This window comes from Roseibium sp. MMSF_3412, from assembly GCF_030733265.1.
In the GTDB taxonomy this organism is placed as follows: Bacteria; Pseudomonadota; Alphaproteobacteria; order Rhizobiales; family Stappiaceae; genus Roseibium.
The window spans coordinates 171,468-398,236 of record NZ_JASHJI010000003.1 but is presented as its reverse complement, the minus strand read 5'-3'; the positions used below and the strand labels follow the sequence as shown (position 1 = coordinate 398,236).

The window sequence follows — 226,769 nt, the reverse complement described above, 5'->3', positions numbered from 1 at the left end:
GGCGAGATGCTGTTTGATCTGTTCACGCGCACCCGGGGCATCCGCCGGTCAATCATCGAGGCGGGTCAGGAAACCGACGCGCCGGATTTCGGCAGGCATGTGGCCGGCACTCCCGTCAGTTCGAACGATTGACGATAAAGTCCGCCAGTGCCGACAACGTCTCAGCGTTTTCTCCGTAGGGCGCAAGCAGCTTTGCGGCTTCCGCGAGCAGTGTCTTCAATTCGGCATGGGTCTTTTCCGAGCCCCACAGGCCGACGAGCGTGGCCTTGCCGGCTTCAGCGTCCTTGCCGGTCGCCTTGCCCATGATTTCCGGGCTCGCTTCGACATCAAGAAGATCGTCGGCGAGCTGAAAGGCGAGACCGATCACTTCACCGAAACGGGTCAGTCTGTCGATATCTTCACCCGATGCATCGGCGACGATAGCGCCCGAGCGGCAGGCGTAGCGCAACAGCGCGCCGGTCTTCATGGACTGCAGCAGACGGATTTCCGTTTCCGAACGGGCCCGGTGTTCCGATTCAAGATCGAGCATCTGGCCACCGGCCATGCCGCCGACGCCAGCCGCGCGCGAGAGTTCTTGCGACAGCCGAAGCCGGATGGCGGCATCGTCATGAACCGCGGCGCTGCCGATCACGTCAAATGCGAGCGTCAGCAAGGCATCGCCCGCAAGGATCGCCGTTGCCTCGTCAAAGGCCTTGTGCACGGTTGGCTGTCCCCGGCGCAGGTCGTCATCGTCCATGGCGGGCAGATCGTCATGTATGAGCGAGTAGCAATGAATGAGTTCCAGCGCACAGGCCGCCTCAAGGACGCCATCATCATCGCGGCCGAACAGTTTTGCGGTCTCCACGACGAGGATGGGTCTGAGGCGTTTGCCGCCGTTGAGTGCGCCGTGGCGCATCGCGTCGACCAGCCGGGACGGCCGTGCTATCTCACCGGAAAGCGCGGCAGGGTCCAGAACGCGTTTCAGAACGGTTTCAATCCGGGCGCCCTGTTCCGTCAGGTGCTGCGTCAGCTCAATCGTCACGAATTACTCCAGACCGTATTTCCGGTAAATGCAAAGTTCGGCTTTCCCTGAGACCAATTCTTTGTATCGTCAAGACCGGAATTTCAAAAAATAGATCAAACGGCTAGTTTGACCAGCCACATACCGCGCCCGGATCGGGCCATCACCTGGAGACCCGCTTATGAAACTTCTGTCGAACCTGTTGCGTTCCTTCATCAAACGGGGCCGCATGCGCGTCATCGACGTGGCGGGGAAGGTTCACGAGTTCGGCTCCGGCGAGGACGGTCCGACGGTGACCATCCGCCTGCATGACAAGAAGCTCTACACATCGCTGTTCCTGAACCCGGAACTGGCCGCGGGCGAAGCCTACATGGACGGGACGCTGACGATGGAAGAAGGCTCGACATGTTATGACTTCATGTTCCTCTTCTCGATCAACAGGGCGCCGCTCGGTGCGCATCCGGTCCAGGGTCTCTTGCGCAAGGGTTGGAAGGCGTTCCGGCGGAACCAGCAGAAAAACAGCGTCGAGCGGGCAAAGAAGCAGGCGCGGCATCACTATGATCTGTCCACCGAGCTTTACCGGCTGTTTCTGGATGACGGTCTCAACTACAGCTGCGCCTATTACACCGATCCGGATCAGAGCCTCGAGGCGGCGCAGGACGCAAAGCTCACCCATCTGGTTGCCAAGCTCGACCTTCAAGACGGCATGGAGGTTCTGGAAATCGGCGGCGGATGGGGCTCGCTGGCGATCCGCATGGCGGAGGCCGGGGCGCGGGTGACGTCGCTGAACGTGTCGCCGGAACAGGTGAAGATCGCGGAAGAGCGGGTCAAGGCGGCCGGTGTGGAGGATCGGGTCACGTTCGTGCTCAAGGACTATCGCGAGTTCGAAGGACAGTTCGACAGGATCATCTCGGTCGGCATGATGGAGCATGTCGGCATCGGCCATCTGGATGAATATTTCGGCAAGATCCGGGATTGCCTTACGGATCGCGGTTACGCAGTGGTCCATTCCATCGGACGCATGACGCCCCCGGGCACGACGGGACCGTTCATCAGGAAATACATTTTCCCCGGCGGATATGTCCCGGCCCTGTCCGAAGTCTTTGCATCGACCGAGCGCCTCGGGCTATGGGTCTGCGACAATGAAATCCTCAGGTTGCACTACTACTACACGATCCGGGACTGGCGCATCCGCTTCGAGGAAAGGCGTGGCGCGGCCGCCGAGCTCTACGATGACGCCTTCTGCAGGATGTGGGAGTTTTATCTCAGCGCGGTCGAACTCGGGTTCCTGCACGGCTCGAACATGGTGTTCCAGCTGCTGCTGTCGAAGGAACGCGATGCCGCGCCGATCATTCGCGATTTCATTCAGGACAATGAACGGAAGTTGAATGGGGCGACGTAAGGCGGCAGCCGGGAGCAGCAAGGGCTCTTCCCGGGACACCCGCAAAAAGCGTTCTTTCTGGCAAAGGGTCCGCCGGCGGCTGTTGCAGCTTCTGCTGGTGCTGATCCTGTTGCCGCCCGTTCTCACGGTTGTCTATTCCGTCGTGCCGCCGATCAGCACCCTGATGCTTGCCCGGTATGTCCAGTTCCTCTGGGTCGACCGGCAGTGGGTTCCGATCGAGGAAATCTCTCCCAACCTGATCCGGTCCGTGGTCACCTCCGAAGACAGCGGTTTCTGCACCAATGATGGCGTCGAATGGGAAGCGCTTCAGGATCAGGTCGAGGCGCTGAGCGAGGGTGAGCGCCCCCGGGGTGCCAGCACGATCACCATGCAGACAGCCAAGAACCTGTTTCTGTGGGGCGAGCGCTCCTATGTCAGAAAGGCCCTGGAATTGCCGCTTGCCCTGATGCTGGATGCAATCCTGACCAAGAAACGGGTGCTGGAAATCTATCTCAACATCGCGGAGTGGGGCGAAGGCATCTTCGGGGCGGAAGCCGCGGCGCAGGCCTGGTTCGGCAAGCCGGCAAAGGACCTGACGCGGACAGAGGCCGCGCGCCTGGCGACGGCACTGCCCAATCCGATTGGCCGCAACCCGGCGAATCCCTCCGCCGGGCACCGCCGCCTTGCAGCGACCAATCTTGCCCGCGTCCGGTCTTCGGGCCCGATTTTCGGCTGTGTTCTGGCCAAATAACCGTGATAGAAGGCAGGTCAAACGGTTACGCCCCGGATTGAGCGAGAAATTTTCGCGTTTGGGGTGGCAAAACGCTGGCGTTGGCTGTATAACGCCGCGCATTCCAACACGCTGCGTGACGCCACGCCCCGGGCTGACCCGGTCCGGGCCGCGCGGTTATGGACCACGGAGAAAAACAAAATGGCAGTTCCAAAGAGAAAAACCTCGCGTATGAAGCGCGGTTTTCGCCGTTCTACGGACGCCCTTAAGCAGCCGACTTACGTCGAGGACAAGGATTCAGGCGAACTGCGTCGCCCGCATCACGTCGACCTGAAGACCGGCATGTACCGGGGCCGTCAGATCCTTTCCCCGAAGGAAGACGCATAAGCGCTTCCCCAGGGTGGATCGCCGCATGGCAAACCAGGATTGAGGCTGGCCTTGTTTCGACAGGCCGGCCTTTTTCTTTTGCCCGAAAATGAGACCCGGAAGTCATGCCCTGAAATCGCGCCCTGTAATCGTGCCTTGAAATCGCACCACTGATCGTGTCAGGTCGCCGCACTCGCCTCACCTGCGTCCGCATTCTCCGGGAGCCGCGTCATGCGCCTTTTTTCCGCAATCCCCTTCACGCTCTTTTCCCTGCTGATCTACAACGCGCTCGCCTTCACGGCCGGTGCCGACAATCCGCTGTTCTGGTCGGAGCCGATGGTCTCGATCGCGATGGTCTCGGGTGCAACATTCGAACTTCTGGCGAGCGACCTCCTGATCACGCTCGGCCTTTTCTTTCTTTTTATCGAAATCCTGAAGGCAACGCGGATCGGGACGACGGCGCTGCTCGACCACATGTTCTCGGTGCTGGTCTTCGTTGTTTACCTGGTCGAGTTTCTGGTGTTGCCCCAGGCGGCCACGTCGCTGTTCTTCATTCTGATGGCAATATCGCTGATCGACGTGATCGCAGGCTTTTCGATCTCGATCACCGGCGCGCGCCGCGACGTGTCCTTCGGACACGGTGACGGTCACCTGTAAACTGCCGGCCTGACCCCTCAGGCGTCCCTGGCCTCATCGGTGATGGCGTATTTCTGGATCAGGGGAAGCTGGGTCAGGGTGAACACCAGCGTGATCGGCATGATGCCGAATACCTTGAAGCTGACCCAGAAATCCGTCGAGAAACTGCGCCAGACGATCTCGTTGATGGCGGCCAGCACGAAGAAGAAGATGCCCCATCGAAAGGTAAGCTTGCGCCAGCCTTCATCCGTCAGCTTGAAGGCACTGTCGAAGACGTAGCCGAGCAGCGCCTTGCCGAAGAAGAGACCTCCGAGCAGGACGGAGCCGAACAGGCAGTTCACGATCGTCGGCTTCAGCTTGATGAAGAGTTCATCGTGCAGCCAGAGTGTCAGGGCGCCGAAGACCAGGACGACAACACCGGAAACCAGGGGCATGATCGGCAGGCGGCGTGTCAGCCAGAGCGAGACGGTGAGCGAAATCGTGATGGCAACCATGAAGGCCGCCGTTGCCAGGAAAATCGGCTCGCCGATGACCTGGAGCACCGGGAACGCTCCGGCGATCTGCTCGCCGCGCGAGTTGAACAGGAAAAACACGCCAAGCGGACCCAGTTCAAGCGCCAGCTTCAGGAGCGGCGACAGCTCCTTTCGGGTCGGGTCGTTCGGGTCGTGTTCCAATTCCATAGTGCCGATGCTCCTGATCAGGTCTTTCGGGCAAATAGGGGCAAGGGGGTGCCGAGGTCAAGGCTCAGCGGATTGAAGGCGTTAAAATCTGCCAGCCGATCGCTTGCGTCCGGCAACCACGTGAATGCTCAACAGCGCGAAAAAGCGATGGCTCCTGTCGCGTTCTTCAAGGTCCGCGTAAAAGGCCGCCGCTTCGGCAGCGGGGATTTTCTTTTCCGACACGCAGCGCTGAAGGGTCACGGTCAGGTCGAAGATGATCTCGGCGTCCGCGAGCCTTTTCAGCAGAATCGGGTGTACACTGTGGTGGGTTATGGTGAGGTGTGCGCCGAAGAGGTCGATCAGCTCCCGGCCGATCATTGGATTGAGAAATCCATTTCTGAAGGCGTCCTCGGCATGGCGCGAAATTTCGGCGAGATCCGACCCGATGACGAAACTGCTCCAGTCGGGTTCCGCCGCACAGACAATGCCACCGGGCCGCACGATCCGCGCCATTTCGCCAATTGCCGTTCCGGGATTCGGAATGTGCTGCAGCGATCGATCGATCCTTGCGGCATCAAAAAGATCAGCCTCGCAGCCAAGTGCATGGATATCGCCTTGCCTGACAGTGATGGATGGGTCCTCGGCGCCGCACACGTCGACGACGTGGTTTTGCGCGGCCCTGACGAAACTTTCGCTCAGATCGAAGCCAGTCACGCTGCCGCCTGGTACCAACTGCTTCAACCGGGGCAGGTCGAACCCGAGCCCGCAGGCGAGATCCGCGACTTTGCCGTCCGGTCCAAGGACCAGTGCCTCATAGGACGTTTTCTTGTAGGTCTGGAAGTCCGGCAATCGCTCCATCAATGACAGGCAGGTCTCCAGTTTTGCAAGGTTGGCGGCATTGTCCACTTGTCTGAAACTGTCGGCGAGAAAGGTCATGGCACTGTTCCTGCGCTAATGTCATATGCCTTGCTGGTGTGAATCTGCTATCTATCAGGCAATCGAGTTGAAAAGTACACACGGGTCCTCAACATGCGAGCAGTCCTTTGCCTGATCATGCTGATTGGCCTCATGCAACCGGCATGGGCTGTGAAACAGGTGAACTGGCAGGACCTTATCGACCCTGTCGCAGCCGATTTCGACGATCCGTTTGCCGCGCTCGGTCTCGCTGAACTCAGATCGCTCGGCACCGTGCTCAGGTTGCGCAAGATGCTCGCCGATCCCGGACTTTCGAGTGATGCAAGGCCGGAAATCGCGGCTCGGCTCGATCGCGAAGAAGCGAAACTGGCTGTGTCGGGAGTGGATACGGACGGTCTTTTGTCGCGCCGGCAGGAAATTGGCCGTAAGCGGGCGGAAGCGGTGATGTCGGGAAATCCGGACCTTGACGGCAGGAGCATCTCGATCCCCGGATACGTTATCCCCGTTCCCGATACGCAGACCACGACCTCCAACGGCGGATATCTTGTGCCGGAGCGGGGCATGTGTTCTCACATGCCCGCGCCCGACCCGAACCAGATGATCCGGTATACGCTCGAAACGGACTGGACGGCCGATTCCCTTTACGAACCTGTGGAGTTGGTCGGCACGCTCAGCATCAGGCCCTCCCGGCAGGAGATCACCCTGATCGACGGGCAGGTGGAGATGATCGCCGTCTTCGACATGCAGGTCACCGCCGTTGTCCCGCGTGCTGAGACCGAACCCGACACGAAGCAAAGGTCGTTTCTGCACTTCCTGCGTCCCAAGGCGCGTTAGGCGCGTTCGTGCACACGAGGCTACTCGGTGTGCTGATGCCACATGTCCGTAACCACTTTCCAGCCGCCTCCGGACGGTTTGAGAACGTAGAGATAGGTGCCGGTTGCGTCCATGCCGACACTTTCCACCCTGGCGTTGACCGATCCGATCATGACGGCCAGCGTACCGTCATCGGAGACAAGGAGCGTGTCGACGGAATGGGTGACCTCACCCTTGTTGGACGTGACGAATTCGAACAATTTCCTGGGTTCTTCAAGTCCTTTGATCGCGGGTTTGCCCTGTTCGATCCAGATCGTGTCTTCGGCATAAAGCGACAGGATCGCGTCCGCATCGCGGTTTGCCACGGCTTCATTGAAGCGATCGTTCAGGTTTTCGAGTTCGGCGACAGGATCGGCACGGATGTCTCCTGCTGCAAGAAGGGGGCCGGCAACCGCCGTCACGACGGCAAGCGACATGAGAGATTTTCCGAGTTTCATCAGATGGTCTTTCGGTTGGTTCGGATGTTGAAACGAAGAGCCTTGCGGTGGCCGCGAAGAAAAGGGCTCAGGCTGCACGGGACCTTGGCCGTGAAACGATCACCTCGCGGGTGATCCGCCATCGGTTCTGTTCACGGACGAGATCGATCCCCAGCGTGATTTGCATGTCGGGTCCGGTCAGCTCATTCTGCCGCGAGATCAGAACGTGGGCCGTATCGCCGTCGACCGATACATGATGGAACCTGGCCCAGGTCCCGATGGTTCCGCCGTTGGCGTCCAGAGCCGACCGGATCATCTCCTGGAATTCCGTCTTTCCGGACACGCTGACCTCATCTCCCGGGGAGAGCATGATGACCTTCATGTCATCATGGTAGATTTCATCCAGGATGGCAGTGTTGTTGCCGGCGACATTTTCGATCAGGCGTTCGATGACAGCTTTGACTTCGCGCCCCGTTTCCTCAGACGTTGTCATGATGCATCCCCCTGACCGGGTAGTTGTTTGCCGGGTTCTTGATGAAATTCAGTCCCATGAGCATCGACGAAAGGGCCGGCCGGGCAAAGGGAGCGTTTGAAACATCGACCACCTGGAGCTTGCCCTCGCCATTGACGACATAAAGCCCTGGCTCGGCGAAAGGTCGATCGGTTTCTTCCGGAGAACGTGGATCGGAGACGTAGAGGCCGAGCTTCCGCATCTCGTCGACGCTCAAATCGATGCCGACCGGAAAGCTGACACCCGCTTCGCCTGTCTGTGCACTGGCCCGGTCTTCCGGGTCGGCCGATGCGGCAACGATGTCCACACCGATCTTGCTCAGCTCCGATGTGATTTCTTCAAGCTCTTTCAGATATCTGGTGCAGATGGGGCAGTGCCGACCGCGGTAGATCACGATCATCTGCCAGTCATGCCCGTTTGCCGGCGTGCCGAGCTCCACTGTTCCGCCGCCCAGCCGGGACAGAGTGATTTTGGGGAAGGCCTGACCTGCAAGAGGTTTTGAGTTTGTCATCAAGGGCTCCGTGATATATATAATGATCGATACATAAATATCGGAACACGACAGAGTCAAGAGATATATATTGACCGATACAAAAAAAATGGGCCGCCCACGAACTTTTGATAGCCGTCAGGCGCTGACGGCTGCCATGAACGTGTTCTGGGCGAAGGGGTATGATGGTGCCTCGTTGAAGGATCTGACGGGAGCGATGGGCATCAGCGGACCGAGCATGTATGCCGCTTTCGGTGACAAGCGGGAGCTTTTCCTCAAGACCATCGACCTCTACGGCGACGTTGACGGCTGCGCGCCTGTTGTCATCTTCGAGAGCGAACCGGACATCCGGCTCGCGGTGCGCGGGTTCCTTGAAGAGGTGATCAAATACGCGACGGCCCATGAAAGCGGGGCGAAGGGATGTTTCCTCGCCTCCAGCGTGTCGGCGAGCATCGGCGAGGTCGAAGGTGTAAAGGAACGGGTCGAAAAGGCGATTGAGGACACGGACAGGCGCCTGGCCTCCCGGTTCGACCGGGAAAAGGAAAACGGGGTTCTCCCGGAAGACTTTCCTTCACTGGAGCGCGCACGGCTGCTTTACGATGTCAGGCAGGGTTACATGTTCCGAGGCCGCGCCGGATGGACGGCTGAGGCCATGCGTCAGGATCTCGACCACCGGGTCAGCATGATCCTTGCCTGAGTGTCCGCATGTCTGCCGGATGCCGCTGACAGCACCCGCCTGCCAGGTGGCGTCTCTCCTCCGAGATCCATACCAAGATTGCCAAACAGGGCCGGGACCCGCATTGTGTGCAGGTACCTGTCGTAAGGTAAGCTTTAGCGTCTGCTTTGGAGGAGACCGGCAATGATACTGTTGAAAATCGGCTCGCAAGGGGAAGCCGTGGAACAGGTACAGGGCGGCCTCAACCACGCCGGTGCCTCGATTTACCCCGCGTTGGAAACCGACGGGGTCTTCGGCGGCAAGACCCACGCGAGGGTGGTCGAATTCCAGGGAAAGAACGGACTTGCGAAAGACGGTATCGTCGGCCAGCAGACGAAAGGCGCGCTTGAGAAGTTCGTTGAGGCTTTTCTTGCCCATATCAAGACGCTGACACCGCCGGCCGATGAGCAGGCCGCGCGCGACCGTATCCTTGATATCGCGCGCCAGATGTATGAACGGCACGGCTGGCGGATGTCCGACCAACTGGGGGAGGACCGCCAGCGGATCGCCATGAACTACCAGGCCGACAGCAAGACCAAGGAACGCCAGGGAGGTGCCATCCTTGCCCAGATTGCCATGCTCACCGGCAATCCCGGTATCCAGGCGCAGAACTGCTTCCATATTTCAGACGCGCATGTCCAGCGCTATGCCGCAGCGTTGCCTCCGACCGATATCGGCAAGTGGTGCGGAGCGTTTGTCTTTGCCGTCTACAAGCTTGCCGGGCTCAAGATCGGTTTCTGGCCGATGGTCAGCACAGCTGCCCCGAAATTTGGAAAGGCAACGCTGTTCACGACCGTGACGAAGGCGTCGGATGTGAAGGCCGGCGATTATGGCATCGCGAATTGGGGCAAGGACCCGGTCACGAAAAAGCCGGGCGAAAACCACCACTTCCTCGTGGTCAAGGTGAACGGTGACCAGCTGACGACGATCGAGGGCAACGTCAACTTCCGCGTCAATGACAATTTCGCGCCGCTCACCATCGTGAAACGCGACAAGTACTCGATCCACGGCATCATGAAGGACCCGCAAGGAGACAGCGGTTTCGGCCGGCCGATCTGGTCGAAGGTGCTGTGAACGGGCGCTACTGAAGAGCGCAAAAAAAAAGAGCGCCACGAGGGCGCTCTTTCTGCCTGACAGGTTTTCGGCGTGCAATCAGCCGTTGGCGATGTACTGACCGCCATTGATGGTCATGACCGCGCCGGTCATGAAGGCGGCGGCGTCAGAGGCCAGGTAGACGACGGTCTGCGCGATTTCTTCCGGGTGGCCCAGGCGGCCGACCGGGATGTTGGAGACAATCGATTCCAGGACCTTTTCCGGCATGGCGGCGACCATGTCGGTGTTGATGTAGCCCGGGCAGACGCAGTTGACGGTGATGCCCTTGAAGGCGTTTTCCTGAGCCAGCGCCTTGGTGAAGCCGATCACGCCCGCCTTCGCAGCCGAGTAGTTTGTCTGACCCATCTGGCCTTTCTGGCCGTTGATCGACGAGATGTTGATGATGCGGCCCGAGCCGCGACCGCGCATGCCGTTGATGACGGGATGGGTCATCGTGAACATGGAATCCAGGTTGGTGGACAGAACCGCGCGCCACTGATCGAAGTCCATCTTGTGGAACATGCCGTCGCGCGTGATGCCGGCATTGTTGACCAGGACCTCGACCGGGCCGAGTTCGCTCTCAACCTGGGCAATCCCGGCGGCGCAGGCTTCGGGGTCGGAGACATCCCACTTAAAGACGTGGATGCCGGTTTCCGCCTTGAAGGCTTCCGCCTTTTCCGTGTTGCCCGCGTAGGTGGCTGCCACAGTGTAGCCGGCGTCCTTCAGACCGCGCGAGATTGCCTCGCCGATGCCGCGTGTTCCGCCTGTGACCAGTGCGACCTTGCTCATTCCCCTTCCTCCTGACTTCCAGTTGGCCTCTTGGAGCTATGGCTCCCGGCTCTTCAACAGAGTGTTTTGTCTAAAACTTCGGTGCTTGGACCACGGCCGGGCGGTGCCGGCCATGATCCTTGTCAATCCCGCGCGATCAGCGCTCCAGGCACATGGCAACGCCCATGCCGCCACCGATGCACAGTGTCGCAAGACCCTTCTTGGCGTCGCGGCGGTTCATTTCGTGCAGCAGGGTCGTCAGAATGCGCGCGCCCGATGCACCGATCGGGTGGCCGATGGCAATCGCGCCGCCATTCACGTTGACGATGTCCGGGTTCCAGCCCATGTCCTTGTTCACGGCGCAGGCCTGCGCTGCAAAGGCTTCGTTGGCTTCGACCAGGTCCAGGTCGGCCGCCGCCCAGCCGGCCTTTTCAAGCGCCTTGCGGGACGCGGGGATCGGACCCGATCCCATGATGGCCGGATCGACGCCGGCTGTCGCCCAGGACGCGATCCGGGCCAGCGGCGTCAGACCGCGCTTTTCTGCCTCTGCCGCGCTCATGACAAGAATGGCGGCTGCGCCGTCGTTGATGCCGGACGCGTTCGCAGCCGTGACAGAGCCTTCCTTGGTGAAGGCCGGGCGCAGCTTGGCAACGCTTTCAAGGGTCGCGCCGTGGCGGATGTATTCGTCGTCCTCGACCACCTTCTCGGCCCGGCGCTCCTTGACCGTCACGGGCGTGATCTCGTCCTTGAACTTGCCGGCCTTCTGGGCGGCTTCGGCCTTGTTCTGCGAAGCAACGGCGAATTCGTCCTGCTGATCGCGGTTGATCTGCCATTTCTCGGCAACGTTCTCCGCCGTCTGGCCCATGTGGTAGCCGTTGAAAGCGTCCCACAGACCGTCCTTGATCATGGTGTCGATCATCTTGTAGTCGCCCATCTTGTAGCCGTTGCGCATGTGCGCAGCGTGGGGCGACAGCGACATGTTTTCCTGTCCGCCGGCCATCATGATCGTGGCATCGCCGGTCTGGATCTGCTGCGCTGCAATAGCGACGGTGCGCAAACCGGAGCCGCAAACCTGGTTCAGTGTCCAGGCGCTCGAGCTGTCGGCGATGCCGGCGTTGATCGCGGCCTGGCGTGCCGGGTTCTGTCCCTGCGCGGCCGTCAGGACCTGACCGAACACGACTTCGTCGATGTCTCCGCCTTCAACGCCTGCCTGTTCCATGGCGGCCTTCATGACGATTGTGCCCAGATCATGCGCCGGAACATTGGCGAATGAACCGTTGAAAGATCCGACAGGCGTGCGGGTTGCGCTGACAATAACGATATCTGTGGAAGCGCTCATACTACTCTCCAGGACTGATGGCCGAATGGCCGTAGACGGACGGTGCCTCAGCGGCACTTTTCGATCCTCAATTATCGGAGGACTAGAAACTGCCCGCGATAGCGTGTCAACCGTAACAGCCCTTATCCGGGGGGTCTTTTCGCATTTGCGGCATAATCCTTTCGTCAGCGCACATAAAAAGAGTGGCACGATCCGATACGATTGGCTTAGTCTCTTAGTCGGAGGAGGCGGCACGTCGGCGAAAGCACTGTCGTCACATGGAAAACTAGCCGTAAGGCTGACAGGCGGAAATGACGAATGGCTAAGACAAACGAGCCTACAATCATCAAGAAATACGCCAACCGGCGGCTCTACAACACGGGCACCAGCACCTATGTCACGCTCGAGGATCTCGCGGTGATGGTGAAGGGCGAAGAGGATTTCGTGGTCTACGACGCCAAATCGGGGGAGGACATTACCCGGTCGGTGCTCACGCAGATCATTTTCGAACAGGAGGGCAAGGGTCAGAACCTTCTGCCCGTTACCTTTCTGCGGCAGCTGATCCGTTTTTACGGTGACAGCATGCAGGGCCTGGTCCCGAGCTTTCTGGAATATTCGATGACGTCGCTTACCAAGGAGCAGGAAAAGCTGCGCTCGCAAATGAGCGAAGCGTTCGGGGCGACTGCCTTCGATGCGATCGAGGACCAGGTGAAGCGGAACACCGAGATGTTCGAGCGGGCCATGAAAATGTTCATGCCGTTCCCGACCGGCGAAGCGGGAAGTTCCCAGAATGCCGGAGCCGCACCTGCCGATGCCAAGAAACCTGCGTCAGGCCCTGGCGAGCTTGACGACATGAAGCGCCAGCTGGAAGAGATGCAAAAGAAGATCAACCAGCTTTCGGACAAATCCTGACGCGTCCTGGCGCCGGGCAGAGGTCGCCGATCAGAATGAATGTCGGCAGGGAACCGGAAACGGATCCCTGCCGTTTCCTTTCCGGGCGCTGTTTTCGCCTTTGAGCGTCAGCCGCAATCCGCGACCAGACCGGCCGTCTCAATGCCGGCCACGGCACAGGCTTCGTCGTTCTCGGAGGTGTCGCCGGTGATGCCGACGGCGCCGAGTGTTTCCCCCGCATCGTTCCGGACCAGGACACCTCCCGGCACGGGAATGATGTTGCCGCCGGCAACACCGTTGAGCGCGTTCACGAAATGAGGGCGGGTTTCCGCGTTGGCGTTCAGCCACCTGGTGCCGGTGCCGACCGCAAGTGCACCGTTCGCCTTGCCCGTTGCGATCTGGGGACGCAGGTTGGACGAGCCGTCCTGCCGCTTCAGGGTCACGGTATGACCGCCTGCATCCAGCACGACGACAGTGAGCGGCTTCAGGCCGAGTTCGGCCGCTTTTGCAAATGCGGCGGAAGTGATGGTCTCTGCCGTTGAAAGTGAAATGCCATTTGCCATTGAATGTCGTCCTTTTGAAGGTTCATAACGGGTCGGGGCAAACACACCTCTCAAGAAGCTCTATTTGCGGCATATGCCGAAGACGGCTGTGTGCGGCGAACTTGTGTGTTTGCGCATTTGCCAGTCACTCCTTAAGGTGCTGCCCTCAATCAGGGCTTGCTAGCAGACCACGGCGCAGGCGAATAGGTGGCTTCGCCGAGAAACTTCTGCGGCGAAACGGAACAAATGATTTGAAATTCGGGTTGGAGGAATTCAGTGAAGCGTGATTTTCAGGCCCCGGGCCGCTCGCCGGTCTTTGCGCGCAACGCGGCGGCTGCAACCTCCCACCCGCTGGCGACAAGTGCCGTTCTGGAAGTTCTTCAAAACGGCGGCAATGCCGTCGATGCGGCAATCGCCGGCGTCGCGGTGCAATGTGTCGTTGAAACGCACATGACCGGTATCGGCGGCGACTGTTTTGCGATCGTTACCGAACCCGATGGCCGCCTGACCGGTTTCAATGGTTCGGGAGCAGCGCCCAAGGCCGCCTCGCCCGAGCGGCTCGCGGAGCTGGGTGTCGACGAGATAACAGACACGTCCGCCCATGCCGTCACGGTGCCCGGGGCGGTCAGGGCCTGGGAGACGTTGTTGTCGGCACATGGCACGCTCTCCTTCAAGGAGCTGTTCAAGCGGGCCATTGAATACGCCCGCGAGGGCTTCCCCGTTGCGCCGAGAGTTGCGCACGACTGGGCGCAGAATGTCTCAAAGCTTGCGGGTGACGAAATCTCGGCGGCACGCTACCTGATCAACGGTGCCGCGCCCCAAACCGGGACAATTTTGAAATATCCGCATCTTGCCGATACGCTGGAACAGATCGCGGAAGGCGGGGCGGACGCGTTCTACAGCGGCGACATTGCCCGGGACATCGTGTCTGCGATCCAGGCCAAGGGCGGGCTGATGACCGAGGACGATCTTGCGGCGTGTCACACAACCGCCGTTGCCCCGGTGATGCGCGACTACAAGGGTTTCTCCGTCGCCGAACTTCCACCGAACGGACAGGGCGTCATTGCGCTGGTGATCCTCGGCATTCTTGAAAAGTTCGATCTGGAAAATCTGGATCCGATGGGGCCGGAACGGTTTCATCTGGAGATGGAAGCCTCGCGCATTGCCTATGCCGTCCGGGACAAGTTCGTCACTGATCCCAACTACATGGATGTGTGCCACACACGGCTGATCGGGTCGGACTATATCGACCAGCTTGCGAGCCTGGTTTCGCCCGATTCGCGGGTTTCCACGCTTCCCGAAGCATCGCTTTCGCCGCAGACCGACACGGTCTATCTGAGCGTTGTCGACAAGGACGGACTTTCGGTTTCCTTCATCAATTCCCTGTTCAGCGATTTCGGCTCGGGGATCGTCGCCCCGGCGAGCGGTGTGCTGCTGCACAGCCGCGGCAGGTCGTTCAAGGCTGCGCCGGGCCACGCCAATTCGATCGATGGCGGCAAGCGGCCGTTGCACACGATCATTCCTGCCATGGTGCTCAAGGACGGCGCGCCCTTCCTTTCTTTCGGCGTGATGGGCGGACAATACCAGGCCTGCGGTCACGCGCATCTTCTGACCAACATCATCGACTACGGCATGGATGTGCAGGCCGCGATCGACTTTCCGCGCATGTTCTTCGACCTGGACAGCCACGAACTCCAGGCAGAAAGGCTGATCCCGCCCTCAACCATCGACGGCCTGAAAGCACGTGGCCACGCCGTCGCACCGGCAGCGGGGCCCATCGGTGGCAGCCAGGCGATCATGATCGACAAGGCACGTCATCTCCTGACTGCCGGGTCCGATCCGCGCAAGGATGGTCACGCCGCAGGTTACTGACGCGAAAACGCCCTTCGATCGTAGGTGAACCGCAAGACTGGTGAGGGCTGCGTCAACAGGCGCGTTGTCACCTGGCCACGCCAGGTGTTTACTGCAGCCGGACGCGCCCGATCATCGTGAGGTTTTCATGTCTCATATCACCAGACGCGAGCTGCTGCTCGGCAGCTCGGCGACGGTGCTGGCTGCCTCTGCCGGAGGGTTCACCGCCGACAGGGCTCTTGCTAGCGCACATTCCCTGACCCTGTCGCCTCTCGACCACAGCATTCTCCCGGACACCGTCACAAGGGGCATGATGAGCTTCGCAGCGGACGGACCTCCTCCGGTGTTGCGGTTCAAACAGGGCGAGGCGGTTGCGATAGACGTCGCGAACAAACTTGATGAGGCGTCCGTCGTTCACTGGCACGGCCTGCGCATTCCCAACGGCATGGATGGCGTTCCCTATCTCACCCAGTATCCGATCGAGGCGGGCGAGCGGTTCCGTTACGAATTCACACCGCCGGATGCGGGAACCTTCTGGTATCATCCGCATTGCAACACGCTGGAGCAGATGGCGCGCGGTCTGACAGGCGTGCTGATTGTCGAGGAGTCGGACGACCCTGGGTTTGACAGCGATCTGCCGCTCAATATCCGCGATTTCAGGCTCGGGGGCGACGGCCAGTTCATCTCCCTCTTCAAGGCCCGCAGCGCGGCACGCGGCGGAACGCTGGGCACCGTATCGACGGTCAACTGGAAGGTTGCACCGGATTTCGATCTTCAGGCGGGGAGCCTTGTGCGGCTACGCCTCGCCGTAACCGATGTCACGCGGGTCGGCAGATACGAGATTGAAGGCGCTGACGCGATGGTGATTGCCGTCGATTCCAATCCCCTCCCGGTTCCCTTGCCGGCGCGCGATATCGAGCTCTCCCCCGGTCAAAGAGCTGACGTCGCGCTCAGGGTTCCGGACAACGAGGAAGACGCCGTTCGCCTCGTCCTCAAGCGCAAGTTCGACGAGAAGGTGATCGCGTATTTCCGGCCGATTGGCGGCAGCGTCAATCGGGACTTGCGCGAACTACAGCCGCTGCGCGCCAATCCGGTTCCTGTGCCTGATCTCAACAACGCGGAAGTAATGGAATTCGTCTTCGGCTGGTCGCCGGAGGGCGATGCGCCGCAGGCCAGCATTTGCGGGACGCTTGGCTACACGTTCTGGTCGATCAACCGCAAGGCCTGGCAAGGCGACGTGCCGGGTCCGCTCGAGCCGCTGGCGACCTTGAGGCTCGGAAAGACCTATGTGCTGAGACTGCGCAACGAGACCCCCAACGATCACCCGATACATCTCCACGGCGTTTCGTTTCAGCTGCTGCGTTCAAACAAACGCAAACTGGCGCCGCTCGTGACCGATACGGCGCTGCTGCAATCGCAGGAGACGATGGACGTGGCGCTTGTCGCCGACAATCCGGGGGACTGGGCGTTCCACTGCCACGTGATCGAACACCAGAAAACCGGTCTTGCCGGTTTCCTGCGGATCGAGGGCTGACGCGGGACCTTAAGTGGAAAGCGAGACGGTGTGGCTGCGCTCGTCGTCTTCGTAGGCGGACACGGCGGCATATTGCCGGACATGGTCCTGGCGTTCAAGCAGGGTTTCATGGTGTGTGCCGCTCCCTGCCAGCAACTGCGTGGCATATTCGGCATCCGCGCCATGATAGCTGCTGCGCAGCGCGGCGGAGGCGACATGGACCGGAACCATCGGCAGGTCGGAAAACCGGCGTGAGGCCGCCTGAACTTCTTCCATCTGTCCTGCCGGCGTTTCAAGCGACTTTTGCCGGGAGCGCATCGCGTCAACGGCGGGTACTGGTGTGACAATCATAATCCAAACTCCGTGGTGGGCCAGTCCGTGGCCATCGTGTCGGAGGTCCGGTTTGTCCGGATCTGATCTTAACATAGGTATGGAGCCGGTCGGCAACTGTGCCGGATATCACATATGTGCCGAGATGACGCAGTTGTGCGCGCCATGTGAAAAAAAGACCCGGAGCAAAATGCTCCGGGCCAGGAACTCCAGTGGTACTTCTGGAAATCGGAATTGCGTCAGCGGTCGGTCCTGATCAGGTGTCCGGCGGCGCGCTGTCTGGGTAAAGCGGCCGTGGTGCGGTAGGCGTCGGAGCAAAGCTCGGGAACCGTTCTTTGGCGCGGGCGCTCCTGAAGCTCGATCTCACCTGACGCGAGCAGATGGGCAAGGAAGACGGAATTGGGGTGATAATCCCGGAAGAAGGTCTCCGGCTCGCTGCGGTGTTCCGGCTCCGGCGGCGGCGGCAAGTGGCCGGCAAAGTCGGCCTGAGACCCGGACTGCGACTCTCCCGAAGAGGGACGCTGGCGCCTCACTATGGAACGGCCTGTTGCACTTACCGGGTTCACTCGCACTAAAAAACGCCTCGTTGTTTCAAAATGGCACGTTCGGTGCCCTCCTGGCTGAAACGTCGCAATCCTCATGCCAATATAGGAAGCCGTTAACCTTTTGCCCGCGGAATCCGGCCAAAACGAGGTCACAAAAGTTAACGGATTGGTGCGTTGGGAGACAGGTCGCGTGATCGTTGCAGCGTGTCGCGACACGGTTCAACGTGGGTGGCCGTGTGTTTTGAGGCGCAGCCGACCCTTCAACCGATTTATTGAGTTCAGCGAGAACAGCCGTAGCCGGCGACCCGAAAGCCGCCGGTTGCCGTTCAGATGATCCGGCCGACGGTCAGGCGGCGTCCGGATCCTTGCCTGTCCAGGCGGTCCGGTCGATATCCAGGTCGGCGAACTTGTCCGGATTGAGAACCGGCCGGTCGACGCCTGCGTTGACCTGCTCCTTGAAGTCATCAAGGATCCGCTTGGCCGTCGGGAACAGCATCATCAGTGCCAGCAGGTTGACCACGGCCAATACGCCCATCAGCGGATCGGAGAAGAAAAAGACCGCTGTCGCGCCGGGTGCCGTTGCGCCCAGGAAGACGACCCCCATGACCAGAACCCGCAGAACCTGGATGGCGGCCGTGTTGCCGGTCATGGAGGTGAGCGCGTTCTCGCCGAGATAGTAGTTGTAGATGATCGAGCTGAAGGCGAACAGCAGGATGGCCAACGTCAGGAAGTAGCTTGTCCAGCCGCCGAGATGCGAGGCCAGGGACTGCTGCGTCAGCACGATACCGTCGACCGCCTCGTCGCCGGGCACGTAGACATCGCCGAGCAGAATGATGAGCGCGGTGCAGGTGCAGATGATGATCGTGTCGATGAACACCGAAAACGACTGGGTGATCCCCTGGCTGATCGGGTGGCGGACGTCTGCCGTTGCCGCAACGTTGGGAGCCGATCCGAGGCCCGCTTCGTTGGAGAACAGACCCCGGCGCAGGCCTTGCGCAAGCGCGGCGCCCATGCCGCCGCCGACGGCTTCTTCCCAGCCGAATGCGTTGGCGACGATCATGTAGAGCGCGGCGGGAATTTCGGTGACGTTGAGGACGATGACGAGCAGCGCCATGGCAATGTAGCCGACCGCCATGATCGGTACGACGACGTCGGCGACTTTCGCAATCCGGTGAATGCCGCCGAACACGATCAGGCCCGTGATGACGGTCAGGCCGAGCCCGGTCCAGATGCGGCCGATGCCGAGGCTTTCCTCCGCAGCGCCTGCGACGGTGTTTCCCTGAAACGCGTTGAAGCCGAATGCAAAGGATGCAATCAGGCAGACCGCATAGAGAACGGCGAGCCAGCGATAGTCTTCGCCGAGACCGTGAATGATCGAGCGGGCCGGTCCGCCGCGATAGGTTCCGTCTCCCTCAGAACGCTTGTAGAGCTGTGCCAGCGAACACTCGATCAGGCTGGTGGCCATGCCGACAAGGGCAACCGCCCACATCCAGAAAACCGCGCCGGGGCCGCCCAGGGTTATGGCAACGGCGACGCCCGCGATGTTGCCTCCGCCGACGCGTCCGCCCACCGACAGCAGCAGGGCTTCGCGCGCGGAAATGGCGTTGGGGTCACCGGTCTGGTTCTTTGAGGAAAGCACGCGGAACATGCGTTTGAAGAACCGGATCTGAACAAATCCGGTCACTGTGGTGAAGAAAACCCCGATGATAATGAGGAAGGGTATGAGCGCCCATCCCCAGGTCAGGTCGCCGATCAGGCCGAAAAACGCTTCAAACAACTGCATTGAACCCGCTCCCCATTGCTATGTATCCCCGGCGAGTGCCCGCTTGCCGGATCTATCAGCGTAGGCGCGTCGGGAAGCTTTTTGCAATAAAAAAGGGAAATGTTTTCAAAAATGCAGCTTATGAGTGTTCTTGACAGGGTTCGAGGCGCGTATTTCCCGACCGCCCGCTGGACCAATTCTGCCGGAACGCAACAAAAAAGCGCGGCCGATGAAGCCGCGCTTTTCAAGAATTCTCTGGTCTGATGCCTTAAGCGGTCAGAGCGCCCTGCGCCTTGTCGACCAGCACCTTGAACGCGTCGGGCTGGTTGATGGCGAGATCGGACAGAACCTTGCGGTCGACTTCGACGCCGGCCTTGTTCAGACCGTCAATGAAGCGGCCATAGGTCATGCCGTGCTGGCGGGTTGCCGCGTTGATGCGCTGGATCCAGAGCGAACGGAACGTGCGCTTCTTGGCCTTGCGGTCGCGGTAGGCGTATTGTCCGGCCTTCTCGACGGCCTGCTTGGCAACGCGGATGGTGCTCTTGCGGCGGCCATAGTAACCCTTGGCGGCCTTCAGAACTTTCTTGTGGCGAGCGTGGGCGGTAACGCCCCTTTTGACGCGTGACATTTAGATGATCTCCTTGGGGGCTGGCTTTAAGCGTAGGGCAGGAACTGCTTCACGATGCGTGCATCCTGATCGCTGAGCGTGGTCGTTCCACGTGCGTTGCGGATGAACTTGTTCGTGCGCTTGATCATGCCGTGGCGCTTGCCGGCCTGCGCGGATTTCACCTTGCCGGTCGCGGTCACCTTGAAGCGCTTCTTGGCGCCGGATTTCGTCTTCAGCTTGGGCATTTTGCATCCTTTCCTTGGCGCATCCGCGTGAAGCGGGTGCTTTTTTGTTGGAGCATTCAGAGCCGACACGGCATGCCCTTTTCTGCCGGGAGGACCTGCATTTGCATGCAGAAATCCAGTCCACGACGAGCCGGACGACTCTGGACCGGGCGCTTATATGGGAGGTTTCGGCGGATTGCAACCGGATTCGGGGTGGAACGCGCCGAAAGTCGCCGGGCGGATTTCCCGCCCGGCGACAGATTCGTTGAAACCTCGCACGTCACGGCAAAGTCATGCCGCAATTCTGCACTCATCCCTGGCTGCATCGAGACGTGCCGTGACGGTCTCCGCGTCCCCGGTGGTTCCCTGGACCGAGATAAAGCGGATATCCCGGATTCCAAGAAAGGAAAGAAGGAAACGCAGGTAGGGTTCGACAAAATTGGCGGCAGAGAAAGGCTGGCCTTCGAGATAGCCTTCCGCGCCATAAGCGCAGATGACCACGGCGCGGCGGGTTCTGGCGAGACCGGCAAAGGCCCCGTCCTGATAGGAAAATGTGTGGCCCATCCGGACGATCTGGTCGATCCAGGCCTTGAGAGCGGCCGGAACACTGAAATTGTAGATAGGAGCGGTGATCAGAAGCGTATCGGCTTCCTGCAGCTCATTGATCAGCGTGTCGGACAGTTCGGTCGCGGCCTTCAGGTCGTCCGTCATGCTTTCCGCTGGCGTATAAAAACCTTCGATCGTCTTCTGGCTGATGATCGGGATCGAGCCATCGGCCACCTGCCGCGAAATGACCCGGCACCCGGGATGCTTTTCCCGGAAACAGGTTTCAAAGTGATCGGCCACGGCGGTGGAGTGCGAGCCGGTCTGGCGGGAACTGGAATTGATGCGCAAGAGCAGTGTCATTGGGGATCTCCTTTGTGGGAGGCCCAAAGCTATTTCTGCGCTGGTGTAAGAAAAACACGATGCCATGCAGCAGAATCGTGCGTAAAATGCACGAATGGACATGCAATCTCTCAAGACACTGCTCCTTGTGCGCGATATCGGCAGCATTGCCGGGGCGGCCCGCGCCCTGGATGTCGATGCCTCCAGCGTGTCGCGGATCGTTGCCAATGCGGAAAAGGAACTCGGCGTCCGGATCTTCCAGCGCAGCACACGGAAACTGGCGCTGACGGAAGAAGGCGGGCGCTACCTTCAGAGGATCGCGCCGCTGCTGGAAGAACTGGAAACGGCGGCGGAAGAAGCGGCGTCGCAGGGCGCATTGCCAAAAGGCACATTGAAGATGACGGCATCCGTCGCCTTTGCGCAGGAGGGCATCATGCCGGTGCTGCCGCTGTTCCAGGAGCGTTATCCGGACCTGTCGGTGGAGCTGTACCCGTCCGACTACAACATGGATCTGCTCGCGGACGGGCTTGATCTGGCGGTCCGGCTGGCAGCAGCTCCGAAGGGAGACCTGATTTCCACCCGGCTGTTCTCGTCGCGCTATCGCGTGGTGGCGTCGCCGTCTTACCTGGAACGCCATGGACCGGTGCATTCACCGCAAGACCTCACAAAGCACAACTGCCTGTGCTTTGCTCTGCCGGGATTCCGGAACAGCTGGAAGTTCCGGAGTGGGGACGGCACACCCTTCGAGGTCGATGTTGCGGGCAAGACGGTGATCGCGAGCGCTCTCTCCCTGCGCGAGGCCGCGCGTCTCGGCATGGGTGTCGCACTCCTGGCCAACTGGCTCATCCGGGGCGACTTGAAGGACGGGCGGCTTGTGGATCTGTTTCCCGAGCATGATTGTGCGGCAACCGATTTCGACACGGCCGCCTGGATCCTCTACCCGAGCAAGGCGTTCCTGCCTCGAAAGGTCCGGGTCATGGTCGATTTCCTGAAAGCGGAAATGCGGTGAGCTCAACTCGCGCCTTCGGCATGTGTTCCCGCGCAGTCTAGTCCCACATTCCACTTTCTTTCTTCAGTCGCTTGAGCCTTGCTGTAAAGCCCGGCTCAATTTCATCAGCGCGTTGCAAGAAAACTTCCTCCGAAACCATGTTTGAAACAAACTCGGAAAATGAACATGCCAAAGGAATGATTGCTCCGCCGGGACCTTCAATGGGTGTGTGCTCGACGTGATCATGGAGATAAATCAGAACGTCGCCCCTTCCCAGTCCTAAAAGAAAGAGATCGCCTGTTCCGGTCACTCCAAACACCAAATACTCTTTCGTCAGATGACTGAGTTCCTGGAGATCGTAGTATTCGGACAGGCTCCAATGCGTTTCAAGTCTGGCGTTTTCCGGCCCGCGAAAGAGTGAAAACAATTGGGAAACGGAGTGGGTTATCTCCGCGTTGTTCTTCGAGACAAAGCATCGTTTCTCAAAGTCCCCGCCATTGTTCTGAAGAAGGTAGTCCCGATAGTCTTGCGGAAGCCGATGCGGGAGGCGTGCCTCAAATTGCTCGATCTCTTGTGTCCCGATCGATCCGTGAGGATTTGGATTGAGGACGCGGTTATCGGTGTCCATGCCAAGATTTTCCAGCGAAAGTTGCAGCCGAAACCATACAATAGCCGGTGTCAGCGGCTTCTCAAGAAGCTTGTTGTGAAACAAACTGTTATGCCGCGCGCAGCGAGAATCTGCGAGGTCGATGTTGCGGGCAAGACGGTGATCGTGAGCGATCTCTCCCTGCGCGATGCCACGCGCCTCGGCATGGGTGTCGCACTCCTGGCCAACTGGCTGATCCGGGGCGACTTGAAGGACGGGCGGCTTGTGGATCTCTTTCCCGGCTACGATTGTGCGGCAACCGATTTCGACACGGCCGCCTGGATCCTCTACCCGAGCAAGGCGTTCCTGCCCCGAAAGGTCCGCGTTATGGTCGATTTCCTGAAAGCGGAACTGCGGTAACGTTCAGTTGCCGCATTCCGGGGCAGGGAGCTAACGCGAATGGTTGCTTCGACAAGCCGCCCGAGGCCAATCCTTCGAGACAACGCGCTGCGCTTCCTTTGGATGAGGCTGGTGGACCTGGTGACGCACAGACCTGTCTTTGGTGTGTCCTGTGGAGGACCTGAAGGTCCGTCGACAGACCACACGAAGGCGCCTGCAGTCATCGTCATCCCGTACAAGCATCGCGTGCGCCGGGATCGGGGAGGCAATGACCTGGCGGTTTGAATTGTGTTCCGTCCGGTACGTCGGGGCTCCCCGGCCCCGGGTCTCACGCTGTTCGCCCGGGGTGACGATGGAAGGGTTTTTTTGCTCCGCCTCACCTTCGTCATTCCGGCCAAGTGCGGCAAAGCCGAACGCCGATCCGGAAACCAGATATCGGCGTGAGCGGAGCGAACCCGGATCGATTCTTTAGTGAGTGCGGCCGCGCTTCCAGCGGGCATTATGTCTGGATTCCGGATCAGCGTGCAGCGGATGCTGCACTTGTCCGGAAAGACGTGTGTCCCTGTCTCTTCCTCGTCCTGAGGAAGCGCGTCAGTGCTGTCTCGAAGGACAGGCCACACGAAGGCGCCCGCAGTCGTCGTCATCCCGGACAAGCGTCGCGCGCGCCGGGATCGGGGAGGCAATGACCTGGCGGTTTGAGTGATGTCCCTTCCGGTGCGCCGGGGCTCCCCGCCCCCGGGTCTCACGTTGTTCGCCCGGGGAGACGATGGAAGGGTTTTGCTCCGTCTCTCGCTTTGTCATTGCGGCCAGGCGCGCAGCGGACGCTGCACTTGTCCGCAATGACGGGCCTTCCGGCTTTTCCCAAGGCAAAGGTGACAACCGGAAGCCCCCCGGTTCAGCCTCAGGCGTTGACGTCGACGACGACGCGGCCCTTGACCTGGCCTTTCAGGATGTCCGCGCCGAGCTGGGGCAGATCCCCAAGTGTGGCCGGCTGGATCATTGCTTCGAGCTTGTCCATCGGCAGGTCCTTTGCCAGACGTTCCCAGGCCTTGAGGCGCGCATCGTAAGGCTTCATGACGCTGTCGATACCGAGCAGATTGACGCCGCGAAGAAGGAACGGGATGACGGTTGCCGGAAGCGCTGCACCACCCGCCAGGCCGACAGCTGCAACAGACGCGCCGTATTTCATCTGGCCGAGAACGCGGGCCAGCATGGCACCGCCAACCGCGTCAACACACCCGGCCCAAGTTTCGGCTTCCAGCGGCCGTTTGACGGTTTCATTGACATCGTCGCGGGGAACGATGGTGCTAGCGCCCAGGGACTTCAGATAGTCCCAGGTGCTTTCGCGGCCTGTCACGGCGGCGACTTCATAACCGAGATTGGCGAGAATGGCCGTGGCGACCGAACCGACGCCGCCGGCTGCGCCCGTGACCAGAACGGGGCCGTCTCCCGGCTTCAGGCCGTGATCTTCCAGCGCCATTACGGCGAGCATGGCCGTGAAACCGGCGGTGCCGACGGCCATGGCATTGCGGGTGGAGATGCCTTCGGGCAGCGGTACCAGCCATTCGCCCTTCACGCAGGCTTTCTGGGCATAGCCGCCCCACCAGACCTCTCCGACGCGCCAGCCGGTCAGGACCACCTTGTCGCCGGGCTTGTACCAGTCGTCGGCGGACTCAAGGACGGTACCGGCAAAGTCGATGCCGGGCACGTGCGGGTAATTGCGCACGAGACCGCCGCCGGGACCGACGCACAGGCCGTCCTTGTAGTTCAGCGTTGAGTATTCGACGGCGACGGTGACATCGCCTTCCGGCAAGCGGCTGTCGTCGAGCTCCTGAACCGATGCGGAGGTTTTGCCTTCGTCGTTCTTTTCAACGAGGAGTGCTTTGAAAGTCATGGTCAAACTGCCCTGTTAGCTGGTGTTTTCCGTCATCGTCCTGGCGTCCTCGCGCAGAACAAATTTCTGTATCTTTCCGGTCGCCGTTTTCGGCAGCTCGGTGAAGACGATCTTTTTCGGTCTTTTGAATCCGGCCATGTGCTCCCGGCAGAAGTCGATCAGCGCGTCTTCCGTGAGGATGCTGCCCTCCTTCAGTTCGACAAAGGCGCACGGCACTTCGCCCCATTTTTCGTCCGGCAGGGCGACAACAGCCGCCAGCACCACATCGGGATGCCGGTGGAGCACGCCTTCGACCTCCACAGAGGAAATGTTTTCGCCGCCGGAGATGATCACATCCTTCAGCCGGTCGCGGATCTGAACATAGCCGTTCGGATGACGCACGGCCGCATCGCCCGACTTGAACCGTCCGCCGGAAAAGGCGTCCCCGGTCGCCGCACCGTTCTTGTAGTATCCCTTCATGACGGTGTTGCCGCGAATGACGATCTCACCCTGTGTCTCGCCGTCCATCGGGACGGGCTCGCCGGTGTCCCTGTCGATGACATCCACCGTTTCCGTCATCGGGAAGCCGACCCCCTGCCAGGATTGCAGCTCCGCCTGTTCCTCGGCGGACAGGTCTTCCCATTCCTCGCGCCACAGGCACTGGACGACATGGCCATAGGTTTCCGTCAGTCCGTAGACCTGCATGACTTCGAAACCGAGCGCCTTGGTCGCTGCCAGGACGGCTGCGGGAGGTGGTGCCCCCGCCGTCATGATTTTGACGGGGCCCGCGAGGGGCCGCCTGTCTTCCTCAGGCGTGTTCACCAGCATCGAGAGAACGATCGGCGCGCCGCCGAGATGCGTGATCCTGTGGCGGTCAATCAGGTCGAATACCGCCTTGCCGCTGACCTGGCGGATGCAGACGATGGTGCCGGCCATCAGTGTCATGGCCCAGGCGTGGCACCAGCCATTGCAGTGAAACATCGGCACGGTATAGAGATAGACCGGGTGCCGCGGCAGCTCCCAGGCGATCGGCGTTCCCATCGCCATGAGATAAGCGCCGCGATGGTGATAGACGACGCCCTTGGGCCGGCCGGAAGTGCCGGAGGTGTAGTTGAGCGCCAGTGCCTGCCATTCGTCTTCCGGTCCGGTCCATGCGAAAGCGGGATCGCCCCTTTCGATCAGGTCGGCATAGGTCGATGTCCCAAGCCTGTCGCCGCCCGGACCGTCCGGGTCGACGATATCCACGACGGGCAGGCTCTTGCCGTTCAGCCCGAAAGCCGCCTTGACGACGCCGGAAAAGGCCGTGTCGGCGATCACCAGCCGGGCGTCGCTGTGATCGAAGATGTAGGCGACAGTTTCGGGTTCCAGGCGGATATTGATCGTATTGAGCACGGCGCCCGTCAGCGGCACGGCGTAGTGAAGTTCGAAGAGTTCCGGCGTGTTGGCGGCCAGAACCGACACCGTGTCGCCCTCGCCGATGCCCATGTCTTTCAGGCTCGCGGCCAGGCGCCTTACCCGCTCATGAACGTCGCTCCAGGTGAAGCGCAGATCGTTGTAAACAAGCGCCGTCCGGTCCGGGAAAATGGCCGCGGTGCGTTCCAGGAACGACAGCGGCGACAAGGGCACGTGGTTGGCCGTCTGTTTCGGGAGCGCCTCGTAATGCTCTTTCATCGCTAGCCTCCCTGATTGGTGAACGCCGTTTCCCAGACCGTTGCCGTGCGCATGCCGTGGGGCGTGTCCACCTGGACCTTGGTTCCGTCGTCCCAGTGGGTCATTCGAACCATGCCGATGGCGACATTGGTGCGATAGTCGGGGGAATAGGCGGCGGAGCTGACAGTGCCGACCTGTTTGCCGCCGGCAATGACCGGCCAGAGGTCGTCGCAGGACGGGACCGGGTCGCCGTCGATGGCAATACTGCGGATCTGCCGGACCGGACCTTCCACGGCAACGCGCAGCAAGGCATCGCGGCCGATGCAGCCGATGGCCTGCTGTGTCTGGCAGAACCTGCCGAGCCCGCACTCATGCGGCGTGTTGTTGCGGGTCATGTCATTGCCATAGGACAACAGCTGGCCTTCGATGCGTTCGATCAGGTTGGGGCAGCCGGCACGGACATCAAGGTCCTCTCCCGCCGTCATCAGGGTGTCCCAGATGGGTTCGCCAAGATGCGATCCGTCGACATAGAGTTCAAATCCATCCTGTTTCGAATAGCCGGACCGGGCGAGCACCAGCTTGTGCCCCTGAAATTCGACATAGTCGTAGCGGAAAAAGCGGATCGAGCGGATCTTTTCGCCGAAGACCCTGGCGACCAATTCTTCCGCCTTGGGGCCCTGGATCGCCAGCGGCGAGACATCCGGCTCGTCGACATCGACTTCCAGCCTCAGCGCGTGCGCCAGACCCTTGATCCAGAAAAGCAGGTCGCTGTCGGCAACCGAGACCCAGAACTTGTCTTCCGCAAGTTTCGTTGTAACCGGATCGTTGAGCATGCCGCCGGTCTCGTCGACCATGGGTGTGTAGTAGCACTGTCCTTCGACCATGTTGGACAGGTCGCGCGGGGTCAGCATCTGTGCCAGCCGGGCGGCATCCGGTCCCCAGAGTTCGACCTGCCGTTCGCATGATACGTCCCAGACCTGAACCTTGGATTTCAGGTGATGGTAATCCTCTTCGACGGAATTGAAGACCGTCGGAAGCAGCATGTGATTGTAGACCGTATAGGCCTTCACGCCTGCTGCCTGAACCCGGCGCGAAAACGGCGTGTTGCGCGTGCGGCGGGAAATTGAAAGAGCCGGGACCTGCATGCCGGAACCTCCCTATGCAGCCTGCTCGGCGGCAGGACCCGACCAGTCGATCTGACAGATCTCGGCACTGCGGCCGTCGAAATCCCAGACCCGGCCATAGGCACGAACGCGGCCCTGGGTGGCCGTTGCGACGGTGATGTCGGGGCCCATCCAGTACTCGGTGTTCGTTACGACGATGTCCTCGTCCGGATTGCCGCCCGGGACCGGTTCGATCTCGCCCTTGATCGCCTTGCCGACAATCAGACGGCGCTTCTTGCCTTCATTGGTGTAGGACACCGGCGCACGTTCCGCGCCGAGGAACTCACTGACCAGAACCCGGAACAGTCCGGTCGTGCCTTTCGCCTGCCCGGAAAAGATCTTCAGGAGACCGTCATACGCCGCTTCGCTGGCGCGCTCGTCGATATAGGCGGCCGCCTTCCAGTTGCCACGTGCCATGAGGCCCGGGATCTCCAGGACGAGACCGACATTCAGTCCCGACAGGTCTTCCCCCTCATAATGACCCTCGTCGATGCGCACGCCCGCCCAGGCCTGGCAGTAGCCTTCCGTCGGCGCGTGTTTCCCGAGCGAAACGACACATGGGCAAAAGACCGTGCAATTGCAGTTCAAAATCAGTTCGCCGCGTATGGCCCATCCGGACATCAGATTCCTCCGTTCGATAGTTCTATGAGTGACAGGACGCCGACCACCGTCCCGGAAATGATCAGAAAGACACCGAGCGGCGCACTGATGCGGTCGCCGATCTGCGGCAGCTTTTCCAGTGTCATCAGCAGCATGGCGAGTGCCATGAATGCCAGGTTCATGGTCCCGGCGACAAAGGCGAGCAGCATGAGCGCCCAGCAGCAGCCAAGGCAGACGGCGCCGAGCCGCAGCCCGAGCCGCAATGCGCCAAGATTGCCGGGTTGCCAATGACTGAAAAAGAAAGTCATCGGGTTCTGGCAGGCCGACAGGCAGGCATTTTTAAGGCGGCTGAACTGGTAGGCGCCTGCAAGAAGCAGCAGCAACGCACTGAAGGTGCCGGATGTCGAGCGGCCAACCGCGTCCAGAAGATGAAGCTCCGCGAGCTGGACCTGCACAAAGGCCGCCGGAACGGCAAATCCGATCCAGACCAGCAGGTAGCCAGCAACCAGAACCGCAAGCGAGGTGCCGCTGGCGGCCTCCGTGCAGGTCATGTCGGAATAGGTCTTGAATGCGGGAAACGCCGTTGGCGCCATCATGGCAAGGGACATGAGGGACCACATGGCCACCGCGGACCCAAACCCGGCATCCGCAACGCTCTGGGTGCAGAGCGAAATCAGGTATGCGAGCCCGAAATCGCCAGCCGGGTGAGGCGCGGCAACAGGCATGTGCGTGGCCAGCAGCAAAGCCCATGCCGCAAGCACGCTGCCGAAAAACATCAGCCACAGTGTTCCGTGGCCGGGCAGAAGACGTGTCAGTGCCTTCACCCGCTCCTCCCATTTTTTTTGGTTGCGGTACGCTGCGCTTCCGGCATTTAAAAGTCAAACATTTAATTGTCTGACATTTGTTTTTTTGCAATTGACCGGCCAGAGACAGCCATTTAGGTTGTCTGCGATCAAACCGAGGGCATGCGAGGGCGTTTTGGCGATTGAATTCGATACAATTCAGAAAGAGGGACTTTCGGTCCAGATCGCCAATGCCATTCGTGACGCCATTCTGGAGGGGCGGCTTGCAGGCGAAGAGCGCTTGCCGAGCGAGGCCGACCTGGCTGACAGGTTCGGCGTGTCCCGCTCGACTGTCCGCGAAGCACTTAAGCGCCTTGCAGCTCAGAACCTGATCCGGAGCGAGCGCGGTTCGTCCGGCGGCGCGTTTGTCAATCGCATGACCTGGTCCGAAGCACAGGACAATCTCGTCACGACGACACGTCTTCTGATCGGCATGAACGATATTCCGCTTGAGGATGCGATCGAGGCCAGGTTTTCGCTGGAAGCAGCGGCCCTGCCGCTTGCCGCGGACAAATGCGAGGACGCTGATCTGGCGGCGATGCGCGTGGAGACTGACCGGCAGCGGGATCCATTGACGAGCGACGAGGAATTCTGCGCGTCGGATGTCACGTTTCATTCCACGATCGCTCAATCGACCGGCAATCCGTTGCTGGCCTTCCAGTTGTCGGCGGCTTTCGAGGCGATGCAGCCGCTGATGAACATGCTTGTCTATCGTCTGCGCGACCGTGAGCGGATCGCCGACTATCACGATGCGCTTCTGAATGCCCTGAAGGCGCGGGACAGCGGTGCGGCCGCGAACAGCCTTGAACAGCTGTGCGCCTACACCAAAGAGCTTGCCGCGCAACGCCGCAAGCCCAAGGCAGGCTGACCTTTTCCGGCGAATGCCGCGCGCGCAACGACCTGGTCTGTTGCCGGAATTTTGCGCGCAAGAGTTGCTTACCGGAAGCTTATCGGTAAAGAGCGATTTTTTACGAAATGTAATTCGATGCTCTTAACCAATAATTTTCACAATTCCCCTAGTTTCAATGCAGACCGACAGAGTTGCGGCGGGGGATATTGTGAATACTGCGTAGTAACACTGCTGCAGTGAATTGATCCCGCCAGAGTATAAGCGGCGTGGTAAGAGACAATGTGGTTGCGTAAACAGTCTTCTGCTTTTGCGGTATCGGTGTTTTTGCTGGCTGGCTGCCAGTCCGGGGATCTGGCGAACCTGTCGACATTCGGCGACAGCGCCGTGTCGAATGACGATCTCTCGAAGGTTGCCTATTATCCGGATGACGAACTCCTGCAGCTTGCCAAGGTGCAGTTCAAGGAGAGGAACTACGGTCAGGCCTATGCCATCTACAAGCGGGCAGTCGAGGTCTATCCGAAAGATCCCGTTGCATGGATCGGTTATTCCGCCTCCGCCGACATGATCGGACGGTTCGACAATGCCGATATCGGCTACAAACGCCTTGCGCGCATGATACCGAACCGGCCCGAATACCTGAACAATGTCGGTTATTCCTACATGCTGCGCGGCAATCTGGTGTCGGCACGGCGGTATTTTCTGAAGGCCTACGATATCGACCCGAACAACCAGACAACCGCAAACAATCTTGAATTGCTGCGCAACAGCACCTCTTTCGCCAATCGCGGCTAGGCAGGGACACCAGTGACGTGAACGGCCCGAAGATCACAGGCGAACCCGGAAAAAACTCCCTTGAGACGGGCAAGGCAGTCGCCCCCGGCAGGGACCCGTCGCCCGTGGCTGCCTTCCTGCAACGAAACATCCGGATCCTGGTTGCCCTGAATGCCGTTTCCGTCGCCGTGACGATCCTGTTGTTCGTCGGCCTGTTCTTTTCCTGGTCCGCAACCGCGGAACTCAATCAGATCCGCCGCCAGCTTGACGGACTTCAGGAGTTCGAAAAGCGCATATCCGGAAATGTCGCGCTGATGAATTCGGGCGTTCAAAACCGCTTGTCGAAGATGGATCAGCGGCTCAGCCAGATCCAGTCAGGTGTCAGGCTGATGCGGATCGAGCGCGGCGATTCCGATATTCCCGTCGACAATCTGAAAACAAAGGTCGACGAGGATATCGACTTCTTTCACTCGTCGACGGCAACCGCCATGTTTTCACCGGCTCTTTCGGCACAAAGCGTCAACCGTTTCGAAACTGCGCGCGGAACACCGCGTGTCACGTTCGCGCGCCCGCCGGCTCCAACCCAGGGACCGGCCCAGGGCTCGGCATTGTTCCGGCGGGTTGTCACCGCCGATGGCAAGGTCCGATACGAAAAGCGGTAAGGCCGTCCGGCTGTTTCGTTGTTGTGCTGACGACGTGCCAAAGTCCCGTTGCGTGCCAAGAATCCGACATTTCATCGCGTCGCCACCTTTTGCCATTGCGGTCGTATCACGCCCTTTCAGGCCCTAATTGTCGCCGGATACAATTTGCACTTCAATTTTTAGGTGTATTACGGTTGAATTCATCAGTTCAAATACTCGATCTGTAAGTTAAAGCCAGCGCCGAAACCTGCGTTAACAAAGTTTCGTTTCGAACATTTTCAGTTTTAAGTTTTTTTTCACGAGCCGTTAATCGTCAGCGACTTAGTATTGATTGTCACGCGGCGGGGATTCTTTCAATATCTTAGGTACTTTTGCTAGGATGCGAGAACAAAATTCACGCCGGCCGTTTTTAAAACTGCGAATTCTGAAGTCGAGACCTGACGTGAAGATATCGTCCCTTTTGACAATAATGATCACCATGATCGGCGTGAGTCTTGCCGCTCCCGGTGCGGCCGTTGCGCAAGTCGACGAGATGACGCTGGTGGTCAACGGCGGCAGCGTCTCCAGGGTCACGATGCAGCCCGGAACAACGCGAACCGTCAGGACCAATCGCAAGTTTTCCGATCTCGTCGTCGGAAACCCCGAGACAGCCGATATCGTCCCGCTTTCTGAACAGGTTCTTTATATTCAGGGAAAAGCGCCCGGACTGACCAACATTTCGATCTATGACGCATCGAAAACGCTGCTCGGCGTCATCGAGGTGAGGGTTCAGCTGAATTTCGACGATGTTGTCCGCGCAATCCGGGCCGTTGCGCCAACGTCTCTTGTTTCGGTCTCCAACGTGGGCAACAAGATCCGGCTGAGCGGTTCGGTGAACAACGCCGTGGAGCTGACAAAGGTGCTCGAGGTTGCCCAGCAGTTCTCGGAAGCTCCCGTCATCAATGCGCTCAGTGTCCGCAGTCCGCAGCAGGTCGCGCTGGAAGTTCGGGTGCTCGAGGCGAGCCGCTCGATCGGACGGGACCTGGGTGTGAACTGGGTTGGCCGTTCGGACAACGGTAATGTGAGCACGAGCGGATCGCGCGTTCAGGTCGGAACCAACGAAGATGGCGGTCTGGTCGCGCTTCTGGGAACAGGTGCAAGTGTCGCGCAGCAGGGCGCCCTTCCTTTCGGCACGCTGATCGGCAAGGTCCTGGAAACGGCGGGAATCCGGATCGACACCATTATCGATGCGCTGGAAGGCAAGGGTCTCGTGCGCCGGCTGGCGCAGCCCAATCTCACCACGATCAGCGGGGAAACCGCGCGCTTTCATGTCGGTGGGGAGGTGCCGATCCAGACAGCGGTCTCGAATGCGGGCGGTGTTGCCTCCTCGACCGATTACCGGCCGTTCGGGGTCCGTCTTGAATTTGTGCCGACGGTTCTCGACGCAAGCCGGATCAACCTGCGCGTCATGACCGAGGTCAGCGACATCGACAATTCGATCAACGTGAACGGCAATCCCGGTTTTACCTCGCGGCGCGCCGAAGCCGTGATCGAACTGAAGGACGGGCAAAGCTTTTCCATCGCGGGTCTTCTTGAAAATGTCGACACGCGGGACATCAGCCAGTTGCCATGGCTGGGTCAGGTGCCTGTTCTTGGCGTGCTCTTCCGGTCCACCAGCTTCCAGAAGCGCGAGACCGATCTCGTCATCGTCGTCACGCCCCGGCTGGTCCGGCCCGCGCGCCCGAATGAACCTCTGGCATCCCCGCTCGACAACACGAGACCCACGAATGACGTGGAGATGTTCGCGCTCGGACTTCTGGAAGTGAACAAGGACATGCTGCGCAAATACAAGGAAGGCGACGGTCTCATCGGGCCATATGGTCATATCGTCGATCTGGAACTCGAGGATGGCTATGTTTATTCCAAGAACTGACCGAATTGCGGTTCTCGCGGGACTTCTATTCCTCGGCGGATGTGCAGATTACATGAGCCACAGGGACACCGTTACGGTCGGTGCGGGCAGCGCCATGCAAGCCAATATCGGCATTCACACCGTGCAGCCTTTTCCGAGACAGGCCTGGAACCCCAACCTTCCGACGGACGGCCAGACTGCCGTCAACGCGCAAGACCGCTACCTGACGCCGGGCGACAGTGATGTCGTTACCGGGGCCGGTTCGGAAGCGGCGATCAGCGGCGGTTCCTGACCCTTACCGAATTCCACCGGTTTCAGCCTTGTGTGATAGAGCAACTGGAGGATTTGCCCTCCGGTCTCGCCTTCCTTTTGCGATTCCGGCGCTCGTCGATACTGTTGAAACTAACGATGTCGAGGCCGCGCTCAGAGCCGAAAAGTAAAAATACTTATCCGTATTTCAGAATAGTCCAATATATGGAATATCGGTGCGACAACCTGTCTTGTTGTCCACCTGAAGTCTGACATCCTCCCGACAACGCGCCGGGCAGCCGAACTTTGCCGGTGCGACTTGGGAGGATCAAATGACACAAACCGTTATCCGGGATGCGATGATATGGAACGGTGTCGCAGACGCGGCTTTTCCGGGAACCGTCGTGGTCGAGGGAAACCGAATAGACAAGGTCATTGAAGGCGCGGCGGTGCCGTCAGGCCTTTCGGATAATGTCATCGACGGGAGCGGCATGACCCTCATGCCGGGCATGGTCGAGGGCCATTGCCACCCGAGCTTCACCGGGATTTCCGAACCGACCGAGCTGGGTCAACTCTGTCCTGAAAAGCACATGCTGCTGACGGCGCAGAACCTGAGACTGCTGCTGAGCCACGGTTTCACATCCATATTCGAAGCGGCCTCTGCAAAACCGATGCTGGGCGTGACGGCAAGGGATGCCATCAACGAAGGCCTGATTGACGGACCGCGCATGATGGCCGGCAGCCCCGAGGTGACGACAACGGCCGGGCTCGGTGACGAGCGCAAACGGCACATCTATCAGGAAAGTTTCGGCCTGGTTGCGGACGGCCCGGACGAAATGCGGCGCGTTGCCCGCGAATGCGTGCGCGACGGCGTCGACGTCATGAAGATCAATATTTCCGGTGACGAGTTCGTCAGCCATGCCCGGGCTGAAATCACACCAACCGAAGATGAGGAGCTGGCGGCGTTCGTGAAGGTCGCCCATGCCTTTGACAAGATGGTGGCCGCCCATGCCAGATCGTCCCAGAGCGTGAAGATGGCGGTGCGCCACGGCGTCGATTGCATCTACCATTGCGACTTTGCCGATGAGGAAGCGCTCGACATGCTGGAAGGCGCTAAAGACCGCATCTTTGTCGGTCCCGCATTCGGGCTGGTTCACAACAGCACGCGTGAAGGCGATGTTGTGGGTCTCACCCGGGAAGTCGCCGAAAGCATGGGGCTTTTCCGGAAGTTCGAGGCAACATGCGCGACCTATCATGAAATACGCAAGCGCGGTGTCCGCGTTGTCGTCGGTGGTGACTATGGATTTTCCGTCACTCCGATGGGGCAGAACGCCCGCGATATCGAGCATTTCGTCCGTTATTTCGGCTATTCGCCTGTCGAAGCGCTGCGCTGCGCCACGCATGTCGGTGCCGAACTCATGGGCAGAAGCGATGAACTGGGCCTCGTCAAGGAAGGCTATCTGGCGGACCTGCTGCTTGTGCGCGGTGACGTGGTGCAGGACGTTTCATTGCTTCAGAAGCAGGACAACCTGGCCCTGATCATGAAGGACGGCGTCGCCTGGAAAGATCCGCGCCGCAGCGATCAAAACGCACCGGGCCTGATCCAGGCAGCCGAATAAAAGCACCAGAAAATCCTTATCCACGAACGCATTATTACGGAGGAGAAAATGCGTATCAGAACGATTGTGGCCGCGGCCGCATCCCTTTGCCTGTCCGCAAGTGCGGCACTGGCCGATTATGACGGCGTCCCGAGAACGTTCCTTTGGAACCCGGGGTCCGTGGACATTTTCGATGCCGCGGAATTCAAGAAGGAAGGGCCCTATGTCATCGGGTTCTCCAATGCGTCCATTTCAAATCCATGGCGTGTTGCCATGCTTCACGGCATTGAAGCTGCTGCCGAGCGGCACGCCGACAAGATCGAGCGTTTCATCATAACGGATGCGAATGACGATCCGTCCAAACAGGCAGCCGATGTGCAGGATCTGATCGCCCAGGGCGTCGACATCCTGCTGATCAGCCCGGCGACGGCCGAGGCGCTGGACCCCGCGGTGCGCCGGGCCAAGCGCCAGGGCATTCCGGTGGTTCTGGTCGACCGCCAGGTCTCGTCCGATGAAAACTACATCACCTTCGTTACGGCATCGGACCAGGCGCTGGGTCGCATCTCCGCCCAGTGGCTTGCGGAAAAGCTTGGCGGTGAAGGCAAGGTTGTCATGCTTGGAGGGCTGGCCGGTGCCTCGCCTGCCGAGAACCGGATCAAGGCGGCGATGGAAGTGTTCAACCAGTTCCCCGGGATCGAGGTTCTGGAAACGCAGTACACATCCTGGTCGCCCGCAAACGGCAAGACCATCATGTCGGCGCTGATCCAGAAATACGGTGACGAGATTGCAGGCGTGTGGGCAGACAGCGGGCTGCAGGGTTCCGGTTCCATCGAGGCGTTCCTCGCAGCGGGATACGAAGCCGGAAAGATCCCGCCGCACACCGGCGGCGATTTCAACGCGATGTATCAGCTTTCGGTTCAGAACGACGTCCCGATGATCGGTATCGATTACCCGCCTGCGATGGGTGCAGAAGGGTTCGAAGTCCTGTTCGACGTGCTTGACGGCAAGGGCATTCCACGCCGGATCGAGGTGAACCAGCAGGTGGTCGTCTCGGAGGGTCACGAAACTCCATCGGTGAAGGCCGATGTCTTCACAGCCGACTATGCGCTCATGGACAAGCCGGGATCGGTCATCATGTCGTCGGGTGTCGGCGCGGACTACGACCCGGCAACCTTCACAGCAACCTATCCGAAATAGTCTCCGCACCGGGCGGCCCAGGCCGCCCGGGAACGGAAATCGGGGCGGCTTCGGCCGCCCGGAAACGGACGATCGGGGAGGAGAACCAGCCATGTCTGAGCCGGTACTGGCCGCGCGCGCGCTGTCAAAGTCGTTCGGGCCGAACGACGTTCTGAAAGGAATTGAATTCGAGGTTCACGCGGGCGCGTCCGTGGCGCTTTGCGGCGAGAACGGCGCGGGAAAGTCAACCCTCATCAAGCTGTTGACGGGCCTTTATCATCCGACATCCGGGCATGTCGAATTCAACGGAAACCAGGAGGACTGGTCGAGCCCGAGGGCGAGCCTCGACGCAGGAATTGCCGTCGTGCACCAGGAGTTCTCCACGATCGGGGCGCTGAGCGTCGCGGAAAACATCTTTCTCGATGCCGAACCGCTGACCCGATTTGGCCTGATCGACCGGAAAGCGCTGGTTTCCCGAACGGAGGCTCTGCTGGACAAACTCGGCATTCATTTGCCCGCCAGATCCCTCGTCGACGAATTGAGTGTCGCGGACAAACAGATGGTCGAAATCGCAAAGGCGCTTCGATCAGATGCCAGGGTCCTGATTCTGGACGAGCCGACGGCGGTTTTGTCGCAAAACGAAACCCGGCATCTCTTCAAAATCATCAACGAGTTGCGCGCAAGGGGCCTGGGCATTGTCTACGTGTCGCACCGTCTGGACGAGATCTTCGAGATCTGCACCGATATCACGGTGATCAAGGACGGGGTGGTCACCTCCCAGGGACCGGTTGCCGACTACTCGCATGACACGGTCATTGCGGCGATGGTCGGGCGTGAACTGGGCAATCTCTTTCCGGAAAAGCCGCATGGCGCCGAAGCAGGGATTCCCATGCTGGCGGTCAGGGACCTTGTTGTTGCCGACGGCGTGCCTCCGGTCAGCTTCGAGGTGAAAGCGGGCGAAATTCTGGGGCTGGCCGGCCTTGTGGGGTCCGGCCGGACGGAGCTTGCACTTGCCATCTATGGCGCGGAAGCGGTAAGCGGGACCGTCCTGATCGAAGGCGAGCCGCTGGACTATCGCTCCCCGTCCAACAGCATCGACGCCGGCATTCTCATGCTTACCGAAAGCCGGAAGGATGACGGTCTGTTCCTCAACAGTTCCGTCGCGCGCAACTTTGCGGCGACAACGCCCGGACACGGGGTTCACCCGGCACGTGTCGCCATCGGCCATGAAGAGGCCCGGGCGCGCGTCATGAAAGACCGCTTCGGTGTCGTGGTCGACAATGTCGGTCTGCCGATTTCCGCGCTTTCGGGCGGCAATCAGCAGAAGGTTCTGATCGCGCGTCTCCTGGAAAACCGGCCCAAGGTGCTCATTCTCGATGAACCGACGCGCGGTGTCGATGTCGGTGCCAAGTCGGAGATCTACAAGATGCTCCGGCACCTGGCCGACGAAGGCATGGCGATCCTCGCCATCTCATCCGAACTCATCGAGATCGTCGGGCTTTGCGACAGGGTCTTCGTCATGCGGGACGGGGAGCTGGCCGCCGAATTGATGTCCCAGGAGATTTCGGAAGAGGCGATCATGAGCGTCGCGGCTGCCGAGACCTCAAGCCACCACGGAGTAGCCTCCAATGGATGATGTATTGCGCATGACGCGTGCACAGCCGGTGCATCTGGTCGTGCTTGCTCTTATCGGTCTTGTCGTCCTGGCCGGGATGTACAGCTCTGACCGGTTCGCCACGCCACTCAATTTCGCCAATGTGCAGGACCAGATGGTCGCCCTGGCGCTGGTCGCCCTCGCGCAGACTGTTGTCATTCTGTCCGGCGGGATCGACCTGTCCTATGCCGGAGCGCTCGGCCTGCTGACGGTTGTTTTTGCCTCGATTGCGGGGGAAGACCCTGCCAGTTTCGCGGCGGCAATCGCTGTTGTTCTCAGCCTCGGGGTCTTCATCGGCGCAGTGAATGGCGGGATCGTCACCTTCGTCGGCATTCATCCGCTGATCGTGACCCTGGGAACCTCGACCATCCTGTCAGGCCTGGCTCTGCTGATCACGCGCCAGCCGACGGGCTCGGTTCCCCTGTTCTTCGAGGACCTGGTCTACGGGCGTATCGGCATGATCCCCTACGGCACGATCTTCACGCTGTTTCTCTATCTTCTGGCCGGGTTCCTGCTCTGGAAAACCCGGCTTGGTCTCAGGATCTATGCCATCGGCGATAATGAACAGGCGGCATCGATCTCCGGCGTTCCGGTCAAGTCGACCAAGCTGATTGTCTATGCGTTGTCCGGATTTCTGGCGGCGGTCACGGCCATCTATATCTGCGGCCGTTTCGGCGTCGGAGACCCGAGAGCCGGTGTCGGCTTCGACCTGAAATCGATCACGCCGGTCATCGTCGGCGGGACGCTTCTGGCCGGTGGCCGCGGCGGCGTACTTGGAACGCTGCTTGCCGTCATCGTCCTGGCGCTGCTCGCCAATGTTCTGAATTTCATGAACGTTTCCAGCTTCTACCAGTGGATCGCGGAGGGTCTGATCATCATTGCCGCCGTCTCCATCTTCGTTGGGAGAAAGAGCAAATGAGCATGATCGCCCTTTTCGGAAAAAACAGCGGCACGGTCCGGGCGCAGCAGAACCGGGAGCTGCTTCTGCTCGCCGGGTTCCTGGTCGTCATCTGGGCGATCACAACCGCCTTGTCGCCAAGGTTCCTGAGCCCGGCGAACCTGAGCGATATACTGCTTCAGGCCGCGCCGCTCGGATTTGTCGTGATCGGACAGATGATTGTCATCATCGTGCGCGGGCTGGATCTGTCGGTCGCCTCCATCATGGCAACGGTGGCGGTTCTTTCCATCGGACTGAACGACAACACCGTCGTGATCTTTGCGGTCGGCATCCTGCTCGGTGCGCTTATTGGCGGCATCAACGGGTATCTTGTGGCCTATCGCGGCGTGACACCTTTTCTGGCAACGCTTGCCACGATGATCGTGCTGCAAGGCATCCGGTTTGCCTATACGGGCGGAGCCCCGGGCGGCACATTGCCGGACACGTTCCGGTGGCTTGCGACCGGTGACCTGTTCGGGCTTCCCGTCGCGCTGATCCTGCTGGGCCTTGTTGCCATTGCCGCGCACTGGCTGCTCGAACATACGGTTTACGGCCGGCGTCTGAAACTCTATGGCGACAATCCCGATGCGGCCTACATGACCGGGGCTCCGACCCGGCTGCTCGTCGTCAGTGCCTTCATGATGTCGGGTGTTCTCGCGGGTTTGGCCGGTCTGGTTCTGGTCGGATATGTCGGGATCGTCGACAACTGGACCGGGCGCGGCTACGAACTCGACAGCATCGCGGCGGCCGTGATCGGTGGCGCAGCGCTCAGCGGCGGCAAGGGAAGTGTCCCGGGTGTGCTCCTGGCCACGCTCGTGCTTGTCTCGTTGTTCAATATCGTTGTCATCCTTGGCCTGTCGATCGAGTTGCAGCTCGTGATCAAGGGAAGTTTGATCTTGCTGGCGGCGGCTGTTTACATGCGGCGGTCACGACGTTGAAACGAGGTTGAGGACGCAACCGTGCCGACCGGCGAAATTCCAAGATCCAACCTCATCCGAATCGCGCGGATCCTGGGATGTTTCGATCACCGGAACAACCCAAGGCCAACGCATGAGATCCTGCAGGAAGTCGGCATGAGCCGGTCGACAGGGTTCGGACTTCTGCGAGCGCTGACACTCCGGGGTTGGCTCGAGAGGGTCGATCACGGCTCGCTCAGGCTCGGCCCGAAGGCTGCCGGCCTTGCCTTTGTGCCGCTCGAGGCTGTCGACACGGCCCTGCCGCGCAGCACCGCAGCGCTGCCACTCGACAGGTCGTCGGCCGATCTCCATCACGCCATCTCCGAATGGGATGCCCGCCTGTTCGAAACAGTGGCCACGGATGCCTACAAGAGGGCCGCTCCGTTTCGCATCGGCTTTGCAAATGCATCGCTTTCCAATGAATGGCGCAGGGCAATGTTTGAAAGCATGCGCTATGCGGAACGGCTGCATGCGGACCGGATCGACGCTTTTCTTGTGCGGGAGGCCGGCGACGATGCCGGGACACAGGTGGACCAGATCGACGAGTTGGTCGAAAGCGGAATTGACCTGCTTCTTGTCAGCACGACCAATGCCCATTCGCCTCTGCTGGATCGGAAGCTGAAGGATGTCGCCGATTCCGGTGTTCCGGTCGTCGCCGTTGACCGCCGCCCGCGCGATCCGTCTTCGCTGGTTTCTTTCGTGACGGCCTCTGACCGTCGCATCGGGCGCATCAGTGCCCTGTGGCTGGCGGAAAGGTTGAAAGGAGCCGGGCGGATCTGGATGTTGTCCGGCCTTGAGGGAGCCAGTCCGGCGATGCGGCGTCAGTCCGCCGCCTTTTCCGGATTCTCCGAGTTTCCGGGCATTCGGATCGAGGCGGTCACCTATACCGACTGGACCGAAGAGGGCGGGCGCAAGGCCGTTCAACGCCTGTTCGACCAGGGGAGTGCTGCTCCGGACGGCATCTGGTGCGACAGCGGGCTCCAGGGTGTTGGATCATTGAAGTTCTTTATCGAAAACGAGCTTCCCGTTCCGGCCCATACCGGCGGCGATCTGAACCAGATGTACAAGCTTGCCCTCTATCACAAGGTTCCCTTTGTCGCGCTGGACTACCCGGCGGCGATGGGGGCGAGGGTTGTCGAGGTCGCGCTGGATATCCTTTCGGGAAAATCCGTACCGAGACGGGTGGAAGTGCCGGTTCCCATCGTTCTTCCGCGTGGTATGGAAACCGCGAGCGTGCGCGCCGATACCTGGGCCGAACGGCATGTCGGTTGGGATTTGCCCGGAACGGCAATCCTGTCCCAGGGTCCGAGCCTGCGCGGATTGCGGTCGGACGGTGAGAACAAGCAGGGGTCTCGACATGGATAAGACCGGGACGCCTTATGACAAGGCGATCGACACCTTTGAAGGGCTGGTTGAAAAGCCGCTTGAGAAGATTGTTTCCGGGCCACTTCCGCTTGCGCGCGCGGTGGGGCTGGCAACGACGTCAGGGTACAGAGCCGTTGCGATCGCCGAAAGCGAAGGTCTCCTGAGCCGGTCGACCGAAGGCGTTTATCTGCGCGGTCCCTCGACGCTGGCGGCCGGATTGTCCGCGCTCGGGTTCGGCGAGTTCGCACTTGTTGCCGAGCCTGTCCTCATTCAGCTGCGGCAATCGACCCGGCTGACCGCCTTCCTCGGGGTTCTGAGCGATGGAGCATGCGCAATCGGTCCGTTTTCCAGCGGACGGGGCATCACCTTCGTGTCACCGCAGCGGCACTACAGTCTCCTGACGCCAGCGTCCTTTGATGCCGACCGGCTTGCGGAAGTTTCCCTTGCACATCAGTTCGAGGCCGTGGCGGCGCAGCGTGCCGTGATCTCCAGTGTCTCGGACCGTCAAGACCGGCTTTGCATCGTGGGCGTCCTGTTGCCCGGTACCCGGGAGGAGGCAGGAAACGAGCTGCGTTCCGAGCTGGTCAGGGCGGCGGATCTTCTTTGTTCGCACTCGGAGAAACCTGAATGAACGATATGAACGAGCGCAGCTTGTGGAACCCGCAATTCCGGTTCTCCGATGTTCTGGAGGATTTCGATGACTGGCTTCGGTGGCGAGACAGTGCGAGCCGGACCGTCGAGCGGTCGCTTTCCTTTGAACGCGTTGCCTATGGAACGCATGACAGACAGTGGCTTGAAACGACGGAGTGCGGCCCGGTTCAAAGTGCCGTTGTGCCGGTTTTCCTTCACGGCGGTTACTGGCGCAGCCTGTGCGCGGAAGATCATCGCTGCGTGCTGACCGGCCTGTCCAGCCTCGGAAACAGATGCGCGAATGTCGAATATCGCCTGATGCCCGAATTCCGCCTGGATGACCTTGTCGGCGACGCGGTCGCCGCTCTCGGGCGGCTTGCAACGCTCTTTTCCGATGACACCCGGTTCCTGCTGATCGGCCACTCCGCCGGCGCGCATCTGGCGGTGAGCGCGGCGCTCAAGACCGGACTGAGCGACCGGCTGGCTGGCGTTGTCGGCATCAGCGGGGTCTATGACCTTGCGCCCGTCGCCAAGTCTTTCCTGCAGGACGAAATCGGGCTGACCGACGGGGAGATCCGGTCGCACAGCCTGATCGGTGCGTCGACCGGCACGCCCCTCCTGTGCGTTGTCGGCGGCGATGAGACAGACGAGTTCAAACGGCAGTCCCTGGCCATGGCTGAAAGCGCCGGCGCGGGACATCTTGTTGTGCGCGGTGCGCACCATCTCAGCATCCTCAGCGATCTGAATTCGCAAAAAAGCCCCTTGATCGATGCGCTGGGCGTCTGGTTAAACAGCTTCAGCCATCCTGCAGAAGTGGACACGATATCATCATGACCTCTCAACTGAACCTGCCGGGCGACGGGATTTTCGTATTCCGGGTCTGGCGGCCGGACCTGTCCGGTCCCAGTCTTTGCGTCTTGCGCGGCGACACCCTGATCGACATTACCTGCGCAGCCGTGCCGACCATGCGCGACCTGCTTGAGCTTGAGGATCCTGCGGGATGGGCCGCGGATGCCGATGGCGTCGCCATCGGCACGGTTGACGAAATTGCCGCCAATTCGATTGAGAGCCCCAATCCGGCGCGGCCCTGGCTGCTTGCGCCTGCAGACCTTCAGGCGATCAAGGCCTGTGGTGTCACTTTCGCATTTTCGATGCTCGAGCGCGTGATCGAGGAGCAGGCGAAGGGCGATCCGGCAAAGGCCGAGAAGATCCGCGAACGCTGTTCGGCCATCATCGGCGACAGCCTCAGATCCGTCACGCCCGGGTCGGAGAAAGCGGCTCAGCTCAAGGACGCCCTGATCGCCGAGGATGTCTGGTCGCAGTATCTGGAAGTCGGAATCGGACCGGATGCGGAGGTTTTCACGAAGTCACAGCCCACTTCCGCCGTCGGTTACGGCGCTTCGGTCGGACTGCATCCGGTGTCCAGCTGGAACAATCCGGAGCCGGAAGTTGTGCTCGCCGTCGACAGTTCCGGGACGGTCAAGGGGGCGACGCTTGGAAATGATGTCAATCTTCGGGACGTGGAGGGCCGGTCCGCGCTCTTGCTGGGCAAGGCCAAGGACAACAATGCGTCCACGTCGATCGGTCCCGCGATCAGGCTTTTCGACACTTCCTTCTCGATTGACGATGTGCGCCGGCTTGAACTGGACCTGACCGTGTCGGGGACCGACGGGTTCGAATTGTCCGGTCACTCCACCATGACGGAGATTAGCCGGGATCCCCTGGACCTTGTCGGTCAGACGCGTGGACGGCACCATCAGTATCCCGACGGCTTCATGCTGTTTCTGGGGACGCTGTTCGCACCGACCGAGGATCGTGACGCTCCCGGTGAAGGCTTCACGCACAAGCTCGGCGATATCGTCAGCATTTCATGCGCGCAACTCGGTACGTTGCGCAACACCGTCCGGCTCTCGACCGAGTGCCCGGAATGGACGTTCGGGACAAGCGCACTCATGCGCAATCTGTCAAAACGCAATCTAATCTAAGGAACAAGCGGGATGCTAACGGGCAAGAATCTCATCAATGGGGAATGGGTCTCAGGCGAAGCGACGTTTCAGTCGCAGCCGGCTGACGGTGCTCCAAACAGTTTTTCCGAGGCGTCCGTTGACGACGTTGACCGCGCATGCCGCGCTGCGGATGAGGCATTCGGGGTTTTCAGCACCACGAGCGATCAGGAAAGAGCTGCCTTTCTGAACAAGATCGCGGACGAAATCGAGGCGCGGGGGGCGGAACTCACCGAGATTGGCGGACAGGAAACCGCACTGCCCGCAGCCCGTCTTGAAGGAGAGCGCGGCCGCACGACCGGGCAGCTGCGCCTGTTCGCGGAAACGATCCTGAAGGGCGACTATCTGGACCGGCGTCACGACAGTGCGCTGCCGGACCGTGCACCCCTGCCACGTCCGGAGCTTTTCCTGGTGCAGCGGCCGATCGGTCCGGTCGCCGTTTTCGGCGCATCCAACTTTCCCCTGGCGTTCTCAACGGCAGGCGGTGATACGGCATCGGCCTTCGCGGCAGGCTGTCCGATCGTCGTCAAGGGACACCCGGCCCACCCCGGTACGGGTGAGCTGGTTGCCCAGGCCATCGACGCCGCGGTGAAAGCATGCGGTCTCCCGTCCGGAACCTTCGGCTTCCTGCAGGGAACGACACTCGCCCTTGGACAGGGCGTCGTCCAGCATCCGCTCATCAAGGCGGTCGGCTTTACCGGTTCACTCAGGGGCGGACGCGCACTTTTCGATCTCTGCGCCGCCCGGCCGGAACCGATTCCGTTTTTCGGCGAACTCGGCAGCGTCAATCCGGTGTTCCTTCTGCCGGGGGCCATGGCGGCGCGCGCAGAGGCGATCGGAGAAGGCTGGGCCGGTTCTCTCACAATGGGGGTTGGTCAGTTCTGCACCAATCCGGGCATTGTTGTCGTTCATGCCGGAGAGCAGGCCGACAATTTTGCAGGCAGCGCCGTCAAGGCGCTTGAGGCCGTTGGTGCGCAGACGATGCTGACCGACGGGATCGCGGGCGCCTGCCGTGACGGGCAGGGCCGCATTGGTGCCGTTGCCGGTGTCGAAACGCTGCTGAGTTCCGTCAGCGACAACCGGGGAGCAACGCCTGCCGTCTATCGCGCCAGTGCAGAAACCTTTGTCGGAAACCGCGACCTTCAGGAAGAAGTGTTCGGACCTGCCGGTGTGATCGTCACCGTTGCCGATGACGCGGAAATGCGGTCTGTCGCACGCAGTTTCGAGGGCCAGCTGACAGCCACTCTGCAAATGGAAGAAAGCGATGCGGCGCTGGCAAAATCGCTCATGCCGATCCTGGAACGCCGTGCAGGCCGCATCCTGGCGAACGGCTTTCCGACGGGTGTCGAGGTTGCCGAAGCCATGGTTCACGGCGGCCCTTATCCGGCGTCGACCAACTTCGGTGCGACTTCCGTCGGCACCATGGCGATCCGCCGCTGGCTGCGGCCGGTGTGCTATCAGAACCTTCCGGCTGACTTGCTGCCGGATGCGGCCAAGAGCTGATGTCAATCGCCGCCGGATCTGTTCCGGCGGCCTTTTTGTTTACCCCCGCCCCACAAAGGGCATGTTCGTCGCCATCACCGTCAGGGTGAGCACATTGGCGTCGAGCGGCAGGCTGGCCATGTAGACCACTGCATCGGCGACGTGTGCCGGGTCCATGGTCGGTTCCGGTGCCAGTTCACCGTTTGCCTGGGGGACGCCGCCGCTCATTTTCGCGGTCATGTCACTGGCCGCGTTGCCGATATCGATCTGGCCACAGGCGATGTCGAACGCCCGCCCGTCGAGCGATGTCGACTTGGTCAATCCGGTAATGGCGTGTTTTGTCGAGGTGTAAGGCGCTGAATTCGGCCGGGGCGTTGTCGCTGAAATCGAGCCGTTGTTGATGATGCGTCCGCCGCGCGGGTCCTGCGCCTTCATCAGCCTGAACGCCTGTTGCGTGCACAGGAATGCGCCTGTCAGGTTTGCCGCGACGACGTTGCTCCATTCCTCGAAGCTGATTTCTTCCAGCGGAACGGGGGAATTTCCAATGCCTGCATTGTTGACGAGAAGATCCAGCCGCCCGAATTCGGCGCGGAGCTTCTCAAACAGAGCACTGACCGATCCGGGATCGCCGACATCGCATGTCATCCAGGACACCTTGTTTCCGGTCTCGCGCTCCAGCTCTTCCGCCGCTGCGGCGAGAACCTGATCGCGCCGGCCGGTGATGACAACGTGCCAGTCTGCGGCGCTGAGACCCTTTGCGACAGCCTTGCCGACGCCGGTGCCGCCGCCCGTTACAAGGGCGATCCTGCCGACGGTGCGCGTTGAAGTATCGGTCATGGGGTTACGCCTTCCAATTCGTCTTCAATGTGAATTCTGATGATGTCGTCGAAATTCGTTTCGGCGACGAAGCCGAGGCCTGCCGCCCGGCTGGCATCGAAGTTTCTTGGCCAGCCTGCGACGATTTTCCTGATGTCCGGATTTGGCTCCCTGCGGATGAGGTCTGCGGCTTTCGCTCCGGCAACACGGCGCAGGGCCTCGATCTGTTCGCCGACAAGCGCCGAGAGGCCCGGCATGGTCAGGTTGCGCCGCGCGCCCAGCTCGGAAGTGTCAAGAGAGGCCGCGTGCGCGCAAAAGCCGACGGCGGCGCGCGGACTGGCGAACCAGTGCCGGACGTCCTCTTCCACGGGAAGAACAGCTTCCTGGCCGACAAGAGGCTCGCGCAGGATATTGGAGAAAAAGCCGGAAGCCGCCTTGTTCGGTTTTCCGGGCCGGATGCAGATCGTCGGCAGGCGGATGCCGATCCCGTCCAGGAAACCCTTGCGGGAATAGTCGGCCAGGAGCAGTTCGCAGATCGCCTTTTGCGTGCCGTAGCTCGTCAGCGGCGTGGTGAAAAAGTCGTCGCCGATCTTCTCCGGAAACGGCTCGCCGAAGACGGCAATCGAAGAGGCAAAGACGAAACGCGGACAGTAGGGCTCGCGGCCGCCTTCGGCGCGAATGGCTTCAAACAGGTACCGCGTACCATCCAGGTTGATGGCATAGCCCTTGTCGAATTCAACTTCCGCCTCGCCCGAAACGATGGCGGCCAGGTGGAAGACGAGATCCGGCCTGCCCTTGATCAGCGACACAGCGTCTTCCTGCCGGGAAAGGTCCACGGTCCGCGTTGCCGTAACAGCCTGGAGCGATGCGGGAACCGGCGGTTCAACGACATCGGCGAGCGTCAGGCCCTCAATCTCTGCCCCGAACAGGTCCGGATTTTCGGCAAGTCTGGACACAAGTTTCCGGCCCACCATGCCGGCTGCACCGGTCACAAGTACACGCATCTTCTTCAGTGCTCCTCCATCGGTGCGTCGCAGTGTTCAGGCTGCAATGCACATCATTTGCCTATTCGGGAAAACCGCTCGGTGAAACAAGCTGTCTGCTTTTATCAAGTTACCGCCGTCAATTCCAACATTCCCTGCGCACCCGTTCCCGGGACACATGAACGATGAAGGGCGCGGCCGGCCCCGTGCATGCCGCGCTGCGCCGTCAATGGCTATTGATCGGGTCAGATTTCGGTCAGGCCTGCAGCGCAACGGTTGAGCGGAGCCCTTCGCTAAGGGCATGAAACAGCGACCTGCCATAGGACCGCCCCGCAAGGAGCCGGTAGCGCCGGTCCGTTTCCAGGCAAAGAATGAAACAGCCGATATGTTCGATGACGGTTCTGAGCGCGGCCCCCGTTTTGAGCGCGGCGGTGTCCGCGTGTATCAGCCGTTCAAAGACACGGGGAAGATCCGGGCCGGTCACGTCCAGACAGATCCAGCCGTCATTCTGTTCGCTCACCGATGCACTGTCGCCAAGCACCGATTTCAGTTCCGCTGCAAGATGCTCATGGGATTCGTGATCGGCAACGATCATCCACTGGTCGCTTCCGGTCCAGAAGGCGGTATGTTCAGGCCCCTGGCACAACGCGCCCGCAAGCGGCAGATCTGCTTCCAGGACATCTGAAAGGCGCGCGGCAACGTCGTCTTCCCTGCCGGTTCTCGCGGCAACGGATGCCAGGGCCAGGCCGGGAACCACGTCCAGCCTGAAGTTCTTGAGGGCGAAGCCGGTCTCGCCGGTTTCAGCGCCGGGCACGGATTGGGTCAGGCGATAGTCAGGCACGCAGACGTTCTCCTTCCGGATCGATAAAGTGCGGGCTTACGACCCGGGCCCTGGCTGTCTGGCCTTCAATCGGATTCGCGACGACGATGTCTTCACCATGGCGCGCGTCGCCTCGTTCGAGGAATGCAAGCGCAATCGGTTTTTCGACATGCGGCGAGTAACAGGCCGAAGTCACCCAACCCTGATCGGTGCCAGGAAGGTGCTGTTCGCCCTCGTTGAAAAGATGCGCCCCGGCCGGAATTGCCGTCTCTCGGTCGGGCGCGATCAGACCTACAAGGCGCAGGCCGGTTTCCGCGGACAGGCCATCGCGCCTTGAAAGGACAGTACCGATGCTGTCCTTTTTCTGCGACACCATGCGGCCCAGCCCAAGATGTGCAGCCGCAGTCTGACCGTTGAGTTCATTGGCCGTTGCGTGACCCTTTTCGATCCGCAACACGCCGAGAGCCTCGGTGCCGTAGGGAGTGACGTCGAACTCTTCGCCGGCTTCCATAAGAACCCGCATGAGGCTGTCGCCGTAGCGGGCGGGCACGGCAATTTCATAGGCCAGTTCGCCGGAAAAAGAGATCCGGAACAGGCGCGCCCGCACGCCACCGCAGATTGTGAGTTCCGCGCAGGCCATGAACGGAAAGGCCTCGTTGGAAATGTCGAAATCAGTATCGACAATCCTGGCAAGCAGGTTCCGGGAATTCGGGCCGGCGACGGCATATTGGGCCCAGGCCTCTGTGGTGGAGATCAACTGGACATCAAGTTGCGGGCACAGGCACTGCCGCACAAATTCCATGTGTCGGTAGACGCTGACCGCGTTCGCTGTCGTCGTGGTGACGACGAAATGATCCTCGGCGAGACGCGCCGCCGTGCCGTCGTCCATCGCGAGACCGTCCTCGCGCAACATCAGCCCGTAGCGCACCTTGCCGACCGGCAGTTTTGCGAAACCGTTGCAATAGACCTTGTTCAGGAAGGTGGCCGCATCGCGGCCCTGAACATCCACCTTGCCCAGCGTTGTGACATCGCAGACGCCGACAGACCCGCGCACCGCCAGCACTTCCCGGTCAACGCTTTCGCGCCAGTGGGTTTCGCCCTCACGCGGAAACCATTGCGCCCGAAGCCACAGGCCCGCTTCCGTGAAGACAGCTCCCTGTTCAGTCGCCCAGCCGTGACTTGGTGTGGTGCGCACCGGCCGGAAGTCTTTTCCTCTGGAGCGGCCCGCCAGAGCACCGATGGCGACGGGCGTATAAGGCGGGCGGAAGATGGTCGTGCCGGTTTCCTCAATGGTCTTGCCGGTCAGTTCGGCCATGAGAGCAAGGCCGGCGACATTCGCCGTCTTGCCCTGATCGGTCGCCATACCGAGCGTGGTGTAGCGTTTCAGGTGCTCAACCGACCGGAAGCCCTCCTGATGAGACAGGCGGATGTCCTTGACCGTCACGTCGTTCTGAAAATCGATCCAGGCCCGCCCCTTGCCTTCCCCGGTGTGCCAGAAAGGGGAGACGGAGACCGCGTCGTCCGCGCATTCGGGGATGTCCAAGCCGGCGGTTTTGAGTCCCAGTTCGCTGAGCGCCTTGGCGGATGCCTCCGCGCCCTCGCGAAAGGCGCTTGCGGTTGTGAACGCGGCATTGGCAGCGCCTGCGACCTGCATTCCGCCAGGGAGCGTTTCCGGGGGGGCGAATGCTGCAATATCCGGGTTCCAGACCGGGCGGCCGCGTTTGTGCGACGTCAGGGAAACGTTCGGGTTCCAGCCGCCCGAGACGCCAAGAGCCCCGCAGGCGAGCGTCCGTGCGGTTCCGTCCGCAAGGCGGATGGTGATATCGGACAAGGCGCGCCGCCCCGAGGTGTCGATCACTTTCGCCCCGGCCAGCACTTCATAGTCGCCGAACTTCGGCGCGTCGGGCCGGATATCGACGACGGCGGCAACGTCGAGGCCTTTTGAGATCAGATCGAGCGCCGTCCGGTGACCGTCGTCATTGTTGGTGAAAATCGCGGTTCGCGGGTCTGCGGCAACCGCCCATCGGTTGGCATAGGCCCTGATGGCCCCGGCGAGCATGATGCCGGGCCGGTCGTTGTTTTCAAACGCGATCGGGCGCTCGGTCGCGCCCGCGCAAAGAACTATCTGCCTCGCATAGATCCGCCAGAGGATCTGCCGGGGAAGAGCCGCGTCCGGATTGGCCAGATGATCGCCGACCCGCTCCAGAGCGCCGGAAATGCCGTGATCGAATGCGCCGTAAACGGTGGTCCGTTTCATCAGGCGGACGTTCTGGAGGCCCTGCAGTTCCGCCAGTGCTGCCTTCAGCCATCCGGATGAAGACTGCCCGCCGAGTTCAAAGGTTTCGGCGTTCAGACGGCCGCCAAATTCGAAGTCCTCGTCCGCGAGTATCACGCGCGCCCCGGAGCGCCCTGCTGTCAGGGCGGCGGCCAGGCCGGCAGGTCCCGCCCCGACAATCAGAAGGTCACAGTGCAGAGCGCCCTTGTCGTAATTGTCCGGGTCCGCCTCACCACTGGCAGCGCCAAGGCCGGCGGCGCGCCGGATGACCGGTTCATACAGCTTTTCCCAGAACGCCTTCGGCCACATGAAGGTCTTGTAGTAAAAGCCCGCCGTCAGAAAGCTTGAGAAAAGATCGTTGATGCCCATCACATCGAAAGCGAGCGAGGGCCACCTGTTCTGGCTCTTCGCGACGAGGCCCTCATACAGCTCAGCGGTCGTTGCCCGTGTGTTGGGTTCCCGGCGAGCACCCTCGCGAAGCTCCACGATCGCGTTGGGTTCCTCCGATCCGCTGGCCAGAATGCCGCGCGGGCGGTGATACTTGAAGCTTCTGCCGACGAGTTTGACATTGTTTGCCAGCAAGGCCGAGGCGAGGGTGTCGCCCTTGAAGCCGGTATATGTCCGGCCGTCAAACCGGAAGGAAAGTGTTGCCGACCGGTCCAGCTTTCCGTTTTCAAGGCGATTAATCTGGCTCATCGGCTGCCTGCCTTTGCCAATGCAACGTCGCTGGCGAATTCGACAGTCAGAATGTCATGTGTCGTGGTGTCCCGCGTAACGACAAGCCAGGATCGGTCGCCCTGTTCGTGGAACCAGAGCTCACGATGTGTTCCGGCGGGATTGTCGCGCAGATACTGATAGGTGAAGAAGGCGGCGTCCGCGTTTTCCTCCTGCCAGTCCGGCCGGTCCAGAAGCGAGGCATCTCCGAGATAGACGAATTCCTCTGCGTCTCTCGGGCCAAGAAGCGGATGGGGAATGATCATGCGGGAAGGTCCTGAATTTTCTGCTTCCACAGAGCTCTCAGTTCTGCTTCTGAAGCGCCTTGTTCATAAACCGGCGACATAAGCGGCTTGCAGGCGGAGATTTCGATCACAACGGCGGCGTTGAACATTTCGGTCAGATCCGGCCAGAGCGCCGCGAAATCCGGAAGCAAACGATCGAAGGTCGCTGATCCCCGGTTTTCCAGGCGCGCCTTTCCGCGCAGGCGAACGCCTTTCCGCGACAGGATGTCGACGAAGTTGATTTCGACTTCGGGCCGGACCTGAATGTTGCGCACCGTGTTCGGAGACCGCATTTCGGCAAAGGCGAGCGTTTCTTCATCGACCACAATGAACGTGCCCTTCGGTGACAGGTTCACCTGTCCGCCGGCATCGGCGGTGGCGACAAACCCCAGACGCCAGGTTTCGATCAACACGCGTGCGGTTTCCGTGATCACGTCAGGTTTCCTTCCCTCAGTGGAGGTTCGGCTGCGCGCCGACCCCCTTTTCATCGATCATCAGGCCCGTTTCGAACCGGTCAAAACGGAACGCTGTCGCGCATTCGTGCGGCTGGTCCGTCGCCAGAAGATGCGCAAAGGTGAAGCCGGAGGCGGGTGTTGCCTTGAAGCCGCCGTAACACCAGCCGCCATTGAAATAGAGACCTTCTACCGGTGTTTGGTCGATGATCGGAGACCCGTCCATGGACATGTCCATGATGCCGCCCCACTGGCGCAGCAGGCGCACACGCCCGATCATCGGCATGATCGCCATGCCGCCCTCGCATACATCCTCGACAACGGGAAGGTTCCCCCGCTGGGCATAGGAGTTGTAACCGTCGATATCGCCGCCGAAGACAAGGCCGCCCTTGTCGGACTGGCTGACATAGAAATGGCCTGCGCCAAAGGTGATCACGCCGGGGATCAGGGGCTTCAAACCCTCTGAAACAAAGGCCTGCAGCACATGGCTTTCGATCGGAAGGCGCAGTCCGGCCCGGGCCATGACGCGGCCTGAGGACCCGGCGACCGCGACACCTACCTTTTTCGCCCCGATAAAGCCGCGCGTGGTGTCCAGTCCCGTCACTTTGCCGTCGTCGATCCTGAAACCCGTGACTTCGCAGTTCTGGATGATATCCACCCCGTGCCGGTCAGCGGAGCGTGCATAACCCCAGGCGACCGCGTCGTGCCGAACCGTGCCGCCGCCGCGGTGCATCAGTGCGCCCTTGATGGGAAACCGGGCATTTTCGAAGTCCAGGAACGGTGCTTCGCGCCGGACCGCGTCCGCGTCCAGGAGTTCCGCATCGGTTCCGTGCAGGATCATGGCGTTGCCGCGCCGCCGGTACGCATCGCGCTGCCCGTCGGTGTGAAACAGGTTAATGATCCCGCGCTGGCTGACCATGGCATTGTAGTTGAGGTCCTGTTCCAGTCCCTCCCAGAGGTCCAGCGAGAACTTGTAGAAGCGTTCGTTGCCCGGCAGCAGGTAGTTGGCGCGAATGATGGTGGTGTTCCGGCCGACATTGCCGCCACCGATCCAGCCCTTTTCCACGACGGCAATGCGGGTTTTCTTGTAGACCTTGGCAAGGTAGTGCGCCGTTGCAAGACCATGCCCGCCGCCGCCGACAATGACGATGTCATAGCCGGATTGCGGGCTCGCGTCGCGCCAGGCCGGTTTCCAGCCCTTGTGGCCCGTCAGCGCCTCCCGAATGACCCTGAAACCTGAATAGGACACCGCTTCCTCGCTTTCTCTGTTGCGAAGTGTGCCGGAATGCGAGAAACAAAATCTTCAAAATGTGACATATTCTGTTGTAACCATGACATTGCGAAGTGCGGCCGAAGGGATAGAGGATGACTGCCGGGTCAGAGAAAACTGTCGGATTTGTCCTGATCGAGGGGTTTGCGCTCATGTCGGCGACATCCGCGATAGAACCCTTGCGGGCGGCAAATCTCCTGAGCGGCAGCAATCTCTACCGCACGCGTCTGTATTCCGAGGATGGCGGCTGGATCGCGTCGTCCTGTGGCGGTGCCTTTGAGACCGAGCCAATGGCAAAAGCTGCCGTCGACTTCGACGTTCTTTTTGTGGTCGCAGGTGGCGACCCGCTGGCCCAGGCCAGCGGCATGATTTTTTCGCATCTGCGAGCGCTCAACGTACGCGGCGTTCCGCTCGGCGGGATCTCAGGCGGAGCCGTTTATCTTGCGAAGGCCGGTGTAATGGAGAACCGGCGCTTCACGGTGCATTGGGAATATTTCGAGGAGCTGCAGGCCCTGAATGACCGCTTCCTGATGGAACGCAGGCTGTTCGTGATCGACCGGGACCGCTACACCTGCGCAGGCGGGGTCGCGCCGCTGGACATGATGCACGCCATCATCCGCTCTGATCACGGTGCAGAGCTTGCCCGGTCCGTCAGCGACTGGTTCATTCACACCGGTATTCGAAGCGCGGAAGACCCGCAGCGCCTTGAATTCGCAGATAGCAGGCAATCGTTTCATGCGAGCGTCGATGCTGCCGTGGAATTAATGGAAACGCATATCGCGGATCCGTTGTCTCTCGAACAGATTGCGATGCTCAGCGGCAGTGGAGTGCGACAGTTGCAGCGCCGGTTCGATGAGCAGTTCGGCCGCCCGATCATGCAGGTCTACATGCAGCTGAGGCTGAAGAAGGCAGACGAACTTGTCCGGAAAACCCGGCTGAGTTTCATGGAAGTGGCGCTCGCCACAGGGTTCACGAACCAGAGCCATTTCGGACAAGCATTCCGGACGACTCTCGGCATGACGCCGCGCGACCGCCGCAAGCAGGCAGCAAGCGAATTCATCAGCGAAGTGAAATCCCCGGGGTGAGGCCAGCCGGCTTCAGCGCGACAGGAAAGCGCCGGAGCCGTCTGGTATCGCTCAGATATCGAGTGTGTTCTGCCGCTCCCACTCCGTCAGATGCGATGCGTAGGCATTCCACTCGTTTTTCTTCAGCTTCAGATAGGCTGCGGAGAAGTCCTCACCCATGGCGGCCTTCAGGACCGCATCGCTGTCATAGGCGCGCAACGCGTCGAGCAGGTTCAGCGGCAGGCGCGGCGCATCCTTGACCAGATGCCCTTCCGCATACATGTCGATGTCGTATCGCTTGCCCGGGTCCGACCTGTTTTCCAGTCCGTTGAGACCGGCCGCGATCACGACAGCCTGGAGCAGGTAGGGATTGGTTGCTCCATCCGGCAGGCGCAGTTCAAAGCGTCCAGGCCCCGGAACGCGGACCATGTGGGTGCGGTTGTTACCGGTCCATGTGATCGTGTTCGGCGCCCAAGTCGCGCCGGACGTGGTGCGCGGCGCATTGATCCGCTTGTAGGAATTCACCACCGGGTTGGTGATCGCGGCAAGGCTTTCCGCATGGGCCATGATGCCGCCGAGGAAATGCAACCCGTCAGCGGAAAGGCCGAGTTCCATGGTCTCATCGGCAAAGGCGTTCTCCGTCCCGGCCTCGTTCCAGACCGAGACGTGGCAATGGCAACCGTTGCCGGTCAGGTGCTTGAACGGCTTGGGCATGAAGGTCGCGCGAAGCCCGTGTTTTTCGGCGACCGATTTTACCATGAACTTGAAGAAGGAATGCTTGTCGGCCGTGCGCAATGCGTCGTCGAATTCCCAGTTCATCTCGAACTGGCCGTTGGCGTCTTCGTGATCGTTCTGGTAGGGGCCCCACCCGAGTTCCAGCATGTAATCACAGATTTCGGAAATGACGTCGTATCGGCGCATGACGGCCTGCTGGTCGTAACAGGGTTTTTCCGCCGTATCGAGCGGATCGGAAATCTCCGATCCGTCGGGCAAAATCAGAAAGTACTCGGCCTCGACACCGGTCTTGACCCTGAGGCCCTGTGTTCCGGCTCTTGCGACCAGCCGCTTGAGCGTGTTGCGCGGGGCCTGTTCGACCTCCGCATCGTCCATGACGCAATCCGCCGCGACCCAGGCGACGTCCTTCTTCCAGGGCAGCTGGATGACCGAGGACGCATCGGGGATCGCGAACAGGTCCGAATTCGCCGGGGTCATGTCCAGCCAGGTTGCGAAACCCGCGAAGCCGGCGCCTTCCGCCTGCATGTCCGCTATGGCGGCAGCGGGAACCAGCTTGGCGCGCTGGTAGCCGAAGAGATCGGTAAAGGAGATCATGAAGTACTTGACCCCCTTCTCCCTGGCAAACTGCGATAGATCGATGCTCATGGATACTCCTCGTTCCCGATTGGAAAGGTGTATTTTCTTATGGTCCCTGACCCTAGAAGGTCTTCTTGCCCGGGATCCAGTCGGTTCCGGCCAGCGGTACGCCCGCCATTGCCGCCGATTCAATCGTCAGCGCGCACAGATCCTCCGGCTCCAGGTTATGAACGTGGTTCTTGCCGCAGGCGCGCGCGATCGTCTGGGTCTCCAGGGTCATCACTTTCAGATAATTGGCAAGCCTCCGTCCCGCGGCAACCGGATCGACCCGCTTCATGAGATCGGGATCCTGGGTGGAGATGCCTGCCGGGTCCTGGCCCTCGTGCCAGTCGTCATAGGCGCCGGCTGTCGTGCCGAGCTTCTGATAGTCTTCTTCCCAGCGCGGATCGTTGTCGCCAATGGCGACCAGCGCAGCGGAGCCAATGGAAACCGCGTCCGCGCCGAGTGCGAGCGCCTTGGCCACATCCGCCCCGTTGCGGATGCCACCGGAAATGACCAGCTGAACCTCCCGGTGCATGCCGAGATCCTGAAGCGCCTGAACCGCCGGACGGATACAGGCAAGCGTCGGCTGGCCGACATGTTCGATGAAAACTTCCTGGGTGGCCGCCGTCCCGCCCTGCATGCCGTCGAGAACGACAACATCCGCCCCGGCCTTCACCGCAAGAGCCGTGTCGTAGTACGGCCGCGCACCACCGATCTTGACGTAGATCGGCTTTTGCCAGTCGGTGATTTCGCGCAATTCGTGGATCTTGATCTCCAGGTCGTCCGGGCCCGTCCAGTCCGGATGCCGGCAGGCCGAGCGCTGGTCGATCCCCTTGGGAAGCGTTCGCATCTCGGCAACGCGGTCGGAGATTTTCTGCCCCAGAAGCATGCCGCCGCCGCCCGGCTTCGCGCCCTGGCCAACGACGACCTCGATCGCGTCCGCGCGTCTGAGATCGCGCGGATTCATTCCGTATCTTGACGGCAGGTACTGGTAGACGAGCAGTTCGGAATGCCCGCGCTCTTCCTCGGTCATGCCGCCGTCGCCGGTCGTCGTGGAGGTTCCGGCAAGCGTTGCGCCGCGGCCAAGGGCTTCCTTTGCCGGACCGGAGAGGGAGCCGAAGCTCATGCCCGCAATGGTAATCGGGATCTTCAGTTCGATCGGTTTTTTCGCGAAACGGGACCCGAGCACGACGTTGGTGTTGCAGGTTTCCCGGTATCCTTCGAGCGGATAGCGCGACATGGACGCGCCCAGGAAGAGCAGATCGTCGAAATGCGGAACCTTGCGCTTCGCACCGCCGCCGCGAATATCATAGATCCCGGTTGCCGCCGCGCGGCGGATTTCCGACAGGGTGTAGTCGTCAAATGTTGCGGACGGGCGCGGTGTCGTGGTCGGATTGTTCGTTGACATTTCTGGCCCTCAATACGCGTCCGCGTTGTCGATGTCGAAATTGTAGAGCTGGCGGGCGGAACCGTAGCGGGTGAATTCTTCCGCTTTCACGTCGTTGACGCCCGCCTTTTCGAGCAGGCCGCTCAGGAGTTCGATGTGTTCCGGCCGCATGTCCTTGGCGATGCAGTCCGCACCCAGGCTTTTAACGGAGCCGCGCACAAAGAGAGTGGCCTCATAAAGTGAATCCCCAAGTGCGTCGCCGGCATTGCCGAGGACGACCAGATTGCCGGCCTGGGCCATGAACGCGGACATGTGCCCGATGTCGCCCTTCACCACGATATCGATGCCCTTCATGGAGATGCCGCAACGCGAGGAGGCGTTGCCTTCAATGACGAGAAGGCCGCCGTGACCGGTCGCGCCGGCATACTGGCTGGCGTCGCCCTTGATGATCACGGTTCCGGACATCATGTTCTCGGCCACGCCCGGTCCGGCGTTGCCATGGACGGTCACGGTGGCCTCGGAATTCATGCCGGCGCAGTAGTAACCGACGCTGCCGCGCACATCGACATCGACCGGCGCGTCGATGCCGACGGCAACCGCATGGCTGCCGCGCGGGTTCAGGACTTCAAACGACGTTTCGTTGCTGCCGTCGCCGATTTCGTGCAGGGCCTGGTTGAGCTCGCGAAGCGGCTGGACAGACAGATCGAAGGTTTGCACGTTCAATGCTCCCAGAAATAGACGGTTGCCGGTTCGGGTTCCCAGATCCTTGCTGTCTCGATGCCCGGCAGGTCGGCAAGGGCGCAGTATTCGGACCCGAAGGCCACATACCGGTCGGTTTCCGCCATCACTGCGGGTTTGCAGGCGATCGGATCGCGGACAACGCCGAAGCCGGACTGCGTGCCGACCACGAATGTGTAAAACCCGTCCAGATCGCTGAGGCCGCTTTCCAGCGCTTCGCCGAGCGAACTGCCGCGGTCGAGCTTGTGCGACAGGTAGGCGGCTGCAACCTCACTGTCGTTTTCAGTCTCGAAGGTCTGTCCCGCGCGGATGAGTTCGCGGCGGAGATTGTTGTGATTGGAAAGCGAGCCGTTGTGCACCAGACACTGGTCGGGGCCGGTGGAGAACGGGTGCGCGCCGTTCGTGGTAACCGCCGATTCCGTCGCCATGCGGGTGTGGCCGATGCCGTGGCTTCCCGCCATTTGCGCAATATCGAAACGGGCGGCGACATCTTTCGGCAGGCCGACCTCTTTGAAGATTTCGACCTTCGAGCCGGCACTCATCACCGTGATGCCGGGCCGAAGCTCTTGCACCGTGGCACGTGCCTCGGACACCATGTTTTCGGGAAGTGAAATCACGGCATGTGTGGATTTCACCTTGACGTCGACTTCTGTTCCGAGCGCTTCCGAAAGGTCTGCGTCAAGCGCCGCGAAATCGGTGTTGGGGTCCTGGGACTGGACGGTTATCTTGCCCAGGTCATCGGTGCCATGCGTATAGATGGCGATCCCGGCGCTGTCCGGTCCGCGTCCTGTCATCGTGACGAGCATTTCCGACAGGAGCCGCCCCAGCTCCGGCTCGAGCGTCTTGTCTTTCAGAAACAATCCAACAATGCCGCACATTGCGCGCATAACCTCCGTTTCGAATTCGCACGGACGTTATCAGGCGATCGGGAGCGATTCAACTATCAAGAAAAAATTTTTCCTGAAAGGAATAATTTATTTGTAGCCGGGTTCCGGCGCGATCCCTTTCACGCGGATTTTTGCGGATAGGAAATGACGGACAAATAGCGGATCGGCAGATCGACAAGAACCTCGGGCCCATGCGGTGCATCTGCGTCAAAGAAGAGGCTGTCGCCTGCCTCCATTTCGTAGGTCGCGTCTCCGTGACGGTAGATGACCTTGCCCTGAAGCATGTAGATCAGTTCGGTGCCCAGGTGCTGGAAGGTCGGAAACACATCCGATTCTTCCGTCAGGCTGATCACGTAGGGCTCGACGATGACCCCACTGGTGTTGCTCTCGATGTGTCCCAGAAGATTGTACTGATGCCCGGCCCTTGTGCCCCTGCGTTCGATCTCAACACCTTCTCCCGATTTGACGAAGACGGCATTGCGCGGTTCTTCGTAGCGCTTGAAGAGATCGGTGATCGGGATACCCAACGCGCCGGAGACCGACTGCAGCGTGGAGAGCGACGGCGAAATCATGCCGTTTTCGAGCTTCGACAACATGCCCACCGACAGGCCTGTCGCCGAGGCAAGATCGGCAACCGTGATGCCGAGTTGCTTGCGGTGCTCGCGGACTTCCCGTCCGATGGCAAGTTCCAGCTTCTTTTCCCGCTTCTCGCTCACCTGGTGTGGATTTTGCGTCAGGCTCACCTGCGCACCCTTTGGCGCTGCGCCCGTTTTGCCGGACGGCTTCTCCCCGGATTTTCCGTTTTTCTTCATTTCAACAAGGGTCTTTCCGAGCGCGCAGATGAGGGTGTGATCAATTCCGAGTTCAGGTTGGTGCCGGATCGTGTCTGACAATGATGACCCGCATGATCTGGCAACCTTTCGGCTGGCGAAAGATCACTAGATACTGATATCGGGGCGCGTTGTGTCAAGGCTCGCGTCGCGCCGGCCTGCTGGGATGGCAGCGACTTGGCGGGACCGTCAACTCCAGGAGATCGGCTCTTCGCTCAGGTAGGGAGCGGCGCCTGCCGCAGAAGGGCGGGCTCCGTCAATCCGCAAGGGCGACAACAGCGTGTTGAAGCTCCTGTTGCCGCGTTGCGTCTCGCCGACCATGCCCAGTTCCTGGAGAATTCCCGAGTTGACCAGTCCGTGCCAGTCCATGACGGGCGCGGCCCACAGACCCGCCTGGTCCATTCTGTTCAGCCACGCTCCGGTCGGTCTCGAAGCGAGTTGATCTGCAAGCATGCGGGCAATGATGTCGCGATCCTGGAACGGGTCGAGACCTTCAAGAGATGCCCCAATTTCAAGACAATGAAAGAGGTCATGGAGATCGTTCATGGCAATCGCCAGATAGCCGTCGGCTGTCTGGTAGACGCCGTAAGGTGCGGCGAGATAGGCATGGGCAGGATTGTTTCGCGGCCGGGTCGGGATCTGCCGCCCGTCATTCAGGAAGGTGGACAGGAGTTCGAACTGCAGATCGGTGATCGCCTCGATCAGGCTGGTTTCGACAACGCCGCCTTCACCGGTGATCCCGCGCCGGACCAGAAGCGCCAGGATCCCCTGCGCAAGGGCCGCGCCGGCCAGGACGTCGGCGACGGGAAGGCCGATGGCGACCGGGCCGTGCTGTTCGGCGCCCGTGAGCCACATGACGCCGCTGCGTGCCTGCGCGAGCAGATCCTGACCGGGCAGGGCAGCCCAGTCATTGTCGGCACCGTAGCCCGAGACAGAGCCGTAAACGATGCGCGGGTTCCGTTGCCTGACCTCCTTCGGGCCGAAACCCAGCCGCTCGATGACGCCGGGCCGGAAATTCTGCACGACCACATCTGCGCCGTCGATCAGTTCCCAGACCTTCTGCCGTTCTGCTTCCGACTTGAGATCAAGTGCGAGGGAGCGCTTTCCCCGGTTTATGGCGTGGAAGATCGTGCTCTCCCCGTCGATGAGAACATCCGAGACGTAAAGATAGCGGGAGAGATCGCCCTTGCCGCTGCGCTCGATCTTGATCACGTCCGCACCCAGATCGGCAAGACGCAGAGTGGCATAGGGACCGGCCAGGAACTGGCTGAAATCGACGACCTTCAGGCCTTTAAGCGGTGCGCTGCTCATGTCAGCCATCCTCCTGGAAACTGGAAGCGAAGGCCGCGTCGAGTGCCTTGATCGCGTCATCGATAGCGGTTTTGCCCGTCAAGGCCGCATTGACGATCTCCGAACCTTCCTGCTGGAAGGCCATGTAACCGTCATGGCGCGGTCTCAGCCAGGCAGCCTCATGCGTCAGCCTGGTGTTCCAGTAGGCATTGAGAACAGGCTCGTTCACCTCCGCGCTTGCCCAGGCAACCGCATTGCCGGGCTGACCGTTTGCCTGCGCATAAATGCCGGACTGGCAGTCCGCGCCCGCAACCCATGCGACGAACCGGCTGCAGATGTCCGGATGTGCGGTCCGGCTGGAGATGGCGAGACCGGTTCCGCCGAGCGCGGAACCGACCGGCCCGAAAGGCCCGAGCACCGGAATGTCGGTAAAGGCGAGGCGATGCGAACGATAGCCTGCGTTCGCGTAGCCCTTGTAGAGATAGGTGAGCGGGGCCAGCCGCAACGATCCGTCTTGCGCCAGCCTGTCCATAGCGGCGATCGGATCCATCTCGAAGCAGTCCGGATCGATATGGTCGGTCACGGCCTTCAGTTCGGAAAAGACGGCTTCGGCGATGTCGCCCGGCAGCAGACGCTCCCGGTCCGATCCGCAGGGGTGGCCGACATTGGCGGCAAGCGTATAGACGCACATGAGGCAATGCGGCGGCCGCATGGGCAGGATGACCGCGCCGCCGCGTGCCGCCTCCTTCACATCCGCCCAGGTCTGAGCCCGCCCGCCGAGGTCCGGGCGATGCGCCTGCACCTGCGTGGCGGCATCCACGGGCAGGGCCCATTGGTGGCCGTCTATCGTGTAACTCGCGTAGCTCTTGCCGACCGTTTCATTGGCAATCGCGGTCAGGTCTTCTTCCGGTATGCATGCGTCGAGCGCCAGCAGACAGCCCTCCCGCGCCGCAGCTCCCACATGAGGGTGATCGATGATCATGAGATCGTATTCGGCAGCAAGTTCATCGACAGGCGTGCTTTCAAAACCCTGCAGCGATCTCTTGTCCCAGGTGATCGAGACGCCGGGATTTGCGGCCTCGAACTCGGTGGTTGCCGCGATCAGCGGATCGTAACCGCGGGGGTCCGACCAGGTCATTCCTTTGAGGGCGATCGCGCCGGTCATGCTCTTGTCTTTCCTGTTTCTTCCAAACTCAATTCAGACGGCTGCTCCGGCACCGATCTTTTTCGAGATTTCCGTGCCGGCATCAATCAGCACCTTCTTGCACGCGTCGATGTCCGGATCGCTGGACTTGATGAGCCGCCTGACAAAGGGCACCGTCAGCGAGGCAGCGACCTCTCCGCCAAACCCGATGATGGGAACGGAGACGTTGTGGACGCCCTGAATGATTGCGGACGGGCTCTGGCAAACACCTGTTTCGGCGGCCTGCCGCACCGTGTCTTCAAAGACCTCCAGCGCCTCTTCCGTGAAATTCGGATTTTTCGAGCACAACTGCGCCCGTCTTTCGCGTGTCATCTGATAACTCAGGCAGGCGCCGGACGAGGTGAACACCATCGGCACACGGGCTCCGAGACGCACGGAGGTGATGTTGTTCCCCGGCGGATCGACCTGCGCAATGACAAGAATCTCGCTGCCGTTGAGGATCGCCAGGTGCACGGACTGATTCAGTCTGATCGCCGTTTCTTCCATGATTTCGCCAGCCACCGCCGTCAGGCGTTTCGTCGGCGGAAACCGATGGGACAGCTCGAACATGCGCATGGTCAGGGAGTAGCGTTCGCTGGTGCTGTCAAGCATCACGTAGCCGCGGCTCTGCAGAACCGCCAGCATGCGATAGATCTCGCTTATGGAACGGTTGAGCGCCTGGGCGATTTCCGCTTTCTTGAGCCCCTGCGACTGCTCGGCCAGGAGTTCCAGAATGTCGAGCCCCTTCGACAAAGCGGGCGCGCTGTATTTCAGGTTCGGGTCGGCTTCGCCGCTTTCCTTGTTGTCCTTGACTTTCTCCGACACCGGGCACCCCTTGTTTCGCATTCAATAAGGCAGACAGGAACTGTGTGCCTCAGAGGTGCCACAGCCTGCAAGCGTTGTTGCGGTAAAGCGCGTTCCTTTCGTCATCGGACCATCTTGCGGTCAGATTATGGGTGGCAGCCACCCAGATCGCGAGACCGCCTCCGAGATTGCAGACAGGGCTGTCGGATCCCCAGACAATCCGGTCCGAGCCGAACGCCGCCGCGGTTTCATCGACATAGGGTCTGATGTCTTCAAGCGTCCACGACTGCGGGTCGCCATAGGCAATGACCCCTGAAATCTTGGCGGCCACGTTCGGTCTTTGTGAAAGTGCCTTTATGCCTTCGCGCCAGGGGTCGAAGGACTGCGCGGCGACATCGGGGACGCCGCAGTGATCGAGAACGAACTGAACATCGGGGCAATGATCGACAAGTTCGAGGGCGAGGTTGTGTTGCCGGGGGAAGACGCACAGATCAAACGTCAATCCCGTTCCCGCCATGCGCCTGATGTTGTCCCGGAAGGTCGCCGTCGTGCTTGTCTCGTCAGGAACGACGTGAAGAACGCGCCGCAGTCCCTTGACGCTCGGATTGCTAGCAGCACGCTCCAGAAAGGCCGGAAAATCCGTGTGCTCAGGCCGGCATGAGGAAATGGCGCCGCGCAACAGGCTTTCCGGCTCGGCCATCAGTTCTTCGATCATCCGGGTTTCGTCTTCGATCAGCGGCTCGGCAACGTCGACTTCCATGTGCAGGCAACCCTCGATCCCGAGCCGCGCAGCGTCGCGGGAATAGGTGTCGAACCGGCTGTCCCGGTTCAGCGCCTCGACATCGCTCAGCCAGGGATAATCCAGCCGGTCCCGGTAGATGAGGTGCAGATGTGTATCGAACAGCATGGTGAGGGTCCTCCCGTTCTCCAGATAATCGTTGACTAAATATAAAAGTCAAGTTTATATATGAATTGTTGACGCGAAGCGCAGGGCTGACCTTCGCCGATTAACGGGAGGAACAGATGGGTAATCAGAGATTGAAATCGCTGCTATGCGCGACCGCGCTGGTGGCCGTTGCCGGCAATGCTGCTGCCGGTGAGTTCGACGGCGTGACACTCCAGGCCAAGTTGATCGGTGGCCAGCAATACGAAGCGCTTTACGCCCGTATCGGCGAATGGGAAGAAAAGACCGGCGCGAAGGTCGATGTCATTTCGAAGAAAAACCACTTTGAACTCGACAAGGAATTCAAGTCCGACCTGGCCGCGGGCACGCTCGGCTGGTGTGTTGGTTCCAACCACTCTTCCTTCGCGTCCCAGTATCCGAGCCTCTACACGGACCTGACGCCGTTTCTCACTGCCGACTTCATCGCGGAGTATGTCCCGTCGAATATCGCTGCCTCCAAGATCGGCGACGCACTGGTCATGCTGCCGCGCGCGCAGTTTGATGTATCGGCGCTCTATTACCTGAAATCCGTCTACGAGGACGACGACAACAAGGCCGCCTACAAGGCGAAGACCGGCCGTGATCTGGCTCCGCCCGACACCTGGGACGAGTACAAGGAACAGGCGATCTTCTTCACCGACGCTCCGAATTTCTACGGCACGCAATATGCCGGCAAGGACGAGGCCATCGTCGGCCGCTTTTACGAATTGGTGATCGCCGAGGGCGGGCAGCTTTTCAACGACGATTGGTCGCCTGCGTTCAATTCAGACGCCGGCAAACGCGCGCTGAAGTGGTTCGTCGACCTTTACGAGGCCGGCGCCGTTCCTCCCGGTACGACCTCCTATCTCTGGGACGATCTCGGTCAGGGCTTTGCGTCCGGAACGATTGCCCTGAACCTGGACTGGCCGGGCTGGGCCGGGTTCTTCAACGGAGAGGACTCCTCCAAGGCCGCCGGCAATGTCGGCGTCAAGGTGCAGCCTGCGGGCACCGCCGGGGTTCGCACCGGCTGGTCCGGGCACCATGGTTTTTCTGTCACGGAATCCTGCGACAACAAGGAAGCCGCGGCGTCCCTGGTTGCCTGGTTGACAAACGAGGACAGCCAGAAGCTGGAAAGCTCCGCCGGTCCGTTGCCGACCCGGACGGCCGTCTGGGGCCATGTTGTCTCCTCGGCTGAAGGCGACGCCTACCGGACCGAAGTGCTCAAGGCTTTCCAGGCGGCCGCCTCGCATGCGTTCCCGGCGCCACAGACGCCATACTGGATCGAAGCGACCAACCTCATCTATCCCGAGCTTCAGGCCGCGATCCTTGGCGACAAGTCGATCGACGACGCGTTGAGCGATGCCTCTGAAGCCGTGGACGAGATGATGCAGGAAAACGGCGTCTACTGACGGTGCCGCCGATTGACCGGGGGATACGTTCCCCGGTCCCTTTCCGGGCGCGGCCCGGCATCACGGTTCCACTGAAATTTCCCGTTTTCAAGGACGCAAGCAATGTCACGCTTCCGGCCACCGCCCTGGTTCGTTCTGCTGCTGCCCGCGATCATCATCCTTTCGGCAGTGGTGCTGATCCCGCTGCTGCTGTCGCTCTATTCAAGTTTTACGCCGTACCGGCTGACGCGCCCCGAAACGCTCTACAAGTGGATCGGCACCTATAACTATGAAAAGGCGATTGAGAGCGCGCATTTCTGGGCTGCCTTCGGAAGAACGATCCTCCTGCTGACAATTGCGCTCAACCTTGAAATGCTGATGGGTCTCGGCCTGGCGCTGCTGGTCAACAAGGTCACGTATGGCCAGCGCACCCTGCGCACCGTCATGATGTTCCCGATGATGTTCTCGCCGATCCTTGTCGGGTTCCAGTTCAAGTTCATCTTCAACGACAATGTCGGCCTGGTGAACAATGCCCTGCAGTCGCTCGGGCTCTCCAACGTCGCGATTCCCTGGCTGGTTGACGGGCAACTCGCCTTCTTCTCGATCCTGGTTGCCGAAATGTGGTCGTCGACATCGGTGTTCGCGATCCTGATCCTGGCCGGCCTGTTCGCGGTGCCTCGGGACCCGATCGAGGCGGCGAAGGTCGATGGCTGTACGCCCTGGCAAAGCTTCCGGCACATTACGCTGCCCTACATCATGCCGTTCATCTATATCGCGCTGGCGATCCGTTCGCTCGATGTCGCGCGCGCCTATGACATCGTCCAGATCATGACGAATGGCGGTCCCGCGCGCCGGACCGAGCTGCTTTGGACGCTGATCGGCAGGACCGGTTATGTCGATGCCAAGATGGGCTACGCAAACGCGATGGGCTACATCTCGATCTTTCTCGCGATCTTCTTCACCATCTACTTCTTCCGCAAGCTGAACGCTGCGCGGAGCGAACTTGGCATGGCGGGCTGAGACATGAATGAAAATCTTCAATACCGGATACGGGCCCGCCTCCTGAAGGTGCTGCACTTCGTAACGCTGTTCATTGCAATGGCCATCATCTGCGTGCCGGGCCTGTGGGTGGTCCTCAACTCGTTCCGTCCGACCGTCGAGATCATGGCAAAACCGCCGGTCTGGGTGCCGGGCGACCTCAACCTCGACAATTACCGCGCCATGTTCGGCGCCGTCGGCGAAGGCGGCGTGCCGGTGCTTCAGTATTTCACCAACTCGCTGATCATTTCGGTCACTTCGACACTGATCGCGATCCTGGTCGGCATGGCCGGCGGGTATGCCTTTGCCCGGTTCAGGTTCAAGGGCAAGGCGTCCATCTTCATCGGCCTGATGCTGACGCGGGCGGTCCCTGGCGTTTCGCTCTCCCTGCCTCTCTTCATCGTCATGGCCAAGACGGGGCTGATCGATACGCATATGGGGCTGATCTTGGTCTATGTGGCGCTTAACGTGCCCTTCACGATCTGGCTGATCGACGGTTTCTTCCGCCAGGTGCCGGTCGAACTCGCGGAGGCGGCGGAAATCGACGGCTGCACGCGCTGGCAGGCGTTCTGGAAGGTCGAGTTTCCGGTGGCCCGCGCGGGTGTCGCATCGGCCGGCATTTTCGCCTTCCTCACAAGCTGGAACGAATACGCGCTCGCCAGCCAGCTGACCCGGTCGACCTTTTCCAAGACCATGCCGGTCGGCCTTCGGGATTTCACGAGCGAGTTCACCATCAACTGGGGAGGGATGTGCGCGCTTGCGGTGCTGATGATCATACCGGCGCTGATCCTCACCTTCCTCGTCCAGAAACACCTTATTGCCGGCCTGACCTTCGGCGGCGTCAAAGGATAAGACCAAAATGGCGAAAGTTAACCTGCGGAAGGTGGTCAAGAAATACGGCGCGTTGCAGGTCGTTCACGGCATTGATCTGGAAATCGACGACAACGAGTTCGTCGTGCTGGTCGGACCTTCGGGATGCGGAAAATCGACGACACTCCGGATGATCGCGGGTCTGGAAGCCATCTCGGACGGCGAGATTTCCATCGGCGAGCGGGTGGTGAACGACCTGCCGCCGCGCAACCGCAACATCTCGATGGTGTTTCAGAACTACGCCCTTTATCCGCACATGACCGTGCGTGAAAACCTCGGCTTCTCGCTCAAGATCGCAAAGCGGCCGCAAGAGGAGATCGACCGGGCCGTGGAGGCCGCGGCGCAGATCCTGAGCCTCTCGGAATACATGGACCGCAAGCCCGGTGCGCTCTCCGGCGGACAACGTCAAAGGGTGGCGATGGGACGCGCCATCGTGCGGCATCCGGACGTGTTTCTTTTCGACGAACCACTGTCGAACCTCGATGCGAAGCTGCGGACGCAAATGCGCACCGAAATCAAGAAGTTGCACCAGAAGGTCAAATCGACAATCGTCTACGTCACGCACGATCAGGTGGAGGCGATGACGCTGGCCGACCGGATCGTGATCATGCGCGATGGTCACATCGAACAGGTCGGCACGCCGCTTGAGGTGTTCGAGACGCCTGCCAATACCTTTGTCGCGACGTTTATCGGCTCGCCGCCGATGAACCTTCTCGCCGGGCGGGTCGCGGACGGTGAGATCGCCATTGAGGGTGGCCCGCAGATCGCCGTGCCCGATCCGTTTTCCGGCAAGGTCGTGAACGGCCAGGAGGTCATACTCGGGTTCCGGTCAGACAATCTCATGCCCGCAGGGCATGCGATGCCGATGGAAGGTGGCTTTACCGAGTTCGACATGAAGGTGGATCTTTCCGAACCGCTGGGTACGGAAACCCTCCTGTTCGGATCGCTCGCCGGCAAGGAAGTCCAGGCAAAGATGCTGAATCCACGCCCTGTTTCGGACGGCGAAGAGTTGCGCTTTCAACTGGACCTGACACGCTGTCATTTGTTTGATGCGAACAGCCAGCAGTCGCTGAGGTAAAAGATGGCCGAGATCAAAACAATCCGGATTTACATGGCTGACCTGAAGCCCAAGGTGAAGCGGGTCGATGCGATCCAGAGCTTCGTCAGCCAGGAAACGCCATTTGTCGAGATCACCGACGCCGACGGTGTAACCGGGCGCGGCTACAGCTACACGATCGGCCAGGGCGGACCGGCCATCATGGCGCTGCTCGGCCATACCCTGGTGCCTCGGTTGATCGGGCGGGAGGCCGAGGAGATCGACCGGATCTGGCGCGATCTCCTGTTTTCAACGCACGCAACGGCGGTCGGAGCAATCACGTCGCTGGCGCTTGCGGCGATCGACACGGCGCTCTGGGACCTGCGCTGCAAACGGGCCGGATTGCCGCTTTGGCGGATGCTCGGCGGCGCGAAGGATCACGTGCCGATGTACACCACCGAGGGTGGCTGGCTTCACATCGAGACACAGGCTCTGGTCGATGACGCGCTTGCCGCCCAGGCGATGGGGTTTGCGGGGTCCAAGATCAAGATCGGCCGCCCGCATCTGAGCGAGGACCGCGCGCGCCTGAAGGCCGTACGAGAGGCGGTGGGCGATGCCTATGAAATCATGGTCGATGCCAACCAGTGCTTCTCGCGTGCCGAGGCGACGCGCCGGGCCAGGGTGCTGGAGGAATTCAATATCGGCTGGTTTGAGGAGCCGATGCCGGCCGACGATGTGATGGAACACGCGCGCCTCGCCGCGCACACTTCCGTCCCGATTGCTGTCGGCGAGAGCCTTTATTCTCTCAGCCAGTTCAAGGACTATCTGGTGAGCGGCGCGGCCTCCATCGTGCAAGTCGATGTGGCCCGTATCGGCGGCATCACGCCCTGGATGAAGGTTGCGCATCTGGCCGAAGCCCACAATGTCCCGGTCTGCCCGCATTTCCTGATGGAGCTTCATGTCAGTCTTGTCTGCGCAATCCCGAACGCGCCCTGGCTGGAATACATTCCGCAGCTCGACAGTCTGACCGCGTCGTCGATGCGCATGGAGGCTGGCTGTGCCTATCCGTCCGATACACCGGGTCTCGGGATCGACTGGGACGAGGGCAAGCTGGCTGCGGCCCGGATCGCAACGTTCGATGCCGAATTCCCGCAATAGGAGCGCGTCATGCAAAGAATGGGAATGATGATCGGCCTGGAGCCGGACAAAGTCGCCGAATACAAGCGGCTGCATGCCGATGTCTGGCCAGGCGTTCTGAAGATGATCTCGGACTGCAACATCCGCAACTATTCCATCTACCTCAAGGAACCGGAAAACCTGCTCTTCGGCTACTGGGAGTATCACGGCGAGGACTTTGCGGCCGACGCTGCGAAAATGGCCGCCGATCCGGAAACGCAGCGCTGGTGGGATGTCTGCATGCCCTGCCAGATACCGCTGGAAACCCGGAAGGACGGGGAATGGTGGGCCATGATGGAAGAGGTTTTCCACCTGGACTAATGCGGTGAATTTGAAGTGCGCATCATTGCTCCGGCAGTCTCCGAAGCGAACTTCAGATTCAGGTGACTAGGACCCTTCGAGGAAGCCGGTACAGCCGGTTTTCCTGCTCAATAGTTGAGAGGCTCTGGAAACGCGATGCTTGAGGATCTGCAACAGCACTGGCCAAGAGCGGCCAATCCGAAACCGATCGTCATTTTCGGAGCGGGCTCCATCGTGACGGACGCACATCTGCCAGCCTATGCCAATGCCGCATATCCCGTCGCGGGCCTCTACGACCCGGATCTGGAAAAGGCGCGGGCGGTCGCGCAGACACACGGAATAAAGGCATTTTCCAGCCCGGAAGAAGCCACCGGCCAAGCGGGCGCGATATTCGATCTTGCAACACCACCTGATGCCCATGCGGGCATTCTTTCCATGCTTCCCCAAGGGGCCGCGGTCCTGCTTCAGAAGCCCATGGGAAGCGACCTGGAAGGTGCGTCCGAGATCCTGAAGATCTGCAGGGAACGCGAGCTTCTGGCTGCGGTCAATTTTCAATTGCGCTTTGCACCCATGATGCTGGCCTTGCGGGATGCGGTGAACAGGGGGCTCCTCGGTGAAATCGTGGATTTCGACGCCTGGCTTGCACTCGATACGCCCTGGGGCCTGTGGAAGTTTCTCGAGCCTCTGCCGCGCGTTGAAATCAGCCTGCACTCCATTCACTATCTCGATTTCATCCGCGGCCTGCTGGGTGATCCGTCGGGCGTGCATGCCAAGTCGATGGGGCATCCCTCGTCCAGAATTGCGCAGACGCGCACGGCCGCGATCCTGGACTATGGTGACACCGTCCGCTGTGCCCTGTCGATCAACCACAATCATGCATTCGGCCGCAAACACCAGGCGTGCGAGTTCCGCATCTGCGGGACAAAGGGCGCTGCTTACCTGCAGCTCGGTGTCAATCTCGATTACCCCAGGGGCGAACCGGACATTCTTGAAATCAACACAGGTGACGGCTGGCGGAGCATTGAGCTTGACGGCAGCTGGTTTCCGGATGCCTTCACCAGCCGGATGAGCCAGTTGCAGCGTGTCGCCACCGGGGAAGAAGAGCACCTTATCAGCGGTGTCGAGGATGCCTGGTACACGATGGCTCTTGTCGAAGCCGCCTACGAAAGCAGCGCTGCACCTGCCACGCCGATTGCAAGGAAGCCGCAATGAACATTGAGGAAATCTACTACGAGGACTACGAAATCGGGCATGTCCGCGAGACATTCGGCCGAACGATTACGGAAACGGATTTTGTCGTCCATGCCGGGCACACGGGTGACTTCTTCCCGCATCACATGGATGCCGAGTGGTGCGCCAGGCAGGACTTCGGACAGCGCATCGCCCATGGCACAATGGTGTTTTCCATCGGCATCGGATTGACGGCGAGCGCCATCAATCCCGTGGCCTTTTCCTACGGCTACGACCGACTGCGTTTCATCAGGCCGGTTCATATCAACGACACGATCCGCACGCGCCTGACGATTGACCGGAAGTTTCCGGACCCGAAACGGGACGGCATGGGGCAGGTTTTCGAGAAGTGCGAGGTCCTGAACCAGCGGGACGAAACCGTCCTGTTTGCCGAGCACATCTACCTGGTGCAGATGCGCGGGGAAGCGTGACCCGCGCGAATGTCCCATCGCCCTGCTGACAACCGTTCGAGATGACCCGCCAATTCTGGAGGAACGAAAGCCATGAGTGACCTGCGCTATGACGATGAGCACGACGACGCGAAGCTGTTCAACGTGGAAACCTGGCTCTATGAGGATTTTGAGGTTGGCGACAAGTGGCGCTCCATCCGCCGGACCATTTCAGAAGGTGAGGCAATGCTGTTCAACAGCCTTGTCATGGACAATCACCCTTACGTGGCGGACGAAATTTTCGCGTCTGAGGACGGGGTCTTCAACCGTCGTCTGGTCGCCGGGGCCATGGTGTTCAGTTACGGCCTCGGGCTGATGGCGCATAACAACATCAACACGTTTTCCTACGGCTACGACAAGCTGCGTTTCATCAAGCCGGTTTTCATCGGGGATACCATCTACACGGTGCGGACAAACCTCGAGAAACGTCCCAAATACGAAGAGATGGGCCTCGTGAAGGTGTCCTATCAGGTCTACAAGAACAAGGGTGAACTGGCGCTTTATGCCGAGCATCTGCAGACTGTGAAGTATCGCCACCCTGAGAATTTCACCCCGGAAAAGAGGACCGGTTCTTCGGCAATCTCCTAATCCAGATAAGACCCGGTATCCGCACCGAGGGCGGGGCCGCCCGCATCCGACGTCATCACCTGCCCGTCCATACGGATCGGGCAGCGGGTTGTTCTGATTGCTGTACCGTCGGGCGCCTTGACGGTCTGAACGGCATCAAGGGCCGCAAATCCTTCCGTTTCGATCAGCTCCGGCCAGTCCAGAACGCGGGAACACCAGATGTCGGCAGGTTCCAGTCTGTCCAGCCAGTGACCAACGTCGTCCTGCAGGAGAAAGTCGCGAAGCACACCCTTGATTTCGTCCCGTTCTGAGAAAGCGAGGGCGGGGTCGGCGAGTGGCAACAGGTCCGGGCAGTCCAGGAGTTCCGCCAGTTTTGCAACCGGTGTCATGGCAATGGCGATGTAACCGTCCCTGCAGGCGTAGATCCCGTAAGGCGCGCCGACGGACGCGTTTGCGTTGCTGATGGCGCTGCGCTCCGACATGGCGCCGTCGCCGTTGAGGAACGCGGTGAAGAGCTCGAACTGCATGTCGATCGCCGAGGACATCAGGTCGACTTCCACAAGGCCGCCCTGGCCGGTTCTTTCGCGCCGGAGCAAGGCCGCCATGATGCCCTGCACCAGATGATTGCCGCAGGTAATGTCGAGAACGGCGAACCCTGCCGGAACCGGCGGATCGTTGCGGTTCCCTGAAAGCCAGGCCATGCCGCTCAGGGACTGGACGAGAAGATCCTGCCCGGGTTTTTTGATCCAGGGACCGGTCGTGCCGTAGCCGGTGACGGCACCATAGACGAGTCCGGGATTGATCTTGCTGACGTCGTCCCAGCCAAGCCCGATCCGTTCCATCACGCCGGGCCGGAAATTGTGGATCATCACGTCAGAGGTACTCAGAAGGGTTTTGATCCTGTCCAGATCTTCAGGGTTTTTCAGGTCGGCGGCAACGCTCGCCTTGTTCCTGTTGATCGTATGGAACAGGAGACTGTCGGAACCGACTTTCTGATCGGAAATCACCAGCGATCTGCACAGGTCACCGACGCCGGGCCGCTCAATCTTGATCACCTCCGCTCCAAGGTCCGCAAGCCGGAGCGCGGCCATCGGACCTGCCAGGAACTGAGCAAAATCCAGGACACGGAGCCCTTCCAGCGGTTTCATGACGTTTCGCTCCCATTAATCCGTATATGAAACATTATTTCATATACCAATATATCAGCCAGCGCACCTCTTCAAGTTTGTCGCGTCCCGCACCTGCGCCTGATTTGGCCTGGTGCCGTTGCAGCCCCGGACTGCGCCAGGTAGGCCTACAGTTGCGAGCGGCGCAAAGACCTGCGCAAAATGCCCGGGAGTCAGGCGCTGACCGGTTCAATCAATCCGGGCTCGGTCACCTGGCTCCTGCTTATCCATCTGTCTCGCGCGAGTTATGTGAAAGAATGTCAAACGACAACAATCAGAGCGGCGGCTGGACGCCGTCGACCCGGTACCCCGATCCGTCCGTCATTTCGCTTGATCCGCGTTTCGATGCGTTGAAGCTGCCGCTTGCCGGTGTGGAGAGGCTGGCCACGGGCTGCCGCTGGAACGAGGGGCCCGTCTGGTTTGGCGATGGCCGCTATCTCCTGTGGAGCGACATTCCCAACAACAGGATCATGCGCTGGGACGAGGTCACCGGTGCGGTTTCCGCCTATCGCGAACCGTCGAATTTCGGCAACGGCCAGACCCGGGACCGGCAGGGACGCCTGATCACATGCGAGCATGGTGGCCGGAGGGTCACACGCACCGAGTATGACGGCACGATCACTGTCCTGATCGACAAGTTCGAGGGCAAGCGCCTGAATTCTCCCAATGATGTCGTGGTGAAGTCGGACGGGTCGGTCTGGTTTTCCGATCCGCCCTTCGGCATTCTCGGAAACTATGAAGGTCACCGGTCGGAGCCCGAGCTCGGCCAGAACGTTTACCGGCTGGACCCGGAGACAGGCAAGGCATCGATCGTCGCCGACGACATTCTGGGTCCGAACGGACTGGCCTTTTCGCCGGATGAGAGCAAGCTTTATATCGTTGAATCCCGCGGCGTTCCGACCCGGAAGATCCTCGAATACGATGTCGCGGCGGACGGCAAATCGATCTCGGGCAAGCGGATTCTGATCGATGCGGGACCCGGCACGCCGGACGGTTTCCGCGTCGATGTGGAAGGCAACCTGTGGTGCGGCTGGGGCATGGGATCGGCGGATCTGGACGGTGTCATGGTCTTTGCACCGGACGGTACACCGATCGGGCGTATCGTGTTGCCGGAACGCTGCGCGAACCTGTGTTTCGGAGGGCGCGCCAACAGCCGCCTGTTCATGGCTGCAAGCCATTCGGTCTATGCGCTTTACGTCAATGTTGCCGGGGTGAGAGGCGGCTGAAAGACGCCGGTTTCGCGGCCGGAAAGGGCAAATCGGGGAGAGGGGAAATGGGTGTTTTCGACACGCTGCGGGTCACGATTGCGGGTTCGCTCCTTGCCGCCGCAGTTCTTGCCGGTACCGGCACGGACGTCGCTGCCGCAGACGGGGAAAAGGCTGAAGAGGCATTGCGCAATTTCGACCGGGCCATGCTTTCGATCCTGCGCCGCGGCCAGGCGGAGCTGACGGCGAGGACACGACCGGTCATGCTCATTGCGCGTGACGTGACCGTTGTCACTCAAGACGGCGAGACAACCTATCCGAGAGATGGCAAGGGATATAACGAGCTCAAGACCGTCTCCCATGTGCTGCTCGGGATCATCGGGGCGGTGACACCGTGGCCGCGGGACGATGCCGGGAAAGCGCGGATGAAGACGGAGTTTGCCGTCATCAGGGCCGAGATCGGAGCGTTTCTCTCCGCGATTGATGGTCTGGACCTCCCGGCGGATACCATCGCGAAACAGCGCGAGATGCTGGGCATGGCAGACATGTTCATTGACGAGTGGATATCGGCTGAAACGCTCACCCGCGCGGACGTCTCAGCCGCGATCAACCGAATGCGCCCGGTCTGGAGCGCAAACATGCGCGATGCGGCCCGCGTGGAACTGGAAGCGCTTCACCGGGCGGTGACCGCTGCCCGGGACGATCTTTCCGAAGGCGACTGGCAGCGGATCTACGTGGTCAGTCACGGCGGCCCGGATGTGCGTGCGGTCAATGTCGTGCGGCTCTACCTGCAACGGGTCATGCCCGGCAAGATGGATGCGGGTCAGGTTCTGTTTGCGGTCGACACCCACGGCAAGGACAAGATGATCGACTATGCCGGATATGTGCGCATGCAAAGGATTGTCGGTGCATGGGCGTTCGGAGACCCGAAACGGATGGAAGTCGACCTTCTGGGGTATGAGGCCGGCGCGATCCTGGACGAGATCATACCCGCCTCCACACCTGAAAAAGCCTATCTGGAATGATGCTTCCGGCCGGGACAAGCCAAACAGCTGCTCGCAGCTGTTGCGTTCTAGACGCTTCTTATCACGTTTGATTTGCCATTGAGCCGGGCCCGTCGCCAGGTCCCCGGAGGGCTGCCGAATTCGCGCTTGAAGGCAGTTGAGAACGAAGGCTCGGAATCATAGCCGACCGCCAAAGCAATCGAGCCGATTGCGAGGTTGGGTTCCGTTTCGAGCTGATTGGCAGCCATGATCAGGCGCCAGCGGGTCAGGTAGCGCACCGGCGTGGCGCCGGTAACTTCGGAAAAACGGGCCGCGAAATTCGACCGCGACATTCCAACCTCTGCGGCAAGGTCCGTTACCTGCCAGTCTTTTCCGGGGTCGGCATGGATCAGCTGAAGAGCTTTTGCGACCTTGGGGTCCTTCAGACCGGCAATCCAGCCCGATTCTCCCGGTGCGTAGTCCTTCAGCCAGCCGCGCATGAACGACATGTACAACAGATTGACCAGTCCATCGAGTTGAGCCAGCGCGCCCGGGTCATCGGAATGTGCTTCGGCTGCGACCGCGCGCAAGACCGGCTCCAGGGCCGAAAAGCTGGTGTGGGTCCGCTCCCGCAGCACGACCTGCTCCGACAAGTGTTCGACAAGATCCTTGGCGGTCTGGCTGCTGAAGTTGAAACGTGCGCAGATGATGGACGTCTCGTCACCGTCTGCACTCTTGACGACCTCGCACACTTCACCGGCATGCACATCGTGCATTCGGACGCGGGTGTCGTTTTCCGCAAAAGTGACCATTGGAGCGTTCGGTGTGCTCCCAAGCACATGGCCGTGTCCTTTCGTGAACATGACCATGTCTCCCGCTTGCAGATGGACGACCCTGTCGCGGAATGTGACACAGGCGGATCCCTTGAAAACGCAATGAAACACGGCCTCATCCGCCTCGGGAGATTCAAACGCCCAATCACCGCGCAGGTTCAACAACCCTGTTACCCGGTTCTTGACGGTGATGTGTTTCAGGATGTTGCTGATCAAGTCCAAACTTCATCTCCACAATGAGATTTGTGACATGGTGGATTTATATTGGAAGCAATTTAGGTGAATTTTAAGCAACCGAAAGTGACCCGCATCACTGCAGACCGTGTTTTGGACGAATGGAAAAGAAGTTGGGCGTTTCAAAAAACAAGGATGAAGAATTCAAGTAATAAATACGAGAAATGTGGAAATTGGAGCTCGTAGGCGACCGGTTTGATTCGCTGCCTCAAGTTTGGCTCAGTTGGTCCAGGTGAGGCGATCCTCGGTCACTCAGCCTGGAGCTCCCGTAGACGCGCAACGCAAGTCCGGAACCCGGCACGCCTCTTGTGTCTGCGTTTTGTATTGATCTGCGGCCACACGGAACAACGGGCCCTGCCGTTCGCCTAAAACCGGGATGCAGAACGGCATCACATTTTAATATTGGCAATCAGGCCCGGAGCTTCAGGGCCAGCTTCTGAAACGCTCGCAAATCAATCAGTGGCGAAAGCGTTTGAAAGCAGACGCAAAGTCCGGAGAGCGCTGCCGGACCATGGCTTTCTTGCGGGTCTGAGACGGCTGCTCGCCAAAATGCTTGCGGTAGTAGAGTGCAAACCGGCTGCAGTCCCAGAAGCCTTCTTGTGCGGCAATGTTGCCGACGGATTCATCGGCGTAGCGCTTGTCCCGCAATCTTTGCCGTGTGTTGTGCAGGCGAATGGCGCGCGCATATGAGTGCGGTCCCATTTTCACATGACTGGAGAATGCCTGCTCGACTGATCGAGCCGATCCCAGCCCGGAAAGCGCGTCATTCAGTCCTTCTCCAATCGTGAAATCGTGCTCGCAGATCAGGTGCCGTGCCCGGAAGTAGCGATCCGTGGCCGTCGCGCGACGATCAATTTCGAAGCCGCCATGCACCAGCCACTCCAGTGAAAAGGCGGACATGATGCCGGACAGCATTGCCTGGCAGACAGACCGATCCGACTTTGGGGGCGTGATCGCCGAACCACTTTCAGCTCCCAAAAGCGCCAGCGTGACATCCTCCTTCACCCGGGAGGCGAGATGCTTCGATCGGAGAAACGTTCCTTCCTGCCGTATCGCGCTGAACCAGTTTCTCGTTTCCGGACCCAGAAACGGACTTTCGAGAATGGCTTCGCTTGAAATGCTCATGGTGACAAGCGTGCAGTCCTGCGGTGCCGGCATGGCCGCGCATCCTTCCGGCGGCAACAGGAAAATCCAAGAACCGGGGTCCCGCGCTCCGAAAACCAGTTCTTTGCTGTCATCTTCAAGGCAAACGCAAAACAGGAACCTCTTCGGCCCGACCCGCATACGCATTTCCATCGCGTGCACGCAGCGCGAAATGTGGATCGAGGCTTCTTCCATGGAGGTAACAACCAAGCTGCCGTCGAACTTGCCCGGACTGAGCTGTATGCCCTCCAGTTCCAGTCCGTCGAAGAGCTTCGAAAACTGCTCAAGATCGCTGCAACGGAAACTCCTTGCGGCAGACGGTTCGGAGGCGACAGCTTCCGGCTGGTCGCGGCCATCCAGCGGGCAATGAATGTTCATCGCGCTACCCCTGGAATTGTGAAGCGGAACAAGACCTCGATCCGTCTTCGTGACCGGCTGTCATGACGCACCGACCGCTTGCTGACGAAACCGGGGTGGCAGGCGGAGGCGGCGGAAAATCTCATGATGAAGGCGCGCTTTCGTATCGATGCAGTAAATCCATCCGCGGACAGACGTCGCTTGCGCGCCGCGCATCGCCCTTCGTTTGCGGAAGGCTGTCCCGGCAGCCGCTCGCGATGACTGCGAAGAGTTGCGGCCGGCCCGCAAATTACCATTCCGGCCCTGCCTCCGTTTTTTCGCGCCTCCTGAATTCTTGTTTCATGCTCCAGAATTTGCCGACGGATCCCGTTTGTTCGCCGGAAAGCACTCCGTGCCGCCGCTCCAGTTCGTCCGAACACTTCGAATTGGAGGAATGAATAAGGAAATCGGACGTTGGAAAATGGCCGGTTTCCCAAGCCAATGAGATCCCTTCTCCCGGAACTGAAACGGCTGTTGTTCGGCGGCGGAATCGGGTTTAGCGGCCCGATCTCCCAACCCGCGCGGCCCAGTTTAGGGGTAGGTCCGGGTTGACCAGGGTATCGGGAATTTCACACGCAAGATTTCTGGCCGCATCTTCGCAAGCGGGCAGGCGTGAGGCGGGCAGATGCATAAGCAGGCCTTACTTCATTCGCGCGTGTGAGCACGTTTTCCGGCGCGTGAACATCTTCTTTCCGCAAGCTCCCGGGCACTCCTTTTCCATCAATCCAGCCACGTTCGCCAGACGGCAAAGAGAGACCCGGCCAGCTCCGCTCGCCAGGCCCGGTGCGTGTGCCTCACTCCAACCAGGCCTTCGAGTAGCCGGCGCGCAGACCGCGCAGCACAAGGAAAAAAGACGATGAAAAATCCGCTCGCAAACAAGCGACTCCTGCCGCTGACCTGCGCGTTATTGTGTTCGACGGCAATTGCGTTGCCGGTCCCGGCCAATGCAACCGATATCCTCATTTCGCTTGATCATCCGCTTTTCGATTCTTCCCGGGCGAATGGTGCAATCACGATTCCCCTGGACGTGAATTCGGTTACGCTCGCCGAGGGCACAGAAATCGATATCACCGACGCCGTCGGCCTGGAGATCTTTTCGAGAACGGGTGTGACCGTAACCAACAACGGTCGCATTATCACATCCGGTACCAACGCGGGCACAAACGCCGCTGATCCGCAGTCGCTCGGCTATGGTGACGGCATTTTTGTGTTGGGGTCGGATAATGCCACTATCATCAACAACGGATTTATCAGCATCGGCGATTACTTCGGGAATGCCATCTTCGGCTACGACGCAGACGGCTACACGGTCTATAATACCGGCGATATCGTCATCAGCGAAGATATTCTGGAAGACAATGAAGACTACCTGACCTGGACGGCGACGCCACAGCAACCCACCAATCCGCACATCGACCCGGATACCGGGCTGCCTTACCAGACAGCCGGGGCATCGGCCGGTATCAGGATCAATTCGTTTCTGGAGGTAACCAACACGCCCTCGGTCGGGTTGGGCGGCCACTATGTCGTCAACACCGGCACGATCACGTCCTACGCGGTTCAGAGCCGCGGCATTTATCTGGATGGCGCGTCGCGTGTTACCTGGGATCATGACAATGATCCCAACACGGATGAAGTCGAACTGGCGGACGACTTTTTCTCGATCTATTCCACGGCTGTGAACAACGGCAGGATCCTGATGATCGGGACCACTCCCAGTAACGGCATCTATGATGTTTCCGGGCTCAGGGCCGAGGCAAATCATGCAACCCTGATCAACAACGGTTACATCGAAATCCGGCCGCAAGGGTTCGGTATCGACTATAACGGCAACAGCGGCACGATCATCAACAACGGCACGATCCTGGCGTTCAACGACGACTCGCACGGGATAGAGCACTACAGGAACGGTACGACGGTCCCGACCGATCTGAAAATCGACCTGACCGTGAACACAGGGCGCATCTCCGTTCAGGGCGACAATACCCACGGCATTACGCTTAGCGGGCACGACGGACACAAGCTCGTCAACTACGGGCGCGTGTTTTCCCGCGACGGATACTCGATTGATGTCAATACGTTCGGATCGGGGGGATTGGCGACGGGTGACAGGAACAGCGTTTACCTGCTCGACGGATCGATCCTCCATGGCGATGTCTATATCGGTGCCGCCAGCCAGCCATACACCGATTTCCATCTCGGCGACGGGCTGAATGCGGCCATACGCTTTGACACGACAAATGGAAATCTGCCGTTCAGCATCGCCTCAAGGCACGGCCACGTTGTCGTCGGCGACACGCTGTATGTGGTCGATCTCGACAGCTATGCCCAGCAGGACCAGGTCGCCTGGTCGATGGTTTCGCAAATCCAGAATGCCATCGATGATGGCACCGATGCCCGCCCGCCGGCCGGTGATTTCGCCTTCAATGGCGATGCCGAGGCAATGGCAAACAGGTGGGCTCGGGTGTTCGGCGGCTGGGTGCAGGACCAGGGCGACGACGACGTGAGCTATCTGGATACGGGCGCCGATCACACGCCCCGCTACACCGGATATTCGGTTGGCACGATCGTCGGCGTGAACAGGTCAAGGCTCAGCTTCTTTGCCGGTGCTGCCTATAGCAGCGTTTCCGGTGACGAGGATGTCTCCTACGATACGTATTCCGGCACCGTGTTCGGCGGTATTGCCAGCACGATCGCCACGCGGCTCAACGTATCGCTGACGGCAGGCGCGGCCTACAACAGGACCGACCGGGACATGGCCGACAACCGGGTCTCCGGAGGGATTGATTCGGACACGGCGAACTATGCGTCCATTTTCCTGTCACCTTCGGTTCTTGTGAAGGGACCGATCGCCGGGAGCTCCTTCCGGTTGAACTATCTCGGGACATGGACGCAGGGTCATGACTTTGACTTTTCAGGCGGCACGCAGCTGGATGTTGACGGCCGGTTCAGCAATGTCATCGGTGCGCAGTTGCAGATGGCGCACAATCTCCCCCTGGCAAACGACAGCTTCCCCACGCGTATCCGCTACGGCGTCGAGGCCAGCTATGCCGATGGCCAGTCTGTTGGCTACAACCTGATGGGCACCGACCTGGAAACACCCTATGACAATGGCTTCACCGCACGCGGCTTCGCTGCGTTGGAAGTCGGTCCGACTTATTTCGAGGCCGGCTACAATACGGATGAGCAGGTTTCCATCAATGCCGGTCTGAAACTGCGGTTCTAGACAGAAACACACCTTTCCGCGGCCCCACCCGCGCGGGGCCTCACAGAGCTGGCCGCCGGCGGACCTCCGGGCGGTCAGTTTCTGCTGTTTGGAAGAAGATTTTAACTGGCGCCAGAGATGCTGCACAAACCGGGGTCCGAGGAGCCGTTCGGTTAAGTGTCCCGAGCGGAGAAGTACCGGAATGGATTGCAGGGTCGAGCCCTGCAATGACGGAATTCGTGGCGGATGGCGCGGTGACGGGAAAGCGGTTTTCCCTGTTGCGCAGACAGGAAGCGGCCGACAGGTCTTGCGGACAAGATCTCCTGTGCCGGTCATGCCATGGCTTGACCCGGTGCTGTCCGGCTTAGAAGTTGCGATCTAACTTATGTCGGTGAGAGAGCTTCATAATTCCGATCGGTACCAGGTCGGGATACAGACTTGCTTCCCGGACTTGTCGTCCCGGTTTGACGCATATGCGGCAAGACCGGGATCCAGTACGCCGTGTCGCTGGAGGTTAGATGAAGATGGAGAAACAAGAGGGTACTGGTTCCCTGCCTTCCGCTCCGCTTCAGCAGGGATGACAAGTTCATCGACCAGGGATCGCCGCATAGGTCATTGCCGGGTTAAACCGGACAGCAGTGAGCTTGGCCATGGCATCCATGGCGTTCCGCTTCTGTGGTGTGAGGCGTGAACTGTGGCAGCATCACCTCATCCTGAGGAAGGTTGGAGGCCTGTCTCGAAGGATGGACCGCGCACTGATACGCCCGCCCCGAAACAAGACCAATATATGGTCGTCCTGCCGTGGCGCGACCAAGGCATCCGGATTAACGGCTGCAACTGAAAATACTGAAAAATATGGTGACCCCGACAGGATTCGAACCTGTGACCCTCAGATTAGGAATCTGATGCTCTATCCTGCTGAGCTACGGGGCCGGTGAAGCGTCGATTAGCATGAATTGGCGGACTTGGCGAGCCCGGAGATTGTCCGGGAGAAAAGTCCGCGCGCCTTCTGCACACCCGACGAATGACCCCGCATGCCGGCCCGTTTCACGGCCATGTCTCGGCCTTGCCTTATTCAGTGCTTATCAGCGGAGACCGGGCGCTCAAGCAGACGCAAGGTGCGCAATTTAAAAGGGGGATGGTTGCCCATCGCGTTTTTTCAGCAAGTCCGGCGCATGCGCGCTTACCGGCTGGGACTGCCGGTACCGCCGGTTTTGGCAAAGATGCCTGACGCGGTGGCGACAGACGGACAAGCCCCCCCGCGCAACAAGGCGCCAAAGGTCCTGCGAGGTCACCGGCGCTTGGCTGCCGTCTCGTTCATTGCCGTGTGTGCTGCTGGTTTCGGGAGTACGGCGCCCGTCGCTGCAGAGCGCGCGGCTCCTTCGTCAGAGCACGAGGTTGCCGGTAACACAGTCGTCGCGGCTTGTGCCGGGGACACCGACGGTGGGGTGCCGCTTGTCAGTGAAGCAGGTGCGTTGACGTTCGAAGGTGTTGACGGCGCGCGCTATTTTGCCACCGACCTGCGTCTGCTCGCGGATACGGCAAGACGCGTATCGGCCGGCTCCGGTCTGATGACGGGTGCCGCAAAACTCTCGGCGCTGCCCGTTTCCGGACCGAATCGCTGGGGGCTCGTGCCCGCCTGGATCGTCCGTCAGGACAGAGACGGAACGTTGCTCCTTCAAACGGAAATCCTTGAGAGCGGAGAAGCCCTGTTTGCACCGTATGTCGCGGCTGGAGACTGCGCCGACCTGTTGCGCGCGACCGAACGCACGGCCAGGCGTGCCCGATCAGGCCACTGGAGGGATGCAGACGGGAACACGCTCTTTTCCACTTTTGAACCGGAGACATTTGCCGGTTATGAAGGACGCTATGTCATTGCCAGGGGACGCGTGGTTTCACTTGGAAAAACGGCCAGCACCCGCTATCTCAACTTTGGAAGACACTGGAAGTCCGATCTCACGGTGACACTCAAGTCCTCGGAAGAAAGCATGTTCAACTCTGTCCTCGGCCAGTCCGGCCACAAGGTCGACGATCTTGAAGGTCACAGTGTCGAGGTAAGAGGCGTCTTGCAGGAAAGAGACGGGCCGTATATTGCGCTTCGGCATCCGGAACAGCTCGTGGTACTCGAACACAAAAGGGTGGTAAGTGGCGGTCAGGACGGCAATTGATTCCCGGCGCGGCATGCGTATGACGGCCGCGGGTGCGCGACGTGCGGGCCTGCCGCACTTGCGTGCACTTCGTGCCGCCGGCGCGATCGCGTTGTCGCTGCTTGTCTCGTCCTGCCAGATCCTCGGCGACGGAACCAGCGTCGGCACCGTCTCCACGGGCGTCCGCCCCAGCCTGACCAGTGATATCGGTGCACGCGAGCACCCAAGGGTCGTTGCCACATATGGCGGCGTGTACAAGGACCCGGGCGCGGAACGAGCGGTGGCGAGTGTCGTCGGACGGCTGGTTGCAGCATCGGACGACCCTTCGCAGAGCTACAAGATCACGATCCTGAACTCTCCGGCCATCAACGCCTTTGCGCTTCCAGGTGGGTATCTCTACGTCACGCGCGGGCTGCTTGCGCTTGCAAACGACACGTCGGAAGTCGCTGCCGTCCTGGCTCATGAAATGGCGCACGTGACAGCGAACCATGCCATCAAGCGCCAGCAGCGCGCGGAAGCCAAGCAACTGGCCGACCGGATCCTGAACGACGTGGTGCAGGATTCGGAAGAAGCGCGCAAGGCCATCATCTCGTCGCAGCTGTCATTTGCACGGTTCAGCCAGGTTCAGGAACTGGAAGCGGATGCCATTGGCGTCAAGACGCTTGCGCGGGCCGGCTATGACCCTTATGCGGCTGCCCGCTTCCTGCGTTCCATGGCCGCCTATGCGCAGTATCAATCTGCGGACAGTTCGTCCTCGACCGGGGCTCCGGATTTTCTGTCATCGCACCCTTCCACGCCGGAGCGGCTGCAGATCGCGGTCAAATCCGCGCGTCAGATCGGCACACCCGGGATCGGTGAGCGGGACCGGGACCGCTATCTTACCCAGATCAACGGCATGCTCTACGGTGATGACCCGCTCGAAGGATTCGTGCGCGGCCGTTCTTTCCTACACAAGGCGCTTGGCATCGGCTTCACGGTGCCACAGGGCTATATCCTGGAGAACTCAACCGAAGCGGTGCTGGCAAGCAACGGCGACGGAACGGCCATCCGCTTCGATGGTGCTGATGTCAGCGGTTTTCCGAACCTAGTCGATTACATGAAATCCGGCTGGATCAACGGCCTGCTTCCGGAAAGTGTCCGGGAGACGACCATCAACGGGCTGCCGGGGGTGACCGGCGCCGCGATCACACAAGGCTGGTCCTTCCGGATCGCGGTTGTCCGGATTGGCCGGACCGGCTACCGCTTCATCTTTGCAAGCCGGTCTCCCAACCAGCGGTTCGACACGGATTTCCGCGCGACAGTGGACAGTTTCCGGCAACTGACGCCCACCGAGCGGGCGCGGCTTCAGTCGCTGCGTATCAAGGTGATCAAGACGAAGCCGGGTGACACGCCGCGCAAGCTGGCCGTCGGCATGAGCGGAGTGGAACCGTCCCGGAGGCTCCAGTTCTTCTCGATCCTGAATGACCTGGAACCAAACAAGGCCATCCCCGAGGGGACGGCCGTGAAGCTCGTGGTTGAATAACGTCCTGAAAGGCGGGAGAAGCAGCGGCTGATTGATCAGACGCTGTAGACCGCTTCGTCAGACTGTTCGTTCAACAGTGCCGACTTCAGCTTTTCCATTGCGCGGCTTTCGATCTGACGGACGCGTTCCTTGGAAATACCGAGCTTTTCGCCAAGCGACTCAAGTGTTGCCCCATCTTCGGACAAGCGCCGTTCCTTGACGATGCGCAACTCGCGCTCGCTCAGAACCTTCAGCGCCGACCAGAGCCATTTTCTCCGGCGTTCCGTGTCGATGTTGCCCGTAACGATCTCATCCGGCAGGGGCGCGTCGGACACAAGAAAATCCTGCCTGTCGGCGCTGGAGCCTTCGCTGTCTGTGACGGGCGCATTCAACGAGGTATCAGGGCCGGACAGGCGGGCAGACATCAACGCGACATCGGCGTGTTTCACACCGATCGCATCGGCGATTTTCTGGTGGAGTTCACTGTCGGTAAGCGGTGTCTGATTGTTCGAAAGCTTCGCCCTGAGACGGCGCAGATTGAAGAAAAGCGCCTTCTGGGTTGACGAGGTCCCGCCCCGGACGATTGACCAGTTGCGCAGGATGTAGTCCTGGATCGAGGCACGGATCCACCAGGTCGCGTATGTTGAGAAGCGCACTTCGCGCGCCGGCTCGAAACGGGCGGCAGCTTCCAGCAGACCGACATGGCCTTCCTGGATCAGGTCGCCGAGCGACAGGCCGAAATTGCGGAAGCGCGAGGCCACGGCGATCACAAGACGCATATGGGACAGCGACAACTTTTCAAGCGCCTTCTCGTCCCGATCATCCCGCCAGCGGATCGCAAGCTCCCGTTCTTCCTCACGTGTGAGGTAGGGGGCCTTCATCGCTGCCTGTACCAATTGCCGCTTTTCGCTTCCCGACATGACTGACGCTCCGATGTGTTATCGGGTTAACTACGTATCAATGTGCAGGTTAGATCACCCGGAGAGGGTGTTGGCGTGGAATTTTTGCACTTCTGCGTGATGCTTGTGTGAGCGGCCGTGTCGGGAGTGATATCCGGTTGCTTCAGGTTGCGGAACGAAAAAGGGTCCGGCGCAAACCGGACCCTTTCGAAACTCACGTGCGATCGATCGTCGGATTTCAGGCAGCTTCTTCCTTGCCTTCGTCTTCTTCGTCCGCTTCCCCGTCTGCTTCGGCAGCAGCTGCTGCCTTGAGGCGGCTTGGGGATTTTGCAAGGTTCTGCTCGATCTGCTTGACAGCTTCCGTTTCCGAACACTTGTTGACAGCGGCTATCTCGCGCGCCATGCGATCAAGAGCCGCTTCGTAGAGCTGGCGCTCGGAGTAGGACTGTTCCGGCTGGCTTTCCGACCGGTAAAGATCGCGAACAACTTCGGAAATGGCGATCAGGTCGCCCGAATTGATCTTCGCTTCGTATTCCTGTGCACGGCGGCTCCACATGGTGCGCTTAACGCGCGGCCGGCCGCGAACTGTCTCAAGTGCCTTCTTGACGGCCGCCGGATCGCCGAGCTTTCGCATGCCGACAGACGCGATTTTCGCGACCGGTACCCGAAGGGTCATCTTGTCCTGTTCAAAAACGATGACGAGCAACTCCAAAGTGTGACCCGCAACGCTCTGCTCTTCAATGGCGGTGATCTGGCCGACACCGTGTGCCGGATAAACGATATGCTCGCCTGTTTTGAAACCTTGACGCTGCGCGGTTTTTTTGTTGCTTGTTGCCATACTGATATTCTCTCCTGCGCAGTTGCGATCTTCTTCAGACCGATGCTTGGCCGTGTTAGCCATCTGTTTTTATGCGACACGAACCCCGCCGAGCGATCCGATACGGAACGCCTGTTGATATGCGGCGTGTCAGGGCTGGTCAGTCGTGCCTTTCCACTATAGAAACTGTTCAGTCATAAGAGCTGCCGGGAGTTGACGTTTCCGGTTTCACTTGGATCCGGAACACGTTTTGTAAACTCCGTTTTGGGGGTTCTTCTCGTGGTTGGCGACTATCCCCAATATGTAACATACTTTTGTGGAAAATTAAAGTGTTACGCTTTTGTGATGCACAATGACCACAAAACGGCCACTTGAGCACCGCGTGCAGGCCGTTGAATTAAATAATCTATTCAGCAGAAATTCGCGAAAACGCCGCATGCGGCAGGTTGCCGCACACGTAAAGCAGCGTCGAATCAGGACGGCGGATTCGGCGAGAAATGCTCTTCAAACTTGTTTTCCTTGCCGTCGAATTCCTCGGCAGTGGGAAGCGGATCCTTCTTCTCCGTAATGTTCGGCCACTTTTCGGAATATTCGGCGTTGATTTCGATCCACTTCTCCAGGCCCGGTTCCGTGTCGGGCAGGATTGCCTCGGCCGGGCATTCAGGTTCGCAGACGCCGCAGTCGATACATTCGTCAGGATTGATGACGAGGAAGTTCTCGCCCTCGTAAAAACAGTCCACCGGGCAAACTTCAACACAGTCCGTGTATTTGCACTTGATGCAATTGTCGGTGACGACGTAGGTCATCGTATCCTCGCTGCGGGTCACGCCGGCCGGTTTTACGAACCGTCTTCCGACCGGCTTACATTTGCGTGCAGCACGTCCAAAGCGGGGTGCACGGCCAAAAAAATCAGATCGGTGTTGCCTATCGTCTTTGTCTGGTGCGCGCAAGCGTCCAGGATGACGCAATCCGGGCGCACAAGAGAAAGTTATTCCGTTTTCTCTTCAAAAACAGGAATTGGCTTCAGTTTTCACCCCGGAAAGCGTCCATCTTGCGGCGGTCGCGCTTGGTTGGCCGGCCGGCTCCGGCCTCGCGTTGCCCGGGCGGGGGCGGGGGCGCGTCCTTTTTGGGCGGCGGCGGAGGCGACAGATCCTCATAGAGCGTGCGGGCTTCTTCATATGGCCCGCGCCTCGAGCCGAGCGCCACGATTTTCAACACCAGAACCTTGCGCTCAAGGACGATGGTCAGAACGTCGCCGGATTTCACGGTCTTGCTGGCAGAGGCGATCTTGTCCTTGTTGATCCGGACGTGGCCGGATGTCGCCAGTTTCTGTGCCAGGGAGCGCGATTTTGTGACCCTGGCATACCAGAGCCACTTGTCGACGCGCAGGACGCCGGCGTCCGGTGCATTCTGGCCGGCGGCCGGAATTACTTCTTGTCCTTGCTGTCCATATCCGCCTTCAGGGCCATGAGGGCCGCAAATGGCGAATTCGGATCGATCGGTTTGTCCTTGGGCGGCGCATTGCGGCGATTTCCGCCGTCAAAGCCCCTGTTGCCGCCCCGGTTTCGGTTCGGACCGCCCTTGCCGCCGCCGCCCTTGCCGTGCCGCTTGTCTGCCTGACCGCCCTTCGGTCCCTGGTTCTGCCCCTTGCGGTGATCGCCGCGGCGCTGGTCCTGCCGTCCGCGTGGCCTGCGGTCGTGCCGTCCGGGCCGCCAGATCTCGATCGTGACGGTTTCCATCTCGACAGGTTCCGGGCTTTCTCCATCAGTTGCTTCGGCAACGGCGCCGTCCGCCTGGTCAGCTGCGGTAGTGTTTGCAGCAACAGCTTCGTCTGCTTCGGGCTGCGCTGCGCTTTCCGCAGGTTCGTCGCCGTTGTCCACCGGGGCCGCCTGATCATCTGTCGAGGCGGCATCAACAGGCATTGCCTGCTCATCTGCTGCAACCGCTGCGGCTGGAACCGGCTGTTCCGCTTCGCTTTCGACCGGTGCCTCGCCCGAAGCGGTGCTTTCGGTTTCGCCTGGGGTTTCGGCAGCCGGGTCTGCGGATACGGCAGGTTCTGCCGGCTCACTTTCAGCAGCTACGCCAGCGTTTTCGTCCGCTTGTGCGGTTTCATCCGCCGTTTCGGCCCCGGACACGGTCTCGTCCGGAGCTGTTGCCGTCTCCGGCTTGACCGTCACGGGCCGCTGCACTTCCTTTGTTTCGACACGATACCCGAGCGACTTCAGGACAGCGGAGAAGTCCTCGCCCGCACAACCGAGAAGCGACGTCATCGCCACGGTCACCATGAAGCCGCCGCCCTGCTCGATCGCACCTTCCGGCGGGCTGACATCCGCATCCAGCGGTTTCCAGGCAATCAGCGGCCTGATCAGATCCGCGAGGCGTTCCAGAATGTCGACCCGCACGGCACGTGAGCCGCACACCCGGAACCCGACAACCTTGTAGAGCGCCTTGTCGATTGTTTCGTCGACGGGGATCGACGTGCGGCCCGACGCGGACAACTGCGGCAGTTCCGTCATGCCGTTCATGTCCAGCGAACCGTGCTTCAGGGCCCAGAGCTGGGCAATCAGCTGGCTCGGGGCCGGTTTCAGCAATGCGGGCACAAAGACCGTATAGGCACCGAAGCGCACGCCGTGCTTGCGCAGCGAGGCACGCATGTCCTGATCCAGCTGACGGATCTCGTCGGATGCGTCCTGGCGTTCCAGGATGCCGAGGCCCTCGACGATGCGGAAACCGATGCCGCGCGCAAGCCCTTCCAGGCCCTCGCCGGATTTCAGATCGGCCAGCGGTTTCAGGAGCGTTTCGATCTGGGCCTTGACCCAGAGATCAAGACGGTTTTGAACCGTGTCGCGCGGCGTTCCGGTCAGATGTTCGTCCGCGAGCAGGAGAACGGTTGGCGCAAGGACATCTTCACCGGCCACCAGCTTGGCAACAGGTTCACCGCGCCAGCGGATGGCACCTTCCGATGTCAGCACGAAATCGCCGTTTTCGGATTTCCCGAGTTTTTCGGCGCGCGACTCGATCTCGGTTGTCAATGCGACCTGGGCGGCAGCACGGACCGTCTTACCGTCCGGCCCCTCCGCGGCCGCATCTGGCGCAAACCGGAAGCCAAGCAAATTCCCGATATGCTGACCTTCCACGAGCACATCGCCGCTCGATGTGATTTCTGCTTCCAGCATTGCGTTCTCTCTCAAACGTCGCATCAATACACTTGTCCGCCTGTCCACGAAGCGCTGTGTCAGGCGCTCGTGAAGGGCGTCAGATAGTCTGTCTTCGATGTCGCGCGTCTCGCCCTGCCAGTGGGCCGGATCGGCCAGCCAGTCGGGTCGATTGGCAACATATGTCCACGTCCGGATGTGAGCGATCCGGTTCGCGAGTGTGTCGATATCACCATCTGTGCGGTCTGCGAAGGCCAATTGACGCGAGAACCAGTCATCCGCGATATAATTTTCCTGTATCAGATGGGTATAGATGGCGTTCAGCAGCTCTGCATGATTGGCCGGCGCGATCTTGCGGTAATCGGGAACCTGACACACGTCCCATAGCAGTTCGACCGCTTTTTCGCCCTGTGCCATGCCGGATATTGCCGGATCGCGCAACAAATGTTCAAGGGCCGTTACATCATCGCCGGTCGGCGCGCGCGCCAGTCCCTCTTCCTGAGGTACTTTTTCGAGGCTTTGCCGCAGCGAAGCGGTCGACGAAAAATTCAGCGTACTGTTGCGCCATTGCAGCACTTTCAGGCTCTCGAACTGGTGGCTTTCGATCTGTTCGATGAGGTGATCGTCAAGCGGATCGACCCGTCCGGTCACGCCGAAAGTGCCGTCCTTGGTGTGACGGCCCGCACGCCCGGCGATCTGGCCCATCTCGGACGCGGTCAGCTGACGATACTGATATCCGTCATATTTCCGGTTGCCGGCGAAGGCGATGTGGTGGACGTCGAGGTTCAGCCCCATGCCGATGGCGTCGGTTGCCACCAGATGATCGACGTCGCCGTTCTGGAACAGCTCGACCTGGGCATTGCGGGTCCTCGGGCTGAGCGAGCCGAGCACGACGGCCGCGCCGCCGCGCTGACGGCGGATCAGTTCGGCAATCGAATAGACTTCATCGGACGAGAAGGCGACAATCGCGGACCGCGCAGGAAGGCGGGAGACCTTTTTTGAACCGGCATATTCCAGTACGGACATGCGCGGACGGGTAATGACGTTCAGGCCGGGGAGCAGCTTTTCCAGAAGCGGCCGCACGGTCGATGCGCCCAGAAGCAGCGTCTCGGAGCGTCCGCGCAAGTTCAGAATGCGGTCGGTGAAGACATGTCCGCGATCCAGATTGCCGGCCAGTTGCACTTCGTCGATTGCGACAAATTCCGTGTCGAGATCGAGCGGCATCGCTTCGACGGTGGAGACCCAGAAACGGGGGGTGTCGGGGATAATCTTCTCTTCCCCGGTGATCAGCGCAACGCAGTCGGCACCCGAGCGCTCCACGATGCGGCTATAGACCTCGCGCGCGAGCAGGCGAAGCGGCAGGCCGATCAGGCCGGAGGGCTGCGCAAGCATGCGTTCGATGGCCAGATGCGTCTTGCCTGTATTGGTCGGGCCCAGGACCGCCGTTACGGTGCGGGACCTGGCCGAAGGCGGCAAAGGCAACGTTGAAGGACGGGGCATGGGAGTTTTTGTGGTCGGCTTTCTAGGGTCAGGACCCATTAATTGGGTTGAATTGGCGCAGCAAACGGCGATGAGCTGCAAGGAAAGGCGCGACAAGCGGGCTTCCTGCCCGGTTGAGCGGTTTGACGCAGCAGATCAAAGCCGTTTTTGCGTCCCTAAGGGATAGAATGAATTTGCCCGGCAACGTCGTTGCAAATCTTTGGAAACCGGACGGTTTCCCGCAGCTGTGCGCCTCGTATCCGAACAAATTCATCTCTACCAATTCATTCCAATTAATGGGTCCTGACCCCAGGGCTCTGCGCCTATATCTGGTGCGGGCTATCTAGCACAGCGAAACCGCGACTGTCGCTAATTCTTTTGGCAAAAGTCCCGTATTTCGCGCGGTTTAATTAATTGTGGAGAACGACTCCAGAACAAACCGAAACCGAATCGCTGACTCGCGCTGATTCAGGATTTGTTCCCTACAAGATGTTGGCCTCTCCCCAATTTTTGGTACAAAATCGTGAATCTGGCCAATGGGTTGAGTCGTTTTGGACGATGCGGCCAGATTGATCGGCGAATCATGTCAAGTCTTAAATAAGTCTGAATGCCTGTTCTGGTGTTGCCGCTGCTGCATTTACCGCCCGGACACAGCAGGAACGAATGCGGCACGAATCGCTCAGGCAGTGAAGTTCGGGATTTGTTCCGCACCAGATATTGGGGTTCGGAGCCACGTTGGTGCCAAATCAAGCGTGGCTGTTTTTTTAGATTCGGGTGTTCGGGCCGGAAGCCGGAAAACTGCGTTCCAGGTTGGTACAGGGCATTCACCCTGTTTTTTCCGGTTGCCGATTGCCGTTTGAAGTGTTCATGCTGCGCTGCAAAAATTTTTCTAAGTCTAGTTACAACCGTAACTTTCGCCAATTCCGTATCTTTTTCCGCAGCTTACCTGCCCGGCCGCAAAATTATTTTCCAAGTTAAGAAAAGGACACCCTTTCTGCCCCTTTTCAAGTGCGTGCGACCAAAGTAGAAAACGTTCCAAAATCAGACTTGCCGTTCCGAATAGATGGGGGAGAAGGCGTTTGGCGATCACTAAGATTCTCGTTGCGAACAGATCGGAAATTGCAATCCGGGTGTTTCGGGCCGCCAATGAACTCGGGCTGAAGACCGTCGCGATCTATGCGGAACAGGACAAGCTTGCCCTGCACCGGTTCAAGGCGGACGAGGCCTACCAGGTCGGCAAGGGCCTTGGACCGATCGAGGCCTATCTTTCCATCGAAGAAATCATTCGTGTCGCCAGGCACGCCGGGGCGGATGCCATTCACCCCGGCTATGGGCTCCTGTCCGAAAGCCCGGAATTCGTGGATGCGTGTGAAGCGGCGGGAATTACCTTCATCGGTCCGAAGTCCGACACGATGCGGCGGCTCGGCAACAAGGTCGCCGCGCGTAATCTGGCGATCGAAGCCGGTGTGCCGGTGATGCCGGCGACCGAGCCGCTTCCCGACGACATGGAAGAGATCAAGAGCCAGGCGCTTGAGATCGGCTATCCGGTGATGCTGAAGGCGTCCTGGGGCGGCGGTGGCCGCGGGATGCGCGTGATCCCGGATCAGGCAACGCTCGAAAAGGAAGTGCTCGCGGCGAAACGCGAGGCCAAGGCTGCGTTCGGCAAGGATGAAATCTACCTGGAAAAGCTGGTGCAGCGGGCGCGCCATGTCGAGGTGCAGATCCTTGGGGACGGCGACAATGTCGTGCACCTGTTCGAACGCGACTGCTCCATCCAGCGGCGGCATCAGAAAGTGGTCGAGCGCGCACCGGCTCCCTATCTCGACGAAGCAAAACGCATGGAGCTGTGCGAATACGGTCTGAAGATCGGCCGTGCGGTCAACTACCGGGGCGCGGGCACGGTCGAATTCCTGATGGATGCGGATACCGGCTCCATCTACTTCATCGAGGTGAACCCGCGCGTGCAGGTGGAGCATACGGTCACCGAGGAAGTCACCGGGATCGATATCGTACAGGCACAGATCCACATCGCGGAAGGCGCCAAGATCGGCACGCCGGAAAGCGGTGTGCCGGTGCAGGAGAAAATCCGCCTCAACGGTCATGCCCTGCAATGCCGGATCACGACGGAAGACCCGGAACAGAACTTCATTCCCGATTACGGCCGCATCACCGCCTATCGGGGGGCGACCGGTTTCGGCATTCGCCTTGACGGCGGCACCGCCTATTCAGGTGCGGTGATCACCCGCTTCTACGATCCGCTTCTGGAGAAGGTCACGGCCTGGGCGCCAACGGCGGAAGACGCGCGCAAGCGCATGGACCGCGCCTTGCGCGAGTTCCGTATCCGTGGTGTCGCAACCAATCTGGTGTTCCTGGAAAACATCATCGATCATGCGGATTTCCGGGCGAACAACTACACGACCCGGTTCATCGACGAGACGCCGGCGCTGTTTGAACAGACCAAGCGGCAGGACCGGGCAACCAAGCTCCTGACCTATATCGCCGACGTTTCGGTCAACGGGCACCCGGAAACGAAGAACCGGGTGCGCCCGCCCAAGGATGTCGCCGCGCCGGTGGTGCCGGATTTCGGCGACGACAAACCGGAGGGCACCCGGCAGCTTCTCGATGCGCTCGGTCCAAAGGGCTTCGCCGACTGGATGAAGGACCAGAAGCGCGCGCTGATCACCGACACCACGATGCGTGACGGTCACCAGTCGCTGCTGGCAACGCGCATGCGGACCCACGACATCGTCAATATCGCCGATGCCTATGCGGTCGGCCTGCCGACACTGTTCTCTCTGGAGTGCTGGGGCGGGGCGACCTTTGACGTCGCCATGCGGTTCCTGACCGAAAGTCCGTGGGAACGGCTGCATCACATCCGGGAAAAGGCACCGAACATTCTGCTGCAGATGCTGCTGCGCGGCTCCAACGGTGTCGGTTACACGAATTATCCCGACAATGTCGTCAAGTTCTTCGTCAAGGAAGCGGCGGAAAACGGGATCGATCTGTTCCGCGTGTTCGACTGTCTCAACTGGGTCGAAAACATGCGCGTGTCGATGGATGCGGTGCAGGAAGCGAACAAGCTTTGCGAAGGCGTGCTTTGCTACACCGGGGACATGCTGGACAGTGCCCGGCCGAAATACGACCTGAAATACTATGTCGGCCTTGCCAAGGAGCTGGAAGCAGCGGGCGCGCATATCCTCGGGATCAAGGATATGGCAGGACTGCTGAAGCCGGAGGCTGCCAGGGTTCTCATCAAGGCGCTGAAGGAGGAATCGGGTCTTCCGATCCACTTCCACACGCACGACACCTCCGGCATCGCGGCGGCGACCGTTCTGGCGGCTGTGGAGGCCGGAGCGGATGCGGTCGATGCCGCGATGGACGCCCTTTCGGGGCTGACTTCGCAGCCGTGCCTGGGCTCAATCGTCGAGGCCCTCAGGGGCAGTGACCGCGACACCGGTCTCGACGCGAAGACGATCCGCCAGATTTCCTTCTATTGGGAAGCCGTGCGCACGCAGTATCGCGCGTTCGAGAGCGACCTGCGCTTTGGCGCATCGGAAGTCTACCTGCACGAAATGCCGGGTGGCCAGTTCACCAACCTCAAGGAACAAGCGCGCTCGCTTGGCCTTGAAACCCGCTGGCACGAGGTCGCCCAGGCCTATGCCGACGTCAACATGATGTTCGGCGACATCGTCAAGGTAACACCGTCTTCCAAGGTGGTCGGCGACATGGCGCTGATGATGGTCAGCCAGGGTCTGTCCGTTTCGGAGGTCGAGGATCCGGCCAAGGACGTCGCCTTTCCGGACAGTGTCGTGAAGATGCTGCATGGCGATCTCGGACAGTCGCCGGGCGGATGGCCGACGGCACTGCAGTCGAAAGTGCTCAAGGGTGAGACGCCGATCACCGTGCGTCCCGGATCGCTTCTCGATGACGCGGACCTCGACGCGGAACGGACAACAGCCGGTGAGGCAGTCGGGCGTGACATCGACAATATCGATCTGGCCTCCTACCTGATGTATCCCAAGGTCTTTACCGATTTCGACAAGGCGCAGCAGCAATACGGACCGACCTCGGTTCTGCCGACGCCCGTCTATTTCTACGGGCTGGAAGCGGGCGAAGAGGTCTTTGTCGACCTTGAACCCGGAAAGACACTGGTCGTGCGTTGCCAGGCTATCGGGGAAACGGACGAAAAGGGCGAAAAGAAAGTCTTCTTTGAACTCAATGGCCAGCCCCGCAACGTCAAGGTGCCGGACCGGGCGCATGGCGCGACGGGTGCCGCGGCAATGCGCAAGGCGGAAGACGGCAATAGCGCTCACGTCGGCGCGCCGATGCCGGGCGTGATCTCCACGGTGGCCATCGCCACCGGACAGGACGTCACGGCCGGTGACGTGCTGGTCTCCATTGAAGCGATGAAAATGGAAACAGCGCTTCATGCCGAAAGAGACGGCAAGATCAAGGAAGTTCTGGTCACGCCAGGCGCGCAGATCGATGCAAAAGATCTTCTCGTGGTCTTCGAGGACTGATCGAGCAAAGGTGAGCAGGTCGCACTTTGGTGCGATCTGCCCGCTATTTACTTGAATTTTATTCTGAAAATCCTGCCAATCACGCGTTTTCACATGCGATCACCTGTCATGTGAATTGTCGTTCCGCGTTGTCAGCGCCGACACTCTTCCGGCCAGGCCTCCGAAAGGAGGCGTTAGCTAAGGGAGAGAACAATGAGGAAGCTACCTGTTTGGCTGGGCGGTGCGATTGCATCCCTTGTTTTGACGACCGCAGCTCATGCGGCGTGCGATGTCCAGAAACCGGGCTACGAACTGACCGGGGCGGAAGCCGAGGGGGTCTACGATTGTCTGAAAGACGATTTGCAGGCCGGATATCAAAAGGGCGCAAAGCGCTGGATACCGGAAGACTTCGTGAAGGACTATCCGGGATGGACAAAGGCCAGTGCCTTTCCGGCAGCGCCGGGGTTCCACGGCGGCCGGTTCCTGATGACCTACGTGAATTCGATCGGGGCTGACGAATACCTGAAATACAAACCGGAGAACGTGGTGGTTCCCGCCGGGACCCGGATCGCCAAGGAGTCCTTTGCTGTCAACGATGACGGCAAGGTTACCAGGGGGCCGCTCTTCCTGATGGAGAAGGTTGCCGCGGGCACATCACCGGAAACCGGCGACTGGTATTACATGATGGTGGCACCGAACGGGTCTCCGCAGGCGGTCAACGTGATCAGCGCCTGCAGCGAATGCCATCTTGAGAATTTCGGGGAACAGGGCGGCCTCGGCTATCCCGTCGAGGACGCGCGGATCAAGTAGCCGGGCAGCCGGTCGTCAAAGAAAAGAGCGGGGTGGCGGACACCCCGTTTTTGTCAAGCGACGCTGATATTGCAAATTGCGGATCACCCAGACCGGCGCAGAGCCGGACAAGGATTTCAGCGTTGGTCTACTCTGCCGCCTTCAGCTGCGTACGGGTCACCGGTACTGCCGCCGTGCCGATCCAGATGTCGAGGAAATCGTTCAGCCATCGCCTGACCGCCGGATCGTAGACGAAGCGGCCGGCGAAGTGATCGCGGCGTTGCTGCGCGCCGGGAAGTTCCATGCGGGGCGCTGCCTTGGTGGTCCACTTGACCATCATCTGATGCGTCAGCTCAGGATGAAACTGGATGCCGTATGCGGCCGGGCCGACGCGGATCGCCTGGTTGGGATAGGTCGGGCCGGAGGCAAGCAGTTCCGCGCCCCGTGGACAATCGAAACCCTCCCGATGCCATTGATAGACTTTGTCGGGCCAGTTCATCAGATCCTTGCCGGCTGATGTCGGCCTCAGCGGATAATAACCGATCTCGACAAGCTCGTCCCGGTGTCCGGCAACGGTCCCGCCGAGATGCTTGACCATCATCTGGGCGCCGAGGCAAATCCCCAGGAACGGTTTTTCCTCCTTGAGAGGAACCTTGATCCAGTCGATCTCCTTGTGAACGAAACCGTCGGGATCGTTTGCGCTCATCGGGCCGCCGAAGATCACCGCGCCGGCGTGATCGGCCATCGTGTCAGGCAGCGTGTCGCCAAAACGGGGCTTGCGGATATCAAGGGTGAAACCGCGCTTCACCAGTTCCTGGCCAACGCGGCCGGGAGACGATGTCTCCTGATGCAGGACGATAAGAACCTTGGAAGGGCCGGTCACCGGGCTGGATTGAAATCTCATGACACAAATATGAGGGAGCGCGCCGGAAAAATCGAGCCCCGTTGCACCGCTAGTTCAAAGAAAACGCTGAAACCAGAAAAACATAGGGTGATTTCTCGCGCATCAGGGCTTGTCAATTTTTCCTATGCGCCCTCTTCGTCCTCCGGTGCGGTCTGGGCCACCTTGTGACGAAGGGTCATGCGATCCCGTGTCGAGACGCCGAGGAGTTCGGCGACGCGCCAGATCGTGTTGTCTTCAAATTCGTGAACGTGACCGTCCGCATAGACGATCTCCCACATCATCTCCACGATGGCCAGCCGTTCGGCCTCGTCAGTGGTTCGTTTCAGGACCGAGGTGAACCCGTAGAGATCAACGGCTTCCTCGTCCCGCTGCCGCGCAGCTGCGATCAGTTCGGACGTTTCCTTGTCGGTGAGTTCGTAATGCTGCTGCAGAATTTCCCTCAGCTTCGCGCTTTCACTTTCCTCGATGACGCCGTCGATATCGACAAGATGGAACAACAGGGCAGCCGCAGCCAGACGCTTGTCGTCTTCCGCAAAGGTTTTCTTGCCGCTGTCACCAAAGGTGATCTCCCGGACGAAACTCTTGAGCGCGTTCAGCATGTTTTTCTTCCTGTCTTCGGCATCCCGCCTTGGCTTCCCATAGCTATACCATTCCCACTTGAGCATCAAAGACTTGTTAAAATCACTGATGAACCCAAAGTGGGAATATAATCTGGTATTTTCTACTCATCTTTTTTGAATCATTCTAAAGTATTGATTTTTCTATATTTTAAACTTGACAATTACCCTCATGAAATGGTTACACCCTCAGAGCACCGGTTGCTCCCGGCGCAGTTCAATTCAGATTTTTTGCAAATAAACGGGGCGGTGTTTCGTGTCTCCGGTTGCATTGAAAGGGGATAAACCCATGACATCACTCAAGGCTGGGCTGCTGACCGCAGCGGCCATGCTGACCACACCTGTGTTGGCGGCAGCTCCCGCCGATATCCTGTCGACCTACGGCGATGTCGCACAGGCGAGCTACGCGGATTCCCTGGCAACCGCCAAAACCTTGAAGGGTGCGATCGACACCTTTCTTGCCGAACCGACCGAGGCAAACCTTGAAGAAGCGCGGTCCGCATGGATCGAAGCGCGCAACCCCTACCAGCAGACCGAAGCCTACCGTTTCGGCAACGCCATCGTGGATGATTGGGAAGGCAAGGTGAATGCCTGGCCGCTCGACGAAGGCCTGATCGACTATGTCGACGCGTCCTACGGCGAAGAATCGGAAGAAAACCCGTTCTACGCCGCAAACCTGATCGCCAATCCGTCCCTGAAGGCGGGCGGCGAGACGATCGATGCCGGCAACATCACCTCCTCTCTCCTGGCAGATCAGCTGCAGGAAGCCGGTGAAGTCGAAGCCAACGTGGTCACCGGATACCACGCCATCGAATTCATGCTCTGGGGACAGGACCTCAACGGCACCGGCCCGGGCGCCGGCGCACGTCCTGCAACCGATTTCGACCCGGCCAACTGCACGGGCGGCAATTGCGAGCGCCGGATCCAGTATCTGCAGGCGGTCACCGATCTGCTGATTTCCGACCTGGAAGAAATGGCTGCGGCGTGGGAGCCGGGCGGAGCGGCCCGCGAAGAACTGGCAGCAAAGGGTGAGAATGGCGGTCTTGCGACAATCCTGACCGGCATGGGTTCCCTTTCCTACGGAGAACTCGCCGGCGAGCGCATCAAGCTCGGTCTGCTGCTGCACGATCCGGAAGAAGAGCATGACTGCTTCGCGGACAACACGCACATGTCGCATCTCAACGATGTGATCGGCATTCGCAACGTCTATTTCGGCTCCTATGCAAGCCCGCTCGGCAACAATGTCGCCGGTGCATCCCTTGCAGATCTCGTTGCTGAAAAAGACCCGGCACTTGCCAAGGAAATGAAAACGAAGCTCGATGCGACACTGGCCGCCTTCGAGGTCATGAAAGCGCGCGCGGACAGCGGTGAAGCCTACGATCAGATGATTGGCGAGGGCAACGAAGAGGGCAATGCGGTGGTTCAGGCCGCTGTCGACGCCCTGGTCGACCAGACCGCCTCGATCGAGCGTGTCGTCAAGGTGCTCGGCCTGGACGAGATCGCGTTTGAAGGTTCGGACAGCCTCGACAATCCGGGCGCCGTTTTCGAATAAAGACCCGGCGTCAGGCGGATATAGGCCGCCTGACGCCTGTTCCGATCTGCGAATTGGGGCTCGCGGACCACAATCAGGATGCGACTATGACACTGGAGCCCCGGTTGGCGGCGCTTTTCAGCGCCCTGTTTTGCTTAAGTCTTGCCGCCAGTCCGGCTGCCGCAGATGACGTTTTTTCGCACCGGGACGATCTGAGTGCGAGCGACAAGGCCAAAATCTCGAAGGTTCTCACCGCACCTGCGGATTTCGAGACACCGGAACGTTTCGAGCCGATGCAAGGCGGGGCAGGGACCTCGACCCGCCGTCCGAACCGGGACGCCTTTTCTCATTCCAACGCCAATCTCACCTTCGAAGAGCAGCACGACTTCAAGGTCGGCAATGGCCTTTTCAAAAAGCTCTGGACCTCTTCGCCATCGTCGACGCGGGCTTCAGACGGGCTCGGTCCGCTCTACAACGCGCGTTCATGCCAGGGATGTCACCTGAAGGACGGGCGCGGGCGGCCGCCGCTGCCGGGGGAAAAAGCGGTCTCGCTGTTCCTGAGGCTTTCCATTCCGCCCGAAACGGACGAACAGAAGGCCGCGCTGGCCTTAAAGGAAATCCTGCGTGTGCCCGAGCCGACCTATGGCGGCCAGTTTCAGGCCTTTGCGGTTCAGGGGCTGCCTGGTGAAGGCCGTTTCGATATCGAAACCGAGGATATTGCCGTTCCGCTCAGCGGGGGTGAGGCGGCAGTGCTGCAAAAACCCGTCTACAGGATCCGCGATCTGGGGTTTGGCGACATGCATCCGGACACCCTGATCTCGCCGCGCATTGCACCGCCAATGATCGGACTGGGGCTCCTGCAGGCGATTCACCCGGGAGACATCCAAGCGCTGGCGGACCCGGACGATCTCGACAGCGACGGTATTTCGGGAAAAGTCAGCCGTGTGCGCGATCCGGCCACCGGGGATCTCGCCGTCGGCAGGTTCGGCTGGAAGGCGTCCAATCCGACGATCCGAACGCAGACGGCTGGCGCTTTTCTGGGCGATATCGGCATCAGCTCGCCCGATCTGCCGTTCAATTTCGGTGACTGCACCGAGCGACAATCCGACTGCAGGGCCATGCCGCATGGCGAGCAGGCGGATCTTGGCGTTTCCGAAGCGCCCGATCCGGTCATGGATCTTGTCACTTTCTATTCGGAAAACCTTGCCGTGCCGATGCGCCGCGATGTTGACGATCCGGACGTATTGCTGGGCAAGCAGGTCTTCTACGAAACCGGCTGTGTCGCCTGCCATCAGCCGAAATTTGTCACCAGCCGGAACGCGGACAATCCGGCGCACAGGTTTCAACTGATCTGGCCCTATACCGATCTCCTGCTGCATGACATGGGTGAAGGGCTTGCCGATCACCGACCGGTCGGAGACGCCAACGGGCGCGAATGGCGGACGCCGCCGCTTTGGGGCATAGGCCTGACGGAAACCGTGAACAACCACACGCGGTTTCTTCACGACGGCCGTGCGCGCAATCTGCTTGAAGCCGTGTTATGGCATGGCGGCGAAGCGCAAGAAGCCCGTGACAAGGTCGTGGACATGCCGCCGGAACACCGTAATGCACTGATCCGATTTCTGGAGTCGCTTTAGATGAATCATTTGGCCCTGGGATTGACCGTGTTGCTGATTGGCGTGTCAGCCGCAGACGCGGCAGACTTCAAGCAACCGCTTGAAAACGTGATAACCGGCTATATCCGTCCGGCAACGGCGGCGTTCGCGGAAAGTGCCGCCGACCTGCCCGACGCTGTTTCTGCTGTTTGCGCGGAGAGCGACGACGCGCGTATCGAAGCGTTCAAAGACGTGTTTTCCGATGCTGTGCGGGACTTTTCGCGCATTCAGTTCCTGCGCTTCGGCCCGCTGCTCGACAATGACAGGCTCAGCCGTCTGTCCTTCCGGCCGGATCCACGCGGCCGGGCGCAGCGGCAAATCAGAAAGCTGTATGCATCCAAAGATACGAGCGTGCTTTCCGCTCAGAGCCTTGCACAGAAAAGCGTTGCCGTGCAAAGCCTGACGGCCTTGGAACTCATTGCCTTTGACAAGGACACCGATGTTGTTCTCGGACGTTCCGGTGAAAACACGGACTATACCTGTGGTTATGCGCTCGCCATAGCCGGGAACGTTGCTCAGATCGCAGAAGCGACAGCCACCGGCTGGGCCAATCCGGACGGCTACAGCCGGCAACTGCTGTCTGCCGGACCGGAAAACGCAAGGTACCGGACGGCGACTGAGGCTATCGAGGTGGTTTACAACGCGCTGGCAACGGGCGTCACGATCGCCAAGGATCAGGACCTCATCCCGGCACTCGGAAAATCGGAAGACAAGGCAAAGCCCCGTCGGTTTCCGTTTTCCCGCTCGGGCAACAGTGTTGTTTATCTCACGGGAGAGCTGGACGGCATTCACGACGCGCTCGTCAGCATGGATCTTAAACCCCTGATGTCCCCGGCGGATCAATGGACCCTGGATACGCTGGGTTTCGAGTTCAAAAATGCCGGAAACTATCTCGCCGCGCTCGAAACACCTCTGCGCAAGTCTTTTGCGAACACCGGAAACTACAATCGTGTCACGGCTCTTTCGATCACACTCTCGTCCATTCAAGAGCTGATGGTTGACGGCGTTGCCGGCGCTCTTGGCCTTGCCGGAGGGTTCAATGCCCTCGACGGAGACTAGGTGATGGGCTTGACGGCAATTTCACGCCGGGGTTTCCTGACAGCGCTTGGCGGATGGGCAGCCGCGCCTGCTTTTTCCGGCTCGACGCTTGCGGCAAGCCTTCTGGAGAAGACTGCGGGTGACGATGCCAGGCTGTTCGCCAGCGCCTACAAGTTGGCGGACGGCAGTTTCGGGATAGGCCTGCTGGACGACTACGGCCAGGTTCTTGCCCGGATAACGCTGCCTGGCCGGGGTCATGGCATTGCTGTTTCACCCGACCGGCGGAGGTTCGTCGCATTTGCACGCCGGCCTGGAACATTTGCGCTCCTGGTTCGGCCTTTCGAAGACCGGGAGCCCCTGGTGCTGGTTGCAGAGCCGGGCCGGCACTTTTACGGGCATGGATGCTACTCGGCCGACGGCCGGCTCCTTTACGCGGTCGAGAACGACTTTGAGGCCGTACGCGGTGTCGTCGGCGTCTATGATGTCAGCGGGGAACTGGTGCGAAGGATCGGTGAATTTCCGACCCACGGTATCGGCCCGCACGATATCGCGCTGTCCGCCGACGGAACGATGCTGGTGATCGCCAATGGCGGGATAGAAACCCACCCTGACCGTGCCCGGGAAAAGCTCAACCTGGAGACAATGCAGCCGTCGGTGGTTTTCGTTGATGCTGAGAGCGGCGACCTTGTGGTCCGGCATCAGCTGGATGGCTCGCTGCATCAATTGTCATTGCGGCACATGGCGCTCGATCAAAAGGGGCGGGCGTGGGTCGGTGGCCAATATGAGGGCGCGGCCTCGGATGCACCGCCTCTCGTTGCCGTTTTCACGCAAGACGATGTGCCGAAGTTAACGGAGATTCCCGCGCATCTTGCCGGCAAACTGGAGAATTACATTGGTTCGGTCGCGGCCAACTCAACGGGCGACGTGATCGCCACCTCCGCGCCCCGGGGCGGGCATACCCTGTTCTGGAACGCTGTATCAGGCGACTTCCTTGGAGCACAGTCCATTCCGGACGGATGTGGTGTCGCACCTGCCGATCAGGGCAGTTTTCTGATATCGGACGGCAATGGCGGGGTCTCCTATGTCCTTGAGCCGGGCGCATCCTCTGAGGTTTTGTCGCGCCCACCCGGTTTTGCCTGGGACAATCACCTGGTGGCAATTTCCTGAATCGCTTGAAATCCGTCGATCACCGGCGCTGCGCTGTTGCGAATTTCATCTGTTTCCTGCTTTTGTCAAATTCAGGGTGCAGTGTGGGTGTGGATGAACGGCCGTTTGGTCTACATTGGAGCCGATTCGCGAAAGGAGACGCTCAAAAATGCGACGTCTTTTGATCGGGCTGGGCAGTCTGGTGATCATGCTGGTGGCGATCGTCCTGATCGTTCCCCTGTTCCTGCCCAAGGACGAGATCAAACGTCAGGTGGTCGAACAGGTGGACAAGCGCCTTGGCTGGCGTGTTCGGCTGGACGGTCCCGTCTCTCTGTCCCTTTTTCCCGGTTTCACGCTGGAAGCGCAGGACATCGGTCTGTCCGGTGAAGCGGGTGCCGACGGCATCGAGTTCGCGAACGCGGACCGGATGGAATTCGGTCTTGCCTGGGGTGGATTGATTTCGGGCAACATAAAGGTCACGGGCATCAGCCTGGACAATCCGAACATCTTTCTCGAAGTCGGTTCCGACGGATCAACAAGTTGGGAACCGCGCCGTGAGTTGGGCCTTTCGGAAGGAAGCACGGATACCGCGGTGCCGGCGGATCAGGGCAACGCCGGAACGGTTGCACAAACGGGCGCGGCCGACGGAAATACCGGGTCCGGCAGTTATCTGAAAAGCATTGGCGTGGACAGCCTTGAGATCACCGGCGGCACCGTCACCTACAAGGACGCGGCACAGGAAGAACCGATAGAGATCAGCGATCTGGATCTCACGCTCTCTGCCCCGGATCTGTCCGGAAAGGTGAACCTGACGTCGAGCTTTGTGCTTCAGGACATTCCGATCAGCGTAGCGGGCGGTCTGGAGAATCCGCTCGGCATGGCGACGGGCGACCAGGTGCCTCTGGATCTGACGGTGTCGACGGGCGAGAACACATTTGCCGTTTCGGGGCAGGCCGGGCTCGAACCGGTTCGCACGCAGCTTGAGATAACGGCTGCCGGACCGTCGCTCAAGGCCCTGGCGGCCCTGGCCGGACAGGCGATCGATGCCGACCCTGGCGCTTATGCGCTCGATGCGAAACTGTCAGGAACCGAGGCTGCCGTTTCCGTTGCCGATCTTCATTTGGAACTCGGTCAACTGTCGCTCGGCGGTGCCGCCGATGCGGATCTTTCCGGGCTCGTTCCCGAGGTGTCCGGCCGCATCGTCCTGAAAGACGGGTCGATCAAGGACCTCTTGATGCTGGCGGGCCGGGATCTGCCCGCAAGCGGTAACTTAAGCGCCGATCTCGCCTTTGAAACAGTCGGGCTGACAGGTGCGGAACTTGTGGCCGGGCTCGACATGAACGGCTCCGTATCGATCTCCGATGGTGAAATAGGGGGGCTGGGTCTCGCGGAGACGGTCGGCGATGCGGAGGCGGACCGGCTGACCAATCTTGCGCTCGATCTTGAGCTGCAGGGCCTTGAAAATCCAATTTCTCTCGGCGGCGCGGTTTCCTGGCGCGGAGAAGCCTTCAGCGTGACCGGCGAAGCGGATACGGCGAGCCTGCTGGCCGGAAACGCCGCGCCTGTCTCTGTTTCCCTGAAGGGGAACAGGGTGAGTGCAGGTTTTGCAGGCCAGGTTGCGCTGCCCGCAAATATCGATGGGGCTGTCAATGTCGATACGGCCGATCTGCGTGGTCTCATGGCATGGCTTGGACAGCCGCTGGGGGCAGGCGGAGGCCTCAAGACGTTCAAGGCCTCGGGCATCTTCGGAATTCAGCCGGATGCGATTTCGTTTGAGGAAACCCGTTTCACGCTTGATGAAACGAGCGGCGAAGCGAATGGGCGCATCGCCCTTGGCGGCAAGCCGAAAGTGACGGCGCGACTTGCGCTGCGCGAACTGGTTCTCGATCCCTATCTGGGTGACGCGCCGAACGCGTCCGGCGGAAACGGTGGTTCGGGCACTGCTGGTGGCGGCAGCGGAGGCGGTGACGCAAGGCAATCCAGCCCGGCCGGCTGGAGCAGCGAAGCGATCGACTTCTCAGGGCTGCAGGCGGTCGATGTCGATTTCAAGGTTACGGCCGGCCAGATCCGCTGGAACGAAATCAAGATCGATGAAAGCAGCCTGGCCGCAAAGATCGAAAATGGCGTGCTAACCGCCGATCTTGAGAAGCTGGCGCTCTACGAAGGGACCGGCAACGGCTCGGTCACGCTTGACGGGACAGCGCAAGTACCGAAGCTTGCCGCACGGTTCTCGCTGTCGGGTCTGAGTGCCTATCCGCTGCTGCGCGATGCTGCCAACTTTGAATGGATCGAGGGCAACACGGCTATCAATCTCGATGTGACATCCAGCGGCGGGTCGCAACTCGCACTGGTCGAGGGACTCGGCGGGACTGCCAGCTACGAATTCGCGGATGGTGCGATCCGGGGTATCAACATTCCGAAAATGGTGCGCGGGCTGTCGGTCGAGACCCTGCTTGGCTGGCAGGACAATCCGTCGGAAAAAACGGACTTCAGTTCCCTGAGCGCATCCTTCCGGATCGAGAACGGCATTGCGCGCACGGACGATCTCGCGATGGTCGGGCCGCTGATGCGCATGACCGGCAGCGGAACCACGGACCTTCCCGCCCAAAGCCTCGACTGGCGTGTCGAACCGAATATCGTCCCCACACTTGAAGGGCAGCCGCCAATGCCGCGCCGCAAGGGCGAGGACAAGAAAATGGCCGGGCTCGGAGTTCCGATCGTGATCAAGGGATCGTGGAACGATCCGCAGATCTATCCGGACATTGCCGGGATTCTCAAGGACCCGGAGGCAGCCTACAAGCAGCTTCAGGAAACCGGTGGCGAGCTGATGTCGTTCCTTCAGGGCAACAAGGATGCGCCCCAGGAACTTGTGGAAACGGCCAACGAAACCATCCGCAGGGCAACCGGCGGGAGGACGCAGATCGACGTCCAGAAAGTGATCGACGGCGAGGTCGACGACCAGGAAGTGCTGCAGGCGGTGGAAGAAGGGTTCGGATTGCCGCCGGGATTGCTCGGCAGTGTTCTGGGCCGGAAGAAAAAGGAAGACGACAACTGATTGCCGGTTGCCGGGCTCTGCCGTTGAAGCTGATGCCCGCAGCCGGAAAGCCGTCAGAACCTTCCCGTCATGCGCGACAGCTCTATGCCGGGGTTGACGCGCATCAGCCGCATTTCCCCGAAACTGCGCACTTCCTGTTTGCCGAGGTCGTCGAGATGAAACTCCTCGACCAGGAATTCCTTCATCGAATCGGGCGCAACAACACACATCGGGTTGGCAAAGGCCTGAAGCCTGGCCGCGAGGTTCACCGCTGAGCCGAAAACGTCATAGACGTATTTCTGAATGCCGACGACCGATCCCACTGCCGAGCCGGTGCCAAGACCGATGCGCGCTTCCCACTTGTACTGGTGGCTCTGATTGCGGCGTTCGAGGTAGCGAATAAAGCGGACCGCGCAATTGGCGACCGCGCGCATGTGATCCGGCGACGGTTCCGGCATGCCGGCGACGGCCAGGTAGGCGTCGCCTATGGTCTTGATCCGCTCACAGCCGAACTGTTCGGCAATGCGGTCGAAGGCGGTGAAGATATCGTTGAGTTCGCCCAGGGTCACCGTTGGGTCATGGTTCGCCGCGAACTTGGTGAAATTGACGAAATCCAGCATGACGACCGAGACGCTTTCGTAAAGCTGGGGCGTGACCACACCGAAGGTCTTGAACTCCTCGTAGACAGTGCGCGGCATGAGGTTCAACAAAAGGCGCTCGACACGCTCCTTCTCGCGTTCCAGTTCCCGCGTGTTGCGTTCAACCATTGAAGAATAGCTGTCGATCATGGATTCCAGTTCGCGGATGCGCGTGATGTTCTGGCATTCCACCACAAGAAGGTCACTGGCTTCCGCATCGGTGCTCGAAATGGACAAGGCGATCACGAGGGTGCGCCGCTTCAGCTTGACTGAAATCTCGCCATTGAAGCGCCCGGTCTGTTCCATCGCGGAGCGGACGTCATCAACATCGATATCGGGAAGCACCTCCTGAAGTGATGCTCCGGCTTCGGGTTTTCCGAACCACTCGGCAAACGGGCCGTTGCTGAACAGGAACTGGAGATCGTCGCCGCGCACCACAGCGATACCGACACCGATCGCGCGCAGGAGCTGCTGGTTGATGGCCGTGATGCTCATGACATGCCCGTTGCGAGGATGCTCGTCCGCCGCGCTTCGATTTCGATCATGACCTTGTCGATGTCCTGGGGCGAAAAGCCGTGCTCGGACAAGGTCTCGCTCAGGAGCAATCGGATCTCGTCGAAGTCCTCGTGGGTCAGATCGAGCGATGCGTGTGCGCGCCGCAGACGTTCGTCCGAATAGGAGACGGGGCCGCCGAGGAGCGCTGAAATGAACTTGGTCTGATGGTCGATCAGCTTCGGCATGTCGATGCCGTCGAAAAAGTCGCCGATCCGATCAGAGTCGAGCACCTTGTCGTAGAAGTCCATTACAATACGGCTAATAGATTTGAAGCCGCCGTATTTGTCGAAAAGTGCCTTGGACATGCCTGGGATACTCAAAAGTTAGCGACTTGCCTTAAAGAAAATCAGACTAGGCGAGTGTGCACGCAAAGAAAAGTCTTTTGGATTTTTAGTTGTAGATTTTTGACCTTGCCCAAATATTCATCAATTTCTCTTGCTTGCATGAAGAAAGCCTTTTGACACTAGGTGATGGACTCATAAATGAGAATGAAATGGCATGCGAAATGGCGAAATCCCGTCAGGAAGGGTGTGCGGAGCGGGCTTCCTGCCCGGTCAAGCACGCTGACGCAACGGGGTGAAGCCATTTCCATGTCCTTCGGATTTGACCGGCTTGCGCCTCCTCCGCGTTGCGAAAGGCTTGAAAATGAACCCCATTTCCTGCGCTTCCGCGCCTTGATGAGAAGCAAGCCATCTCAAACCATTTCGGCCTCATTTATGAGACCATCACCTAGGGCACTCTCAGGTTGGCCGGGCAGGGCCGTTGAAGGGGATGATTGCGCAATGGGACGGCAATTGTGGACCCCCTTCAACGACGCACTCATGCGGTCATGTGATTACATTCCGCGTTGGAGTGGTGTAGCTGCGCGTTGTGCCTTCTGGTTCATCTGCACTGCGCTGACAGCGCACGATCAGTACCAGAACCCTTCCCTTCGCCAGATCGTGAAGTGGCCACGCACGGGTGGTGTCGGTGTGCCGGAGGAAATGGTGAATTCCCGGCCGCCGTTGATACCTTTTCCGTTGGTCTGCTTCAGAACAACATACTCATTGCATTGAGGCCCGCCGCTGGAACTCTGGCACATGTCGATGTGTGCACTGTTGTCGTCGAGTTGCTTCCAGACCCAGTCCACGAGAGCGACATGTCCATTCCAGACCATGAAATCGAGCGGCTTGACCTCCTTGATGTCGTCAATGTTGATCTTGCAGACATGCGTGGGATATTTCCGCGGTTCGACCGCCTGGTAGTCCGCGCGCTCCCCGACCCAGATCATGAAGTTCTGGACGAACCCGATGCAGTCCATGCCGAAGAACCGGTCCTGCACCATTTGCTGCAGGGCCGCCCGGTCGGACATCTTGTCGAAATACATGCGTTTGATCTTGCCGGTTGCCTTGACGTCCTTGGTGCCGTCGCTGTGGGTGCGGCCGCAGACTTCGACCTTGTACTTGTCAAGGAGGTCCTTGTTGTTCAGCATGAAGTTCCAGATTGCAATGAAGGTCTGGTCGTTTCCCTGGCCCTTCCAGGCAAGATCGATGTTTTTGCCGCCGACATGCTTGTGCAGCGACATCCCGTACTCGTTCTTAATCCAGCGAAAATTCTTGTAGAAACTGGTCGCACCGTCATTGCCGCCGTTCTTCTGGTTTTTACAAAGATACTGGTTCAGGGCCACGGGTCCGGCTCCGGTTTGCAGTCCCGGCTTAATGAGGTGGTCGACATACTCGTAGGGAAGAGAAAATGCTTCTGGCAATGTAACACTCCACAAATAGGGATGATGACCGGATTTTGCGGTCGACTGGCGCATATCGCTTTGCCGGAACAATCACGGCGTCAGGGCAAATGGCGCCAGGGGGTGCGTTATGACCTCGGTAAAAAATGACTAAGCACAATGAGCCAATGCTATCACATTCAGTGCGCCCACAATACCGGAATCGGGCCCTGGAGCCGCAAGACCCCTGTTCAGACCCGGCCGGAGAATGGAACGCGCGATGGGCTGTTTTGTTCGGGTGCGGCGATTCATGGCAAAGACAATCCGCACAGGCAGAGCGGAGTGTGCTTTGATCTCCTCAACTCGAACCGAGACTTTTTACAGTGCCAGACAAAACCAGATTGCTTGTGCGGGCCGATGACGCAGGCTCCTGCTGGGCGTCCAACCACGGATGCCTGAACGCCTGCGCCGACGGGATTGCGCGCAGCGTTGAAGTCATGATGCCCTGCGCCTGGGTGACGGATGCGGCACGACTTTTCGCGGACCGTCCCGACATCGACATCGGCATTCATCTGACGCTGACCAGCGAATGGGATGCCATGAAATGGCGACCGCTGACCCATGCACCGGGACTTGTTGACCGGAGCGGCTGTTTCCTGCCGCTGTTGCAGGACCGGCCTAACGACGACCGGCCTGCTCTGAGCAATCGGCAATGGAACATCGAAGAGATCACCGCAGAATTGAGAGCCCAGATCAAGATGGGGGTCGCTCTCTTTCCGCAGGCTTCGCATGTCAGTTGCCACATGGTGCGGCATCTTGCGGATTTCGATCCGCGACTGGGAGACGTTGTCGCCGGGCTCTGCGCCGAGTTCGGACTTGTGGACGATCCGTTCTGTCATGGACTTCCAAGGTTCAGCCCCTACCCGGCCTATCCGAGAGACAGCAGCGTTCGCATATCATCCTTTGTCGAGGCGCTGGGCGGCCTTGCGCCCGGAACGCATGTTTTCATCGATCACCCGGCGGTTGATTGCGGCGAGTTGTCAGCGCTCGGCCATCCGGGATACGAGGATGTCCTTGCGGATCGGGTCAGCTGTCTGGAAGCGCTCACAAGCCCGGCGGTCAGGCGTGAGATTGACCGCCTTGGCATCGAACTGATCAGCTACAGGGATCTTTGAAGGGCGCTTCGCGGTACGGGAAACCGCCAAGGGCAACAGCTTCGTCAGAGGCGCAGAGCGGTCAGCATTTCGTCAACGCCGTGTTCAACGGTGCCGGTGTTCTCGATGCGGACGAGATTGGCTACGTCCTGCGGTTCCAGGTCCGCCCGTTTCAGGCGTTTTTCAATGTCTGCCCGGCTTTCGCGCCCGCGTGCGGCGAGTCGGTCTGCAAGAATGTCGACCGGGGCGGTGATCAGCAGGACGATGGCGGTTTCGTATTTTTCTGCCGCTCGCTGCAGGACACGTCTTGAACCGTTGGCAATCACCGTGTCGCCGGCAGCAATGCAGGCGTCATAGGTCTTCGGGATGACATAGCCAAGCCCGTGGGCCTCCCAGGAAAGCGCCGTTTCACCGTCGGTGACGAGCCTGTCGAACTCTTGGCGTGTCAGCGTTTCGTGGTCTTCCGCTTCCGGGTCGCATTCCCGGGTGATCGCCCGGCGGGCGAAGTATATGTCCTGCCGGTCTTTCAGCCTGTCGCGGAGCGCGGACATCAGCGTATCCTTGCCGGCCCCGCTCGGGCCGACAACCAGTACCATCCGGCCCGGGCCGAGTTTCCGTTCAGGCTCTGTTGCTGCGTCAGGCAACGCGTCTGCCCTCGCGCCAGACACCGCGTACGATCGGTACATTGCCGACGAGCCGCACCTGGATCATGTCCGCGCGCAGACCCGGGGCAAGACTGCCCCGGTCGGTCAGCCCGATAGCGCGAGCCGGGCTGGACGTCACCATGGCAACAGCCTTCGGCAAATCGATGGTCTCGATTTCCTCGGCGAGCTGAAACGCCGCCTGGACGAGCGAAACGGGCACATAGTCGGACGAAAGCACATCGAGATATCCTGCTTCCGCCAGTTCGCGGGCGGACACATTGCCGGAGTGCGAGCCGCCGCGCACGACGTTCGGTGCACCCATCAGAACCGCCATTCCCGCTTCGTGGGAGGCTCTGGCCGCTTCAAGCGTAGTCGGGAACTCGGCAATCCGTGTCTTCAGCGATACGGCCTCTTCCACGTGGTCCAAAGTCGCATCGTCGTGACTGGCGATCGCAATTCCCTTTTCCTGGGCGATTGCGGACAACTTTCTGCGATTGTCCGGGGCAAGACCGCTTGCACGCGCCTGCCGGCGGCGGATGAATTCGTCCATCTCCGCGTCGGAGAAACCTTTCTTGCCCTGGTAATAGATCTTGTAGGCGTTCAGGGACACGAACTGCCGCTGACCGGGCGTGTGATCCATCAGCGAAATCAGACGGATGCTGTCATCTTCCTGGAAGACTTCATAGGCGCTCAGGACGTCCGGCGCGGAGACTTCACAGCGCAGGTGAATGAAGTGATCGGCGCGCAGGCGGTGTTCGCGCTGGCCTGTTTCGATCGCATCGGCCAGGGCACGCATGTCCGAATAACGCAGGTCCGCGTCTTCATCCATGCCCACCCTGAGGGCGTCGAAAACCGTGGTGATGCCGGCGCAGGCGATCTGGGCATCATGGGCCTGCACGGCAGAGACCGTGTTCCAGCGCACTTTCGGCCGGGGGGCGTAGTGTGTTTCCAGATGATCGGTGTGCAGCTCGATCAGGCCGGGCAGAAGGTAGTCGCCCTCGCAGTCATGTCCGTCAACATTGCTCGGCGTTGCGACAGCTTCAATGGTGCCGCCGCCATGCACGCTCAGGGAGCCGTCAATCACCTCGTCGGCAAGAACCAGTCTGGCGTTTTTGAAGACCTTTGGATGGGTGGTCATGCATTCTTCCTGTCGATCGGTCGGGCGGATGGAGTTTCCGCCGAACCCACGGGCGTGGTGCCGCTCAGCTGAAACACGGTGTGAACATCAAACGGAGCGCCGCGCTCCGGTTCCTGATAGAGGGCGAAGGAAGCGCACAGGCGTTCCGTCCCGGTCACCTCGGAAAAGTGAGACCTTGCCGCTGCCGCAAGTGCGTTCGCCTCGTCCTCGTTTTCAAGCTTGTTCGACAAGGTCATGTGAAACCGGAGCTCGTCGAAAATATAAGGGTAGCCCCAGCCGGTGAGGTAGCTGTCCTGCTTCGGGGTCAGCCCGCTCTTGCGGCGGCGCTCAAGGTCTGCTTCCGAGAGAGGGGCGCGATAAGGTTCGAAGTGTCGGACACACAACGCTGCGAATGCCGAGAGATCCGGCTGGGGCCGGTCCGGGGTCAGTGCGAGAAATTTCCCGAGCCGGTTGACATTCAGGCCTTCGATGCGGAAAGGGGCGATGTCCGCCGCGAACTCCCGGCAGGCGGCGACGAGGTCGGCTTCGTCGAGGCCTGTCTTCAGGTGAAAAGGTGCTTTCAGGGTTCCGTGGAAGCCATACCGGCGTGGGTCCGCCGTCAGATCGCGAAATCGGGACGCGTCCATGCCGGTGATAGCTGGCTGGTCCATATCGGCCGCGGCAAACGGGTCGCGCCCTAACCAGGCAGTGCCCAGCAGCATGAGGGCATCATCAGCATCGGCGGCAAAATAGATCGCGTAGCGCATGTCAGAATCACGGGTTTTGTTTCAAGAGCCAGGTGGCTGGCCTAAAGGTGGGAGGTGACTGTTCTGTGACAGTTTGCCCCCACCTGCAACTGTTTCCTTCTCCGGCTCCGCTCAGGCGGCCTCATCGGAGGCAAATGCGGTGACGTCGATGATCCGGTCTGCGATTTCCTCGCGCACATCCTGATCGTGGAGAATGCCGACCATCGCGACGCCCTGTTCCTTCTTTTCCTGGACCAGACGCACAACAACAGCCCGGTTGGCGGCATCGAGCGACGCCGTCGGTTCGTCGAGCAACAGGATCGGGTAATGGGCAATGAAGCCGCGCGCGATGTTCACGCGCTGCTGTTCCCCGCCGGAAAAGGTCGCCGGCGGCAAGGTCCAGAGCCTTTCGGGAACATTCAGCCGGGAAAGCAGGCCGCGTGCCTTTTCCACCGCTTCGGCTTCGCTTGCCCCTTGCGCCACGAGCGGTTCCGCCACCACTTCCTCGGCCGAAACACGCGGAATGGTGCGCAGGAACTGGCTGACATAGCCGATCGTGTCCTCGCGCAGCCTGAGGACTTCGCGCGGCTCCGAAGCCGCGACATTGATGATGTCGTCACCGATCGTGACCAGGATCTGACCTGTTTCACAGCGGTAATTGCCGTAGATCATTTTCAGGATGGAGCTCTTGCCGGCGCCGGATGGACCACCGAGAACAACGCATTCACCCGCGTTGACGGAAAACTCCACCTTGTCGACCACGGGGATAACGGTCCCGCCCTGCAGATGCATGGTGAAGGACTTGGAGACACCGTTGAGATAGAGACGGACAGGCATGGATATCTCGCTCAGACTTGAAGGATGGAGGATACGAGGAGCTGCGTGTACGGCTCCCTCGGATCGTCAAGGACCTGGTCGGTCAGGCCGGCCTCGATGACGTTGCCGTGGCGCATGACCATGATCCGGTGCGACAGCAGACGGGCAACGGCAAGATCATGGGTGACGATCACGACCGACAGGCCGAGGTCGGAGACAAGGCGGCGCAGCAGGTCGAGAAGGCGCGCCTGTACCGAGACGTCCAGTCCGCCCGTCGGTTCGTCCATGAAGACAAGCCGCGGGTGCGTGACCAGGTTTCGGGCGATCTGCAGTCGCTGGCGCATGCCGCCGGAAAAGGACCGGGGATCATCGTCGATACGGTCGCTGTCGATCTCGACACGGCCCAGCCAGTCATCGGCAGTGGATCGGATGTTGCCGTAGTGGCGTTCGCCGACGGCCATCAGGCGTTCGCCGACATTGGCACCGGCCGAAACCGTCATGCGCAATCCGTCCGCCGCGTTCTGGTGGACGAAGCCCCAGTCCGTGCGCATCAGCAGACGCCGTTCTGCCTCCGTGAGCTGATAGAGATTGCGCATGGTGCCGTCGCGCATCCGGTATTCGATCGCACCCGTCGTCGGGGCGAGGCGTGTGGAGAGGCAATTGAGCAGGGTCGTCTTGCCAGACCCGCTTTCTCCGACGATCGCGAGAACCTCACCGGGCCAGAGATCGAACGAAACGTCCGCGCAACCGATCCGGTCGCCGTAATAGCGCGTGACATTGTGAACCTGCAGAAGCGGATCGTCAGACGTGAACACACTCATCGGGCCGTCTCCTGAAGGTCTGTTGCGCCGATCTGGGCAGCCGCCGGGTCGGCCGCCATCGGGCCGCGATGGCCCGCCGCGCGGCGCTCTTCGCAATAGTTGCTGTCGGAACAGACAAACATGCGCCCACCCCTGTCATCGAGGATGACCTCGTCGAGATAGACATTCTCCGCACCGCAAAGCGCGCATGGCTTGTCGAATTTCTGGACCTCGAACGGGTAGTCTTCAAAATCCAGGCTCTTGACCTTGGTGTAGGGCGGAATCGCGTAGATCCGTTTTTCCCGGCCTGCACCGTAGAGCTGCAATGCCGCCATCTCGTCGATCTTCGGATTGTCGAATTTCGGCGTCGGAGAGGGGTCCATGACATAGCGGTCGTTGACCTTGACCGGATAGGCATAGGTGGTCGCGATATGACCGTTCTTGGCGATGTCCTCGTAGAGCTTCACATGCATGAGGCCGTAATCCTCCAGCGCATGCATTTTCCGTGTCTCCGTTTCCCTCGGTTCCAGGAAACGCAGCGGTTCGGGGATCGGCACCTGAAAAACCAGGACCTGATCTTCCGTCAGCGTCTTTTCCGGGATGCGGTGGCGGGTCTGGATCACCGTCGCCTCGGAGGTCTCGAAGGTCGTCCGGATGCCGGCGGTCTTTTCGAAGAAACCGCGCAGGGACACCGCGTTGGTGGTGTCATCGGAGCCCTGATCGATCATCTTCAGGCAATCGTCCTTGCCGAGGATCGATGCGGTTACCTGGACGCCGCCGGTGCCCCAGCCATAGGGCATCGGCATTTCCCGGGACGCGAACGGCACCTGGTAACCGGGGATCGCGATCCCCTTCAGGATCGCGCGGCGGATCATGCGTTTCGTCTGTTCGTCGAGATAGGCGAAATTGTATTCGCCCTGATCGTAGAGCTGCGCGGTGTCGCTCATGTTTCGGCTCTCCGGTTCTTCAGGGTATTGCGATAGTGCTCGAGCCTCATGTCGAGGGTTCCGGTGTGGAGCTCGAAAAGGTGGTTGTCATTGTCGTAGAAATAGATGGACCGGCCTTCACCCTCGACGCGCGGACGCGGTGGTTTGACCTCCAGGCCGAGCCGCTCGATTTCGTTGAGCCTCTGGTCGAATTCATCTTCTTCGATCTTGAAAGCGACGTGATTGTAGCTGCGGTCCGGCAAGGCCTTGCCCTGCATGATCGCGACCCACACATCACCGACCAGAAAGAATTTTTCAGGTGACAGCGAAAACGTGTCGTCTCCGCTGGAATAGACTTCCTTCGCATTCAGAACGTTTTTCAGAAGCGCCGACATGCGTTCCAGATCGCTGACAACGAACGTTATGTGACTGAGGCTTCCGCTCATTCTGCGGCCTCCCGGGCAGCGTCGCCGGTTTCTTCCTGCCGGCGCTTTTCGAACCATTCGGCCCGCATGCGGCGCACAAGATCGAGTTCCGCCTGGAAGTCGACATAATGCGGCAGCTTGAGGTGTTCGACGAAACCCGTCGCCTGGATGTTGTCGGAATGGGAAAGGACAAATTCCACGTCCTGTGCGGGGGCGACCGGTTCTTCTCCAAGCTCCTGCCAGCGCAGGGACCGGTCGACCATGGCCATCGACATGGCCTTGCGTTCGACCTGCCCGAACACCAGCCCGTAGCCGCGGGTGAAGGTCGGGGCCGCCTTGGCCGACCCCTTGAACTGATTGACCATCTGGCACTCGGTTACCTTGATCGAGCCGAGTGTCACCTCAAAACCGAGTTCCTCTGCAAAGAATTCGACCTCGACTTCGCCGTAGCGGATTTCGCCGGCAAACGGGTGCGTGCGGCCGTAGCCGCGCTGCGTGGAATAGGCAAGCGCAAGCAGGAATCCCTCGTCGCCGCGCGCCAGGTTCTGAAGGCGCAGATCCCGGTCGGCGGGAAAGGACAGAGGGTCACGGGTCAGGTCTCCGACAGGTGTTTCCTCGTCGGTCACCTGATCGGGTTCCATAAGGCCTTCATCGCCGAGCAGATCGGTGACGCGCGGCATGGCTTCGTTAAGCGCGGGAACCATTTCGGCGGATGGCTCCGCGCCGCCTTCTTCTGCCGCCAGCGCGAAGTCGAGAAGCCTGTGGCTGTAATCGAAGGTCGGGCCAAGCACCTGCCCGCCCGGCAGGTCCTTGTAGGTAGCCGAGATCCGGCGCTCAACCAGCATCGTTGCCGTGTCAATCGGCTGGCTGTAGCCGAAGCGAGGCAGCGTCGTGCGATAGGCGCGCATCAGGAACGCGGCTTCGATCAGGTCTCCGCGGGACTGCTTGATCGCGAGGGCGGCGAGCGTCTCGTCGTAAAGCGACCCTTCACCCATGACACGGGCAACGGAATGGGCAAGCTGTTCGGCGATCTGTTCCAGTGTCAGGGCCGGTACGGATGTGTCGCCCCTGCGGCGCTTTGCCAGGAGCTTGTGAGCGTTGCGAATGGCTTTCTCGCCACCCTTGACGGCAACATACATGGCTTAAACCTCCGTGAGCTTGACGCTGGTGGATCGCGGCAGCGCGGCAATGTCCGTCCTGCCGGCGAAGATCAGGTCAATTCCCCTTGGAAACTGCCTGTTGTTGCTGATCACCTGGTCCCAGAACGCCGGGGGAACCGGGTTCACGGCGAGGGATGCCGTCTCCTTGATGCCCGGGCCGGTCAGTATCACCTTCTCAGACGTATCGAAGCTCTGTCCGCTCAAGATGACCGTTGTCGATTCGTCCGGGTATTCCGCCGAGCCCTGGTTGAAGCTTGCAAGCGGGATCAGCTGTTTCGGATCGGCAACAAGCGCGAAGGCGGCCTCAACGGGTTCGCTGACAATAGGTGCTCCGGTGTGAAATCGCAGAAAGGCCTTGACCGGTTCCGACGACATCAATGTCCGGTCCAGCCAGATGGGCGTGTCGTAGTCGAACAGCGTCAGGGCGATCGCCGCGGCGACCGGCGTCAGCGGAGCGGGCGGCATAAGTGTGCCGGTATTCAGTCTTTGCAGCGTTCCCGGGCGCGCCATCGCGTTCATGATTGCGCGAAAGCAGGCCTGCGCGTCATGCGCCGGATCAGCGAAGCCGGCGGCGAGCGGCGTCTGCCTGCCATCGGGGTTGGTCGTTGCAGTTCCGGTTTCCATCAGTTGTCTCCCCGCACCATGGTGAAGAAATTGACTTTCGTCGCCTCGGTTTCTTCCCGGACGGTTTCGCGCATCTCGGTTTGGGATGCGGCAAGCGGCGCGATAACGCTGGTCTCGATATGATCCCTCGCATCGCCGCGCTGCCACAGGGCGTCGATCACGGCGGACTGAAGCGCCTTTTCCTTGTTTCGTCCGAGGCTGTAGGCACTGCCGGTCTCTCCGGTTGCCAATCGCACGACGCAGCGGGTTACCGTGACTTCGCCCAGGTTGAACGGACTGCCGGTGCCGCCCATGCGGCCACGAACCATGACAAGGCCGGTTTCAGGCTGGCGCACCAGTTCGAAGTCCGGCGTCTCGATGGCCTGGTACTTTTCAGCGACAGCCTCGGGCGTTGCGGCCGCGAGCGTTGCGATGATTCGCTGGCGGGCCGCGTGTCCGCTTTCATCCGGATTGAGATGTGTGGCTTCGGTCATGATGCGCGCCTTCAGGTTGGCGGTCACAGGAGGGAATGTCGAAAACAGGTCCTGTTTACCGATGATTTGTCTATTTGTCTATACAAATAATCCAGTTGACTCTTTCCTATCGAAATTTGATGACGTGCACATGACGAACACAACCTCACTTGATCGCAATGCCGGAATTGCCGTCTGGCGTCAGATCATGGAGACGCTGAAGGCGGAAATCATCAGCGGTGCCTTCGAGGAAGGCAGCAGGCTGCCGCCCGAATCGACTCTGGCGGCCCGGTTCGGCGTGAACCGCCACACGGTTCGCCGGGCAATCGCCGCGCTGACGGCGGAAGGTATTCTGCGGGCGGATCAGGGCAGGGGAACATTTGTCGCCTCGGCACCGCTGAGCTATCCGATCGGACCGAGAACTCGGTTTTCCGAGATCGTCTCCGGCCAGGACCGTTCGCCGAGCGGCCGGCTGATCGGCTCGGCGCTGGAAGAGGCCGATGCGCTGCTTGCCAACCAGCTCGATGTGCCGCTCGGCACGATGCTGATCCGGCTGGAAACGCTTCGTGTCGCCGACGGGGTTCCGATGATAATCGGGACAAGCTGGTTCGTGCAGGCGACCGTGCCGAATTTCGTCGCCGACTATGCGGAAAGCGGGTCGATCACCGAGGCGCTGAACCGGGCGGGGATTGAGGACTACCGGCGCAAGGAAAGCCGGATCACGTCGGAACTGGTCGAGGCAAGGGATGCCCAGCAGCTCGGCATTTCGCTGGGCCAGCCGGTGCTGGTGGTCGAGAGCATCAATCTCGACACGTCCGGCAAGCCGATCCAGTACACCCGCGCCCGTGCCGCCGCCGACCGGATCCAGCTCGTGGTGAACGGCGACATCTGACGCGTGGCGTTGTTCGAAGAAGAACGTTGCTCACGCTAAAAAGACAGCGGTGCGTTGTCGGTGACTTCCTTCATCACGAAAAATGTTCGCGTCTGCCGGACACCCGGCAGGGCGATCAGCTTTTCGCCGTGCAGCCTGTTGAAATCGGCCATGTCCTTGACGCGGATTTTCAGGAAGTAGTCGAAATCGCCGGCGACCAGATGGCAATCGAGAACGAAATTCAGTCCCCGGACCGCGTCTTCGAATTCGGCGAAACTCTGAGGCGTGGACCGGTCCAGCACCACGCCGACAATTACCAGCGCGGCGCGATCCACCTCGTCCGGATTGACCATGGCACGGACGGAGCCGATGACGCCTTCGTCAAACAGCCTTTGCGTGCGCCGGTGACAGGTCGCCGGGCTGACACTCACCCGCTCGGCAAGTTCGGCATTCGAAAGCCGCCCTTCCGTTTGAAGAAGTTTGAGAATTTTCCGATCAGTCCTGTCGAGTGAAGCGCTCATGAGAGAATCTTTCGTTTTGAAAGAAAAATTTGAGAGAGATTCTACTTCATTGGAGAAAAAATGTGAATTTTGCTCATATGGTAGGCAAAGAACGAGAGCACCTTTCTGGCGTTTTCTGTCAGCCTCTGGCGAACAGAAATCAGAAAGGTGCCCTGCCATGAATCTTGAAAAGTTCGAACGCTATCCCCTGACCTTCGGGCCGACGCCCATCGAGCATTTGCCGCGTCTTTCCGATGCGCTCGGCGGCAAGGTTCAGATCTACGCAAAACGGGAAGACTGCAATTCCGGGCTCGCCTTTGGCGGCAACAAGCTGCGCAAGCTGGAATATATCGTGCCGGACGCCATCGCCTCCGGGGCCGATACCCTGGTCTCCATCGGCGGTGTGCAGTCGAACCATACGCGCATGGTGGCTGCGACCGCAGCGAAGATCGGCATGAAATGCGTCGTCGTTCAGGAGAAGTGGGTGCCCCACTACGATGCGGTCTACGATCGCGTCGGCAATATTCTCCTGACGCGTCTCATGGGTGCGGATTCAAGGCTCGTCGATGACGGCTTCGACATCGGCATCCGCAAAAGCTGGGAAGACGCGATGGACTCCGTACGCGATGCCGGCGGCGTGCCCTATGGCATTCCGGCGGGTGCGTCCGTTCACAAATACGGCGGGCTCGGCTATGTCGGCTTTGCCGAAGAGGTGAAGGCGCAGGAAGCCGAGCTGGGATTCAAGTTCGATTACATCATCGTTTGTGTTGTCACGGGATCCACGCAGGCAGGCATGATCGTCGGGTTCGCGGCGCAGGACCGCGCGGACCGGGTGATCGGCATCGATGCGTCCGGCACGCTGGAGCAGACGCGCGCACAGGTGCGCCAGATCGTTGACCAAACAGCTGAGATCGTTGAACTGGGCAGGCGCGTCTCGGACGGCGAGATCGTCATCAATCCTGACTACGCCTACCCGGCTTACGGGGTGCCCTCGGAAGAAACCAACGACGCGATCCGTCTGGCGGCCAAGACGGAAGCGATGATCACGGACCCGGTCTACGAGGGCAAATCGATGCAGGGCATGATCGATCTCGTCAGGAAGGGACAATTCGAGGACGGCGCGAAAGTTCTTTACGCCCATCTCGGCGGTGCACCTGCGCTCAACGGCTACAGCTACTATTACAAGGACGGCTGAAAAGGAAAGTTTCTGGCGCATGACCGCGGCGATGCGGTCAGCGGGTCAGTCTCAGGCGGCGGAGGAATGGCCGCCGCCTGAAACAGTATTGCTTAAAGTTTCGCGCGTTCCGCCCTGAGTGCCAGATAGAGGCAGTAGCACATGACCAGAACCACGAGCGTGAACGGGATCCCGGTCGAGACCGCCGCCCCCTGCAGGGCCGACAGGCCGCCGCCGAGCAGCAATGCGATGGCAACCAGGCCTTCCAGCGTGCACCAGAAAACGCGCTGGATGACGGGCGCATCCATCTTGCCGCCGGCCGTGATGGTGTCGATCACGAGCGAACCGGAATCGGACGACGTCACGAAGAAGATCACGATCAGAAGAAGCGAGATCGGTGCGACGATCTGGTAAAGCGGCAGTTCCTTCAGGAAGCCGAACAGGGCGCCTTCCGGCTTGTAGGCATCGATCACCGTTGCCCGGACGCCTTCCGCGCCGCCGGCGTTCAGCATGTCGATGGCCGCGCCACCGAAGGTCGACATCCACAAGGCGCAGACAGCTGTCGGTGCGATCAGCGCACAGATAACGAATTCACGCACCGTGCGGCCCCTGGAAATGCGGGCGATGAACATGCCCACAAATGGCGACCAGGCGATCCACCAGGCCCAGTAGAATGTCGTCCAGCCGTGGAAGAAACTGGTGTCCTCTCGCCCGAACGGATTCGATAGTGCCGGTAACAGCATGATGTAGTCCGTCATCACCGAGAAGTAGCGCGTCGCGGCGACGCCGATACCCGTTGCAATGATCACGAACAGGAACAGGCCAACGGCCATGATCATGTTGATTTCCGACAGCCTTTTCACGCCCGCGTCCATGCCGAGCAGAACCGAGCCGAGCGCGATGGCGGTGATGCCGATGATGAGCAGGACAACGACGGTCGGGCTCGGTTCGATGCCGAAGACCTCATAAAGACCGGCAGCGACCTGTTGTGCACCGAGACCGAGCGATGTGGTCAGGCCGAACAGGGTCGCGAAAACGGCAAGCGTGTCGATGGCGTGGCCCCACCAGCCCCAGACGCGTTCGCCGAGTATGGGATAAAACGCGGACCGGAGCGTGAGCGGCAGGCCGAGATTGTAGGCGAAGATCGCGAGCGACAGTCCGACCGCGGCATAGACCGCCCAGCCTTCGAGGCCCCAGTGGTGGATCGTGCCGACAATGCCGATATATTCGTTGCCCGGTTCGTTTATGTCGATCCCGAGCGGGCTTGCGCCGCCACTTTCGGCGAAATTGTAGTAGACGGGCTCAAGAACACCGAAGAACAGCAGGCCGATGCCGATGCCAGCGGCGAACATCATCGCGATCCAGCCGGCATAGGAATAGTCCGGTTTCGCGTCCTTGCCGCCGATCCTGACCGATCCGACCGGCAGGATGATCAGGGCAAGGCAGAAGAGCGTGATTGCATTGACCGACAGGACCAGGAACCAGTCAAACGTGCTGGTCAGCCAGGGGCGCAACCAGCCGAAGAATGAAGCAGCGGCTTCCTGGTTCGCAAGCGCAATCAGAACGAAGGCCGCGATCAGGATACTCGAGATCAGGAAGACAGGGTTGTGCAGATCCAGGCCGAAGGGCCGGATATTGTCTTGCCCGAGCTCGTATTCCGTTTCGAAGTCCCAGACCCGGGGATCCGGATCCAGCATCTTCTTTGTTTCTGGTGTGTCAGACATATCCCCTCCATGTGACGTTCTGTTCCCCGTCCCGCCAGCGTTGCATACGAACAAGGCGGAAGTCCAATAATTGTGCGAAAAAATGTCGCATTGAATTTGTTGCATGCGTCACCGGGTATTCCAGTCCCGACAACGAGCCTTCCGCAGCGTCCGCTTCGCTTTGATAACGTGACGTTTCGGCTTTCATGCGGGAAAACTGCTTGCGTCCGGCCTGCGGTGCGGGCACTTTCCAGCCCGCTTCGAGGTCGTCTCATCCAGAAAGGCGTTGTTTCATGACAAAGCGGGTTCTTGTCTCAGCCGGCGCCGCCGGGATCGGGCGTGTGATCGCCGAACGCTTTTTGAGCGAGGGCGCTCAGGTCGCCATCTGCGACGCCGATGCGGATGCCGTCGTTTCCTTCTCCGAGCTACATCCGCAGGCTGTCGCCGCCGTTGCGGATGTGACATCTGAAAACGATATGGGGGATTTTCTTGGCGAGCTTGAAGCCCGGTGGGGCGGCGCCGACATCGTTTGCGCAAATGCGGGAACCGGCGGCCCAGCAGGCGCGATTGAAACGCTTGATTACGCGGACTGGCAGAGCTGTGTCGCCACGAATGTGCATGGTGCGTTTCTGACCTGCCGCTGGGCGGCCCGCGTGATGAAGGCGCAGGGATCGGGTCTGATCACCCTGACATCCTCGACCGCTGGGATCATGGGCTATCCGATGCGCTCTCCTTATGCTGCCGCCAAATGGGCGATCGTCGGCCTGACCAAAACGCTTGCGATGGAACTGGGACCGCACGGCATTCGCGTCAACGCGATATGCCCCGGAGCCGTCGAAGGGCCGCGCATGGACCGGGTTGTTGCCAACGAGGCGGCTGCGCGGGGCCTGAGCGAGGACGAGGTCCGTGCGCTCTATGTGGACGGTGTCTCGATGCGGACCTGGGTCACGGCGGAAGACGTCACCAACATGATTTCCTTCCTGGCCTCCGACGCCGGGCAGAAAATCTCCGGTCAGATCCTCGCCATCGACGGACACACGGAAACGCTGGCTCCTTGAATGCGGCCCGGCTGCTCCCGGGGCTCTTCGCGCCGACCTTCGCGCAGCCTAGACGCCCTGCATGTTTGCCTTCATGGCGGCGATCACGCCGGAGGCGGGCTGCCGGGCGCCGGTCTGCAGGTATTCCATCGCGCGAAGCGCGGCTTCGTGCGCCTCAAGGCTCGAACCGGCGACGCAGTCCTCAATCACCCTGCAGAAGTAGTCCGACTGGTGTCCATCGACAAAGGTGTAGTGGACGCACACATCGGTCAGGCCGCCGCACAGGAGAAGCGTGTTCACCTTCAGGCCGCGCAGAAGGATTTCGAGATCGGTGCCGAAGAACGCCGAATACCGGCGCTTCGGAACCACATAGTCGCCGTCGAGGAATCCGAGTTCTTCCCTGGCAATGTCCGTGCGCGGGTCTCCCTCAAGGCAATGAACATCTTCGTCTCCGTCGAGTTCCCGGCCGAAGTCGACCAAATCGCCGCGGTGGATCTCCTGAATGAAAATCACCGGCGTTCCGGCCTCGTGCGCAGCGTCAATCAGGTTCGCGCATGCCAGCATGCGATCCCGGTACCCGGGCATGTTGTCGATCGACCGCACCGCGCTGTCGTCGACAAAGGTACTTTTTTGAATGTCGATCACCAGAAGCGCTGCGCGTCCTTCGATGAGCTTTCTCCGGGGCATTGCCGAGTTTGCCATTCCGACTCCTTTTTCGGGTCGTCCCGGTAAGCCATGTCACACCGGGTCGTCCCGGCTGGCAACTGATCCGAAGCATTAGACCATGTTGCCGCGCCTTGCAAAACCCGGCGACGCACCGAGTGCGGATGGTGTCGGGGATTGCCGAGACGGCAGCAGCGACCTGTTGGGATTCTTTTGATTTTCTGACGCCGCGCAGATCGCCGCTACATATCGAAGACCCGAACTAACTGTCTGACAAATCCCGATTTTCTTGGAAAAGACTGTGCCGGTGCTACATTTTGATTGACGTATGTCAGTTTGGCGCGCCAGATTGACGGTCCCTCGGGAGAGAAGCGACGTGAAGCCGACAGTCCACGATATAGCGCGCGAAGCCGGTGTCAGTCTTTCGACTGTCGACCGGGTCTTGAACGGTCGCGCGGACGTGCGGCCGAAAAACGCCGAGCGCGTCAAGGATGCGGTGCGAAGGCTCGGATACGTCCGGGACACGAATGCCGCAAACCTTGCCAGGAAGCGGCGCTACAAGTTCGTGTTCGTGCTGCCGGAAGGTCCGAATCATTTTGTCGACACCGTCGCCGGTGCCGTGCGTGAAGCGACGGCCGCACAGGTGACCGACCGGGCCGATGTCGAAATCGTCTATGTGAACGCTGCAGACCCGCATGCAGTGGTGAAACGCCTGAAATCGCTGGACCTGGGAACGCTTGACGGGGTCGCGCTGATGGTGCCGGAAACGCCACAGGTGCGCGACGCGATCGCGCACATCAAGAGTGCGGGTGCCTATGTCGTTGCTTTTGTTTCCGATTTGCCGAATTCGAAATGCGACCATTTTGTCGGAATCGACAATTTCTCCGCAGGTCAGACAGCGGGCGCGCTGCTTGGAAGGTTCCTGCGCAAGGAAACCGGATGCATCCTGGTGACCAGCAATTCCATGGTGGCGCGCGACAGTATCGAGCGCCGCTACGGTCTGGATGAGGTGCTCTTGCGTGACTTTCCAAGGCTCAAGGCCCTGCCGACAATCGAGTTTCACGACGATCCGCAACGTATCCGCGACACGCTGACCCGGGCGACGGCAACCCATGCCGATCTGAAGGCCGTCTATTCCATGGGGTCAGGCAATGCCATCATGCTCGAGGCCTTGCGGGAGACTGCCGCCGGCCTGGATCTCGTCGTCGTGGCGCATGACCTGACGCCGGTGACGCGCCAGGCGCTCGTGGACGGAGAGGTCGATGCCGTCATAGCCCAGAATGTCGGACACCTTGCCAGGAGCGCATTGCGCGTGTTGCGGGCAAAGTGTGACGATGCAGGCATCTACGAAGCGCAGGAGCAGATCCGTATCGAGATCGTCATGCGCGAAAATCTCTACTGATCGCACGGGCTGCCACAGACGCAAGTCTTCCCGAAAATATCAATAAAAATAGTGCTTTGCTCCCATAGAGCTATACGAAATTCGTCGCTCTGATGAAAAAAGAAAGACGTATGTCAGTTTTGATGTTGACTTGACATACGTATGTCAAATAGGGTTGCCGTGCACTTGGAGGAGTGCCGCCGTCCGGCAGGTGCCGGGGTGCGATCATTTCGGGAGGAAATCAGCGATGAAAACTGCGAAACTTCTCGCGGCGACCGCTTTTATGGCGGCAAGCGGGCTCAGCGTGTCTCAGGCGCAGGCAGATGAACTGACGCTGTGCTGGGCCGCATGGGACCCCGCCAACGCTCTTGTTGAACTTTCCAAGGAATTCGAGGCCCAGTCGGGTCACACCATGAAATTCGAGTTTGTGCCCTGGCCGAACTTTGCCGACCGCATGCTCAACGAACTGAACTCGGGCGGCAAACTCTGCGATCTTCTGATCGGTGACAGCCAGTGGATCGGCGGCGGTGCCGAAAACGGTCACTACGTCAAACTGAACGATTTCTTCGACAAGGAAGGCATCAGCATGGACGATTTCGCTCCGGCGACCGTCTATGCCTATTCGACCTGGCCGAAGGGAACCCCGAACTATTACGCGCTGCCTGCCATGGGCGACGCCAACGGCTGGTTCTACCGCAAGGACTGGTTCGCAATGCCGGAGATCCAGGAGGCGTTCAAGGCCGAGCATGGACGCGACCTGGCACCGCCGAAAACACAGATGGAACTGCTGGAGGTCGCCAAGTTCTTCCAGGGCCGCGAAATCGACGGTCAGAAGCGCTACGGCGCGGCCATCTTTACCGAGCGCGGGTCTGAAGGCATCACGATGGGTGCGACAAGCGCCATGTATCCGTTCGGCTTCAAGTATGAAATGACGCCGGGCAAATACGACATGGAAGGGGCAGTGAATTCGGCGGATGCCGTCGCCGGTCTTGAGTTCTACAAGGAGCTCTACAAGACATCGACGCCCCCCGGATACACCGACAGCTACATGGAGCAGTCGCTTGACGCGTTCAAGTCCGGTCAGGTGGCCATGGCGATGAACTGGTTCGCCTTCTTCCCGGGTCTTTACGCGGATCCGGATACGGGGGGCGACAAGATCGGCTTCTTCGTCAACCCGGGACAGCTGAAGGAAGCATCCACGCTTGGCGGACAGGGTATCTCCGTTGTCGCCTATTCCGACAAGCAGGACGCGGCGCTTGAATACATCAAGTGGTTTGCGCAGCCTTCCGTTCAGAAGAAATGGTGGGACCTCGGCGGTTACTCGTGTCACGTCAGCGTGCTGAACGATCCGAACTTTGCCGACAGTGCGCCGTTCGCGGCCGACTTCCTGCTGGCCATGGATGGTGTCATGGATTTCTGGCAGGAGCCTGCCTATGCCGAGTTGCTGCTGGCGATGCAGAAACGCCTGCATGACTATGTCGTGGCCGATCAGGGAACGGCGAAAGAGGCTCTGGACAAGCTGATCGAAGACTGGACGGAAGTCTTCGAGGACGAAGGCAAGCTCTAAGAGCTTTCGAAACCCGGACGGGCAAGCGGCGTGCTTGCCCGTCCGGACCCGAAACTCCGGCGGGTGGCTCAGACGCCGCCAGGGCGGACTGTTTTCCCGCCGGGCTTTCCGGACCATCTTTCCAAACGGGCCACAGATGTCAGACACCCCTATCGACCGCGTAGCGAAAGCAACGCCGCCCTCGGTTGCGGCCAAAATCAGGGGCTTGAGCGATCGTGCAATAGCCTGGCTTTTCGTCCTGCCAACGATCTTCCTGCTGCTGGCGGTGAATATTTTCCCGCTGATCTGGACGATCAATCTGAGCTTCACCAACTTTCGCGCCAACAGGCCGAACCGGGAAGTCGATTACATCGGGCTTCGCAACTACGAGCGCATTCTGACGGATGAAGACATCTGGCTGACGATGCAGGCGACGGCGCATTTCCTGTTCTGGACCATCCTTCTGCAGGTGCTGATCGGCTTCACGCTGGCCTGGCTCATCAACCGCAAATTCAAGGGCAACGACCTCTGGACAACGCTGATCGTTCTGCCGATGATGTTGTCGCCCGCTGTTGTCGGAAATTTCTGGACGTTTCTCTATCAGCCGCAAATCGGCCTCTTCAATTACGGGATCTCATTCCTGACAGGTATCGACCCGTCATCCTTCCAGATGATCGGCGACGTCAAGCTCGCTCCATGGTCGATCGTGATCGTCGACACCTGGATGTGGACGCCCTTCGTCATGCTGATCTGTCTCGCCGGACTCAGATCGATCCCCGACTACATCTACGAGGCAGCGGAGATCGACCGGGCGAGCCAGTGGCGGCAATTCTGGACGATCACGGTGCCAATGGTGCTGCCGTTCCTCATGCTGGCTGTCCTGTTCAGAGGGATCGAGAACTTCAAGATGTTCGATCTCGTCGTGCAATTGACGGGCGGCGGGCCCGGATCGGTCACCGAACTCACCTCCATCAACCTGAAGCGTGAAGCCTTCGAGAAGTGGCGCACCGGATATGCGTCTGCCTACGCGATCATCCTGTTCGTGACGGTGTTCGGTCTCGCGTCGATCTATGTGAAAGCCCTGAACAAGGTGAAGGAAAGATGAGCAGCTATTCCATTACCGAACCTTCACGGCTGCAAAAGTGGCTGGCCGGCACCCTGGTCGTCTTTTACGCGGTGATCACGCTGCTGCCGCTCGTGTGGATCCTGACGACCGGGTTCAAATCACCTGTCGACGCGATCGCCTATCCGCCCAAGGTCTTCTTCGAACCCTCGCTGGAAGGATACGTGAACCTCTTTACCACCCGCACGCGGGTGTCTCCGGAGGCGCTGCAGGCCTTGCCGCCTCCGGCAACCTGGTATGAGGAGATCGTGCGGAACCGCGACATGGTGATCGCCGGCCCGTCCCGCTACGGCGAACGGTTCCTGAATTCGGTGATCATCGGTTTCGGGTCGACCTTCCTTTCGGTATTCCTGGGGACCCTGGCGGCCTATGCGTTCTCGCGGTTCAAGGTGCCTTTGAAGGACGATCTGCTGTTCTTCATCCTGTCGACCAGGATGATGCCGCCGATCGCGGTTGCCATCCCGATCTTCCTGATGTTCCGCACGCTTGGCCTGTCCGACACGCATCTGGGCATGATCCTGCTCTATACGGCGGTCAACATTTCGCTCGCCGTCTGGCTGCTCAAGGGGTTCATGGACGAGATCCCGCGCGAGTATGAGGAAGCTGCCCTGATCGACGGCTATACGCGCTTCCAGGCGTTCTACAAGGTGGTGCTGCCGCAGGCGGCAACCGGGATCGCATCGACGGCCATCTTCTGCCTGATCTTTTCCTGGAACGAATATGCCTTCGCGGTTCTTCTGACCTCGGGCACCGCGCAAACGGCACCGCCCTTCATCCCGACCATCATCGGCGTAGGCGGTCAGGACTGGCCTGCGGTGGCTGCCGGCGCAACGCTGTTCCTCGTCCCGGTCATGGTGTTCACAATCCTGCTGCGCAAACACCTGCTTCGCGGCATCACATTCGGAGCGGTGCGCAAATGAGCCAGTTCGTTCACGGTCTTATGCGCTTCCGGCGCGGTCCCTGGGAGATGCTTGCCTCGGTGCTGATCGCAATCGGTGTCGTCATGCTGATGCAGCCGGTCGTGCTGTGGGCCTACACCTACTCCTTCATCGTCACACTGACCGGCACGGTGATGTTCATCATCGTCAGTCACTTTCCGGACTAGAGCCATGGCAGAAATCGTAATCAAAAACCTCAGGAAAGAGTTCGGCGACTTCACCGCCGTGCAGTCCTCTTCCTTCAAGATCGAGGATGGCGAGTTCTTCATGCTGCTTGGTCCTTCGGGATGCGGCAAGACGACGACACTGCGGATGATTGCCGGTCTGGAACTGCCGACATCGGGTGAAATCTACATCGACAAGGAAGAGGTCGGTCAGAAGCCTGCCCGCCAGCGCGACATCGCCTTCGTTTTCCAGATGTTCGCGCTCTACCCGCATATGAACGTGCGCCGGAACATCAGCTATCCGCTGGTCAGCCAGGGCATGTCGAAGAAACATGTCACGGAAAAGGTGGCCGAGGTGTCCCGCATTCTCGGCATCGAGGACATCCTCGATCGGCCCGTTAGCGGTCTTTCGGGTGGCGACCGGCAGCGCGTGGCACTCGGCCGCGCGATCGTGCGCGAGCCCAAGGCCTTCATGATGGACGAACCGCTGGGTGCCCTCGACGCCGAATTCCGCGAGCACATGGCCGAGGAACTGCGCGCACTTCACGACCGCATGGGTGCCACCACGGTCTATGTGACGCATGACCAACTCGAAGCCATGCAGATGGGCGACAAGATCGTGGTGATGAACCACGGCGTCATCGAACAGTTCGGCACTCCGCAGGACATATACGACAAGCCGGCGACCATGTTCGTCGCCGATTTCATCGGATCGCCGTCGATGAACTTTCTCCGCTTCCACGGAGAGGTTCACACCGGGTCGTCGAGCGTCCGGATGCATCATGTGGATCTTGCGGTTCCAACCGTGCGCGAACCGTTCGAGGGGGATCTGGTCTACGGGATCAGACCGGAGCACATCGCGCTCAATGATGACGGCGGCAACAGGGGCGAGGTGATCGCCGCAGAGTATCTGGGAACGACGCAGATCGTGACGGTGAAAACCGTGGGCGGAGACCTGAAGGCCCGGATCCCCTCCGATCAGCCTGCAAGACCCGGTGAAACCGTCGGCCTTGATTTCAACGGTTCGACCGCAACGCTCTTCGACAATCAGAGCGGCCGCGCCCTCAAATCCGATCTCAACGAGGGAGTGCTGGCACATGTCTGAAGTAAGGCTTTCCAACCTCTCGAAAACCTTTGGCGACACGGTTGCCGTCTCCGACGTGAGCATGACCATTCCCAATGGCGCTTTCGTGACGCTGCTCGGCCCGACAGGTGCGGGCAAGACGACGATCCTGCGCCTGATTTCCGGGTTGGAGGAACCTGACAGCGGTGACGTTTCGATCGGTGGCAGATCCGTCATGGGGGACACGCCGGCGCAGCGGAATGTCGCCATGGTGTTCCAGCAATATTCGCTTTATCCGCATATGAGCGTCCGGGAGAACCTGGCCTTCCCGCTGCGCTCGCCGCTCCTGAAAACACCGGCGGAGGAAGTCGAACGCAAGGTGACGGAAGTCGCCGAGGTTCTTCGGATCTCGCACAAGTTGAACAACAAGGCGACGGCGCTCTCGGGCGGAGAAATGCAGCGTGTTTCGATCGGGAGGGCGCTGGTTCGGAACCCGACCATCTATCTGATGGATGAACCGCTCAGTTCCCTCGACGCAAAGCTGCGCTCGGACCTCAGGATCGAGCTGAAACGGATCCAGGAGAGCCTCGGCGCGACCCTGCTTTACGTCACCCACGACCAGATCGAGGCCATGACCATGTCGACCCATATCGGCGTTCTGGATCAGGGCAAGCTGGTGCAATTCGGGACACCGCGCGAAATCTACGAGAACCCGGTCAATCTTTACGTCGCAGGGCGGCTCGGACAGCCGCGTATCAACGTGTTGCCGGCAGACATGTTCGCCGGAGCCCCGGCCGGGGCCGCGCAAATCGGGCTCAGACCCGAACACATACAACAAGGAGAGGGCAAGGGATCGACGGTGAAGCGCGTCGAACACCTTGGAGACCAGATCCGGCTGCATCTCAAGCTGGAAGGGCATGACGTCGTCACGCTGGCCGATGCGCATGCGGATCTGGAACCGGGCGACACCGTCGCCATTCAGCCCCGCAATCCGCTTTTCTTTGACGCCGGCGGCGTCCGCATCACCTGAGGAGAGGGAACATGAAGCAGTTCATCAACTCAAAGGAAGCACTGGTCACGGAAGCCATTGACGGTGCTTTGCGTACCGCAGGCGGCCGATTGGCGCGCCTGGACGGATATCCGCATATCAAGGTGGTGGTGCGAACCGACTGGGACAAATCCAAGGTGGCACTCGTTTCCGGAGGCGGTTCCGGACATGAACCCAGCCACGCCGGTTTCGTCGGGCAGGGCATGCTGACGGCGGCCGTCTGCGGAGAAGTGTTCGCCTCGCCCTCCGTCGATGCAGTCCTCGCGGGCATTCTGGCGGTTACCGGAAAGGCCGGCTGCCTCGTCATCGTCAAGAATTATACCGGCGACCGCCTGAATTTCGGCCTGGCCGTCGAACGTGCGCGTGCCTTCGGCCTGAAGGTCAACATGGTGATCGTCGATGACGACGTGGCCCTGCCCGATCTGCCCCAGGCGAGAGGCGTTGCCGGGACGCTTTTCGTACACAAGATTGCGGGTGCGCTTGCCGATCAGGGTGCCGATCTTGCCACGGTGACGGACGCCGCCGAGCAGGTTATTGCCGGTGCCGTTTCCATCGGCATGTCGCTGGACACCTGCACCATCCCGGGTTCGCCAAAGGAAGACCGGATCAGCCCGGGCATGGCGGAGCTCGGCCTCGGCATCCACGGCGAGGCGGGCATCGAACAGGTTGCCTTTTCCAATGCCAAGTCGGCCATGGCCATGGTGGTCGACCGGCTTGAACCGGCGCTGGCACCCGGGCCGCACGTCGCGCTCCTGAACAATCTCGGCGGAACCACGCCGCTCGAAATGTCCGTTCTGGCCGAGGAGTTGACGCATTCGCGTATCGGCGGGCAGATCCGCTGGCTTGTCGGACCCGCAGCGATGATGACCTCGCTCGACATGCACGGTTTCTCGGTGTCGCTTCTGCCGGTCAGCAAGACGGAAGAAGCGCTTTTGCAGGCACCTGTCGCCCCGTGGGTCTGGCCCGGCTGCCTGGCGCTGGGGCCGGTGTCCATCCTTCCGCTCCCCGACGGCCTGTCACCGATCCAGCCATTGCCGTCGAAGAATGACGACACGCGGCGTTTCATCGAAAAATGCTGCAACATCCTGATTGCGGCGGAAGACGATCTCAACGCGCTTGATGCCAAGTCGGGCGACGGCGACACCGGAAGCACGCTTGCCACCGCCGCACGGGCGCTGGTGACGGCTCTCGACCGGATGCCGCTGGCTGATCTGACCCAGCTCTACCGCGCGATCGGGGTCGAGCTCAGTCAGACCATGGGCGGATCGTCCGGGGTTTTGCTGGCGATCTTCTTCGCAGCCGCGGGCGATGCATCCTCAAGCGGAAGCGATTCCATAGGCGCGCTGAAGGCGGGCCTTGACCGGGTCATGCAGGTCGGCGGTGCCAAGCCCGGAGACCGGACCATGATCGACGCAATGATGCCCGCGCTCAACGCCCTGGAAAACGGGATCGATGCGGCGGCGCGCGAAGCGCGGCAGGGCGCAGATGCTACGTCCCGGATCACCCGCGCCCGTGCGGGCCGGGCGAGCTATGTTTCGGAGGCGGCGCTTTCGGGCCACAACGATCCGGGCGCGGAAGCGGTTGCCCGTCTTCTGGAGCAACTGGCCGCGGAGCCGGCCCTGTCCGCTTGATGCGCGACGCAAGAAGATCGCCCGAGTGCCTTAACCGGGCGGTCTGACGGCAGAGGGCCTGGCCGAAACCGCTGCCCAGGCGCTGATGATCTGATCGGCGGCCAGCTCGGCGTCGGCCGGCTGGGTCGCGTCGCAGATGACCGATACCCGCATGACCCAGTCGTCCCGCCAGCGGGCACCGCCGACAAAGATCGAGCCTTCTTCTCTGAGCCTTGAGATGACGGCTTCCGTCAGCGCCTTTCGCTGCCGGCTGTTATGTTCCGGGTGCCCGAAACTGACAATGACCTGATTGAGAACGACGTCATTGACGACATGAACGCCGTCCGCGCTACCGATGCGTTCTGCGATCCTGCGGGCAATGGCGCAATGCCGGCCAACAAGGTCCTCAACGCCCTTTCTTCCGAGCGTTTTCAGCATCGCCCAGGTCGGCAGTCCGCGCGCACGGCGGGAGAGTTCCGGGACGAGAAAAGACGGGATGCGGTCGCGCTCGCCCACTGCCGGCAGATAGCTGGCATCTATGCTCATCGCCCGGTGCAGGCTGTCCCGGTCGCGGACAATGGCATACCCAGAATCAAAGGGTGTCTGCAGCCATTTATGCCCGTCGACGGCCCAGCTGTCGGCGTGTTCGACGCCGTTGGTGAGAGGACGGTAATCGGGATGGGCACGCGCCCACAGCCCGAAAGCACCATCGACATGCACCCATGCGTTCCTCGTTTGGGCGGCCTCCAGAATATCTGCAAAGGGATCGAAAGCGCCGGTGTTGATCTGGCCTGCCTGCGTGATCACGATGGCTGGCCCATCCCGGTCTGCCATCTGCATCGCCAGATCCGTTGCAATCATCCGGCCCTGATCGTCGGACTTCACTCTTGTGACCCGGTTGCGGCCGAGGCCGAGATAGCCAAGGGCCGAAAACACCGATGTATGCGCGTCGTCGCCGACATAAACGGTGATCGGGGGTGCCCCGAACAGACCGTCATTGTCGGCATCCCAACCGGCCCGGCGCAACACCGCGCCACGCGCCGCGGCAAGTGCCGTGAAATTGCCAACGGTCGCGCCGGTGACGAAACCGACAGCGGCCTCTGCCGGCAGGTGCAGAACGTTAAGCAGCCAGCCGGACGCGATTTCCTCAACCGCTGCCGCTGTCGGCGAGGAGGTGTGAAAGGCCGCGTTCTGCCCCCAGGCGCTGGTGAGCCAGTCGGCTGCAACGCCGACTGGCGACGAGCCGCCGAGAACCCAGCCGAAGAAACCGGAATGGGTCATTGGCGTCAGGCCCTGTTCACCGCGCGCGACGAGGTCGTTCAGAACGCTGACCCCGTCGCTGCCGCGTTCCGGCAGAGGTTCGGAAAAAACCTCCAGCATCTCGCGGTAACTTCGCCTCGGCGAACAGGGCATGTCCTCCAGACCGCGACGATAGGTGGACGCGTGGACCTGCGCGGCCTGAAGAACGTCATACCGGTCCGGCGTCTCAGCCCAGGTGATAGCCGGGCGTGGACCTGGAGATAGTGACTTCCTCATCCGTCATATCCTCCGGAATATCCTCAAACAGCGGCGTGGACAGATAGCGTTCTCCAGTGTCGGGAAGCATGCACAGGATCGTCGAACCGGGTTCGGCCTTTTCCGCGACTTCCATGGCTATGGCAAAGGATGCACCACCGGAAATTCCGGTCAGGATGCCTTCCCGGGCGGCAAGCTTCTTGGCCCATTCCACACCGGCCATGCCTGGAACGGGGCGCAGATCGTCGTAATAGTGATTGTCGACCGATTCCTGCAAAACGGCAGGAATGAAATCCGGCGTCCAACCCTGAATCGGATGCGGTTCAAAGGCCGGGTGGCTCGCGGCCGGCGAGCCGTCGTCTGTCCGCTCCTGAACGTGCCCGCTTCCCAGCAACTGTGCATTCGCGGGTTCTGACAGGATGATCTTCGTGTCCGGGCGTTCGACCCTGAGGACGCGACCGACACCGGTCACCGTTCCGCCCGTGCCGTAACCGGTGACGAAATAATCCAGCCGCTGGCCTTCGAAATCCGCCATGATCTCCCGCGCGGTCGTTGCCGCGTGGATCTCGGCATTCGCCTCCGTTTCGAACTGGCGCGCCAGCAGCCACCCGTGGGCCTCCGCCAGCTCAACCGCCTTGCGGTACATGCCGAAACCTTTTTCCGCGCGCGGTGTCAGGACCACCTTGGCACCGAGAATGCGCATCAGGCGACGGCGCTCGATGGAGAAACTGTCTGCCATGGTAACAACAAGCGGGTAGCCTTTCTGGGCACATACCATTGCGAGGCCGATCCCGGTGTTGCCGCTGGTCGCCTCGACAACGGTCTGACCGGGTTTCAGCTTGCCGCTACGTTCGGCGGCTTCGATGATATTCACGGCCAGCCGATCCTTGACGGAGCCGCCAGGGTTCGCCGCCTCGAACTTGACGAAGAGGTTTATGCCTTCCGGGGCAAGATTGTTGATCCGGACGGATGGCGTGTTGCCGATCGTGTCGAGAATGCTGTCATAGGTGTGGCCAACGCCTGATGTGGTTCTGAGTGTTCCGCCGGTCATACTCTTTCCTTGCAATAAAACGGGTTGCAACAACGCGCCGCGGGTCGTCGAGACCGCAGACGATCTGCTTATACCACCCTCAACAAATAGGACCCTATCTGATGGCACTGTTCCTGTATGCCGGCCAGTCGCGTTGCGCAGGACGGCCTGGTTGGCCGTTCAAGCAGTGCAACGCCGTCCGGCGGGCCGGAACAGGCCACCGAAGGCCGTGTCTGGAGACTGTTCCGCGGCGTCGAAGGTCTGGGACGATAACCCATATCGCCCTGCGACCTGCTTCTTGCTGAAAAGTCTCCAGACACGGTCAGATAGGCTCCTATTTGTTGAGGGTGGTATTACGCTGAGGAAAGTGACGCGGCTTTTCAACCAAGTCTTGAGCGAAGTTTGAGGAAACCATGAGGATTTTTGAAAAAGCGTTCCAGAAACATGGAGATTTTTGGATACATGCGCTCGCTATTCGACGCCGCGCCGCTTCAATGCCTCGGAGATGCGTTTGCGGACCGCCTGATCGGCGAAGGGAAAGGAACGGAAAAAGTGCTCCTGCGTGATCGGTTGCTGTTCGGCATGGACCCGTTCCGCCCAGTGCGCGGCTTCCTGTTCGTTGCCGGCAAGCTCGTTGGTGAACATGGCGATGACGCGAATGAGACTGTGCGCGCCGGGCGCGCGGGCGGCCCGTTCCGCCCAGAGTGCGGCCTCCTTGTCATGGCCTTCGATCGAAAGGCTGAGTGACCGCGTCCCGAGCATGGCATAAAGCAGCGGGTCGAGCGGGCTCAGGCCCCGGGCTTCATCCGCCAGGCGCATACCGTGCGAACTGGAACCCGTGAGGGTTTCCGTCCATGCCCGTGCGTAGAGGCCCTGCGCAAAATTCGGACTGAGGGAGGTTGACCGGTGCAGCCAGGTTTTCGCGCCGTCGAGATCGCCGGTGAGCCAGAGCGATCTGCCCATGTTGAAGTTCGCAAACGGGTCCATCGGATCGATTTCTATGGCGCGTTCCGCCGCCCTTCTGGCCGCATTGACGGCAAAGGCCCGGTTGTCCGAATAGTTCATGAAGGCGGTCTTGAAATGGGCGAAGGACAGCGCGGCGTGCGCGCGGGCAAACCCCGGCTCCATCGCCACCGCCTTCTTGAACATGGCCATGGCGACTTCGTTTTCAGCGGCATCGAAGCGGTAGAGCGACTGGAGCCCGAGGTGATAGGTGGTCCAGACGTCGATATTTTCCGGCGATTGCAGCTGTGCCCGCGAGGCTTCGCTCAAGGGGATCTGGACCTCGATTGCGAAGATCACTTCGGCAATGATGGTTTCGCGAACGTCGTGAACCTCTTCAATCGAGGTCTTGATGCGGTCCGCCCAGATGACCTGGCCGTCGAGCGTTTCGGTTAGCACGACATTGATGATGACCTGGTCGATGAATTTTTCGACGATTCCCGACAGGACATACCTTACGCCAAGCTGCGTCCGGATGTCCTGAAGATCGCTGTCACGCGACGCGAAGCGAAACGAGGAGCCGCGTGCGATCACTGAAATCCAGCGCAACCGGGCAACCGCCGCGATCAGTTCGTGCGGAATGGCCTCTCCCAGCGTCCGTGCGACCGGGTCGTCACCGATGGCATCGAATTTCAATATGGCAATGGACGGCCGCTGGGCGGCATCGGTCATGGGGCGGTCGTCGTTTTCGGGTGCCGGGCCGGCCGGCATTTCAGCGACCGCCGCTTCGGTCCGTTTTTCGAAGGGGGCGACCCAGCGCAGGCCGCGGCCGTGCACGGTCTTTATTTTCTCCTGCTTCGCGCCGGAATCCTCCACGGCGGATCTGGCCGATTTCACGCAGGTCGACAGTGCGGCATCGGAAACGGCGCGGTCGTTCCAGAGAACCGAATTGATTTCGTCCTTGGAGACCATGCGGTCATGATTGTCGATGAGCAGTTTGAGCAGATCGAGAGCCAGGGGTTCGATATTGACGGGCTCACCCTTGCACCGAAGTTCCTGGCGCGTCGTGTCGAGTTCGAAATCCGCAAAGCGATAAATCATGGCTCACCATAACAAACTTCCGTAGCGGGGAGAATTGCTTAGATGAGTGTGAGACTTGGGGAACACGCTGCGGGGCCCGACAGAACTTCAACCGGAGCCGAGCATCTCAGGGCACAGTCCGTGTTTACCGAGATGCAACAGCCCACCCGGTGCTCAAGTCGACATGGCGGATCGAATGCTCCTCGATGAGATCCTCGTATCCCTCGGGCAGGAAGGACTGTTGCCACGTCTCTCCAAATCTCCGTTTCACGGCGTCAAGATCGTCCCAGAGCGAGGCAAACACCAGGTAGCTCTCATCGGAAGCGAGACCGCGGCCGAAGAAGTATCCGGCATTGCCGGGTTCATGCCTGACCACATCCACCGATGTGGTCGCAAATTTCTCAAGAAGGGTGTCTGCGTGACCTTGCCTGATCCTGACCTGAAAGAGCCGGAGGACCGGACCTTTTCCTGATTTTTCTTCACTCATGCCGTTGTCCAAAACAATGCCTTTCAGGTTGGAAGTTGATGTGCCAGCAGGTCCGGAAGCTCCTGGAGACACAGGAACCGGATGATTGCCATGTCCAGAAAGAACCTCTGGTAAGCGCCGACCGACAGGAGCCAGAGACAAAGGAGGACTGCCAAGGCGGTCAGGCACAAAACACTCCAAAGGACGAAGGACCGTTCAGGCATTGCTCAACACGTTCCCGAAAACGCGATCCTTTGCCGCCAGGGGGCGCTCGTTGATCGGAAGATGCACTAGCGCTGCCAGGAGGCCGAATGCCACGACACTCCACCACATGATGTCGTAGCTGCCGGTTTGCTCGAACACGAGTCCGCCGAGCCAGGCACCGAGAAAGCTGCCGGTCTGGTGCATCAGAAAGACGATACCGACAAGGGTCGCCAGGTACCGGGCCCCGAAGATCTGGGCGACGATCCCGGTCGTCAGCGGAACGGTTCCGAGCCAGGTGAAGCCCATTACCGCCGCGAACAGGAGAACCGAGATATCGGAGGGCGGGACCATGACGAACACGGCGACCGCCACGGCGCGTGCCAGATAGAGAACAACCAGTATCTTTTTCTTGCTGATGCGGTCCCCGAGAAGGCCGCAGACAAACGTTCCGGCGATATTCGTCGCGCCTATGGTTGCGAGCGCGGCGCCGCCGAGCCAACCCGGGAGATGCCGGTCCAAAAGGTAGGCAGGCAAGTGCGTGCCGATGAAGGCAAGCTGAAACCCGCACACGAAAAAGCCGAGCACAAGCAGCAAAAATCCACGGTGCGAAAGGGCTTCGGAAAGCGCGGACCGCAGAGACTGGTCAGCACCGGGTTCAACGGAGCGCCCGTTCAGGACCGGTGCCAGAACACAGATGGTTGCCGCTACAAGCGCCAGACTGACGAGAGCCAGCGGCCAGGTGAGCGAGTCAATGAGGCTCAACGTGACCGGAACCGAGAGGAAAATGCCCAAGGATCCCCCAAGCGAGGCAACGCCAAGCGCCGAGGTTCGGCGTTCGGGCGGAAATCGCCGGCCAACCGCTCCCAGAACGACAGCATAACTCGTGGCGCTCAATCCGATGCCGACAAGCACGCCAAGCCCGAGAACTAGACCGAGAGATGTTGATGCGGCCGACGCACATAAAAGTCCGCCGGCATAGAACAGGCCACCGGCAAAAATCACCCGCGCGCTGCCGAACCGATCCGCGATCATGCCGGCAAACGGTTGCGCGATGCCCCACATCAGATTCTGCAAGGCGATGGCAAATCCGAAGGTTTCCCGGTCGACGGCGGAAAGGCCGCCGGTGACCGGACCGAGAAACAGGCCGAAAGAGTGCCGCATGCCCAAAGCCACGAGCGCGATCAGCGCTCCGGCAAACAGGACCAAACGCGGATCGACATGAAACCGGGCAGTGGGTCGGGACAGTGCGGTCAAATCACTTCTCCAGAGTGTCAGGGGCGGGAAAGGGCTTGGAATCGGGCGGTTGCCGTTTTGCCTCAGTTTTCACGCTTGCGCCGACGCTCGTTTCCGCGTGCGTGGACGATGGATGGAATCTCACTGCGATCGATCCCCAGATCCTTGAGCGCGGCATTGCCGAGTGAATTCAGTTCCAGACGATCGCGCCGTGCTTTTCGCCATCCCCGGTATTGCTGCAACCAGGTGGACAGTCGTGTCCTGACCTCGTGTGTGCGCGACAACGGATGGAATTCCGAATGTTTCACCATTTCTCTCCGCCACCGGTTTTGCGGGGCACAGAGATAATTGCCGCCCGATTGTTATTGATCAAAAAGTATTATTGAATAAGTGATATGCGAAACCTCAATATCAGGCATATCGATCTCAATCTGCTGATCACCTTTGATGCGCTTTACAAGGAGCGCAGCGTTACGCGCGCCGCCTCCAGGCTTTCCCTGACCCAACCGACCGTTTCAGGAATGCTCAAGCGGCTGCGGGATTCCCTTGATGACGACCTTTTCGTGAGAACCTCTCACGGTATTGTGCCGACACCCAGGGCCGATGCCATCGCCCCGCGGGTCGCGAGCCTGCTGGATGAAATCGGCCTGCTTCTCGCGCCGGACGACTTTGATCCCGCCGGCTCTGCATTCACGGTCAGGGTTTGCGGCAGCGACTATCTCCTGCACACCATCCTGGATACGTTTGCCGAAAAGCTGCTCCAGGCAGCGCCCAAGGCGCGCGTTTCCATCCTTCCCAGGCCGGCTGAAGGGCTGGCGCGGCAGCTGGAAAGCGGAGAGATCGATCTGGCTCTCAGCGACCGCGAATTGGCGGTGCCCGACCTGCCGGCGCGTTTCCTATACAGGGACGACTTTGTCTGCCTTTCCAGCTATGAGGACTTCGCGGACGGCGAAGACATTACGCTTGACCGGTTCTGTGAACTCGAACACGGCTTTGTCGACCCGACCGGCGGCAGCTTTCACGGGCCGATTGACGATGCTCTGGCATCGGTGGGTCGAAAGAGAAACGTGGTGCTTGCCGTCCCGGGCTTTGCGATGCTGCTGGACCTCATGAAATCGAGATGTCTGCTTGCCTTTGTTCCCGTCCGGATCGCCGGGGCCTTCGACCACGGGTTTGCCCGGGTCAGGACTCCGCTGGAACTGCCCCATCTGGAAATCGTCGCAAGCTGGCATCCGCGCATGACACGGGATCCGAAGCACAAATGGCTGCGCGAGACGCTGGTTTCGATCGCAAATCCCTGACAGCGCCGAAGACCGATTGCCCGAAACCGAAGACGTTTCCCATGGGGTGCCTTCCGGTTACAGCCAGAAGCGGGGTGTTTCCCGGGTGGCTTCCCAGTAGCCTTTTGCGTGCTGCCACATGGTCTGGCATTGAGACTCGTGCCAGCCGATCACGAAGCCGATCGCCTGGCCAATCTCAACCGCATCCTTGCCACCGGCTGTGATCTTCTCCGGCAGGGTTTCGGCCATGGCGACATCGTTGAGATAGCCGAAAATATCCTGAAGCTTCTTCATCCGCTTCAGGAAGGGCTTCACCGTGTCCGCCGGGTAGAGAGAAGTGTAGAACTCGATGCCGTAACGCATCTTCTTCATCGCCTTGCGCATCTCGTGACGCTCGGGGATCGTGAGCTCTTCCAGACGTTTGCCGTACCGCAGCACCTTCTTCCACTGCTTGGCAAGGGCCCTTGAGGAATAGGTCTCGATCGGCTGCGCCAGCAGCGCCGTCTGATCGAAATTTTCCGGATCGAGCCAGCCGCGGCCTTCCGTGTAGGCAGCAAGACCCAGGAGGAAAGCGTTGACTTCGGCGGATTTCAGATGCTCGACAACGGCATCGCGCGTGCCCTCGCCGCGAGAGGCGTTCAGTTTTGCCAGAAGCACATCGAGAGAGAGGTTTTCAGGTGTTTTGTCCGACAGCGGCGCCACGATCTCGTCGATCAGGACATCGAGATCACGCATCGATCCGGCTTCGCCCGCAATCGTTCTTGCCATCTTGTCAAGAGGCGCGACGGTTGCCGGGTTCAGAACGGGTTTGAACAGCCGGAAGGCGCTGCGAAGCCGCCTCAGACCGACACGCAGCTGATGCGGGCCTTCCGGATCCGTGGAGCCGATGACGACAAGCCGGTTTTCCGAAACCTGCTTGAGGCAGGACCGCAAGACATCGCGAAAAGCCAGTTCGACGCTGGTGCCGGGAGTAAAGCTGATCTTCTGTGCGAAAAAAGGTGTAGCAGTGTCGGGTTGCCGGCCTTCCGCAAACCGGTAGCCCCGCTCCGCCTTGCTGTAGGGGGAGAACCGGAAAGGGGCGTCTTTCAACAACCCTCTCGCGGCATCGAAAATCGCCTGGCCCGGCCCCTCCAGCAGCTCCATTTCAAGCTCGATGAGCGGCTGGCTGCCTTCGCCTGCAAGGATATTGCCCGTGTCGAATGCAAGCTCGATCCGGGCGCCATCCTGCTGGCGGGTCAGTTCGCGCGTCGTGCGTTTCATGACGGTTTCGAAGCACTCGCTTAAGGGCGCATTGCCGATGGCCCTGGTCAGGACCTTGACAACCTCCGGATCCTCGATCACGGAAAAATCGAGCGCACGGCCCTTGACCGGATGTTCCGCTTCGATGGGTGAGGACAGACCCGCAACGACACCGGTTCCGATCTTGGCGGTCTGCACCCAGCTGCGCCCGGATTTCCTGACCCGGAGCGAAATCTTCGCCTTGCGCAGCGCCTGATCGGGGGTGTCGAAATAGATGGACTGCAACGTCTTGGTGACTGCGCGGCCTGCCGTGAAACCGTCAACCGCGCCCATGCGCTTCAAGGTGTCCTGGGCAGATTGATCCAGTTCGAGCTTGAGCTCGATCTCACGTCCTGACTTGCTCATGCGAATGTTCTAGCCAAGGCCAAAACGCTTGTCCAGAAAAAGCGCACAATTTGCGCTTTTGTTAGCAAGCTAACAGTCTGAGAGGTCACATCGACCAACCAGTTTGCCATGAGCTTTGTTGGTGTTGCGGATCACCGATTTCCGGTGCAGCAGGCCGAGCAGATGCTTGCATCGGCACTTGGCCCATGATAGGCACCCTCTCCGGTGTCAGTTGCCCCTCTGGCGGAACTGGTAGACGCGCGGGATTCAAAATCCCGTTCCTTCGGGAGTGCCGGTTCGATTCCGGCGGGGGGCACCACTCGTTTCTTCGCAGAATTTTCCCTCACAGCAGCGGCCGAGCCGGACAAATTGTCCGGCCCATGTGCAATGTGTTCCGTTACATTGGGCCGATTGATGGAACAGTGAGACCCCGCTCAGGCCAGGTCTCCGACTTTTTACGGACCGACCACGTAGACGATCATGACCTGGGGCCGGTGTGCGACCGATCTGAGCGTGAGCAGACCGTTGGCATAGCCGCTGAAATAGGTTGTGCCGCGGCCGACGGGCCACGGGTCCTGAACCTCGAAGGCCGTGCCTTCGTTGGTGCCGTCGGTCAGGAGCTTGGAAAACACCACGGCATGTTTGGAGCTCTGGTTCTCCAGGCCGATCCAGACCGGGTTGCGCACCATGGCATCGGCGATCGATGTGACCGGCGGCACGGACTGATTGTTGTGAATGCGCCAGCCCAGACCTGCCGCGAAGGTCTCGACGTTGCCGAGGTTCGGGTTCAACCCGCCGCCCGCGCCGGTTGCTGCATTGCCGGGTCCGTGGGACATCTGGGCATTGGAGACCATGCCGGCGGCGGCCGACCAGCACCCCATGGTGCCCGTCTGGGCCCGCAAGGTGGTGTTGTGACGGATTTCCCGGATATTCGGGAAGGTGCCCCATGTGAGCGGCCCGGCCACACCGTCGGTATTCAGGGATGCGTTGCTGGTCTGGTAGTCACGCAAGGCAGTCTCTGTGTTGCTGCCGAAAATCCCGTCGACGGTCAGTTGCGGGGTGGCGCGCGCCTTGTTCAAAAGCGCCTGCAGCAAGGCGACGTCTACATTGCGGGATCCATTTCGAACGGTCTGAAGCATGGTGAAATTCCTCAAGATAGGATTGGTGCCAGTTATGGTTTTCTCCCGTTCCAAGAGTGTATTCAGGATTGTGTGCGCTGTGAGTGACCGGCATCACGAAGTGGCCGTTTGTGACGTCATTGAGAGATTGCCGCGATTGATGCGCATCTTGCCGAACGCCCGAGCCGCCAACGTGTTCCGGTCAGCAAACAGCCTCCTTGAGCAGATCATTCCAAAAAAGTGCAAAGATCAGCTGCTGCAGCTTCAAGTCTGCGCCGTGAGAAAAGCAATCAATTTATTGGAGCCGGGAGCCGCAATACGTTAACGATAGCAGCTGAGGAGGGTCTTTCCTGCAGCGGTGTCATTGCCACGATCCGGCGAAACACGAGCTCAGGACGGATCAGGGGCAAACACGGCAGGGCGGAAGAAGAACATGATCAGCAGACTACGAATCGCGAGCGGCCTGGTTTTGTTCGTGTTCGTAACAGGGCATTTGCTGACACTCGCCTTCGGGCTTTACTCGATCGCCGCCATGGAGACCGCCGGGCGGTTTCTGATGGGGCCTTTCGGCAATCCCGTCGGCGGCCCGATCCTGATCCTGAGTTTCTTCGTGCATGCCGCGCTGGGCCTGTGGACGGTCTATTGGCGCAACAGTCTCTTTTCCAACTGGGCGGATACGGCCCAGGCCGCCCTGGGCCTTGCGATCGTGCCACTGCTGCTGCCGCATATCATGGGCACCGTTGTCGGGCCCGCGATGACCGGAGCCCATCCGGATTTCAAATGGGTGCTCGCAGTCTACTGGATGTTTGTTCCGCACCTGGGCATTCAGCAGGTCATTGCCCTGATCGTGATCTGGGTGCATGCCTGTTACGGTCTGTTTCTTTGGATGCAGGTCCAGAAATGGTGGGGCCGTTATGCCACCTTTTCCTATCCGTTCGCCGTCATCGTGCCGGTTGCCGCGCTGCTCGGTTTTGTCGAGTCCGGCAAGATCCTGATTGCCAACAGCGGCGATCCGGACTTCATGGCCCCGGTGCGGGAGGCGGCTGCTGCCTACGGTTCCGTCGGTGAAACGCTGAACGAGATTCAAAGCCAGGTCCTGTGGTGGTACGCGGCCCTCGTCGCGGTGATCCTCGTCGCCCGGGCAATCCGTCTGTGGGGCAAGCAGCCGAGGATATCGATCACCTACCAGGACGGCCCGACGATCGAACGGGCCGCCGGAGTGAGCCTGCTCGAAACCGCGCAATCAATGGACACCGCCCATGCTGCGCTTTGCGGGGCGAGAGGGCGCTGCGGTTCGTGTGCCGTTCGCGTTCTGGAGGGGCATGACAATCTCGCACCTCCCGGCAGGACCGAAGCCGAGACGATCGTGCGGCGGTCTCTTCCCGACGGTGTGCGTCTGGCCTGTCAGGCCATGCCGACCGGAGGCCCCGTTACGGTCGAGCGGGTGTTCGATCCGACGATTTCACCCGTCGAATACCAGGAACGGCTCCGGCAGGACGACCTGTCGACCCGCGATGCCGCGCCGGTGTCCGAGAGCGAGGGCGTCGCATGATCAGGCTGCTTGCAACGTTTGTTTTTCTGGTCCTTCTGCAGGCCGCAACACCTCTTTCCGCCCAGATGATGCTTCCGGGAGCCGGGTCCGCCGAGACAGTGGAAGCACCTGCGGAACCCTCACCAAACGACATCAAGGAACTGGCGAGGCTGCTAGCCGATCCGACAGTGGTCAACTGGCTGCAGCAACGGGCTGCCGGACTTGGAGAGGACGGCGCCCCCGCCAACCTGACATTCCGGGAAAGTGTTGAACTCGGGCTGGTTCAGATCCAGGTGCGCGTGCAGGAAGTCGGCGCGGCGCTCGCTCTTGTTCCGAGCCTGCCTGCCATTGTTTCCAGTACCTGGCAGCAGGGACTTACGCCGAGGGAGCAGCTGAATTTTGTCGTCCTTCTGATCATCTTCGTTTTCGTCGGTGTCGGGCTTGAATGGCTCTACTGGCGCTATGCCGGATACTTTCGAAGACGCATCGAACTGACCCGCTCGAACCGTTACATCGACAAGGTGCGCTCGGCGCTCACGCGTCTTGCGCTTGTTGCGGGCGGCGCCGTCTTCTTCTCGCTCGGCACAATCGGCACCTTCGTGATTTTCGACTGGCCGCCCAATGCCGAGGAGTTCGTTCTGGAACTGCTGTTCGCGCTTGTCATGCTGCGGGTGGTGTCCGCCCTGGCGCTGTTCGCGCTGGCGCCCCGCATCGAAGCGCTGCGGCTGGTTCCGCTCTCCAGGCAGGACGCAAGAGGCCTTTACCTGGGCGTCATGCTGGCCTCCGCGGTGATGCTGTTCGGGCACGGCCTGGCAGAAACCATCGTGGTTCTGGGTGCCGAAGAAGCGGTCGGCCTCACGATCGACATCATCGCCGCCGCCATCACGACGCTTCTGGCGATCCTGCTGCTCTGGCTGATGCACACGCGCAGCGAACCGAAGCGCCAGTCCATCGTGATGCCGGTGATCGGCTCGCTGGTTCTGTTCATGCTGTTCATTCTCTGGCTGATCGGGGCCTATAGCGCGGCTGGAACGCTCGCCGTTGTTGCTCTCCTGATCCCGACAGAGCGCCTGGTGCGCAAGACCATCGAACAGGCTTTCGACGAAAGCCGGGCGGAAACAAAGCCGGATGAGAACACCGCCGGCCACGAAGCACCGGAAGCGGAAACCGAAACCGTGACGGAAACCGCTGTCGAGCAGGAGGCCGGTCCAGAGGCGGACCCGCCCGGCGAGGTGGAGCAGGAGGCGATTGCGAATGCCGAGGCGATGCATGGCGTCTACCTGCCGGTGGCCGTGCGGCTTGGCCGCTTTGTCGTCGTCGTGTCCGCGGTTGTCTGCATCGGACTGTTCTGGGGTGTTCAGCCCTGGAACATGTCAGCGGCCAATTCGGGACCGGCACAGATCGTGCGGGTCCTGATCGATGTCATGGTGGCCTTCCTGATCGGCGACCTTGTCTGGACGGCGACCAAGACCGCGATCGACAGGCGCATGGCGAGCATGCCGAAACTGGTGCCCGGTATGGCACCCGGGCCGGAAGCGCGCATGGCGACCCTGCTGCCCCTGATCAAGAAGGTTGTGCTTGTAACGATCCTGGTGATGGTCGCGCTGATCGGCCTGTCGTCCATGGGCATCAACATCACGCCGCTCCTGGCAGGTGCCGGGGTGGTCGGTCTTGCCGTCGGCTTCGGAGCGCAGGCGCTGGTGCGCGATATCGTCTCCGGCGTCTTTTTCCTGATCGACGACGCGTTCCGCGTCGGGGAATACATCGAGATGGGCGATATTCGCGGCACCGTGGAATCGATGTCGATCCGGTCCCTGCAACTGCGCCATCACCGGGGCGCGGTGCACACGATTCCCTTCGGCGAACTGAAATCGCTGACCAATTACAGCCGTGACTGGGTGATGATGAAGCTCGAGTTCCGGGTTCCATTCGACACCGATCTGAAACTTGCCAAGAAAATCGTCAAGAACATCGACGCGGAACTGCAGGAGAACCCGGATTATGGCGGCAATTTCCTCCAGCCGCTGAAATTTCAGGGCGTCCGGCGCATGGAAGAATTCAACATGGTTGTCGGCGTCAAGTTCATGACCAAGCCCGGCGGCCAGTGGACGATCCGGCGCGATGCCTACCAGCGCATCCGAGACGAATTCGAAAAGGCCGGCATCAACTTCGCACAGCGGAACGTCAAGGTGGAGGTCATCGGCGCGGACGAGCTTGACGAGGAAACCAAGGAAAAGGCCACCGCCGCGGCCATGGACGCGATCGAGCAGAACGTCCAGCCGGCACCGGGACAGTAACGCCGACGCAGGATTTCGTAACGTGAACGAAGCCACGTGCGCGAAGCCGGGTTTACTTGTTTGCGGTTTTTTGACCCGGGTGCTCACCGAGTTCCTGCTTGACCTTGTCGAAGTCAACGGTTTGCGGTTCTTCGACCGCGTCATCGAATGATGCGACGGTGATCTGATTGCGCCCGTTTGCCTTGGATTTATAGAGCGCATCGTCGGCCATCTTCATCAGGTCCTGGGGGATGACGCCGTGATCCGGGTAAAGCGACAGGCCGATCGATATCGTAATCTTCGGCAGTGTCTTCTCGCCGTAGCGAACGGAGATCTTTTCGATCGCCTGACGCAGCCGTTCGGTCAGCCACTTGCCCCTTGCCAGGTCGGCACCGGGAAGGAGAAGCATGAATTCCTCGCCGCCGATCCGGCAGGCCAGTTCGTCGCCGTCACATTCCTGTTCAAGAGTGGAGCCGACCGATCGCAGCACCATGTCCCCCGCGTCGTGCCCATGGTTGTCGTTGAAACGCTTGAAGTGATCCACATCGATCGAGGCCAGGACAAAAGGCGACTGCGCCCGTTTTGAGCTTTCAAGACAGCGCCGCAGGGATTCTATGAAATGCCGGCGGTTGTAAAGCCCGGTCAGCGGATCGCGGATCGACTGCTGGTGCAGCTGATCGCGCATCTTGCTGTTCGCAATGGCGAGACTGATCTGTTCAGCGGCCTGCTGCGCGAGCGTGTAGTTTTCGAAGAAAGCTTCTTCGGAAATATCGCCAAGCGGTGTGAGATGCATCATGCCAACCGTTTCACCATGGGCCAGGATCGGCAGGCAGGAATAAGGGCCGCCGTCATGTGGCTTGGTGTGCTCGCATGCAAACTTGATCTCGTTGCTGCGATATGAATAACCGCGTCCGCGCCGCAAGGACCAGCAATCGCCCGGCTGAATGTGCTGGTGCAGAGCGCCACCGTTCCAGGCGCAGGTGCCGTCGAGAACGTCCCGGGAATTGGAGAAGACATACAAGCTGCCGCTGCATTCCGGGAGCAGTTTCGTCATGAACGTGCCTATCATGTCATAGAGTTCGTCCGTGGACGTGCTTGATTGCAACCATTCATTCAGATCGGAGAGCAGTTTCACTTCTGCCGTTTGCGCGCGCTCGCGGGCCGTGCGCTCTTCGTCCAGTGCGCGCGTTTCTTCGAGCCGATGACGCAGGTCATTGAAGGTGCGCGCGAGTTCGCCGATACCGTCCTGCCGATCCGCTTCGGCGAGATCCGGCGCTTTTCCCTCCTGGGTCCACGCGCGCATGGAGGTGATAATGCGGGCGATTGGCGGCTGAATCTCGCGATAGACCAATATGGAAATCATGAAGGCGCCAAACGCGAGCGAGGAGAGAAAGAGCGTCAGGACCAAAAGGGAATGGAACGCGTCTCGTGTCTCTGCTGTTGCCTGCGCATGCAGTGTTTCCGTCAGACGCTCTTCGACTTCCTTCAGCGCATCGATCCGGTCTGTGGTGGCTGCCCACCAATCGGACCCGGATACGCCGGAAACAGAGCTTCCAAATGGTGCTGCCTTGGCAATATCGCGATAGCCGCGCACCCTCTGGGCGGTCTTGCTGTTCTGCAGCTTGTTCAGAAGGATCAGGGTTTCCGGCGGCGCATGGTTCGAGAACTGCGCCAGGAGATGGTCCTGTTTGGCAATCAAGCTCAAAATGCGTTCGTAGGTGTTCAGCATGAAGCGGCCGGAGCCGAATCCGACGGCGCCCATGGCGCGTTCAAGACCGGCCTGTTCCTTGGCATGCATCAGGGCGATGTAGGCCGTAATGGGCCTGAGACCGGTCGTGCTGTCGACGGCCAGCTTCATGTTTTCAATCGCATCCAGGAGTTCCGCGATCACCGCCGAGTAATAGTCCGCGAGCGCCGGGACGCTGATTGTCAGGTCATCTGTCCTGCCGCGCACTTCATCAAGTTTCTCAAGGTCCGAAAGAGCACGGTTGAATGGAGCTTCGAAATTCGTGGTGTGCAGTTCACCCATGGGCACGACGCCGGAGGTGAGCAGACGTTCAATCTGGTTGTCCGTCGACGCGCGAAGCTCAGCCAGGTTCTCACCGAAAGCAGCCCCCCTGGATCCTACGAAGCCAGCGGAATGTCCACGCTCTTTTTGTAACTGGTGCACCAGATTGGACAGGGAGGGCGCGACTTCCAGGACCTGTTGCACAGTCCGGGCGTTCCGCCAGGAGTCATACTCGGAGAGAATGTCGTGTGCGCTGATGCCGATCAGTGCAATGACGGGCATCCAGCAGACAAGCGCCAGCTTGAACGACAGAGACCGATTGGCCATGAAAGATTTCATCTGGACACTCCCGCACATATGCCCAACCACAGTCTGAGAAAAATCTTAAATTAGAAACAAGCAAGTTGGTTAATGATCGCTTTCTCACCTTGCGGTAAAAGCTAATTTTGAAGTACCTATTAAATAATGTTCAAGTTTACGTGCGTTTGTCTTATACGTAATATCCACTATTCAATCCTGAATAGCGATTTTGTCATTGCAATTATTGTCATGGTGCATTGTGAGTTGGCTCGTAGACGCTGCGAGTGGCGGTCTACGCGCCATGGTGGGTGGTCAACGCAACTGCTAAGACGGAGCGTCCGTGGTCGCGGTCGCTTCAGGCCGCTGCAGCTATGCCTTCTGCTTGCAAACGGCACTTATTCCAGCAATGTAGGATGCCGCTCTGGCGATCAAAACAACATGCACAACGGAGAGCCTCATGTCGGGACACGGTTATGAATCCGGCCGCCTGAACCTGCCCTTTGTCGGGATCTCAACCTTCGGCAAGAAGGAATATGTTGCCGACTGGGACGCGATCGATGCCGATGTTGCCGTGCTTGGCGCCCCGTTCGATTTCGGCTGCCAGTTCCGCTCCGGCGCGCGTTTCGGACCGCGCTCCGTGCGCGAGGCGTCGACGCTGTTCAGTTTCGGCCACGCGGGTGCCTATGACCACGAGGATGACGCGACCTATCTCGGTGCGGATGTCAGGATCGTCGATATAGGCGATGCCGACATCATTCACACCAAGACCGAGGAAAGCCACGCCAATATTGAGTACGGGGTGAAGAAGATCCTGACGGCGGGAGCGCTGCCGGTGGTGATCGGTGGTGACCACTCGGTGAACATTCCATGCATCAACGCCTTCAAGGATGACTGTGCCGCCAACGGGCCGATCCACGTGGTTCAGATCGATGCGCATCTTGATTTCGTCGACGAGCGCCACGGGGTCACGGCAGGCCACGGCAACCCGATGCGCCGGGCGATTGAAAAGGACTACGTTTCCGGCATGACCCAGCTTGGCATCCGGAACGTGTCCTCGACCGCGAAGGAAGGGTATGAGGATGCACGGGGGCGGGGTTCGGATATTCTGTCCGTCCGCCAGGTGCGCAAGCTTGGAACCGATGCCGTTCTGGAACGCATTCCCGCCGGTGTCCGCTACTACGTCACCATCGACATTGACGCGTTCTGCCCCTCGATCGCGCCCGGAACAGGGACGCCGAGCCATGGCGGTTTTCTCTATTACGATGTTCTGGAGATCTTGCAGGGCTTGTCCAGGCGGGGGCAGGTTGCCGGGATCGACCTTGTCGAGGTTGCGCCGGATTACGACCCGAGCCAGAGCACGCAGATCCTGGCCGCGCAGATCCTGCTCAATTTCATCGGCTTCATCTTCCACAACAGGGGCTGAGTTTCCGAGAGGAAACAGGGCAGGGTCCGGCTACTCGAGGCTGACCCAGAGTACCTTCGCGTCTTCCTCGCCGGTTGAAATGCAGCCGTGGCCCATGCCGCTGTCATAATAGACACTGTCGCCCGCCTTCATCGGCAGAGGCCGGTAATGCTCGGTGAAGAAGGTCAGCTCGCCGCTGATCACAAACATGAATTCCTCACCCCGGTGGCGGATCCAGGACTCGAATTCGGAGACGTCGCGCGCCTTGATGGTGCTGATATAGGGAAACATGCGCTTGCTGGTCAGCTCGGTGCACAGGAGTTCGTGCGAATAGGTGGGCGTCTCCTGCATTTCGCCGCCGCCGGCGAAGGTAACGTCGCGTCGTCCCGAGATATCGCTTGGACCGGACTGCACGAAGAGCTGCGGCGTCTTGAGTTCCAGTGCCTTGGTCAGACGGCGCACGATGTCGAAACTCGGCCGTGTCTGGCTGTTCTCGATCTTGGAAAGGGTCGACCGGCCGATGCCGGCGGCCTTTCCGGCTTCTTCCAGCGTCCAGCCTTTCCTGAGCCGTGCCTCGCGGATCATCTTTCCAAGGTGATCCGGGTCGCTGGCGTCGGCGATTTCGTCTTCGGATTGGGAAACCGGGTCCATATCAGCTCTTTCCGATGTTTCCGAGAAACTTGCACAGTCTCAGAAACGGGTCAATTTCTTCTCATTAAAACATACGTTGCCAATTATGGAAAAGTTTCCTATAAGAAACAAATGATGAGAAAGGGGAGCGTTGTGGCGTTTCCGGCGAGCCGCTAGGGTGATAGGCTGAACCTGTCCCGATGCCACGACATCCTGTCCGAACCGCAACCCGCTTTTGAAAGAAATCAGGTTTCGAATTCGGACCGGAGCTGCTCCAACTGGAACAGGAAAGGACCGGTAACATGGCTGATGCTCCCAAACGCACGCCCCTTTATGACCTCCACGTGGAACTGGGGGGAAAGATGGTGGATTTCGCCGGCTGGGAAATGCCGGTCCAGTATCCGCTGGGGATCATGGGAGAGCACAAGCAGTGCCGCGAGAAGGCGGCGCTTTTCGACGTCAGCCACATGGGGCAGGTTGTTCTCAAGGGCGAGAATGTCGGCGAGAAGCTCGAAGCCCTGTGCCCGCAGGCGTTCTCGGCGCTGAAGGAAGGCAAGGCCCGCTACGGTTTCTTCACCAACGAGGGCGGCGGCATCATGGATGACCTGATCGTTTCCAACGCGGGCGACCATTTCTTCGTCGTCGTCAACGCATCGATGCGGCACCAGGACATCCCGCACATGGCCGCGCATCTGGAGGGCGTCGAGGTGGTCGAAATCTTCGACCGGGCGCTTGTCGCCGTGCAGGGCCCCAAGGCGGAAGCCGTCGTCGGGGCTGTTTGCCCGGTGGCGCGCGACCTCAAGTTCATGGAAACGACGGTCGCCGATATCAACGGCGTTGAATGCCGCGTGTCGCGCCTCGGCTACACAGGCGAGGACGGCTACGAGATTTCCATTCCCGAAGACAAGGCCGAAGAGGTCACGCGCGCCTTCCTGGCGGACGAAAACTGCGAACCCGCGGGCCTGGGCGCACGGGACTCCCTGCGGTTGGAGGCCGGGCTTTGTCTTTACGGGAGCGACATCGACACGGAAACCTCGCCGATCGAGGCATCGCTGATCTGGGCGATCCAGAAACGGCGGCGGGAAGAGGGCGGTTTTCCGGGTGCGGAGCGCATCCAGCGAGAGATTGCCGAAGGCCCGGCGCGCAGACTGGTCGGGATTCGCCCGGAAGGCCGCGCACCTGCGCGTCACGGCGTCGAGGTCCAGGCTGAGAACGGCAGCGCAATCGGAGAGATCACCTCAGGCGGATTTGGGCCGACTGCCGGTGGTCCGGTCGCGATGGGCTACGTCGCCTCGGCGCATGCCGAGCCCGGCACAAAGGTACATTTGATGATCAGGGGCAAGGCGCAACCGGCTGAAATCGTTGCGTTGCCGTTCGTCAAGCAGAACTACAAGCGTTAATCGGGGAGAGACCGACATGAGCACCTATTTTTCCGAAGACCACGAGTGGATCAAGGTCGAAGGGGATACCGCAACCCTTGGGATTACAGCGCACGCAGCCGAACAGCTCGGCGAGATCGTTTACGTGGAGCAGAAGGAAACCGGCGAAAGCTTCGAGAAGTCGGATGAGATCGGTGTTGTCGAATCGGTCAAGGCCGCGTCTGAAATCTATGCGCCCGTTGATGGCGAGATCGTCGAAGTAAACGGCTCGCTGGCAGACAGCCCGGCAACGCTGAGCGAGAGCCCGGAAGCGGATGGCTGGCTGTACAAGATCAAGCTGTCGAACACCGACCAGTTGAGCGAGTTGATGGATCTCGACGCCTACAAGGCCTTCATCGCATAAAGGACTGCTTCATGGCTTTCGAACTCACGACCTACCAGGCCTACGACTTCGCCAACCGCCGGCACATCGGTCCGTCGCCTTCCGAAATGGCGGAGATGTTGAAACTGATCGGTTTCGGCAGTCTCGATGAGCTGATCGACGCAACCGTGCCCCCGGCAATCCGTCAGCAGGACGCGCTCGACTGGGGCGGCCCGGGTCTTTCGGAGCGCGATGCGCTCTTTCACATGAAGCAGGTGGCGTCGAAGAACAAGGTGCTCACCTCCCTGATCGGTCAGGGTTACTACGGGACGACCACTCCGGCACCGATCCTGCGCAATATCCTGGAGAACCCGGCCTGGTATACCGCCTATACGCCGTATCAGCCGGAAATCTCGCAGGGGCGCCTTGAAGCGTTGCTCAATTTCCAGACCATGGTGTCCGACCTGACCGGTCTCGACATTGCGAATGCGTCGCTGCTGGACGAATCCACGGCAGCAGCCGAAGCGATGACCATGGCGAAACGTTCGGCAAAGTCCAAGTCGAACACCTTCTTCGTTGACGAGAATTGCCATCCGCAGAACATTGCCGTCATCCAGACGCGTGCCGAACCGCTTGGCATCGAGGTCGTCGTCGGCAACCCCGACACGCTCGATCCGGCAACCGTCTTCGGTGCGATCTTCCAGTATCCAGGCACGCATGGGCATGTGCGCGACTTCACCGAAATCATCGGCAAGCTGCACGAAAACAAGGCTCTTGCCATCGTTGCGGCCGATCCTCTCGCCCTGGCGCTTCTGAAATCGCCGGGTGAAATGGGAGCGGATATTGCCGTCGGCTCCACGCAACGCTTCGGTGTTCCGATGGGATATGGCGGGCCGCATGCCGCCTACATGTCCTGTAAGGACGCTTTCAAGCGCAGCATGCCGGGCCGGATCATCGGGGTATCGATCGACAGCCGCGGCAAGAAGGCCTACCGCCTGTCGCTGCAGACCCGGGAACAGCATATCCGCCGCGAGAAAGCCAATTCGAACGTCTGCACGGCGCAGGCGCTCCTGGCGGTGATTGCCTCCATGTATGCGGTCTATCACGGGCCTGACGGGATCAAGGCGATTGCGCAATCGGTTCACCGCAAGACGTCGCGCCTGGCAACGGGCCTTGAGAAGCTCGGCTTCAAGGTTGAGCCGGACGTGTTTTTCGACACGATTACCGTCGAAGTCGGCGCTCTGCAGGGCGTTGTCATGAATGCGGCGGTCGCCAACGGCATCAATTTGCGCAAGGTCGGCGATACCCGCGTCGGGATTTCGCTCGATGAACAAACCCGGCCGGAGACCATCGAGGCTGTCTGGCGGGCATTCGGCGGCGACATGATCGACGACAGCGAACTGAACCGCGATTACCGCCTGCCGCAGCACGCCTTGCGGGAAAGCGCCTACCTGACGCATCCGATCTTCCACATGAATCGCGCCGAAGCGGAGATGACGCGCTACATGCGCCGGCTCGCGGATCGTGATCTTGCGCTCGACCGGGCCATGATCCCGCTCGGTTCCTGCACAATGAAGCTGAACGCGACCATCGAGATGATCCCGGTGACATGGCCGGAGTTTTCCAACCTGCATCCGTTCGTTCCGGAAGATCAGGCCGCGGGCTATCACGAGATGATCGCGGATCTGAATGACAAGCTGTGCCAGATAACCGGCTACGACGCGATCAGCCAGCAGCCGAATTCCGGTGCGCAGGGCGAATATGCCGGTCTTCTGACCATCCGGAACTACCACGTCGCGCGCGGCGAAGGTCATCGCGACATCTGCCTGATCCCCACATCCGCGCACGGAACCAACCCTGCGTCCGCGCAGATGGTCGGCTACAAGGTCGTGCCGGTGAAATCCGACGAGAAGGGCGACATCGACCTTGCCGATTTCCGCGAGAAGGCGGAGCAGCATTCGGACAACCTTGCAGCCTGCATGATCACCTATCCGTCGACGCATGGCGTCTTTGAGGAAACAGTGCAGGAAGTCTGCCAGATCACGCACGATCACGGCGGTCAGGTCTATATCGACGGCGCAAACATGAATGCGATGGTCGGTCTGTCCCAGCCGGGCGCGATCGGCGGCGATGTCAGCCATCTCAACCTGCACAAGACCTTCTGCATTCCCCATGGCGGCGGCGGCCCGGGCATGGGACCGATCGGGGTCAAGGCGCATCTGGAGCCCTACCTGCCCGGCCATCCGGAATATGGCACGGCGGTCGGGCCGGTTTCCGCCGCACCGTTCGGGTCTCCGTCGATCCTGCCGGTGAGCTGGGCCTATGTGCTGCTCATGGGTGGTCCGGGCCTGACGCAGGCAACAAAGGTTGCCATCCTGAACGCCAACTACATCGCAGCGCGGCTGAAGGACGCCTACGAGATCCTTTACACCTCTGAGACAGGCCGGGTTGCGCATGAGTGCATTCTCGATACGCGTCCTCTTGCCGACAGCGCCGGGGTGACGGTCGAGGATGTCGCCAAGCGCCTGATGGACAGCGGTTTCCATGCGCCGACCATGTCCTGGCCGGTTGCCGGGACCCTGATGGTGGAACCGACGGAGTCTGAACCGAAAGCGGAGCTCGACCGGTTCTGCGACGCGATGCTGTCCATTCGCGCTGAAGCGCAGGATATCATCGACGGCAGGATCGATCCGGAAAACAATCCGCTCAAGAACGCGCCGCACACGGTGGCCGATCTCGTTGGCGAGTGGGACCGCCCCTATACGCGGGAGCAGGCCTGTTATCCGGCCGGCTCGCTCGACGTCGACAAGTATTGGGCACCGGTGAACCGGGTCGACAATGCCTATGGCGACCGGAACCTCGTCTGTACCTGTCCGCCGATGTCCGATTACGCGGAAGCGGCCGAATAATTCACGAGCGCGGCGCTTACGGGTGCCGCGCAGCGGGGCATAACGCATGTTCCTCAGTGTCTTCGATATCTTCAAGATCGGGATCGGTCCATCGTCCTCGCACACGATGGGGCCGATGACGGCGGCCGTGGACTTTCTGGACCGGCTGGCTTCAGGCGACGGCGGACGGTTCGATCCCGCGACGTCCGCGCATATCAGCGCCTCCCTCCACGGGTCTCTGGCCTTTACCGGCAAGGGCCATGCTACCGATCGCGCGGTCATGCTGGGTCTCCTCGGGTTCCGTCCGGACAAGGTGGACGCTGACCTTGCGGAGCAAAAACTCCACGAGCTTCACAAGAACCAAACACTTCATGCCGGTGATTGCGGAAAAATCAGTTTCGACCCGGATCAGGATCTGCACTTCGACTACGGCCCGGCCCTGCCGCTGCATGCAAACGGAATGAGGCTGACAGCAACGGACAAGGACGGTCAGGTTCTGCTCGCCGAGACCTACTATTCCATCGGTGGCGGTTTCATCGCGACGGAGGCGGAACTCCTTGCGGCTGAAAAGGCGCCGGACGTTGATCTGCATGATGAAAAGGAAGCGATCGGCTATCCGTTTCCGTTCGGATCGGCGGCGGAGATGCTGGAGATGGGCCGTGCATCGGGCCTGAGCATCGCCGACATGAAGCGGGCCAACGAGGAATCCGTCCTGGGAAGCGACGTGCTCAACAGCCGTTTGGAGGCTATCTGGTCGGTCATGGACGGATGTATCACGCGCGGCCTCACGCTGGAGGGCATCCTGCCCGGAGGCTTGAGCGTCAAGCGCCGCGCCCGGGCGATCCACCAGCGCCTTCAGAGCCAGACCGGCTCCAACAGCCAGCAGCCGCATGCCGTCAACGACTGGCTCTCCGTCTACGCGATGGCGGTGAACGAGGAAAATGCCGCGGGCGGACAGGTCGTCACGTCGCCGACCAACGGGGCCGCAGGTGTCGTACCCGCCGTTATCCGGTACTACCGTGATCATTGCGTCGGCACGTCCCGCAAAGGGATCGATGATTTTCTTCTGACAGCGGCAGCGATCGGCGGGCTGATCAAGCACAATGCGTCGATCTCCGGTGCGGAATGCGGATGCCAGGCGGAAGTCGGGTCGGCTTCCGCGATGGCCGCGGCCGGGCTGTGCGCGGCACTCGGCGGCAGCAACGCACAGGTCGAGAACGCGGCAGAGATCGCGCTTGAACATCACCTCGGCATGACATGCGATCCCGTGAAAGGCCTCGTCCAGGTTCCCTGTATCGAGCGCAACGGCATGGGTGCGATCAAGGCGGTCTCTGCCGCATCGCTTGCGCTTCATGGGGACGGCGCTCATTTCATGCCGCTCGACAACTGCATAGAGACCATGCGCCAGACGGGACAGGACATGCGCGACAAGTACAAGGAAACCTCTCTTGGCGGCCTTGCCGTCAACCTGCCGGAGTGTTGAACACGCGCGTCGACTGGCCGGACTTCCGGCCGCAAGAGTGGCGTTTCGCACGTTCGCATCGGGCCTGCCTGCGTGAATTTTAATCAATCCCCGGATTCGGCGTATCTGTTGGTGACTTTTTAAGTCACTGCGGCTATGGAAGCGCCATGATCAGACGCCTCTACGACTGGACACTGTCCCTTGCCGCCGGACCGCGTGCACCCGCCGCGCTTGGCTCCGTTTCCTTCGTTGAAAGCTCCGTCTTTCCGATCCCGCCTGATATTCTCCTGATCCCCATGGTGATCGCGCGAAAGGAGAAAGCCTGGTGGTATGCGCTGCTGTGTACGCTGACCTCGGTCGCCGGCGGCGTGCTCGGCTACCTGATCGGCATGTTCCTGTTCGAGCAGGTCGCCCAACCGATCCTGAGCTTCTATGGCAAGATGGACAAGTTCGACGAGTTCAGTGCCGTCTTCAATCACTGGGGATGGTGGTTCGTCTTCATAGCCGGCCTGACGCCCTTTCCCTACAAGGTCATCACGATCGCGTCCGGTGTGGCCGGCCTGAGCCTGCCGATCTTCATCGTCGCCAGCATCGTCTCCCGCGGTTTGCGCTTCTTTGTCGTTGCCGGACTGCTCTATTTCTTCGGTCCGCCGATCAAGGAGTTCATTGAAAAGCGCCTTGGTCTCATGTTCACCCTATTTGTGGTGTTGCTGGTCGGCGGCTTTATCCTGTTGAGATACATCTGATTGAAGAGGACACAATGATCCAGGGCCTGAACGCTCGAAACGTCACCGGCCTGATCCTGGCGGGTGGACTGGCCGTAATTGCGACCGCCTGGGGTTTTCAGCTGATCGGCGGTTATGTTCCCTGCAAGCTCTGCCTGGAACAGCGCGTCCCCTACTACGCGGGATTGCCGCTGACGGCACTTGCCCTCGTCCTGATCGCAACACACCGGAGTGTTCTGGCCCTGCTGGCGCTTCTTGGGGTCGCCGCGATTTTCGCTTATGGATCGGGCCTGGGCATTTACCAGGCAGGGGCCGAGTGGCAGTTCTGGGCAGGTCCCAATGATTGCGGCGGCGGCTCGGCCGCACCCAATTCGGCTGCAAACATGCTGCAGGCATTGCAATCGACCCGGATCGTCAGCTGCACGGAAGCCAGCTGGCGGATGCTTGGGCTTTCCTTCGCCGGCTGGAATGCGGTGGCCTCGGGCGGCCTTGCAATCCTTGCCCTCGTTGCGGCTTTTCTATTGAACCGCGCGGGAAACAGAGCCACTGTGAGTGCATGAGCAGAAAAGAGCACCCAAAGGAAAAACAGCGCGAAGAGGCTCTGAAGGCACTGGACCGGGTCCAGGCGGAGAGCGAGACGATCGTTGGCTCGACTTTCGTGCGCATGGCCGACCGGGCGAAAAACCATTTGAGCGCCGCCGACAAGGACAACGATGACCAGATCGAGGTCTGGGGTACCCGTATCGGCAGGGGTGCAGGAGTCATCTTTGCGATCGGGCTGGTGATCTACCTTGCGGCTACCTACCTGTAGCCCGGAATTCTGCGTATTAGGAAACCAAGGCAGGTATCATGGCATCCGTCCGACCGATCAGCCGCAGCAAATGGTCAGACCTCAAGGCACCCGATCTGTCCGACTTCGAAAAGATGGCCAGCGAAGTGCTGGCGGGACTGCCTGACGACGTGCTCCTGCGCTGCGGCCACATCCAGATCAGCCTTGCCGACTACGCGCCGGACGACGTGCTGGATGCGCTTTCCATCGAGGACCCGCATGACCTTCTCGGCTTGTTCGAGGGACAGGGTCTCGCTCAAGGAGGCGACGCTGAGTATACCGGCCAGATGCCGAACCGCATCTGGCTGTTCCGGCGGCCGATTCTTGATTATTGGGCGGCGATGGACGAAACGCTCGGGGATGTCGTGGCGCATGTCCTGATCCATGAAATCGGCCACCATTTCGGTCTGTCCGATCAGGACATGGAACGCATCGAGGCCGCCGCGGACCTCTGATCCGCCTGCGGCCTCGCCTCTTGTTTCGCAATGACAGTCTTATTCGGCCGGGACGGCCTGAGCGCGTTCGATCGACTCGGTAATCAGCTTCTTGGCTGCTTCGGCTCCCTCGACACCGGTGACCTTCACCCATTTGCCGGGCTCAAGATCCTTGTAGTGTTCGAAGAAGTGCTTGACCTGATCGATCGTGATCTGGGGCAGGTCAGTCACGTCGTGAATGTGGGCGTAGCGCTGGGTAAGCTTACGGCCGGGAACAGCGATGATCTTTTCGTCCTGGCCGGACTCGTCTTCCATCATCAGGACGCCGATTGGGCGGCATGACATGATTGCTCCCGGCACGACAGGGCGCTGGTTTACAACCACCACGTCGATCGGGTCGCCGTCGCCGCACAGCGTGTGCGGGACGAAGCCGTAGTTCCCCGGGTAGCGCATCGGAGTGTAGAGGAAGCGGTCGACGTACATGGCACCTGCGTCCTTGTCCATCTCGTATTTGATCGGCTCGCCACCCACAGACACCTCGATAATCACGTTGATGTCTTCCGGAGGGTTGCTGCCGATTGGCACGGCGTCGATACGCATATTGAAACTCCTGTTGATTGCTGCTGCGTCTATCGCAATCCTGCCGGAGAAGTTCAAGCTATTATTTTGCATTGCACCAAAAGTCGAAAGCGCGCATCCGGACACTTGACGAGGTCAGGACAATCGGCACATCAGGCAAATTTTTCCTTCATTCAAAGGCTTGCAGGCGTTGTGGCGCCTGCGCTGGTTGATTGTTGCGATTGACCGCCTCCCGGGCGGTACCGGGACGCAGCAGCATGTTCTCCGGCGGTGAGCGGTGTCAGGTGTTTGTACCTGGCCATGTGTAGATGGAAAGCTCCATACGGCGGCCCCCCATCTTGTACCAGGACTTGGCGGTCAGCCTGCCGCCAAGCGCGCGGTAGAAATTGCGGGCAGGCTCGTTGTCACTGAGGACCTGAACCGCAAGACCGTGAAGGCTTCTTGAAGCAAGCGTCTTGCGGACGCTGGCGAAGAGCGCCTTTCCAAAGCCAAGACCCTGATACTCCGGCTTCAGATAGAGTTCGTAGATTTCTCCCTCCACGCCGGTGTCGCGCAGTCGGCAGCGCCCGAATGTCGCGTAGCCGGCCGGGACATCGGCGACGGACACGATCTTGATCTCGACACCGCGTTCCAGGGCGCCGCGCCACCAGCCCGTTCCACGCCGCGACACCATTTTCTGGAGGTCGACACCATGCAGCACACCCCGGTACGCACCGAGCCACGCTTCGCTGTGAATGCCAGCGAGCGCTTCGCAATCTGCGGGCCGCGCCGCACGTAGGTCGATCAGGTCCGTGCTCATCCTGATCAAAGGATACAACAAGCGTGAAAATGGAGAAGAGGCAAAAATGCGCGCAGCCCCGAAAAATGAAAGATGACTTGTGTCGCGCAAGACGGGAGGGCCTTTGATGGGCCCGATGCAAATGAAAAGGGCCGGCATATTGCCGGCCCTTCAGTTGCCCTGATGTTTGACTCTGTAAATCTGGCTGACTGGTAAGAACCCCGGGGGGCTGGGGGGCTAATGCATTCCGCGATCCTTACTGGTCACACCCATCAGGGTATGATGGAAATATGGGTAGTCAAAATGGCTTGCCAAGGGCTGGATTGCGGCAAAATCAAGGAAATTTGGGCGTTCTTTCAGGGCAAGTTGCCGTTGCGTGAAAACCAACCTGCAATCACGCGAAAAACGTCGTTCTGTCTCACGCGTTCGTGAAGCGGAAACATGTTTCTGAATGCGCGGGCTTGCCATTGGCCCCAATTGCGACGCATCATGACAGGACGATGACCCTGACGCTGGTCGCCGGGGCGAAGTACGGGACACCGATCGAATGGAGGCGGAATGAGCGAAGCCGATGAAAGCGCGTTTCAGCGCGGCGCGGGAACCAACCCGTCGCCGCTAAGCCAACCGGCTCCGCCTTCCAAACCTGTCGTCGCCTTCAACCGGAAAGAACTGGACACGATCCTGCGGCTCTATGGCCGCATGGTCGCGGACGGCGAGTGGCGCGACTACGCGATGGATCTTCTGAAGGACAAGGCCGTGTTCTCCGTGTTTCGGCGGACCTCTGAAATGCCGCTCTACCGCATCGAGAAGGATCCGAAGCTCGCACGCCGCCAAGGTGCCTATAGCGTGGTGGGGGCCGGCGGCATGATCCTGAAGCGTGGCCACGATCTGGCGCAGGTGCTGCGTGTTCTGGAAAAGAAAAAACACCTGCGGGTGGTCGACGCCTGATCCGGCAGACGCGGTTTACTCGTGAACACAAAAAAGCCCGGCATGTGCCGGGCTTTTCGTTTGAATGCAGTGCGGTGCTTATTCGCGGTTGCCGAACAGCTGCAGCAGCATCAGGAACATGTTGATGAAGTCGAGGTAGAGACGCAGAGCGCCCATGACGGACTTCTTGGTGGCAACTTCACCGCTGTCACCTTCGTAGTACATTTCCTTGATCTGCTGGGTGTCGTAGGCGGTCAGGCCGGCGAACACCAGAACACCGATGACGGAGATCGCGAACTGCAGGGCGGACGACGCCATGAAGATGTTCACGATCGACGCGATGATGATTCCGATCAGGCCCATGAAGAGGAACGAACCCCAACCGGAGAGATCCTTCTTCGTGGTGTAACCGAAGATGCTCAATGCACCGAAGGAAGCGGCCGTGATGAAGAACACGCGGGCGATCGAGCCGCCGGTATAGACCAGGAAGATCGACGAGAGCGAAATCCCCATGATGGCCGAGTACACCAGGAACATGGTGCGCGCGGACGATGCGCTCATGGACTGAACGCGGAACGAAAGCCAGAGCACCATTCCGAGCGGTGCGAGCATGACAACCCATTTCAGCGGGCTGCCGTAAAGCGTAACGCCAAGCTGGGTGAGCATCGTTCCGTTGCCCATGGTGGCAACAGCGGCGCTCTGATCGGAGGTCGTCGCCAGCATCATGGTTGCAAGTGCGAAGAAGCCGGTCAGCGCAAGGCCGATCGTCATGTAGTTGTAGACGCCCAGCATGTAGGCGCGCAGGCCCTGATCAATGCCGGCCTCGGCGCGCGAGCCGGCAACGGTATAGGCGCCTTGATTTTGACGGTCAAAGGTCGACATGGTTGTGTTCTTCCCCTTCTAGATCGATTTTTGCATGTACCATTACGTGCAGCACAACTCCCTCAACATATGGGAAAATGCGGACACAAGCACAAGATCGATTTTCTGAAAAAATCTTAATCTTTCTGCTCCGGACCGCATTATACCGCATTATGCTTAAAGAAATGAGAGTTATTTCATTGCTTTGAGGCGGGATGCGATCTGACGGTCGCAGTCACCGCCCGGATTCCGGACGATTTCTTCCGAGGCAAAATCGAGGATTTCCCGTTCCTTGTTGCGCATCTGTTCGTCGGTCACGCCCGGTTTGAACCACTGCAGCACGGCATAGTCACCGCCCGCGTCTGTCAGGAAAGCGACCGGTTTGCCGCCTTCTGTGATGCCCATGCGGCCCACACGCACTTCCTCGATCGTGATATCGCGCGCTTCGCCGTCGATGGTCATCTTGTTCTTGCCGACGTTGAGTTTCTTGAGTTTCGATCCGGAGGTGCCGACCCAGTTGCCGAAGAAGCGTTTTCCCTTCTTCTCAACGGAAAGACAGGAATTTTCGAAGTTGGGGATGGAAAGGCGAACAGCCGAGACTTCAACCGGTTCCTCGCCCTTGGGCGCGAGCGTGTATTTCATTGAGTTCTCGCCGGTCCGGTAGACGCGTATTCCGACAGGCGTATAGCCGGAGTCGCCCATGGTGCGGCTGAAAAAATCGAACTGGTTTTCGTCATTCGTGCCGGCACGGCGGTAGAGCCAGCGTTTCGGCAGGCCGTCCTCGAAAACCAGCCAGTCGCTGACGACCAGGCCACGTGGACCTTCCGGCGTGTTCAACTGCCAGACACCCGTGTGAAACGGGCTTTCGGCATGTGCCGGCGCGGTAAATGGAAGTGTCGCCATCGACGCGACGATGCCCGCTGCCGCGATGACTTTCAGTGCTGACCGCTTTGTGACTTCAAACATGGAACCTGCCCTTCTTCCGTTCCGTTTCCCGAGCTATTCGGATAACCAAGAACAGAGGCCCATGCAAGCAGGACCCGGTTGCATCCGTCGATGTGAAACCAGGTTTTTCGGACCGTCACCGCAGACACGGCAGAAACGGCGTCCGGCGTCAGAGATTGCGCAGGACGGGTGCCGGTTTTTCGCCGAGAATCCGCCAGGTGCCGATCAGACCGAACCCGACCGTCAGGACAAGCGCAACCAGCGCGGCACCGGCAGCCGTCACCGGCATGAGCACAAAGGACCCTTCCATGATGCGCGTGATCACGAACCACGCCGCAATTCCGCCCGCGACCAGTGCAAAAACGGCGGTTGTCAGGCCGAGAATGGCATATTCCAAACCGTATGCCAGAATGAGCCTCGGCCTCGTTGCGCCGATCGTCTTCAGGATCACGGCGTCGTAGATGCGGTTGCGATGCCCGGCTGCAAGTGCGCCGGCAAGCACCAGGACGCTGGCGATCAGGGTTATGGAACTGGCGCCGCGGATCGCCCATGCGAGCTGGGCGACAAGATCGTTGACCTGCGCGATCGCGTCCTTGACCCGCACGGACGTCACCGTCGGGAAGGTGTTCGAGACGGTCTTCAGCAGATCCAGTTCGGTCTGGGTTGGAACATCCTCGTCCCAGCCGAGGGTCATGAGATGGGCATGAGGCGCGCCGGCAAAGGTGTTCGGCGAAAAGACCATGACAAAATTGATCGACAGGGATTGCCATTCGATATCGCGAAAGTTGGCGATTTCCGCGGAGATCTCCCGCCCGAGGACATTGACCGTAACCTTGTCGCCTATCTTCAGTCCAAGTTCCATACCGGCTTCGGCGTCGAACGAGACGAGCGGCACACCGGAATAGTCTTCCGGCCACCAGCTTCCTTCCGTCAGTTTGGAATTTTCCGGAAGTGCGGTTTCATAGGTGATACCGCGGTCTCCGCGCAGGACCCAGTCGGAGCCTTCCTGGGCCGGTACGAATTGGTCGGACGGAATATCGTTCAGACTGACGATGCGCCCGCGCAGCATCGGCACGCTCCGTATCTCGCTTGTCGGAGCTTCCGCAAGCAGAAGGTCGTTGAACGCATCGCGTTCATGGCTCTGGATATCGACAAAAAAGAAACTTGGCGCCTTGTCCGCCATCGTCGCGGTCAGTTCGCGCCGCAGGTTGCCGTCAATCAGGGCCAGTGCGACAAGCAGGGAGAGACCCAGTCCGAGAGACAGGACCACCGACGGCGTCAGCGCTCCGGGCCGGTGGATGTTTGCAATTGCCAGCCGCAGCTCGGTCGAGCGCACGCTTGGCAGCCTGCGGGCCAGCATCATGATCACCCTGGCCACCAAAACCAGCAGGACGAACGCGCCTGCCGAGGCGCTGATGTAAACGGTTGCGATGAACTTGTCGTGGGACAGAAGCACCGCGATACCTGCCAGCAGGACAACCATGATGGCCGTCGCGGTGAGGTATCGCTTGCGCGGCAGTTTCGTGCCTCCGGTGACGATATCGCGGAAGAGCGCCGTCGGCGGTACATCATGCGCCCGCCCGAGCGGCCACAAGGCAAAGGCCAGTGCCGTCAGAAGTCCGTAGACAAGCCCGAGGCCGAGTTCCGCCGGATAGATGTTTGCCGCAAGCTGAACCGGTAAAACGTTGGCCAGGGCTGCCGCAGCAGCGAACGGGATCAGGGCTCCGATTGCCAGCCCGATGCCGATCCCGATCAGGGCGATCACCAGCATCTGAATGAGATAGATGCGGAAAACGAAGTCGCCGGTCGCGCCGAGGCATTTGAAACTGGCGATCACTTCCCGCTTGGTTTCCAGATAAGCACGGATTGCGTTTGCGACACCGACGCCGCCGACGACCAGCGCGGTCAGCCCCACCAGCGTGAGAAACTGGGCAAAGCGCCCGATGCTGCGCTGAAGCCCGGGCGATGCGTTGGCCCGTGAGCGGATTCTCCAGTCCGCATCCGGCTGCTGGGCCTTGACCTGCTCGATCACGGCCTCGATGTCGCCGAGCGCGGGGGCAGGGGACATGCGGACACGGTAGTGCCAGCGCACGAGGCTTCCCGGCTGCACCAGGTCCGTGTCGCCGATCGCCGCGTCAGAAATCATGAGGCGCGGCCCGAATTCCATGCCGCCTGCCAGCTTGTCCGGTTCTGTCGCGATCACATCGGTGATGCGGACGGTGGAGCGGCCGAGCGCCAGCGTGTCGCCGATTTCGACATCCAGCCGTGCGAGCAGCGCCAGGTCCGCAACGGCGCCCCAGACACCGTCCTCTTGTGCAAGTGCATCCTGAAGGGGCCGGCCGGATTGCAGGTCGAGCGTGCCGTAAAGCGGATAGGCGTCGTCGACGGCTTTCAGTTCGACAAGCGCCTGCTCTCCGGTATCGGAGCGCCGGGACATGGCGCGCAGCGTCGCAACCTGGGAAACAGAACCCAGAGTTTCGAGAAACGCGGTTTCATCGGATCCCGCCTGACGGTGGATCAGCGAAAAGGACAGATCGCCGCCGAGAATTGCCTGCCCTTCGTTGGCGATCCCCTCCGTGAGCGCCCGTGAGACCGAGGTCACGCCGGCGATCGCCGCGACGCCAAGGGCAATGCAGGCGATGAAAATGTAGAAGCCCCTGAGGCCGCCGCGAAGTTCTCTGAGGGCGAAACGGCTTGCCAGTGCGAAGGTCTGGTTGCCGGCGTCAGAGCCGGAAGGCACGAAGCCGCTCATGCGGTGACCTCTTCCGGCGAGACGCTGCCCTCGGACGTTTCTTCCTCGATCTCGCCCGAGCGGACCCGGATCATCCGGTCGCACTGCTCGGCAAGGGCCGGATCGTGAGTCACAAGAACGAGGGTTGTCTTGCGTTTGCGCTGTGCGCTGAACATCAGGTCCACGATCTGCGTGCCGGTCGAGTCATCGAGGTTGCCCGTCGGCTCGTCCGCGATCAGGATTTCAGGTTCGACGACGAGCGCGCGCGCGACCGCGACGCGCTGCTGCTCACCACCCGACATCTGGGCAGGATAGTGGTGCAGGCGATGGCCGAGGCCGACGGCATCCAGTTCCGCCTCGGCCTTTTCAAAAGCGGAGCTGTCTCCGGCGAGTTCAAGCGGCACGGCAACGTTTTCGAGCGCGGTCATGTTGGGGACGAGGTGAAATGACTGGAAGATGATCCCGACCTTTCGGCCCCGGAATCTGGCCAGCTGGTCTTCCGACAACGGCCCGAGTTCGGACCCGGCAACAACGACCGAGCCCTCGTCGGCCCGCTCAAGACCGGCCATTACCATCAACAGCGTCGACTTGCCCGAACCGGATGGTCCGACAAGTCCGACCGACACTCCCTTTTCGATGTCGAGATCGATGCCCTTCAGGATGTGAACCCTGCCGGCGCCCTCCCCAAGCGTTAGATGTACGTTCTTGAGGGAAATCGCGGGTGTATTTGTCATCATCAGACCTTTACAAAGGGCTCGGTTGACGTCTTCCTGATCGACGTCCGCTCTCGACTTTTGAGCGCTCTGCGACCATATGGGCCTGATGTGGTTGGTCTTCCAGTCCTGAGAGAGTTTTAAAGTGAACCGTTTCTGCCTAATTTTCAGCACTCTGGCATTCCTGTTTTCAACAGCAGCTGCCTTTTCCGCCGACGTGAAGCTCGTCGTCCTGGGCGACAGCCTGTCCGCCGGATATCAGCTGGGACCGGAGGAAGGCTTTCCGGAACAGCTGCAAAAGGCTCTGGACGAGCGCGGGTTTTCGGTCGAGGTCGTCAATGCGGGCGTCTCCGGTGACACCACGTCCGGTGGTCTTTCGCGGCTGGACTGGTCGGTCGGTCCGGACGCGGATGCGGTGATCCTCGAACTGGGCGCAAATGATGCCCTGCGGGGTATCCAACCCGATCTGACGCGCCAGAACCTCGACGAGATGACCCGGCGGCTACGCGAACGCGGCGTTGAAGTCCTTCTCGCCGGCATGCTTGCGCCGCGCAACCTTGGGGCTGAATATGCAGATGTTTTCGACCCGATCTATTCGGACCTTGCGAAAACCCATGATGCCCTGCTTTACCCGTTCTTTCTCGAAGGGGTTGCTCTCAATCCCGACCTGAATCTATCCGACGGGATGCACCCGAATGCAGATGGTGTGGCCGTCATTGTCGATAACATCCTGCCGAAAGTGGAAGAACTTCTGGCAAGAGCCCAATCTTCCTGAGGGCCCGCCGGCTCCCGGACCCTGCGTTTCCGCGGGGGCTTATCTCAGAAACTGAAGGAATGTCCGATGGAAAAGCGCCGTCTCGGCCGCACCGACATGCACGTCAGCGCCCTTTGTCTGGGGACGATGACATTCGGCGAACAGAACACGGAAGCCGAGGGCCACGCGCAAATGGATTATGCCTTCGACAGGGGCATCAACATTTTCGACGCGGCCGAGCTTTATCCGATCCCCTCCAACAGGGAAACGCAGGGCCGCACCGAACGCATCATCGGAACGTGGTTCAAAAAGACCGGCCACCGCGACAAGATCGTGATGGCGACCAAGGTGGTCGGGCGCACGGTGATGGACTGGTTCCGCGAAAACGGTCAGACCGGAGAGTTGACCCGCAGCCAGATCGAGTTTGCCGTTGACCGGAGCCTCAGAAATCTGAAGACCGATTACATCGATCTTTACCAGATCCACTGGCCGGACCGGAATGTTTCAGGGTTCGGTTCAAACCCGACGCGCTGGAAGGATGCCGAGCCGGTCGAGAACGAAAACAGCATCCAGTCGACACTCGAAATCATGAGCGATCTGGTCAAGGCCGGAAAAATCCGGGCGGTCGGCGTTTCCAACGAAAGCTCATGGGGCACGATGCGGTACGTGACCGCCTCGGAGCTTTACGATGTTCCCAGGATCGCCTCGATTCAGAATGCCTACTCGATGGTCAACAGGACCTTCGAAACGGGCCTGGCGGAAATCGCCCGCCGCGAGGATGTCGGGCTGCTGGCCTATTCGTCGCTTGCCCAGGGGTACCTGACCGGAAAGTACCGGAACGGCGCGCTGCCGGAGGGGGCGCGCAAGACCCTCTTCAACAAGATGCAGCGTTACGAACATCCACGGACATTCGAGGCGGTGGATGCCTATTTCGACCTCGCGCAGGAGGCGGGCCTCGATCCGGCACAGATGGCGCTCGCCTTTGCAAAATCGCGCAGTTTCATGACGTCCGTCATCATCGGAGCGACGCGGATGGACCAACTGGAAACCGATATTGCGGCAGCCGACATCGTGTTGAGCGACGATGTGCTTGCCAGGATCGATGCCATTCACCAGGAATTCGGAAACACCGCGCCTTAGAAAATTCGCGCGCATCCGTTCAGAAAGAGAATCACTTTCCGCGTGTGCTCCGGTTTTTCACGTGTCCTGTCCTGTCCCGCCGGGAGGCGCAATCCGATTTCTGATTCAGCTTCAGAAACTTAGAATTTTGTCTTGCGATTTTCATGAAGTTGATTCCTCATGGATTCAGACAGCGACTGCGGAGGGAGACCCCATGCCGCGCCTATTCACAGGCCTTGAGATTCCGTCCGAGACGGCTCTCATGCTTTCCATGCTCCGGGGAGGCCTCCGGGGCGCTCGCTGGATCGACCCGGAAAACTATCACCTTACCCTGCGCTTCATCGGAGATATCGATGATCGCACCGCCGACGAGGTTGTCGCAGCGCTTGATCGCGTGCGCCGCGACCCGGTCGAGATCCGGCTGAACGGCCTCGGATCTTTCGGCAATGGCAAGCCGCACGCTGTCTGGGCGCGGGTCGAGCCGACGACGCAGCTTGCCGAGCTTCAGGCCGAGCAGGAGCGCATCCTTCAGCGCATGCATCTGCCGGCGGAACGGCGGAAATACATACCGCACGTGACAATCGCCCGCTGCAAGACGTCTACAAATGAAGATGTCGCCAAGTGGCTGAGCGAGCGGGGCAACTTTCAGGCGCCGTCCTTTGTTGCCGGGCGTTTTGTTCTGTTTTCGGCGAAGTCGAGCGTGGGCGGCGGCCCTTACCTTGTGGAAGAGGCCTATCCGCTCGCAGCCTGACCCAGAAGCGAGACATAGACATCAAGGGTGCGGCTGCACATCGTTTCGACCGAAAAGTTCCGGTGGACATGGTCAAGCGCACGCACCCGCATCGCTTCCAGCATTTCGGGTTCCTGCGCAAGGACCGCGTTGATCGCGACAGCAAGCGCCATGGCGTCATCCGGCACCACGCGCCAGCCCGTGCGCTCTTCTTCCGCGACTTCGGGCGGCGCCAGCACGGTTTCCGGTACCGCCCCGTGGTCCGAGACGATGACAGGGACACCGGCAGCCTGGGCTTCGACCGCGGCTCTTCCGAATGCTTCGGGTTCGACAGAGGCGATGACAGACACGTCGGCGAGGGCGAGCGCCGCCGGGACGTCGCTGCAATGGCCGACAAGCCGGACCTGATCCTGCAGCCCGTTGTCGGCGATCCTCTTTTTCAGCTCAGCGGCGTAGTTGTCCCGGCCCTGTGCGTCGCCGGCCAGAATGGCTACCGGGTCCTTGTGTCCCATGTCCCGCAAATGGATCATGGCTTCGATAACGACCCTCTGGCCCTTCCATCCGGTGAGGCGTGCCATGTTGAGGACGATCGGTTTTCCGGCCGGCACGCCCCAGCTGTCCCTGAGCGTCTGTTGGCGAAGGGCGTTGACACTTTCCGGAGCGAGACCCTTCAGGTCGGAGCCGCGCGGGATCACGGCAATTCTCTTTTCCGCAAACGGATGCCGTGCTGCAATCAGATCCGCGATGAAGCGGGAGTTGGCAATGACGGCATCACCGCGCGCCATCACCGAATTGTAGAAGGACTTCAGCGCGTTCGATTGCTTGTAGGTACCGTGATAGGTGGTGACGAAGGGAACGCGCGCCGAGCGTGCGGCACGCAATGCCGACCATGCAGGTGCACGGCTTCTTGCATGCACGATATCAACTTGCCTTGCTGTGATCAGATCCTTCAGTGCACCGGCATTCCGGAACATCGTCACCGGGTTTTTGGACTTGACCGGCAGTACGATATGTTCAGCGCCCACCGTTTCCAGTTCGGGAACCAACTGACCGCCCTGACTGACCACCAATGCCGTGCCGCCGGCATCGACGATCGCCCGTGCCACATCGAGGGTGGTGCGTTCCGCACCGCCCGAATTCAGGTCGGGGATCACTTGCAGGACGGTTGTCCCGGGCTTGAATTGTTGCAATTCCTGTCTCCGGAGAGCTTTAAAGTTCCGTTCAGCCGTGTCAAAGGGCAGGCTGAAGCGTCACAGGGAATGAGAGCCATAATATGGGTGGACAGGAACCGCAATTCATTCAGGTCGGAAAAGGCGAGAAGGAACGCCAGATCGCGGTCGAGATCACGGAGGGCAGGGCGCCTGCGGTTCTGTGGCTGTCCGGGTTCAAATCCGACATGACCGGCACAAAGGCCGAGGCGGTCGCCGATTTCGGCAGACGCGCCGGCCAGGCGATCGTGCGGTTCGATTATTCCGGCCATGGTCGCTCTGACGGACGCTTCGAAGATGCATGCGTCTCCGACTGGCTGGAGGAGGCCGAGGCGGTCTTTGACAGGTTCTGCGCCGGGGGTGCGCTTCTGGTCGGATCGTCCATGGGCGGGTGGATTGCGCTGCTGTTGGCGTTAAGCCGGAAAGGGGTCGGCCAGATCAAGGGGCTTGTGCTGATCGCACCTGCCGTCGATTTCACCGAGGAACTGATGTGGAAACAGCGGTTCAACGATGACATCCGCTCGGCCATCATCGAACAGGGCTACTGGGCACAGCCGTCCGACTACAGCGACGATCCTTACGTCATCACGCGCAGACTGATTGAAGATGGCCGGAACCACCTGCTTTTCGGGCGGGATTTGCATCTCGGCGCGCCGGTCACGATCCTGCAGGGCGCGAAGGATCCGGACGTGCCGGCAAGCCATGCGCAAAGGCTGGTCGAGGCTCTGCCCCGGGACGATGTGACCTATTCGCTTGTCCCTGACGGAGACCACAGGCTGTCGCGCCCTCAGGATATCGCGCTTCTGCTTCGGTCCATCGAGGCCGCACTGCACGGCGCCACGGATTCAGACAGGTAAGGTCTCGCGGCCGTCTTTCATCACGCGGTACCAGGCCCAGAACAGGCGCGCCGCAACGGCGCGATGGGGTGCCCAATTGTGCGCGATCCCGTCGAGGTCGCGCTGTGTCGGTCTCTCGTCAAGGTCCAGCGCATCCTGAACGGCAATCTGAAGCGCCAGGTCGCCGCTGGGAAAAATGTCCGGATGCCCGGCACAAAAGAGCAGAAAGATGTCCGCGCTCCAGCGCCCAATGCCCTTGATCCTGCACAGGGCCGCGTGTGCCTCATCGGCCGGTTTCTCCGCCAGTCCGGCAAGATCCAGGCCGCTTTCACAAGCGGCGGCAACCGCGCGGAGGGTCCGTATTTTCGGCCGGGAAAGACCGGCCGCGGCGAGGTCTTCGTCCGAGAAAGCAGCCAGCGTTTCCGGCGTCAGAGGCGACAAAAGCGTGCGCACACGTTCAAAGATCGCAGCCGCGCTCGCAACGGAGACCTGTTGCGCGGTGACGATCTGCGTGAGCCCTGCAAAATCGGCAGAGCGGCGGCGAAGCGGCAAGGCGCCCGTTGCCGTTGCGATCGCGGCCAATTCCGGGTTTGCCTCGATCAGGGCCGTCAATCCCGCCTCGACGTCCGCGTCGGTCTCAATCGGTGTCATATCGCTGGTCTTGCCTTGCACGGCGTTTCGGGGATGGTAGTTATACCAGCGGTCATGATTCATGTCCGCGTCCGCGTCAACCCGTTCCAGCCGCCTTCATGAGCAAGCCTGTCTTCCGTTTCGCCCCGTCTCCGAATGGACACCTGCATATTGGCCACGCGCTTTCCGCCCTGCTGAACGCGCGTGCTGCGGTGGCACTGGACGGGCGGTTCCTGGTGCGTGTCGAGGATATTGACCAGGCACGGTGCACAGCGGCGCTCGAAGCCGACATGTTCGAGGACCTGGAGTGGCTGGGTCTGCCCCTTGACGAACCTGTCCTGCGGCAATCCAACCACTTTCCCGATTACCGGGCGGCGCTGGAACGGCTGCAGGACATGGGCCTGATCTATCCGGCCTATCTGTCCAGGGCAGATATCAGGCGTTTCGTACAGGCAACCGAGGAAAGCGGGAAAAGCTGGCCGCGTGATCCTGACGGCGCGCCGCTCTATCCGGGTGACCGTGCGGTGCTTTGCGAAGCGGAACTCAGTGACCGCATGGACAGCGACGCGCCCTTTACACTGCGTCTTGACATGGGCAAGGCGCTGGCGCGGGTCGGAGCGGATCTCACCTGGCAGGAAGCCGGGTCCGAGGGAAAGGCACTGTTTGATCCCCCCGAAGCGGTTGCAGCCGAGGCTGCCAACTGGGGGGATGTGGTGGTGGCGCGCAAGGACACGCCGACCAGCTATCATCTGGCGGTTGTTGTTGACGATGCGCGCCAGGGCATTACGGACGTGTTGCGCGGACAGGACCTCTACCACGCAACCAGCGTTCATCGCGTTCTGCAGGAACTGCTCGGTCTGCCGCAGCCCCGTTACCGGCACCATCGGCTCATTCTCGGTCCGGACGCGCGCAAGCTTTCGAAATCCAACGATGACACGAGTCTCAGGTCCTTGCGCGAAAGCGGGCTTACGCTCACGGAACTGCGGCGGCGCATCGGCCTTTAGTCAGGGCCGTCAGAACGCGCCGTCGAACCAGTACGCCAGAAAGGACGTCCACAGGCTTATGGTCCCGATGGCGACCAGGGTGGTCAGCGTGATGGCATTTGCCGACATGGCATGTCCGGTGCCGTAACGGTTGGCGAAAATAAATGCGTTGACACCTGTCGGACAGCCGGCGGTCAGGGTTGCGGCAGCCGTCCAGAGCGGGGGCAGCTGAAACAGGAATGCGGCCGCCAGAAACACCACTGCGGGCATGATGAAGACCTTGATCGCACCAAGCAGAAATCCGGGCAGGATATTCCCACGCAGGCCATACTGAACGAGGCTCATGCCGAGAGAGAGCAGGGCCAACGGAAGAGCTGTCGCCGCGATACGGCGCAGGACGTCGTCGCCGATTTCCGGTATCTCCAGGCCGGTCTGACGCCATATCAGTGCGAAAACCACGGTGATGATCAGCGGATTGACGCAGACCTTCCGGCCTGCCTCGAGGGCGAGTTTGCCGACCGGCGGCATTTCGGTGCCGTTGTCAATCGCGGCCGTTCGCTCCATGGCGATGGCCGTTACAACGGTCATGGTGGCAAGGTGAACGGAAATGATCAGCAGCAGCGGCACGAGCCCGCCATTGCCGTAGACAGCGGCGATAAGCGGCATGCCGACAAGCACAACATTGGAATAGGAGGCCGATATGGCCCCTATCGCGCCTGCACGGGCCTCACGGCCAAAAATCTTTCGAATGACCAGCGTGCCGAGCATCCATGCAACCGCGACACCCAAGAAGTAGCTGCCCCAGAGCGTGAGCGGAAATCCTCCGGACAGGTCCGCATTGATCAGGGAGCGAAAGATCAGCACAGGAACAGCGACAATGAAGACAAAGTCGCCGAGCGCTTCGCCGATGGATTGCTTCAGGATACGAAAACGGGCGAGGCAATAGCCGATTCCGATCAGGATGAAGACTGGGGCGACGATCAGGAAGGTCTGTGCAAGCATCCGGTTTCAGCAAGGCCTTGAGGGCAGGGAGGGGCAGGTAGAATTTTGCGGTTGGGAATTGCTTTTAGGGGATTGGATCGCGCGCCGCCAGCCTTCAAAATGAAGCTGACGAAAGACTCCGGGCTTTGCCGTTCCAATTGAACGCTGTAGCCAGGGTGATGCGATTGTGCCTGCGCGCAGAAGGAACCGGGCCTGATGCCGGACCGTGACGACGAAGCTGTCAAGCTGGCTTTGCTGGCACATGACCTCAGAACACCGCTTGCCGCGATGCGGTTGACAGCCGAATTGATCGGCAGCAAGCCGCTGGACGAGGACCAGTTCGAGAAGCTCTCGATCCTGATTCGATCCATCGATGCATTGACGGACATGACCGGCGAGCTTGTCGAGGCGGTCAGGTCCGGCGAGGAACCGGCGCCTTCGCAGCAGAATGTCGCTGACATCATGCGAGATTGCGCGGAGTTGTTTCAGGTTGCAGCAGATGAAAAAGGCCTGGTCTTCCGGCTTCACATTGAGCCGGATGCGTGTGATCTGGTGACATCTCAAGCCGCCGAGTTGCGCAGGATCGTGACCACTCTCCTGGACAACGCCGTGAAATACACCGATCTGGGTTCGGTTGATGTCGGGGTGTCGAAAAGCACACCGCCTGCCGCAGACCATACAGGTGAAGAACCCGACTTTGTCGGCGTTTCGATAACGGACACGGGGCCCGGGATCGATCCGGAAGAGGAAACCAGGCTGTTCCGTCCGTTTTCACGCGGAAAACGCGGGCTTGAAACCACGGAAGGCTCTGGCCTGGGGCTTTGGGGTGCGGCCTGCCAATCCCGAAAGCTGGGAGGACAACTGCGCCTTGTGCGGCCCGAGGCGGGAGGAAGCAGGTTTGAACTGCGCGTTCCCGCGCAAAGGGGCATTTCCTCAGAGCGTCAGCCCGTTCTTGAAAACATCCCCCGGGCAGAAAAGACCAATGCTGCCGCCGCCGCGGCGCATGTCCTCATCGTTGACGACAACGAAACGAATTGCCGGCTCATGTCCGCTCTGATGGAATCGTTCGGCTATTCCTTCGATGTGGTCCACTCGGGCGATGAAGCGCTGGAGGCCCTTCCCCGGCATGCATACGACGCGGTTCTTCTTGATCTCAACATGCCCGGCAAAAGCGGCGTTGAAACCGCCCGTGAAATCAAGGCGGATCCGACCTATTTCGAATTGCCGCTCATTGCCGTGACTGCTGCGCTGGAGGCGGTTGGCGAGGCCCAATTGCACGCGGCCGGTTTTGAAGACGTCATCGCAAAACCGTTGTCGCCCGCCGATCTGTTCGCAGCGCTTGAGCGCGCACGGGTGCCGCCTGACGGGTCCGAAGCGGTCTCGTAATGCTGCCGGATGTCCCGGGTCCGGGTTGTTGCCGACCTATCCGCTTGCGGCCGTCTCCAGTGCCTGTTCCAAACGATCGTCGCCCCAGTAGAGTTCGCCGTTTTCCAGAACGAAGCTTGGCGCACCGAAAATACCGCGTTCTTCAGCTTCCGATACGGCCGCGCGCAGGCCGATCTTGGTTTCGGAATTGCCTGCATCATTGAGTGCCTGCGTGACGGGCGCTCCTGCTTCCAGCAACAGGCCGGCCATCAGGGCTTCATCGGAGATATCCAGGCCCTGGCCGAATTCAGCGACATAGACCGCACGCGAAAACGCTCCGATCCAGGATTGCTGACGGCCACCATGGGCTATGCGCGCCGCCAGCAGGCTGTGCTGGGGAAACGGTGCGGGCATGGTGAAGGGCAGACCGTATCTCTCGCATTGCCGCTCCATATCCTGCCACATGTAGCGGCCCTTTGCAGGATGAAGGTTGAACGGAGACGTGTCCCAGCCCTGTTTCTTGAAGATGGGTCCGAGCAGGAATGGGCGCCAGGCAATGCGGATGTTGAAGTCGCTCGCCAGGGTTTCGATACGCATGGCGGACAAGTAGCTGTATGTGGATGCGAACTCATACCAGAACTCGACCACTGGCCGCTTCTGCGCCGACTGAGGGTCACTGCCGGAACTTGCATGCTGACTGGTCTGGCGGCTTTCGGACACCTTGTGTTACTCCGCTTGAACGGTTGCCGGTTTTCGGGGGTTGGATGGCATCGGCGGATGCGATAGGTGATACCCTCGTAAAACAGGCTGCAATGGCATGACCTTGATCATGAGTTCCCGAACTGGTCCGAAAATCGTTAATGACGCAAACCCAACCACATCAGAATAATCCCAAGTCTGCGCTTCGCAAGTCAGCCGACTGGTGTAGGGCTCACCCGATGGTGTGCGTGTCGATCTATATCGTCGCGGTTTCCGCGTTTTTCCTTCTCTTCCCACGTGTCGATTTTTTCGCAAGCGGCCTGTTCTATTCCGAAACGGCAGGCTTCTGGGCACAAAATGAACCCTTTTTGAGGGATGTGCGGCATCTGGGCCCGTTTCTGGTCCGTGTCATCGCAATCAGTTGCGTTGCCGTCCTTCTGCTGAAGCTGGCCGCACCCGGGCGACCACCGATCCTGCCGCTTCGACAACCGCTGTTTCTCCTGACCACGCTCATCATGGGCCCCGGCGTCCTCGTCAACACCATCCTGAAAGACAATTGGGGCCGTCCGCGGCCACGTTATGTCGAGGAATTCGGCGGCGACCTGCCGCATCAGCCGGTCTGGGTGATATCCGACCATTGCGACCGCAACTGTTCCTTCGTGTCGGGCGAAGCGTCTGCCGCGATCTGGCTCACGTCCATTGCGTTTCTCGTCCCGGCAAGCTGGCGCAAGGCGACGCTCTGTTTCGTGCTGCCGCTTTGCGTGATCCTGTCGGCCAACAGGGTTGCTTTCGGGGGGCATTTCTTTTCCGACACGCTGATTTCCTGGGGCGTTACGCTGCTGCTCATTCTCGCCGTCTATCACCTTCTCTACCAGAGGGTGCCGCCGCTCGTCACGGACCGGAAGCTGGACGAATGGTTCACGGTGAAGGGCAGGCGTCTGCATCGTTTCCTCCGCCGAGTCGCGCTACGTGCCAAACGTCTCCTTCAGGGGGGGCTGCGCAGGTTTTCCGAGCATTGATCGGGTCAGGTGGCTTGCGGCCGATCAGGTCAAATGCTCCGAATCGCCTTGAATTCGTTTCTTCCTTGGCCGGGTTCGCTTCAGAATTCGAGCAAAATGCAGCGGGGACCGGTTCTCGACCCAGGTGATCGCGGTGTTCAAGGGAGGCGTTGCCCGGCGGCGTTTGCGCAGCAGCCGGGCAGCGCTTCTGCTCGTCCCGACAATCACGATCAGTCCGAGCGCAAGCAAAGGCACTCCGGTCGGTATGGGCAGCCATACCGTTGCCAGGCCGAGCAACAGGAGCAGGGCGGCCAGGGACCACCAGAGGAATTTCATTGCGATCCAGCTTCGAGGTCGGGAACGTTACCAATACCGCAGGCTGTAAGACGGATTTATGAAATCAAAGCTTCAAATGCATTTGGAGGGGCCTCTCAGCCGGCTTAACGGAGGGTCGTGAGCATGTTCTCGCAGCCGGACCGGATCAGTTGAAACACGTCTTCGAAGCCTTCCGGACCGCCGAAATACGGATCGGGTACATCCATGGGCGGCGCATTGAACAACAAACGGATCTCGGCACGCGGCGCATCGCTCATCGCAGTGAGCTTGGCGAGGTTGTCCCGGTCCATCGCCACGATGACGTCGAACCGGTCGAAATCTTCCAATGTCACGGTGCGGGCCTGCTGATGCGAGATGTCGATGCCATGTCTTTCGGCAACGTCCACGGATCGTGGATCCGGCGGGTTGCCGATATGCCAGGCACCCGTTCCAGCGGACTCAATCTGGAAGTCGCCGGTCAAGTCCGCATCATCGACCAGCCCGGAAAATATGCCTTCGGCGAGGGGTGAACGGCAAATATTGCCAAGACAGACAAACAGGACTTTGTGGGTCAATGCTCTCTCCGATAGTCTCAGTGCAGACATCGTGCTTACGGGTGTCGCCAATTGCAACAAGGAACCGAAGGGTTGATCGGATGGTTGAACGACTGAAACCGGAAGACCGGGCAGCCGGGCTCAGCACGCTGCCGGACTGGCATCTGTGCGATGGGCGGGAGGCGATTTTCAGGTCTTTCAAGTTCAAGGACTTTTGCGAGGCGTTCGGCTTCATGGCGCATGTGGCGCTTCTTGCCGAAAGGATGAACCACCACCCCGAATGGTCGAACGTCTACAGGACAGTCGATGTTACGCTCGCCACGCACGATGTCGGAGGGCTGAGCGCGCTTGATCTGGAACTCGCCCGGCAGATCGATGACGTGGCATCCCGGACCTGATTCGACGGAACTTCAGGCGCCCTTGGTGAGCAGGAACCGGTGACCGAACTCCGTGCGTTCGCTCGCGACGAGCGTGTGACCGTTCTCCTGACAGAAATGGGGAATGTCGATTTCGGCCATCGGATCGGTGGTCAGCACCACCAACCGGTCACCGGCCGGCAACCTCGACATGGCCTTGCGTGCCTTGAGAACAGGGAGTGGGCATTTCAGCCCCTTCAGATCAAGCAGGGTTTCGGACACAATGAGCCTTTATTCGCTGTCGCACGGTTTCTTGCACAATGCCTTTTCAAGTGGATTATCTAGTTCAAAAGGCGGGCAGTTTCCATTCTTTCAAGGGCTATTAATGTTCCCGGTGTAGGAAAGATCCATGCGCGTTTTTTCGAAAGCCGGGCGATCAGAGGCAAGCTGCATCGAATATCGGCGCAGGATATCGGAGGTGACATGACCCCGAAACTTTGGCAGATCTTCGTCACCGGCATCTGGCTCCTGACGGGGTCCGTAACCGGTGTCTCGGCGGATACACCATCGATCCGGATCGTCACGCAGAGTTTTGCGCCGTTGCAATGGGACAATGACGGCAAGCCGGACGGGTACGTGGCGCAATACATCGCCGAGGTTATCGGCCGGGTCAAAGACAAGGTTCCCCTGGAAGCCGCCTCCGTCGAGTTCATGCCCTGGAAGCGGGCCATGCTGACGGCCAGGAGCGTTCCGAATGTCCTTTTGTTTTCGCTTTCGCGCACGCAGGAAAGGGAAGACCAGTTTCTCTGGCTTGGTGAAGTCTCGCCATATGGACAATATTTCTATCAGCTCAAAACAAGTCCGGAAGTTGCCGTCGATACCGTCGCGGACCTGAACGGAACCGGTCTGAGGATCGGTGTTCAGGATGGAGGCAATCTGCATGCCTACCTTCAAAAAACCGGTCTTGAGGCCTCCGGTCAGCTCATGCCGATCACAGACTACCGGCAGGGGATCGAAATGCTCTTCCTCGGCCGGATCGACCTCTTGCCTCTCACGGGATTTCTTGCCGAGGCATCCGCGTGCCGGCAGGGTTACGACGGTGCGCTACTGCGGCCGGTCGTCTTCATAGAAGACCTTGCGAAACCGCTTTGGGCGGTGTTCAGCCGTGGCACGGATCCCATGATTGTCGAGGCCTTCCGATCCGAAATGGCAGCTTTGAAGGACAGCGGTTATCTGGAGAAGCAGATGCGCATCCACAGGGATAACTGGCAAAGCCGGGCGTGTGGTGGATAGAGCTGACCTTTGCCGCATTCCGTACAAATGTTATTGCGTTGCTTCTTGATGCGGAACGCCTTCGCGGAGGTCCGTCCATCCCCTTTGATTGCTAACGAATGAAAGTGCCCAGATGTCCGAAACACCTGTTTCTCCGTTGGATGTTCTTGATTTCTGGTGGCAGGCCGGCGCACCGAAATGGTTTGCGGGCGGCGAGAAATTCGATGGAAGCTGCCGCGCGGGATTTCGCGAAACCGTTGAGGCGGCAATGGCCGGCAGGCTGGATCATTGGGCGGATACCGCTGATGGCGCGCTAGCGCTCCTTATCCTGCTTGATCAGATGACCCGGAACATCTACCGCGGCACGCCCGAGGCGTTTTCTGCTGACGCGAAAGCCGTGTCGATTGCCGAGACTGCCCTTGAGAGGGGTTTCGACCGGGCGTTTCCGAATGACGTTCGCGTGTTCTTTTATCTTCCTTTCGAGCATTCCGAAGACATGTCGCATCAGGAAAGAAGCGTCGATCTGTGCCGGCGTCTGGGAAATACGGACTTTTACCACTATGCCCTGATCCACATGGACGTCATCAGGCGGTTCGGCCGCTTTCCCCATCGCAACAAGATCCTCAAGCGCAGCTCCACACCTGAAGAAATAGCCTATCTGGACGACGGCGGCTTTTCCGCCTGAGACCCGTTTCCCGTCTTCTTCAATAGGGCGCAAGTTCCTGACAGAAAGAGCCAGCCTTTGGGCAGCGCGTCCCAGGCTGCCTCATTTCGATGCTTTTGCTCACGGTTCGGTCTGCCTAATTTTTCACACCTTGCACGATATTCGTCTAATTTTTAGTCAGAAAAAATGCCTCGAAATTCATCACGCTCAGACTTCTTAATGCGTGCATTCAAGGTTGTATCTCCTAACAATATGAAAATATTGAATTTTTCAATTTCTCTTACCAGTTGGCACGGTCTTTGATTAACAGACGCCGACGTTAGCCCGGCTCATGCGTCACGGTGCATTCGAGATCTGAGAAGTCTTCCAGAGGGGCTCCAAACAGGCACGGCACCTGGGCTGACGACCGAGCTCCTTCGACGGGAAGGGGCGAAAAAAGGGGAATGGTACGAGCAATGAAAATAGTGATGGCCATCATTAAGCCGTTCAAGCTCGACGAAGTGCGCGATGCCCTGACGGGCATCGGCATACAGGGTCTGACGGTGACCGAAGTGAAAGGCTATGGCCGCCAAAAGGGGCATACCGAAATCTACCGCGGCACAGAGTACGCGGTGAGCTTCCTGCCGAAGCTGAAAATCGAAGTCGCCGTCGATACCGCTGATGTCGAGAAGGTAATCGACGTGATCTCCGGGGCCGCAAAGACCGGTCAGATCGGAGACGGCAAAATATTCGTTCACTCGATCGATCAGGCTGTGCGCATCCGCACTGGCGAAACAGACGCCGAAGCTCTGTGATTTAGGTAAGGAAACGTATCATGAAAAAACTTGTCGCTAAGAGTGCGGCGGCGCTTGCCGTGTTGAGCCTTTCGGCTCTTCCGGTTTTCGCTCAGGATGCGGCTGAAACTCCGGCTGTGTCTCCGGAAGTCGCGTATATTTTCAACACACTTTTGTTCCTCATCGGCGGTTTCCTCGTCATGTGGATGGCTGCCGGCTTTGCCATGCTGGAAGCTGGTCTGGTGCGTTCCAAGAACGTGTCGATGCAGTGCCTGAAGAACATTTCGCTCTATTCCATCGCCGGTGTGATGTTCTGGATCACCGGTTACAACCTGATGTACACCGGCGTTGACGGCGGTTTCATCGGGTCCTTCGGCCCGTATTCCTTCGATCCGGTCGGCGGTGACGCCCTCGACACCGGTTACTCCACGGCGTCCGACTGGTTCTTCCAGATGGTCTTCGTTGCAGCGACGGCGTCAATCGTTTCCGGTACTGTCGCCGAGCGCGTCAAGCTTTGGCCGTTCCTGATCTTTACCGCTGTCCTGACCGGTATCATCTACCCGATTTCGGGTTCCTGGCAGTGGGGCGCCGGCTGGTTGTCCGAAATGGGCTTCTCCGATTTTGCCGGTTCCACGATCGTTCACTCCGTAGGCGGCTGGGCTGCTCTGGCCGGTGCGATCATCCTCGGTGCGCGTAAAGGCAAGTATGGTGCAGACGGTACCGTGCACCCGCTTCCCGGTTCGTCCATGCCGCTGGCAACGCTCGGCACGTTCATCCTGTGGCTCGGCTGGTTCGGCTTCAACGGCGCATCGCAGCTCGCAATGGGTTCGATCGGCGATGTCACGGATATCTCGCGCATCTTCGCCAACACCAACATGGCTGCTGCCTCCGGCGTGATCGTCGCCGTGATCCTGACCCAGGTTCTCTACAAGAAGGTCGACGTGACCATGGCGCTTAACGGTGCACTTGCCGGCCTGGTTTCCATCACGGCAGAACCGCTTGCACCGAGCATGTGGGCAACGCTGTTCATCGGTGGTGTCGGCGGTGCGATCGTTGTCTTCGCTGTTCCGCTGCTCGACAAACTGAAAATCGATGATGTTGTCGGCGCTATCCCGGTTCACCTGCTTGCAGGTATCTGGGGCACGCTCATTGTTCCGCTGTCGAACGGTGATGCTTCCTACGGCACGCAGATCATCGGCATCGTGTCCTACGGCGTGTTCGCGTTCGTTGCCAGCGCCATCGTCTGGTTCATCCTGAAGAGCACCATGGGTATCCGCGTCTCCGACGAAGAAGAGGCTCTTGGTCTCGACAAGGTCGAAATCGGCGTGGAAGCCTATCCGGAGTTCGGAACCGGTTCCCAGCGTCTCTGAGGTCTCAGAGTCGAGGAAAAAAATCTCCCAGGCGGTCTATTGGCTCGGACCGCAAACTGGAAACCCGGGGGCAACCCCGGGTTTTTTTTGTCTTCAGAAACGGCTTGCCGATTATCCGGCCTGTGTCAGCCTTTCGGCCACTTCCTGCACGGTTTGCGAGGCGCGTTTGGCGAGCTCGATGTTGCGGGCAGACCCGTTGATGGCGTTTTCCGTGTCCTTGCGGATCTGATGAAGGTTGGTTGATACCCTGTCGAGCGCGGCGGTTCTGTCGGTCATCTGGCGGGATGTCGCCTCGTTGCGGCTGGTCAGATCGCTCAATGTGGTCTCTGCCGACGCAATCTGCTCCAGGCTGCTGGCACTCTGCGTGCCGGAAAGCTGCAGCTTCTCTTTCGCGGTTTCGACAAGCTGGCGTGTCTCTGCAAGCGATTGCGTCATTTCCGAGAGGATCGTAGCAATGGATTCAACGGCCTTTTCCGTCGAACCGGCCAGCGCCTTAACCTCACCTGCAACGACTGAAAAGCCCTTGCCGGCGTCACCCGCGCGGGCCGCTTCGATCGTCGCGTTGAGCGCAAGCAGGTTGGTTTGTGAGGAGATCGACGAAATTTCCTGCGCCAGGTTTTCGATGTCGTTGAACTTGCTTGTGAGATCCGATGTGGCCGTGCCCAGATGCCCGATGAGCTCGGCGGCGCCGAGGCAGGTCTGCGAGATCGTATCGATGCCTTCCCGCGCCTGCGTGATCTTGCCGCCCGCGTTTGCAAGATCCTGGGTACATTCCAGGGCTTCCAGACCAACTGCGTGAAGATCCTTCTGGATCTGTTCGGAGGCCGATATCAGGTCAGCCAGAAAGCCGGCGCGTTCCTTGCTGGCAACATTTACCGCCTTTGCGTTCTGTCCGATCTCGGCAACGACGGCCCAGGCGTCTTTCAGCTGACTCACTTCGTTTTTGCCGAGAAGCGGCCGGTCCGCGGCCTGCGCTTGCGGGTCCCGTCGGGATTCCGTTCCATTTGTCCGCTTCTCCAACCGCTCTGCCGCATGTTGGTCTGCGTTTTTCGTCTCCTTGTTTTTCAACGTGAGATAGGCACTCACCAGCGAGACGATGAAGGGCACGGCTGTCGACAACAGGGCTTGCCAGATGATCAGTTCCGCCTGGCCAAAGACAGCGTCGACCTGATTGATGACCGTCAGGATCGACCCGACGATCAGGGCCGTGATCACGGCGCGCTTGAACATTTTTTGTCCCTTCGAATGCTGAGGCTCAATTCAAAATGGCTCCCGGGTTTCAGGACTGCCGCGCTCACGTCTGGATGCCACGCGGTTGCCGTGCGCAGCCGGTGGTGGTCACGCGGCGGTGTTGCCTGGCAGCAGCAGGCCTGACAGGTCGTCGTGGCTGTCGACAACCTTGTGGGCTCCGGCCTGCAGAAGCTGATCCGCGTGGCCGCCATGGCTGTGCCCGCCGCCGACAAAGCCCCAGACCGTCATTCCGGCGGCAAGACCCGCCTTCACGCCGTTGGCGCTGTCTTCGATCACCAGGCAGGCCTGGGGGGCGGCATCGAGTTTCTGCGCGGCAAACAGGAAAAGATCCGGCGCCGGCTTGCCGTTCGGCACCTGCTCGCCGGAATAGATGTGCGGTTCAAAATACGGGTAAAGGCCCGTGTGCTTCAACTTGTGGATCAGCCGCGCCAGGCGTGAGGAGGACGCGACGGCGCGGGGGCCGACATGGGATTGCAGAAGCTGCTTGATACCGGCAATTTCCGAAAGTTCGCGGTTGATGCGCTCCATGGTTGCCGCGTCAAGATCATCCCCGAAACCGGACGGCAGCGGCCCTTTTCCGAGCGCCTGGTGGTCCCGGTCCAGCGCGGCCCAGAAATCCGTGCCTCCCAAACCCTGGAACCGGTTCATGTATTCGTCCAATTCGTAGTGCAGCCCGATCCGGGCAAGGTGTTCCCGTTCCACGTCGACGTAGATCAGTTCCGAATCGACCAAGACGCCGTCGCAATCAAACAGGATCGCTTCAAATGACATGCAATTATCGTCCTTTTCCAGCCGTCGGTACCCTAGGGTACGGACCCATAAATGAAGCCGATTTGGCGGCAGAAATGGCAAAACCTCGCGAGGAAGCGTGAGTAGAGCGGGCCTTATGCCCGGTCAAGCGCGGTGACGCTGCGAGGTGAGGCCATTTCTGCCGTCCTTCGGATTTGGCCGTTTTGGCCATCTGCCACGTCGCGAAAGGCTTGAAAATGAAGCACATTTCCTGCGCTTTCGCTCCTTGCAGCTGGTCAAAACGATCCAAATCAAATTGACTTCATTAATGAGTCCGTATCCTAGTGTGAGCCGTCAAACAGTCCCTTAACGACTTGTCGTTGAAACAAGATGACAAGGAGGCACGGCGGTACGATCGCGAGTATGGCCAGCATCAGGCCGGGGAGGCTGGCGCGGCCGAAGAACTGCATTCCCCTCACGAGCGTGTAGGTGGCTTCCTCCGAAGTCACCATCACCGGCCAAAGATACTGGTTCCAGCCGTTCACGAACAAAACAAGAAAGAGTGCCGCAGCGGTCGGTGCCGACAGCGGCATCAGGATGTCCCTGAAGAATTTCCAGCTTCCGGCACCGTCCAGCCGTGCCGACTCGAGCATCGCGTCGGGAACGGTCAGCAGGAATTGCCGAAAGAACAGCGTTCCGAGGCCGGATGCCACGAGCGGGAAAATGAGCCCGGCCTCCGTGTTGACGAGCCCGAGTTGGGCAACCACGTCGTACGTGGGCAGGAATCGGGATTCGAGCGGAAGCATCAGGGTGAGGAGCAGAACGGCGAAGATGGCGCTCGCTCCCCTAATCCTGAAATAGACGAGCGTATAGGCGGCAAGCAGGGAGACCGCCACCTTGAGCGATGCAAATCCGGCCCCCAGCACGAAGGAGTTCCACAACATTGCGGCAACGGTGATGTCTCCGGAAAAGCCGGCACTCGATGTCAGGAAGGCGCTGTAGTTCGCAACGAAGGCTCCACCGGGATCGAGGCGCGGTTGCATCGGCGTGCCGGGAGCGTGTGTGGTTGCCGCGAAGAGCCCATAGACCGGCAGACACATGAGCACGGATCCTGAAATCAGGATCGCGTGATCCGCAATGTTCCGGGCTCTGCGCCTGAATGCGTGTGTCAAAGGCGTTTCCAACTCTGTTCCGGCTGAACGGCTTCCCTGTTCCTGGTCATACGACCACGATACCCGAATGCTTGGCCTTGTGTTCCGGTTCGACGTGAATGGTTATGCGGGCACCTGGAACGTCTTCCTTGATGGCGGTTTCGATCCGGTCGCAGATGTCATGAGCGGTATCGACGGACATGTCTCCGGGGACGACCAGATGGAAGTCTATGAAGGTGGATCTGCCGGCAATGCGCGTGCGCAGGTCATGAGCTTCCAGGGCGCCTTCTCCATGCTGGGAAATCTGCTCCCGGATCTTTGCGAGGACGTCCGCGGATGCGGCTTCGTCCATGAGCCCGCCAATTGACTCCTTGACCAGCTCCCAGCCGGACCAAAGAACCAGCAGACCAACAATGACCGCCAGCGCGGGGTCGAGCAACTGCCAGCCAGTAAGGAGCACCAGACCAACGCCCAGAAGCACGCCGACCGAGGTCACCACGTCCGTCAAAAGGTGTTTGCCGTCCGCGATGAGAGCGGGTGACCGGGTGCTTCTGCCGTAGGTCATCAGAAACCGGGCCCAAACTCCGTTGATGATCGCCGATGCCAGGTTCATTCCGAGCCCGAGCGGCGAATAATTCGGGTGGTCGCCGGCGGTGAAACCGATCCAGGCGGCTCTGAAAATGGAAATCGCGGCCAGCACGATCATCACGCCGACAAGAACGGCGGCGAAATACTCCGCCTTGTCATGACCGTAAGGGTGGTTCTTGTCCGCAGGCTTGGAGGCCAGCCAGACGGCTGCGAGTGCGGCGATGGACGAAACGATATTGACCGAGGTCTCGAGCGCGTCGGAATAAAGCGCGACCGACGCCGTCAGAAGGTAGGCGCCGATCTTGAGGGCGAGAACCAGGATGCCGACGAATATGCTTGCAAAAGCAACCCGAAGCCTCAAAGCCTGATCCATGCACTTCCCCGTAGCGTGAGCCGCCTCGCGGCAAGGGGTAGCAGCTTTTACGCAGGATACAAGACAGTCGCCGCGTTAATCCTGTACTTTCGGGAGGTGGTATCGGGACGACGAAGTCCGGACGGTGCCTCAGGCACCGTCGCGCAGGTTCAAGACAGCCGCGCCGATGATCTTGCCCGGTCCGTCGCGATCCTCGATCTGGACGATGATGGCGCAGCGGGCATCGCCTTTCAGCATCAATTTGGATTTCGGCATGCGGAACGTTTCGGAACCGCCTTCCCAAACCCCGATCGGCTGCAGGTTGCGGACTATGTTGACGTATCTGATCGTTCTGCCGGCATTCTCGCCCCGGCCGATATCGATCGTTGCCTCGTCCTCTATCCTGAGAAAATAGACCGTCGCCATCTTGGCACCGGCGGGCAGCTGCCCCTCCAGATCCGCCTGCACGACCATGTCGGAGATCTTCAGGTCGACCTGCGCAGTGAACGGGTCGGCGCGGTCAAGTGCGGCACGGACGTCGCGTTCCCGGCTGCCGACCACATGTTCCTCGCCGTTGATCACCATCTGCGGCGTATAGACCGAGCGGTCTCCGCGCCGGGTCGCGTAAGCGCGCTGGCGCTGGGAATGGACCGGGCTGGCAAGCGTGTCCTTCCAGCCCAGGTAATCCCAGTAGTCGACCGGCATCAGAACCGTCAGAACATCGCTGTCCTCTTCCACGAGGCGTTCGGCCAGCTTGTCCGCCGGAGGGCAGGACGAGCAGCCCTGGCTCGTGAACAGTTCCACCACCTTCTTGGGCTGTGCGCCGGCAACTTCCATCGATAAGACAAGACCGGCTATTCCTGCCAGAACAACAGCACCCGTACGGAAAGCCCGCTGCGCTTTCCGAATTGTTAGACCCACCATTTGGCTCATTTCCTTTTTCGGTTGCCGGTAAAATATGCAACTTGGCTTTCAATCGCGAGTCACGAGCCGGTGACATCGGTGAGAACGGGGAAAATTCGCGGAAATGTGAAATCGGCGTTGCCGGGCGTTACCGGTTTGCGGCTATGATCTTGCTGAGTTCCGGCAGGAAGACTTCCTGGTAGGAAGCCGGGCTCAGCGGGCCGATGAACTTGTACCGGATCGTGCCCTGCTTATCGATGACGAAGGTCTCGGGCACCCCGTAAACGCCCCATTCAATTGCGGTTCTTCCGGCATCATCGGCACCAATGCGATCATAAGGGTTGCCGAGGCTTCCAAGAAACCGCCGGGCATTTTCCGGCTTGTCCTTGTAGTTGATGCCAAGGAGCTGGATATCCTCGACCCTGGCAAGGTCTTCCAGGAGCGGGTGTTCGTCGCGGCAGGGGCCGCACCAGGAGGCAAACACGTTGACGACGGATACCTTGCCCAGAAGGTCTTCCCGGGAAAAGCCGGGGATCGGTGTTCCGTCCCGGGCGATGCCCTCGACCGCGGCCAGGGAAAACTCCGGCGCGGGTTTGTCGATCAGTGCCGACGGGATCTTCTGGGGGTCGTTGCCCAGAAGGAGCTGGAACATGAACAGCCCCGCCAGCGCCATGAACACCACGAGCGGCATCAGAACGAGGACAGGGAAGCCACGCTTTCCGTGGGTGCCGTCCGACTTGTCATCCGGCTTGAAGCCGGTTTTCGGTGCGTCCGTTTCCGTCATTGCTTTGGTGTGTCCGGCCGGTTGCGTACAATGCCCTGATCCGCGAGTTCCTTCAGCGCGCGATCCTGAACAAGCTTGTCTATCCGGACCCAGGCGACAAGGGCGAGGACGGTCAGGATGCAAAGCGCATAGGATGCGATGATGAAACCTGAATGCGGTCCGAGATCCATGGGCTTACTCCGCGGGCTGCGCTGTCGCGGCAGCGGTTCCAGGATGTGAAGCGCTCGCCGCCCGCATCCGGAGCGCGCGCACGCGGCGGCGCAGGATTTCGTTGCGCATGGCCATCAGATGCAAAACCAGGAACAGGAGCGTGAAGGCGATCGCCATGACCAGAAGCGGCCACAGCTGATCCGGGTGGATGGTCGGTCCGTCCAGGCGAACCACGCTGGCAGGCTGATGAAGCGTGTTCCACCAGTCCACGGAAAACTTGATGATCGGCAGGTTGAGCGCGCCGACAAGTGTCAGCACGGCTGCAGCCTTGCCCGCCTTGATCGGATCGTCCATCGTCCGCCAGAGAGTCATCAGCCCCAGATACATGATCAGGAGTACCAGAACGGAGGTGAGGCGTGCGTCCCAGACCCAGTATGTACCCCACATGGGCTTGCCCCACAAAGAGCCGGTCAACAGTGCCATGAAGGTAAAGGCGGCCCCGATCGGCGCCGCGCTTTTCGCAGAGACGTCAGCAAGCGGATGTTTCCAGACCAGGGTGCCGATCGAGGACAGGGACATGACCGTATAGCACATCATGCACAGCCAGGCGGCGGGGACATGGATATACATGATCCGGATGGTCTGACCCTGCTGATAGTCTTCGGGTGCCTGGAAGCTCATGTAGAGCCCGACCGCGAAGGTGATCACGCACAGACCGACGAGCCAGGGCAGAACGATCTGAACCAGCCTCAAGAACCGCGTCGGATTTGCATAATCCCAAAATGCCATAGTGCCCTATTTACTGCACTCTCCCGGTTCCTTCAATGCACTGCCATGTCGCAGGCTGCATTGCGCTCGATCAAGAGAGGGTGATGTTCATGGCTGTCCGCTCAGTCCGACGAGAAGCGCAGTGCGGCCGCTGAGGCAACGGGGCCGACGACCGCGGCAATCAGGGTCAACGCACACAGGATAAGAAACGGGGTCAGGAATGGGACCGGATCGTGAATGGCCGCATCTGCCGAGCTCACGCCGAAGATCAGCACCGGAATGGCCAGGGGGATGACAAGGACCGCAAGAAGCAGCCCGCCCCTGCGCAGTGAAACGGTCAGCGATGCTCCGATTGCGCCGATCAGCGTAAGCGCAGGCGTCCCGACGAGAAGCGTTGCCGTCACCGCACCCATCGATACCGGGTCGAGGTTCAGAAACACGCCGAGGAGCGGGGCGGCAACAACCAGCGGCAGGCCGGTTGCGATCCAGTGGGCCAGGCACTTCACCAGCACGACCAGTTCAAGCGGACGACCGGACATCATCATCAGGTCGAGCGTGCCGTCTTCCCGGTCGGCCTGAAACAGCCGGTCGAGGCCGAGAAGCGTTGCCAGAAGGGCGCCGATCCAGAGGATCGCCGGACCGATGCGGGCCAGCAGATTGAGATCGGGGCCGACACCGAAGGGAATGACGGTGACGACCGCAAGAAAGAACAGGACACCCACAAGGGCGCTGCCGCCGATGCGGACCGAAAGGCGCAGATCGCGCTTGAACAAGGCCATTGCCCAACCACTCATGACATCGCCTCCTCCTGCAGCAGCTTCCCGGGGTCGCCGGCTTGCAGATGCAGCGTGCGGATCTGGTTGAGTGCGAGGTCGGTATGCGTTGCGGTGACGACAACGCCGCCGTTGTCCAGATGCGTGTTCATCAGTCCGAGCAATTGCTGTTCGGATGCCTTGTCGAGTGCCGATGTCGGCTCGTCCATGAGCCAGATGGGCCGTGGTGTGATCAGAAGGCGTGACAGGGACAGACGCCGTCTTTGTCCGGCGGAAAGATAGGCCGCGGGGAGATGAGCGGTGTGCCCGATCCCGAGCGTCTCCAGCGCCTCGCCCGGCGTGTATCTGCCGCCGTCGAAGCCGTCCGGTTCGCAGGGCGCAGCGAAACTCTGCCAGAACTGGAGGTTCTCCGAAACGCTGAGCGCCGGTTTGACAGCATCCTGGTGGCCGAAATAATGCGCTTGTTCCTGTGGCAGAAGGTCAGGCAACCCTCCGTCCAGCCGCAGTGTGCCGGCGGCGAGCGGAACCAGTCCGGCGAGTGTTCGGAGCAGGGACGACTTGCCGATGCCGTTGGCGCCGGTGACAACGAGGGCTTCTCCCCGTTCAACCGCAAAGGACAGGTCCTGAAACACCCGGCGGCCACCGCGATCAATCGTCAGGTTTTCAGCAACAAGTTTCAGAAATCCGCTCCGCATGACAAGGCACGTTTGTCTTGTTAGTTCCGTGCACTGGTATCACGCAAGAGATTTCGCTGACTTGCCTTGTGTCAAACATTGGTTTGCCTCGACGAAGTCCAGTTGTTTCTCGACGCAGACCGCGCTCCACCGGGGCAGGAATTGCCAGGTCTCGGTTCCGTGTTAATCGAAAATCGCCTCGATCTGATCGATCCCGACCCCTTCCTTCACTTCTCTCAGCCGCAGGTAAAGGAGGCAGGCAACGATACACATGAAGCTGATCATGACGCCGAAGGCAGCCAGAGACGACGCGAAAGACAGAATTCCGCTCAAGGTTTCCGAAACCAGAGAAACCAATATCGTCAGAAAGAATGTCGCGAATGAAAACACAAGCTGAATCACGACGCTGCACAGACTGGCGAGCAGCATCGTTCCCAAGACTGCCAAGCGATATCCGTTCGTGAGTTCTCTGCTCCGCGAAAGGCTGCGCAAGCCCCTGTTCTCGATCACGGCCGCCGCGGGCATGAGCGAGAAGGCCGCAATCGACCAAAGGTAGATCACGAAGAATACCGGCAGCGCCACCAGTGAGAGCAGCGGTGTTACAAGGCCCAGGGCAAACATTGAGACCTGGACGACAACCAGAAGGGCGCAAATGGCAATGCCGAGCAGGCCAATGGATGGGGCTGCAGCCAACGCTGGGCCAAAAATCGCCCGAAGCCCTGTGGGCGTGAGATGTTTAGCGTCGTAAGTGAGTCTCGTCACCGCAGCGGAGATCAGGGAAGTCGCAGCGCAGAACGCCAGCAAGGATGTCAATAAGTAAACGGCCACCATCGGCCAGTTGGCGGAGGGGTCCTGAAAATTGACCACGCCAGAATTGGAGAGGACCAGTGCGAGCGGCACGAGAAAGAACGCCATGGGCACCGAAGACACGAGGATCATCCGGAAAACGTTTCTCGTGAGTATGGAAAAGCTCTCCGCAATGATGCTGCCAACACCCAGAGGAGGTTTTGGTTCCGATGCCTTTGTTACCGGCTGTGCCTGATCGCTCGAAGCATGAGGATCCACCGGATCCTGTTCAATCTGGTTCTGCAATTGTCCAAACCCATATTTTTTCGATGTATCCCGAACGTTCGCAGCTTGGTTTCGTCACGGCCCCAAGCGGAGTGGTTGGTGTGTCGGTTCTTTGCCGAAGCATCGGGCACAACAAATCTCAGCGCCCCGGAGGGGCGCTGAGGGTGCATTGATCAATCGAAGACGGACGCGATCTGGTCGACGTTCACGCCTTCCTTGATCTCGCGCAGACGGGCATAGATCAGTGCGATGAGAATACTGATGTAGCCGGCACCGAGCGTGGACATGCCGGCGAACAGAATGATGCCGATGATCAGACCGATCGATCCGATGCTGACGATCAGACCGACCACAAACATTGCGAGAAAGCTGATGATCATGGACAGAACGATCCCGAGAATCAGCGCCCCGACGATCGGCCAGCGATACTCCTTGGTGAGAAAGCGACTGCGGCCCATCGCGTTAAAACCGGCACGTTCAATCACGATGACCGGGGCGATCACGGCAAACACCGCATAAATCCAGAGGCCGGGTACGATGAACAGAACCAGGCCGATCGAAACCAGGATCGACAGCACGATGGTGATCACCGCCAGGGGCACAATCACGCTGATGGCGGGACCGATATACCGGCCGATCTGGATCGGACGGGTGAGTTTGGCATCATAGGCAAGCTGAACGAGCAGCGCTGTCGTGATGGAATAGACGATCATGTTGATCAGCAATGAGATAATGAAGGCAACCACGCTGCCGGGACCCGAGAAGTCCTGAACCTCCAGGCCGAGGGCAACGTTGTAGCCGGTCAAGGCTCCCGAAAGCAGGAACCCGATCAGCGTCGGCACGAAACCGATAATGATGACCTTGATGAAATGGCCGAACAGAATCGAGAAACTCTCGCCGACAATCGAGCCGACACCAAGAGGTGGCTTGGGCTGGCTGTAACCTGTGTCCGTCATGCAATTACTCCGTTTTCATCAAAAAGAATCACTTAAACCAAAAATCGCCAGGGCGTTATGCATACACCTCAAACGCGCATCTTTCGTCCCGGGTGCCTGACAATAAAAGCAACGGAACCTGTCCACAAGCTGTGCCTCGGACCCGGATCGAGGCGGATTGTCAGTCAAACACCGATGCGATCTGGTCAACGCTCACACCCTCCTTGATTTCCCGCAGCCGCGCATAGATTAGGGCTGTCAGGATGCTGATCAGGCCTGTTCCGATAGCCGTCAGCGCTGCGTAGACAACAATCGAAAGCGCCAGAATGCCGCTGGTCATGGCCAGATCGGCGACAAACAGGGCGAGGATGATGATCACGAGAGCACAGATCCATGTGATCACAAGCGCGCCGACGATCGGCCACCGGTATCCTTTTGTCAGTTTCTCACTCCGGCGCAGCCCCTTGAAGCCAAGCCGCTCGATGACAATCGCCGGCTCCATGACGGAAAAGACCGCGTAGACCCAAAGCCCCGGAATGATGAAGGCGAGCGAGGCGATCCCCATGAGCAGTCCGACACCGATGCCCAGGATTGCGATCGGGAAAATCGATGACATGGCCGGACCGATGTATTTTCCGAGTGTGATCGGCCGGTTGAGTTTGGAATCGTAGGCGAGCTGCACCATGAAGGCGGTCGTGATCGAGTAGACCACGAGATCCACCAGACTGATCAGGGCGCTCGCGCCGCCGGACGAGCCGCCGGTGTCGTCGAGGCTCAGGACCGTGTTGAAGCCCACAAGAGCGCCGGATAACAAGACACCCAGCAGGCTCGGCACGAAGCCGATCAGCAGGATCGGGAAGAACTGCCTGAACAGAATGGAAAAGCTGTCACCGATGAGGGTTCCCACGCCGAGAGGAAGGTCTGTTCCGGTGTCCCGTGTTTCCGTCATGTTTCCTCCAAGGCCGGAGTGATTGTGGTCAGCGCCAGGCCCTCGGGCTGCAGAAGAGTGTCGGTCAGGCGTCTTCTCCGTTCTGTGCATAATGCTTGTTTTCGCGCCGGTCTCCAAAGAGCTGCCGCTGTTCAAGATGTTCACGCTGGGCCTTGTAAAACGCCTGCAGAAATTTCACCCGGTCCGCAGGCGGAACAGGGCTGGCATAGCCGATCTTCTTGCGGATCTTTTCAACAATCGCCGCGATCGTCTTGTCCCGCTCCGCCAGGATGTTGCCGGACGGGCGGGTCTCCTGCGCCCGCAACAGGCCCTCGAGCGTCTGCAGTTCGAAGGCGCCGTAATGGTCGAGCTGATGGGACAGGAACACGAACCCCTTCTTGTCCCGGGTCATCACGCGGGGTTCCCGTGCGAGGTCTTTCAGAAGAACCGGCACAGGAAGGTGAATGACATGCGTGCCGGCCATCATGTCGCCCAGCCGGCGGCGATAGCGGTCGAAGATGGGGACGAACAGGCATATCGCAATCCAGCCGAAGGCAAGAAGCGAGCCCAGGGGGGAGGACGCATCGAGCATCAGAACCAGCGTTCCGGGAAGAAAGACCTCGGCTTCCTTCATCATGTTGCGCAGGACAAGCGCGTGGGTCGTCAGGGGGCCGCCATCATGGGAGACAACCTTGATCTTCATGATGCGTTTGCCGAGCGTCTGACCGTTCCAGGCCAGTTCCGCCAGGATGTAGTAAGGAACGCGGATGAGGAAGAACAAGAGGGCGCCGATGGCGACGATCGTTTGCGGCCCGGTGATGTTCAGCGTTGCCAGCAGGATCATGATGCAGACCAGGGCGGCGGTCGTGATGGCGATGTCCGTGATCTGCGCACCCAGGCGGACGCCGACACCGGCGATCTGCATCGTCAGCGGGACGCCTTCGGGCGGCATGAGCTGATTGCGCGAGGGGCGTTCCGTTTTCCTTTTTCTGCGGAGCCGTGGGATCATTTTTGCTCCCGCCCCGCGAACAGGAACCAGATCAGCCAGAGCGCGCCGATCCCCCAGCCGATGATGAAGCGCATGTAAATGTCCTGAACGAGCTGCCTTCCGAAACCTTCCAGGAACGCCGCGACCAGCAGCATCAGCGCGGCGACAAGCGCCAGTTTCAGGGCGTCGCGTCCGGCCAGGCGCAGGGACGTGATGCGCGAGACGTCGCCGGGAAACATCAGCGCGGTGCCAAGTTTCAGCCCGCCGGCACAGGCAATGCAGATTGCCGAGAGTTCCGTGACCCCGTGGATCGACAGCCAGCCCGCAATGTCCGGCCCGAGCCCCCGGTCGACATGCAGCGCATAAAACGCCCCGAGCATCAGGCCGTTGTAGAATGTGAGCACGACCGCGGGTGCGCAGGCGAAGACACCAAGACCGAACACAAAAATCGCGATGCGGGTGTTGTGCGAGAACAGGTAGGTGGCAAAAGCGCCTAGCCCGGAGCTGTCGGGGTTCTGGTCATAGATGACCGACCGCAGGGCCTCGTAGGTGGCATCGGGCCCGCGCCCGCCCGCCAGCTCCGCCGGCATGAAGACATAGTACCAGTCAGCGCTTTCGAAATAGAGAAGGTATCCGGAGAGGGCGCCGAGACCCATGCACAGGAACCCGAGCAGGATGAACGGCCAGGAACGGCGCATGGCCTGCGGGGCACCGTGCGAAAAGAACCGCTGAAACAGGCCGCCCAGGCGCTCCTGCGGCGCATAGACACAGAGATAGGCGCGGGCCGTCAAAGCTTCCAGGTATCCGAGCAAGGCCTTGTCCAGCGAGATCTCGCGGGCAATCGCAAGCGACGTGGTTGCCTGCCGGTAGAGGGATGCCAGGTCCCGCGCCTCGGCGAAATCCATGTACTGCAGGCCCCGGCTTTCGGCGGCCATGACGAGCTGTTCGAGCCGCTGCCAGTCGGCCTCCCGTTCCTTGCGAAAGCGCGCCGAGCGCATGAGATCCTGATCCTGCATCAAATCATCTCCCGCGCCTTGATTTCCAGGTAGGTCGAAATCAGGCGGGCCGTGACCGCATTCGGTTTTGCGTCGACGATCGTGACCCCCATGCGCGCAAGCCGTTCCAGCACGAGCCTGCGCTCGTTCATGGACTGGTTGGCCGCAACCAGCGTTGCTGCGCCTTCGAGATTGTCCGGCGCGGTTTCGACCATGGTTTCCATGTCGGGATCGCGAATGGCGACAAAGATCAGAAGATGGCGCTTGGCCAGAATGCCGATGTTCTCGATCAGGAGTTCCGCCGAGGTCGTGTCGATAAAATCGGTAAACACGATGATCAGGCTGCGTTTGGGCGTGCGGGCGTTCAGCTCGGTGAGCGCGAGCGTGTGGTTGGTCTCCCGGCTGACATAGGAAAGTTCCGCGGTCCAGTTGCGCAGCCGCGCAAAGGCACTCCGTCCGGGGGCCGGCGCGGCAAAGGTTCTCGGGCGGACGTCGTAGGAATAGTACCCGACCAGGTCGCCACCGACGGCGGCCGCCCACGCGGTTGCCAGACCTGCCGTGACTGCGTGGTCGATCTTCGGCAGGCCGGCGATTTCCTCGCGCATGAGGTAGCCGTTGTCGAGTGCGATGATCACGTGGTGGTTCCGTTCGGCGCGCAATTCCTTGGCAACCAGTGAACGGCGCTTGGCCGAGCGTTTCCAGTCGATCGACTTGATGTCCATGCCGGGCACGAAATCGCGCAGCTGATGGAATTCGGAGCCTTCGCCCAGGGCGCGGTTTTCCTTGACGCCGTAAAGTGTCGACATGACGGTCGTGGTGATTTCACCGGATTGGACCTGCCGGATATTGGGCACGACACGAAGTTCGGCGCCCAGATCGAGCTTCGGGACAAATTCCAGCAATCCCAGTTTCGAAACCCAGAACAGCCATAGATGCTCCAGCTGCCAGATCCCCCGCCGCACGGCACGGACCTCAATATCTGCATGGCTGGTGCCGTCGGCATGGGGCTGAAACGCGATTTCATGCTCACCGCTCAGACCCTCCGGCCACTCCAGTTTGGCGCTCAGGTCGCGCGGTGCCTGTTCAAGGACAAGATGGAGACGGACCGTCTCTCCGACGAAGATCTCCAGCGGCGCCTCGAAGGTGAGGTTTTTCGGCCGCTGCAGGGACGATGCCATGTCGAAGGCAACCACGAGCCCGAGCAGCAGCCAGGGCAGGATGGCAAGATCGCGCAGGGCCGTGCTCGCGACAATCATGATCAATGAGACCAGAAGCGTCACGCCGGCAAGTGCGAGCAGTCTTTTCGACGGACGTATCAGCGCGGTGCCTCGATCTGGTTGAGAATATTGTCGAGGACCTGGTCGGCGCTGCGTCCCTCGATTTCGGCTGCCGGACCGAGAACGATCCTGTGGCGAAGCGAGGGCACGAAGAGGCGCTTGACGTCGTCGGGGATGGCAAAGTCCCGCCCGTTGAGCGCGGCCGTCGCCCGTGTGGCGCTGACCAGCGCGTCTGCGGCACGGGTCGAGGCGCCGAATGCGATTTCGGCGTTCTGGCGTGTCGCGCGCACGAGACGGAGAATATAGGCGAGAATGTCGTCCTTCAGGATAATGCCGTCGACCAGCTTTCGGGTTTCGGCAAGCGCTGCGGCGTCCAGGACTTTCGACAGGGTCGCCGTTTCCAGCCCCGATTCCAGCGGCTGTGCCGCATGCTGGCGCAGGATCGCCATTTCCGTGGTCTCGGGCGGAAAATCGATCATGAGCTTGAACAGGAAGCGGTCCAGTTGCGCTTCCGGCAGGGGATAAGTGCCCTGCTGTTCGATCGGGTTCTGGGTCGCGACCACGATGAACTCGCTGCCGAGGGAATGGTCGGTGCCGTCGATGGAGACCGTACGCTCGTTCATGGCCTGAAGCAGGGCGGCCTGGGTCTTGGGCGGAGCGCGGTTGATTTCGTCTGCCAGCAACACCTGGGAAAAGACCGGTCCCTTGGTCAGGATGAATTCATTCGTCCTGAAATCGAAGATCGAGGTGCCGAGAACGTCGCCGGGCATGAGATCGGGGGTGAACTGAATCCGGCCGAAATCAAGATCAAGCGCGGCGGAAAAACTGCGTGCCAGCAGCGTTTTTGCCGTACCGGGAGGGCCTTCGAGCAGGACGTGGCCCCGCGCAAACAGGGCGACCAGCAGGAGGTCGATGATTTCATCCTGGCCGAGGACGGCTTTTCCAATCTCGGCTCTCAGGGCGTCCGTGCGTTGGCGTAGGACCTCAAGCGTCATGGGTGATTTGCTCCAAAACCTGTTCGAACTCGTCAATAAGGTGAATTGCCTCGGCGGCGTGGGCGCGCGCGGGCAGGCGTCTGATCTCGGCAAGAACCGACCGGAGCCGGGCGGCCTCGCCCGGGTGCTGCCGGTCTGCAAAATTCAGGAATTCGTCCTCGCTCGCATAGTGACGGGCGTGCGAGGGACCGAACAGCGCGGCCGCGACGGCGGAGATCCGGGCTGCTGCATATTCGTGTACAAGCGCCCCGTCCTGGCCGGAAAGACGCATCAGCCTGGCCCGCGCCTCGATGGCAAGGGCCTTGCCGGAACCGCTCGCGGCCCGCTCACGCAGGACCGGTCCATAGCGGAGCGCGGCCCGCCACAGGAACAGCGTGAACAGGAAACCTGCGCCAAGCCACAGAATGAGAAACGGCGGACCGAAGAAGCGGCTGAGATCCGTCCAGGTGCGCTCGCGCACAGGTTCCTGGAAAGGATCGCGCAGCCAGGAGGTTCGGCTGTAGTCGATCACAATGTTGCCCTCATCGGTCTGCGATGACAGGAAGTCCGCCGCGATCTGTGCATTGTCGCCGAGACGAAGGCCATGATTGTTCAAAAGATCCGGATCTGACAGGACAAGAACGCGGTCGCGCACGCCGTTTCCATCCGACTGCGCATCGGCAGGCAGGGGACAGCTGCCAAGGATCATTGCCTCCGACGTTCCGATGATGGGATCGCAGCCCTGGCTGCGGAACATCTGTGCGGCGTAGAGCCTTGCCGTCAGGGTGGCGCCATCCGTCGCGCGATAGCTGAACTCGGTGAAGGGCGTCCGGCCATAGACCAGCTCCGCAGCACCGCTGCCCGTGATTTCCTCAAGCGTGTCGGTGATCTTGCCCGGTTCGATCAGAAGCACAGGATGGGCTATTCCGGTCAGGCGCATGCCGCTGCGCCATTTGGGCATTACGAAAAGCGTCGGAACCGTCTGCGCCTTGGTCAGGACCGCTTCGGTCGCAAAGTCATATTCGTCCGACTGGAGAAGATATTCTTCCTTCGATGCGGGAGGTGTTCGCGCCACATCAAGCGCGGTGTCGTAGACCGGCAGGATCAACAGATCGACCGTCGTCTGATCGATCGGCCAGCCGCCGGCAAAATTGTAGGAGGTGATGTCATTCGATGTCAGCCAGACCTGAAGGCCGTCGAGACCCGACGGCGAGCTGCGCAGTGTTTGCTGGCGCTGCGACATGACATACCAGAACGCCAGGAGAGCGATGACGCAGACGGCTGCGATCACCAGATATTCGATGCGCGGGCCGCCGGACCGGGGCGTGGTGGTCGTGTCGCTCATGCCGCACTGGCTCCAAGCAGTTGCTGGCAAGACGAGACGTGTTCACGGAACTCGTCTTCGGAAACATCCCTACCGCCGAACTGGACACGCTCGCTGTTGAGCACAAGCGTACGCAAAAGGGTCTGCTGGGCGTCCGCGAGCGGGATGTTCCGCAGCGTGTCACGCGCCGTCCAGCTGCGCTGCATGAGCACGCCATTGGTCGTTGCAAGTGTGGCCAGAACCTTCTGCGTCAGCATGACCAGCGCTTCACGCCTGTCCGCGATCCGCATGATATCGTTGAACGAGCCAAGTTTTTCTGCCCAGACAGGCGTGTTTTGCGGTCCCGCCGCGCGGCGGCTGTCAGGGTTCTCGGCATCGCGTTGCAGCGTGACGGCAATGTTTCCGCCGAACCGGATCACAAGAAAGGCCAGGCCGGCAAGAACGAGGCCGGCAATCAGCGTGAAGGTCCAGCGGGATCCGGGTGCCATGACACTTTCCGTCTCAGATCGCGCCGTTGGCTGCTGAGGTTGCTGTTCTGTCTCGAGCTTGGGTGCCGGAGCGGTGGGATCGTAATATGCAACGTCCGGATCTATCCCGTGCAGGCGGATCGAACGCAGATATTCGTCGCCCGACTCCCCGATCTCCAGGGGTTCACGAACCGGTTCTTGCGCGTTGGCAGCAATCAGGGGTGCCGTCAGGCCGAGTATCAGAATGGTCAGAAACAAGCGCCGCATGGCCGTTTTGATAGCGGCAACGGGTTAACGTGGCAATAACCCGGTGCTCACGAGGCAGCCCGATCTCTGGTTGTATTGACATTGTCAATCCAAACAGTGGCCTGCGTCTTGCCCCACCAGTGCTCACCGGTGCAAAATTCGACAGGGGCGGGTCTGGAAAATTTTGTATACGTTTGTATATAAAGTCTGTCCGTTCGATCGTGTCCAGCTTAACACGGCCGATCACTTCTCGCCCCCTTCAAGGCGCTGACATGCGCATCTTCTGGTGATCGGTGCGAAAGTTTTGTATAGGGGCAGAGAGGCGGCGCGCATTCGACGGCAGGCCCGCCGGTCGGCCTCATGTGCGCTGCGACAGGCTCGAAACGGGCAAACGCGGTTCCTTGCCGGGAACTGCCGGAGATCATGACAGGCAGCCGGTCAGACGCGGACCTGCTGCTGCGGACAGTGAAGGAGAGCACGTGCCGTGACCCAGTCCCTTGACAGTTTCAAGTGCAAAACGACGCTTCAGGTCGGTGACAAGACCTACACCTATTTCTCCATTCCGGAAGCGGAGAAAAACGGCCTGGAAGGAGTGTCCAGGCTGCCGTTTTCCCTGAAGGTCGTTCTTGAGAACCTGCTGCGCTTCGAAGACGGGCGGAGCGTCACCAAGGAGGACATCGTCGCCTGTGCCGAATGGCTGAAAGAGAGAAAATCCTCGCACGAGATCTCCTACCGGCCCGCGCGCGTGCTCATGCAGGATTTTACGGGTGTTCCCGCGGTCGTTGATCTCGCGGCCATGCGCGATGCCGCGGTCAAGCTCGGCGGTGATCCGGAAAAGGTCAACCCGCTTGTCCCCGTCGATCTGGTCATCGACCACTCGGTGATGGTCGACTATTTCGGCACCAAGGACGCGTTCAAGCTGAATGTGGAACTGGAATACGAGCGCAACCAGGAGCGCTACGAGTTCCTGCGCTGGGGCCAGTCGGCGTTCGACAATTTCCGCGCCGTGCCTCCCGGGACCGGCATCTGCCACCAGGTGAACCTGGAATATCTCGCACAGACGGTCTGGACGAAGGAAGAAAACGGCGAAACGGTTGCTTATCCCGATACGCTTGTCGGCACCGACAGTCACACCACGATGGTCAACGGGCTGGCGGTCCTCGGCTGGGGCGTCGGCGGCATCGAGGCGGAAGCCGGCATGCTCGGCCAGCCGATTTCCATGCTGATCCCGGAAGTCATCGGTTTCAAGCTGACCGGCAAACTGAACGAAGGCATCACCGCGACCGACCTCGTGCTGCGGGTCGTTGAAATGCTGCGTCAGAAGGGCGTCGTGGGCAAGTTCGTGGAATTCTACGGACCCGGCCTCGACAACCTGTCGCTGGAAGATGCGGCAACCATCGCCAACATGGCCCCGGAATACGGCGCGACCTGCGGCTTCTTCCCGGTCGACCGTGAAACGCTGAAATATCTCGAGGCGACCGGTCGCGACAAGGACCGGGTTGCGCTCGTCGAGGCCTATTCCAGGGCGCAGGGCATGTTCCGCGCCGGCGGCGAAGAGCCGGAATTCACCGATACGCTGGAACTGGACATCACCACGGTCGTTCCGGCCGTCTCCGGGCCGAAACGGCCGCAGGACCGCATCAACCTCTCCGATGCCGCCAGCGGCTTTGCGAAGACCATGGCGGAGGAATTCAAGAAGGCAGACGAACTTTCCAAGCGCGTTGCGGTCGAGGGCAAGGACCACGACCTGGGCAATGGCGATGTTGTCATCGCGGCGATCACATCCTGCACCAACACGTCCAACCCGTCGGTTCTGATCGGGGCGGGCCTCGTCGCGCGCAACGCGCTGAAGAAAGGCCTCGACGTCAAGCCGTGGGTGAAAACCTCGCTGGCACCCGGCTCCCAGGTTGTGACGGACTACCTGGAGAAGGCAGGGCTTCAGGCCGATCTGGATGCGCTCGGTTTCGACCTGGCCGGTTATGGCTGCACCACCTGTATCGGCAATTCCGGCCCGCTCGACCCGGCCATTTCGGCCGCGATCAACGACAACGACCTGATCGCCTGTTCGGTGCTTTCCGGCAACCGGAACTTTGAGGGCCGGGTGAACCCGGATGTGCGCGCCAATTACCTGGCATCGCCGCCGCTGGTCGTCGCCTATGCGATTGCCGGCAATCTCAACGTCAACATCACCGAAGACCCGCTCGGCAATGACCGGGACGGCAACCCGGTCTATCTCAGGGACATCTGGCCGAGCACGGAAGAGATCACCGATCTCATCCGCGCCTCGATCACCGAAGAAATGTTCCGCGGGCGCTACGGCGACGTCTTCAAGGGCGACGCACACTGGCAGAACATCAAGGTGGAAGGCGGGTTGACCTATACCTGGCCGGTCTCCTCGACCTATGTCCAGAACCCGCCCTATTTCGAAGGCATGACCATGGAGCCGCAACCGCTCGAGGACATCGAGAATGCGGCGGTCATGGGCCTGTTCCTGGATTCCATCACCACCGACCACATTTCGCCGGCCGGTGCCATCAAGGCCGACAGCCCGGCGGGCCAGTATCTCTCAGAGCATCAGGTCGCCCGCAAGGACTTCAACTCCTACGGCTCGCGGCGCGGCAACCACCAGGTCATGATGCGCGGCACCTTCGCCAATATTCGCATCAAGAACCAGATGGTGCCGGGCGTCGAGGGTGGCGTCACCATGAAGGACGGCAAGAAGGAATGGATCTACGACGCCTGCATGGAATACAAGGAGGCCGGCACACCGCTGGTCATTTTCGCGGGCAAGGAATACGGCACCGGGTCATCGCGTGACTGGGCGGCAAAAGGCACCAAGCTGCTCGGCGTGCGCGCCGTGATCACGCAGTCCTTTGAACGTATTCACCGCTCCAACCTTGTCGGCATGGGCGTCATCCCGCTGACCTTCAAGGAAGGCGAGAGCTGGCAGTCGCACGGCATCAAAGGCACCGAGCGCGTCACCATCCGGGGCATCGCCGATATCAAGCCGCGGCAGATGATGGACGTTGAGGTGACCTATGAGGACGGCACCACCAAGACCATCGAGTGCCTGTGCCGCGTCGATACCGAGGACGAGCTGGAATACATCAAGGCCGGCGGCATTCTGCACTACGTCCTGCGGAATCTCGTCAACAGCTGATCCCTGCCGAAACCGGACTAAACTTAGAGCGGGCCCTTCGGGGCCCGTTTTTGTTGCCGGATCAGAAACCTGCGCTATTCGTTATCTTTCTCACAATTCAATTTACCTGCGCTTAATTTCTGAAAGTAAATATGAGATGTGAGAATGATAAAATTTGGACATTGCGATGCCAGAGGACATTTATAGCGAAGCGGGATTGGTATTTATAGCAGGGTTAACTTTATTGTTAATGATTTTTATTGTCGGATTTTGGGTATTTTTGTCTAAAATTGTCAATTTCCTCCCGCGAAATCAAAGCCTCAGAGTCGCGTCTCCCGATTTTACCGTAGAGCCGGATCGTATCCACGATATCCTTGAGCAATCCAGCAACCGTGCCGCGCGCCGCATCCGGCGTCCTGTTCCGGCACCGGAAGTTTCTGTGAAATCCGAAACTGCCGCCGACGCGTCGCGGCTGGCATTCGAGGGCAACGCCGAAAGGCATGTTGCCGAACCGGACAGAGCACCGCGAGCGGCCGCTGAAATTCTGGAAACGGTTTCGGTCGTGTTGCGCCGGCAGGTTCCGATCCGCGCCGATGAAAAACCGCAATCCTGGTTCGGCGGACGTCCGATGATGCCCGATAATGTGCCGTGGCCGAAATCGATCTCGCTCGAACACCCGCAACGTGGCGAAATTCCACTTCATTTCCTTGCGCAGATCTCGTGTGCAGAGTTGCCGGAGGAACTCTGGGGCGGGCTGGGGCCGCGCGAGGGCTGGCTCTTGTTCTTCATTGACCCGAATACCGGCGACCTGGACGGCCGGACCGAGGGCTGCAGGGTGATCCACACACGCACGCTCGGTTCGGAGCGCCAGGCGCCGCCGGAACTGGGTCCTGTCCATGACGGTACGTATGCCGGGCCGCATTACGGACATCTGGAAGGCACGGGCGAGGTTCCGAATACCTGGCGCCGCTGGCCGGTCGACTGCGTGACGGTGCCGAACCGGGTGGTTCGCGACGGCGAAGTGCTGCGGGTCGCACCGGACCGGTTCGCGCACGTGCTTTATGCGGGCAAGGAGGTTTCGGATGCAGAGCGCCCGCCGGTTCCCGATCCCTTTACCGCGCGCATGGCGCTTGCGGTCCTGACGTCCATCGAGACACGGCTTGCCAAGCAGCCGCTCAAACCGGATCTGCCGCCGAACGTCTTGGAGGCGCTGGGTGATCCGGACGTTTTCCGCTCGCTCCGGCCGGATCTTCCGGCTCTGGAGCAGGAGATCGGGACGCTGAGCCAAGCTCTGACCAGCGCGGGCGAGACGGATGAGGGACCGGCTGATGAAGACCTTGATCGTCTTCACGAACTCGAAGTGCGGCTGGAGCGCGACAGAAAGCTCGCTGCCGTGCTTGACCGGTGTCCGTCGCCGGCGTCGCTTCGCAGTTATCAGGAAGAAACGGTCCGGGCCAACGAAAGCTGGCGGCAGGATGCCCTGCGCGACTTGCGCGACATCATCGACCAGCTTCGTGCCGGCGACCCTGACAGGGCCCTTCTGGACGGAGAATGGGCCGACATTGCCGTTCATCTCGAGCAGACCAGGACCGGCTATTTCGAGTTCCGGAGCGCAGTGGGGGCCGAGCAAGGCGTGCAGGCGATCGAGCACGAGATTTCTCTTTCCAGGCTCTGCAACGCGAACTATCTGCGGCTTTGGGAGTTCGTTGCCGACTACTACGCCGATCCCCAATTGCGGTCCCTGATACCGGTGGATGTGCTTGCCCGCTTCGAGCCCTTCTGGCGCCGGCTGAACGACAACCGGCCGCACCGCGCAGGCGGGGCTTTCGACGGTATTCAGTCCGAGCCGCAAAGCGGGCCGACATCGCGCCTTCTGCTTCTGAACCTGGCCGGTGACGATGCCATGCACTGGACATGGGGAGATGCCGGGATTGTCTATTTCATGATTTCGACGCAAGATCTTGAAGAAGGCCGGTTCGAGAACGCTGCAGTCACGTTGGAGTGCCACTGACAACGAACCGCCGGTCCATGTCTGTCAGATCGGGGTTGAACAATGTCCCAAGCACGGTCTCCCAGTGTTTCACACATCGCCCCGGTTCTGAGGGTGAGCGATCTTGGTCAATCGATTGCCTATTACCGGGATTGTCTCAAATTCACCGTCGCCTTCGAGTGGGCGGATGGTGAGGGCGAGCCGGTCCGTTACGCCGTTCTGGAATACGGAAAGTCCGGTGTTCACCTGACACAGAGCGACCAGCCGGGCGGCACCACGGCCTATTGTTTCGTCGACGGGATTGACGCTTATCATGCCATTGCGAAGGCAGCGGGCGCCAACATCACCGAAGACATCAGCGACCAGCCCTGGCGCATGCGCGAGTTTGAAACGCGCGATCCGGACGGAAACGTGCTCCTCTTCGGAGAACATCTCGACCGTGTCGAGATGCGTGAAAAACCGGGTCACCGGCACCTGTGGGACAGTTTCTGGTATCACGGGATTTTCCACCCGCATGATCATGAAAGTCAGAAGGATCAGGCGGAAAACTGACGCAAGGCTTCTCCAGCACCAGCTTGCGAAAAACATCAATATGTGACGCGACCGCTTGTGGCCGCGCCCAAAGATTGGCTACCTTCATTTCCGTTGTCGTGGAGACCTGTAAATGACAGGAGCCAGTTGATGTGGGATTTTGATTTTTCCCGCGCCGTCGGATTGATGGCGCGGACGTTTCCTTATCTGATTTTCAGAGTGATTGTTTATGGCGGCATCGCCGTCGCCTATGTTGTCGTTACCGGATTTGGCGCAGGCGTCGGCTATGGTCTTGGCTGGTTCGGAGGGCCGGATTCGCAGGCCGGGTTCGCCTTCTGGGGTGGCCTGATCGGGTTCGGACTGACGGCGACCGTGATTTATTTCCTGCGCGAATATCTGCTCTACACCGTGAAGGCGGGACACATCGCGGTTCTGGTCGAACTGATGGACGGCAAGGACCTGCCTGACGGACAAGGCCAGGTCGCCTATGGCGCAAGCGTGGTCAAGGAGCGCTTCGTGCAGTCGAGTGCGCTTTTCGGGCTCGACCAACTCGTCAAGGGCGTGATCCGCGCGATCAGCGGTTTTGTCGAAGGCATTGCATCGGTGCTGCCGATCCCGGGACTGAACGGCCTCGTTTCGCTGTTCCGGGCCTTCATGAAGGTGGCCGTTGGGTTTGTCGATGAAGTCATTCTTGCGCATGCCATCCGCACGCGCTCCGACAATGCCTGGGCGTCGGCGCGCGAAGCGTTGGTTCTTTACGGGCAGAATTACCAGGCGATGCTGAAGAATGCGGCCTTTATCGCGCTCTTCACCTACATTATCGCGATCCTGGTGTTCCTGTTCATGCTCGCGCCTGCTGCCGGGCTGGTCTACCTGATGCCCGGTTCCTGGAGTGCGGGTGGTCTGGTCTTTGCGATCATTTTTGCCTGGGCGGTCAAGGCCGCGGTTCTGGAACCACTTGCCATCACGCTGATGATGCAGGTGTTCTTCAAGGTGACGGACGGCCAGACACCGAACCCGGAATGGGATGCGAAGCTGTCGCAGATGTCCGACAAGTTCGTCGAGATCAAGGACAAGGCTTTTGAAGGAACCCGGCCGGGCGACGCCGCCGCTCCTGCCGAGTAAGACGGGTGCAAAATTGGAAACCCGGCAAGGACCAAATTTCAGACAAGATTTATTTCAGGGGGTGCACATGACCAGTTTGAAGACGCCAATCGGCCTCGCCGCCGTGTTCCTTGCCGGGCTTTCACAACCTGCTCTTGCCGATGACTGCATTGCCCGGTTTACGGAAATCTATATGCAGCTCGACCAGGGCGTTCCGACGAAAACGGTCGCAACAACCCAGTTCAAGGGTGCGCCGGCCACGGTCAATGACTTTCTCTTTCTCAGCCAGGACCACCACATGACCGTGCCGACAAACCCGGCCGGGCCGTGGGTGCTGACCTATCAGAACGTCATGTACCAGTCGGCGGATGAGGGCAAAAGCTGGACCAAGGTGCGCGACCTCGACAGTGCGCAGAATGCGGAAGGGGCGATCGCGGCAAAAAAGACCAACGCGGAAACCATCCGCAACGCTTCCTGCGGTGAAGACAGCATCGACGGCGTTTCCCTTGAAAAGGTTGCCGCCGACCTGACGGTCAGCCAGGGCATGGTCACCGAAAACCGCTACACCTACTGGCTCTCCCGCGATGACGGCTTCATCGTCAAGGCGCTTTACGAGACAACCGCGCCCAACTTCGAAATGGTGACGACCCAGACGATCGAAGCGGCACCGGAACTTTCACTGCCGACGCCGCAATAGGGCGACAACCGGGTTTGTCCTAGCCGCGTCCGCGATAGGGGGCGACGCCCTGTTCCGGGATCCAGACGCCGTCCGGTGCCGGGCCGGTCTGGTAGAAGACGTCGATCGGGATGCCGCCGCGTGGATACCAGTAGCCGCCGATCCGGAGCCATTCGGGGTTCAGGAGATCGACCAGCCGCTTACCGATCGATACCGTGCAGTCTTCGTGAAACGCACCGTGATTGCGGAACGATCCCAGGTAGAGCTTCAGCGATTTGCTCTCCACCAGGAAGTCCCGGGGAACATAGTCGATGACGAGGTGGGCAAAGTCGGGCGCCGCCGTGATCGGACACAGCGAGGTGAATTCCGGGGCAACGAACCGGACCATGTACTTCGTTCCTGCCTGTGGGTTCGGAACCTTTTCCAGCACAGCCTTTTCCGGATCGTCCGGCAACTCCGTTGCCGTTCCAAGCTGCGTGAGATTTTCGTAGATGCTCTTGTCCGACATGATGTTCTCCTTGTCGCCGGTCATCCGCTCGATGGGGTGGAAGGCAGGCCTTGAATTCCTGGGTCAGACGCCTCTGAGGTTGCCCCAGACCAGCGTGTGCAGTTGTGGCAGAACGGTTGCCGAATAGAACCGGTCCGATGTCACTTTCTCAATCAGCCAGCGCATGCGGTCCATGATGCCGTTCATGTCGATGAAGCCATCTTCCTCTCCGGGATGCGGCGGCGTGTGGTTGCCGGGCTGCAGGTAGAGTGATTGCTCCGGATACCGGGTCGCGACTTCCCGGGCATAGGCATAGTCGGCATCGTCGAAAACGACCACTTTGAGTGCGATCCGGGTTGCCGGTCCCGCCGCCTCCACGCATTCGGCGAGCCTCTGCCAGTCGGTTTCCATGCCGCTGGAAGGCGGCTTCGGGCTGAGGGTCAGCAGATCGAGATCCCCGAACCAGTCCCGCGCGATGCTGCCCTGGGTTTCCAGCGCAAACCGGTAGCCGTCCTGGCGGCCGAGATGGATGAGCGGGCCAAGCGGCTGAATGGCCGGGTTGCCGCCGGAGAGGGATACCATCAGCGGGTGCCCGCCGGACAAAATGTCCACCTGCATCAGGATCGAGGCCGGTGTCATCGGCTGCCAATCATTCCTGTAAGTGCTGTCGACGGCATGCAGTGTATCGCACCAGGAACAGCGATAATCGCAGCCCCCGGTGCGCACGAACACGGTTGGCTGGCCGATCAGAGCGCCTTCGCCCTGAATCGTCGGGCCGAAGATCTCGTTGACGCGAATTGGTCCGGCGGTCATGAGCGCTGCTCCACCGGAACATAGACGAGCGGCCGGTACTCGGCGCAGGTCTTCGGTGTTTCCCTGACGCGCACTGCCGCCGTTTCCGGCCATTCCTTCCGGCACCAGTCAAAAAGATGCTTCGCGAGACGTTCGGCGGTCACACAGTCATCGCCAAGCACATCATTGAGGTGGCGATGATCTAGTGTCCCGTCGATATAGGCCTTCAGAGACTTGAGTTCGTTATAGTCCCGGACGAAACCGATCGCATCCAGCTCTTCGGAGGCAAGTTCAACCTCCACGATGTAATTGTGACCGTGGAACCTGGCGCAGGGGTGATCCTCCGGCAGGCCGTGCAACTGGTGGGAGGCGGAGAAGTGAAATTCCTTGGTGATCCTATACATTGCAGGCGACTTTCCAGAAGTCTGCGTCCGCATAGTCCGTCGGGTCGATCCCGCCGGCCAGATGAAACGCTTCCCGGCGCTCCACGCAGGTGCCGCAGCGCCCGCAGTGCGTGTCACCACCCTTGTAGCAGGACCAGGTCTTGCGGTAGTCGACGCCCAGCCTCAGGCCTTCGGCGGCGATGTCCGCCTTGCTGATGCTGACATAGGGCGTGAACAGATCGATCTCGGCGTATCCGTCCAGCGCATAGCGTTGCATGGTCTGAAAGCTGGACGTGAAGGCCGGGCGGCAATCGGGATAAATGAAGTGATCACCACCATGAACGGCCGTTGCCACGGTATCGGCACCGCGCGAGGCTGCGATGCCATAGGCAATGGCGAGCATGATCGCGTTGCGGTTCGGCACAACGGTGATCTTCATGGTGTCTTCGGCATAGTGTCCATCGGGAACATCGACGTCATCGGTCAGCGCCGAGCCGGTGAGCTGGCGGCCGATATTGGAGATGTCCATCAGGATGTGTTCGGTGCCGAGTTCCTCGGCGCACAGAGCGGCGAAGTCCAGCTCTTTCCTGTGGCGCTGGCCATAGTCGAAGGAGATGAGGCCGGCAAGCTCGTGATCCTGCGCGATCCTGTGCGCAAGGGTGACGGAATCCATTCCGCCGGAACAGATGACAAGTGTTTTCAACGATAGGGTCCCTTGTTTTCGCTGGCACCGGGTAGGCTGCGACCGGTGGCCCGCTTGTGGCAGGCGGCGCGCCTTTTAACAGGTTCTGACAAAAAGGGAAGGGGGAAGCCGTTGTGACCCCGGAAGCAACGCGCTTGACATTTCTCTGCAACTGTATAGAAATTATTTCTATGCACTCGTAGAGAAATGAAGAATGGCACGTCCAAAAAGCTACAAGAGGGAAGTGGTTCTCGAACGCGTCGTTCGCGCGTTCTGGCAATACGGCTATCAGGCTCTCGGCCTCAGGGAGCTGGAACGCCTGACCGGCCTCAACCAGTTCGCGATCCGGACCGAGTTCGGCGGCAAGGAAGGGCTCTATCTGGAAGCGCTGGATGTCTATAGCCAGCAGGCCATCAAATACGCCATGCAGCCGATGAGAGACGGCACCGTTCAAGACATCATCGTTTTCCTGGAAGCGCTCGTGAGCGATGGATCGATGACTTCCAGCAAGCATGGATGCCTTGTTGTGAACACGGGTATTGAAAACGCCCGGGTGGGAAGTCCACGCCTTGAAAAGGCAGTCCGGCGCTACTGGCAGGAGCTGGAGACCTGTTTCCGGACCTGTCTTCAGAACGCGGCCGCCGAGAAGCGGATCGACCCCGCGACAGATAGTGCGTCTGTTGCAAAGGGGCTGGTGTCCGGGGTCATGGGCGTCCATGTGCAGAACCGTCTGGACGGGTGCAATCGCGGCGGGCGTTTTCTGGTTGGTGTCCTGTGCGATCAATTGCGGGCCATGGAGCGGGAAGCATGACGAAAAAGACCCCAACCCCGGAAGCCGTTGTCGATGTGCCGGGTCTTCGGACCATCCGGCGCGGCAATCTCAGATGCGTGATTGCCGATCTCAATGTTGGTGGCGTCTGTCTTTACAGCCCGGTTGAAAAGACAAGCGCAGCCTTTCCGCAGACGGATGATGTCCGATACCTGTTCGCGCCCAATCATTATCACAACAAGGGGATCGCGGAGCATGCCAAGGCTTTTCAAAACGCGCAGCTCGTCAGCTCGAACGCCGCCAGACCCAGGCTTGAAAAGGTAACCGGGTGCCGGTTTGGAGATCTCTCTGGTCTCCGTCAGGCGTTGCCGGACTGTGTGTCGCTCGCGGAACCTGAGGGTCTCAAGACCGGCGAGGTCTGGATGATAGTCCGTGCGGGCGCCGAGATTGTCTGGGTCGTCACCGACACGTTTTACGGCTTACTTGAAAAGGATGACGCCCGCGCAAGGCCCGGGTTCCTGAAAACGTTTCCGACATATGGTCTAAAGGACAAGCAGCGATTTTCGGATTGGGTCCGGCAGCGGCTTGCAGAAGAGGTGCCGACGATGATCGTTCCGTGCCACGGAGAAACCGTGCGCGGCGCGGCGCTGGACCGGGAAATCGACGCGTTGCTCGAGACGCTTTAGCGGTTATGGTGCAGCACCGTCAAAACAATTGCCGTTTCAGGCCCAGATCGCCATGCGCAAGCCGCGTTCGTCCCGGCGGAAGGGGGCAGGAAACGGTTTCGCGGTGCCATTGAGGCAGCGTTCCGCGATCAGGCTGTTGGCTGCCGCATCAAGAAGGTCGTCTCTGCCGCAACCCTTCGGCGGTTGCTGATCGAGGAACGAAGCCGGCAGTCCCTTTGACACAAGCAGGTTCCGGCGCTGGTCGAGGCCGGCGGAATTGGCACGGCTCTTGACCTTTTTCGGCAATTGCATTTCGCTCTCGCCGTTCAGCCGCCAGAATGCGAGTTCCGGATGCACCTCGAAGACACGGTCTTCAAGCTCCGGTGTCATCAGCGCATCGATCTCCCTGATTTTCGGGAAGAGATAAAAGCACTGCTTGGATACTTTCCTTGGCGGTTCCGATGTCCGTTGCGCGGTCTCGCAAGCCTGCCGGTAATCGGTCTCGTAGACGGCAGCGCGGGAGGGAACGGAGAAAACGGAGGATTGCCGTTCGCCCAGATATCTGCGCGCAGCCTTTTCCGGCCCCCTGCCCGCCGGACTGATAATGTCGGGCAGCCCAATGGGCATGTCGACAGCGATGATCGAGAGAAAAGGATCGCATCCCAAAAGGCCGGCAAAGACCGGGAAGATCGCAAGTCGCAGGTCGGCCGGATCGTCAAGATTGCGCATGACGGCAACCCAGCCGGATTTGCACCCGTCGACGCCCGCAACCCAGCTGCCGGCATTTTCAGGCACGGCTTCTCGATTCCACAACGCGGCGGGACGTCACCAGCGCCATCGCGCGCACCACAGATTGCTGCTCTTCGGCAAAGAGCAGTTCATCGGCACCTTTCTTGACGCTCCGGGCAACCAGCTCGAACACCGATGCGGAGGCCCGCTTCAGGGCTTCTTCATCGTCAAACCCCGCCAATATGTTCGACAGGAACAGACCGGCGATGAGATCTCCGGTGCCGTGGGGCGGATTGTCTATGACGGCATGCTCGGCCGCGACTGCGCCGCGCGGAGCGGCAAGCAGGTTGGCGATCGAATTGCGGCGAAGCGCCGGCGACGAGGTGATCAGAACCCGCGCTGCGCCAAGCGCGCGTGCGGCGGAAAGGTTCTGGAGTTCCGTCTCCACATCGCGCTGCGTCAACCAGCCAAGCTCAAAGGAATTGGGCGTTACGATATCGGCCAGCGGTACCAGTTCGTCGCGGATCGCCTCTGCCGTTGCCTTGGGAACATAGAGGCCGCCGCCGCTGGCACTGTGATGGTCACCGATGACCGGGTCGCACAGGTAGAGTGCGTCCGGGTTGGCTTTCTTCACGGCCCTGACCAGTCCGGCAACCGGCGCTGCCTGTTCGGCGTTGCCGAGATAGCCTGTCATGATGCCGCCGAGTTCGGCGAGTTTGGGAGAGGCGGCAAGATCGCCGGCGAGCGCTGCAAAATCATCGGATGGGGCGGTGATGCGCGTGCCCTTGCCCTGTCCTGGATGCCAGGGCAGCAGAACCGTCGGCAAAAACCAGACGTCATGTCCGATCCGTTCCAGTGCAAAGGAAAGACCACGGCCGCTGATACCGCCCCGGACGACCTGGGACGTGATCACCAGAAGCGGCGCTTTTTGCGGTTCGGGCTGCATCATGGAAACTGTCTTTCGGCCGGATCAGGCTGCATCGGACGATGATTTCGAACCGGTGCCGTAGCGCTTTTCGATATAGTCCAACACCATTTTCTTGAACTCGTCCGCAATGCCTTCACCCCGCAGCGTCGTGACTTTCTCGCCGTCCACAAAGACGGGGGCCGACGGGGTTTCGCCGGTGCCCGGCAAGGAAATGCCGATGTCAGCGTGTTTGGATTCTCCCGGGCCGTTCACGATGCAGCCCATGACCGCGACATTCAGGCTTTCGACACCCGGATACTGCTCGCGCCATGTCGGCATCGATTCACGGATATGGTCCTGGATGTCGCTGGCCAGTTCCTGGAAGACAGTCGAGGTCGTGCGGCCGCATCCCGGGCACGCCGCCACGACGGGCACGAATGCCCTGAACCCCATGACCTGCAGAAGTTCCTGCGCCACCTGGACTTCGCGGGTGCGGTCGCCGCCCGGTTCCGGGGTCAGAGAGACGCGGATGGTGTCGCCGATGCCTTGCTGCAGAAGAATGCCCATGGAGGCGGCCGATGAGACGATGCCCTTGGTGCCCATGCCGGCCTCGGTCAGGCCGAGATGGAGCGCATAGTCGCAGCGGCGCGCGAGATCGGCGTAAACGGCAATCAGGTCCTGCACCTGGCTGACCTTTGCCGACAGGATGATCTTGTCGCGGCCCATGCCGAGATTTTCGGCCCGCTCCGCCGACAGGAGACCGGACTGGATGATCGCCTCTCGCATGACCGCCGCCGCGGACACCGGGTTGGCGCTCTCTGCATTCTCGTCCATGAGCTTGGTGAGCAGTTCCTGGTCGAGCGACCCCCAGTTGACGCCGATGCGCACCGGTTTGTCGTGCTTGAGCGCGATGTCGATGATCTGAGAGAACTGCGTGTCGCGCTTGGCCTTGAAACCGACATTGCCCGGATTGATACGGTACTTGTCGAGCGCGGCGGCGCAATCGGGATAGTCAGTCAGCAGCTTGTGGCCGATATAGTGAAAATCGCCGACCAGCGGCACATCGATGCCGATCCGCTGAAGCCGTTCCTTGATGCGCGGAACCTGGGCCGCAGCTTCCGCCCGGTCCACCGTGATGCGGACGACCTCCGACCCGGATCGGGCGAGCGCCGCCACCTGGGCAACCGTGGAATCCGCATCGGCTGTGTCGGTGTTGGTCATGGACTGAACGACAATCGGCGCATCACCACCAACCTGGACATTGCCGACCATGACGCCAACGGACTTTCGGCGGGGCATAGGTTTTGCGAAATCATCGATCATGACTGAAGCCAACAGGTTGAGGATGTTTGCCCACCATATGAGGGAATTTGGTCAAAGTTTCCAGCGCTGGATCGACATCTGCGGCGAAAAGCGTGCGGATTTGGGCCTTGTCGGGTGCGGCGCTAGCGATTTCCTAAAGAATTTCTACCTATAGTGAAGCGTGTCGGTCATCCTTGGGGGCAATTCATGTTCATTACCGTGCTGGAACGATCATTGTCCCTGGCGCAACACAATGTCGGTACGGTTTTCAGAACCGGCTGGGCCTATATCCTGCTGCTGCTCGCGCTCAACTTTGCCATTGGGTCCGCACTGATGCCCGAAAGCGGGTTTTCGACGGTGTCTTACATGACGGAGCCGGTCGCCAAGGCGGATGAGGGTGCGCTTCGCACACTTGCTGCCCTCGCCAATCTGCTGGTCGGGTTTTCCATTGCGATTGCCTATGTCCGGCGCATCCTGATCGATGCGCGCGACTTTCCGGTCGTGGTCGGAAGACGGACCCTGAGGGTGATTTTCTTCCAGATCGTCCTTGGCCTGATCGGGTTCCTGTCGCTTATTCCGCTCATCATCGCTGCGTCGATTGCCGCTGCTCTGACCGGCGGCCTGGGTGCGCTTCTGATGGTGTTTGCGCCGTTCATCGCGCTGATGGTGGTTCAGCGTTTCTCCGTTGTCCTGCCCGCGGCGGCCGTTGACGATCCGCTGACCCTGAAGGAAAGCTGGCATGCGACCTCGGGAATGGGCTGGGCAATGGCCTTTGCGGCACTGATCATGAGCCTTCTGGCCGCGTTCCTGATTTTCGTCTGGGGCTTTCTTCTGAGTGTGAGCGACGGGCTGGTGCCGTCAAGCGATCTCTGGCAGCAGATCCGGTCGGCGATATTCCCGATGGGCACCATGCTGATCCTGGTCTGGGTCTTTTCCAGTCTGCATGCAACGTTCTACGGGCTGATCCGCGAGCGCTTTGCCGAACAACTCGGTTTGCGTGAAGAGGACTACGTGCAGGCCGATGCCCAAAGGCAGGTTGCCAGGGAGCGCGCGCACAAGGCGCTTGCCGGTGCGCAGCGTGTCAAGCGGGACTGAAGGCACCCTCCTATCTTCCGGATGCGGCTCGGATGTCGCATCACTTTTCATCATTGTGATGTTGCAGTGCGGCGATAACTGGTGAAATGTGGCTCCAGCATTTTTCTTTCCTGGGAGATCCCGCATGCTTTCCAACAAAACCGCCGTCGTGACCGGATCGACCTCGGGGATCGGCCTTGGCTGTGCCCGCGCTTTCGCCGCGCAGGGCGCCAATGTCGTTATCAACGGTCTTGGTGACGGCGATGAAATTGAAAGGACCCGGGCGTCGATCGAAGCCGAGTTCGGTGTCCGTTGTTCTTATTCGCCGGCCAACATGCTCAAAGCGGACGAGATCGCGGCCATGGTGGCCGATGCTGAAAAGGAATTCGGATCCGTCGACATCCTGGTCAACAATGCCGGCATCCAGTTTGTTTCGCCGGTGGACGAGTTTCCCGTCGACAAGTGGGACGCGATCATCGCGATCAACCTGTCTTCGGCCTTTCACGCGATCCGGGCTGCCCTGCCAGGCATGAAACAGCGCGGCTGGGGCCGGGTGATCAACACGGCCTCCGCGCACGCGCTCGTGGCCTCTCCCTACAAATCCGCCTATGTTGCCGCGAAACACGGAATTGCAGGCCTGACAAAAACCGTCGCCCTGGAGGTCGCCGAGCAGGGGATCACGGTGAACGCGATCTGCCCGGGCTATGTCTGGACACCGCTTGTCGAGGCGCAGATCCCCGATACCATGAAGGCGCGCAACATGACCGAGGAACAGGTCAAGAAAGAGGTGATGCTCAAGGCGCAGCCGACCAAGGAATTCGTGACGGTCGACCAGGTTGCCGGTTATGCCGTCTTCCTGTGCAGCGATACGGCGGCGTCGATCACCGGTTCGGTCTTGCCGATCGATGGTGGCTGGACCGCCCAATAGGATTCCAAAGGTCAACCTTCCGGAAAGGCGTCGGACGTGACTGCTGCCAAGAAGATCAATCTCGCTTTGCAAGGTGGCGGCGCGCATGGCGCCTTTACCTGGGGTGTGCTCGACTGGTTTCTGGAGGACAGCCGCTTTTCCATCGAGGCGATAACCGGCACGTCCGCCGGAGCCATGAACGCGGTGGTGCTGGCAAGCGGCATGGAGGCGGGCGGCGAGGAGGGTGCCCGCGCGAGCCTCGAGGCCTTCTGGCGCGAGGTCAGCGACGAGGCCCGCTTCAGTCCCATCCAGCGCTCGCCGCTGGATGTCATGCTTGGAAACTGGAGCCTCGACCATTCTCCGAGCTATCTCTATTTCGACGTTTTGTCGCGCTTCGCGTCCCCTTACGAGTTCAATCCTCTCAACGTCAATCCGCTCCGCGATGTCGTGGAGAAAATGGTCGATTTCGAGAAGGTTCATTGCTGTTCCGGGGTCAAGCTGTTCATCGCCGCGACAAATGTCTTTTCCGGCAAGATCCGCGTCTTCAGCGAAAAGGAAGTCACGCTGGATGCGGTCATGGCTTCGGCTTGCCTGCCGCAGCTTTACCAGGCTGTGGAGATTGACGGCGAGCCTTACTGGGATGGCGGCTACATGGGCAATCCGCCGCTCTATCCGCTCTTCTACAATACCGATACGCCGGATGTCGTTCTCATCCAGATCAACCCGCTTGAACGGCGTGAACTTCCCAGAACCGCACGGGAAATCGTCAACCGTCTGAACGAGATCACGTTCAATTCCACGCTCTTGAGGGAGCTGCGGGCCATCGATTTCGTCACACGGCTGATCGAGGAGGGGAAACTCTCCAAGGACGAGTACATGAAGGTTCACATGCACCGGATCTTTGCACGCGAGCTCAAGCCGCTGCAGGCTTCGTCCAAGATGAATGCCGAATGGGCCTTTCTTACCGAATTGCGGGACCTCGGACGTGCGACCGCAAAAGAATGGCTGGACACTCATTTCGACGATATCGGCAAGCGTTCGACGATCGATCTGCGGGATGAGTTCGCCTGAATTGATGCGGCCGCAATCTCAAAGGCGGTTAACGCTTTGTTAGCCCTGTTCGCAACCAGCGTTGCAGAATGCAATGCATGACATGTGAAGACTTCCTGAACAAAATCAGCATTTTGTGTCTGCGCGTGGGTTGGTAACTAAATCTGGGTGTTCTGTGCGCGCAAGAAACTGGCAAGCGTTTTGCGATGTGATTGGCACGCTGATTGTCAGGTTGTGCGTCGTCAGCGCCTTATGTGGTCGAAAGAAGCGGGCATCTGCGACCCCGCCCGCTTCTTTCTTCCCGCATCGTTCCCCCGGAAAAATCCAGGCGGCACGTGCGCTGATCCTGCGCGATGCACAATTTGGATGCTATTTCGACCGCAATTTCATAGCATTTTTGTCAACGGGCGTTTTCTCGACAGAAACGCTCCTTAAACTGTTGCTGTTGGATACCTATCTTTAGGTCAGGTTGAGAAAAAAGGTTTTGGAATGAAGAACCGGTTTGCGAATTGTCTGGCAGGAGTTCTGGGCGCGGTGGCTTTTTTGTCGTTTGCGCATGCCGTTCAGGCGGGCAGCGATGAAGAGAAAATGGCCGAGATCAAGGAGAACGGCGGCTGCCCCAAATGCGATCTGAGACTGACCGAGTTCAGGTTTCTGAATGTCGAAAACCCTGATTTCAACCGCACCAACCTTCGCGAAACGGATCTGAAGGAAGCCGTCCTGACCGGAGGCGATTTCCGCAATTCCGACTTGCGGCGTGCGGAAGCCGAGCGGGCCAATTTCGCCGGAAGCAATTTTACCGGCGCGAATATGCGTTCAGCCGATCTTGAGAAAGCCGATTTCACCGATGCCAACCTTACCGGCGTCGATCTGCGCGATGCGGATCTCAACGCCAGCATTGCCAATGGTGCCGTTTTCGACAATGCCGACCTGCGCAACGCCGCCTTCATCCGGTCGGTCGCCGTTGGCGCATCGTTCGAGGGTGCCAAGATGGATGGCGTGAACCTGGAACGGGTGGATCTGAGCGGCGCGAATTTCAAGAATGCACGCATTCGCCAGGGCAAGCTCGACCGGATCAAGGCGGACGGCGCGGATTTTTCCGGAGCGGATTTTTCAGGCGTGCGGCTGGTCAGCGCAGATCTTTCGAATGCCAATCTGACGAATGTCGACTTTGACGGTGCGCTGCTGCGCCGCACGCGTCTTGTCGGTGCGGACCTGACCGGCGCGGACAATCTCGATCCGAGCCGGATCCTGGGGGCTTGCGGTGACGAGACCACCAAGCTGCCCAAAGGCATCGAACTGATCGAGTGCTCTTACTGAAGCAAGGGATGCCAAGCTGCGTCCAACCAAAGAAAAAGGAGGCCGAAAGGCCTCCTTTTTCTGTCATGCAGCTGAAAAACGTTCTGTTCAAAAGACGTCGAATGCGAAGCGGTAGCTGACACCGAGGCCGATGCTGAACTGGTCCTTGCTGCCTGCTTCCGCGATCGGGCTGTCGGCCGCATCGCCAATCAGACGGTCATAGCCGCCGCGAATGTGCAGGCGCACGTCATCGTTCCAGTCATAGCTGCCGCGAGCGGCAACACCGATGCTCTTGAAGCCGGCACTCGGGTCATACTGTGTCAGCCGGCCGCCACTGTTGGCAGCTTCTGTCGCGGTGACGCCGAAATAGGTGTCCATGTATTCGCCGGAAGCAAAGCTGGCGCGCGGACCGAAGCTGAATTCCCACTTGTCACCGGGGTAAAGAATGCCGTCGATCCCCAGCTGGCCGACCTGGCCGGTATGGCCGTTGATGCCCTGGCGAAGTTCGGCGAAGGCGCGGAAATGCTCCGTACGGAAGCCGCCGCCGAGGCCGAGTTCAACCGCCCAGTCGACCGTGTCGGTGCCGGTCAGATCGGAGCTGTCACTCGCCTTGCGTTCACCAACAAAGTTGAAGGACGGGAAGAAGAAGACACCGGTCCTGCGGCGGCCGTCGACCACCTGACCCAGGCCCGGAAGGTAAAAGCGGCCAACCGAAATGATCGGCATCGGGTAAACCAGGTAGGAATCCGCGGATTCATAGCGCGGTTTGACAATCGCACCGAGGCCAAGGTCGACCACGAATTGTTTGGTCGCATCCTCAGCGGAGATTTCACTGCTCTGTGCGAAAGCGCTTCCCGACGCCACGCCCATGGCGAGAGCGAGCACGACGCGTGTCAAAGACTTGAACATTAAGGCCACATCCATATGGAGATCGTTTGAGCGCAAGATAGCACGAAGCAGCCTTACTCAAAGCCTAACGAATCCTTGTTTTGGCGAAGTGTTGCATTTCCGCATCGGATTCACCCGCAGGCCTGCAAAAGGCGGGCCCTGAATCAATCTCCGGATCTTGAAAGTCCGTCTTGCAGCGGCGCGGCAGGGGGGCTACATGAGAAGAAATGCATTTCGGCAGTAGGAAATCACATGAACGCTTTGGTCGGATCGCTCCTGGACGTCATCAGTACGGCCCTCTACCTCTACTCGATGGTGATTATCGCAAGCGCCATTTTCTCATGGCTCTATGCGTTCAACATCGTGAATTCGAGCAACCAGGTCATCAACACCATCGGACGTGTCCTTTACAATCTGACGGAGCCGGCACTCAGGCCGATCAGGCGGATCCTGCCGGATCTCGGGGGCATTGATATCTCTCCGGTCATCCTGCTGCTGATCATCATGTTCCTGCAGAGCTTCATCGCCCGGCTCGCCTTCTCCATGTAACGACAAAAGCCCGGAGATTGCTCCGGGCTTTCTTCATTTCCAGCGGGTCGATCAACTGTCGGCCTACTCTTCCAGCTGCCGGGCTTCGTCGGGCAGCATGATCGGGATACCGTTCCGGATCGGATAGGCGAGTTTGGCCGACCTGGAAATCAGTTCCCGGGCCTCGGCATCATATTCGAGCGTTGTCTTGGTCACGGGACAGACAAGAAGTTCAAGCAGCTTCCGGTCGACCGGACGTTCGGGCGTGTCGTTCATTGGATTTCCTCCTGGATCGGTCCGGACCGCACGGATTATTGCAGCGTCGTGCCGCCGTCGTTTTGCGAACGTGCCAGATCCATCTCGGTGATTGCAATGAGCGTTTCAGCGCGCGTCTTCAGGTCGCGGGCTTCCAGAAGTGCCTGCTTCTCCTGCGGACCATACGGGCACATCATGCAGAGCGCGTTGACGAGCACCTCGGTTTCCGCTTCCGAGACGCTTTGCCAGTCCGCTTCCAGATTGTTGGCGTCCAGGTAATCGCGCAGCGTTTTGAGGAGACCGTTGCGGTCGACATCCTCTTCGCCGTCACCGCAGGTGAGATCGGTTGCAAAGGGAGCAAAATCGCACTCGACTTCCCGGAACGCACCGTAGGTCGCGAGCTCCTTGCCGAGCGCAAAGCGGGTAACGCCCTGAAGCGTGATCAGGTAGCGGCCGTCGCCGGTTTCCTGAAAACTGGTCAGCCGGCCGACGCATCCGACACTGGCCAGAACAGGGCTGTCCGTGTCGGCGGACGCGGTTTCGGACGCAGGCTGTACCATGCCGATCAGGCGGTTTCCGGAAAGCGCCGCATCCACCATGTCGAGATAACGCTGTTCGAAAATATTCAGCGGCAGCTGCGTTCTGGGAAGAAGCAGCGCTCCGGACAACGGGAAGACGGGCAACACAGGTGGCAGATCCGCAATCGTTTCGTAAATGGCATTTCCCGCCTGCATCTCCTGGCCCTTTTTATTGTGTTCGTTCAGGCACCGGCGATTGAAACCGGTCTTCCCGGTAAATGTGTGTCACTCCGCGCGATCGTCAAGAAAACAGAACCGCAGAGAGTTTGCGGCGGCCGTAATTGCTGGCCGGGTCCTTGAATCCCCAGGCCTCGAAGAACTGCAGCAGCTGCTTGCGGGCGGCATCCTCGTTCCACTCGCGGTCCCGGCGAACGATCTCGATCAGCTGGTCGACGGCACCTTCCTTGTCGCCCTTGCCGTTAAGTCCGAGAGCGAGGTCGAAGCGCGCCTGGTGATCCAGCGGATCCTTGGCAATGCGGTCATGGAAATCAGCAAGATCCCCGAGAGACGCGGCTTGTTCGGCAAGGTCCAAAGCCGCCTTTGCGGCCGTATAGGCCTCGTCGGAGCGCTTGTCTTCCGGAACGAGTTCCAGCGCCTGTTTCGCGCGGTCCAGCTCTTCCGCGCCGAGGTAACACTGTGCGAGACCGGAAATGGCCTTCACATTGTCCGGTTCCATCTGCATGACAGCGCCGAACATCTGGGCGGCCTGCGGATAGTCGTTTTCCGCCAGAAGGGCCGCGCCCTGTTCCAGATAGGCATCGGTCTGGTTCGCCGGAGCCGGCCCGGCCAGCTTTTCGATGAATTCCTTCACCTGGCTTTCCTGCTGTGCGCCCATGAAGCCGTCCACCGGCTGGCCGTCCTTGAAGGCGACCACGGCCGGAATGGACTGGATGCCCATCTGTCCGGCGATTTCCGGATGATCGTCAATATTCATCTTCGCCAGCCTGACCGCGCCGCCGGCTGCCTTGACGGCTGCCTCGATGATTGGCGTCAGCTGCTTGCAGGGACCGCACCAGGGTGCCCAGAAATCGACGAGCACGGGCTGATGCCGGGAGGCCTCCAGAACGTCCGCCATGAAGGTCTGCGTGGTGACGTCAAAAACCAGGTCGCCGCCGGATGCACCGTTGTCTCCACCGTCGCCGCCACCGCCGAAACCGCCGCCCTGGCCGCCGTAACCGCCACCCATGCTGGCACCGAATCCGCCGCCCACCTGGCCGCCGACGCTGTAGTTGCCATTGCTCATATGCCCGCCTCGTGTTTTCCGGCCGGGGTGTTCAAACCGGCCAATCTCGCATCTTGATACTTCGAATCTGGTCCTAACATGGAGCCACCGTGCTTGAAATACAAACTCCCGTATCGGGAGGATCAGCTCACGGCCTCATTTTTGAGACTGTACCCTAGAGCCCGGCTTCCCTGGCCTGTTCGCTGACGGCAAGAACGCGCGGTTCGTGACCGCAGGCTTCGGCGAATTTCAGAAGATCGGCTGCGCTGATCGCCGTCGTCGCGTCGTTCTTGAGCGGATGGTAGTTGAGAATGTCATGCTGCATCATCGCGGCGTCGAAGACCGGGGTGACCCGGAGGTTGCCACGGTCGTTGATCAGCGAGAACGGCGTTACCGATCCCGGCTCCACCCCCAAAACTTCCATCAGAAGATCCGCGTTGCCGAAGGACACCCGTCCCTGGGCGCCGACGACCTGGTGGACCTTCTTCAGGTCTATCTCCGCATCGTGGAGCGCGACGATCAGAAACAGACGGCCCTTCTTGTCTTTCACGAACAGGTTTTTCGTATGCCCGCCCGGGATCCGCTCATGCAGGTCGCCGGATTCGGCGACAGTGAAAACCGGCTGGTGATCGACGGTGGAAACCGCGATGCCGAGTTCGGCCAAAAAGGACAGAAGGTCGTCGCGTGTCGCAGGCATGTTTTTTCCCGAGATAGTGTTGGTCCGGGCTGTTTAACGCGATTGCAGGCCTTGCGACAAGCGGAAATCGATCAGGAAAACGCCTGTTTTCTGCCGATTTTCATGCAATGCCCCGCGGGTTGGTCACAAAAAGACGCCTAAAAAAATTTCTTCAATTTCCTTGTTGCAATCCGTCCCGGCTTGGTCCATATACTGCGCCACCGACGCGGAGGCCGAACGGCTGAAGTGCAGGTCACTATGCGGGTGTAGCTCAGGGGTAGAGCACAACCTTGCCAAGGTTGGGGTCGTGGGTTCGAATCCCATCGCCCGCTCCAGATTTCTCACGATACCTCAGTGAGTTGAAAAAGCCGCCTTTCGGGCGGCTTTTTTCGTTTTGGAAGTTCATTCTCAGGCGCCGTTGCTGGCGTCGTAACGGCCATCACGCTGCCGGCTTGTTTTCACGGATGATGCGGAAGCCCGGGCCTTCGATGTCTTCGTCGGGCTTCGGCATGAACGGGGCAGCGAGAAGGGCAAGGCCGGTTGCTGCGAGGGCGAACATGGCCAAAAGGGCCATGACCACGAGGCCAAGTCCGGCCAGGGCACAGCCGACAAAAAGGGCAACGGCGGCTGCGGCGGCCGACGTGACTTTGGTCATAAAGGTTTTCATAAGTGAGGTCTCCCTATTCAGGATTGTTTCGATAAACCTGATATGGAGCCCGGGGTTTTCGCCCGCCTGACCGCTAGTTTACAATTCTGTAAACTTGAGCGCGACGCGCAGGCCGCTCGGCGTTTCTTTGGTCAGGAACAGCCTGGCTCCGTGCCGGTCCGCGACGGCGCGCACCAGCGCCAGGCCCAATCCCGTGCCGTCGCTTTCGCGGGCCGCATCCAGACGCACCATCGGTTTGACGATCTCCTCGAATGCCGCCGGGTCGACGCCATCCCCGTTGTCGGCCACGCCGATCTCTGTTCCGTGGGCAAACAACGTGATGTCCTTGCCGCCGTGGACCAGCGCATTCTGAATGAGGTTCGCCAGGGCCTGAACCAGCATCTGACGGTCTGCGAGGACCGTTTCGGGTGATTTGACGGACACATCAAGTTGCTTGCCGCCGTCTTCGATCACGGCCTCATAGATGCTGGCGACCTCTTCCAGAAGATCGCCCAACGCAACCGGCTTGAACCCGTCCGTACCGACACCGGCCTCGATCCTGGCAATCCGCATGATGGTGTCGAAAATGCCCGACAGCCGTTCGGCTTCTTCCAGGGCGGCACCGCGTTCTTCCCCGTCCGGCATCATTTCCAGCCGGGCGCGTAGGCGGGCGAGCGGCGTCCTGAGGTCATGGGCGATGCTTGCGCTGAGATGGCGGGTCTGGCTGACCAGCCGCTCAAGTTCGTCTGCCGTCCTGTCGAGGCGGCGCGCCAGATCATCAAGGTCGTCGGAAGACCTGCGGTTGCCCGTGCGCGCCTTCAGGTCGCCTTCGGCCAGCCGGATCAGCGCTTCGTTTATCCGTTTCAGGCGCCGCTGGGCGAGGTATCCCGCGCCAAGGCCGATCGCGAGCGCCACAGCCAGGACAACGCCTGCCGTGGTCCATAAAATGTTTCCAAGCAGCTCAAGGGCGTCGAGGCTGTCATCCAGCGGAACCGCGATCAGAACCGGAGCGCCGCGGCTGTCTTCAGTGATCAGCACGCGCCATTCTTCCGAGCGCCGGAAGTCCTTGTCGAGGCTGACGGTGCCGCCGCCCCGATCCGCAACGCGAGCAAAGGCCCTGGGCAGGCCGCCAAGTTCGGAAACGGGCCGGATGATTACCGAGAACGTGTCTCCCTGAACGCTATCGGCTGCAACAGCGGCAGCGAGCCCGGCAAGAGACGTATCCACCCGCTGCAGAACGGCATCCCGGCCGAGGGTCAGCGCGACGACGATGGCAACGGCCATGCCGATGGCAAAAAGGCCTGAGAGAAGCAACGTCAGCCGCAGGGCCGACGAGCGCAAGAGCCAGCGGACGGGTGCTGCCAGCTTAGCGGCCAAAGACATAGCCTTCGCCCCGTCTGGTGCGGATCAACTCGTCGCCGAATGGTTTGTCGATCTTGGCGCGCAGGCGGCTGATATGGGTCTCGACAACGCTGGTGGTGGGGTCGAAGCTCATGTCCCAGACCTGTTCCAGCAGCATGGTGCGGGTCACAAGGCGTCCGGGCCGGCGCATGAAATATTCCAGCAGTTTGAATTCCTTGGCCATCAACTCGATCGTCTGGCCCTGGCGCTCGCAGTGCCGGGCAAGAAGGTCGAGGCTGAGATCCGCGAACCTGAGCACGGTCAGCTCATTCGTCTCAGAGGCTGCACCTTCGCGCCTGCGCCCGAGTGCGTTGACGCGTGCCGACAGTTCGACAAATGCAAACGGCTTGGTGAGATAGTCGTCGCCTCCGGCCTCAAACCCTTCAACGCGCGCATCGACTTCGCCAAGGGCGGTCAGGAACAGAGCCGGCGTGGTGTCTTTCGAGGCACGGAGCGATTTCAGAACCGCAAGACCATCGAGACCCGGAACCATGCGGTCGAGGATCAGAATGTCGTAGTCCTGGCCCATGGAGGCGATGAGGGCTTCCTTGCCGTCCGTGAAATGATCGACGACATGGCCCTCTTCGCGCAGTCCTCCGGCGACCCATGGTCCAAGTTCCCGGTCGTCTTCAAGAAGCAAAATTCGCATGTCTTTCCATAGGCCGTTTTTGTCCGGTGAAAAAGGCCGCCGTTGCCGGCAGCCTCTTACGGGATACATGTTTTAGCCTGCCGACTTGTCGTCGTCATCATGGTCGTCGTCGCCGTCTGCCTCGATCTCCAGGACCGCGCCGGTTTCAGCGTCGATTTCAACTTCCATTTCCTGTCCGTCGGCGGTCAGAATCTCGATCTCGTAGACCTGCTTGCCGTTTTCTTTTTCCAGCTCGGTTTCCTGAACCGTGCCCGGCACCTCCTTAAGGGCGATCTCAATGGCTTTGGTCATATCGAGATTTGCCGCCGCAGGGACAGACTGTGCCGAATGGGCACCAATCGCGCTTGTTGCCAAAAGCATGCCAGCTGCGACCGTTCCACAAATCAGTTTCTTGTCCATGTTTCTTCTCCATCTCCAGGTTTCGGAAAGGCACCGCGCCTTTCGATGATCTGAAAATGGGTGATGTAGTTTACGCCCATCTGCGCCCGACTTTACAATTGTGTAAAGAACGCGATTGCCGGTCCGGCAGTGCTGAAAGGGCATGATACCTGGGCTGCGAGCTGCGGGTCCCGCCGTTTGCAGCTACCGGGGTTGCTGCTTCACAAGGCGCTCGCGCCACATCATGTAAAGGCCCGAGAACACGATCAGGGCCGTACCGGCCAGCATCGACACTCCGGGGCGTTCGCCGAACACCACCATGCCGAGGATCACCATGAAGAGGAGCCGCGCATAGCGGAAAGGGGCGACGACGGACAGGCTGGTCGAACGGATGGATGCGGTCAGTAGCAGGTATCCGAGCGAGCCAAGCAAGATGATCGAGATGAGGAACACCCAGTCTGCCTCCGGAGGCAGAAAAGTGTCTCCATCCATCACGATCCACGCCATGGCAAAGGGCAGGGCGGCGATTGCCGAATAGGCTGCCAGGCTGGCGGAGGCCATGTCGGGCGGGGTCATGCGTGTCGTCAGATCGCGCACGGACAGTCCGATCATCGACAAGACTGCCCAAAGGGAGAGGGCATCAAATCCGTCCGCACCCGGCTGCACGATCAGAAGAACACCGGCAAATCCGAGCACGATCGTGCTCCAGCGCCGCCAGCTTACCTTTTCTCCGAGAAACACGACAGCGCCCAGCGCAACCAGCAACGGCGTTGCCTGGATGATGGCCCCGACCGTCGAAAGCGGCACAAGCGTCAGCGCCATGACCATGCCGACCATCGCGACGACCTCGGCGAGATAGCGAACCAGAAAGACCGGCGCGAAGATCCGGCGATCCATCAGCCGCGCACCTTGCAGCTTGGCGATCAGGCAAAACATGAAGGAGCCGCCGGCCATCATCAGAAACATGATCTGTGCCGGCGCGACCGATCCCGAAACCAGCTTGATCAGGGTGTCGGCCATCGCGAACGCGGCCATGGAAAGGACCATCAGGACGATGCCGCGTAAATTCGACTCAATGGTCTGGTCCATGATGCCCCTTGGTTGTGTTTCGAATTTTGTTCACCAAACGCATATGTTCGTAATTTCCAAAAGCCTGCAATGGGCCGCAGTCGCGATTTGGCGATCCTGCCAAGAAAACCAGCCCTGGAGGAGCTGGCAGACAGCCCGAACCAGATGGCGGCACCAGGTGCAATCGCGCAGTCCATGGGTCGTTGCGTCAATGCCGCGCCGTCCGGTTAAACTTTTACGATCGGCCTTTTGGACGAATAAGATGCTTGTTCTTTGACCATCGTTGGTGCCACTTATCTAGGAACAGATTCAGGAGGGTATTTCTGTGTTTCATGGCAAGGTACTGGTCGCTCAGGGTGGCGGTCCGACGGCGGTTATCAACCAGTCCATGGTTGGGGCTGTC

Annotated in this window: 223 protein-coding genes and 3 tRNA genes (2 of these 226 cut by a window edge); 102 read left to right on the top strand and 124 right to left on the bottom strand. The window is 60.1% G+C overall.

The features are described from left to right. Positions 1-132 carry the end of a prephenate/arogenate dehydrogenase family protein gene (locus tag RBB49_RS08125; RefSeq protein WP_306142218.1) on the top strand. 813 nt of this gene lie to the left of the window's left edge, so 132 of the gene's 945 nt are visible here — the last part of the coding sequence; its start codon lies off the left edge, out of view; its stop codon occupies positions 130-132. Here RBB49_RS08125 and RBB49_RS08120 read toward each other — a convergent pair. Continuing rightward, positions 116-976: a polyprenyl synthetase family protein gene (locus RBB49_RS08120; RefSeq protein WP_306142387.1), complete on the bottom strand. Its 861-nt coding sequence runs from the start codon at positions 974-976 to the stop codon at positions 116-118. The two genes, RBB49_RS08125 and RBB49_RS08120, sit on opposite strands and share 17 nt — an antisense overlap. A 205-nt stretch (positions 977-1,181) precedes the next feature. On the opposite strand from RBB49_RS08120, the gene RBB49_RS08115 reads away from it, so the two are divergent. From RBB49_RS08115 to RBB49_RS08100, 4 genes are all read left to right on the top strand, one after another. Beyond that, positions 1,182-2,402: a cyclopropane-fatty-acyl-phospholipid synthase family protein gene (locus RBB49_RS08115; protein WP_306142217.1), complete on the top strand. Its 1,221-nt coding sequence runs from the start codon at positions 1,182-1,184 to the stop codon at positions 2,400-2,402. Then, a complete protein-coding gene (gene mtgA / locus RBB49_RS08110; protein WP_306142216.1) occupies positions 2,389-3,132 on the top strand; it encodes a monofunctional biosynthetic peptidoglycan transglycosylase in 744 nt (247 codons plus the stop codon). The genes RBB49_RS08115 and mtgA overlap by 14 nt, the downstream gene beginning before the upstream one ends. 180 nt (positions 3,133-3,312) lie before the next feature. Then, on the top strand, positions 3,313-3,498 hold the full coding sequence (rpmF, locus tag RBB49_RS08105) for a 50S ribosomal protein L32 (protein ID WP_306142215.1): 186 nt from the start codon (positions 3,313-3,315) through the stop codon (positions 3,496-3,498). Between the two features lie 210 nt (positions 3,499-3,708). Further along, positions 3,709-4,134 carry a hypothetical protein gene (locus RBB49_RS08100; RefSeq protein ID WP_306142214.1) on the top strand — a complete coding sequence of 142 codons (426 nt, stop codon included), beginning with the start codon at positions 3,709-3,711 and terminating at the stop codon, positions 4,132-4,134. Between the two features lie 17 nt (positions 4,135-4,151). On the opposite strand, the gene RBB49_RS08095 is transcribed toward RBB49_RS08100, so the two are convergent. Further along, positions 4,152-4,793, bottom strand: a complete 642-nt coding sequence (locus RBB49_RS08095) for a septation protein A (RefSeq protein WP_306142213.1) — start codon at positions 4,791-4,793, stop codon at positions 4,152-4,154. Between the two features lie 81 nt (positions 4,794-4,874). After that, entirely contained in the window at positions 4,875-5,708 is an 834-nt protein-coding gene (locus RBB49_RS08090; protein ID WP_306142212.1) for a methyltransferase domain-containing protein, read from the bottom strand. Positions 5,709-5,801: 93 nt separating this feature from the next. On the opposite strand from RBB49_RS08090, the gene RBB49_RS08085 reads away from it, so the two are divergent. Next, positions 5,802-6,521 carry a DUF3299 domain-containing protein gene (locus tag RBB49_RS08085; protein ID WP_306142211.1) on the top strand — a complete coding sequence of 240 codons (720 nt, stop codon included), beginning with the start codon at positions 5,802-5,804 and terminating at the stop codon, positions 6,519-6,521. Positions 6,522-6,541: 20 nt separating this feature from the next. Here RBB49_RS08085 and RBB49_RS08080 read toward each other — a convergent pair whose 3' ends face one another. The 3 genes from RBB49_RS08080 to RBB49_RS08070 form a co-directional block, all read right to left on the bottom strand. Next, entirely contained in the window at positions 6,542-6,997 is a 456-nt protein-coding gene (locus tag RBB49_RS08080) for a DUF4440 domain-containing protein (protein ID WP_306142210.1), read from the bottom strand. A gap of 67 nt (positions 6,998-7,064) precedes the next feature. Beyond that, positions 7,065-7,469, bottom strand: a complete 405-nt coding sequence (locus RBB49_RS08075) for a nuclear transport factor 2 family protein (protein WP_306142209.1) — start codon at positions 7,467-7,469, stop codon at positions 7,065-7,067. Continuing rightward, a complete protein-coding gene (locus tag RBB49_RS08070; RefSeq protein ID WP_306142208.1) occupies positions 7,456-7,998 on the bottom strand; it encodes a redoxin domain-containing protein in 543 nt (180 codons plus the stop codon). The genes RBB49_RS08075 and RBB49_RS08070 overlap by 14 nt, the downstream gene beginning before the upstream one ends. A 70-nt stretch (positions 7,999-8,068) precedes the next feature. Here RBB49_RS08070 and RBB49_RS08065 point away from each other — a divergent pair, with 70 nt between their 5' ends. Together RBB49_RS08065 and RBB49_RS08060 are read left to right on the top strand one after the other, a co-directional pair. Then, positions 8,069-8,674 carry a TetR/AcrR family transcriptional regulator gene (locus tag RBB49_RS08065; RefSeq protein WP_306142207.1) on the top strand — a complete coding sequence of 202 codons (606 nt, stop codon included), beginning with the start codon at positions 8,069-8,071 and terminating at the stop codon, positions 8,672-8,674. A 162-nt stretch (positions 8,675-8,836) separates the two neighbouring features. Beyond that, the gene (locus RBB49_RS08060; RefSeq protein ID WP_306142206.1) at positions 8,837-9,766 is read left to right on the top strand and encodes a peptidoglycan-binding protein; all 930 of its coding nucleotides are present in this window, start codon (positions 8,837-8,839) and stop codon (positions 9,764-9,766) included. A gap of 78 nt (positions 9,767-9,844) precedes the next feature. On the opposite strand, the gene phbB is transcribed toward RBB49_RS08060, so the two are convergent. Together phbB and RBB49_RS08050 are read right to left on the bottom strand one after the other, a co-directional pair. After that, the gene (gene phbB / locus RBB49_RS08055) at positions 9,845-10,573 is read right to left on the bottom strand and encodes an acetoacetyl-CoA reductase (protein ID WP_306142205.1); all 729 of its coding nucleotides are present in this window, start codon (positions 10,571-10,573) and stop codon (positions 9,845-9,847) included. A 136-nt stretch (positions 10,574-10,709) separates the two neighbouring features. After that, the gene (locus RBB49_RS08050) at positions 10,710-11,891 is read right to left on the bottom strand and encodes an acetyl-CoA C-acetyltransferase (RefSeq protein ID WP_306142204.1); all 1,182 of its coding nucleotides are present in this window, start codon (positions 11,889-11,891) and stop codon (positions 10,710-10,712) included. Positions 11,892-12,188: 297 nt separating this feature from the next. Here RBB49_RS08050 and phaR point away from each other — a divergent pair, with 297 nt between their 5' ends. Beyond that, the gene (phaR, locus tag RBB49_RS08045) at positions 12,189-12,782 is read left to right on the top strand and encodes a polyhydroxyalkanoate synthesis repressor PhaR (protein ID WP_306142203.1); all 594 of its coding nucleotides are present in this window, start codon (positions 12,189-12,191) and stop codon (positions 12,780-12,782) included. Positions 12,783-12,889: 107 nt separating this feature from the next. On the opposite strand, the gene RBB49_RS08040 is transcribed toward phaR, so the two are convergent. Further along, positions 12,890-13,324, bottom strand: coding sequence for a heme-binding protein (locus RBB49_RS08040; protein WP_306142202.1), 435 nt, complete (start codon positions 13,322-13,324; stop codon positions 12,890-12,892). A 255-nt stretch (positions 13,325-13,579) separates the two neighbouring features. Between RBB49_RS08040 and ggt the strand changes: the two genes are divergently transcribed. Both ggt and RBB49_RS08030 read left to right on the top strand, forming a co-directional pair. Continuing rightward, positions 13,580-15,175 (top strand): gamma-glutamyltransferase, encoded by a 1,596-nt coding sequence (gene ggt / locus RBB49_RS08035; RefSeq protein ID WP_306142201.1) that lies wholly within the window; start codon positions 13,580-13,582, stop codon positions 15,173-15,175. A gap of 127 nt (positions 15,176-15,302) precedes the next feature. After that, positions 15,303-16,688: a multicopper oxidase family protein gene (locus RBB49_RS08030; RefSeq protein ID WP_306142200.1), complete on the top strand. Its 1,386-nt coding sequence runs from the start codon at positions 15,303-15,305 to the stop codon at positions 16,686-16,688. 9 nt (positions 16,689-16,697) lie between these two features. Here the strand turns inward: RBB49_RS08030 and RBB49_RS08025 are convergent, their stop codons facing one another. The 6 genes from RBB49_RS08025 to RBB49_RS08000 form a co-directional block, all read right to left on the bottom strand. After that, positions 16,698-17,018, bottom strand: a complete 321-nt coding sequence (locus RBB49_RS08025) for a hypothetical protein (protein ID WP_306142199.1) — start codon at positions 17,016-17,018, stop codon at positions 16,698-16,700. Positions 17,019-17,236: 218 nt separating this feature from the next. Next, a complete protein-coding gene (locus RBB49_RS08020) occupies positions 17,237-17,530 on the bottom strand; it encodes a hypothetical protein (protein WP_306142197.1) in 294 nt (97 codons plus the stop codon). Positions 17,531-17,888: 358 nt separating this feature from the next. Beyond that, positions 17,889-19,325: a sodium:alanine symporter family protein gene (locus RBB49_RS08015; RefSeq protein ID WP_306142196.1), complete on the bottom strand. Its 1,437-nt coding sequence runs from the start codon at positions 19,323-19,325 to the stop codon at positions 17,889-17,891. A 247-nt stretch (positions 19,326-19,572) separates the two neighbouring features. After that, complete coding sequence (gene rplT / locus RBB49_RS08010; protein ID WP_306142195.1) at positions 19,573-19,932, bottom strand: 50S ribosomal protein L20; 360 nt, start codon at positions 19,930-19,932, stop codon at positions 19,573-19,575. A 26-nt stretch (positions 19,933-19,958) separates the two neighbouring features. Further along, positions 19,959-20,156, bottom strand: a complete 198-nt coding sequence (rpmI, locus tag RBB49_RS08005; RefSeq protein ID WP_306142194.1) for a 50S ribosomal protein L35 — start codon at positions 20,154-20,156, stop codon at positions 19,959-19,961. A gap of 270 nt (positions 20,157-20,426) precedes the next feature. Then, entirely contained in the window at positions 20,427-21,041 is a 615-nt protein-coding gene (locus RBB49_RS08000) for an FMN-dependent NADH-azoreductase (RefSeq protein ID WP_306142193.1), read from the bottom strand. A 100-nt stretch (positions 21,042-21,141) separates the two neighbouring features. Here RBB49_RS08000 and RBB49_RS07995 point away from each other — a divergent pair, with 100 nt between their 5' ends. Continuing rightward, positions 21,142-22,029, top strand: a complete 888-nt coding sequence (locus RBB49_RS07995) for a LysR family transcriptional regulator (protein ID WP_306142192.1) — start codon at positions 21,142-21,144, stop codon at positions 22,027-22,029. A gap of 37 nt (positions 22,030-22,066) precedes the next feature. On the opposite strand, the gene RBB49_RS07990 is transcribed toward RBB49_RS07995, so the two are convergent. Next, entirely contained in the window at positions 22,067-22,720 is a 654-nt protein-coding gene (locus RBB49_RS07990) for an SMI1/KNR4 family protein (RefSeq protein ID WP_306142191.1), read from the bottom strand. Here RBB49_RS07990 and RBB49_RS07985 point away from each other — a divergent pair. Then, positions 22,712-23,014, top strand: coding sequence for a LysR substrate-binding domain-containing protein (locus tag RBB49_RS07985; RefSeq protein WP_306142190.1), 303 nt, complete (start codon positions 22,712-22,714; stop codon positions 23,012-23,014). The genes RBB49_RS07990 and RBB49_RS07985 overlap by 9 nt on opposite strands. An 880-nt stretch (positions 23,015-23,894) precedes the next feature. Here RBB49_RS07985 and acuI read toward each other — a convergent pair. Genes acuI through RBB49_RS07960 form a run of 5 tightly spaced genes read right to left on the bottom strand, consistent with a single transcriptional unit; the run spans position 23,895 to position 29,103 of the window. Next, positions 23,895-24,887 carry an acryloyl-CoA reductase gene (gene acuI / locus RBB49_RS07980; protein ID WP_306142189.1) on the bottom strand — a complete coding sequence of 331 codons (993 nt, stop codon included), beginning with the start codon at positions 24,885-24,887 and terminating at the stop codon, positions 23,895-23,897. Positions 24,888-24,902: 15 nt separating this feature from the next. Further along, on the bottom strand, positions 24,903-26,537 hold the full coding sequence (locus tag RBB49_RS07975) for an AMP-binding protein (RefSeq protein ID WP_306142188.1): 1,635 nt from the start codon (positions 26,535-26,537) through the stop codon (positions 24,903-24,905). Positions 26,538-26,539: 2 nt separating this feature from the next. Then, positions 26,540-27,661 (bottom strand): dimethylsulfoniopropionate demethylase, encoded by a 1,122-nt coding sequence (locus RBB49_RS07970; protein WP_306142187.1) that lies wholly within the window; start codon positions 27,659-27,661, stop codon positions 26,540-26,542. Positions 27,662-27,673: 12 nt separating this feature from the next. Next, positions 27,674-28,300 carry a DUF1326 domain-containing protein gene (locus RBB49_RS07965; RefSeq protein ID WP_306142186.1) on the bottom strand — a complete coding sequence of 209 codons (627 nt, stop codon included), beginning with the start codon at positions 28,298-28,300 and terminating at the stop codon, positions 27,674-27,676. Beyond that, positions 28,300-29,103 carry a DUF2182 domain-containing protein gene (locus tag RBB49_RS07960; protein WP_306142185.1) on the bottom strand — a complete coding sequence of 268 codons (804 nt, stop codon included), beginning with the start codon at positions 29,101-29,103 and terminating at the stop codon, positions 28,300-28,302. Before RBB49_RS07960 ends, RBB49_RS07965 begins: the two co-directional genes overlap by 1 nt. Positions 29,104-29,257: 154 nt before the next feature. Here RBB49_RS07960 and RBB49_RS07955 point away from each other — a divergent pair, with 154 nt between their 5' ends. From RBB49_RS07955 to RBB49_RS07885, 15 genes are all read left to right on the top strand, one after another. Further along, positions 29,258-29,989 (top strand): FadR/GntR family transcriptional regulator, encoded by a 732-nt coding sequence (locus tag RBB49_RS07955; protein ID WP_306142184.1) that lies wholly within the window; start codon positions 29,258-29,260, stop codon positions 29,987-29,989. Between the two features lie 267 nt (positions 29,990-30,256). After that, positions 30,257-30,763 (top strand): tetratricopeptide repeat protein, encoded by a 507-nt coding sequence (locus tag RBB49_RS07950; RefSeq protein WP_306142183.1) that lies wholly within the window; start codon positions 30,257-30,259, stop codon positions 30,761-30,763. Between the two features lie 17 nt (positions 30,764-30,780). Further along, the gene (locus tag RBB49_RS07945; protein WP_306142182.1) at positions 30,781-31,404 is read left to right on the top strand and encodes a hypothetical protein; all 624 of its coding nucleotides are present in this window, start codon (positions 30,781-30,783) and stop codon (positions 31,402-31,404) included. 421 nt (positions 31,405-31,825) lie between these two features. Next, positions 31,826-33,295 carry a type II and III secretion system protein family protein gene (locus RBB49_RS07940; RefSeq protein ID WP_306142181.1) on the top strand — a complete coding sequence of 490 codons (1,470 nt, stop codon included), beginning with the start codon at positions 31,826-31,828 and terminating at the stop codon, positions 33,293-33,295. A 52-nt stretch (positions 33,296-33,347) separates the two neighbouring features. After that, positions 33,348-33,566 carry a hypothetical protein gene (locus tag RBB49_RS07935; protein ID WP_306142179.1) on the top strand — a complete coding sequence of 73 codons (219 nt, stop codon included), beginning with the start codon at positions 33,348-33,350 and terminating at the stop codon, positions 33,564-33,566. 289 nt (positions 33,567-33,855) lie between these two features. After that, positions 33,856-35,142 (top strand): amidohydrolase family protein, encoded by a 1,287-nt coding sequence (locus RBB49_RS07930; protein ID WP_306142177.1) that lies wholly within the window; start codon positions 33,856-33,858, stop codon positions 35,140-35,142. 48 nt (positions 35,143-35,190) lie between these two features. Continuing rightward, the gene (locus tag RBB49_RS07925; protein ID WP_306142176.1) at positions 35,191-36,318 is read left to right on the top strand and encodes a substrate-binding domain-containing protein; all 1,128 of its coding nucleotides are present in this window, start codon (positions 35,191-35,193) and stop codon (positions 36,316-36,318) included. A gap of 91 nt (positions 36,319-36,409) precedes the next feature. Continuing rightward, positions 36,410-37,933, top strand: a complete 1,524-nt coding sequence (locus RBB49_RS07920; protein WP_306142175.1) for a sugar ABC transporter ATP-binding protein — start codon at positions 36,410-36,412, stop codon at positions 37,931-37,933. Next, positions 37,926-38,870: an ABC transporter permease gene (locus RBB49_RS07915; RefSeq protein ID WP_306142174.1), complete on the top strand. Its 945-nt coding sequence runs from the start codon at positions 37,926-37,928 to the stop codon at positions 38,868-38,870. Before RBB49_RS07920 ends, RBB49_RS07915 begins: the two co-directional genes overlap by 8 nt. Beyond that, the gene (locus RBB49_RS07910; protein ID WP_306142173.1) at positions 38,867-39,826 is read left to right on the top strand and encodes an ABC transporter permease; all 960 of its coding nucleotides are present in this window, start codon (positions 38,867-38,869) and stop codon (positions 39,824-39,826) included. Before RBB49_RS07915 ends, RBB49_RS07910 begins: the two co-directional genes overlap by 4 nt. Positions 39,827-39,847: 21 nt before the next feature. Beyond that, positions 39,848-41,209: a substrate-binding domain-containing protein gene (locus RBB49_RS07905; RefSeq protein WP_306142172.1), complete on the top strand. Its 1,362-nt coding sequence runs from the start codon at positions 39,848-39,850 to the stop codon at positions 41,207-41,209. Further along, complete coding sequence (locus RBB49_RS07900; protein ID WP_306142171.1) at positions 41,202-41,840, top strand: hypothetical protein; 639 nt, start codon at positions 41,202-41,204, stop codon at positions 41,838-41,840. Before RBB49_RS07905 ends, RBB49_RS07900 begins: the two co-directional genes overlap by 8 nt. Then, the gene (locus RBB49_RS07895) at positions 41,837-42,673 is read left to right on the top strand and encodes an alpha/beta hydrolase (RefSeq protein ID WP_306142170.1); all 837 of its coding nucleotides are present in this window, start codon (positions 41,837-41,839) and stop codon (positions 42,671-42,673) included. The genes RBB49_RS07900 and RBB49_RS07895 overlap by 4 nt, the downstream gene beginning before the upstream one ends. Next, positions 42,670-43,824: a fumarylacetoacetate hydrolase family protein gene (locus RBB49_RS07890; RefSeq protein ID WP_306142169.1), complete on the top strand. Its 1,155-nt coding sequence runs from the start codon at positions 42,670-42,672 to the stop codon at positions 43,822-43,824. The genes RBB49_RS07895 and RBB49_RS07890 overlap by 4 nt, the downstream gene beginning before the upstream one ends. A gap of 12 nt (positions 43,825-43,836) precedes the next feature. Continuing rightward, complete coding sequence (locus RBB49_RS07885; RefSeq protein WP_306142168.1) at positions 43,837-45,345, top strand: aldehyde dehydrogenase (NADP(+)); 1,509 nt, start codon at positions 43,837-43,839, stop codon at positions 45,343-45,345. A 39-nt stretch (positions 45,346-45,384) separates the two neighbouring features. Here the strand turns inward: RBB49_RS07885 and RBB49_RS07880 are convergent, their stop codons facing one another. The 7 genes from RBB49_RS07880 to RBB49_RS07850 form a co-directional block, all read right to left on the bottom strand. Beyond that, positions 45,385-46,161, bottom strand: coding sequence for an SDR family oxidoreductase (locus RBB49_RS07880; protein WP_306142167.1), 777 nt, complete (start codon positions 46,159-46,161; stop codon positions 45,385-45,387). Beyond that, positions 46,158-47,144, bottom strand: coding sequence for a D-erythronate dehydrogenase (gene denD / locus RBB49_RS07875; RefSeq protein WP_306142166.1), 987 nt, complete (start codon positions 47,142-47,144; stop codon positions 46,158-46,160). The genes RBB49_RS07880 and denD overlap by 4 nt, the downstream gene beginning before the upstream one ends. A gap of 235 nt (positions 47,145-47,379) precedes the next feature. Next, positions 47,380-47,964: a sarcosine oxidase subunit gamma gene (locus tag RBB49_RS07870; RefSeq protein WP_306142165.1), complete on the bottom strand. Its 585-nt coding sequence runs from the start codon at positions 47,962-47,964 to the stop codon at positions 47,380-47,382. Continuing rightward, on the bottom strand, positions 47,957-50,914 hold the full coding sequence (locus tag RBB49_RS07865; protein WP_306142164.1) for a sarcosine oxidase subunit alpha family protein: 2,958 nt from the start codon (positions 50,912-50,914) through the stop codon (positions 47,957-47,959). Before RBB49_RS07865 ends, RBB49_RS07870 begins: the two co-directional genes overlap by 8 nt. After that, entirely contained in the window at positions 50,911-51,198 is a 288-nt protein-coding gene (locus tag RBB49_RS07860; RefSeq protein WP_306142163.1) for a sarcosine oxidase subunit delta, read from the bottom strand. The genes RBB49_RS07865 and RBB49_RS07860 overlap by 4 nt, the downstream gene beginning before the upstream one ends. Further along, positions 51,195-51,650 carry a pyridoxamine 5'-phosphate oxidase family protein gene (locus tag RBB49_RS07855; RefSeq protein WP_306142162.1) on the bottom strand — a complete coding sequence of 152 codons (456 nt, stop codon included), beginning with the start codon at positions 51,648-51,650 and terminating at the stop codon, positions 51,195-51,197. The genes RBB49_RS07860 and RBB49_RS07855 overlap by 4 nt, the downstream gene beginning before the upstream one ends. 16 nt (positions 51,651-51,666) lie before the next feature. Continuing rightward, positions 51,667-52,917 (bottom strand): sarcosine oxidase subunit beta family protein, encoded by a 1,251-nt coding sequence (locus tag RBB49_RS07850; protein WP_306142161.1) that lies wholly within the window; start codon positions 52,915-52,917, stop codon positions 51,667-51,669. Positions 52,918-53,033: 116 nt separating this feature from the next. Between RBB49_RS07850 and RBB49_RS07845 the strand changes: the two genes are divergently transcribed. Continuing rightward, on the top strand, positions 53,034-54,023 hold the full coding sequence (locus tag RBB49_RS07845; protein WP_306142160.1) for a GlxA family transcriptional regulator: 990 nt from the start codon (positions 53,034-53,036) through the stop codon (positions 54,021-54,023). A 51-nt stretch (positions 54,024-54,074) separates the two neighbouring features. On the opposite strand, the gene glnT is transcribed toward RBB49_RS07845, so the two are convergent. From glnT to RBB49_RS07800, 9 genes are all read right to left on the bottom strand, one after another. After that, on the bottom strand, positions 54,075-55,382 hold the full coding sequence (gene glnT / locus RBB49_RS07840) for a type III glutamate--ammonia ligase (protein WP_306142159.1): 1,308 nt from the start codon (positions 55,380-55,382) through the stop codon (positions 54,075-54,077). A 52-nt stretch (positions 55,383-55,434) separates the two neighbouring features. Continuing rightward, a complete protein-coding gene (locus tag RBB49_RS07835) occupies positions 55,435-56,763 on the bottom strand; it encodes an FMN-binding glutamate synthase family protein (RefSeq protein WP_306142158.1) in 1,329 nt (442 codons plus the stop codon). 9 nt (positions 56,764-56,772) lie between these two features. Continuing rightward, a complete protein-coding gene (locus RBB49_RS07830) occupies positions 56,773-57,459 on the bottom strand; it encodes a GXGXG domain-containing protein (protein ID WP_306142157.1) in 687 nt (228 codons plus the stop codon). Between the two features lie 2 nt (positions 57,460-57,461). Then, positions 57,462-58,358 carry a glutamine amidotransferase family protein gene (locus RBB49_RS07825; protein WP_306142156.1) on the bottom strand — a complete coding sequence of 299 codons (897 nt, stop codon included), beginning with the start codon at positions 58,356-58,358 and terminating at the stop codon, positions 57,462-57,464. A 128-nt stretch (positions 58,359-58,486) separates the two neighbouring features. Next, on the bottom strand, positions 58,487-59,179 hold the full coding sequence (locus RBB49_RS07820) for an XRE family transcriptional regulator (RefSeq protein ID WP_306142386.1): 693 nt from the start codon (positions 59,177-59,179) through the stop codon (positions 58,487-58,489). A 207-nt stretch (positions 59,180-59,386) separates the two neighbouring features. Next, the gene (locus tag RBB49_RS07815; RefSeq protein WP_306142155.1) at positions 59,387-60,508 is read right to left on the bottom strand and encodes a CaiB/BaiF CoA-transferase family protein; all 1,122 of its coding nucleotides are present in this window, start codon (positions 60,506-60,508) and stop codon (positions 59,387-59,389) included. 1 nt (position 60,509) lies between these two features. Continuing rightward, a complete protein-coding gene (locus RBB49_RS07810; RefSeq protein ID WP_306142154.1) occupies positions 60,510-61,652 on the bottom strand; it encodes an extracellular solute-binding protein in 1,143 nt (380 codons plus the stop codon). Positions 61,653-61,685: 33 nt separating this feature from the next. Further along, on the bottom strand, positions 61,686-62,495 hold the full coding sequence (locus RBB49_RS07805; RefSeq protein ID WP_306142153.1) for an IclR family transcriptional regulator: 810 nt from the start codon (positions 62,493-62,495) through the stop codon (positions 61,686-61,688). Positions 62,496-62,544: 49 nt separating this feature from the next. After that, a complete protein-coding gene (locus RBB49_RS07800; RefSeq protein WP_306142152.1) occupies positions 62,545-63,381 on the bottom strand; it encodes an amidohydrolase in 837 nt (278 codons plus the stop codon). 116 nt (positions 63,382-63,497) lie between these two features. Between RBB49_RS07800 and RBB49_RS07795 the strand changes: the two genes are divergently transcribed. The 9 genes from RBB49_RS07795 (at position 63,498) to RBB49_RS07755 (ending at position 71,471) form a co-directional block, all read left to right on the top strand. Further along, entirely contained in the window at positions 63,498-64,805 is a 1,308-nt protein-coding gene (locus RBB49_RS07795) for an extracellular solute-binding protein (RefSeq protein ID WP_306142151.1), read from the top strand. 102 nt (positions 64,806-64,907) lie between these two features. Beyond that, entirely contained in the window at positions 64,908-65,804 is an 897-nt protein-coding gene (locus RBB49_RS07790; protein WP_306142150.1) for a carbohydrate ABC transporter permease, read from the top strand. 3 nt (positions 65,805-65,807) lie between these two features. Beyond that, the gene (locus RBB49_RS07785) at positions 65,808-66,674 is read left to right on the top strand and encodes a carbohydrate ABC transporter permease (RefSeq protein ID WP_306142149.1); all 867 of its coding nucleotides are present in this window, start codon (positions 65,808-65,810) and stop codon (positions 66,672-66,674) included. Positions 66,675-66,681: 7 nt separating this feature from the next. Further along, positions 66,682-67,770, top strand: a complete 1,089-nt coding sequence (locus RBB49_RS07780) for an ABC transporter ATP-binding protein (RefSeq protein ID WP_306142148.1) — start codon at positions 66,682-66,684, stop codon at positions 67,768-67,770. 3 nt (positions 67,771-67,773) lie between these two features. Further along, entirely contained in the window at positions 67,774-68,886 is a 1,113-nt protein-coding gene (locus tag RBB49_RS07775) for a mandelate racemase/muconate lactonizing enzyme family protein (protein ID WP_306142147.1), read from the top strand. Between the two features lie 9 nt (positions 68,887-68,895). After that, on the top strand, positions 68,896-69,225 hold the full coding sequence (locus RBB49_RS07770; protein ID WP_306142146.1) for an L-rhamnose mutarotase: 330 nt from the start codon (positions 68,896-68,898) through the stop codon (positions 69,223-69,225). 135 nt (positions 69,226-69,360) lie between these two features. Next, positions 69,361-70,416, top strand: a complete 1,056-nt coding sequence (locus RBB49_RS07765; protein WP_306142145.1) for a Gfo/Idh/MocA family protein — start codon at positions 69,361-69,363, stop codon at positions 70,414-70,416. After that, positions 70,413-70,865 (top strand): MaoC/PaaZ C-terminal domain-containing protein, encoded by a 453-nt coding sequence (locus RBB49_RS07760; RefSeq protein WP_306142144.1) that lies wholly within the window; start codon positions 70,413-70,415, stop codon positions 70,863-70,865. The genes RBB49_RS07765 and RBB49_RS07760 overlap by 4 nt, the downstream gene beginning before the upstream one ends. 72 nt (positions 70,866-70,937) lie before the next feature. Continuing rightward, the gene (locus RBB49_RS07755) at positions 70,938-71,471 is read left to right on the top strand and encodes a MaoC family dehydratase (protein ID WP_306142143.1); all 534 of its coding nucleotides are present in this window, start codon (positions 70,938-70,940) and stop codon (positions 71,469-71,471) included. Here RBB49_RS07755 and RBB49_RS07750 read toward each other — a convergent pair. Then, positions 71,468-72,598 carry a CaiB/BaiF CoA-transferase family protein gene (locus RBB49_RS07750; RefSeq protein ID WP_306142142.1) on the bottom strand — a complete coding sequence of 377 codons (1,131 nt, stop codon included), beginning with the start codon at positions 72,596-72,598 and terminating at the stop codon, positions 71,468-71,470. The two genes, RBB49_RS07755 and RBB49_RS07750, sit on opposite strands and share 4 nt — an antisense overlap. Positions 72,599-72,873: 275 nt before the next feature. Here RBB49_RS07750 and RBB49_RS07745 point away from each other — a divergent pair, with 275 nt between their 5' ends. Both RBB49_RS07745 and RBB49_RS07740 read left to right on the top strand, forming a co-directional pair. Next, positions 72,874-73,842, top strand: coding sequence for an SMP-30/gluconolactonase/LRE family protein (locus tag RBB49_RS07745; RefSeq protein ID WP_306142141.1), 969 nt, complete (start codon positions 72,874-72,876; stop codon positions 73,840-73,842). Positions 73,843-73,889: 47 nt separating this feature from the next. After that, on the top strand, positions 73,890-74,846 hold the full coding sequence (locus RBB49_RS07740; RefSeq protein WP_306142140.1) for a hypothetical protein: 957 nt from the start codon (positions 73,890-73,892) through the stop codon (positions 74,844-74,846). A 47-nt stretch (positions 74,847-74,893) separates the two neighbouring features. On the opposite strand, the gene RBB49_RS07735 is transcribed toward RBB49_RS07740, so the two are convergent. Together RBB49_RS07735 and RBB49_RS07730 are read right to left on the bottom strand one after the other, a co-directional pair. Next, positions 74,894-75,859, bottom strand: coding sequence for an AraC family transcriptional regulator (locus RBB49_RS07735; RefSeq protein ID WP_306142139.1), 966 nt, complete (start codon positions 75,857-75,859; stop codon positions 74,894-74,896). Between the two features lie 468 nt (positions 75,860-76,327). Then, positions 76,328-77,392 carry a helix-turn-helix domain-containing protein gene (locus RBB49_RS07730; RefSeq protein WP_306142137.1) on the bottom strand — a complete coding sequence of 355 codons (1,065 nt, stop codon included), beginning with the start codon at positions 77,390-77,392 and terminating at the stop codon, positions 76,328-76,330. A gap of 874 nt (positions 77,393-78,266) precedes the next feature. On the opposite strand from RBB49_RS07730, the gene RBB49_RS07725 reads away from it, so the two are divergent. Beyond that, entirely contained in the window at positions 78,267-80,636 is a 2,370-nt protein-coding gene (locus RBB49_RS07725; protein ID WP_306142136.1) for a hypothetical protein, read from the top strand. Between the two features lie 835 nt (positions 80,637-81,471). Here RBB49_RS07725 and RBB49_RS07720 read toward each other — a convergent pair. Further along, positions 81,472-81,548, bottom strand: a tRNA-Arg gene (locus RBB49_RS07720). A gap of 368 nt (positions 81,549-81,916) precedes the next feature. On the opposite strand from RBB49_RS07720, the gene RBB49_RS07715 reads away from it, so the two are divergent. Beyond that, on the top strand, positions 81,917-82,783 hold the full coding sequence (locus RBB49_RS07715; RefSeq protein WP_306142135.1) for a hypothetical protein: 867 nt from the start codon (positions 81,917-81,919) through the stop codon (positions 82,781-82,783). Between the two features lie 58 nt (positions 82,784-82,841). After that, positions 82,842-84,284: a M48 family metalloprotease gene (locus RBB49_RS07710; RefSeq protein ID WP_306142134.1), complete on the top strand. Its 1,443-nt coding sequence runs from the start codon at positions 82,842-82,844 to the stop codon at positions 84,282-84,284. A 35-nt stretch (positions 84,285-84,319) separates the two neighbouring features. Here the strand turns inward: RBB49_RS07710 and RBB49_RS07705 are convergent, their stop codons facing one another. The 5 genes from RBB49_RS07705 to RBB49_RS07685 all read right to left on the bottom strand — a co-directional run bounded on the left by RBB49_RS07705 (position 84,320) and on the right by RBB49_RS07685 (position 90,634). Further along, positions 84,320-85,183, bottom strand: coding sequence for an RNA polymerase factor sigma-32 (locus RBB49_RS07705; RefSeq protein WP_306142133.1), 864 nt, complete (start codon positions 85,181-85,183; stop codon positions 84,320-84,322). Positions 85,184-85,400: 217 nt separating this feature from the next. Next, positions 85,401-86,000 (bottom strand): CarD family transcriptional regulator, encoded by a 600-nt coding sequence (locus tag RBB49_RS07700; RefSeq protein WP_306142132.1) that lies wholly within the window; start codon positions 85,998-86,000, stop codon positions 85,401-85,403. Positions 86,001-86,452: 452 nt separating this feature from the next. Further along, positions 86,453-86,785 (bottom strand): ferredoxin FdxA, encoded by a 333-nt coding sequence (fdxA, locus tag RBB49_RS07695; protein ID WP_306142131.1) that lies wholly within the window; start codon positions 86,783-86,785, stop codon positions 86,453-86,455. 217 nt (positions 86,786-87,002) lie between these two features. Next, positions 87,003-87,368 carry an RNA-binding S4 domain-containing protein gene (locus tag RBB49_RS07690; RefSeq protein WP_306142385.1) on the bottom strand — a complete coding sequence of 122 codons (366 nt, stop codon included), beginning with the start codon at positions 87,366-87,368 and terminating at the stop codon, positions 87,003-87,005. A gap of 38 nt (positions 87,369-87,406) precedes the next feature. After that, a complete protein-coding gene (locus RBB49_RS07685) occupies positions 87,407-90,634 on the bottom strand; it encodes a helicase-related protein (protein WP_306142130.1) in 3,228 nt (1,075 codons plus the stop codon). A 1,058-nt stretch (positions 90,635-91,692) separates the two neighbouring features. On the opposite strand from RBB49_RS07685, the gene pyc reads away from it, so the two are divergent. Beyond that, the gene (gene pyc, locus RBB49_RS07680) at positions 91,693-95,133 is read left to right on the top strand and encodes a pyruvate carboxylase (RefSeq protein WP_306142129.1); all 3,441 of its coding nucleotides are present in this window, start codon (positions 91,693-91,695) and stop codon (positions 95,131-95,133) included. A gap of 192 nt (positions 95,134-95,325) precedes the next feature. After that, positions 95,326-95,922 carry a hypothetical protein gene (locus tag RBB49_RS07675; RefSeq protein ID WP_306142128.1) on the top strand — a complete coding sequence of 199 codons (597 nt, stop codon included), beginning with the start codon at positions 95,326-95,328 and terminating at the stop codon, positions 95,920-95,922. A 127-nt stretch (positions 95,923-96,049) separates the two neighbouring features. Here RBB49_RS07675 and RBB49_RS07670 read toward each other — a convergent pair whose 3' ends face one another. After that, positions 96,050-96,805: a glutamine amidotransferase gene (locus tag RBB49_RS07670; RefSeq protein WP_306142127.1), complete on the bottom strand. Its 756-nt coding sequence runs from the start codon at positions 96,803-96,805 to the stop codon at positions 96,050-96,052. Between the two features lie 122 nt (positions 96,806-96,927). Further along, positions 96,928-97,404 carry a TerB family tellurite resistance protein gene (locus RBB49_RS07665; protein ID WP_306142126.1) on the bottom strand — a complete coding sequence of 159 codons (477 nt, stop codon included), beginning with the start codon at positions 97,402-97,404 and terminating at the stop codon, positions 96,928-96,930. Between the two features lie 307 nt (positions 97,405-97,711). Here RBB49_RS07665 and RBB49_RS07660 point away from each other — a divergent pair, with 307 nt between their 5' ends. The 5 genes from RBB49_RS07660 to RBB49_RS07640 all read left to right on the top strand — a co-directional run bounded on the left by RBB49_RS07660 (position 97,712) and on the right by RBB49_RS07640 (position 105,847). Beyond that, positions 97,712-98,974: an imelysin family protein gene (locus RBB49_RS07660; protein ID WP_306142125.1), complete on the top strand. Its 1,263-nt coding sequence runs from the start codon at positions 97,712-97,714 to the stop codon at positions 98,972-98,974. 86 nt (positions 98,975-99,060) lie between these two features. Then, entirely contained in the window at positions 99,061-100,590 is a 1,530-nt protein-coding gene (locus tag RBB49_RS07655; protein ID WP_306142124.1) for a di-heme oxidoredictase family protein, read from the top strand. Further along, entirely contained in the window at positions 100,591-101,667 is a 1,077-nt protein-coding gene (locus RBB49_RS07650) for an imelysin family protein (RefSeq protein ID WP_306142123.1), read from the top strand. A gap of 3 nt (positions 101,668-101,670) precedes the next feature. Continuing rightward, on the top strand, positions 101,671-102,813 hold the full coding sequence (locus RBB49_RS07645; protein WP_306142122.1) for a DUF1513 domain-containing protein: 1,143 nt from the start codon (positions 101,671-101,673) through the stop codon (positions 102,811-102,813). Between the two features lie 148 nt (positions 102,814-102,961). Beyond that, positions 102,962-105,847, top strand: coding sequence for an AsmA family protein (locus RBB49_RS07640; RefSeq protein ID WP_306142121.1), 2,886 nt, complete (start codon positions 102,962-102,964; stop codon positions 105,845-105,847). Positions 105,848-105,900: 53 nt separating this feature from the next. Here RBB49_RS07640 and RBB49_RS07635 read toward each other — a convergent pair whose 3' ends face one another. From RBB49_RS07635 to RBB49_RS07625, 3 genes are all read right to left on the bottom strand, one after another. Further along, positions 105,901-106,959, bottom strand: a complete 1,059-nt coding sequence (locus RBB49_RS07635) for an adenylate/guanylate cyclase domain-containing protein (RefSeq protein WP_306142120.1) — start codon at positions 106,957-106,959, stop codon at positions 105,901-105,903. Further along, positions 106,956-107,324 carry a group 1 truncated hemoglobin gene (locus RBB49_RS07630; protein ID WP_306142119.1) on the bottom strand — a complete coding sequence of 123 codons (369 nt, stop codon included), beginning with the start codon at positions 107,322-107,324 and terminating at the stop codon, positions 106,956-106,958. The genes RBB49_RS07635 and RBB49_RS07630 overlap by 4 nt, the downstream gene beginning before the upstream one ends. A gap of 605 nt (positions 107,325-107,929) precedes the next feature. Beyond that, entirely contained in the window at positions 107,930-108,763 is an 834-nt protein-coding gene (locus RBB49_RS07625) for a hypothetical protein (RefSeq protein ID WP_306142118.1), read from the bottom strand. A 341-nt stretch (positions 108,764-109,104) separates the two neighbouring features. Between RBB49_RS07625 and RBB49_RS07620 the strand changes: the two genes are divergently transcribed. After that, on the top strand, positions 109,105-109,896 hold the full coding sequence (locus RBB49_RS07620; RefSeq protein ID WP_306142117.1) for a ChbG/HpnK family deacetylase: 792 nt from the start codon (positions 109,105-109,107) through the stop codon (positions 109,894-109,896). 44 nt (positions 109,897-109,940) lie between these two features. Here the strand turns inward: RBB49_RS07620 and phnN are convergent, their stop codons facing one another. The 10 genes from phnN to phnG form a co-directional block, all read right to left on the bottom strand. Beyond that, positions 109,941-110,519 (bottom strand): phosphonate metabolism protein/1,5-bisphosphokinase (PRPP-forming) PhnN, encoded by a 579-nt coding sequence (phnN, locus tag RBB49_RS07615; protein ID WP_306142116.1) that lies wholly within the window; start codon positions 110,517-110,519, stop codon positions 109,941-109,943. Further along, the gene (locus tag RBB49_RS07610) at positions 110,512-111,657 is read right to left on the bottom strand and encodes an alpha-D-ribose 1-methylphosphonate 5-triphosphate diphosphatase (RefSeq protein ID WP_306142115.1); all 1,146 of its coding nucleotides are present in this window, start codon (positions 111,655-111,657) and stop codon (positions 110,512-110,514) included. Before RBB49_RS07610 ends, phnN begins: the two co-directional genes overlap by 8 nt. Then, positions 111,654-112,403 carry a DUF1045 domain-containing protein gene (locus RBB49_RS07605; RefSeq protein ID WP_306142114.1) on the bottom strand — a complete coding sequence of 250 codons (750 nt, stop codon included), beginning with the start codon at positions 112,401-112,403 and terminating at the stop codon, positions 111,654-111,656. The genes RBB49_RS07610 and RBB49_RS07605 overlap by 4 nt, the downstream gene beginning before the upstream one ends. Positions 112,404-112,514: 111 nt before the next feature. Then, the gene (gene phnL, locus RBB49_RS07600; RefSeq protein ID WP_306142113.1) at positions 112,515-113,219 is read right to left on the bottom strand and encodes a phosphonate C-P lyase system protein PhnL; all 705 of its coding nucleotides are present in this window, start codon (positions 113,217-113,219) and stop codon (positions 112,515-112,517) included. An 11-nt stretch (positions 113,220-113,230) separates the two neighbouring features. Next, positions 113,231-114,019, bottom strand: a complete 789-nt coding sequence (gene phnK, locus RBB49_RS07595) for a phosphonate C-P lyase system protein PhnK (protein ID WP_306142112.1) — start codon at positions 114,017-114,019, stop codon at positions 113,231-113,233. Further along, entirely contained in the window at positions 114,016-114,945 is a 930-nt protein-coding gene (locus RBB49_RS07590) for an alpha-D-ribose 1-methylphosphonate 5-phosphate C-P-lyase PhnJ (protein WP_306142111.1), read from the bottom strand. Before RBB49_RS07590 ends, phnK begins: the two co-directional genes overlap by 4 nt. Further along, the gene (gene fosX / locus RBB49_RS07585; RefSeq protein WP_306142110.1) at positions 114,942-115,370 is read right to left on the bottom strand and encodes a FosX/FosE/FosI family fosfomycin resistance hydrolase; all 429 of its coding nucleotides are present in this window, start codon (positions 115,368-115,370) and stop codon (positions 114,942-114,944) included. The genes RBB49_RS07590 and fosX overlap by 4 nt, the downstream gene beginning before the upstream one ends. Next, complete coding sequence (locus tag RBB49_RS07580) at positions 115,367-116,488, bottom strand: carbon-phosphorus lyase complex subunit PhnI (RefSeq protein WP_306142109.1); 1,122 nt, start codon at positions 116,486-116,488, stop codon at positions 115,367-115,369. Before RBB49_RS07580 ends, fosX begins: the two co-directional genes overlap by 4 nt. Positions 116,489-116,491: 3 nt before the next feature. Next, positions 116,492-117,133 (bottom strand): phosphonate C-P lyase system protein PhnH, encoded by a 642-nt coding sequence (phnH, locus tag RBB49_RS07575; protein ID WP_306142108.1) that lies wholly within the window; start codon positions 117,131-117,133, stop codon positions 116,492-116,494. Next, entirely contained in the window at positions 117,133-117,606 is a 474-nt protein-coding gene (phnG, locus tag RBB49_RS07570) for a phosphonate C-P lyase system protein PhnG (RefSeq protein WP_306142107.1), read from the bottom strand. Before phnG ends, phnH begins: the two co-directional genes overlap by 1 nt. Before the next feature lie 130 nt (positions 117,607-117,736). Here phnG and phnF point away from each other — a divergent pair, with 130 nt between their 5' ends. Beyond that, positions 117,737-118,477, top strand: a complete 741-nt coding sequence (gene phnF, locus RBB49_RS07565; RefSeq protein WP_306142106.1) for a phosphonate metabolism transcriptional regulator PhnF — start codon at positions 117,737-117,739, stop codon at positions 118,475-118,477. 35 nt (positions 118,478-118,512) lie between these two features. Here phnF and RBB49_RS07560 read toward each other — a convergent pair whose 3' ends face one another. Next, on the bottom strand, positions 118,513-118,977 hold the full coding sequence (locus RBB49_RS07560; protein ID WP_306142105.1) for an Lrp/AsnC family transcriptional regulator: 465 nt from the start codon (positions 118,975-118,977) through the stop codon (positions 118,513-118,515). Positions 118,978-119,134: 157 nt separating this feature from the next. Between RBB49_RS07560 and RBB49_RS07555 the strand changes: the two genes are divergently transcribed. Beyond that, on the top strand, positions 119,135-120,151 hold the full coding sequence (locus RBB49_RS07555; protein WP_306142104.1) for a 1-aminocyclopropane-1-carboxylate deaminase: 1,017 nt from the start codon (positions 119,135-119,137) through the stop codon (positions 120,149-120,151). A 92-nt stretch (positions 120,152-120,243) separates the two neighbouring features. Here RBB49_RS07555 and RBB49_RS07550 read toward each other — a convergent pair whose 3' ends face one another. Beyond that, positions 120,244-121,854 carry a BCCT family transporter gene (locus tag RBB49_RS07550; protein WP_306142103.1) on the bottom strand — a complete coding sequence of 537 codons (1,611 nt, stop codon included), beginning with the start codon at positions 121,852-121,854 and terminating at the stop codon, positions 120,244-120,246. Positions 121,855-122,126: 272 nt separating this feature from the next. On the opposite strand from RBB49_RS07550, the gene RBB49_RS07545 reads away from it, so the two are divergent. Further along, on the top strand, positions 122,127-122,891 hold the full coding sequence (locus tag RBB49_RS07545) for an SDR family oxidoreductase (protein WP_306142102.1): 765 nt from the start codon (positions 122,127-122,129) through the stop codon (positions 122,889-122,891). Positions 122,892-122,939: 48 nt separating this feature from the next. Here the strand turns inward: RBB49_RS07545 and RBB49_RS07540 are convergent, their stop codons facing one another. Continuing rightward, positions 122,940-123,572, bottom strand: coding sequence for a cysteine hydrolase family protein (locus RBB49_RS07540; RefSeq protein ID WP_306142101.1), 633 nt, complete (start codon positions 123,570-123,572; stop codon positions 122,940-122,942). Positions 123,573-123,909: 337 nt separating this feature from the next. Between RBB49_RS07540 and RBB49_RS07535 the strand changes: the two genes are divergently transcribed. From RBB49_RS07535 to RBB49_RS07500, 8 genes are all read left to right on the top strand, one after another. Continuing rightward, the gene (locus RBB49_RS07535; protein ID WP_306142100.1) at positions 123,910-124,935 is read left to right on the top strand and encodes a LacI family DNA-binding transcriptional regulator; all 1,026 of its coding nucleotides are present in this window, start codon (positions 123,910-123,912) and stop codon (positions 124,933-124,935) included. A gap of 226 nt (positions 124,936-125,161) precedes the next feature. Then, positions 125,162-126,481, top strand: a complete 1,320-nt coding sequence (locus RBB49_RS07530; protein WP_306142099.1) for an ABC transporter substrate-binding protein — start codon at positions 125,162-125,164, stop codon at positions 126,479-126,481. Between the two features lie 136 nt (positions 126,482-126,617). Beyond that, positions 126,618-127,565 (top strand): carbohydrate ABC transporter permease, encoded by a 948-nt coding sequence (locus RBB49_RS07525; protein WP_306142098.1) that lies wholly within the window; start codon positions 126,618-126,620, stop codon positions 127,563-127,565. Then, positions 127,562-128,503, top strand: coding sequence for a carbohydrate ABC transporter permease (locus tag RBB49_RS07520; protein ID WP_306142097.1), 942 nt, complete (start codon positions 127,562-127,564; stop codon positions 128,501-128,503). Before RBB49_RS07525 ends, RBB49_RS07520 begins: the two co-directional genes overlap by 4 nt. Beyond that, the gene (locus tag RBB49_RS07515) at positions 128,500-128,688 is read left to right on the top strand and encodes a hypothetical protein (RefSeq protein WP_306142096.1); all 189 of its coding nucleotides are present in this window, start codon (positions 128,500-128,502) and stop codon (positions 128,686-128,688) included. The genes RBB49_RS07520 and RBB49_RS07515 overlap by 4 nt, the downstream gene beginning before the upstream one ends. A gap of 4 nt (positions 128,689-128,692) precedes the next feature. After that, complete coding sequence (locus RBB49_RS07510; protein WP_306142095.1) at positions 128,693-129,790, top strand: ABC transporter ATP-binding protein; 1,098 nt, start codon at positions 128,693-128,695, stop codon at positions 129,788-129,790. Next, complete coding sequence (locus RBB49_RS07505; RefSeq protein ID WP_306142094.1) at positions 129,783-130,778, top strand: ABC transporter ATP-binding protein; 996 nt, start codon at positions 129,783-129,785, stop codon at positions 130,776-130,778. The genes RBB49_RS07510 and RBB49_RS07505 overlap by 8 nt, the downstream gene beginning before the upstream one ends. Before the next feature lie 11 nt (positions 130,779-130,789). Continuing rightward, on the top strand, positions 130,790-132,427 hold the full coding sequence (locus RBB49_RS07500) for a dihydroxyacetone kinase subunit DhaK (protein ID WP_306142093.1): 1,638 nt from the start codon (positions 130,790-130,792) through the stop codon (positions 132,425-132,427). A 30-nt stretch (positions 132,428-132,457) separates the two neighbouring features. On the opposite strand, the gene RBB49_RS07495 is transcribed toward RBB49_RS07500, so the two are convergent. From RBB49_RS07495 to RBB49_RS07465, 7 genes are all read right to left on the bottom strand, one after another. Further along, positions 132,458-133,942 carry a pyridoxal-dependent decarboxylase gene (locus tag RBB49_RS07495; protein WP_306142092.1) on the bottom strand — a complete coding sequence of 495 codons (1,485 nt, stop codon included), beginning with the start codon at positions 133,940-133,942 and terminating at the stop codon, positions 132,458-132,460. After that, complete coding sequence (locus RBB49_RS07490) at positions 133,893-134,972, bottom strand: PLP-dependent cysteine synthase family protein (RefSeq protein ID WP_306142091.1); 1,080 nt, start codon at positions 134,970-134,972, stop codon at positions 133,893-133,895. The genes RBB49_RS07495 and RBB49_RS07490 overlap by 50 nt, the downstream gene beginning before the upstream one ends. Before the next feature lie 450 nt (positions 134,973-135,422). After that, on the bottom strand, positions 135,423-136,994 hold the full coding sequence (locus tag RBB49_RS07485) for a winged helix-turn-helix domain-containing protein (RefSeq protein ID WP_306142090.1): 1,572 nt from the start codon (positions 136,992-136,994) through the stop codon (positions 135,423-135,425). A 124-nt stretch (positions 136,995-137,118) separates the two neighbouring features. Next, positions 137,119-137,460, bottom strand: coding sequence for an antibiotic biosynthesis monooxygenase (locus tag RBB49_RS07480; protein WP_306142089.1), 342 nt, complete (start codon positions 137,458-137,460; stop codon positions 137,119-137,121). 23 nt (positions 137,461-137,483) lie between these two features. Then, positions 137,484-137,663 carry a hypothetical protein gene (locus RBB49_RS07475; protein ID WP_306142088.1) on the bottom strand — a complete coding sequence of 60 codons (180 nt, stop codon included), beginning with the start codon at positions 137,661-137,663 and terminating at the stop codon, positions 137,484-137,486. Next, entirely contained in the window at positions 137,656-138,897 is a 1,242-nt protein-coding gene (locus RBB49_RS07470) for an MFS transporter (RefSeq protein ID WP_306142087.1), read from the bottom strand. Before RBB49_RS07470 ends, RBB49_RS07475 begins: the two co-directional genes overlap by 8 nt. Before the next feature lie 62 nt (positions 138,898-138,959). Beyond that, the gene (locus RBB49_RS07465; RefSeq protein ID WP_306142086.1) at positions 138,960-139,184 is read right to left on the bottom strand and encodes a DUF1127 domain-containing protein; all 225 of its coding nucleotides are present in this window, start codon (positions 139,182-139,184) and stop codon (positions 138,960-138,962) included. An 87-nt stretch (positions 139,185-139,271) separates the two neighbouring features. Between RBB49_RS07465 and RBB49_RS07460 the strand changes: the two genes are divergently transcribed. Next, on the top strand, positions 139,272-140,177 hold the full coding sequence (locus RBB49_RS07460; RefSeq protein ID WP_306142085.1) for a LysR family transcriptional regulator: 906 nt from the start codon (positions 139,272-139,274) through the stop codon (positions 140,175-140,177). 57 nt (positions 140,178-140,234) lie between these two features. Here RBB49_RS07460 and RBB49_RS07455 read toward each other — a convergent pair whose 3' ends face one another. Next, entirely contained in the window at positions 140,235-141,800 is a 1,566-nt protein-coding gene (locus tag RBB49_RS07455) for a CYTH and CHAD domain-containing protein (protein WP_306142084.1), read from the bottom strand. A 213-nt stretch (positions 141,801-142,013) separates the two neighbouring features. Between RBB49_RS07455 and RBB49_RS07450 the strand changes: the two genes are divergently transcribed. Next, positions 142,014-142,098 (top strand) — tRNA-Leu (locus RBB49_RS07450). A gap of 136 nt (positions 142,099-142,234) precedes the next feature. Here the strand turns inward: RBB49_RS07450 and RBB49_RS07445 are convergent. Continuing rightward, positions 142,235-142,918, bottom strand: a complete 684-nt coding sequence (locus RBB49_RS07445) for a peptidoglycan-binding protein (protein ID WP_306142083.1) — start codon at positions 142,916-142,918, stop codon at positions 142,235-142,237. Between the two features lie 412 nt (positions 142,919-143,330). Between RBB49_RS07445 and RBB49_RS07440 the strand changes: the two genes are divergently transcribed. Then, complete coding sequence (locus tag RBB49_RS07440) at positions 143,331-144,449, top strand: 2Fe-2S iron-sulfur cluster-binding protein (protein WP_306142082.1); 1,119 nt, start codon at positions 143,331-143,333, stop codon at positions 144,447-144,449. After that, entirely contained in the window at positions 144,446-146,725 is a 2,280-nt protein-coding gene (locus tag RBB49_RS07435) for a mechanosensitive ion channel family protein (RefSeq protein WP_306142081.1), read from the top strand. Before RBB49_RS07440 ends, RBB49_RS07435 begins: the two co-directional genes overlap by 4 nt. Before the next feature lie 52 nt (positions 146,726-146,777). Here RBB49_RS07435 and RBB49_RS07430 read toward each other — a convergent pair whose 3' ends face one another. Further along, on the bottom strand, positions 146,778-149,051 hold the full coding sequence (locus RBB49_RS07430) for a nitrate- and nitrite sensing domain-containing protein (RefSeq protein WP_306142080.1): 2,274 nt from the start codon (positions 149,049-149,051) through the stop codon (positions 146,778-146,780). 418 nt (positions 149,052-149,469) lie between these two features. Between RBB49_RS07430 and speB the strand changes: the two genes are divergently transcribed. Then, the gene (gene speB / locus RBB49_RS07425) at positions 149,470-150,435 is read left to right on the top strand and encodes an agmatinase (protein ID WP_306142079.1); all 966 of its coding nucleotides are present in this window, start codon (positions 149,470-149,472) and stop codon (positions 150,433-150,435) included. Between the two features lie 30 nt (positions 150,436-150,465). Here the strand turns inward: speB and RBB49_RS07420 are convergent, their stop codons facing one another. Beyond that, positions 150,466-151,065: a helix-turn-helix domain-containing protein gene (locus RBB49_RS07420; protein WP_306142078.1), complete on the bottom strand. Its 600-nt coding sequence runs from the start codon at positions 151,063-151,065 to the stop codon at positions 150,466-150,468. A gap of 281 nt (positions 151,066-151,346) precedes the next feature. On the opposite strand from RBB49_RS07420, the gene gcvT reads away from it, so the two are divergent. From gcvT to RBB49_RS07380, 8 genes are all read left to right on the top strand, one after another. After that, positions 151,347-152,444, top strand: a complete 1,098-nt coding sequence (gcvT, locus tag RBB49_RS07415) for a glycine cleavage system aminomethyltransferase GcvT (RefSeq protein WP_306142077.1) — start codon at positions 151,347-151,349, stop codon at positions 152,442-152,444. 16 nt (positions 152,445-152,460) lie between these two features. Continuing rightward, positions 152,461-152,826 (top strand): glycine cleavage system protein GcvH, encoded by a 366-nt coding sequence (gene gcvH, locus RBB49_RS07410; RefSeq protein ID WP_306142076.1) that lies wholly within the window; start codon positions 152,461-152,463, stop codon positions 152,824-152,826. An 11-nt stretch (positions 152,827-152,837) separates the two neighbouring features. Next, on the top strand, positions 152,838-155,693 hold the full coding sequence (gene gcvP / locus RBB49_RS07405; RefSeq protein ID WP_306142075.1) for an aminomethyl-transferring glycine dehydrogenase: 2,856 nt from the start codon (positions 152,838-152,840) through the stop codon (positions 155,691-155,693). A gap of 46 nt (positions 155,694-155,739) precedes the next feature. Next, positions 155,740-157,155: an L-serine ammonia-lyase gene (locus RBB49_RS07400; protein WP_306142074.1), complete on the top strand. Its 1,416-nt coding sequence runs from the start codon at positions 155,740-155,742 to the stop codon at positions 157,153-157,155. Between the two features lie 146 nt (positions 157,156-157,301). Beyond that, positions 157,302-157,880: a YqaA family protein gene (locus RBB49_RS07395; protein WP_306142073.1), complete on the top strand. Its 579-nt coding sequence runs from the start codon at positions 157,302-157,304 to the stop codon at positions 157,878-157,880. 14 nt (positions 157,881-157,894) lie between these two features. Then, positions 157,895-158,419, top strand: coding sequence for a disulfide bond formation protein B (locus RBB49_RS07390; RefSeq protein ID WP_306142072.1), 525 nt, complete (start codon positions 157,895-157,897; stop codon positions 158,417-158,419). Continuing rightward, positions 158,416-158,670: a hypothetical protein gene (locus tag RBB49_RS07385; RefSeq protein ID WP_306142071.1), complete on the top strand. Its 255-nt coding sequence runs from the start codon at positions 158,416-158,418 to the stop codon at positions 158,668-158,670. The genes RBB49_RS07390 and RBB49_RS07385 overlap by 4 nt, the downstream gene beginning before the upstream one ends. A gap of 38 nt (positions 158,671-158,708) precedes the next feature. Beyond that, positions 158,709-159,143: a metallopeptidase family protein gene (locus RBB49_RS07380; protein ID WP_306142070.1), complete on the top strand. Its 435-nt coding sequence runs from the start codon at positions 158,709-158,711 to the stop codon at positions 159,141-159,143. Positions 159,144-159,182: 39 nt separating this feature from the next. Here RBB49_RS07380 and ppa read toward each other — a convergent pair whose 3' ends face one another. Together ppa and RBB49_RS07370 are read right to left on the bottom strand one after the other, a co-directional pair. Then, on the bottom strand, positions 159,183-159,722 hold the full coding sequence (ppa, locus tag RBB49_RS07375) for an inorganic diphosphatase (RefSeq protein ID WP_306142069.1): 540 nt from the start codon (positions 159,720-159,722) through the stop codon (positions 159,183-159,185). A gap of 259 nt (positions 159,723-159,981) precedes the next feature. Then, positions 159,982-160,500, bottom strand: a complete 519-nt coding sequence (locus RBB49_RS07370; RefSeq protein ID WP_306142068.1) for a GNAT family N-acetyltransferase — start codon at positions 160,498-160,500, stop codon at positions 159,982-159,984. A 537-nt stretch (positions 160,501-161,037) separates the two neighbouring features. On the opposite strand from RBB49_RS07370, the gene RBB49_RS07365 reads away from it, so the two are divergent. Beyond that, positions 161,038-161,427 carry a DUF2794 domain-containing protein gene (locus RBB49_RS07365; protein ID WP_306142067.1) on the top strand — a complete coding sequence of 130 codons (390 nt, stop codon included), beginning with the start codon at positions 161,038-161,040 and terminating at the stop codon, positions 161,425-161,427. Between the two features lie 78 nt (positions 161,428-161,505). Here RBB49_RS07365 and RBB49_RS07360 read toward each other — a convergent pair whose 3' ends face one another. The 4 genes from RBB49_RS07360 to RBB49_RS07345 form a co-directional block, all read right to left on the bottom strand. Beyond that, positions 161,506-162,288: a Bax inhibitor-1/YccA family protein gene (locus tag RBB49_RS07360; RefSeq protein ID WP_306142066.1), complete on the bottom strand. Its 783-nt coding sequence runs from the start codon at positions 162,286-162,288 to the stop codon at positions 161,506-161,508. A gap of 171 nt (positions 162,289-162,459) precedes the next feature. After that, complete coding sequence (locus RBB49_RS07355; RefSeq protein ID WP_306142065.1) at positions 162,460-163,233, bottom strand: hypothetical protein; 774 nt, start codon at positions 163,231-163,233, stop codon at positions 162,460-162,462. A 148-nt stretch (positions 163,234-163,381) separates the two neighbouring features. Then, complete coding sequence (locus RBB49_RS07350; RefSeq protein ID WP_306142064.1) at positions 163,382-165,964, bottom strand: ABC transporter permease; 2,583 nt, start codon at positions 165,962-165,964, stop codon at positions 163,382-163,384. Continuing rightward, positions 165,961-166,677 (bottom strand): ABC transporter ATP-binding protein, encoded by a 717-nt coding sequence (locus tag RBB49_RS07345; protein WP_306142063.1) that lies wholly within the window; start codon positions 166,675-166,677, stop codon positions 165,961-165,963. Before RBB49_RS07345 ends, RBB49_RS07350 begins: the two co-directional genes overlap by 4 nt. A 124-nt stretch (positions 166,678-166,801) precedes the next feature. Here RBB49_RS07345 and RBB49_RS07340 point away from each other — a divergent pair, with 124 nt between their 5' ends. The 3 genes from RBB49_RS07340 (at position 166,802) to thpR (ending at position 169,280) form a co-directional block, all read left to right on the top strand. Then, the gene (locus RBB49_RS07340; protein ID WP_306142062.1) at positions 166,802-167,431 is read left to right on the top strand and encodes an arylesterase; all 630 of its coding nucleotides are present in this window, start codon (positions 166,802-166,804) and stop codon (positions 167,429-167,431) included. A 66-nt stretch (positions 167,432-167,497) separates the two neighbouring features. Continuing rightward, complete coding sequence (locus RBB49_RS07335) at positions 167,498-168,550, top strand: aldo/keto reductase (protein ID WP_306142061.1); 1,053 nt, start codon at positions 167,498-167,500, stop codon at positions 168,548-168,550. 193 nt (positions 168,551-168,743) lie between these two features. Further along, on the top strand, positions 168,744-169,280 hold the full coding sequence (gene thpR, locus RBB49_RS07330) for an RNA 2',3'-cyclic phosphodiesterase (protein ID WP_306142060.1): 537 nt from the start codon (positions 168,744-168,746) through the stop codon (positions 169,278-169,280). Here the strand turns inward: thpR and RBB49_RS07325 are convergent. Further along, complete coding sequence (locus RBB49_RS07325) at positions 169,262-170,449, bottom strand: glycosyltransferase family 4 protein (protein ID WP_306142059.1); 1,188 nt, start codon at positions 170,447-170,449, stop codon at positions 169,262-169,264. The two genes, thpR and RBB49_RS07325, sit on opposite strands and share 19 nt — an antisense overlap. A gap of 83 nt (positions 170,450-170,532) precedes the next feature. On the opposite strand from RBB49_RS07325, the gene RBB49_RS07320 reads away from it, so the two are divergent. Beyond that, positions 170,533-171,324, top strand: a complete 792-nt coding sequence (locus tag RBB49_RS07320; protein WP_306142058.1) for a carboxylesterase — start codon at positions 170,533-170,535, stop codon at positions 171,322-171,324. On the opposite strand, the gene RBB49_RS07315 is transcribed toward RBB49_RS07320, so the two are convergent. Then, the gene (locus RBB49_RS07315; protein ID WP_306142384.1) at positions 171,313-171,954 is read right to left on the bottom strand and encodes a DNA-3-methyladenine glycosylase; all 642 of its coding nucleotides are present in this window, start codon (positions 171,952-171,954) and stop codon (positions 171,313-171,315) included. The genes RBB49_RS07320 and RBB49_RS07315 overlap by 12 nt on opposite strands. A gap of 98 nt (positions 171,955-172,052) precedes the next feature. Between RBB49_RS07315 and gluQRS the strand changes: the two genes are divergently transcribed. Next, positions 172,053-172,937: a tRNA glutamyl-Q(34) synthetase GluQRS gene (gene gluQRS / locus RBB49_RS07310; protein ID WP_306142057.1), complete on the top strand. Its 885-nt coding sequence runs from the start codon at positions 172,053-172,055 to the stop codon at positions 172,935-172,937. Between the two features lie 9 nt (positions 172,938-172,946). Here the strand turns inward: gluQRS and RBB49_RS07305 are convergent, their stop codons facing one another. Then, entirely contained in the window at positions 172,947-173,918 is a 972-nt protein-coding gene (locus RBB49_RS07305) for an AEC family transporter (RefSeq protein WP_306142056.1), read from the bottom strand. 195 nt (positions 173,919-174,113) lie between these two features. On the opposite strand from RBB49_RS07305, the gene RBB49_RS07300 reads away from it, so the two are divergent. Beyond that, the gene (locus RBB49_RS07300) at positions 174,114-175,283 is read left to right on the top strand and encodes a hybrid sensor histidine kinase/response regulator (protein ID WP_306142055.1); all 1,170 of its coding nucleotides are present in this window, start codon (positions 174,114-174,116) and stop codon (positions 175,281-175,283) included. Positions 175,284-175,319: 36 nt separating this feature from the next. On the opposite strand, the gene RBB49_RS07295 is transcribed toward RBB49_RS07300, so the two are convergent. Beyond that, complete coding sequence (locus RBB49_RS07295) at positions 175,320-175,982, bottom strand: 2-hydroxychromene-2-carboxylate isomerase (RefSeq protein ID WP_306142054.1); 663 nt, start codon at positions 175,980-175,982, stop codon at positions 175,320-175,322. Between the two features lie 218 nt (positions 175,983-176,200). Between RBB49_RS07295 and RBB49_RS07290 the strand changes: the two genes are divergently transcribed. Then, positions 176,201-176,980, top strand: coding sequence for a phosphatase PAP2 family protein (locus RBB49_RS07290; RefSeq protein ID WP_306142383.1), 780 nt, complete (start codon positions 176,201-176,203; stop codon positions 176,978-176,980). A 24-nt stretch (positions 176,981-177,004) separates the two neighbouring features. On the opposite strand, the gene RBB49_RS07285 is transcribed toward RBB49_RS07290, so the two are convergent. After that, positions 177,005-177,295 (bottom strand): hypothetical protein, encoded by a 291-nt coding sequence (locus RBB49_RS07285; RefSeq protein ID WP_306142053.1) that lies wholly within the window; start codon positions 177,293-177,295, stop codon positions 177,005-177,007. Between the two features lie 104 nt (positions 177,296-177,399). Beyond that, positions 177,400-177,849 carry a low molecular weight protein-tyrosine-phosphatase gene (locus tag RBB49_RS07280; RefSeq protein ID WP_306142052.1) on the bottom strand — a complete coding sequence of 150 codons (450 nt, stop codon included), beginning with the start codon at positions 177,847-177,849 and terminating at the stop codon, positions 177,400-177,402. 80 nt (positions 177,850-177,929) lie between these two features. Between RBB49_RS07280 and RBB49_RS07275 the strand changes: the two genes are divergently transcribed. After that, positions 177,930-178,226: a 4a-hydroxytetrahydrobiopterin dehydratase gene (locus tag RBB49_RS07275; RefSeq protein WP_306142051.1), complete on the top strand. Its 297-nt coding sequence runs from the start codon at positions 177,930-177,932 to the stop codon at positions 178,224-178,226. Between the two features lie 12 nt (positions 178,227-178,238). On the opposite strand, the gene RBB49_RS07270 is transcribed toward RBB49_RS07275, so the two are convergent. After that, entirely contained in the window at positions 178,239-178,466 is a 228-nt protein-coding gene (locus RBB49_RS07270; protein ID WP_306142050.1) for a sulfurtransferase TusA family protein, read from the bottom strand. A 201-nt stretch (positions 178,467-178,667) separates the two neighbouring features. Here RBB49_RS07270 and RBB49_RS07265 point away from each other — a divergent pair, with 201 nt between their 5' ends. The 4 genes from RBB49_RS07265 (at position 178,668) to RBB49_RS07250 (ending at position 182,263) form a co-directional block, all read left to right on the top strand. After that, entirely contained in the window at positions 178,668-179,477 is an 810-nt protein-coding gene (locus RBB49_RS07265; protein ID WP_306142049.1) for an ABC transporter substrate-binding protein, read from the top strand. Between the two features lie 112 nt (positions 179,478-179,589). Continuing rightward, positions 179,590-180,141, top strand: a complete 552-nt coding sequence (locus RBB49_RS07260; RefSeq protein ID WP_306142048.1) for a DUF924 family protein — start codon at positions 179,590-179,592, stop codon at positions 180,139-180,141. Between the two features lie 434 nt (positions 180,142-180,575). Further along, positions 180,576-180,914, top strand: coding sequence for a P-II family nitrogen regulator (locus tag RBB49_RS07255; RefSeq protein WP_299478375.1), 339 nt, complete (start codon positions 180,576-180,578; stop codon positions 180,912-180,914). Between the two features lie 20 nt (positions 180,915-180,934). Further along, positions 180,935-182,263 (top strand): ammonium transporter, encoded by a 1,329-nt coding sequence (locus RBB49_RS07250; protein WP_306142047.1) that lies wholly within the window; start codon positions 180,935-180,937, stop codon positions 182,261-182,263. A 111-nt stretch (positions 182,264-182,374) separates the two neighbouring features. Here the strand turns inward: RBB49_RS07250 and RBB49_RS07245 are convergent, their stop codons facing one another. The 19 genes from RBB49_RS07245 to RBB49_RS07155 form a co-directional block, all read right to left on the bottom strand. Then, positions 182,375-183,493, bottom strand: a complete 1,119-nt coding sequence (locus RBB49_RS07245; RefSeq protein ID WP_306142046.1) for a methyl-accepting chemotaxis protein — start codon at positions 183,491-183,493, stop codon at positions 182,375-182,377. A 108-nt stretch (positions 183,494-183,601) separates the two neighbouring features. Beyond that, on the bottom strand, positions 183,602-184,285 hold the full coding sequence (locus RBB49_RS07240; protein WP_306142045.1) for an HAD family phosphatase: 684 nt from the start codon (positions 184,283-184,285) through the stop codon (positions 183,602-183,604). A 299-nt stretch (positions 184,286-184,584) separates the two neighbouring features. Continuing rightward, the gene (locus RBB49_RS07235) at positions 184,585-185,415 is read right to left on the bottom strand and encodes a carbohydrate ABC transporter permease (protein WP_306142044.1); all 831 of its coding nucleotides are present in this window, start codon (positions 185,413-185,415) and stop codon (positions 184,585-184,587) included. 46 nt (positions 185,416-185,461) lie between these two features. Continuing rightward, complete coding sequence (locus tag RBB49_RS07230; protein WP_306142043.1) at positions 185,462-186,355, bottom strand: cation diffusion facilitator family transporter; 894 nt, start codon at positions 186,353-186,355, stop codon at positions 185,462-185,464. 129 nt (positions 186,356-186,484) lie between these two features. Further along, a complete protein-coding gene (locus RBB49_RS07225) occupies positions 186,485-187,258 on the bottom strand; it encodes a thioredoxin family protein (RefSeq protein WP_306142042.1) in 774 nt (257 codons plus the stop codon). A 127-nt stretch (positions 187,259-187,385) separates the two neighbouring features. Beyond that, positions 187,386-187,928 (bottom strand): DsbE family thiol:disulfide interchange protein, encoded by a 543-nt coding sequence (locus RBB49_RS07220; RefSeq protein WP_306142382.1) that lies wholly within the window; start codon positions 187,926-187,928, stop codon positions 187,386-187,388. 89 nt (positions 187,929-188,017) lie between these two features. After that, the gene (gene ccmD, locus RBB49_RS07215) at positions 188,018-188,191 is read right to left on the bottom strand and encodes a heme exporter protein CcmD (RefSeq protein WP_306142041.1); all 174 of its coding nucleotides are present in this window, start codon (positions 188,189-188,191) and stop codon (positions 188,018-188,020) included. Between the two features lie 4 nt (positions 188,192-188,195). Further along, positions 188,196-188,960, bottom strand: coding sequence for a heme ABC transporter permease (locus tag RBB49_RS07210; RefSeq protein ID WP_306142040.1), 765 nt, complete (start codon positions 188,958-188,960; stop codon positions 188,196-188,198). Between the two features lie 101 nt (positions 188,961-189,061). Then, entirely contained in the window at positions 189,062-189,733 is a 672-nt protein-coding gene (gene ccmB / locus RBB49_RS07205; protein WP_306142039.1) for a heme exporter protein CcmB, read from the bottom strand. Beyond that, the gene (gene ccmA, locus RBB49_RS07200) at positions 189,730-190,407 is read right to left on the bottom strand and encodes a heme ABC exporter ATP-binding protein CcmA (RefSeq protein WP_306142038.1); all 678 of its coding nucleotides are present in this window, start codon (positions 190,405-190,407) and stop codon (positions 189,730-189,732) included. The genes ccmB and ccmA overlap by 4 nt, the downstream gene beginning before the upstream one ends. 162 nt (positions 190,408-190,569) lie before the next feature. Next, on the bottom strand, positions 190,570-191,301 hold the full coding sequence (locus tag RBB49_RS07195; protein WP_306142037.1) for a hypothetical protein: 732 nt from the start codon (positions 191,299-191,301) through the stop codon (positions 190,570-190,572). Positions 191,302-191,630: 329 nt separating this feature from the next. Next, complete coding sequence (locus RBB49_RS07190) at positions 191,631-192,413, bottom strand: hypothetical protein (RefSeq protein ID WP_306142036.1); 783 nt, start codon at positions 192,411-192,413, stop codon at positions 191,631-191,633. Positions 192,414-192,573: 160 nt separating this feature from the next. Next, a complete protein-coding gene (locus RBB49_RS07185; RefSeq protein ID WP_306142035.1) occupies positions 192,574-193,341 on the bottom strand; it encodes a hypothetical protein in 768 nt (255 codons plus the stop codon). 64 nt (positions 193,342-193,405) lie between these two features. Further along, positions 193,406-194,329, bottom strand: coding sequence for an RDD family protein (locus RBB49_RS07180; RefSeq protein ID WP_306142034.1), 924 nt, complete (start codon positions 194,327-194,329; stop codon positions 193,406-193,408). After that, positions 194,326-195,324, bottom strand: a complete 999-nt coding sequence (locus RBB49_RS07175; protein ID WP_306142033.1) for a stage II sporulation protein M — start codon at positions 195,322-195,324, stop codon at positions 194,326-194,328. The genes RBB49_RS07180 and RBB49_RS07175 overlap by 4 nt, the downstream gene beginning before the upstream one ends. Continuing rightward, complete coding sequence (locus RBB49_RS07170) at positions 195,324-196,559, bottom strand: DUF58 domain-containing protein (protein ID WP_306142032.1); 1,236 nt, start codon at positions 196,557-196,559, stop codon at positions 195,324-195,326. The genes RBB49_RS07175 and RBB49_RS07170 overlap by 1 nt, the downstream gene beginning before the upstream one ends. 59 nt (positions 196,560-196,618) lie before the next feature. Next, positions 196,619-197,575 (bottom strand): MoxR family ATPase, encoded by a 957-nt coding sequence (locus tag RBB49_RS07165; protein ID WP_306142031.1) that lies wholly within the window; start codon positions 197,573-197,575, stop codon positions 196,619-196,621. Continuing rightward, positions 197,565-198,899, bottom strand: a complete 1,335-nt coding sequence (locus tag RBB49_RS07160; RefSeq protein WP_306142030.1) for a hypothetical protein — start codon at positions 198,897-198,899, stop codon at positions 197,565-197,567. Before RBB49_RS07160 ends, RBB49_RS07165 begins: the two co-directional genes overlap by 11 nt. Then, a complete protein-coding gene (locus tag RBB49_RS07155; RefSeq protein ID WP_306142029.1) occupies positions 198,896-199,612 on the bottom strand; it encodes a DUF4129 domain-containing protein in 717 nt (238 codons plus the stop codon). Before RBB49_RS07155 ends, RBB49_RS07160 begins: the two co-directional genes overlap by 4 nt. A gap of 463 nt (positions 199,613-200,075) precedes the next feature. Here RBB49_RS07155 and acnA point away from each other — a divergent pair, with 463 nt between their 5' ends. The 5 genes from acnA (at position 200,076) to RBB49_RS07130 (ending at position 207,052) form a co-directional block, all read left to right on the top strand. After that, positions 200,076-202,751 carry an aconitate hydratase AcnA gene (gene acnA, locus RBB49_RS07150; RefSeq protein WP_306142028.1) on the top strand — a complete coding sequence of 892 codons (2,676 nt, stop codon included), beginning with the start codon at positions 200,076-200,078 and terminating at the stop codon, positions 202,749-202,751. A gap of 418 nt (positions 202,752-203,169) precedes the next feature. Then, positions 203,170-204,741, top strand: coding sequence for a DUF1963 domain-containing protein (locus tag RBB49_RS07145; RefSeq protein WP_306142027.1), 1,572 nt, complete (start codon positions 203,170-203,172; stop codon positions 204,739-204,741). Positions 204,742-204,783: 42 nt separating this feature from the next. Beyond that, positions 204,784-205,272, top strand: a complete 489-nt coding sequence (locus RBB49_RS07140; protein ID WP_306142026.1) for a glyoxalase superfamily protein — start codon at positions 204,784-204,786, stop codon at positions 205,270-205,272. A gap of 129 nt (positions 205,273-205,401) precedes the next feature. After that, positions 205,402-206,376, top strand: coding sequence for a hypothetical protein (locus RBB49_RS07135; protein ID WP_306142025.1), 975 nt, complete (start codon positions 205,402-205,404; stop codon positions 206,374-206,376). Positions 206,377-206,443: 67 nt separating this feature from the next. After that, positions 206,444-207,052, top strand: a complete 609-nt coding sequence (locus tag RBB49_RS07130) for a hypothetical protein (protein WP_306142024.1) — start codon at positions 206,444-206,446, stop codon at positions 207,050-207,052. Between the two features lie 19 nt (positions 207,053-207,071). Here RBB49_RS07130 and queF read toward each other — a convergent pair whose 3' ends face one another. The 4 genes from queF to queC form a co-directional block, all read right to left on the bottom strand. Continuing rightward, positions 207,072-207,539, bottom strand: a complete 468-nt coding sequence (queF, locus tag RBB49_RS07125) for a preQ(1) synthase (protein WP_306142023.1) — start codon at positions 207,537-207,539, stop codon at positions 207,072-207,074. A 63-nt stretch (positions 207,540-207,602) separates the two neighbouring features. Then, on the bottom strand, positions 207,603-208,331 hold the full coding sequence (gene queE / locus RBB49_RS07120) for a 7-carboxy-7-deazaguanine synthase QueE (RefSeq protein WP_306142022.1): 729 nt from the start codon (positions 208,329-208,331) through the stop codon (positions 207,603-207,605). Further along, positions 208,328-208,714, bottom strand: coding sequence for a 6-carboxytetrahydropterin synthase QueD (queD, locus tag RBB49_RS07115; RefSeq protein WP_306142021.1), 387 nt, complete (start codon positions 208,712-208,714; stop codon positions 208,328-208,330). Before queD ends, queE begins: the two co-directional genes overlap by 4 nt. Beyond that, positions 208,707-209,396 carry a 7-cyano-7-deazaguanine synthase QueC gene (gene queC, locus RBB49_RS07110; protein WP_306142020.1) on the bottom strand — a complete coding sequence of 230 codons (690 nt, stop codon included), beginning with the start codon at positions 209,394-209,396 and terminating at the stop codon, positions 208,707-208,709. The genes queD and queC overlap by 8 nt, the downstream gene beginning before the upstream one ends. Positions 209,397-209,589: 193 nt before the next feature. Here queC and RBB49_RS07105 point away from each other — a divergent pair, with 193 nt between their 5' ends. After that, entirely contained in the window at positions 209,590-210,186 is a 597-nt protein-coding gene (locus tag RBB49_RS07105) for a TetR/AcrR family transcriptional regulator (protein ID WP_306142019.1), read from the top strand. Further along, positions 210,183-210,830: a hypothetical protein gene (locus RBB49_RS07100; RefSeq protein ID WP_306142018.1), complete on the top strand. Its 648-nt coding sequence runs from the start codon at positions 210,183-210,185 to the stop codon at positions 210,828-210,830. The genes RBB49_RS07105 and RBB49_RS07100 overlap by 4 nt, the downstream gene beginning before the upstream one ends. 36 nt (positions 210,831-210,866) lie before the next feature. Here RBB49_RS07100 and RBB49_RS07095 read toward each other — a convergent pair whose 3' ends face one another. Genes RBB49_RS07095 through ispG form a run of 3 tightly spaced genes read right to left on the bottom strand, consistent with a single transcriptional unit; the run spans position 210,867 to position 213,780 of the window. Next, the gene (locus RBB49_RS07095; protein WP_306142017.1) at positions 210,867-211,604 is read right to left on the bottom strand and encodes a DUF429 domain-containing protein; all 738 of its coding nucleotides are present in this window, start codon (positions 211,602-211,604) and stop codon (positions 210,867-210,869) included. Next, positions 211,597-212,487, bottom strand: a complete 891-nt coding sequence (pdxY, locus tag RBB49_RS07090; RefSeq protein ID WP_306142016.1) for a pyridoxal kinase — start codon at positions 212,485-212,487, stop codon at positions 211,597-211,599. Before pdxY ends, RBB49_RS07095 begins: the two co-directional genes overlap by 8 nt. 21 nt (positions 212,488-212,508) lie before the next feature. Continuing rightward, entirely contained in the window at positions 212,509-213,780 is a 1,272-nt protein-coding gene (gene ispG / locus RBB49_RS07085; RefSeq protein ID WP_306142015.1) for a flavodoxin-dependent (E)-4-hydroxy-3-methylbut-2-enyl-diphosphate synthase, read from the bottom strand. A gap of 174 nt (positions 213,781-213,954) precedes the next feature. Between ispG and RBB49_RS07080 the strand changes: the two genes are divergently transcribed. The 4 genes from RBB49_RS07080 (at position 213,955) to RBB49_RS07065 (ending at position 218,098) form a co-directional block, all read left to right on the top strand. Next, the gene (locus RBB49_RS07080; protein ID WP_306142014.1) at positions 213,955-214,842 is read left to right on the top strand and encodes a 4-hydroxy-3-methylbut-2-en-1-yl diphosphate synthase; all 888 of its coding nucleotides are present in this window, start codon (positions 213,955-213,957) and stop codon (positions 214,840-214,842) included. A gap of 124 nt (positions 214,843-214,966) precedes the next feature. Beyond that, complete coding sequence (locus RBB49_RS07075) at positions 214,967-215,749, top strand: 3-hydroxybutyrate dehydrogenase (RefSeq protein ID WP_306142013.1); 783 nt, start codon at positions 214,967-214,969, stop codon at positions 215,747-215,749. Between the two features lie 36 nt (positions 215,750-215,785). Beyond that, on the top strand, positions 215,786-216,799 hold the full coding sequence (locus tag RBB49_RS07070; RefSeq protein ID WP_306142012.1) for a patatin-like phospholipase family protein: 1,014 nt from the start codon (positions 215,786-215,788) through the stop codon (positions 216,797-216,799). A 513-nt stretch (positions 216,800-217,312) separates the two neighbouring features. Further along, positions 217,313-218,098, top strand: a complete 786-nt coding sequence (locus tag RBB49_RS07065; protein ID WP_306142011.1) for a pentapeptide repeat-containing protein — start codon at positions 217,313-217,315, stop codon at positions 218,096-218,098. Between the two features lie 87 nt (positions 218,099-218,185). Here the strand turns inward: RBB49_RS07065 and RBB49_RS07060 are convergent, their stop codons facing one another. After that, on the bottom strand, positions 218,186-218,986 hold the full coding sequence (locus RBB49_RS07060) for a MipA/OmpV family protein (RefSeq protein ID WP_306142010.1): 801 nt from the start codon (positions 218,984-218,986) through the stop codon (positions 218,186-218,188). A 231-nt stretch (positions 218,987-219,217) separates the two neighbouring features. On the opposite strand from RBB49_RS07060, the gene RBB49_RS07055 reads away from it, so the two are divergent. After that, entirely contained in the window at positions 219,218-219,514 is a 297-nt protein-coding gene (locus RBB49_RS07055; protein ID WP_306142009.1) for a YggT family protein, read from the top strand. Positions 219,515-219,577: 63 nt separating this feature from the next. On the opposite strand, the gene RBB49_RS07050 is transcribed toward RBB49_RS07055, so the two are convergent. From RBB49_RS07050 to RBB49_RS07035, 4 genes are all read right to left on the bottom strand, one after another. Next, positions 219,578-219,769, bottom strand: coding sequence for a Trm112 family protein (locus tag RBB49_RS07050; RefSeq protein ID WP_306142008.1), 192 nt, complete (start codon positions 219,767-219,769; stop codon positions 219,578-219,580). Between the two features lie 35 nt (positions 219,770-219,804). Further along, a complete protein-coding gene (locus RBB49_RS07045; RefSeq protein WP_306142007.1) occupies positions 219,805-220,482 on the bottom strand; it encodes an LON peptidase substrate-binding domain-containing protein in 678 nt (225 codons plus the stop codon). 85 nt (positions 220,483-220,567) lie between these two features. Next, on the bottom strand, positions 220,568-221,569 hold the full coding sequence (gene trxA, locus RBB49_RS07040) for a thioredoxin (protein ID WP_306142006.1): 1,002 nt from the start codon (positions 221,567-221,569) through the stop codon (positions 220,568-220,570). A gap of 154 nt (positions 221,570-221,723) precedes the next feature. Then, complete coding sequence (locus tag RBB49_RS07035) at positions 221,724-222,245, bottom strand: prolyl-tRNA synthetase associated domain-containing protein (RefSeq protein WP_306142005.1); 522 nt, start codon at positions 222,243-222,245, stop codon at positions 221,724-221,726. Between the two features lie 239 nt (positions 222,246-222,484). Between RBB49_RS07035 and RBB49_RS07030 the strand changes: the two genes are divergently transcribed. Further along, positions 222,485-222,559, top strand: a tRNA-Gly gene (locus tag RBB49_RS07030). A 104-nt stretch (positions 222,560-222,663) separates the two neighbouring features. Here RBB49_RS07030 and RBB49_RS07025 read toward each other — a convergent pair. From RBB49_RS07025 to RBB49_RS07005, 5 genes are all read right to left on the bottom strand, one after another. After that, positions 222,664-222,891, bottom strand: a complete 228-nt coding sequence (locus tag RBB49_RS07025) for a hypothetical protein (RefSeq protein ID WP_306142004.1) — start codon at positions 222,889-222,891, stop codon at positions 222,664-222,666. A 78-nt stretch (positions 222,892-222,969) separates the two neighbouring features. After that, a complete protein-coding gene (locus tag RBB49_RS07020; protein ID WP_306142003.1) occupies positions 222,970-224,253 on the bottom strand; it encodes a HAMP domain-containing sensor histidine kinase in 1,284 nt (427 codons plus the stop codon). Further along, a complete protein-coding gene (locus tag RBB49_RS07015) occupies positions 224,237-224,920 on the bottom strand; it encodes a response regulator transcription factor (protein ID WP_306142002.1) in 684 nt (227 codons plus the stop codon). Before RBB49_RS07015 ends, RBB49_RS07020 begins: the two co-directional genes overlap by 17 nt. A gap of 72 nt (positions 224,921-224,992) precedes the next feature. After that, positions 224,993-225,319: a PepSY domain-containing protein gene (locus RBB49_RS07010; protein ID WP_306142001.1), complete on the bottom strand. Its 327-nt coding sequence runs from the start codon at positions 225,317-225,319 to the stop codon at positions 224,993-224,995. Between the two features lie 183 nt (positions 225,320-225,502). After that, on the bottom strand, positions 225,503-226,387 hold the full coding sequence (locus RBB49_RS07005; protein ID WP_306142000.1) for a DMT family transporter: 885 nt from the start codon (positions 226,385-226,387) through the stop codon (positions 225,503-225,505). Between the two features lie 304 nt (positions 226,388-226,691). Here RBB49_RS07005 and RBB49_RS07000 point away from each other — a divergent pair, with 304 nt between their 5' ends. Continuing rightward, a protein-coding gene (locus RBB49_RS07000; protein WP_306141999.1) for a 6-phosphofructokinase crosses the window boundary here: on the top strand, positions 226,692-226,769 show its start. Its footprint extends 1,143 nt past the window's final position; only the first 78 of its 1,221 coding nucleotides appear in the window; its start codon is at positions 226,692-226,694; its stop codon lies off the right edge, out of view.

Excerpts from the sequence above, each read along its gene's own strand:
- RBB49_RS07670 (WP_306142127.1), bottom strand. The coding sequence starts at position 96,805 with ATGAGATTTCAATCCAGCCCGGTGACCGGCCCTTCCAAGGTTCTTATC.
- RBB49_RS07350 (WP_306142064.1), bottom strand. The coding sequence starts at position 165,964 with ATGAGCGGCTTCGTGCCTTCCGGCTCTGACGCCGGCAACCAGACCTTC.
- queF (WP_306142023.1), bottom strand. The coding sequence starts at position 207,539 with ATGTCGGACAAGAGCATCTACGAAAATCTCACGCAGCTTGGAACGGCA.
- RBB49_RS07550 (WP_306142103.1), bottom strand. The coding sequence starts at position 121,854 with ATGTCTGACACACCAGAAACAAAGAAGATGCTGGATCCGGATCCCCGG.
- RBB49_RS07785 (WP_306142149.1), top strand. The coding sequence starts at position 65,808 with ATGAATGAAAATCTTCAATACCGGATACGGGCCCGCCTCCTGAAGGTG.
- RBB49_RS07900 (WP_306142171.1), top strand. The coding sequence starts at position 41,202 with ATGGATAAGACCGGGACGCCTTATGACAAGGCGATCGACACCTTTGAA.
- RBB49_RS07820 (WP_306142386.1), bottom strand. The coding sequence starts at position 59,179 with ATGAAGAAAAACGGAAAATCCGGGGAGAAGCCGTCCGGCAAAACGGGC.
- rpmF (WP_306142215.1), top strand. The coding sequence starts at position 3,313 with ATGGCAGTTCCAAAGAGAAAAACCTCGCGTATGAAGCGCGGTTTTCGC.
- RBB49_RS07275 (WP_306142051.1), top strand. The coding sequence starts at position 177,930 with ATGGTTGAACGACTGAAACCGGAAGACCGGGCAGCCGGGCTCAGCACG.
- RBB49_RS08095 (WP_306142213.1), bottom strand. The coding sequence starts at position 4,793 with ATGGAATTGGAACACGACCCGAACGACCCGACCCGAAAGGAGCTGTCG.
- RBB49_RS07865 (WP_306142164.1), bottom strand. The coding sequence starts at position 50,914 with ATGAGCCAGATTAATCGCCTTGAAAACGGAAAGCTGGACCGGTCGGCA.
- RBB49_RS07560 (WP_306142105.1), bottom strand. The coding sequence starts at position 118,977 with ATGAGCGCTTCACTCGACAGGACTGATCGGAAAATTCTCAAACTTCTT.
- RBB49_RS07890 (WP_306142169.1), top strand. The coding sequence starts at position 42,670 with ATGACCTCTCAACTGAACCTGCCGGGCGACGGGATTTTCGTATTCCGG.
- RBB49_RS07285 (WP_306142053.1), bottom strand. The coding sequence starts at position 177,295 with ATGAAATTCCTCTGGTGGTCCCTGGCCGCCCTGCTCCTGTTGCTCGGC.
- RBB49_RS07525 (WP_306142098.1), top strand. The coding sequence starts at position 126,618 with ATGTCAGACACCCCTATCGACCGCGTAGCGAAAGCAACGCCGCCCTCG.
- RBB49_RS07765 (WP_306142145.1), top strand. The coding sequence starts at position 69,361 with ATGCTTGAGGATCTGCAACAGCACTGGCCAAGAGCGGCCAATCCGAAA.
- RBB49_RS07190 (WP_306142036.1), bottom strand. The coding sequence starts at position 192,413 with ATGACGGACACAGGTTACAGCCAGCCCAAGCCACCTCTTGGTGTCGGC.
- RBB49_RS07745 (WP_306142141.1), top strand. The coding sequence starts at position 72,874 with ATGTCAAACGACAACAATCAGAGCGGCGGCTGGACGCCGTCGACCCGG.
- fosX (WP_306142110.1), bottom strand. The coding sequence starts at position 115,370 with ATGAGCGGAAGCCTCAGTCACATAACGTTCGTTGTCAGCGATCTGGAA.
- RBB49_RS08070 (WP_306142208.1), bottom strand. The coding sequence starts at position 7,998 with ATGACAAACTCAAAACCTCTTGCAGGTCAGGCCTTCCCCAAAATCACT.
- RBB49_RS07885 (WP_306142168.1), top strand. The coding sequence starts at position 43,837 with ATGCTAACGGGCAAGAATCTCATCAATGGGGAATGGGTCTCAGGCGAA.
- RBB49_RS07755 (WP_306142143.1), top strand. The coding sequence starts at position 70,938 with ATGAGTGACCTGCGCTATGACGATGAGCACGACGACGCGAAGCTGTTC.
- RBB49_RS08085 (WP_306142211.1), top strand. The coding sequence starts at position 5,802 with ATGCGAGCAGTCCTTTGCCTGATCATGCTGATTGGCCTCATGCAACCG.
- RBB49_RS07360 (WP_306142066.1), bottom strand. The coding sequence starts at position 162,288 with ATGTCGACCTTTGACCGTCAAAATCAAGGCGCCTATACCGTTGCCGGC.
- phnG (WP_306142107.1), bottom strand. The coding sequence starts at position 117,606 with ATGACCGAAGCCACACATCTCAATCCGGATGAAAGCGGACACGCGGCC.
- RBB49_RS07780 (WP_306142148.1), top strand. The coding sequence starts at position 66,682 with ATGGCGAAAGTTAACCTGCGGAAGGTGGTCAAGAAATACGGCGCGTTG.
- RBB49_RS07630 (WP_306142119.1), bottom strand. The coding sequence starts at position 107,324 with ATGTCCAAGGCACTTTTCGACAAATACGGCGGCTTCAAATCTATTAGC.
- RBB49_RS07495 (WP_306142092.1), bottom strand. The coding sequence starts at position 133,942 with ATGAGGAAGTCACTATCTCCAGGTCCACGCCCGGCTATCACCTGGGCT.
- RBB49_RS07760 (WP_306142144.1), top strand. The coding sequence starts at position 70,413 with ATGAACATTGAGGAAATCTACTACGAGGACTACGAAATCGGGCATGTC.
- RBB49_RS07395 (WP_306142073.1), top strand. The coding sequence starts at position 157,302 with ATGATCAGACGCCTCTACGACTGGACACTGTCCCTTGCCGCCGGACCG.
- RBB49_RS07165 (WP_306142031.1), bottom strand. The coding sequence starts at position 197,575 with ATGACGCTTGAGGTCCTACGCCAACGCACGGACGCCCTGAGAGCCGAG.
- RBB49_RS07610 (WP_306142115.1), bottom strand. The coding sequence starts at position 111,657 with ATGACCACCCATCCAAAGGTCTTCAAAAACGCCAGACTGGTTCTTGCC.
- RBB49_RS07390 (WP_306142072.1), top strand. The coding sequence starts at position 157,895 with ATGATCCAGGGCCTGAACGCTCGAAACGTCACCGGCCTGATCCTGGCG.
- RBB49_RS07050 (WP_306142008.1), bottom strand. The coding sequence starts at position 219,769 with ATGAACGACACGCCCGAACGTCCGGTCGACCGGAAGCTGCTTGAACTT.
- RBB49_RS07440 (WP_306142082.1), top strand. The coding sequence starts at position 143,331 with ATGATCAGCAGACTACGAATCGCGAGCGGCCTGGTTTTGTTCGTGTTC.
- queE (WP_306142022.1), bottom strand. The coding sequence starts at position 208,331 with ATGACCGCCGGACCAATTCGCGTCAACGAGATCTTCGGCCCGACGATT.
- RBB49_RS07240 (WP_306142045.1), bottom strand. The coding sequence starts at position 184,285 with ATGTCATTTGAAGCGATCCTGTTTGATTGCGACGGCGTCTTGGTCGAT.
- RBB49_RS08025 (WP_306142199.1), bottom strand. The coding sequence starts at position 17,018 with ATGATTGTCACACCAGTACCCGCCGTTGACGCGATGCGCTCCCGGCAA.
- RBB49_RS07135 (WP_306142025.1), top strand. The coding sequence starts at position 205,402 with ATGTGGGATTTTGATTTTTCCCGCGCCGTCGGATTGATGGCGCGGACG.
- speB (WP_306142079.1), top strand. The coding sequence starts at position 149,470 with ATGTCGGGACACGGTTATGAATCCGGCCGCCTGAACCTGCCCTTTGTC.
- RBB49_RS07645 (WP_306142122.1), top strand. The coding sequence starts at position 101,671 with ATGGGCTTGACGGCAATTTCACGCCGGGGTTTCCTGACAGCGCTTGGC.
- rplT (WP_306142195.1), bottom strand. The coding sequence starts at position 19,932 with ATGTCACGCGTCAAAAGGGGCGTTACCGCCCACGCTCGCCACAAGAAA.
- RBB49_RS07540 (WP_306142101.1), bottom strand. The coding sequence starts at position 123,572 with ATGGCAAACTCGGCAATGCCCCGGAGAAAGCTCATCGAAGGACGCGCA.
- RBB49_RS07975 (WP_306142188.1), bottom strand. The coding sequence starts at position 26,537 with ATGAAAGAGCATTACGAGGCGCTCCCGAAACAGACGGCCAACCACGTG.
- RBB49_RS07185 (WP_306142035.1), bottom strand. The coding sequence starts at position 193,341 with ATGACGGAAACACGGGACACCGGAACAGACCTTCCTCTCGGCGTGGGA.
- RBB49_RS08040 (WP_306142202.1), bottom strand. The coding sequence starts at position 13,324 with ATGGCAAATGGCATTTCACTTTCAACGGCAGAGACCATCACTTCCGCC.
- RBB49_RS07010 (WP_306142001.1), bottom strand. The coding sequence starts at position 225,319 with ATGGACAAGAAACTGATTTGTGGAACGGTCGCAGCTGGCATGCTTTTG.
- RBB49_RS07250 (WP_306142047.1), top strand. The coding sequence starts at position 180,935 with ATGAAAAAACTTGTCGCTAAGAGTGCGGCGGCGCTTGCCGTGTTGAGC.
- RBB49_RS07230 (WP_306142043.1), bottom strand. The coding sequence starts at position 186,355 with ATGGATCAGGCTTTGAGGCTTCGGGTTGCTTTTGCAAGCATATTCGTC.
- phnF (WP_306142106.1), top strand. The coding sequence starts at position 117,737 with ATGACGAACACAACCTCACTTGATCGCAATGCCGGAATTGCCGTCTGG.
- trxA (WP_306142006.1), bottom strand. The coding sequence starts at position 221,569 with ATGAGCAATGGCAACTACAGCGTCGGCGGCCAGGTGGGCGGCGGATTC.
- RBB49_RS08050 (WP_306142204.1), bottom strand. The coding sequence starts at position 11,891 with ATGAGCGCTTCCACAGATATCGTTATTGTCAGCGCAACCCGCACGCCT.
- RBB49_RS07915 (WP_306142174.1), top strand. The coding sequence starts at position 37,926 with ATGGATGATGTATTGCGCATGACGCGTGCACAGCCGGTGCATCTGGTC.
- RBB49_RS07320 (WP_306142058.1), top strand. The coding sequence starts at position 170,533 with ATGGGTGGACAGGAACCGCAATTCATTCAGGTCGGAAAAGGCGAGAAG.
- RBB49_RS07335 (WP_306142061.1), top strand. The coding sequence starts at position 167,498 with ATGGAAAAGCGCCGTCTCGGCCGCACCGACATGCACGTCAGCGCCCTT.
- ccmB (WP_306142039.1), bottom strand. The coding sequence starts at position 189,733 with ATGAGTGGTTGGGCAATGGCCTTGTTCAAGCGCGATCTGCGCCTTTCG.
- RBB49_RS07355 (WP_306142065.1), bottom strand. The coding sequence starts at position 163,233 with ATGTTTGAAGTCACAAAGCGGTCAGCACTGAAAGTCATCGCGGCAGCG.
- ppa (WP_306142069.1), bottom strand. The coding sequence starts at position 159,722 with ATGCGTATCGACGCCGTGCCAATCGGCAGCAACCCTCCGGAAGACATC.
- RBB49_RS07385 (WP_306142071.1), top strand. The coding sequence starts at position 158,416 with ATGAGCAGAAAAGAGCACCCAAAGGAAAAACAGCGCGAAGAGGCTCTG.
- RBB49_RS07910 (WP_306142173.1), top strand. The coding sequence starts at position 38,867 with ATGAGCATGATCGCCCTTTTCGGAAAAAACAGCGGCACGGTCCGGGCG.
- RBB49_RS08060 (WP_306142206.1), top strand. The coding sequence starts at position 8,837 with ATGATACTGTTGAAAATCGGCTCGCAAGGGGAAGCCGTGGAACAGGTA.
- RBB49_RS07580 (WP_306142109.1), bottom strand. The coding sequence starts at position 116,488 with ATGTATGTTGCCGTCAAGGGTGGCGAGAAAGCCATTCGCAACGCTCAC.
- RBB49_RS07935 (WP_306142179.1), top strand. The coding sequence starts at position 33,348 with ATGAGCCACAGGGACACCGTTACGGTCGGTGCGGGCAGCGCCATGCAA.
- RBB49_RS07965 (WP_306142186.1), bottom strand. The coding sequence starts at position 28,300 with ATGTCCGGATGGGCCATACGCGGCGAACTGATTTTGAACTGCAATTGC.
- RBB49_RS07245 (WP_306142046.1), bottom strand. The coding sequence starts at position 183,493 with ATGTTCAAGCGCGCCGTGATCACGGCCCTGATCGTCGGGTCGATCCTG.
- RBB49_RS07775 (WP_306142147.1), top strand. The coding sequence starts at position 67,774 with ATGGCCGAGATCAAAACAATCCGGATTTACATGGCTGACCTGAAGCCC.
- RBB49_RS07880 (WP_306142167.1), bottom strand. The coding sequence starts at position 46,161 with ATGACCGATACTTCAACGCGCACCGTCGGCAGGATCGCCCTTGTAACG.
- RBB49_RS07055 (WP_306142009.1), top strand. The coding sequence starts at position 219,218 with ATGAACGCTTTGGTCGGATCGCTCCTGGACGTCATCAGTACGGCCCTC.
- RBB49_RS07490 (WP_306142091.1), bottom strand. The coding sequence starts at position 134,972 with ATGACCGGCGGAACACTCAGAACCACATCAGGCGTTGGCCACACCTAT.
- RBB49_RS07800 (WP_306142152.1), bottom strand. The coding sequence starts at position 63,381 with ATGCTGTTCGATACACATCTGCACCTCATCTACCGGGACCGGCTGGAT.
- ccmA (WP_306142038.1), bottom strand. The coding sequence starts at position 190,407 with ATGCGGAGCGGATTTCTGAAACTTGTTGCTGAAAACCTGACGATTGAT.
- RBB49_RS07500 (WP_306142093.1), top strand. The coding sequence starts at position 130,790 with ATGAAGCAGTTCATCAACTCAAAGGAAGCACTGGTCACGGAAGCCATT.
- RBB49_RS07480 (WP_306142089.1), bottom strand. The coding sequence starts at position 137,460 with ATGAGTGAAGAAAAATCAGGAAAAGGTCCGGTCCTCCGGCTCTTTCAG.
- RBB49_RS07370 (WP_306142068.1), bottom strand. The coding sequence starts at position 160,500 with ATGAGCACGGACCTGATCGACCTACGTGCGGCGCGGCCCGCAGATTGC.
- ccmD (WP_306142041.1), bottom strand. The coding sequence starts at position 188,191 with ATGGATCTCGGACCGCATTCAGGTTTCATCATCGCATCCTATGCGCTT.
- RBB49_RS07510 (WP_306142095.1), top strand. The coding sequence starts at position 128,693 with ATGGCAGAAATCGTAATCAAAAACCTCAGGAAAGAGTTCGGCGACTTC.
- RBB49_RS07300 (WP_306142055.1), top strand. The coding sequence starts at position 174,114 with ATGCCGGACCGTGACGACGAAGCTGTCAAGCTGGCTTTGCTGGCACAT.
- RBB49_RS07195 (WP_306142037.1), bottom strand. The coding sequence starts at position 191,301 with ATGGCGTTCTTTCTCGTGCCGCTCGCACTGGTCCTCTCCAATTCTGGC.
- RBB49_RS07515 (WP_306142096.1), top strand. The coding sequence starts at position 128,500 with ATGAGCCAGTTCGTTCACGGTCTTATGCGCTTCCGGCGCGGTCCCTGG.
- RBB49_RS08090 (WP_306142212.1), bottom strand. The coding sequence starts at position 5,708 with ATGACCTTTCTCGCCGACAGTTTCAGACAAGTGGACAATGCCGCCAAC.
- RBB49_RS07225 (WP_306142042.1), bottom strand. The coding sequence starts at position 187,258 with ATGGTGGGTCTAACAATTCGGAAAGCGCAGCGGGCTTTCCGTACGGGT.
- RBB49_RS08000 (WP_306142193.1), bottom strand. The coding sequence starts at position 21,041 with ATGACACTGCTCTTGCGCATCAATTCCAGTTCCCGCCAGACCGGCTCG.
- RBB49_RS07130 (WP_306142024.1), top strand. The coding sequence starts at position 206,444 with ATGACCAGTTTGAAGACGCCAATCGGCCTCGCCGCCGTGTTCCTTGCC.
- RBB49_RS07730 (WP_306142137.1), bottom strand. The coding sequence starts at position 77,392 with ATGAACATTCATTGCCCGCTGGATGGCCGCGACCAGCCGGAAGCTGTC.
- RBB49_RS07005 (WP_306142000.1), bottom strand. The coding sequence starts at position 226,387 with ATGGACCAGACCATTGAGTCGAATTTACGCGGCATCGTCCTGATGGTC.
- RBB49_RS07380 (WP_306142070.1), top strand. The coding sequence starts at position 158,709 with ATGGCATCCGTCCGACCGATCAGCCGCAGCAAATGGTCAGACCTCAAG.
- phbB (WP_306142205.1), bottom strand. The coding sequence starts at position 10,573 with ATGAGCAAGGTCGCACTGGTCACAGGCGGAACACGCGGCATCGGCGAG.
- RBB49_RS08030 (WP_306142200.1), top strand. The coding sequence starts at position 15,303 with ATGTCTCATATCACCAGACGCGAGCTGCTGCTCGGCAGCTCGGCGACG.
- RBB49_RS07210 (WP_306142040.1), bottom strand. The coding sequence starts at position 188,960 with ATGGCATTTTGGGATTATGCAAATCCGACGCGGTTCTTGAGGCTGGTT.
- RBB49_RS07650 (WP_306142123.1), top strand. The coding sequence starts at position 100,591 with ATGAATCATTTGGCCCTGGGATTGACCGTGTTGCTGATTGGCGTGTCA.
- queD (WP_306142021.1), bottom strand. The coding sequence starts at position 208,714 with ATGTATAGGATCACCAAGGAATTTCACTTCTCCGCCTCCCACCAGTTG.
- RBB49_RS07635 (WP_306142120.1), bottom strand. The coding sequence starts at position 106,959 with ATGAGCATCACGGCCATCAACCAGCAGCTCCTGCGCGCGATCGGTGTC.
- RBB49_RS07220 (WP_306142382.1), bottom strand. The coding sequence starts at position 187,928 with ATGCCGCTCGTGGTGTTCATGGCGCTGGCGGGGCTGTTCATGTTCCAG.
- gluQRS (WP_306142057.1), top strand. The coding sequence starts at position 172,053 with ATGAGCAAGCCTGTCTTCCGTTTCGCCCCGTCTCCGAATGGACACCTG.
- RBB49_RS07475 (WP_306142088.1), bottom strand. The coding sequence starts at position 137,663 with ATGCCTGAACGGTCCTTCGTCCTTTGGAGTGTTTTGTGCCTGACCGCC.
- RBB49_RS07315 (WP_306142384.1), bottom strand. The coding sequence starts at position 171,954 with ATGACACCGATTGAGACCGACGCGGACGTCGAGGCGGGATTGACGGCC.
- RBB49_RS07445 (WP_306142083.1), bottom strand. The coding sequence starts at position 142,918 with ATGCTTCAGACCGTTCGAAATGGATCCCGCAATGTAGACGTCGCCTTG.
- RBB49_RS07460 (WP_306142085.1), top strand. The coding sequence starts at position 139,272 with ATGCGAAACCTCAATATCAGGCATATCGATCTCAATCTGCTGATCACC.
- RBB49_RS07140 (WP_306142026.1), top strand. The coding sequence starts at position 204,784 with ATGTCCCAAGCACGGTCTCCCAGTGTTTCACACATCGCCCCGGTTCTG.
- RBB49_RS07605 (WP_306142114.1), bottom strand. The coding sequence starts at position 112,403 with ATGCGCTACGCGATCTATTTTGCCGCCGATGCTGATGATGCCCTCATG.
- RBB49_RS07435 (WP_306142081.1), top strand. The coding sequence starts at position 144,446 with ATGATCAGGCTGCTTGCAACGTTTGTTTTTCTGGTCCTTCTGCAGGCC.
- RBB49_RS07365 (WP_306142067.1), top strand. The coding sequence starts at position 161,038 with ATGAGCGAAGCCGATGAAAGCGCGTTTCAGCGCGGCGCGGGAACCAAC.
- RBB49_RS07815 (WP_306142155.1), bottom strand. The coding sequence starts at position 60,508 with ATGAGCAGCGCACCGCTTAAAGGCCTGAAGGTCGTCGATTTCAGCCAG.
- phnL (WP_306142113.1), bottom strand. The coding sequence starts at position 113,219 with ATGCCTGTCCGTCTCTATCTCAACGGTGTCTCCAAGTCCTTCACCATG.
- RBB49_RS07345 (WP_306142063.1), bottom strand. The coding sequence starts at position 166,677 with ATGACAAATACACCCGCGATTTCCCTCAAGAACGTACATCTAACGCTT.
- RBB49_RS07790 (WP_306142150.1), top strand. The coding sequence starts at position 64,908 with ATGTCACGCTTCCGGCCACCGCCCTGGTTCGTTCTGCTGCTGCCCGCG.
- phnK (WP_306142112.1), bottom strand. The coding sequence starts at position 114,019 with ATGAGTGTGTTCACGTCTGACGATCCGCTTCTGCAGGTTCACAATGTC.
- RBB49_RS07305 (WP_306142056.1), bottom strand. The coding sequence starts at position 173,918 with ATGCTTGCACAGACCTTCCTGATCGTCGCCCCAGTCTTCATCCTGATC.
- RBB49_RS07105 (WP_306142019.1), top strand. The coding sequence starts at position 209,590 with ATGGCACGTCCAAAAAGCTACAAGAGGGAAGTGGTTCTCGAACGCGTC.
- RBB49_RS08015 (WP_306142196.1), bottom strand. The coding sequence starts at position 19,325 with ATGCAGTTGTTTGAAGCGTTTTTCGGCCTGATCGGCGACCTGACCTGG.
- gcvP (WP_306142075.1), top strand. The coding sequence starts at position 152,838 with ATGGCTTTCGAACTCACGACCTACCAGGCCTACGACTTCGCCAACCGC.
- RBB49_RS07015 (WP_306142002.1), bottom strand. The coding sequence starts at position 224,920 with ATGCGAATTTTGCTTCTTGAAGACGACCGGGAACTTGGACCATGGGTC.
- RBB49_RS07265 (WP_306142049.1), top strand. The coding sequence starts at position 178,668 with ATGACCCCGAAACTTTGGCAGATCTTCGTCACCGGCATCTGGCTCCTG.
- RBB49_RS07255 (WP_299478375.1), top strand. The coding sequence starts at position 180,576 with ATGAAAATAGTGATGGCCATCATTAAGCCGTTCAAGCTCGACGAAGTG.
- RBB49_RS07845 (WP_306142160.1), top strand. The coding sequence starts at position 53,034 with ATGACTGCCGGGTCAGAGAAAACTGTCGGATTTGTCCTGATCGAGGGG.
- RBB49_RS07035 (WP_306142005.1), bottom strand. The coding sequence starts at position 222,245 with ATGCCTGCGACACGCGACGACCTTCTGTCCTTTTTGGCCGAACTCGGC.
- RBB49_RS07685 (WP_306142130.1), bottom strand. The coding sequence starts at position 90,634 with ATGCCCCGTCCTTCAACGTTGCCTTTGCCGCCTTCGGCCAGGTCCCGC.
- RBB49_RS07505 (WP_306142094.1), top strand. The coding sequence starts at position 129,783 with ATGTCTGAAGTAAGGCTTTCCAACCTCTCGAAAACCTTTGGCGACACG.
- fdxA (WP_306142131.1), bottom strand. The coding sequence starts at position 86,785 with ATGACCTACGTCGTCACCGACAATTGCATCAAGTGCAAATACACGGAC.
- RBB49_RS07750 (WP_306142142.1), bottom strand. The coding sequence starts at position 72,598 with ATGAAACCGCTGGAAGGGCTCCGTGTCCTGGATTTTGCTCAGTTCCTG.
- phaR (WP_306142203.1), top strand. The coding sequence starts at position 12,189 with ATGGCTAAGACAAACGAGCCTACAATCATCAAGAAATACGCCAACCGG.
- RBB49_RS07075 (WP_306142013.1), top strand. The coding sequence starts at position 214,967 with ATGCTTTCCAACAAAACCGCCGTCGTGACCGGATCGACCTCGGGGATC.
- RBB49_RS07520 (WP_306142097.1), top strand. The coding sequence starts at position 127,562 with ATGAGCAGCTATTCCATTACCGAACCTTCACGGCTGCAAAAGTGGCTG.
- rpmI (WP_306142194.1), bottom strand. The coding sequence starts at position 20,156 with ATGCCCAAGCTGAAGACGAAATCCGGCGCCAAGAAGCGCTTCAAGGTG.
- RBB49_RS07530 (WP_306142099.1), top strand. The coding sequence starts at position 125,162 with ATGAAAACTGCGAAACTTCTCGCGGCGACCGCTTTTATGGCGGCAAGC.
- RBB49_RS07665 (WP_306142126.1), bottom strand. The coding sequence starts at position 97,404 with ATGCTGAACGCGCTCAAGAGTTTCGTCCGGGAGATCACCTTTGGTGAC.
- RBB49_RS08115 (WP_306142217.1), top strand. The coding sequence starts at position 1,182 with ATGAAACTTCTGTCGAACCTGTTGCGTTCCTTCATCAAACGGGGCCGC.
- RBB49_RS07835 (WP_306142158.1), bottom strand. The coding sequence starts at position 56,763 with ATGTCAACGAACAATCCGACCACGACACCGCGCCCGTCCGCAACATTT.
- pdxY (WP_306142016.1), bottom strand. The coding sequence starts at position 212,487 with ATGATGCAGCCCGAACCGCAAAAAGCGCCGCTTCTGGTGATCACGTCC.
- RBB49_RS07930 (WP_306142177.1), top strand. The coding sequence starts at position 33,856 with ATGACACAAACCGTTATCCGGGATGCGATGATATGGAACGGTGTCGCA.
- RBB49_RS07430 (WP_306142080.1), bottom strand. The coding sequence starts at position 149,051 with ATGAAATCTTTCATGGCCAATCGGTCTCTGTCGTTCAAGCTGGCGCTT.
- RBB49_RS07260 (WP_306142048.1), top strand. The coding sequence starts at position 179,590 with ATGTCCGAAACACCTGTTTCTCCGTTGGATGTTCTTGATTTCTGGTGG.
- RBB49_RS07700 (WP_306142132.1), bottom strand. The coding sequence starts at position 86,000 with ATGGCAACAAGCAACAAAAAAACCGCGCAGCGTCAAGGTTTCAAAACA.
- RBB49_RS07640 (WP_306142121.1), top strand. The coding sequence starts at position 102,962 with ATGCGACGTCTTTTGATCGGGCTGGGCAGTCTGGTGATCATGCTGGTG.
- phnH (WP_306142108.1), bottom strand. The coding sequence starts at position 117,133 with ATGGAAACCGGAACTGCAACGACCAACCCCGATGGCAGGCAGACGCCG.
- RBB49_RS07970 (WP_306142187.1), bottom strand. The coding sequence starts at position 27,661 with ATGCAGGTCCCGGCTCTTTCAATTTCCCGCCGCACGCGCAACACGCCG.
- RBB49_RS07290 (WP_306142383.1), top strand. The coding sequence starts at position 176,201 with ATGGTGTGCGTGTCGATCTATATCGTCGCGGTTTCCGCGTTTTTCCTT.
- gcvH (WP_306142076.1), top strand. The coding sequence starts at position 152,461 with ATGAGCACCTATTTTTCCGAAGACCACGAGTGGATCAAGGTCGAAGGG.
- RBB49_RS07160 (WP_306142030.1), bottom strand. The coding sequence starts at position 198,899 with ATGAGCGACACGACCACCACGCCCCGGTCCGGCGGCCCGCGCATCGAA.
- RBB49_RS07920 (WP_306142175.1), top strand. The coding sequence starts at position 36,410 with ATGTCTGAGCCGGTACTGGCCGCGCGCGCGCTGTCAAAGTCGTTCGGG.
- RBB49_RS07725 (WP_306142136.1), top strand. The coding sequence starts at position 78,267 with ATGAAAAATCCGCTCGCAAACAAGCGACTCCTGCCGCTGACCTGCGCG.
- RBB49_RS07420 (WP_306142078.1), bottom strand. The coding sequence starts at position 151,065 with ATGGACCCGGTTTCCCAATCCGAAGACGAAATCGCCGACGCCAGCGAC.
- RBB49_RS07895 (WP_306142170.1), top strand. The coding sequence starts at position 41,837 with ATGAACGATATGAACGAGCGCAGCTTGTGGAACCCGCAATTCCGGTTC.
- RBB49_RS07170 (WP_306142032.1), bottom strand. The coding sequence starts at position 196,559 with ATGATTGTCGCGAGCACGGCCCTGCGCGATCTTGCCATCCTGCCCTGG.
- RBB49_RS07080 (WP_306142014.1), top strand. The coding sequence starts at position 213,955 with ATGTTCATTACCGTGCTGGAACGATCATTGTCCCTGGCGCAACACAAT.
- RBB49_RS08075 (WP_306142209.1), bottom strand. The coding sequence starts at position 7,469 with ATGACAACGTCTGAGGAAACGGGGCGCGAAGTCAAAGCTGTCATCGAA.
- RBB49_RS07020 (WP_306142003.1), bottom strand. The coding sequence starts at position 224,253 with ATGTCTTTGGCCGCTAAGCTGGCAGCACCCGTCCGCTGGCTCTTGCGC.
- RBB49_RS07545 (WP_306142102.1), top strand. The coding sequence starts at position 122,127 with ATGACAAAGCGGGTTCTTGTCTCAGCCGGCGCCGCCGGGATCGGGCGT.
- RBB49_RS08100 (WP_306142214.1), top strand. The coding sequence starts at position 3,709 with ATGCGCCTTTTTTCCGCAATCCCCTTCACGCTCTTTTCCCTGCTGATC.
- RBB49_RS07455 (WP_306142084.1), bottom strand. The coding sequence starts at position 141,800 with ATGAGCAAGTCAGGACGTGAGATCGAGCTCAAGCTCGAACTGGATCAA.
- RBB49_RS07705 (WP_306142133.1), bottom strand. The coding sequence starts at position 85,183 with ATGTCGGGAAGCGAAAAGCGGCAATTGGTACAGGCAGCGATGAAGGCC.
- RBB49_RS07100 (WP_306142018.1), top strand. The coding sequence starts at position 210,183 with ATGACGAAAAAGACCCCAACCCCGGAAGCCGTTGTCGATGTGCCGGGT.
- RBB49_RS07995 (WP_306142192.1), top strand. The coding sequence starts at position 21,142 with ATGCAATCTCTCAAGACACTGCTCCTTGTGCGCGATATCGGCAGCATT.
- RBB49_RS07400 (WP_306142074.1), top strand. The coding sequence starts at position 155,740 with ATGTTCCTCAGTGTCTTCGATATCTTCAAGATCGGGATCGGTCCATCG.
- RBB49_RS07590 (WP_306142111.1), bottom strand. The coding sequence starts at position 114,945 with ATGAGCGACACCGCGCAGCTCTACGATCAGGGCGAATACAATTTCGCC.
- RBB49_RS08080 (WP_306142210.1), bottom strand. The coding sequence starts at position 6,997 with ATGAAACTCGGAAAATCTCTCATGTCGCTTGCCGTCGTGACGGCGGTT.
- glnT (WP_306142159.1), bottom strand. The coding sequence starts at position 55,382 with ATGAGCATCGATCTATCGCAGTTTGCCAGGGAGAAGGGGGTCAAGTAC.
- RBB49_RS07740 (WP_306142140.1), top strand. The coding sequence starts at position 73,890 with ATGGGTGTTTTCGACACGCTGCGGGTCACGATTGCGGGTTCGCTCCTT.
- acuI (WP_306142189.1), bottom strand. The coding sequence starts at position 24,887 with ATGACTTTCAAAGCACTCCTCGTTGAAAAGAACGACGAAGGCAAAACC.
- RBB49_RS07795 (WP_306142151.1), top strand. The coding sequence starts at position 63,498 with ATGGGTAATCAGAGATTGAAATCGCTGCTATGCGCGACCGCGCTGGTG.
- RBB49_RS07485 (WP_306142090.1), bottom strand. The coding sequence starts at position 136,994 with ATGATTTATCGCTTTGCGGATTTCGAACTCGACACGACGCGCCAGGAA.
- RBB49_RS07660 (WP_306142125.1), top strand. The coding sequence starts at position 97,712 with ATGACATCACTCAAGGCTGGGCTGCTGACCGCAGCGGCCATGCTGACC.
- RBB49_RS07770 (WP_306142146.1), top strand. The coding sequence starts at position 68,896 with ATGCAAAGAATGGGAATGATGATCGGCCTGGAGCCGGACAAAGTCGCC.
- RBB49_RS07180 (WP_306142034.1), bottom strand. The coding sequence starts at position 194,329 with ATGATCCCACGGCTCCGCAGAAAAAGGAAAACGGAACGCCCCTCGCGC.
- RBB49_RS07860 (WP_306142163.1), bottom strand. The coding sequence starts at position 51,198 with ATGATCATTCCCCATCCGCTTCTTGGCCCGAGAGACGCAGAGGAATTC.
- RBB49_RS07555 (WP_306142104.1), top strand. The coding sequence starts at position 119,135 with ATGAATCTTGAAAAGTTCGAACGCTATCCCCTGACCTTCGGGCCGACG.
- RBB49_RS07655 (WP_306142124.1), top strand. The coding sequence starts at position 99,061 with ATGACACTGGAGCCCCGGTTGGCGGCGCTTTTCAGCGCCCTGTTTTGC.
- gcvT (WP_306142077.1), top strand. The coding sequence starts at position 151,347 with ATGGCTGATGCTCCCAAACGCACGCCCCTTTATGACCTCCACGTGGAA.
- RBB49_RS07060 (WP_306142010.1), bottom strand. The coding sequence starts at position 218,986 with ATGTTCAAGTCTTTGACACGCGTCGTGCTCGCTCTCGCCATGGGCGTG.
- thpR (WP_306142060.1), top strand. The coding sequence starts at position 168,744 with ATGCCGCGCCTATTCACAGGCCTTGAGATTCCGTCCGAGACGGCTCTC.
- mtgA (WP_306142216.1), top strand. The coding sequence starts at position 2,389 with ATGGGGCGACGTAAGGCGGCAGCCGGGAGCAGCAAGGGCTCTTCCCGG.
- denD (WP_306142166.1), bottom strand. The coding sequence starts at position 47,144 with ATGCGTGTACTTGTGACCGGTGCAGCCGGCATGGTGGGCCGGAAACTT.
- RBB49_RS07175 (WP_306142033.1), bottom strand. The coding sequence starts at position 195,324 with ATGCAGGATCAGGATCTCATGCGCTCGGCGCGCTTTCGCAAGGAACGG.
- RBB49_RS07810 (WP_306142154.1), bottom strand. The coding sequence starts at position 61,652 with ATGACCGGCGCGATCGCCCTCAAAGGAATGACCTGGTCGGACCCCCGC.
- RBB49_RS07155 (WP_306142029.1), bottom strand. The coding sequence starts at position 199,612 with ATGCGGCGCTTGTTTCTGACCATTCTGATACTCGGCCTGACGGCACCC.
- RBB49_RS07045 (WP_306142007.1), bottom strand. The coding sequence starts at position 220,482 with ATGCAGGCGGGAAATGCCATTTACGAAACGATTGCGGATCTGCCACCT.
- RBB49_RS07925 (WP_306142176.1), top strand. The coding sequence starts at position 35,191 with ATGCGTATCAGAACGATTGTGGCCGCGGCCGCATCCCTTTGCCTGTCC.
- RBB49_RS07825 (WP_306142156.1), bottom strand. The coding sequence starts at position 58,358 with ATGTGCGGCATTGTTGGATTGTTTCTGAAAGACAAGACGCTCGAGCCG.
- RBB49_RS07675 (WP_306142128.1), top strand. The coding sequence starts at position 95,326 with ATGAGGAAGCTACCTGTTTGGCTGGGCGGTGCGATTGCATCCCTTGTT.
- RBB49_RS07025 (WP_306142004.1), bottom strand. The coding sequence starts at position 222,891 with ATGAAAACCTTTATGACCAAAGTCACGTCGGCCGCCGCAGCCGCCGTT.